We start from the raw sequence: 230686 nt of genomic DNA on the forward strand, positions 1-230686 counted from the left end.
GACTCCATGACCGCGTCCAGGAAATCACGCGCAACGGCCAGTTCCCGCAACGCCTCGTGCAGGGGCGTGACGTCCAGGATCACCCCGTCCAGAAATTCCACGCCCGCCTCGTCGCGCACCCGCCGCCCTTCCTCCAGCACGGTGCGCAACGTGCCATCCACGTGCAGCACGCGATATTCCAGCGAAAAATGCCCGTCCGGATCATCCGTCACCGACTCCACCCTGATCCGCGCGCGGTCGTCCGGATGGATGATCTGCTCAAGGTCCATGCGGCCTTCACAGAACGCCGCCGCCGGGTGCCCGGTCAACTGCTCCACCTGGTCGGAAACGAACAGTGCCCGCCACGGTGCTTCGGCCTCGCAGCGGTAGACCACGCCCGGCAGGTTGGCCACCAGGCTGCGGAAGCGCTGCTCGCTGGCGCGCAGGGCCAGTTCGGCGCGGCGCAGGTCGTTGAGGTCCACGTCGATGCAGTACATCTCTGGTTCGCCGCCCGCCCCCGGCAGCGAGACGTGCGACGAGAACACCGCCACCGGGCTGCCGTCCTTGTGACGCAGCCGCAGTTCGCCCGCCTGGGGCGGCACGCCGGTCTCCACCCAGCGGGCCACGTCGCGCCGCACCTCGTCGGCCATGGCCTCGGGAATGAGCAGTTCCTCCAGCCGCCTGCCCACGGCTTCTTCACGGGTGAATCCGTACAGCCGCTCGCTGGCGGCGTTCCAGAAGAACACCCGCCGGTCGCGGTCGAAACCCTGCACCGGCAGGTTCAGGGCGTCCTCGACAAGCGAACGGAAGCGGCCCTCGCTGGTGCGCAGGGCCTGTTCGGCGGCGCGCTGCTCGGTGATGTCGATGTTGATGCCGAGGATGCCGAGAAAGCCCTCGCCCGACTCGTCGCGGATGGGGGCCACCACGCTGGAGAAAACCCGGCGCGAGCCATCGGGCAGTTGCGCCTCGTGCTCGTGGCGCACCGTCTCGCCCGCCATGGCCCGCCCGTTGATGCCCGCCCACCCGGCGCGGGTCGCCTCCGGCACGGCCAGTTCAGGGTCGGACGCGGCGGTCAGGTCGCCCCACATGCCCACCGAAATGTCGCTCTGCATGACCACGCGGCCGCTGGCGTCGCGCGCCCACAGGTCGCAGGGAATGTTGCGGATCATGGCCCGCTGCAACGCCGAAGAGCGCCGCAGTTCATCCTCCATGACCCGGCAGCGGGTGGCGTCGGTGAACACCACCGCGAACCGCCCCGGCCCGGCGCGCCAGACGCGCACATCCCAGTGCCTGCCCATCAACGCGTCGCGGTGCTCGAAGCTGGCGGGCTCGCCGGTGCGCACCACGCGGCCGTAGATGTCCACCCATGTGCGCCCGATGCCGGGCAGCACCTCGAGCAGCGTGCGACCCACCACCTGGTCCCGGGAAAGGCCGGTCATGCGCTCGAAGGCGGGGTTGACGTCCAGAAACCGATAGTCACGGGGTGCGCCGTGCTCGTCCCACAGCATCTCGTGCAAGGCATAGCCGCTCGGCAGGTGTTCGAGCAGCAGGCGATGGTGCACGGCTGCGTCGTCGTGCTCCGCGCCGGGGCTGGCCTTGGCGGTTTCGTGTTCGTGGTGCCGGTCGTCGGCTGCCATGCGTGTCGTCCCCCTGCGGCCGCGCCGCGCCTTACGCCGCGGGTGCCCGCCCACTCTTGATCAGCCCCCACCCTGGGCAATGACTCCCACGCCTCCCGGCCATGCGCCGGGGGGGCGTTCCTTGCGGCCATCCCGGCCCCATGCCGGTTCGGGCGTGCGGCCGCCGTGCCCGGCGTCCGCTCCGCGAGAGCTTACACCAGAGCGCGGCCCCGCGCGACAGGAAGTTGCCGTGGCGCTTGCAACGCCGACCGCCCCACCCTAGCGTTTGCCGGGCAGGAACGTGGCGCGCAGGAACCGAGCGTCGAGAAAGGCCAACGGGTTGGCCGCCACCCTGTCGGGCAGCAGATGGTACCAGCGATAGCCCAGTTCGCGATAGTAGGCGCGGGCCATCTCGGCGCAGCCCGCCTCGCGCGCGGCCTGCATGGCCGCGTCGCGCTGGCAGCGCGAGGCGGCCAGGGGGCGCAGCAACCGGGGGGTGAACCCCCAACGGCGCAGCATGCGGCGCACCCTCAAATATTCGCGGTAGCGGCTCAATCCGTCGGCCCCGCACAACAGGGCCAGGCCGAACCAGCCGGACGCGGGCATGCACAACAGCACCCCGGCGGACAGGGCTTCTTCCGCCAACGCCTCCAGCGCCGCGCGTACCCATCCCACACCGATGAGCGCCGAAACGCCGCCCGTGGCGTGCGGCAGCGGCGCGGCCCGCAGGTAGCGCATGGGTGCGGCCAGCCCCCGCCGCAGCAGGGCGGAGAGGGTGCACGTTTGCTGCATTTCGGACGAAACAGAACGGACAGGCCGCGCCGGAGAAGCTGGCCAGACCGGGCGGACCGGGCGGACAGGACGGACAGGACGGACAGGCCGGACGGGGAGCCCGCATCCCGGACATGCAGCGCACGTGACGGCCCGGTCCCGCGCATCGGGGCACGGGGCATGGCCGGCTCGTGAGCCGGGTCCGGCGGTGGGGCGGGGCGGGGGCTTGGCGTTCGGCATAAGCTGACGAATGCGGGGGGCGCGGGTTCTGGTGGTCGCGAATCCTGCCTTTCTGGCTAACCGCTCCTCGCCGCAAGGGCAACCCCCCGGCAAACAGAACCGTTAAATAGTGTTAACCGCGCGTAAATATGCCTGCCGCCCCCTTTCCGCGGCACGCTCCTCTGCTATGCTTTGGGCAAAGTGCCGCGCGGCGAAGGCGCTGGCGCGATGCGGCCTGTCCGCGCACCAGCCGGGTCATGCCGGTGGGGCGGGCCGCGCGCCAGCGGACAGTGCCGCCGGACCGGAGGCCCCCATGGCAGACAACGTCGTTCACATTCCCGCCCAGCGCCGGGCCAAGGTCATGGTGGTGGTGGGCACGCGCGCCCAGGCCATCGCCTGCGCGCCGGTGGTGCGCGCCCTGCACGAGGGGGCCGCGCGCTTCCATACCATCGTGGTCAGCGCGGGCCTGCACCGCGACCACTTCGTGCGCACCCTGCACGACCTTGGCATGGAGTGCGACATCGACCTCAGCCTGCCCGGCGACATCGACGAAGGGCAGTTCCACCTGCTGGCGGGCAACGCGGTGCTGCGTTTCGGGCTGGTGGTCTCGCGCCTGCGGCCGGACATCGTGCTGGTGCAGGGGGCCTCCACCCTGGCGCTGTCCGTGGCGCTCACCGCCTTTCACGACAACATCCCGGTGGCCCACATCGACGCAGGCCCGCATGGCGACCTGCCCGGCACCCCGTCGCCCGAGGAAGGCAACCGCCGCTGCATCGCGGCCGTGGCCTCGCTGCACTTCGCCGCCACGGCGGAGGCGCGCGCGGCCCTGCTGCACGACGGCGTGGACGGCGCGCGCATCGCCGTCACCGGGGCCACCGTGGTGGAAAGCCTGCGCCGCTTCGCGGAAGGCGGGCAGGAGAAAGGCGCGGCCCCCGACAACGCATCCGCCGGGCCGGACGACAATGATGACGGGCAGTTCGCGGCCCGCACCCCGCAAGCGTCAGCGCCAAGGGCGCCGGACATCCGCCCGGTGTCCCTACGGAAGGCGCGGGGCGCGGCGGACTCCACGACAACGGACGCCGCCGCCACCCAAAACGCCGCCCCGCCGCCCCACCCCGGCCACGGACCGGACCGGACCATTGCCGGAGGGCGCTTTCCCGAGGGGCGCACCGTGCTCGTCAGCCTGACGGGCATGCAGGCGCACCCCGCGGCCCTCAAGGACATCTGCGCGGCCGTGCGCGAACTGGCCCTGTCGCATCGCGACACGGGCTTCCTGGTGCCGCTGGGCAGTCACCGCCCCCTGCGCGACGCGGCCATCCCCCTGCTGGGCGCGGTGCCCAACGTGCACCTGATGCCGGTGCCGCCGCTGCCGGAATTCGTGGGCTGCCTGCGCGCCGCCTGTCTGGTGCTGACCGACGCCGCCGACGTGCTGGAACAGGCCGCCGCGCTGGGCGTGCCGGTGCTGGCCCTGCGCGCCACGCCGCACCTGCCGGAGGCAGTGCACGCCGGGCGCGCGAAGCTGGTGGGAACGGAAAAGGCCGCCATTCTGCGCGAAACGGCGGCCCTGCTGGATGACGCCGCGCGCCACGCGGCCATGGCGGCGGCCTGCGCCGCCCCCGGCGACGGGCACGCCTCGGAGCGCATCACCCTTGCGCTGGACCGGTTCATGACCGGCCTTGTCCCGCTGCTGCCCCCGCACGCCGAATTCCGGGCCTAGGCGGCAACAGCGCGCCGGGCAAGCAGCGCGGGCGCAGTCGCGGGGCGACCCGCGCGCGGCTAGGCCATCTCCACCCGGTCGCGCCCCGCGTTCTTGGCGCGGTACAGGGCGGCGTCCGCCCGGTTCAGCAGGGCGTCCAGGTCGTCGCCCTCATGAAAGGCGGCCACCCCGGCGCTGACGGTGTGGGTGCGCCCCCCCTCGAAGGGCGTGGCGCGCGTGGCCGCGCGCAACCGCTCGGCCAGTTGCGCCGCTTCTTCCGCCGTGGTTTCCGGGCACAGCACCAGAAACTCCTCGCCGCCCCAGCGGCCCACGGTGTCCGCCCCGCGCACGTTGTCGCGCACCACCACGGCAAAGGCCTGCAAGGTCCTGTCGCCCGCCAGGTGCCCGTACTCATCGTTGACGCGCTTGAAGTTGTCGATGTCCAGGATGACGATGGAGAACGGCCGCCGGTAGCGTTTGGCCCGGTCCACCTCGCGCCGGAACAGGTCATTCAGCCGGGTGCGGTTGGGCAGGTCCGTGAGCGGGTCGGTGCGGGCCAGGCGTTCCAGCACCGCGTTCATCCGCTTCAGCCTGCGGTTGGACCACAGCACCACCGCGGCCAGCAGCGCGAACACCGCCGCCACGCGCCCCACCAGCCAGTAATCCACCGCCGTCTGCGCCGTGATGGGCACGTGCCGGTTGACGATCTGTCGCCGCTCCTCGTCCGTCAGCGACCGGATGCCCCGGTTCAGCACCGTGCGCAGCAAGGGATTGGCCCGCACCACGCCCATGCGCAGCTTGTTCTGGTATTCCGGAAGGTTTCCGGCAATCTTCAGGTTGAACAGCCCCTGCTGGCGTATGGTGTAGGCCGCCACGATGAGCGAGCGCATGGTCATGTCGGCCTTGCGTTCCTCCACCATGCGGATGGCCTGCGCCTCAGACTCCGCCACCAGCACCTTCAGGTTGGGGTAGTCCTTGCGGATCAGCTCCTCCATGGCCGTGCCCTGCGGAAAGACGATGGTCTCGCCCACCAGCGCCGCCGGGTCGGTGATGTCCGGATGCTCCACGCGGGTGATGAACACGTTGGGGTCGGTCAGCAGGGGGTCGGTGAAGCCCAGCCACGCCTCGCGCTGCGGCGTCTGGTTCAGGAAGCTGAGCGCCTGGCACCGCCCCGCGCGGGCGGCGGCAATGCTTTCCTCCCACGTGGCCGTGGGCAGCAGCTCGAAGGAAAGGCCGGTGCGCCGGGCCACCAGTTCAATGATGTCGGCCGCGATGCCCACGTGGCGGGCCTGCCCGTTCCGCACCTCCACGTGCTCGAAGGGCGGCCAGTCCGGGTCAACGCACAGGGTGACGGGGCCGGACTCGCGGATGAAACGCTGTTCCGCCGGGGTGAAGGGGGCGGTCCCGGACGTTGCCCCGCCCACGCCGGGCAGCAGGAGGCACAGAAGACAGGCCGTCAGACGGAACGGAACCCAGCGGGACATCGGCACTCCTCGCGGCGGAACGGGATGGGCGCGGCGCGCGGGGCGTGCCGACCCTAGACGCATTGTGCACCCGCATTCCGCCGCCGGGCAAGCAGTATCATGCAACGTCCAAGGGGCAGCCATCCCCGGTCCACGCGCTGGCGGCGACATGGTGCGCCGATGGCCGGTATCGGATGAAAATGGATGAAGGTATGGGTGCGCGAATCGGATGGTTTCGGATGAACGTGCGGGCATGATCATCACGAAAGGGAAACGGAAACGCATCCTGCTGGCGAACCCGCCGAACAATCACCGCGCATGATGGGCCATGCCGCCCCGCCCCCAGACACAAAAAAAGAGCCACCGGAATTTCCGGTGGCTCTTGAAATTTGGCGTCCCCAAGGGGATTTGAACCCCTGTCGACGGCGTGAAAGGCCGTTGTCCTGGGCCAGCTAGACGATGGGGACGCGCTGGCGCGCCAATGGCGCGGAGCGTTCAATAGCCAACGGGACGGCGGCGCGTCAACTGTTTTTTCGCCGGGTACGGCGGACGCGCCGGGTACGGCGGGCGCGGTGGGCCGGGGCAGGCCGCCGGGGCCGCGTGCCCTCGCAGAAACGGCGCGCCAAGTCATGCCGTCTCGCCGGGGCGAAAGGTGGGGGCAGGTCAGCCGACAGGCCAATCAGGCATGGCCTTGCCGCACCCGCCCATGCACCCGTGCCGACACGCCTCCGAAGCGCCTCTCTTCCTGCCTTTTCCCCGTCTCGCTCCCCTCATCACGCCGCCTCCCCGCCACCCTTCCCTGCCCCGTCACAAAATAACGCCAGCCGCCCCCCGCCACGCTTGACGCCCTGCCACGCGACCTTATTCATATAGCAAGGGAAACGTCATGGACGCGCGGGAAGGCCCAAGCCGCCCCGGCGGACATGGCAGAGGCCCTCCGCATGAACCCCGACGGAGGATGCGAAGGAATAATGCCCACGGAACACTTCCCGAAGAAAGGGATTTGCCGGTGAACCTGGTCCCTAGCCCATACGGCAATGCCGGGGCGGACCAACCGACGGTTCGGAAAATTCAGGCAAATCCCTTTCTGTTTGTCATTATTTCCTGTTATAGGCGGATGCTACTGGTCACATGCGCACGCGGCTCGCATTCCGCGTAGCCGCGAAAGACTCGAAACCATCCACAGGCCCCAGCGCCCGGGCACGACCATGTTCCGCCTAGAACCACTCACCCATCTCTTCGATCTGCTGCACCATTACTGGGAACACCCGCGCACCCAGCGCCGGGTGGCGCTTGGTCTCATCTTCGCGTTCATCGGCGGCATCATCGCCATAGAACTGAACCGGCGGGGCCTGCTGGCCGGGCTGCCGCTGGAACTGACCCGCTTCGTTCCCTCCAACCATTTCCAGGCCGTCAACTTCGCCTTCACCATGCTGCTGGTGCTGGAAGTGATGAGCCTGATCCTGGTGCTGTCCTGCTCGCTGTCGCGCTCCGTCGGCAAGCAGTTCGAGATTCTCGCGCTGATCCTGCTGCGGAACTCCTTCAAGGAGCTTTCGCACATGCACGAGCCCATCAGCCTTTCGCTCGACCTGCTGCCCGTGCTGCACATCATCGTATCCGCCAGCGCCGCGCTGGTGATCTTTTTGTGCCTGGGCCTCTACTACAAGGTACAGCGGCCGCAGGGGTACATCACCTCGGCCATGGACCGCATGCACTACGTCATGGCCAAGAAGCTGCTGGCGCTCGGCCTGTTCGTGGCGTTCATCGGCGTGGCCGTGTGGGACGGCTGGATGTTCGCCACCACCGGCCAGTCGTTCGACTTCTTCGAGACCATCTACACGGTGCTCATCTTCGCCGACATCCTGATGGTGCTGGTGGCGCAGACCTTCATGCCATCGTTCCACGCGGTGTTCCGCAACTCGGGCTACGTCATCGCCACCCTGCTCATGCGCATCGCCCTTGGCGCGCCGCCGTTCTGGGATGCCGCCGTGGGCATCGTCTCGGCGCTGTTCGCGCTGGCGCTGACCTGGGCCATCCGGGTGTTTCCGCCCAACTCGGTGTCGTCGTCCTGCTCGTAGGGCGGGACACACCGAAAAAGTCCACGGAAACGGGGCGTTCCGCCACAGGCGGAGCGCCCCTTCCCATTGCCGTTCGCGCGCTTTCCGGCCGGTTCCCGGTCGACGCGCCATACCTGTCACATGCGCCAGGTGCCGGGCGCTTCGCGAAGAAATTCGTCCATCTCCTCGCTTATGCCCACCCGCACGTCCGCCTCACCATCGGTAAGGCAGATGTTGCTCTCGGGGTCCAGGCCCACGTCCAGCGCCAGCCCTTCCAACCGTTCGATCAACCGTTCCAGGTCGGCCCGGACGGCCGGGTCGCTATCCCATACGTGCTTCGGCACGCGTGCTATACCGGTGAACATGCGCATCACCTCCCTTGCGCTTGGCGCAATGGTGTCTCGTCCCAGAACATAAGGCCGAAACGGCGATGTTCAAGGCGCGCGGGGCGCGGCAGCTTCGCGCGGCCATCCCCCCCCCTCACCCCGCAGGATCCGTCCACGCGGATTGCCAAAAGGGGCGGGCTGCGCGGAAGGCCGGACGGCACGGAAGGGGCGGCATGAAAAAACGGGACGCCCCGCAAGGCGCCCCGTCCGTTTGATCATGTACCCGTACATCCGTGTCGCCGCCCCCGTTCCCCGGAAGCAGCGACGCGCCGCCCGGCTACAACCGCTCGATGATGGCCTTGGCCGGAATCAGCCCGGTGGCCGCGGCGGACACGATGTTGCCCGCAACCCCCGGCCCGTCGCCCGCCACGTACAGCCCCTTCAGCGAGGTTTCCAGCCGGTTGTCCGTCTCCACCTGGGTGGCGAAGAACTTGATCTCCGGCGCGTAGAGCAGGGTTTCCTCGTTGGCGATGCCGGGCATGACGTTGTTCAGCTGCTCCAGCCCCTCCACCAGGTTGGTCACGATGCGCTCGGGCAGGGCCATGGCGATGTCGCCGGGCACCACGTTCGTCATGGTGGGCTCTATGTAGCCCTTGTTGACGCGGTTCCACGTGGACCGGCGGCCCCGCCGCAAATCGCCGAAGCGCTGCAGGATGGGCTTGCCGCCGCCGATGATGGTGGCCAGCCGCCCGATGGCGGTGCCGTAGCCCTGGTTGTCGGACACCGGGTCTGTCAGCACCACCTTGGACAGGAAGGCGAAGTTGGTGTTCTCCGACTTGCGGTGGCGGTAGGCGTGGCCGTTCACGCACACGAAGTCCTGGTAGTTCTCCAGCGCGATGAACCCTTCCGGGTTGGTGCAGAAGGTGCGCGTCTGGTCGTCGTACTTGTCGGTCTGCACGAAGAAGGTGGGGTCGTAGATCACGTCGGTGATGTCCGACATGATGTCCTTGTGCACTTCCACGCGCACGCCCACCTCTATGCCGCGCTGGCTCACGGCCAGGCCGTGCCCGCGCGCCAGTTCGCCCACCCAGTCCGCGCCCACGCGGCCGGGGGCGATGATCACCGCCTTGCACGCATATTCGCCCTTGTCGGTGACAAGGCCGCGCACCTGGCCGTTTTCCACGGTAAGCGCGCGCACTTCCTCACCCGTGCGGATATCCACGCCCTTGTCGCGGATGTGCGCGCACATGGAGGCGATATGGTCGGGCAGGCAGTCGCTGCCGAGGTGCTTTTGCTTGATGAGCAGCAGGTCGATGCCGTGCTTCTTGGCCTGCTTGCGGATGGCTTTCGCCGCCTCCATGTCCGAGGGGTAGACCGGGCCGTCCATGCCGAAACGGTTGAAGATGGTTTCCGTTTCGTGGATCAGCGCCTCGGCCTCGGACCGGGGCATGAACTGGGTAAGGTCGGTCTTGCCCAGCTTGTGGATGAAATTGAGCTTGCCGTCCGAAAACAGGCCGCCGCCGCCCATGCCGGACAGAATGTGGCACGGCTTGCACTTCAGACACTTCTGCGTCTTGTTGATGGGGCAGCTGCGCTTGCGCACGTCCTGCCCGCGCTCAATGAGGCAGGTGCGCAGGCCGGAATGTTCGGCAAGGTGGTACGCGGCGAACAGCCCGGCCGGGCCGCCGCCCACGACGATGACGTCGAACTGATGGGAACCCTTTGACATGGTGAGAACTCTCCCTGACGGATCATTGCGGCATCCGCGCGGCATGGGGAAAGGGGCACCTGCGTCGCGCCGTGCCACAGGCACGCCGAAGGGGCGCAAGCGGTGTCGCGTGCGCCCGCAGTGACCGGCCCCGTCAGCGTCATCGGCTGTTGTCGAACAGCAGATTCCAGACGCCGGGCCGCACGAAGGCCAGCTTACCCTGCACTGCAAGAGGCAAGCTGTCAAGATGGCCGTGGACCCTGTTTTGCCGCCACCCCCACTGGCGCGGCGACACGCGATGCGTTATCAGTACACAATGGCGGTCCGTACCGGACGCACGCGCCCGCCCGCGCCTTGCGGCGCAGGGCCTTGAAGCCGCCGACCGGCGCTCCGCGCAGCGGCCCGCCGCCAGCCTTTCCCCGAACCTTCCGTATCGGGCGGGGCGTCTTCGCCCCGCGCCGGAACGTCCGCCAAGGAGTGCGCCATGACCCAGACCGCCGCTTCTCCGTCCGCCCCGTCTGCCTCGTCCCCCTCGTCCGGCTCGCCCGGCCCCGCTCCCACGTCCGTGCTCGCGGACGACATGGCCGCCCTGGCCGCGCGCCAGGCGTCGTTCATCGCCTCGGGCGCGGTGCTGCCCTCCGGCGCGCGGGTGGATGCCCTGCGCCGCCTGCGCGAGGGGGTGCAAGGCTACCGCGACCGCCTGGCCGACGCCATCCGCGCCGACTACGGCCGCCCCGAGCACCCCTTTCTGGTGCGCGAGGTGCTGCCCGTGCTGCACGAGATCGACTGGCTGATCAAGGCCGTGCCCGGCTTCTGCGGGGCGCGCCGGGTGCTTTCGTCGCTGGCGCAGTTCAAGGCGCGCAGCTACGTGCGCCATCAGCCGCTGGGCCGCGTCGTGGCTTACGCCCACTGGGCCGACCCGTTGCGCAGCCTGCTGGTGCCCCTGGCCGACGCCATCGGCGCGGGCAACGCCGTGGTGCTGCGCCCCTCGCCCGAGGCCCCGGCGCTGGCGGAAATGCTGGCCCGGATGGTGCGCCAGTACTTCGAGCCGGAGCATGTGGCCGTGGTCACCGGCGGTGCCGAGACGGACGAGGCCCTGCTGGCCGCCGCGCCCGACTTCGTGTGGTACGACGGCGACACGCGCGGAGCGCGGGCCATCGCCGGTCTGGCCGCCCGCACCCTTGCCCCGTATGCCGCCATCACCGGCGGGCCGTCCGCCGCGCTGGTGCACGGCGACGCGGACATCGCCATGGCCGCCCGGCGCATCGTGTGGGCCAAGTTCCTGCACGCCGGGCAACTGCGCGCCGCGCCCGACGTGCTGCTGGTGCAGCACACCGTGCTGGACCGGGTGCTGGACGCTCTGCGCAGCGAACTGGAGCGCGCCTTCGGCCCGCAGCCGCGCACCAGCGCGGACTTCGGCCGCATGGTCTCCGCCGCCGGGTTCGTGCGTCAGGCGGAACGGCTGGCGGCCGGGCGGCCCCTGCCCTTCGGCCCCGGCGGCGCGGCGGACCAGCCCGACAGAACCAGCCTGTACGTACCGCCCGCACTGATCACCGACGTGCCCGACGACAGCCCCGTGCTGCGCGAGGAAGGCTTCGGCCCCGTGCTGGCGGTGCGGCCCTACGCCCGGCTGGACGAGGCCACGACCTTCCTGGCCGGGCTGCCCGCGCTCACCGCGCTGTACGCCTTCACCACCGCCCACGCGCGCGGCGAACGGCTGATGGAAACCACCCGCGCCGGGGCCGTGCTGATCAACGACGCGGCCACCCATCTCGCCAACCCGCGCCTGCCGCAGGCGGGCGTTGGCGAAACCGGGCACGGGGCCGTGGCGGGCCCGGCGGGCCTGGCCACCTTCTCGGCCCCGCGCGCCGTGGCCGTGGGCTCCAACTTCTTCGACATCCCCCTGCGCTTCGCCCCCGGCTCGGACCTGAAGCTGAAGCTGCTCAAGCGTCTGTACAAGTAACGCCTCTCATCCCGGGGCAGGGAGCCTTTCCAAAAGGCTCCCTGCCCCGTGAAAAATCAAACGATACCGCCAAATTTCCTCCGCGCCGCGCCCGTCTGGACACCCCCACTCCGAGAGGCTACATTCCCAGAGGCGGAACGCGGTTCCGCCCACGCCTGCGCGGCGGGCACCCCCCGCCATTCCCCAATCACGTATCCCCACAGGTCACCTTCGCGCGCATGTCCGCTTCCATACACCGGCCCGAATTCCGCCCCGACGCCCCCTACGCCGGGCCTCACGGCGCGCGTCCCGCGTCTGTATCCCACCACGGCGCGCCCGCCCTGCCCCCGGCCCCCGTCTGGGAACGCAACCCCGCCCTGTGCGCGGGGATCATCATCGCCATCACGACCCTGGTGCGGCTGTGGTTCGTGCTCTCCGGCCAGCTCGACCTGGTGCAGGACGAATCGCAGTACTGGGACTGGTCGCGCAGGCTGCAACTTTCCTACTATTCCAAGGGCCCGCTCATCGCCTGGCTCATCCACGGCTGGACGGCCCTGCTGGGCGACACGGAAACCGGCGTGCGCATGGGCGCGGTGGTCAATTCGGCGCTGGCCCAGACGCTGCTGTACCTGGGCGCGGCCCGGCTGTTCCGCGCGCCCGCGCTGGGCGTGCTGACCCTGTTCGTGGCCAACGCCACCCCGCTGTTCATGGCCTCGGGCGTGCTGATGACCACCGACAGCCCCCTGCTGCTGTGCTGGGCGGGCGCGCTGTTCTGCCTGCACTGGATTTCGCTGGAGCCGCGCCGCCGCACGCCCTACGTGCTGCTGTTCGCGTGCATGGCACTGGGCGTGCTGGCCAAGTACATGATGCTGGGCATCGCCGGGGTGGCCGTGCTGTGGCTGTGGGGCCTTTCCCGCCACGGGCTGCTGGCGCGCGGCGTGGCCTGGCGGGTACTGGCGGTGATGCTGGCCGGTGCCGCCGTGGGCATGCTGCCCATCCTGGCCTGGAACATTTCCAACGACTGGGTCAGCTTCCGCCACGTGGCCACCCTGGCCGGGGTGGCGGGCAAGGCCGCGAAGACCTTCCTGACCCCGGAACGGCTGCCCGAACATCTGGGCGCGCAGGCGGGCATCATCACCCCGTGGTGGCTGGGCCTGATGCTGGCGGGCGGCTGGCGCGCCCTGCGCCACGCCTGCAAGGGGCACGCGGGCACGCCCGGCGGCATGGCCTGCTCCACTCCGGGCGCTTCGCCCAACGGGGTTCCCGACGCGGGCAGGCTGCGCCGCGACATCCTGCTGGCCGCCGGGTTCTGGCCCATGTGGGGCGGCATGACCCTGTGGAGCCTGCACACCCGCATCTACCCCAACTGGCCGGCCATGAGCTACGTGGCGGGCATCATGCTGGCCGCGTGCTGCCTGTCCGACCTCATCGCCGCCCGCCGCCGCGACACGGTTCTCGAACCGGGCGGCGCGCCCGCCACCGTGTGGCGCAAGCTCGTGCCCGTGTGGGCGGTGCTGGGCGTGCTGACCTTCGGCCTGGTGCACGCGCAGGATGCGCTGCCCTTGCCCCCGCAATACAATCCCGCCACCCGCCTGAAGGGCTGGGCCGACCTTGGCGGACACCTGGACGAGGTGCGCCGCCAACTGCCCGACCCGGACCGGGTGTTCTTCTTTTCCGACGCCTACGACATGACCGCCTCGCTGGCCTTCTACGCCCCCGGCCAGCCGGTGACTTACTGCGCCGACTTCGGCCGCCGCATGAGCCAGTACGACATCTGGCCCTCGCCCGCCGACAAGGTGGGCTGGGACGCGGTGCTGGTGCGGCGCGACGGTCCCAACATGCCCCGCCAGCTCGCCGCCATGTTCGATTCCGTGCAGGTCACCCGCTACCAGTCCACCCACCGGGGCAAGCCCGGCCGGGAATTCTGGGTGGTGGTGCTGCGCGGCTTCAACGGCAACTGGCCCCGCTCGGGCTCCGGAGCCTACTGACATGGCACGCGTACCCCGCACCCCCAAAACGCCCGATACGACGGGCGCGCCCTGCACCCGGCCCCATGCCAAACCCCACGCCAGGCGGAACGCTCCCGCGCCCGATCCCTCCGCCTGCGCCCGCTGCGCGGCCGAAGGCCCCACATGCTGCTCCACCACCCCCGGCGAGGAGGAATTCTGCTTCCCCCTGTCGCGCTCGGAGTGGGAGCGCATCGTGGAATGGTGCGACCACGTGGGCGGCTTCGCCACCGAGCGCAACACCCGCCCCTTCGTGGACGGCATGAAGCGTCTGTTCCCCGGCGAATCGGCGGCCGTCGAGGCCCTGTTCCCCCTGCACGGCGAGCACCTGCGCCTGGCCGTGGACCGGCGGGGCGACTGCGCCTTCCTGGGCGCGGAGGGCTGCCGCCTGCCGCGCGAGGTGCGGCCCTGGTACTGTCGTCTGTTCCCCCTGTGGATGCGCGGCGAGCGCATCACCCTGTTCACCCCGGACCACTGCGTGGCCGTGCGCGAAGGCCGCACCCTGGCCAACGTGCTGGCCGCCGTGCACCTGACGGAAAAGGACGTCCGCCTGCTGTTCGGCCGCATGCGCCTGGCCTGGGGCCTGCCCCCGCTGGACCCCTTCGAGTCCGGCCTGCCCTTCGCGGCCCCCAATGGCGCGCAGGATGCCGACGATACCGCCGCCGATACCGTCGATGACGCCGCCCCGGCATCGCCCCCGGCGGTCCCCCTGCCCAAACCCCAGCCCGTTCCCGACCCCGCCGCCGCGCCGCGCGGACGCCGCAGGCCGCCCCGGCCCGGCAAACCCGGCGCTCTGGACGACGGGCCGGAAACGTTGTAACGCGCACCCCCATGAAAAAACTGCTGCTCACCCTCGGCATCGTCGGCGCGCTTGGCATTGCCGCCGCGGCCGGGCTTGCCGCCATGCTGGTGGTCTGGGCCTCGCACGACCTGCCCAGCTTCACCCGCATCGCCGACTACCGCCCCCCCCTCGTCACCACCGTGTACGCCCGCGACGGCAGCGTGATGGGCTATTTCTACCGTGAAAAGCGCTTCCTGGCCCCGCTGGAGAAAATGTCGCCCCGCGTGCCCCAGGCCTTTCTGGCCGCCGAGGACGACGGCTTCTACCGGCATGAGGGCATCGACCCGCTCGCCATCTTCCGCGCGTTCATCAAGAACATGCAGGCCGGGTCCATCAAGCAGGGCGGCAGCACCATCACCCAGCAGATCGTCAAGCGCCTGCTGCTGACCTCGGAAAAAAGCTACGAGCGCAAGATAAAGGAAGCGATTCTCGCCTACCGGCTCGAAAAGTACCTGAGCAAGGACGAGATCCTCACCATCTACCTGAACCAGATCTACCTCGGCGGCGGCGCCTACGGGGTGGAGGCGGCCGCGCGCACCTATTTCGGCAAGCACGTCAACGAACTGTCGCTGGCCGAGGCGGCGGTGATCGGCGGCCTGCCGCAGGCCCCCTCGAAGTACAACCCCTTCCGCGACCCCGAGGCCACCAGGCAGCGCCAGATGTACGTGCTGCACCGCATGCTGGAACTGGGGTGGATCAACCGCGCCGAATACGACGAGGCCGTGGCCCAGCCGCTGGTGTACCGGTCCATGGACGACAGCGGCTGGCGCGAGGGCGCGTGGTACCTCGAAGAGGTGCGCCGCCAGCTCATCGACTTCTTCAGTGAGGCCAACGTCAAGCGCCTGGGCCTGAAGGTGGACCGCTACGGCGAGGACGCCATCTACGAACTGGGCCTGCACGTGCGCACCAGCATGGAGCCGGTGCACCAGGCCGCGGCCGAAAAGGCCCTGCGCACCGGGCTGGACGACGCCTCGCACAGGCACGGCTGGCGCGGGCCGCTGCAGCGGCTGAAGCCCGCCGAGTACGACGCCTTCCTGAAGCACGAAAACTTCACCCCCGCCGCGCTGGCCGACGGCGCATGGGCGCGGGCGCTGGTGACCAAGGTGGTGCCGCAGGGCGCGGAAGTGCGCCTGGGCGCGTACCGGGGCTTCATCGACGTGAAGACCATGGCCTGGTGCCGCACCCCCGATGTGCGCTACGCGCCCGAGAACGTGGCCGCCATCAAGGACGCCAAGAAGGTGCTGGAAGTGGGCGACGTGGTGTGGGTCTCGGCCCTGGGGGCCGACGGCAAGGCCGCCAGCTACACACCCTCGCTGGTCTCGCAGGCCGGGGTGATCCAGCTTTCGCTGGAACAGTACCCCGACGTGCAGGGCGCGGTGGTGTCCATAGAGCCCGACTCCGGCGACATCCTGGCCCTGGTGGGCGGCTACAACTTCAGCGACAGCCAGTTCAACCGGGCCGTCCAGGCCAAGCGGCAGCCCGGTTCGTCGTTCAAGCCCATCGTGTACTCCGCCGCCATGGACCACGGCTTCACGGCCGGGTCGGTGGTGCTGGACGCGCCCTTCGTGTACCTGAACGAGTACACCGACAAGATCTGGCGGCCCGAGAACTTCGAGGGCGTGTTCTACGGCCCCACCCTGCTGCGCACGGCGCTGGCCAAGTCGCGCAACCTGTGCACCATCCGCGTGGCCCAGAAGATCGGCATTCCCGCCGTCATCGAGCGGGCGACCGCGCTGGGGCTGGAAGGGCCGTTCCCCAACGAACTCTCCGTAAGCCTTGGCGCGGTGGCGGTTTCGCCCATCAACATGGCCGAGGCGTACACCGCTTTCGCCGCCGAAGGCCGCGTGGCCAAACGCAGGTTCATCCACTCCATCAGCGATGCCTGGGGTGAGACGCTGTTCGAATCCAAGCCTGATGTCCGCGAGGTGCTCAGCCCGCAGAACGCCTTCATCATGGCCACCCTGATGAAGGAAGTGGTGCAGGATGGCACGGCCGCCAAGGCCAAGGTGCTGGGCAAGCCCCTGGCGGGCAAGACCGGCACCACCAACGACGAGCGCGACGCCTGGTTCATCGGGTACACCCCGCATCTGGTCACCGCCGTGTATGTGGGCTTTGACCAAGTGGCGCCCATGGGCAAGTTCGAGACCGGCGGCCGCGCCGCGCTGCCCATCTTCGTGGACTACCGCAAGGTGGTGGAGCCCAAGTACCCGCCGGACGACTTCCCCATGCCCCCCGGCATCGTCATGGTGCGCGTGGACGGCAAGACCGGGCAGATCGCCGGTCCCGGCTCCGAGACCAGCTACCTGCTGCCGTTCCAGTTGGGCACCCAGCCCAGTTCCACGGCGGGCGACCCGGTACACCGCGGCGACGACGACACCAAGAGCGCCGAAGACCTGCTGAAGCAGCTGTACTAGGCAGAACGACACGACCGGATGCATGCGCCCCGGCCCCATGAGGACTTTCGAGGCCCGTGGGCCGGGGCGCTTCGCTTGGGATGCGCGGCGGATGCCCGTTCGCCCCGCCGCACCCTGAACGCAACCCACGGGCCCGGCCCGAAGGTACCGCATGTCCCGCCCCGACGCCCCCGCCCCCCCCAGCACCGCAGTCACCGCCCGCGCGGACGCCACGCCCTACGTCACCCGCGACGGGTCCATAATCCGCGAACTGATGCACCCCGCCGTGCACGGCAACCGCAACCAGTCGCTGGCCGAGGCGGAGGTGCCCCCCGGCTGCGTCACCCTGCTGCACCGCCACCCACAGAGCGAGGAGCTGTACCACGTCACCGCCGGACAGGGCCTGATGACCCTGGGCGAAGCCACCTTTGCCGTGGGGCCGGGCGACACCGTGCACATCGCCCCCGGCACGCCCCACCGCATCGCCAACACCGGGGATGTGCCGCTGCTGGTGCTGTGCTGCTGCGCCCCGCCATACGCCCACGACGACACCGACCTGCTGGACCCGGCGGCGCGATAGCCCCGCGCACGCCTTACCGCGCGGCCAGGCCCGCCCCGCTCTCGCCCCGCCCCGCGAAACGTGCTACAGGAGCGGCATGAGCATTTTCCGCACCGGAGGCGCGTTGCGCCGACCGACCTCCCCCGTTCTCCCGTTTCCCGCATGCGGGCGAGCGCTGGCCGCCCTGGCCGCCGCTCTGCTGCTGACCGCGCTTCCCGTGCAGGCCGCCCCGCAGGCCCAGGGCACTCCGGCCATGCCCGCGCAATCCACCATATCCGCGCAATCCACGGCATCCGCGCAAGTCGGCACGGCGGCAGCCCCGCTGCCCACCTCACCCGTGGCCGTGGTGCTCTACCCCCGCTCCGCGCGGGTCACGGTGGAAGACCGCGTGGCCGTGGAGCCCGCGCCGGGCGGCGGGCAGGCGTTCCGGCTGGCCCTGCCCGCCGGGGCGGACCCGGCCAGCCTGTCCGTGACCATCCCCGGCAACGGAGTGGCATTGGTAACCGTCCGTGAAGCCGACGCACCCGAAGCCCCCCGCGTGGCCCGCCTGCGCGCGGAATTGGCCGGGCTGCGCCGCGAGGCTGCGTCCGTCGCCGGGTCCATCACCGCCACCGAGGCGCGCATGGCCCTGTGGTCCAAGCCGCCGGTGACCAACGCCCCCGCAGCCGACCTGGAACGGCTGGACGCCCAGATGGCCAGGCGGCTGGCGGACCTGAACGCCACCCTGCCCGACCTGCGCGACAAGGAGGCCGTGCTGGCCGCCCGCATTGCCCGGCTGGAACAGGAACTGAACGACGCGGGCGGCGCGGCGCGCACGGCCCCGGTGGCCACGGTGCTGCTGGCAAGCCCGGCACGCGGCCCCCTGGCGGTTTCCTACGCCTACACCCTGCCCGAGGCGGGCTGGCGGCCCGCCTACCGGCTGGAAGCCTTCCCCGACAAGAACACCGTGGGCTTCGCCTTCGAGGCGGAAATCCGCCAGGGCGGATCCGTGGACTGGAACGGCGCGCGCCTGTCCGTGGCCACGGTGGAGCCGGGCGCGGCCCTGCAGCCGCCGCCCCTGCGCGACTGGCAGTTGCGGCCCATTCTGGGCGTGACGCCCATGCCTGTGGCCATGAAGGCGGCCCCCATGGCCGCCGAAACGATGGCCCTGCGCGCCGACGCCGCTCCCCCCGCCCCCATGGCCGACGAAAAGGCCACCTACGAGGTATGGGACCTCGGCCCGCGCACCCTGCCCGCTGGCGGCAGCGCCCGCGTGGCCCTGCGGGCCGAGGAATGGCCCGCCACCTTCCGGCACACCGTGCGCCCGGCGGCGGACCCGCGCGCCTTCCTCACCGCCTCCGTCACCCTGCCCGAGCCGCGCCACTACCCTGCGGGCGAGGCACTGTACGTGGCCGACGGGGCCAGCGTGGGCAGCGCACCCTTCTCGCTGGCCGAGGACAAGGCCGACATCTTCTTCGGCAGCGACCCGCTGGTGGCCGCCACCATGCGCCTGGACGAACGCAAGAGCGGCCGCGAGGGACTGGTGAGCAAGCAGCAGACCCGCGTGTGGGCCTGGACCATCGAAGTGGCCAACCGGCGCGCCAAATCGGTGTCCGTGCGCGTGGAAGACCCGGAACCGCAGCCGCGCGACACGGCCATCAGCATCAGCGTGGAATCCGACCCCAAGGCCGCCACGGAAAACCACCGCCTGGTGTGGGACCTGACCGTGGAACCGCGCGCCACCGCCACCATCCGGCACACGGTGCGGGCCACCGCCCCGGCGGACATGCGCCTGGACGACGGCCGCTAGCGTTCGGCTCCCCCCTTCCGCAGCCCTGCCCCACCCCGGAAACGACGACGGCCCGTCCACAAGGACGGGCCGTTTCGTTTCCCGAAGGAAATGCCGGAAGCGGGGGAAGAGCACCGATGGGCAATGGCGATACCAGCGCGACGCCATCGGCAAGTTGCCGATGCCTGCCGGGCCGGGCGTTGCGACACGCGACGCCTGCCCGCCCGGATCACGTGAAGATTCTGCCCCGAACCGGGCGCTTTCCGGTCAGCTCTTGATGCTGCGCTGGCAGAAGGCCACCACCCCGCGCGCGAGGTCTGGCGTATCCGGCCAGAAGATGCGGCGGCGGTTCAGCCCCAGCAGCAGTATGCCGACGATGCGCGCCGTTTCCGGGACGTCGATGTCGTCGCGCACCGTGCCGTCGCGAATGCCGCGCACAAGGCAGGCTTCCACGGTCAGGAACAGGCTGGTGGACAGCGAATCCATCACCGCGCGGGCGCTGGGAATGGTGGTGTAGGTGTTCAGCAGCACCCGGGTGTCCGTCAGGCGCTTTTCGATGAACCCGCAGTGGTCGAGGATCAGCGTTTCCAGCAGGCAGTAGCCGCTTTTCTGCCGTTCCTTGATGGCCGCCATCAGCTGCCGGTACTCTTCCAGATAGGTTTCGACGATGACGTCGAACACTTCCTGCTTCGAGCGGTAATGCCGGTAGATGGCCGCGTCCGTCACGTTGGACGTCTTGGCGATCTGCGCGATGGTGGTGCCCTTGAAGCCGTTGGCGGCAAACAGGGCGCGGGCGTTTTCGAGAATCAGGTCCTTGGAGGATGCCATGCGTGCCTCGTTTCTGGATGCGTCCGCCGCAAGGCGAGCGATGGGTGCGGAACGCGCGTTGCGCTGCACACCATAGACACGTTCCCGCAGGCGGCGTCAAGCACCGGAATTTGCGCGGATTCGTTCAGGCATGCCCGGCACGTCCCGGCGCCCCGTCCCGGCGGCCCGAACCGGAAAACGGTGTGAAATGCCCGTGCGGGACGGCGTTGCCTCTGCCGTGCAGGCTCCGCGTTGTGCACGCGCCGTCAGGCGTACTCGCCGGGCGTCTCCTGGCCGCGCAGAACCCGCAGCACGCCGGATGCCAGGGCGTGCATCTCCTCCACCTCTGGCAGCACCACCACCGGGGCCAGCCATTCCAGCCGCTGGCGCAGCCGCTCCGTCAGCCGGGTGCTGCGGGCCATGCCGCCGGTCAGCACCACTCCGGCGATGCGGGCCGGGCAGCTGCCGTCGGAGGCAGGTTCGCCGCAGCCGGTGCCGCAGCCCCCATCCAACAGGGCCGGGGCCAGCGAGGCCAGTTCCTTGGCGATGGTGTAGGCCACGGCCTCGAACACCAGCGCGGCGTGGGCGTCGGGCGGCGCGTCGGCCGCCCCGTCTTTATCGCAGCAGGACGTCCCGTCTTTACCGCAGCAGGACGTACCGTCTTTATCGCAGCAGGACGTCCCGTCCATGCGCCGCTCCAGCACGCGCAGGTCATTGGTGCCGCAGTGGGCCCACATGCCGCCCTCGCGCAGGATGATGCGCCGCAACTGCTCGAAGGTGTAGGTGCCGTCCTGCACCAGCGAGAGCACGCCCAGGGAGGGCAGGCGGCCGGTGCGCTCCGGGGCGATGGGGCCGTCGCCGTCCAGGGCGTTGATGACGTCCACGATGCGCCCGCAGCGATGCGCGGCCACGGAAATGCCCCCGCCCATGTGCGCCACCAGCCAGCGGTTGGCTGCGTAGTCCACGCCCAGCAGTTCGGCGGCCCGCCTGGCGGCGGAACGCTGGCTGAGCGCATGGAACACGCTGCGGCGTGGCAACGCGGGCAGGCCGGAAATGCGCGCCACCTCGTCCATCTCGTCGGTGACGGGCGGGTCCACGATGTAGGCGGCCACGCCCCAGCGGGTTGCATAGTCCTGGGCCAGCGGCGCGCCAAGGTTGCAGGGGTGCTCGCCGTAGCGGGCCTGGGCCAGGGTTTCCAGCATGGCCGGGGTGATGCGCCACGCGCCGCCCGGCATGGGCGGCAACAGCCCGCCGCGCCCGGCCACGGCGGCCAGCGGCAAGTCCGCCACGCCATGCTTCGCCAGCAGCGCATCCACGGCGGCACGGCGGTAGGCGTACTGGGCGATCACCGTGGGGAAGGCCGCAAGCTCTTCGCGCGCGTGCTCCACGGTTTCGGAAAACACCTCGGTCTCGCCCTCGTACAGGGCCACCTTGGTGGAAGTGGAGCCGGGGTTGATGGCCAGAATGCGCGGGCCACGGTCACCGGGCGTGCCGTCGGTGGGGAAAGGCTGGGAACTCAGATGGGTATCCTCTCGAAAGGCTGTGTCGGGGCATGGGCGGCAAGCGCGGGCCGCCGCCGGAATACGGAAAAGCGGGCCGGCGTGCCTAACCCCGCGCGGACAGGGCCAGATACCCCGCCAGCGCGATGGAACAGAACTTGGACCGTTCGGTATCCCCGCGCGAGGTGACCACCAGCGGCGCGGAACTGCCCGCCATGGTGCTGGCCATGTCCGCGCGGGCCAGGATGGTCAGCGACTTGTACAGGATGTTGCCGCTTTCGATGTCGGGCGCCACCAGGATGTCGGCGCACCCGGCCACGGGGTGGTCCACGCCCTTGCGGGCCGCCGCGTCGGGCGAAAGGGCGATGTCGAGGGCCATGGGACCGGCCACGTCCGCCTCGCCGAATTCGCCCTGCTCGGCCATGCGGGCCACGATCTGGGCGTCCAGCGTGGCGGGCATGGCGGGCAGGATGACCTTTTCCGTGGCGGCCAGCATGGCCACGCGGGGCCGGGCAATGCCCAGCGCGCGGGCCACGGCCACGGCGTTGTGCACGATTTCCAGCTTGCGTTGCAGGTTGGGCCGGATGTTCACGGCGGCGTCGGTCATCATGGCCAGGCGCGTGCCGCCGCCCGCCACGGGCAGTTCGAACACGGCCACGTGGCTCAGCACGCCCTTGGGCGGCAGGCCGGTGGCGCGGTTGAGCACCCTGCGCAGCAGCACGTCCGTGTTCACCAGGCCCTTCATGAGCACCTCGGCCTCGCCGCCGCGCACCATGTCCACGGCGCACTGCACGGCCTCGCGCGGGTCGGGCGCATGCACGGCGGCGATGCCGGAAATGTCGCGCGAAAGTTCGCCCGCGATGCGCGCGGTCTGTTCCATGTCGCCCACCAGCAGGGGCTGGGCGATGCCCCGGTCGGCGGCGTCCAGCAGCGCGCCCAGGGCGTGGGCCTCTGCACAGGCGGCCAGCACGATGCGCGGGCGCGCCCCGCAGGCGGCCACGCGCACCACCAGGTCGTCGAGGCTGCGCGGCCCCTTCGCTTCCGGACCTCGGCAGATGTTCGCTTCAGTGGTCAAACCGGCATGCTCCGATGGAGGTGGAACTCGTCAACGGGAAAAGGGGCTGCACTAAAGGGGAAACGGCGAGAACATCACTTCATGCAGGGGTGGCAGTTTGCCTGAGCGCAAGGAAAAACGGTGGATTCGCGGAGGGAGCGCTCTCTTTGGTGCGTGACCGGAGCGGAAACGGCGGCTGACGCAGCGATCGGGCAAAATCGCCGCCCCTGCTAGTCGTCGTCGCCGCGCTTCATGGCGACAACCCCCGTCCTCGCCAGACTGCGAATGCCGAACGGCCGCAACATGCGGATGAAGCCGTCCACCTTCTGGGTATCGCCGGTCATCTCCACGGTCATGGTTTCCTGGCCCATGCCGATGACGCTGGCGCGGAACACCTCGCACACCTGCATGATCTGGGTGGTGGTCTCGCGGGTTACGTCCACCTTCACCAGCACCAGTTCGCGGTCCACGAAGTCGCGGCGCGAAAGGTCCTCGACCATGGCCACCACGTCCTGGGCGCGCAGTTCGTCGGCGATGGATTCCAGCTCGGCCTCGTGGTCCTCCACGGTCAGCACCAGGCGCGAGACGTCGAAATCCTCGGTCTCCGCGCAGGAAATGGAACGAAAGCTGATGCCCCGGCGGCGGAAGACGTCGGTGGCCTCGGCCACTGCCCCGGCCCTGTTCTTCACCAACACGGACAATGTATGTTTCATGGCGGCACTCCCATGCGTCGATGGAATGAAGCATAGCGCGGCCGTGGCGCTTCACGCAACGGCTTGACGGAATATCCTCCATGCGTGACGAAGCGCGGTGCGCGGCAGCCGCCCCGTGCTTGCGCGACGGGCGGCCCGGCCCTATCTATGGGGTGACGGCGCGGCCCACAAGCCGCGCCGGTCCAGTCCCGGCCATCCACCGCCTTGCCTTGACAGGAAACGCCATGACCTACCGTCCCGAACCCGACGAGGAATTCAGCCCGCGCGCGGAACACGCCCGCATCCCCTACGCCCGCAAGCGCACCACGCTGCGCACCATGCTGCTGTGGCTGGCAGCCCTGTGCGTGGCGGCGTACTCGGTGCAGGCCATGCTGCCGAGGGTTGCGCCCGACACTGTCAGTGCTGGTCAACAGACCTCCGGGCAGGCTACCGGCTGGCGCGACGTGACCCCGCAGGAAGCCGCCACCGTCATCGGACAGCACGCGAACGACGAAGCCTTCATGGTGCTGGACGTGCGCACCCCCGGAGAATTTTCCGAAGGCCACCTGCAGGGCGCGCGGAACATCGACTTCACCTCGCCGGAATTCCGCGACCGGGTACGCTCGCTGAACCGCAACCGCACCTATCTCGTCTACTGCCGCTCGGGCAACCGCAGCAGCAAGGCGCTGGAGGTGTTTCGCGAACTGGGGTTCACCTCCGTCCTGCACATGGACGGCGGCACGCTGGCCTGGAACGCGGCGGGCCTGCCGCTGGAAAAGTAGCCGCTTCCCCTCTTCGCTCCCCTCCCGCCTTCCTGCCCGCACGCAACACACGGCGGCCCTCCCCAAGGAGAGCCGCCGTTTTCGTGTTCAATCTTCAGAGGGCACATCTGCCATCGCGTGGGATCGGCATGCCTTCAGTTTCCGCAAGCAATCCGTGCGCTGGCAAGGAAGACGAGACGGTTGCGACGGGAGCGCACTAAACGTGCGTGACCGGAGCAAGCGACGAAATCTGACGCAGCCAGCGCGCGGAGAACTTGCGGAAACTAACAGCCTTCGCCGGTGCCGCGACACCCGCCCCCGGCACACGACGTCTTGCCCACCCCGCCCTTGCGACCGCGCAGGGCGGCGGTGTTGCCGTTGCCGAAGACCACCTCCAGCGCATCCTCGATGAAGCCGGAGGCTTCCACCGGCTGCACCCCGGCGGCCACCAGAATCCCTTCCGGATGCGCGCCAAAGGCGGCGCACAGCAGGGCGCGGCAATCGTGCAGGGTGGCGGCCACCTGCTTCCAGCGTTCCGGGCCGCAGCCGGGCTTGGGCGCAAGGCGTTCCTCCACCAGGAAGAACCCGCTCACCCCCTGCCCCCAGATCTGGAACCGGGTGGCCTCGCCCAGGTGCTGGTTGACCAGCATGCCCTCGCGAGTGGCCACGGCCACGTAGGGGCGTTCGGCCTCTTCGGTCTTGCTGGCGGCGCAGGCGCGCAGGGTTTCGGCCATCTCGGCGGACTTGTCCTCGTGCAGCAGGCCCACGGCGTCGGCGCGGCAGCGCTTGCAGTGGGTCATCTGGGAAATATGCTCGCCCGCGCCCTTGCGCGCCGCGTTGACGGCGGCGGCGTCCGGTTCCGGCAGGTGGGCCAGCGGGGTGTCCGCCGTGGGTTTGAGCGGAATGATGTTCTGGATGGTGGCCCCCAGTTCGCCCACCACGCGCGCCACCTCTTCCACGTGGTGGTCGTTCACGCCGGGCACCAGGATGGTGTTGACCTTGACGATCAGGCCGCGCTCCACCAGGCCGCGCACCGATTCCAACTGGCGCGAAAGCAGCAGTTCCGCCGCCTCGCGGCCACGCCAGACCACCTTGTCGTCACGCACCCAGGGATACAGCTTTTCGCCGATGGCCGGGTCCACCGCGTTGATGGTGACGGTGACGTGGGTGACGCCCAGTTCCTTCAGCCGGTCGAGGTGCGGCGGCAGGCCCAGGCCGTTGGACGAGAGGCAGAACAGCAGTTCGGGGTGCTTCTCGTGGATCAGACGCAGCGTTTCCAGCGTTTCCGCAGGGTTGGCCATGGGGTCGCCGGGACCGGCGATGCCGACGACGGTGATGCGCGGGTCCGCCGCCAGCACCTTGTCCACGTACTCCAGGGCCTGGCGCGGCGAAAGCACCGCGCTTGTCACGCCGGGGCGCGATTCGTTGACGCAGTCGTACTTGCGGTTGCAGTACCCGCACTGGATGTTGCACTTGGGCGCCACGGGAACATGGACGCGACCGCAGGACGAGGCGCTGTTGCGATCAAAGCACGGATGGCCGGGGGGGGTGGTGCGCAGCGGCTTCATGGCGGTCTCCTTCGCTATTCCTGATTCCTAGAGGTAACAGTAACCAACAGGGCTATCGCTCTGGGTCTTCTCGATGACGGCGTTGACGATTCGGTCCATGAGGGCCTGCGCCCCGGCGTAGCCCACGTGCAGCAGACGGTGGCCGCCGAAGCGGTCGTGGATGGGAAAGCCCGCCCGCACGAGGGGGATGTTCCACTGCCGGGCGTAGCGGTAGCCCTTGCTGTTGCCCACCAAAAGGTCGGGCGAAAGGCCTTCCGCCGTGTCGGCGATTTCCTCGAAGTCCGCGCCCTCGATGACCGTGGGCGTTTCGGGCAGCAGACCTTCGGTGACGGCGGCGATGGATTCGGCCAAGTGCGCCCCGCGCGTGCCGGTGGCGGCCAGCACGGTATGCACGCCGATCTCGGTGAGCAGGGAGACAAGGCCGATGACCAGATCCGCCTCGCCGTAGACCACGGCGCGCTTGCCGGACACGTACTTGTGGCCGTCCACCAGGGCATCCACGAACCGCCCGCGTTCCAGTTCGTGCCTGCGGGGCAGGGGCTTGCCGGTGATGGCCTCCAGCGCGGCGACAAGGGCGTCGGTTTCACGCAGGCCGATGGGCAGGCCCACGGCGTGCAGCGGCAGACCGAAGCGCTCGTGCAGCACGCGCCCGGCCGTGGCCGGGCCGGTGGATCCCACCGGGGTCATGGCCAGCGAACGGCCGCATTCGATGACCGCCGCCGCACCGGACAGGGCGCGGATGTCGGCCAGCGGTGTGCCGCCCTCGGGCAGCGGGGTGTAGTCTTCCAGCGCCGGGCCATCCAGCGGGTCGGACAGGTCGGGCAGGATCACCGCGTCGGAGCCGAAATCGGTGACAAGGTCGCGCAGGTGGCGCAGGTCCGCCGGGGAAACGAAGCCGGGCAACAGGGCCACCTTGCCGTGGGGTTCCACCTTGTCCTTGGCCAACTGGTCCACCAGGGCGCGCACGGCGGCGTTCCAGCCTTCCATGTGCGTGCCGTTGTAGCTGGGCGTGTGCACATGGACGATTTCCGGCAGGTCGAGGTCGCCGAATTCGTTGCGGAACTCGCGCAGGTAGCCGCCCACGTCGTCACCGATGGTCTCGGTGAGGCAGGTGGTGGCAACGCCCACCAGCACCGGGTCGTACTTCTTCATGACGTTGAGGATGCCCTTCTTCAGGTTGGGCCCCCCGCCGTACACGGCCTGCTTTTCGCCCAGCGAGGACGAGGCGATGTCCATGGGCTCGCGGTAGTGGCTGATGACGTAGCGCCGCATGTAGGTGGCGCAGCCCTGCGAACCGTGCAGGAAGGGCACCGCGCCCTCCACGCCCCGGAAGGCCAGCATGGCCCCCAGCGGCGTGCACAGCTTGCAGGCGTTGGTGGTGGAAACGAAATCGGGGCGCTTGGGGCGTGGGGCCTTGCCGGGCTTGCCGCCGCCGGTGGACGGGGTGGCCTTCAGCGTGACCGGAGCCAGCCCGCAATCGTCCGCACTGGCTTCCGGCGCTTCGGAACAGCCGCAAGCATCGGCGCAACCATCAGCACAGCTTCCGCCACAGCCGCAGGAAGCGGAATACTCGTCGGCGCAGGGGCCGTCGTTGGCAATATAGTCGAGCGTCATGACCCACCCCCTATGCATCCGCGCCAGCGGGAACGGCGGCGCGCCTGGCCCGGCGGGGCACGAACCGCCAGACGGGACTCATGACCGAGGCGTGCACCTCGCGGGCGAAGTTGTACATGCCCTCGAAACCGGCCAGGGCGATCTTGCGCTCGTGGTTGTGGTCGCAGAAGCCCACGCCCAGCTTGTGGGCGATGGGGCGTTCCTTCACCCCGCCCACGAACACGTCCACGTCCAGTTCGCGCACGTAGTGCGAAAGCTCCAGCGGGTTGGCGTCGTCGATGATGACGGTGCCGGGGTCGCACACGGTTTCCAGTTCCTGATATTCTTCCTGCGTGCCGGTCTGCGAACCCACCAGCACCACGTTCATGCCGATGTGCCGGAAGGCCTTGATCAGCGAGAACGCCTTGAACGAACCGCCCACGTAGATGGCGGCGCGCTTGCCGGAAAGGTCTCGCCGGATGTCGCGCAGGCGCGGCATGAGGGCGGCCAGCTCCTCGCGCACGAGATCGCGGGTGCGTTCCACGATGCCGGGGTCCACGGATTCGAAATGTTCGGCCACGGCGTACAGCGAATCGGCCATGTCCTCGATGCCCAGGTACGACACTCGCAGGTGCGCGGTGCCGTATTTTTCCTTCATCATCTTGGCCAGATCCATGGTGGACCCGCTGCACTGCACCAGGTTCAGGGCCGCGCCATGGCAGCGGCGGATGTCGTCCACGCGGCCGTCGCCGGTGATGTTGGCCACCACCTGAATGCCCATGCGCTCCAGATAGCCGCGCACGATCCAGATTTCGCCCGCCAGGTTGAAGTCGCCGAGGATGTTCACGGAAAGGGGCGAAACGTCGTCCGTGGGCGCGGTGCCCACCAACTGGAACATGGCCTTGCACGCGGCAAGATAGCCTTCGCGCTTGTTGCCCTTGAATCCTTCCGACTGCACGGGAATGACCGGGATGCCCTTCTTTTCTGACATCTTGCGGCACACCGCGCCCAGGTCGTCGCCGATCAGGCCCACGATGCAGGTGGAGTAGACGAAGGCGGCCTTGGGCTGGTGCAGGTCGATCAGTTCGTCCAGCGCGGCGGCCAGCTTCTTTTCGCCGCCGAAGATGACGTCCTTTTCCTGCAGGTCGGTGGAAAAGCTCAGGCGGTGCAGTTCCGGCCCGGACGAAAGCGCCCCCCGGATGTCCCAGGTGTAGGCGGCGCAGCCGATGGGGCCGTGCACCAGGTGCAGCGCGTCGGCGATGGGGTACAGCACCACGCGCGAGCCGCAGAACACGCAGGCGCGCTGGCTGACGGCCCCCGCGAGGCTCTCGCGGTTGCAGGCCATGTCGATGGGACCCTGCCCGGCGCGGTGCACCTGCTTCTTCCGTTCGTCCAGAAGATCCGCGTCGCGGCATTCTGCCGTGGCGGTAACGTTGGGTGCGGTTGCGGTGGTCATGGTCTTTCCCCTTTGTCGTAGCTGCGCGAAAATTCGTATCCTTCCGGCAAATACTGCGGGGCTCCGCCCCGCGCCCCGCAAGGGGGCCCCGCCCCCTTGACCCCTTTTTTGGGGCACCCCCCTATTGAAAAGTTTTGGGGGGAGGGGTTCGGGGAGGGAGACCTTTTTCAAAAGGTCCCCTCCCCGAAAAATCTCCATCTAGTACATCAGGTAGTCGGCATTGGGCGCGCCGTCCTCAATGCCGTCGAGGATGGCATCGATGGCGTCATGGCTGTCCACGCCCTTGAACCACCAGTTCTGCGGCTGCACCACGAGGACGGGGCCTTCCTCGCAGGCCTTCAGACACCCGGTGGCGGTGACCAGGATGTCCAGGCCGCGATCAAGGATTTCCTCTTCGAGGTACTGCAGGAACCCGTCGGTCTGCTTGAAACAGACGCCCTTGGGTTCGCCCTTGTGACGGAAGCTCTGGCATACGAGAATCTGATGCGTCGGCTTGGGCATGGTCCTTCCTCTCCCTTGCAATACCTAGACTGTGCGGCCCTTGCCGCGGTTCTTGCCTTTCTTGCCACCCCCGTAGAGCACGTCCACGAGGCCCTCGATGTTGTCTTCGGTCTGGATGACGCGCAGCCCCTTGCCCGCCAGGTATTCCACGGGGCGCTGCCCCGCGCTGGACACCAGCAGGTAGGCGCAGTCGGACAGGACGGCGGCCAGCGCCTCCCACCGGGCGTCGCCGGAACCGGCGGGCGGGGCAGGGCGCACGCCCAGAAGCTCCACGGGGCCTACCATTGAACCGTTCTGGGGACCGGTCGTGGGCCCGTACACCAGAAACTGGCGGGCGTGCCCAAGGTGTTCATCCACGTCAAAGCCGTCGCTGCTGGCCACGGCCACGCAGGGGCGGTCGCCGCCGGGAAGCGGCAGGCCGGAACCGGCGGTGACGGCCACGGGTTCGCCGCATCCCATGCCCATGCGCCGCACGACGGGCAGCCCGTCGCGGGCAGAGGCGTCGAGCACGGGCAGGTAGACGGCGGCCGCCTGACGGGCGGCATCCATGGTGGCCGCGTCGGCAGCGGGCACGGGGCCAGCCGCATCCCCGGCGGGCACGAAGGGCACCACGTAGATGCCCGTTGCTCCCAGCACCTTGGCGGCGGCGGCGATGTCGCCCACGTGGGAATCATTGATGCCGGGGTACACGGTGACGCACACGGCCACCTCGATGCCTGCCTTGACCAGCGCGGCAAGGCCCACGGCCTGCTCGTCCACGAGCAGCGCCGCGCCCTCGCCGGGCCGCAGGGTGCGGGTGCCGGGGCGGATCCAGGCGTACAGAGTGTCCACCAGTTCCGGGTCCACGGCGTCCATGAGCAGGGTGACGTGCCCCACGCCAAGCTCAGCCAGGGCGGCGGCATGGCTGGCCACGCCGAGGCCGTTGGTGGTCACGCACAGGGCCATGTTCGGGTAGGCGGCGCGCACCAGGCGCAAGGTTTCCAGGGTGCGGTCGGGCACGGCGAACGGGTCGCCGGGACCGGCAATGCCCACCGTGGAAACCACGGCGCCGGATTCCATGACCTTGCGCAGGTGTTCCAGCGCCTCGTGCGGCAGCATGGCGGGGGACGCGGGCTGCGCTCCGCACGCGCACGGTGTGCTCACGCCCGTGTCGCCATGACGGCTGCGGGCGTTGGAACGCGGCGCCACCGGCAGCAGCAGCCAGCCGCCGGGACGTGCATTCGGGTGCGTACAGTGGGATGCGCCGCTCATGGTGTCTCCGTGGGATTCTCCGCCCGGCGCCTCGAGGCTCCGTGTGGCGCCAAGCGGCGCCGGGCGGAAAGGATGCGGTTGCTGGGTATGTCGTCACGAACAGGATTTTTGTGCTCTGCCAAGGAAGGACAATTTTTTATGGAGGGAGCGTACTCTTCTTGTACGTGACCGGAATAAAAACTTGTTCTGACGAAGGCAGAGGGCAAAAGGACGCTCGTGACGGCACGCCCTAGTAGACCAGTTCGAACTTCTCCTCGGGCGCATCCCGGTCGGCGCGGTCGAGCAGGACGCCCAGGATCTTTTCCATCAGCCGGATGGAGCCCTTGTACCCCGTCACCGGAAAGTACTGATGGCCCACGCGGTCCATGATGGGAAAGCCGAAGCGCACGTAGGGGATGTCCTCGTCACGGGCGATGTACTTGCAGTAGGTGTTGCCCATGATGAGATCGACGGGCTGGTTCTTGATCCACTGGTGGAGCAGGAACATGTCGCCCGCGGCGCGCACGTTCACGTCAAAGCCCTTGCCCGCGCACAGTTCCCTGATGCGCGACTCGAACTTCTTGCCCGGCGTGCCGGTGACCACGTGGATGGGCTGCATGTCGAGCGTCAGCAGGAACTCGGTCAGCGCGATGAGCTGGTCCGGGTCGCCCACCAGGGCCACCTTCTTGCCGAAGAAGTACTGGTGGTAGTCGGAGATGACGTCGATGAGCTGGCCGCGCTCGAAGTTCACGGCGTCGGGCACCGAGGTGCCCGCGACGGTGCGCAGGGCGTCGATGAAGCGGTCGGTGGCCTTGAGGCCGATGGGCATGTCCAGCACCCGGCAGGGCACCTTGCACTGCGCATCCATGGTGCGGGCGGCGTCGCCGGAGCACCATTCGCCAAGGGCCAGGGTGCCTATGGCGTCGCCCGCGGCGCGGATGTCTTCCATGGGCGTGCCCGCGTCGGGGAACATGTGGTACTCGCCGGTCAGCGGGCCGTTGAGCACGCCCGAGGTATCGGGGAACATGGTGAAGGACACGCCGATCATGCCCGCGATGCGCTTGATCTCTTCCATGTCGGCGGGCTCGACCCAGCCGGGGATGATGTTGACCTTGCCGTTCTTCTTGCCGGTGGAAACGGCCAGGCACTTCACCATGCCCTTGACCATGTTGGAGAAGCCGGTGACGTGCGAGCCCACGTAGCTGGGGGTGGAGGCGAAGATCACTTCCTTGCCCGCGGGCACCTTGCCTTCCTTCACCGCCTTGTCGACGATCTGCTTCAGGTCGTCGCCAATGGTTTCGGACAGGCAGGTGGTATGCACGGCGATGACTTCCGGCTCGTACACCGAGAAGATGTTCTCGATGGCCTGGAGCAGGTTGGCCTGCCCGCCGAAGACGGACGCGCCTTCGGTGAACGAGCTGGTGGCCGCCGACACGGGTTCCTTGTAATGGCGGGTCAGCGTGCTGCGGTGGTAGGCGCAGCAGCCCTGCGAGCCGTGGCTGTGCGGCAGGCAGCCCTTGATGCCCAGGCCCGCGTACATGGCGCCGATGGGCTGGCAGGTCTTGGCCGGGTTGATGTTGAGCGCCGAGCGCTCCTTGATTTCCGTCGGGGTATGTCTGAGCAGCATGTCGTTTCCCTTCCTTGCCCGTTATTCCCAGACGTAGGTGGCCGAGAGCTCGGGGTTTTCTTCCCAGGGGGCCTTGAGGTCTGACCAGACCTTGCTGGTGACCAGGCGCTTGATCTCCACGTAGAAGTTCACCGCGCCCTTGAAGCCCGCATAGGGTCCGCCGTAGTCGTAGCTGTGCAGCTGCTTCATGGGCACGCCCATCTTCTGCACCGAGAACTTTTCCTTGATGCCCGCGCAGAACACGTCGGGCTTCAGGAGCTCGATCAGCTTGTCGGCCTCGTACTGGTTCAGGTCGTCGATGACGAGGGTATTGGACTCCATCTGGGGCATCATCCCTTCGTAATCCTTGAAGGTGAAGCCTTCCTCGGCGAGGCGCTTCAGGTCTGCTTCGGATTTGCGGGGGGCGAAGCGGGTGGCGTCCGGCTCGACCTCGATTTCCTCGATGTTGCGGCTGTCGGCGTCCACCTTGATGGAGGGCATGACCTTGCGGCCTTCGTAGTCGTCGCGGTGGGCGAACTCGTACCCGGCGGCGATGGTCTTCATGCCCATTTCGGTGAACAGGTCCTGGTAGTGGTGGGCGCGCGAGCCGCCCACGAAGAGCATGGCCGTCTTGCCTTCGGTGAAGGGCTTCACCTCTTCCAGGGCCGCGTGCACGGCGGGCATTTCTTCGGCGATGACTTCTTCAACCCGGTCGATGAGCTTCTTGTCGCCAAAGTACTGGGCGATCTTGCGCAGCGACTTGGCGGAGGATTCCGCGCCGATGAAGTTCACCTTGATCCACGGGATGCCGTACTTGGTCTCCATCATCTCGGCCACGTAGTTGATGGAACGGTGGCACATGACGGCGTTCAGGTCGGCCTGGTGGGCGGTGGCGAAGTGCTCGTAGGTGGAGTTGCCGCTGAAGGTGGACACCAGGGTGATGCCGCACTTTTCCAGCACGCGTTCCAGTTCGAAGGCATCACCGCCGATGTTGTACTCGCCCAGCATGTTGATCTTGTATTCGCCAAGCTTGGGGGTATCGTCCTCGCCCACCACGTGGGTGAATATCTGGTTGTTGGCGATGTGGTGACCGGCGGACTGCGAGACGCCCTTGTACCCTTCGCAACTGAAGGCGAAGATGTTGATGCCGAGCTTTTCCTTCATCTTGCGGGCCACGGCATGGATGTCGTCGCCGATGAGGCCCACCGGACAGGTGGCGAAGATGGCGATGGCCTTGGGGTGGAAGGTGTCGTAGGCCTCCTGGATGGCCGCAGCCAGCTTCTTCTCGCCGCCGAAGATGATGTCCTCGTCCTGCATGTCCGTGGAGAAGGCGTAGGGCATGAAGTTTTCGGACGAATCGAACGGGGCCTTGGTCTGGTTGCGGCGGGTGAGCCACGAGTAGAACCCGCAGCCGATGGGCCCGTGCGTGATGTTCACGATGTCACGGGTGGGGCCCAGGATGACGCCCTTGCAACCGGCGTAGGTGCAGCCGCGCATGGTGATGATGCCGGGGGTGGTGCGCACGTTGGCCTGCACCTCGGGCACCACGTCGCCCTCCGCCACCTGGTTGATGACGATCTGCTTGGCGCGCTTGCGGGCGACCTTGGTGGGATACTTCTTGAGCAGTTCTTCCTTGACGGTCGCGACGTCGGGGATGCTCTTGTTCTTCAAAGCCATGGTATACCTCGTTTCTGGCAGTAGGCGTGGTTGCAAGGTGTAGTTTTGTTCGCTGGCCAGGAAAACGAACCGGCCGCGAGGGAACATACTCTTCTTGTATTTGACCGAGTCGGCGGGCGAAGTTTGACGCCGCCAGCGGGCAAAAGAACCCTTGCAACGCGCCTACAGTATGGCCTTGTCGCCATGCTCGGCGGTTCTCACCCGGTGGGCCTCCGGCACGGCGGACACGAAGATCTTGCCGTCGCCGGGCTTGCCCGTCTGGTTGACCTTGATGATGGCCTCGACCACGTCGCTGACCTGGTCGTCGGGCACCACCACGGTGACCACGCGCTTGGAATACAGCCTGCCCTTTTCGCCGAGCAGTTCCACGGCCTCTTCGAACCCTTCCTTGGCGCCTTCCAGCAGGTCGCTGCTGACCAGCCCTTTGCCCCGGCCGAAGGCTTCGTGGGCGTAGAAGCCGTTCACGCCCGCCTCGGTCAGGGCCTTCTTGGTCTGGTTCATCTTGTTCAGGCGCACTACGGCCATGATCTCCTTCATGCGGCGGCCTCCTCGATGTCGGGTTCCTTCACGCCGGAGCTGATGGTGTAGACCTCTTCAACCGGGGTGACGAAGATCTTGCCGTCGCCGAAGGCGCCCTTGGCGCCGGTGCGGGCCGCGTCCATGATGGTGTCGATGACGAACTGCTTCTCGCTGGCCTTCACCACGCTGATCAGCAGGGTCTTGGGAATCTCGTCGTAGGTGATTTCACCTATCTTGATGCCGCGCTGCTTGCCGCGCCCGGCCACGGACATCTTGGTCACGGCCGGGAAGCCCGCCGCCATGAGGGCAGCCAGCACGTCGTCGGATTTCTCGGGTCTCACGATGGCACGAACCATGATCATCATCGCCGTTCTCCTTCAGCTTGGGTGGGGTGGTGGAAATGGTTCGGCTAGGCTTCGAACAGGCCGTAATCCATCAGCAGCTTTTCCAGTTCCGCGATCTGGAGGGGCTTCGGCACCACGAACATCTTGTTTTCGTCGATGGCTTTCGCCAGGTTGCGGTAGTGCTGGGCCTGCCCATGCTCGGGCGAGAACTCGATGACGGTCTGGCGGTGAATTTCGGCGCGCTGCACCTGGTTGTCGCGGGGGACGAAGTAGATCATCTGGGTGCCGATCTTGCGGGCCAGCTCCTCGATCATTTCCTTTTCGTTGTCCACGTTGCGCGAGTTGCAGATGAGGCCGCCAAGGCGCACGGTGCCCGATTCCGCGTACTTCATGATGCCCTTGCAGATGTTGTTGGCCGCGTACATGGCCATCATCTCGCCGGAACACACGATGTAGATTTCCTCGGCCTTGCCGTCGCGGATGGGCATGGCGAAGCCGCCGCACACAACGTCGCCGAGCACGTCGTAGAACACGTAGTCCAGCTTCTGGTCCTCCTCGTACGCGCCGAGGGATTCCAGCATGTTGATGGAGGTGATGATGCCGCGCCCCGCACAGCCCACGCCCGGTTCGGGGCCGCCCGATTCCACGCAGAGGGTGGTGGAGTAGCCGGGCTTGCGGATATCATCGAGTTCCACGTCCTCGCCCTCGTCACGCAGGGTGTCGAGCACCGACTTCTGGGCCAGGCCGCCCAGCAGCAGGCGGGTGGAGTCGGCCTTTGGGTCGCAGCCGACGACCATGACCTTGCGCCCCAGAGCTTCCGCGAGACCCGCGACGGTGTTCTGCGTGGTCGTGGACTTGCCGATGCCGCCCTTGCCGTAGATGGCCACCTTTCTCATGATATCCTCCTGAAGATTCACGCCCGGCCTGGGTGTTGGATTGGCCGAGGTGCGTTCGCCGTGACTGGCGTGCCCATGCAACGACACGCATAGGGCAAACCCCGTGCCAGTGCGTTCCATGCTCCACAACACTTCGAAACAACAGGACTTCATACGTGAATAAGGCGGGATGGTGCGCGTCGGACGCGACACGCGCGACGCGCCCATTTTGTCGCACGCGACAAATGCGTTGCTCCCGACACGGCTGGAGCATGGGGCGAGGGGTGGGCTAGCTGGGAGAGGAGTGGTGCGCCGCTTTCATTCCGGGCATGCGCGTACGCAGGCGCGCGCGTCTCCGGCACGAAGGGGGACGGCGGCGTGCCTGCGGCTACAACCTGCCGTAACGCAAGGAAATGACGGGACGGGGGAGCACGGAGAAGCCGACAAAGGACGGTGAAGGGAAAGGCGGCGACCGGGGGCTGCCGGACATGCCCGACAAGGTGATGCCGCCCCGGCATGGCCGAGTTGGCACCGACGATGCATGAAGGGTGTGTCCGGTTCACGCGGATGCCGCCCCGCTTCCTCCTCCGCCGTCACCCGAAGGCGGGGTGGCATCCGCCATTCTTTCATGGAGGCCGCATGCTGCTCGACACCACCCTGCGCGAAGGGGAACAGTCCTTCGGCACCTACCTGTCCATGGCCGACAGGGAGCGCATCCTGCGCGGCCTGGCCGCCGTGCGCGTGCAAGAGGCCGAGGTGGGCTGGGCCGGGCGTGAGGACCTTGCGGACATGCTGGCCCTGTCGGCCCGGGTGGCCCCCGGCCTGGCCGCCGCCGCGTGGTGCCGCTGCCGCCCCGAGGACCTGCGGACCGCCGCGACCTGCGGGGCGCGGCGCGTCTGCGTGGGGGTGCCCGTGTCCGACGCGCATCTGGCCCGGCGGCTGGGCGTGGGCAGGCCCGCCCTGCTTGATCTGCTGGCCGCCACCCTGGCGGAGGCCCGCGCGCTGGGCATCCGGCACGTTACCGTGGGCATGGAGGACGCCTCGCGCGCGGACCGCGACTTCGTGTTCGCCGTGGCGCGCCATGCCGCCGCCCACGGCGCGCACCGGGTGCGCCTGAGCGACACCGTGGGGCTGTATACCCCGCTGGAGGTGGCGGACATGGTGCGCGGGCTGCGCGCCGCGCTGGACGCCACCCGGCAGGACGCCACGGCCCCGCGCGCCCGCCGGGTGTCCATCGGCACGCATTTTCACAACGACTGCGGCATGGCCACGGCCAACGCCCTCACCGCCCTGGAAAGCGGGGCGGACTGCGCCGACGTTTCGGTGCTGGGCCTTGGCGAGCGGGCCGGGGTGGCCCGGCTGGAGGAGCTGGCCGCCGCCCTGGTGGTTCGCGGCCGCGCAAACCTGGATCTGGCCCCCCTGCGCGGGCTGTGCGCCCACGTGGCCCAGGCCGCCGGATTGTCTGTGCCGCGCCACTGGCCCGTGGCCGGGCGCGACATCTTCGCCGTGGAAAGCGGCCTGCATGCCCACGGCGTGCGGCGCGACCCCAGCCTGTTCGAGCCCTTTCCACCCGCGCTGGTGGGCGGCAGCCGCCGGTTGGGCGTGGGGCGCAAGAGCGGCGTGGCCGCCGTGGCCGCCGCCTTGGCCGAACTTTCCATCCTGCCGCCGCCCGACGCGCTTCCCGCCATTGTGAAAGCGGTGCGCGAGCTTTCCGCAACCCTGCGCCGCCCGCTGACCCCGGCGGAACTCACCGGCATCGCCAGTGCCGGGAGTGGCGTGCCGGAAAGGTACCGCACCGGCGGCGCAGCCGGGATCGCCCTCCTATCCGCTCCCCCTGTTTCCGACGCGCCGCCGACCGGTGGCGACGACAACGACAAGCCCCGGCACCCCCGCACAGCGGATCAAGGCCGGGCACGCACACGGGAGGCATGACCATGCGCCTGCTCTGCACCACCGTGGCCGTCGCCATGGCCTGCGCCATGCTGACGGCGCTTCTCCTCGGCCCGCTGCCCGCCTGACCGCGACCGAACACGGTACCGCCGCGTCCGCCAGGAGCGCGGCCGCGCCGTGGCGGACCCGCGGACAACGGGCTTTGATACGGGGGCCTTCGTCCACTCCCTGCGCGGGATGGGGCGAAGGCCCCCGTTCGTGTGCCCCCTCCGCCGTCGGACAAAAAAGAGCGGCCCTCCCCTTTCGGAAAGGACCGCCCACGCCAGGCTGGGTATGCGCCGCGCCGCTCCACCGGGAAGCGCCGCGACAGGAAAAGGCTGGCGGAAAAAGACAGCCCGGCTACATGCCGAGGTAGGCCTTCTTCACGTCTTCGTTCACCAGCAGGTTGGCCGCGGAATCCTCCAGCGTGATGCGCCCGGTTTCCATGACGTAGCCGCGATGGGCGATCTTCAGCGCCTGGTTGGCGTTCTGCTCCACCAGGAAGATGGTGGTGCCGTCCGCGTTGACCTTGCGGATGATGTCGAAGATCTGCTGGATGATGATGGGCGCGAGGCCCAGCGAGGGCTCGTCCAGCAGCAGCAGGCGCGGCCGCCCCATGATGGCGCGCGAGATGGCCAGCATCTGCTGCTCGCCGCCGGAAAGGGTGCCCCCCGCCTGCTTGCGGCGCTGGGCAAGGATGGGGAACAGGCCGAAAATGTAGTCCAGGTCGCGGGCGATGCCTTCCTTGTCGCTGCGCAGAAACGCGCCAAGGTCCAGGTTTTCCTGCACCGTCAGGTCGGGAAAGATCAGCCGCCCCTCGGGCACCTGGCTGATGCCCAGGCGCACGATCTCGTTGGGCTTCATCGCATGGATGGGCTTGCCCTCGAAGAGCACCTCGCCGCTGCGCGGGGGCACCGCGCCGCACACGGTCATCAGCGTGGTGGTCTTGCCCGCGCCGTTGGCGCCGATGAGCGTGACGATCTCGCCCTGGCCGATGGTCAGGTTGATGTCGCGCAGGGCCTGGATGTTGCCGTAGAAGGCGTTGACGTTACGCAGCTCAAGCATGGGATTCCTCGCCCAGGTATGCCTTGATGACCCTCGGGTTTCTGCTCACTTCCTCGGGCGTGCCCTCGGCGATCTTCGAACCGTATTCCATGACGTAAATGCGGTCGGACAGCGACATGACCATGCTCATGTCGTGCTCGATGAGCAGCACGGAAAGCTCGTGGCGTTCGCGAATCTCGAGGACCAGTTCCTTCAGTTCAAGGGTTTCCTGCGGGTTCATGCCCGCAGCCGGTTCGTCGAGGCAGAGCAGGAAGGGGTTGGTGGCCAGCGCCCGGGCTATCTCCAGGCGGCGCTGCGCGCCGTAGGGCAGGTTGCGCGCCTGGTCCTGATAGTGCTGGTGCAGGTTCACGCTTTTCAGCAGCTCGTAGCTTTCCTCGACGATGCGCTGTTCCTCGGCGCGGGTGCGCGGGTCGCGCAGCAGCGCGCCCAGAATGCCCGCCCTGGTGCGGCAGTGACGGCCGATCATCACGTTTTCCAGCACGCTCATGGTGGGGAACAGGCGGATGTTCTGGAAGGTGCGCGACATGCCGAGCGTGGTCACCTCGCTGGCCTTCATGCCGTTCACCGTGACGGTGCGGCCGTCGCGCGGGGTAACCCGCACCTCGCCCTCGGTGGGCACGTAGATGCCGGTGATGCAGTTGAAGAACGTGGTCTTGCCCGCCCCGTTGGGGCCGATGAGCGCCACGATCTCGCCCTGGCGCACCTGCAGGTCCACCTCGTTCAGGGCGCGCAGGCCCCCGAAGTTCATGGATACGGAACGGACGTCGAGCACGGCGGCCGACGCATTGACGGCGGCGGTGGCGGTGGTTGCGGACATCAGGCGTTGCCTCCGGCGGCGGGGCGCGCCGCTTCAGCGCCGACGCCGTCTGCGCCGGGCACGTTGTACTTGGTGCGCCCCGGCGAAACGAGGCCCTGCGGGCGGAAGACCATCATCAGCACCATGGTCGCGCCGAAGATGAGCATGCGGTATTCCGAGAACGCGCGCAGGTATTCGGGCAGCAAGATAAGCACCAGCGCGCCCACCGAAACCCCGATGACCGAGCCCATGCCCCCCAGCACCACCATGGCGAGCACCATGGCCGATTCCAGAAAGGTGAAGCTGGCCGGGTTGATGAAGGTGGTCTTGGCCGCGAAGATGACCCCGGCAAAGCCCGCCCAGCACGCGCCCAGCGCGAACGCGGTGAGTTTGGTGGTGGTGATGTCGATGCCCATGGCCTGGCAGGCTATTTCATCCTCGCGCAGGGCCTGCCACGCGCGGCCGATGCGCGAGTTCTTCAGGCGCGTCACCGCGACGATGGTGACGATGACCGCCGCCAGGATGAGGTAGTAGATGTAGGTGGTGGCCTCGTTCACCGACAGCTGCATGCCGAACAGACCCGGCCGCTCGATGTTGGCGATGCCGCTGGGCCCCTGCGAGAAGCTGCTCCAGTTTTCCAGCACCAGGCGGATGATTTCACCAAAGCCCAGGGTGACGATGGCCAGGTAGTCGCCGCGCAGGCGCAGCACCGGAAAGCCCAGCAGGATGCCGAACAGCGCGGCCATGGCCCCGCCGATGGGCAGCACCGCCCAGAACCCCAGGCCGAAGTTGCTGTTCAGGATGGCGTAGGCATAGGCCCCCACGGCGTAGAAGGCCACGTAGCCCAGCACCAGCTGGCCCGAAAGGCCCACCACGATGTTCAGGCCAAGGCCCAGCATCACGTAGAGCAGCGCCGAGATCATGATGTTGGTCTGGTAGGTGGAAAACACCCACGGCAGCGCCAGGAACACGGCGAAGATCAGCGCCATGGCGGGCACGGCGGCCTTGGGGTCGCTGCGCAGGCGCTCGAACCACGCGCCGCGCGCGCTCATGGCGCCCCCGGCCGCGGCGGCGCGCCCCGCTTCCTTGCGGGCCAGCATGAACCGCCACACGAAGGAAAGGACGAATATGCCCGCGCCCATGCCCAGCATGTTCTCCCACCGCCAGTCGATGGTCCCGTTCAGGCTGTCTATCCTGATGACCATGAGCGGAAAGGTCAGGAACATGAACCACAGGCTGACCAGTATGGATTTCTTGAGACCTTGCATGAAGACTTCCTCGAAATGCGTCGTTGTGTCCCGCGTGTTCCGGCACCCGGCGGGGCGGCCCTGATGCCTGCGGGGTACCGCAGGCAAGGCGGGGGAAGGCCCAGATGGCTGCGGGGTGCCGTAGACCTGGCGGGAAAACCCACGCCGGTCCGACAGGCTTGTGCCCCGGCGTCCCGCCGGGAGCGTGACCGGGCTGGCTAAACCTTTTGCGTCTTGGCCTTGCCCAGGATGCCCGAAGGCCGGAAGATGAGGATGAGCACAAGCAGGCCGAAGGCCAGCGCATCCTCGTAGTCGCTCGAAATGTACCCGGTGGCGAAGCTTTCGCACCAGCCAAGCACAAGGCCCCCCAGCATGGCCCCGGGAATGGAGCCGATGCCGCCGAGCACGGCGGCGGTGAAGGCCTTGATGCCCGCGATGAACCCGATGGCGAAGTTCACCTGCCCCACGTGCGAGGCGATGAGCACCCCGCCCACGGCCGCCAGCGACGAGCCGATGACGAAGGTGAGCGAGATCACCTTGTCGGCGTCGATGCCCAGCAGCATGGCCATCTTGCGGTTCTGGGCCGTGGCGCGCATGGCCTTGCCCATGCGGGTGTACTTGATGAACAGCGTCAGCGCGGCCATGGCGACGGCCGATGTGACGATGATCAGCACCTCGCTCGCGCCCATGATGTGCGCGATGGGTTCGAGAAATTCGGGCTGCGGCACCAGATTGGGAAACGGCATGAAGTCCGAGGTCTGGGCCAGGATGACGTAGTTCTGGAGAAAGATGGACATCCCGATGGCCGAGATGAGCGGCGAGAGGCGCGGCGCGTCGCGCAGCGGCTTGTAGGCGATCTTTTCGAGCGTCACGCCGTAGGCCGCACAGTAGATGACGGCCACCGCGGCGGCGATGATCAGGATGGCCACGGCCGGAAAGCCGTAGATGCCAAGCGCCCCGGCCACGATCAGCGCCGTGAACGCGCCCAGCATGTACACCTCGCCGTGGGCGAAGTTGATCAGCTCGATGATGCCGTACACCATGGTGTAGCCGAGCGCGATGAGCGCGTAGATGGAGCCGCGCGTCAGCCCGCCGAAGAAAAGTTCCCAGAAATACTGCCAATCCATTAGTGCCTTCCCGTGCACGCGCGGGCATGCGCCGCGCCGTCGTCAAAACTCGGGGGACGGGCCAGCGGCCCGCCCCCCTGTCATATCGGATGCTTGCCGAGGAACTACTTGAGTTCCACGTACTTGCCGTTCTTCACCTGGTACATGGAGAAGCCGACGCCTTCGGCATCGCCACGCTTGTCGAACTTGATCTTGCCCACCGAGGTTTCAACGAATTCGGTGCGCAGGGCGTTCATGATCTTGGCGGAATCGGTGGAACCGGCCTTTTCGATGGCGTTCAGCAGGGCCAGGGAAGCGGCGTAGGCTTCCTTGTAGAACGCGCCGGGCTCGGCGCCGAATTCCTTCACGTGGGCTTCGATGGCTTCCTTGTACAGGGGCAGCGCGCTCACGTCGCGGGAGCTGGAGGCGTACACGCCTTCGGCGTCCTTGCCGGCCACCTTGATGAAGGTGTCGTCCTTCACGCCGTCGTCGGACACGAAGGGCAGGTCCATGCGCTTCTTGCGCATCTGCTGCACGATCTTCGAGGCTTCGGGGTGGTAGCCGCCGAACATCACGGCTTCGGCGCCGGAGTTGCGGATCTTCTGCACCACGGCGGAGTAGTCCACCGCACCGGGGGTCACGCCTTCGAACAGCACCACGCTGCCCTTGCCGCCCTGCTCGATGAACTGCTTGGCGTATTCAGCGTAGCCCTTGCCGTAGTCGCCCTTGTCATGCAGCACGGCGATCTTCTTCTTGCCCAGCTTCTCGATGGTGAAGTCCACGCCCAGCTTGGCCTGCTGGTCGTCGGAAGCGATGGTGCGGAAGAAGTTGGGGTAGTCGCCGCTCTGGGTCAGGGCCGGGTTGGTGGCCGAGGGCGACATCAGCACGATGTTGGCTTCCTTGTAGATGGGCAGCGCGGCCTTGGTGGCGCCGGAGCAGATGTGGCCCAGCACCACGTTGGCGCCGTCGGACACCAGCTTGGTGGCCGCGTTGGTGGCCAGTTCGGGCTTGCACTGGTCATCCTGGGGGATGACTTCCACCTGCTTGCCGAGCACGCCACCCTTGGCGTTCACCATCTTGGCCACGAGCTTCGCGGCGTTGACGGTGGGCAGCCCGTAGGAGGCCAGGTCGCCGCTGTGGGCGCCGGCCACGCCGAACTTGATGGTGTCAGCTGCAAACGCCGGGCAGGCCATGACGGCCAGGGCAAGACCCGCAACAAGGCCTTTGAACCATCCTTTACGCATGCTCGATCCTCCGAAATGTTGACGAAACGGGTGAACAATATTGTAAAGACATTGCCGCAACGGCGACCACCCCGCGCACGCACGGCAATGCAGCGCGTCGGGCAGGAATGCCACCATCGACCAACGTTTTTTGATGCCACGGAATTTGGAAAGCTGTCAAATACTACCGGTTACGGCAAATGCGTGATGTTTCGGCGACATCTTGGCGATGCGCCGCCGCGTTGTCATTTTTGGCATCACTTCGTCGAGAGAAAACCCGGCCCCGGTTTTGGTCCACCCTGTCGGTGTCCGCCGCGCCCACCCGCTCGACAACGAGACACACGTCCGTCCTGAAGCGTGCGCGCCATCAAAAACGTGCGTGCGCACGCTCGGCGGCACGGGACGCCGTGGTGCTCCGCACGCTCGCTTCCCACCGGGCGCACTGCCCTACCCTTGCATCGCTTCATCCGTCAAGAGCGCCACGGCAGATTCGTCGCTTCCGTCATCCGGCCACCCTGTTCGCGCCCCTCGGTTTCGTCCGGCGAGCCCCGCGCCCCACCCATCCCGGCGCACCCACCGGCGGCGCGCAGACATGCTCCGGGTTGCCGCCGCCCACCGGAAGGTGCATACCATGGGCAATCCCCAATCACAGGAGTGCGCCATGCTGAAGGCATTCAAGGAATTCGCGGTAAAGGGCAACGCGCTGGACATGGCCGTGGGCGTCATTCTGGGCGCGTCGTTCGGCACCATCGTCAAGTCGCTGGTGGACGACGTGATCATGCCGCCCATCGGCCTGGTGCTGGGCGGCGTGGACTTTTCCGACCTGTTCGTCACCCTGCGCGACGGGGCCGCGCCCGGCCCGTACGCCAGTCTGGCGGCGGCCAAACAGGCGGGCGCGGTGACGCTGAACGCGGGCGTGTTCGCCAACACGGTGGTCAGCTTCCTGATCGTGGCCTTTGCCGTGTTCCTGCTGGTGCGCGGGGTGAACACCCTGCGCACGCGCCTGGAAGGCCCGGCCGCGCCCAAGCAGCAGGACTGCCCGTTCTGCTTCACCAAGATCGACGTGCGCGCCACCCGCTGCCCGCACTGCACCACCGAACTGCGCTGAGTCCAAACGCAGCGCCGCCGCCGGGGCAGTCTCCGGCGGCGGCGGGCCCTTGGGCGTCCGCCGTGGCCGCCCGGCACGGGGGTGCGGCAGGCAAGGGCGGCCAGGCGGAAAATTCCGGCGCGAGGCGGGGCGGTGCGCCTATTCCGGCCCGGGCCGCACCAGCAGCACGTCGCAGGGGGCGTCGCGGGTCAGTTTGGCCACGGCGTCGCGCATCACTTCCAGCCCGCGCGTGAACGGGTTGGACAGCACCAGCAGGTCGTACCCCCTGGCGGCATGCTCGCGCACCACGTCCACCACATCGCCGGGCGCGGTCAGCAGTTCGCCGGGCAGATCGCCCCGGCGCTCCAGAAAGGCGCGCGCGGTTTCCGCCGCCGCCTTCTCTTCCAGCCCCTGCATGTATTCCAGAAAGCCGATGCGCGAATTGCAGCCGGACAGCCAGTCATGCCCGGTGAACACATCCCATGTGGCGTCGATGACGAACAGGGCGTCCAGGGTGGCTCCCTGTTCACGGGCGATGCGGATGGCCTCGTCCACGGCGCGGCGGGCGCCTGGGCCGTCGTCAAGGGCGAGCAGCAGCTTCATGGGGGGCTTCATGGAGGGCGTCACGGGCGACTTCATGGGGGCATGTTCTCCGTATGGGGGAAATCTGTCGGCGGGCGGCAAGGTGCCGCCCGCCTGTGCGATGCGGATGCGATGCTTCGGCCGGGGGGACCCCCGCCGACCGTATGCGGACCATGATGGCTAGGGAAGCGTGCCCTTCTCGTGTTCCAGCACGACGATGGTCTGCTTGCCCTTCTTGACGCCATCGCCGGGCTTGGCGGAAACCTTCAGCACCTTGCCGTTGGCCTTGGCGGTGAAACTTTCCACGGCGACCTTCTCTTCCATCACGTTGTTGACCCACTTCTTCTTGACCACTTCCAGCGCGTAGAGCTTGTCGCCCTTCTTCACGTCGGCGCCTTCGGTCACGAAAATCTCCACCAGCTTGCCGTCCTGGGGGGCCTTGATGCCCACCGAGGGCACGATGAAGGCCATGTAGGTCAGCACCACGACCACGATGAGGGCCGAGGCGAAGATGGCGGCCACGTCCTCGTGGCGGTCGCTCTTGAATACGGTAAGGGACTTCTTCTTGTCGGACATGTGTGTTCTCCTCGTGCGGGCCGCCTAGAAGGCGCCTTCCTTCGGAATGAAGGCCAGGATGATGATCATGGCGAGGACGTACTTGGTGACGCCCGCAATGAGCCCGATGCGCAGCGGCTTGCCGCCCGCGGCCTTGATTTCGCGCACATCGATGTACGCGCCAAGGCCCACGAGACCGATGCCGAACACCCAGGCCATGACGTCGCGCATCAGGTGCAGCGTCTCGGAGCCTTCGGTGCCGATGATGTGCAGCGAGGACAGCGCGGTCATGCCGATGAAGCCCAGCACGAAGATGGGGAACTTGGAGGCGAGGATGGAGCCGAGGCTGACGTGTTCGGCGTCGGCTTCGCCCTTCCAGTACCAGGCGGTGATGAAGAACACCACGAACGGGATGCAGATGACGCGCACCACGTTCCAGATTTCGCCGTAGGCCACGGCGGTGCCGGGGGCGAAGTTGGGGTTGAAGGCAAGGCAGGTGGCCAGCACCTGGCCCGAGTTCAGGATGCCCGTGCCCACCCACGCGCCGAACTGGTAGTCGGACAGCGACAGCATCTTGCCCACGAAGGGGCTGACGAACATGGTCATGATGCCGAAGCCGAGAATGGTGGCGATGGACAGGGCGAGATCCACGGGCTTCGCGCGCACGCCGGGCGCGGTGGCCACGGCGGCGGAGACGCCGCACACGCCGCAGGCGGCGGCCATGGTGGCGGTGACCGAACGGTCGGCCCCAAGGCGCTTGCCCAGCCACAGCACGAAGATGGCCGTGCCGAACACGAAGGCCACGATGAGCGTGATGGCCACGCCGCCCACCTTCAGCAGCTTGTCGAAGGTGTACAGCGAGCCCAGCATGATGACGCCGGTCTTGATGAACAGGCGGGTGGTGCGGAAGCCTTCCTCGGCCCAGGCGGGAATCTTTCCGCCGAACAGGATGTTGCGGTAGAACATGCCGGTAAGGATGGACAGCAGGATGTAGTTCAGGCTCAGCACCTGCACCAGCCAGCCCTTGCTGCCGAACACCACGGCCTCCTTCATCCACGGTTCAACGTACACGCGCAGCACGTACAGCGTGCCGATCATCACCGCGAGACCGGGCACGATGGCCAGGATCTTTCCAAAAAGCCCCTTGTCTTCCATTGCGTTGCATCTCCTCGGGGGTTGCATGACCTCAAGACCGATGCCCCGGCGGATTGACCCGCCGCGCCGACGCGCGGACCACGGCCCGCCGGTGCATCGACCCTTTCCTTATTCCTTCGCCCGCGCACGGCGCGCAGCCGTGTGCCGGATGGCGACTGCCCGAAAAGCAAGACGCGGACCATTCGGGCCGGAGAAGTCCGAAACATGGAATTCCGGCATGTTGCGCAGCCAGGCTGCGCGCCGCGCTGCTAACTTGCGTTGGCACCCGCAGCCGATGCAACGCAGCAAGCGGGCCGCAGGTTGCCCTTTGCCCCGCCTGTGCTAGACAACGGCCATGCGGCGTCGGCCGCGCCAAACCGGAGGGAAGGGAACGGGACGGACGGAATCCGCCGCGCGGGCGCAACCTGCCGCCTTCCGCCGGACGCCATTCACCGCACCCGCCCAGCGCGGCCGCCCGCGCAAGGAGCCTTGTGTTTCCGCTGAAGCCCCATTCGTTGCAGGCCCGCTTCCTGCTCGGCCTGTTGCTCATCCTCGCCTGTCTGGGCGGGTTCTTCGCCCTGTCGCTGTTCATGCACCTGGAGCGGCTGGTGGAAAACGAGGCCCGCGACCGCGCCGCGCTCATCCTGGCGCAGGCCGAGGCCGTGCAGAGTTACGTGCGCAACACCCTGCGCCCGGCCATGTATAGAAACCTCTCCGAGGACACCTTCGTCATCGAGGCCATGTCCACCTCGTTCGTCACCCGCGCGGTAATGAACGACAACAACCTGGCCCACGACCGCTTCACCTACCGCCGGGTGGCCGTGGGCGCGCGCAACCCGGCTTACGAGGCCTCGAACCGGGAACGCGCCATCATCGCCCGGTTCCAGGAAGACCCAGAACTGACCCGCGTCGAGGACGTGACCGAAGAAGAGGGCGAACGGCTGTTCATCACCGCCCGGCCGGTGCGCTTCGAGACCTCGTGCCTGCGCTGCCACGGCGACCCGGCCGAGGCCCCGCCCGTGCTGCTGGCCATGTACGGGGCGGAGCGCGGGTTCTGGCGCAAGACCGGGGATCTCGCGGGCATGACCATGGTGGCCCTGCCCATGGATCAGGCCGTCAGCGGCATGCGCGAGGCGGTGCTGTCGTTCGGGGTGCTGTTCGCTGGCGGGGCGCTGGTGCTGTTCGCGGTGATCCACGCGTTCTTCAACCGGCTGGTGGTGCACAACCTGCGCCGCATGGGCGGGGTGATGCGCCGCCACTTTCCGGACGAGGCGGACAAGACCATGCCCCGGCGCGGCCAGCCGGACGTGGGCATCGACGACCTGCTGGGCGACATGGAATCGCTGGCCCTGCACCTGAGCGAGGCGCGCGCCAAGCTGCGCGACTACGCGGCCAACCTGGAAGGCATGGTGCAGGAGCGCACGTCCGACCTGGCCACCGAGGCCACGGCCCGGCGCACCGACGTGGAGCTGTTCGTGGGGCTGCTGGACCGCCTGAACCGCAGCAGCGGCAAGGGCGAACTGCTGGCTGCCTCGCTGGCGCTCATCGCGCGGCGCTTCGGGGCGGACAGGGCCGCCTACGCCTGCGTGCTCTCGGCCAGCGACTTCCACGCCTGGCCGGACCGCGCCGTACAGCCCGAACTTCCCGCCGACTGGCACGACCTGGCCGCCGAGGGCGCGCCGCGCCTGACCCCGCGCGCATGGTTCATCCCGGTGCAGACCAGCGACACCACGCGGGGCCTGCTGTGCCTGTACTGGGACGCGGACCACGCCAGCGGCCCCGGCACGGCCGACCTGGCCCAGGCCGTGGGGCGGCAGTTGGGCATCGCCATGGACAACCTGGACGCGCTGGACAACCTGCTGCGCCAGAACGCCCTGCTCGACTCCATCTTCGAGGGTATTTCCGACCCGCTGCTGCTGCTTGGCGGCGACGGGCGGGTGGTGCTGGCCAACAGTTCGGCCCGCAGGCTGACGCAATCGCTGAAAGGCGACGACGGCCGGGGACCGGGCCTGACCGCCCTGCTGGACGCGGCGGACATCGCCGCGCGCATGGGCGACGGCCCGGTGTCGCGGGCGGTGACCCTGCGCGACGGCCGATCCTTCGCGGTGAACGCCTACCCGCTGGGCGGGCGGCTGGAACGCGGCGGGCGCACCGTGGCCTACCTGCGCGAGACCACGGACGAACGGCGCATGCTGGAGCGGGTGCAGCAGCACGAGAAGCTGGTGGCCGTGGGCAAGCTGGCCGCTGGCCTTGCCCACGAGATCAACAACCCCCTCGGGGTCATCCACTGCTACGCGGACCTGCTGCGCGCCGCCGCCACCGACGGGCAGGCCCAGGCGGACATCGACGTGATCATGCGCCACACCGAGCAGGCCCGGAAGGTGGTGCGCGACCTGCTGGACTTCGCCCGGCCCAAGCAGGCGGAGCGCGGCCCCTGTGACGTGGGCGAGGTGCTTGCCGGGCTGGCCGACGTGTTCCGCCCCCGGGCGCGGGCCGTGCGGGCGCGGATCGTGCCCGATCTGCCAGGTCTGGCCGATCTTGCGGACGACGGCGGCGCTGGCTGCGCCCCCCTGCCCCAGGTGCTGGCCGACCGCAGCGGGCTGGAACAGATATTGACCAACCTGCTGCTCAACGCGCTGGACGCGGTGGAGACCGACGCTCCGGCCCTGCGGGACGACGCGAACGGTGCGAATGGCGAAGACGGTGAGGCCCGGTCCTGCCGCCCAGGCACAGTGGCGGACACTGCGGGGAACACGGGCGGGAACACGGATGGCGGGGACGACTTGGGCATCCCGCCCGCATCGCCGCACCCCCTGCGGCGCGGGCTGGTGGTGCTGGCCGCCCGCCACCTGCCGGAAGACGGCGAGGTGGTGGTGCACGTCATCGACAACGGCCCCGGCATTCCGGAAGAACACCTGCCGCGCCTGTTCGACCCGTTCTTCACCACCAAGGCCGCCGGGCGCGGCACGGGCCTGGGGCTGGCCGTGGTCTTCGGCATCATGCGCGACATGGGCGGCCGCATCGAGGCGCGCAACCTGACCCCGGCCGACCTGATCCCGCCGAACCAGGTCCCGGCCGCGCACGGGCATGGCCTGACCTGCCGCGTGGACCTGGCCGCCCTGTTCGCGGAAGCAGCCCGGCCCGATTCCGGCGCATCCGCCCCCCCGGCCGAACTGGCGCGCGGGGCGGTGTTCACCCTTCACCTGCCAGCGGCGGACCGCGACCACCCGGCCGCGCCCACGGAGCATGACGCATGACCACGCCCCACGAGACCATTCTGGTGGTGGACGACGAGGCGGACTTCGCCAACGGCCTGGCCCGCCAGTTGCGCGCGGGCTTCCCCGATGCCGAGGTGCTGGTGGCCACATCGGGCCGGGCCGGGCTGGACCTGCTGGGCCGCAGCGACCCGGCCGTGCTGCTGACCGACCTGCGCATGCCCGACATGGACGGGCTGGAACTGATGGCCCACGCGCAAACCCAGGACGCGACCCCCAGCGTCATCCTGCTCACCGCGCACGGCACCATAGAGACGGCGGTGACGGCGCTCAAGAGCGGGGCCTACGACTTCCTGACCAAACCGGTGCGCCGCGAGGACCTGTACCGCGCCGTGACCAAGGGGTTGGAGCGCTGTCGCCTGCTGCGCGAAAACCGTCAGCTGCGCGAGGAAATGTCGCGCACCGGGCTGGAACGTTCGCTCATCGGCGAAACCCCGGCCATGCGCAGGCTGAAGGAAACCATCGCGGCGGTGGCCGCGTCGGACTACACGGTGCTGGTGCGGGGCGAATCGGGCACCGGCAAGGAACTGGTGGCCGCGTCCATCCATGCCCTGTCCGGCAGGGCGCAGCGGCCCATCGTCAGCGTGCACTGCCCGGCCATTCCGGACCAGCTGCTGGAAAGCGAGCTGTTCGGCCACGTGAAGGGGGCCTTCACCGGGGCGGAGCGCTCGCGCAAGGGGCTGTTCATGTCCGCCGCCGGGGGCACCATCGTGCTCGACGAAATCGGCGACATCTCGCCCGGCATCCAGACCAAGCTGCTGCGGGTGTTGCAGGAACACGAGATCCGCCCGGTGGGCTCCAGCGGCACGGTGAAGGTGGACGTGCGCATCATCGCCTCCACCAACCAGGCGCTGGAGGCGCGCATCAAGAGCGGGGAATTCCGGGAAGACCTGTTCTACCGGCTCAACGTGCTGACCATCCACACCCCGCCCCTGCGCGACCGCGCCGACGACATCCCCCTGCTGGCCGACCACTTTCTGGCCCAGACCTGCCGCGAGATGCAGATAGCGCAAAAGCGCCTTTCGCCAGAGGCCATGGCCTGCCTGTGCGGACGGGAATGGCCCGGCAACGTGCGGGAGTTGCAGAACTTCGTGCGGCGGCTGGCGGTGTTCTGCCCCGGCGACACGGTGGAGATGGCCCACCTGCGCCTGGTGGGCGGCCCGGCCGACTGCGCCGCGCCCGTGGCCGAACCGCCGCTGACCCCCTACAAGGACGCCAAGGCCCACGTGGTGGACGAATTCACCCGGCGCTACGTGGAACGGCTGCTGGAACGCACCGAGGGCAACATCTCGGAGGCGGCGCGCATTTCCGGGCTGGAGCGGGTGTCATTGCAGAAAATCTTGCGGCGGCTGGGCATCGGCGGCGCGAGCAGGGAATAGCCGCGAGGCCCAAACGCCGGGGGCGGAACGCACCCGCTCAAGGCGGGCGGCAAGCCCCCGACCGTCCGCCATAGTCGCGCGGCGCGTTTCGCCGTGCCCGCCCTGCTGCGGCTGGCGCGGCCGGTGTGGCTGGCATATTGCCTGTGCCCGCTTGCCTGCGCGCCGCCAGATGCTATCTTGAAGCATGCGGGCGTCCGTCATCCTGCCCTTCCCTCCCAGCCCGCCCCACACACGCCGCCGCCCCAACCATTCCGGAGGCTCGCATGCTTGATCGCAGACGCTTCATGCAGTCGTTGCTGGCCCTCGTCCCCCTGTCCTCACTTACCACAGCGGCCACCATGGCCACCCTGCCCGCCGCCACGGCCATGGCCGCCAATTCCGGGGGCGGCGTACAGGCCCCCGGCTTCTTCCGGCTGCCCGTGGGCGAGGTGGCCGTGTTCGCCCTGTTCGACGCCCACGGCAAGCTCGACCCGGCCATCCTGCACGGGGCCGACCGCAAGGACATCGACAAACTTCTGGAAGACGCGGGCATCCCGGCCGGGCAGCCCGCCACCAGCAACGTGAACTGCTTCCTGCTGGATGCCGGTACGCGCCGGGTGCTCATGGATACCGGCGCGGGCGCGTTCTTCGGCGCGCGGGGCGGGCACCTGCCCGGCAACCTGCGCGCGGCCGGGCACGCCCCGGAGCGCATCGACCACGTACTGCTCTCGCACCTGCACCCGGACCATGCCCTGGGGCTGGTGGACGCCACCGGCGTGCCGGTGTTCCCCAACGCCAGCGTGCACGTGAGCGCGCCGGAACTGGACTACTGGACCAGCGACGCCACCTTGGCCGCCGCGCCGGAGGGCCGCAAGCCCGGGCTGCTGGCCCTGCGCAAGGCGTTGGCCCCGTACAAGGATTCCGGCAGGCTGCACACCTTCGCGCCGGGGGCCGCGCCTCTGGCCCATTTGCCGTTTGTCACCTCGGTGGATCTGCCTGGCCACACGCCGGGGCACTGCGGGTTCCGCGTGACTTCGGGCGGCAAGACCCTGCTGTTCTGGGCGGATAGCATCCACAGCACCCCGGTGCAGTTCGCCCGGCCGGAGGTGTCCATCGATTTCGACGTGGACCAGAAAAAGGCAGTGGAAACCCGCCTGCGCCTGCTGCCCCAGGTGGCCGCCGAAGATATCTGGGTGGCCGGTTCGCACCTGCCCTTCCCGGGCCTGGGCCGGGTGCGGGCCAGGGACCCGGGCAAGGGGGGCTACGCCTGGCTGCCCGTGAACTACGCCGACGGGCTGTAGGCCGAGCGCTCCCATCGCGCCAGTCCGCAACACTCCCATACTATTCGTCCTGTTATATCCCCATATTCGCAATGAAAAACGCGCCGCCCGGCAGATGCCGGGCGGCGCGTTGGCGTTGTGAAAGAAGGCATGGGCCGCGAAGGGCGCGGCCTGCCGCCGGGTTACGCGGCGGGCGCGGACACGGGCGAAAGCACCTCCGCATACTGCGGCCGCGCAGCCAGCCAGGCCCGCGACACGGCGAAAGACGCCTCGTCGTGCGGCTCCAGGGTGGCGGTGGGGTGCAGCCCCCGCGCGATGAGCCCGCCGAACAGGTCATCCAGCGGGATGGACCCGGTGCCCAGGCCCAGGTGCTGGTCGTCGCTGCCGTCGTTGTCGTGCAGGTGCAGGTGGGCCAGGCGCGGGGCAAAGGCGTCCAGCCAGCGCCGCAGGTCGCGCCGCTGCACGCCGCGCGCGAAGCTGTGCCAGTGCCCGGCGTCGAAGCAGATGCCTGCGCGGTCGGCAGGCAGGGCGCCCACAAGGGCGGCCACCGGCTCGGGTTCGCGCTCGTGGGTGTTTTCGATGCGCACGGGCGCGTCGCACACGTCCAGCACCGCGCTCCACGTGCCCGTGGCCCGTTCCAGCCATGCATCCAGTTCCGGCTCATGCTGGCTGTGGTCGAAGGCGGCGTGCCCCACCAGGTGGCGCGGCCCATACAGTGCGGCAAGGTCCGCCGCGCGGCGCAGGGTCTCGCGGCTGGCGGCCAGCACGCCGTCGTTGAGGCTGCCGGGATGCAGGTCGAAAAACGGCAGGTGCACCGCGCAGGGCAGCCCGGCATCGGCCAGCCTGCGCGCGGTTTCCCGGTGCCAGTCCCTGGAAAGGTTCTGCACGGCGAAGGTGTCGATGCCCAGTTCCGGCGGCATGGCCTCGGCCACGAAACGGTCGAGCCACGCGGGGTCGCGGGCGACCCAGCTGAGGGGAAGATTCACGAAGGTGCGCATGTGCCCGTGTAGCACAGGCACCGACAGCGGCCAACTGGGGCCAACCGCGCAACACCGGTCCGGCCGCGCCTGGCGTGGCCCCTGCAGCACGGCCTTGCCCCCGTTTTTGACCACCTGCACCCCATACCCGGCAGGCGCACCCCCTTTTCCGGCCATCCGGAGCCCGTTTTGGCGCACTCCGCCTCTTTTTTCGCGCACCCCGGAAAGAAGCCCCGCCGCCACCCCGCGTACTGCCTTAATCCGGACTGAAAAAGGCCAGTTTGCAACCGCTTACATACCAAATTTTCTGTTTTTATTTCAACATGTAACAACACACCCCAGACATCATCGAGCAACCCCGATTTTTCGCAGAATGTGCTTGACGCACCCTTGATTATCGCATACCCCTCCGGTAGGAATTATTCCATACCCTAGAGGTAGGGTATTCGCGCGCGTTCCGGCCGACGCCAACGGCCGAAAACGCCCCGACGACGGGCCCTGCGAACATCGCACAACCATGCGATATCACAGGACACACGTCGGGAGCCGCGAACGCCACAGGGAGAAACCACGACCCGGACCACGCGGGCGCCCCGGCATGGGGGGCGCCGGCGCAGTTCGGCTTCGTGGCAGGGCTCTGTCCGACCGTGCCGCCGCGCAAGCCGCAGGGAACCGGCTGGCGGCACGACGACTGAGGGTTGTCAGAGGAAGCGTTTCACTCATTTCAAAGGACTGCCACTATGATGAACGCGAAATCACTGCTGCGATGGGCGGGAGCTCTGGTCGCCGTGGCCGCGGTCACGGTTTTCGGGCTGGATGCGCGGGGCACGACGAAGCCCCTTCCCGGCTCCACGGGCGAGCAGCGCGCCGACCTGGTGGAGATCGGCGTCATGGCGAAATTCGGCGATCTGGAATTGCCGAAGGTCACCTTCCCGCACGATCGACACTCCGAAGCCGTGGCCAAGGTCGCCGCGCCCGGCAAGGAATGCGCCACCTGCCACAAGAACGACGACAAGGGCAAGATGTCGCTCAGGTTCATGCGCCTTGAGGACACCTCTGCCGCCGACCTCAAGAAGATCTACCACGAGAACTGTATCGGCTGTCACACCGAGCAGGCCAAGGCGGGCAAGAAGACCGGCCCGCAGGACGGCGAATGCCGCTCGTGCCACAACCCGAAGCCGGTTGCCTCCTCGTGGAAGGAAATCGGCCTCGACAAGTCGCTGCACTACCGGCACGTGGCCTCCAAGGCCATCGCGCCCGTGAACGACCCGCAGAAGAACTGCGGCGCGTGCCACCACGTGTACGATGAAGCCGCCAAGAAGCTTTCGTGGGGCAAGAACAAGGAAGACTCCTGCCGCGCCTGCCACGGCGACGCGCGCGTGGAGAAGAAGCCCTCGCTGCGCGAGGCCGCGCACACCCAGTGCGTGACCTGCCACCGCAGCGTGGCCGCCGCCCCGGCCAAGGCCGACAGCGGCCCCGTCTCCTGCGCCGGCTGCCATGACCCGGCCATGCAGGCCAAGTTCAAGGTGTTGCGCGAAGTGCCCCGCCTGGAACGCGGCCAGGCCGACGCCGCCATGGTCCTGCCCGAGGTGGGCAAGAACGCGCCCAAGGGCATGAAGGGCACCATGAAGCCCGTTGCCTTCAACCACAAGGTGCACGAAGCGGCCAGCAACACCTGCCGCGCCTGCCACCACGTGAAGATCGACAACTGCACCACCTGCCACACGCTGGAAGGCGTGAAGGACGGCAGCTTCGTGCAGGTCGAGAAGGCCATGCACCAGCCCGACTCCATGAAGAGCTGCGTGGGCTGCCACAACAACCGGGTGGAAACACCGGTGTGCGCTGGCTGTCACGGTTTCATGAAGACCGAGGCCAAGCCCCAGCCTGAAACCGCCTGCGCGGTGTGCCACGCCGACCCCGTCGGCATGGACGCCAAGGCCGTGGCCGACGGCGGCCTGCTGAAGGCCACCAAGGAGCAGCGCGCCGAAGTGGCCGCCGCAACCCTGGCCGCCCGCCGCACCACCAAGGGCACCCTGCCCGCCGACGACATCCCCGAGTTCGTGACCATCAGCGTGCTGTCCGACAAGTACGAAGCCTCCAAGCTGCCGCACCGCAAGATCGTGAACACCCTGATGGCGGGCATCGGCGACGACAAGCTGGCCGCCACGTTCCACACCGACAAGGCCACCGTCTGCGCGGGCTGCCATCACAACAGCCCCCTCAGCAAGACGCCCCCCAAGTGCGCCAGCTGCCACGGCAAGCCCTTCGACGCCGCCAAGGGCGACCGCCCCGGCCTGAAGGCTGCCTACCACCAGCAGTGCATGGGCTGCCACGATCGGATGAAGATCGAGAAGCCCGCCGCCACGGCCTGCGCCGAGTGTCACAAGGAACGCGCGAAATAGGAAACCGGTAAGGAGTTATCCATGAACAGGAGAAGATTCCTGACCCTGCTGGGCACCGCCGGTGTTTCCACGGCCATGAGCGCTGTAGGCGCGAAACAGGCCGTCGCGGCGGGCAACCAGAGCTTCAAGGGCTACAAGGACAGTTACGGGGTGCTGCACGACACCACCCGCTGCATCGGCTGCCGCAAGTGCGAGCAGGGCTGCAACGAGGTGAACAAGCTGCCCGCGCCCAAGGTGAAGTTCGACGACCTGACGGTGCTTGAAAAGTCGCGCCGCACCGACGCGAACAACTGGACGGTGGTCAACAAGTACAACGTGGCGGGCCTGGAGCACCCGGTGTTCCGCAAGCAGCAGTGCAACCACTGCCTGGAACCCGCCTGCGCCTCGGCCTGCTTCGTCAAGGCGTTCACCAAGAACCCCGACGGCTCCGTCACCTATGACGGCAGCCTGTGCGTAGGCTGCCGGTACTGCATGGTGGCGTGCCCGTTCAACGTGCCCGCCTTCCAGTACGACGAGGCCTTCGACCCGCTGATCCAGAAGTGCACCATGTGTCACCCGCGCCTGCAGGAAGGCAAGCTGCCCGGCTGTGTCGAGGCCTGCCCCAAGGAGGCCCTGACCTTCGGCAAGCGCGAGGACCTCTTGCGCATCGCGCGCGACCGCATCCGCAGCAACCCCGGCCGCTACCAGGACCACATCTACGGTGAACTGGAAATGGGCGGCACGGCGTGGATGTACGTGTCCGGCGCGCCGTTCGAGGCCGTGGGCCAGCAGGAAATGGGCACCAAGTCCGCGCCGGAGTACACGGCAGGCGCCCTTGGCGCCGTGCCCATGGTGGTGGGCATCTGGCCGGTGCTGCTGACCGGCGCCTACGCCATCTCCAAGCGCAAGGAAAAGGTTGCGGCCGAAGAACGTGAAGAGGCCGTGCAGGCCGCGCTGGCCAAGGCCAAGGCCGACGCCGAAAGCGCCATGAACTCGGCGCTGGCCAAGGCGGCCAAGGAAAAGGACGCCGCCGTGACCCGCGAGGTCAAGAAGGCCATCGAGCAGGCAGAGCAGGCGTTCGAAGAGAAGTTCGCCGCGCTGCGCGCCGAAGGGCAGGACACCCCGCCCGATGCCGACGGCGAAGGCAAGGAGGACGCATAACATGCACGACGCGAACACCAAAAACGGCCTGTTCACGCCCGGCAACATCATAACGGCCATCATCCTTGCCGTGGGCGCGGTGATCACCTTCATCCGCTTCACCCAGGGCATCGGAGCCGTATCCAACCTGTCGGACAACAACCCGTGGGGCATCTGGATCGGGTTCGACCTCTTGTGCGGCGTGGCCCTGGCCGCCGGCGGCTACGTCACCTCGGCCGCGTGCTACCTGTTCGGGATGAAGCGCTACCACTCGGCGGTGCGCCCGGCCATCACCACGGCGTTCCTCGGCTACTTCTTCGTGGTCGTGGCGCTGCATTACGACCTGGGCCATCCGCTGCGCCTGCCCTACCCGCTGGTGCTTTCGCAGGGCACCACCTCGCTGCTGTTCGAAGTGGGCCTGTGCGTGGCCACCTACCTTACCGTGCTGTTCGTGGAATGGTCCCCGGCGGCGCTGGAATGGCTGGGCCTGCGCAAGATCCGCAACGTGGTGGTCAAGCTCACCCTGATGCTGACCATCTTCGGCGTGGTGCTGTCCACCCTGCACCAGTCCTCGCTGGGCGCGCTGTTCCTCATCGCCCCGGGCAAGCTGCACCCCCTGTGGTACTCCAGCTTCCTGCCGGTGTTCTTCTTCATCTCGTCCATGGTGGCGGGCCTTTCCATGGTCATCTTCGAAGGCACCCTGGCCCACGCCGGGCTGCACCACAAGATGGATGAAACCCACCTGAAGGAAGCCGAGGGCGTGGTCTTCGGCTTCGGCAAGGCGGCCTCGTTCGTGCTTGCCGGGTACTTCTTCATCAAGACCATGGACATCGCCATGGACAACGACTGGGCCTATCTCGCCACCGGCTACGGTGCGTGGTTCCTGGTCGAAATGTTCGGCTTCGTGGCGCTGCCCTCGTTCCTGTACGCCCTTGGCGTGCGCGAAAGGAACATGACGCTGGTGCGCGTGGCGTCCATCAACGCGGTGCTCGGCATCGTGATGAACCGCTTCAACGTCTCGCTCATCGCCTTCAACTGGAATCTGCCCGCCGCCGACCGCTACTTCCCGCACTGGATGGAGATCGGCGTTTCGGTGTTCATCGTGACGCTCATCATCACGGTCTACCGGTTCATCGCCACGCGCATGCCGGTGCTGTACGAGCATCCCGAATACAAGGACGCCCACTAGGGCGAAGGAGCGAGCAATGGAAATCCATACCTTGCACGAGTTCATGCTGCACACCAAGAACATCACCTATCTGCTGATGGGTGCCACCCTGGTGGGCTTCGTGTGCTACTGGCTCTTCCTTACCGGGCGCGACGAAAAGATCCGCAAATACTAGGCCATAGGAGCATACCATGTACGCATTCCTCACCGGTCCCATGCTGTGGGTGGCGCTGCTGGTCTTCTTCGGCGGCCTCACGGCGCGCGTGGTCTGGTACGTGCGCGGCCTGAGCTGGCAGCTCGACCGCGTGGCCTACGGCCCGCACCTTGCCCACGGCCTGAAGGGCGGCATCCATTCCGCCCTGAAGTGGATGCTGCCGTTCGGCACCCAGAGCTGGCGCGAACAGCCCTTCTTCGCCGTGGCGTTCTTCCTGTTCCACATCGGCGCGGTGCTGGTGCCGCTGTTCCTCGCGGGGCACAACATCATCCTGGCCGAGCGGTTCGGCTTCAGCCTGCCTGCGCTGCCCATGGGCATCGCCGACGCGCTGACCGTCGCCGCCATCATCGGCCTGGTGATGATCGCGCTGCGGCGCATCGCCCTGACCGAGGTGCGCATCCTCACCACCGCCTACGACTGGTTCATCCTCGCCGTTTCGGCGGCGCCGTTCGTCACCGGGTTCGTGGCCCGGCTGCACGTGGGCAACTACGAGGCGTGGCTGCTCGCCCACATCATCACGGGCGAACTGATGCTCATCGTGGCCCCGTTCACCAAGCTGTCCCACATCGTGCTGTTCTTCATGTCGCGCGGCCAGATAGGCATGGACTATGCCATCAAGCGCGGCGGCTACAGCCGCGGGGCGGCCTTCCCCTGGTAGCGGCCCCGGCCGTTCCATGATCGTGCCATGCGAGTGACGGACACGAAAGGAGCATCCCATGCCTGAAGGAACGTTCTGCAACAGACGCCCGATCAACACCGAAGAGGACCTCAAGGCCCTGCTCGGTGACAAGGGCGGAGCGCAATACTACAAGGAAATGGCGGAGATGGAGGTCGATGTCGAAGCCCTGAAGGCTTCGCTGCAGAAGACCTTGCAGTCGCGTACCAAAACGTGGCTGGAAATCTGCGCCCACTGCGGCATGTGCGCCGACAGCTGCTTCCTGTACCGGGTCAACGACCGCGACCCCAAGCAGGTGCCTGCCTACAAGATCCAGTCCACCCTCGGCGAGATCGTGCGCAAGAAGGGCGAGGTGGACACCGCGTTCATGATGCGCACCATGGAGGTGGCCTGGTCGCAGTGCACCTGCTGCAACCGCTGCGGCATGTACTGCCCCCACGGCATCGACATGGGCGTCATGTTCAGCTACCTGCGCGGCCTGCTCTTCTCCCAGGGCTTCGTGCCGTGGGAACTGAAGATCGGCTCCGGCATGCACCGCGTGTACGGGGCGCAGATGGACGTGACCACCGAAGACTGGGTGGAAACCTGCGAATGGATGGCCGAGGAACAGCAGGAAGAATGGCCGGGCCTGGAGATCCCCGTCGACAAGGAAGACGCGGACACCATGTACGTGCTGAACGCCCGCGAGCCCAAGCACTACCCCGAAGACCTGGCCGAGGCCGCCATCCTGTTCCATCTGGCGGGCGAGAACTGGACCGTGCCCAGCGAAGGCTGGGAACAGACCTCGCTGACCATGTTCGCCGGCGACTGGGCGGGCTGCAAGATGCAGGTGGAGCGGGTGTACGCCGCCGTGGAAAAACTGCGGCCCAAGCGCGTCGTCGGCACCGAGTGCGGCCACGCGCACCGCGCCACGGTCATCGAAGGCCCCTACTGGGCGGGCCGCCCCGACGGCCGCACCCCGGTGCCCTTCCTGCACTACGTGGAGTGGGTGTCCGAGGCGCTGACCACCGGCAAGCTGAAAATCGACCCGGAAAAGCGCATCAAGGAACCCGTGACCCTGCAGGATTCCTGCAACTACGTGCGCAACCACGGCCTTGCCAAGCATACCCGCATCATCATGAGCTACATCGCGGAAGACTTCCACGAAATGGCTCCCAACCGCGAGCATAACTACTGCTGCGGCGGCGGTGGCGGGTTCAACGGCATCGGCCGCTATCGCCACCAGCGCAACGTGGCCCTGAAGACCAAGCGCGACCAGATCCTGGCCACCGGCTGCAAGCTGGTGGTGGCGCCCTGCCATAACTGTTGGGACGCCATCCGCGACCTGGAAGAAGAATACGAGATCGGCATCCGCTGGTCGTTCCTGAAGCCGCTGCTCATCAGCATGGTCATCGTGCCCGAGCACCTGAAGCCGCAGGAAGAGGACGAATAGAACGAGCCGGTCAGCGGGCCTTGCATGGCAAGGTCCGCTGCCGCACGCGACTGCACGGCCGCCGGGCGGGGAGAGCCACCCCCCGCCCGGCCCGCCGGACCGCCCCCTCCCCCTCGCACGGTGGAACGGCGGCCCGGACCGGCCCGCAAACGGAGGCCCGGAGCGACGCATGGCCAACGCCACCCAGGACAGGAACACCACGGCCCGGAACACTCTGGCTAAGTCCATCCTGGTGGTAGAGGACGACCCGGACATCGCCGCCTACCTCGTTTCGCTGTTCAGGACAAACGGATACCGGGCCGACGCGGCCACCGAAGGCCCCGACGCCGTGGAAATGGCACGCGCCCGGCGGCCCGACCTGGTGACTCTGGACCTGGAAATGCCCCGCCAGTGGGGCCCCCGCGTGTACCGCGAACTGATGGACCTGCCCGGCGGCGCGCACATCCCCGTGGTGCTGGTGACCGGCCTTGGCGGCCTGCACCTGATGGTGCCCAACGCCGTGGGCACCGTGGACAAGCCGTTCGACCCGGACCTGATGCTGGGCATCGTGCGGCGGGCGCTGGGCGAATAGCCCACCGACAGGCGGACACTACGCGGTCGGCACACTGACGACAGCCAGACGACACGCGACAACAGGCAGACAACTGGCAGACGACTGGGCGAGCCGAAACCACAACGACACACGCATGAAACTGACCACCCGCAGCCGATACGGCACCCGCATGCTGCTCGACATCGCCATGCACGGTACGGAAGCCCCCGTGTCCATCCGCGATATCGCCAAGCGCCAGGGTATTTCCGTCAAGTACCTGGAAAAACTCATCCGGGTGCTGCGCAAGGCGGGCTACATCCGCAGCACACTGGGCGCGCACGGCGGCTACCAGCTTACCCAGCCCGCCGCGGAAATTCCCGTGGGCGACGTGGTGTTCGCGCTGGAAGAATCGTTGGCCCCCTACACCTGCGACGAGGAAAACCCCTGCTGCCCGCGCATGGCCGTGTGCCTGACGCGCACCATCTGGGACGAAGCCTCGCGCGCCATGTACAAGAAGCTCAACAGCTTCACCCTGGCCGACCTGATGCGCGACGCCAGCCTGTGCCCCAAGAACGCCTGCCACATCTCGCCCCACGCCCAGGACTGACGCCATCGGGCCTTTCTTCGGGGTGCGGCCCGGCCACGCGCCGCCCCCGCCCCCGTTTCTTGGACGCCCGCCAGCACGCGCCTCTCAAATCAATTCTTCCTTTCTCCGGGCATTCCGGGCTACATTGCGTGATGTACCACGCAATCGCGCCATGCCACCGCCCACCAGCGGCCACGGCGGACCGCCCGGAGGCCCCATGCGAGCCCTGATCGTAGAAGACGACGCCCTCAGCGCCCGCGTTCTTAACCTTGCGCTGAACCGGTATTTCGATACCCACTGCGCTGGCGACGCGGAACGCGCCCTGGCGGCCTACATGCAGGCGCTGGACCTCGACACCCCCTTCGGCGTGGTGCTGCTGGACCTGATGCTGCCCGGCGAAAGCGGGCTGACCGTACTGGAACGCATCCGCACCGTGGAAGCGGAGCGCGGCCTGCCCCAGGTGCCCGTGCTGGTCACCACCGCCGTCACCGACATCAACATCGCGTTGCGCGCCTTCGAGCAGGGGCACATTGCCGCCTATCTGGTCAAGCCGCTGGAATTTGAACGCCTGTACACGGAACTGCGCACCCTGGGTCTGCTGCCGCCAGAATAGCCCGGACGACTGTTCCCTATCCATCCTGCCTGGCCGCCGGGGGATGCCTCCCGCCCCCCAGCATTCTGTCTTTTCCAAAAGCCAGCCATATCAGCAAGATACCCATGATACGCACACCGTTGCGCACACGGTGTTCCTGTCGCGTGGCCAACTATGGCCGAAGCTGGTCCAGACGGCTGCGCGGGACGCCCCTGCCAGCTTCCGCGCCACGCAACGCACATGCGGCGTTCCCATTAATCCTTTTGAATTTGACATATTACCTGAACAACGCACATTTTCCACAGGCACACAACGCACATTGCCGACCAGCGGTCATCCCCCCGGTCGCGGCTTGACGCCCGCAAGGACGGGGCGCATGAGGGCGAAAACATCGGAGGACATCCCATGCACGGCGTGCACGACATCTGGCTGTTCGCGGCCTCTGGCCTGTTGCTGAACATCACCCCCGGCCCGGACATGCTGTACATCATCGCCCGGTCCACCATGAACGGGGTGCGCGCTGGCGTGGCGGCCGCGCTCGGCATCGGCGCGGGATGCTCCGTGCACATCGCGGCGGCGGCCTTCGGCCTGTCCGCCGTGCTGGCCACCTCGGCCACGGCCTTCACCGTGGTGAAGATGCTGGGAGCGGCCTATCTGCTGTACATGGGGGCCTACCTGCTGCTGGCCCGCAAGGGCACGGCGAAGGCTGCCGCATCACCCGCCGCGTCTGCCCGGCGGGCGCAACCAGGCTCGGAACTCGCGCCACGAACCACCCTGCGCGCGGTGTTCGCGCAGGGCTTTCTGACCAACGCCCTGAACCCCAAGGTGGCGTTGTTCTTCCTGGCCTTCCTGCCGCAGTTCGTGGACGGCGGCATGGCGGGCGCGCCGCCGTCGCCGCTGGCCTTCCTGCTGCTGGGGTGCATCTTCACCGTCAACGGCACCGTGGTGAACCTGCTGGTGGCATGGGGCGCGGCCCGCTTGGGCAGCCTCTTCCAGGCCGGAGGGCACGCGGGCCGGTTCGCACGCTGGGGCGACCGCTGCCTTGGCGCGCTGTTCCTGTTCCTGGGCATCCGGCTGGCGCTGGCCGAGCGGGGCTGATTTCGCACGGAGCCCGGTTGCTCCGCCGGGCGGAGACCCGCCCCATCCATACGCCCGCTGACGACGGCCATGCGGTCAACGCACGACGGCCCGCGTACCCGCTGATTTCGGGTGCGCGGGCCGTCGTGCCGCAAGGCTGTGCCCCAAAAAGCTCTCAAGACCCGGCGGACAACGCCGCCTGCGCTTCGCTGCCGCCCTGCCCTGCCGCCCTGCCCTGCCGTCAGACCGGCAGCCCCAGCCACGACAGCACGGCCAGCACGGCCGCCGCGCACACCCCGGCCACCACGTCGTCGATCATGATGCCGGGGCCGCCCGCAAACCATGATTCCGAGGCCCCAACCGGACCCGGCTTGATGATGTCGAACACGCGGAACAGCACGAAGGCGGCCAGCACCCCCAGCGGCGACAGCGTGGCGAAGGGCAGCATGGCCGTCCACTGCCCGGCCACCTCGTCGATGACCACGCTGCCGGGGTCGCACCGGCCAAGCAGCCGTGCCGCGCGGCCAGCAGCCCAGGCCCCGCCGCAGAACAACGCCAGCAACGCCGTCACACGCCAGCCCAACGGCAGCGGCAGGAACATCCACGGGGCCAGCAGCGCGGCCACGGCGGACCCTACGGTGCCCGGGGCCACCGGGCTGCGCCCGGCATACCACACGCGGGCAACCTCCAGCGCCAGCCTGTCCAGCCCCTGAAGGTCATCCGGCGGGGTGCAGCGTTCCGGCCCGTTGTCGTTCGTCGCGCTCATGCGTGTGCTCCCTGTCCTGCGTATCGGGGCGTCCCCGTCGTCGATTTCCGCCGCTGCCTGCTACGCCATGGGCTCAATGACGCCATGGTGCAGCAGCAGCCGGACCAGTTCCGCCACCGGCAACCCCACCACGTTGCTCCACGAACCATCGATGGATTCCACCAGAAACGCGCCCACGCCCTGAATGCCGTAGGCCCCGGCCTTGTCGTCGGGCTCGCCCGTGGCGGCATAGGCGGCCAGCGCGGCGGGCGGGGCATTCCACATGGTCACACGGGTGACGGCGTGAAAGGTTTCGCGCGTGCCGCCGGGCAGGGCCACGCAGCAGGCGCTGACCACCTCGTGGGTGTGCCCGGCCAGCCGCGTGAGCATGCGCACCGCGTCTGCGCGATTCTCCGGCTTGCCCATGACCTCGCCGTGCAGGGCCACCACCGTGTCCGCCGCGATAACCACACAACCGGGGCGGGCGGCGGACACCGAGGCTGCCTTGGCCTCGGCCGCGCGGCGGGCATAGTCCGCCGGGGGTTCTCCGGGCAGGGGGTCGGGCTCGGCCGCGCCGTTACCGTAGACCTCGAAGGCAAGGCCCAAGGACTCCAGAAACTCGCGGCGGCGGGGCGAACCAGAGGCCAGCACCACGGGGGCCAGCGCCCTGAAAGGCCCGCCTGACGGGGCGAACAGGGCGGACAGGGCAGGCGCGTCGCTGTCGGAAACATCGGCGGAATTCGCCGGGCAGGCTTGCGTCATCGAAAGCACATCGGTCATGCGGTCATGGCTCCGGGAAGAAATGCGGCGTCCGCGCCCCAATCCGGGGGGCGCACTATCCGTGGCCCCTTTTCGGGCCGGGCGGCCCGGCACGCTGCGCGTTTCGCGTGTCATGCCCCATGGCGACGCCGGGCGCAAGCACGCCCACCTTCCGCCATACCGCATGCATGTACCCGCTCCACCATGCGACAGTGCATTCATATCCCCCCATGTGTACGTGAAACACCCAATGCACACCGGGGGATAACCCTACCTACCCCAGAAGAATGCAGTCGCACCTCAAAATCACCTAATGTTTCCGCGCCAGCCGCCGATAGGAGGTGTGAGTGCATGGGCGGGTCTTCCCTCACCGCATTGCCCGAAAAATTTTTTCGGAAAAGATGCGTCCGCCCCCTAAAGTTCCCCCTCGGGAATGCCGATAGGCGATACGAGGGGAGACTACCGTGACCACGAACTCGTTTTACCTTCGCAACATGCTGCTGAACTACGACAAGCAGCTTGTAACCGCACGCAGGCTGGCCCGCTATCGGCAGGCCATGCGTCTGGCGGCGGGCGAGGAGGAAAGCGCCATTCCTCCCGAGGTGAAGCGCAGGTTCATGGTGGAACGCGTGGCTCGCGAGATCATGGAAAACCTTCTGCTTGCGGGAAGTGACAACCCCGTCGTACGAGAGATTCGCCAGAAGCTGGAAAAGGAACTGGGAGAAACGCTCACCTTCACGTATCCTCCGACGCAGCTGGACATTCAGGTGTTCCGCTCCGGGCCAGCAGGCCCCGTCGAGGTAGCGCCAGCGGAGAAGGCGAGAATCCTGGACCGGCTGTGGCACATAGCTCTCGAAACAGTGGACGACACCATGCTCTAGGCGGTCAGCGAACCGGTAAACGGTATGCTCCCCCGGGGAGGTTACCATGGAAATCAAGAACTATCTCAAGAACCTGGACCCGTACAGGGCCAAGTTGGAGCAGTCCGAGCTCCAGACCAAGCGCATCGCCGCCCGCAAGGAAGGTGACGCCGCGTCCTCCGCACAGGGTGACCGGGTCAGCCTTTCCGACGAGGCCAAGCTGCGCACCGAGGCGTATTCAGCCGCCCTTGCCGCGCCCGACGTGCGCCAGGAAAAGGTGGACGCGCTGAAGAGCAAGGTGGAGTCCGGCGAGTACCAGGTGGACTCGCGCGCCGTGGCCGAAAAGCTGCTCAAGGAAGAACAGGACCTGTTCGGCTAGCGGCTTCGGGCATGCCCGCCCCTATCCCGCGATGTTCCGCGTCGCGCCGGGTGTTCTTCCGGCGTGGGTCGGTTCCGGGAAAGGATGGTTTCGGGCACGGCACGTCCGGCCTTTCGGCCGTGTGCTTGTGCACGGCCTTTGAATGCTATGGCAAGGCGGCGCCGTCTCCGTACGGTTCCGCCTTGTCACGTTTTACGACCTTCCTGAATACGAAAGGGCCGCGCGATGCTCCATCGCGCGGCCCTTTGCATTCCGTGGTCACAACTCGCCCGGCCCGCCTACCCGCCGCCTTTCAGCAACCGGCGCACGGCGGCGGCATCGGGCAGTTCCAGCGCCCGTTCCGCCAGCTTCGCGCAGGCCGCCATGTCGCACCCGCGCACCACGTCCTTGGCGCGCGGAATGGCCGGGCCGTTCATGCTCAGTTCATCCAGCCCCAGCCCCACCAGCAGCGGGATGGCCTCCGCGCTGCCCGCCAGTTCGCCGCACATGGCCACGGGTATGCCCGCCGCGTTGCCCGCCGCCACGGTGTCGCGCACCATGCGCAGCACGGCAGGGTGCAGCGCGTCCGACAGGTCGGCCACGGCGGCGTTGCCCCTGTCCGCGGCCATGACGTACTGGGCCAGGTCGTTGGTGCCTATGCTGAAAAAGGCCGACTCGCGGGCCAACTGGTCGGCCAGGGCCACGGCGGCGGGCACCTCGACCATGATGCCCACCTCCACCGGGCCGTGGGGCAACCCTTCCGCAGCCAGCGCGGCTCGGGCCTCTTCCAGCATGGCCTTTGCGGCTGCCAGTTCGCCGGGATGGGCCACCATGGGGAACATGACCCGCAGGGGGTGTTCCGCTGCGGCGCGCAGCAGGGCGCGCAACTGGGTAAGGAACAGTTCGCGCCGGGCCAGGCAGAAGCGGATGCCGCGCAGCCCAAGGAAGGGGTTGTCCTCTCCCGCCGCGAAGTCGCCCAGGTAGGGCACCGGCTTGTCGCCGCCAATGTCCAGGGTGCGCACCACCACCGGCAGGCCGGGCATGGCGGCGGCGGCGGCCACGTAGGCGGCGCGCTGCTCCTCCTCGTCCGGTGCGGCGGCGCGGTCCAGGAACAGGAATTCGGTGCGGAACAGGCCCACGCCTTCCGCGCCGTTTTTCAGCGCGGGGGGGGCGTCAGCCGGGGCGCCGATGTTGGCATGCACGTGCACGTGGCGGCCATCCGTGGTCACGGCGGGGCGGGCGGCCCCGGCCAGCGCGGCCTCGCGCGCGGCCAGCCACGCGGCGCGGCGGGATTCGATGGACGCCCGCACGTCGGGCGCGGGGGCAATCCACACCTCTCCGGTGGACCCGTCCAGCGCCACGGTGACGCCGTCGGCCACGTTGGCGGCCAGCGCGCCCGCGCCCGCCACCGCCGGAATGCCCATGGACCGGGCCAGGATGGCCGCGTGCGATGTGGCCCCGCCCTGCGCGGTGACGATGCCCAGCACCAGCGCGGGGTCCAGATGGGCCATGTCCGAGGGGCCAAGGTCGGCGGCCAGCAGCACCGAGGGCCGGTCCAGTCGCGGGCCGGAAGGCGGCGCGCCGGTCAGCAGACGCAGCACGCGCGCGCCCACGTCCACGAGATCGGCCGCGCGTTCGCGCATGTAGCCTTCCGGCAGTTGCCGGAAACTTTCCGCCGCCAGGTCGATCACCGCATACCATGCCGCCTCGGCGGGTTCGTGCCGCTCTGCGATGCGCTGGCGCGCATCCCCGGCGATGGTGGCGTCATCCAGCAGCAGGCGGTGCATGACGAAGATTTCCGCCTCCTGCTTGCCCGCCATGGCGGCGGTGCGCCGCTCCAGCGCGGCCAGTTCCTTGCGGGCGGCGTCCAGCGCCGCTTCCAGCCGGGCGGCCTCGCTGTCCGGGTCACCCGCCACGAGGCTAGGCGGCGGCGCATCGAATGCCGGGCGGTGCCAGACGGCTGGCCCCATGGCAATGCCCGGCGAAGCGGGTACGCCGCCCCTGGCGGCGGGCGCACCCGCCGCAGCGGGTTTGCCCTGTCCGTCCGGTCCAGCCGTGATGGATTTGCCGGACGACATGGCCGCGTCGGGCAAATCGCCGAAGTTCTCCGCCGCAAGGTCGGCCAATGCCTTCAGGGCGTGCGCGGCGTCGGCCCCGGTGGCCCGGAAGGTTACCGTGTCGCCGCCGCGCACGGCCAGCGTGGCGATGCGGTTCACCGAGCGGGCGGAAACCACCCGGTCGCCCCGCACCAGGTGCACGTCGGCCACGAAGGGGCCAAGGGCGGTGACGATGCGCGCGGCGGGCCGGGCGTGCAGCCCAAGGCGGTTGGGCACCACCAGGGTCAGCTCCTGGCCGCCCGCGACAATGGGAGCTGGGGGAACGGGGGAAGCGGCATCCGGCGCGACATCCGGCGCGGCCTCGCCCTGCGGCGGGGCCATGCCCAGCAGTTCCGCCTTGGCCGCTAGGGCGGATTCCGCCTCGCGGGCAACCGTCTCCAGATCCGCCCCGATGGACGCCTGCACGGCGGCGGCCATGACGCCTTCCACCAGCGGGGCCGCGCACAGCCGCACCTGTGCCGCCACTTCCGGCGGCAACAGGTCCAGCGCGGTTTCCGCGCTCATCAGCGCGCTGCCAAGGTCCATCAGCACCAGCACGCCGTCGCCCTGCTGCACCTCTTCTATGGCGGCCATGACCCGTACGGGGTCGGTGCCGATGGGGTGTTCCGGGTCGTCGATGCCGCCCGCCACGGCCAACGGCACGCGGCCCTGCGTCATCTGCTCCGCCAGTTCCTTCACGCCCTGCCCAAGCACGGCGCTGTGCGTGACGACGACGATGCCGACCATGGGCTACCCCCGCACCACGTCGCGCAGGGCGGCCAGCAGCAACACCGTGGAGGTGGCCCCGGGGTCCTGGTGGCCGATGCTGCGCTCGCCAAGATAGCTGGCGCGGCCCTTGCGGGCCTGCATCGGTATGGTGGCGCGCATGCCTTCCTCCGCCGCCGCCACGGCGGCATCCAGCGCGGCGGACAGGTCGCCGCTGCCCGCCACGGCGCTGCGGTAGGCGTCAATGGCGGGCTTCCAGGCATCGAACATGGTCTTGTCGTGCAGCACGGGCCGCCCGCGCGAGACAACGCCCTCTACCCCGGCGTCCAGCAGGGCCTGCACGTCGGGGGCGTCCAGCGCGTCCTTGCCGGCCACAGCAAGCCCGGCCTTCATGAAAAAGGTGCCGTACAGGGGGCCGCTGGCCCCGCCCACGGTGGACAGCAGCACCATGCCGGTATCCTTCAGAATCGCGCCGATGTCCTTGTCCGCGAAGGTGGGCAGTTTTTCCTGCACCTTGCTGAAGCCCCGGTCCATGTTGATGCCGTGGTCGGCGTCGCCGATGGCGGCGTCGAGATCGGTGAGATACGAGCGGTTATCGCGCATGATATCGCCCAGCTTGGCGAGCCATGTGAGGATGTGGTCGCGGGTGATCTGCATGGGGGCATCCTTGTGGGAGGCTGCGGTGAATTGGTGGAAATGGCGTGAACCGCCATCCGCGTGTACGGATTCCGGTCCGGCGGACGACAGGCATGCCATCCGCCGGACCGGGATTCCTGGTCGGTAAGGGAACTGTTCTGGTTGCGGTGCGTCAGCGCAGACTCTGCCTGGCTGCGCACGCCACATGTTACGGTGCGCCTCTCTCAGGCCATCGGCGTTCTGCATGCGCTATGTCGCTAGCGATCGCCGTGCGCTGCGCGGATTTTTGTTCTTTGCCAAGGAGGGGCGCGTGGTCATGAAGGGAGCGCACTCTTCGGTGCGTGACCGGAATGAACGCGCGTTCCGACGACAGCAAAGGGCAAAAGGACCGCAGCGCACCCTAGCCCATGCGCAGGCCGGGAGTGACGGCCTTCGCATCCCAGAACTTCAGTATCTCGTCGTCCACCTTCAGCAGGGTGATGGAAAAGCCCTGCATTTCCAGAGAGGTGATGTACGGGCCGATCAGGTTGCGCACGATGGAGATGCCGCGCGCCCCGCAGATTTCGGCCAGCTTGCGGTACACGGCGTACAGTTCGCTGACCGGGGTGCCGCCCATGCTGTTGACGAAGGCGATGACCTTGTCGCCCTTGGCGAAGGGCGCATCGGTCAGGGACTTGTCCACCCACTGGCCGCTGGCGCGGTCGAACTCGCGCACGGTGCGGGTGTAGGCCGGGTCGTCGATGATGGTGGTGGCCATGATCTGCACCAGTTCGTCCACGGGCTTCATGGGGGCGCGCTGGGTGCCCGGTTCGCCGTGGATGCCGATGCCGATCTCTATCTCGTTCTCGGCCAGTTCGAAGGTGGGCTTGCCTGCGGCGGGCACGGTGCAGGGGGTCAGCGCCATGCCCATGGAGCGGCCGTACTGGTTCACCTTGCGGCACAGGTCGGCGCACTTGTCCAGGTCGTACCCGGCTTCCGCCGCCGCACCCACGATCTTTTCCGCCAGCACGGTGGTGCCCACGCCGCGCCGCCCGGCCGTGTACAGGCTGTCTTTCACGGCCACGTCGTCGTCGATGAGGATGTTCTGCACCTTCACGCCGTCGGCGTGGCACAGTTCTGCCGCCGTTTCGAAGTTCATCACGTCGCCGGTGTAATTCTTGACGATGAACAGCACGCCCGCGCCGCGATCCACGGCCTTTGCGCACTCGTACATCTGGTCGGGCGTGGGCGAGGTGAACACCTCGCCGGGGCAGGCTCCGTCGAGCATGCCGTGGCCGACGAAGCCGCCGTGCATGGGTTCGTGCCCGCTGCCGCCGCCGGAGACGATGGCCACCTTGCCCTGCGGTATTTCCTTGCGGCAGACGAAGTGCGGGTCGATGTTCACCCGCAGTTCCGGATGCGCCGCCGCCATGCCCTGCAACTGTTCGCGTACCACGTTTTCCACTGCATTGATCAATTTCTTCATGGTCATGCCTCGTGGGTTTTGCTCGTTAGGGACAGTCACGCTGGACAATACGCGATTTCCGAAGCGGTGGGAACGGGGCAGAGGGTGGAAGGTAGGGGCAGCGTAGCGTCAGGGCGTGAACGACAGGCCCGCATCCCGGCTCGTGCCCGGGCATGGCCGCGCGGGAGCGCGGCAACGGATTTCCTGGCCCTGCCTGGCACCGCGCAGGGACTCGAAAAGCGTCCATCCATCGTGTAGTATCGGTTCAGCGCCCCTGCCCCCCCCGCGAATTGCGGGAGCCATGCGCACGCGGCGCCGTTGCATCAAGCCTGCGACCGGCCCGCGATCCGGGCCGGAGCATCCGGAAGCACATCGGATGGCCACGGGCGCCGGGGCGGAACCCCTGACGCACGAGACGAGGTCACGCGGACAACACCCACGCATCGGCTGACGACCGTTGCCTGGATACCGGCGCGGAAGGTGCCGGAGGGGGAGACATGCTTTCCAGAGAATCCCTGCGCCGCCGCAAACGCGATGGCACGCGCATGGTCCGGTTATGGGACTACCAGAACCCGACGGCTCGTTGCATCGGCAAGGCAGGGCAGACGCGCAAGCCCTGCTCGTGCCCTCTGTGCGGCAACCCGCGCAGACTATGCGGCAACGGCACGGACGGGTTGACCCTGCAAGAGCGCCGGGCGCGCCAGAAGGATGATGCCGACGGCACGCAGGACGCTCCGGCCAGAAAGGCCTGAAGCAAAACCGCCTTCGGAGGATATTCCCCGAAGGCGGTTTACTTCATGCCCGGGGCGGCCCCGGAGCGGGACAGGCCGCGCTATCCGTTCTCGCGCTTGATGTTGTCGATGAGTTCCTTGAGCTTCAGGCATTGGCGGTTCAATTCCTGCTGCGCGTCCGCCGCCTGGCCGATGCCGTCGGTGATCCGGCCCGAAAGGGCGTTGATTTCCTCAAGCGCCCGGGTGATCTCCTCGCTGGCTGCGGACTGCTCCTCGGCCGCCGTGGCGATAGAGCGCACCCGGTCCGCCGAATGCTCGGAAAGCTGGACGATCTCGCGCAGGGCCTTGCCGGAAAGCACCACCAGTTCCGTGGCCTTGTCCACGGCCGCCACGGCGTGCTCGACGCTTCTGGTGTTCTCGCGCGTGGCCTGCTGGATGGTCCCGATGGCTTCGCCCACCTCCTTGGTGGCGCTCATGGTCTTCTCGGCCAGCTTGCGCACCTCGTCGGCCACCACTGCAAACCCACGCCCCGCGTCTCCGGCGCGCGCGGCCTCGATGGCGGCGTTGAGCGCCAGCAGATTGGTCTGGTCGGCGATGTCGTTGATGACGTTCATGATCTGGCCGATGGCCTCGGCCTTCACGCCCAGTTCCGCCACGTTGGACTTCAGCGCCACGGCCAGCTTCTGCACCTCCTCGATGGCGGTTACCGAGGCGTTGGCGGTGCTGGCACCGTCCTGCGCCCGCAAGCGGGCGTGGTCGGCGTTCTCTGCGGCCTTGCCGGAGTTGCCCGCCACTTCGAGGATGGTGGCGTTCATCTCTTCCATGGCGGTGGCGGTTTCCGTTATGCGGCTCCGCTGCCCTTCGGCCCCGGTGCTGATCTCGGTCGAAAGATCCGCCACCTGCCGCGAGGCCTGCGTCAGCGAGGACACGATGGCGTCGAGTATGCCCGCCGCGGCCAGCATGCCCTCGGCCTTGGCGTGCTCGGCCCTGCTCCGCGCCTCCTCGGCTTCCGCCGTGGCGGCGCGGGCGTGGGCGGCCTCCTCCTCGGCCTGTCGGCCTTTCTGCCGCGCCTCCTCCATTCTTTCCTTGAGACTTGCGACCATGACATACAACGCATCGGCAAGCTGCTGTATCTCGCCCCGAAACCGGCCACTGACGGTCGCGTCGAGATCGCCCGAGGCGACCTGCCCGGCGTAGCCCACAAGCTGGCCCATAGGCTGCTTGAGCCTGTGGTGAATGTACAGCACCACCAGCCCGACCATGAGCGCCGCGATGCACAGGCCAATCAGCCCACTGCGCCCCATGAGGCCGTTGATGGCGCTGTTGAAGCGGGCCTGTTCCGCCAGGATTTCCTCGTCCACCTCGTCCATGTAGACGCCCATGCCGATCACCCAGCCCCAGGGCTGGAACAGCTTCACGTAGGACAGCTTCTGGTAGTCGCCCCCCTTGCCGGGCTTGCCGAACCGGTAGGCGACGGTGCCCTCGCCCTTGTCACGGGCCACCTGCGCCATCTCGACAAAAAGACGCTTGCCCGTGGTGTCCGTTTTCTGGCTGAGGTCCGTGCCGTCAAGCTCCGGCTGAATCGGATGCATCACCATGTGCGGCTGGAGGTCGTTGACCCAGAAATAATTGCCGTCCGAAAGCCGGATGCGCCCGATCTGGTCCAGGGCCTCACGCTTGAGTTCTCCCGTGATGTCGTCCAAATAGGCCCCCGCGCCGATGACCCAGCCCAGTTCCGGCACCAGTCTGACGAACGACACCTTCACCTGGGCTTCCTTCTGCCCGGGCTTGGGCCACATGTAATCGACCATGCCCTCGCCCTTGCCGCGCGCCACGGCCACGAATTCGTCGAACATGGCCTTGCCCCGGGCATCGCGCAGGCCGCGCTGGGCCTTTCCTTCAAGTTGCGGCGACACAGGGTGCATGAGCACCACGGTATCTAGGTCGTTGACCCAGATGTAATTGTCCCCCGCAAAGCGCAACCCCCGCAGCATGCCAAGCAGTTCGCGCGCGACCTGCGCCTTGCGGTCTGCGGGTGTGGCAGCCATGTGGGCCTGCACAAGGCTGGCGGCGGATTCGACGACCAGCTTCAGTTCGCGAGCCTTCAGCCGCTTCAGCGCTTCGACATCCTGCGACTGGGCGTGGTATTTCGCCACGATGCTGTAGGCCGAATCCACCATGTCGCGCAGCGAATACTTTTCATGGTCATAGATGGTCTCGCGCGTCTGGTCCGCCTGCTGCCTCGCGAACCGCGAGAGATCGAACGAGACGTATCCGAGAAACGCCCCGCCCTCCAAAACGAGCCCGATGACAACGATGATCAGGAGCCGAACGATGATCGATTTCCGCATGACCGTCTCCTTCCTTGTGCTGTGCCGGTCCTCGCCATCTTCACGATACGACGGATGGGCGGGGGAGCGCGATGATAATGCGAGAAATACTGGCGCGGTATGCCTGCGGCGAACGAACCCGCCCCCGGAAAGACGGGACAGGATGTTGCCCGCACCAAACGCGGACCGCCTCCGGGAGTTCCCCCCGGAGGCGACTGCATTCGCGCTCTGCACCTTCCCACCCCCCTAGTGCCGGTAATGCCCCGACGTGTAGGACCCGTCCATGGCACGCCAATGTAGTCGGCTGCTCCTTGGTCAGGGTAACGCCAAGGCGGCCAGGTGCAGGTGGTGCACCTGTTCATCCTGTTTCTTGGGCAGGATGTACACCTTGCGTTCAAGGTCGGGGTTGGCAGCCCGTTCGATCTGGGCCAGGGTCTGGTTGGTGACGCTGTTGGACATGACGAAGCTGGGGTGGCCGGTGGCGCAGAACAGGTTCACCAGGCGCCCTTCGGGCAGCAGCACGCACACGCCACAGCGCGTGAAGATGCGACGGTCAGGCTCCCTTTGCTGCCGCACTCGCGATTCGTGCGCCACACGCACCGCAAAGCCGCTGCCGCACGCCGCCACCGCGCCACCATCCCGGATGCGAATACTCATGGATTTTCGGGCAACGGCAACATAGCCTGTTCACACCATCCTCCGGAGATCGGCCCATTTCCCGTGGAGGCGACGATGCGACAAAACGACACCGGAAACGCGCCCCGCAAGGCGATCGCGGCTGCATTCACAGTCGGCATCCTGGTGCTGTTGCTCAAATCGCTGGCCTTTCTGGTGACGGGTTCAGCCGCCCTGCTCACAGACGCCCTGGAATCGACCATCAACGTGCTTGCCAGCGGGTTCGCCATGTGGAGCATTCACGTGGCGCAAACCCCTCCGGACGAGGATCACCCCTACGGACACGGCCGCATCGAATACTTTTCCGTGCTCTTCGAAGGAACGCTCATCCTGGCGGCGGCCATCGGCATCATCATCACGGCCGCGCCCCGCATCATCAATCCACTGCCCCTTACCCGCCTCGACATGGGGCTGGCCATCTCGGTGCTGGCGTCATCGGCCAATCTGGTGTTGGCGCTTCACCTTCTTCGGGTGGGCAGGAGCACCAACACAATGGCCCTCATCGCCGACGGCAGGCACATCCTTACCGATGTGTATACCACCGCCGGGGTGCTGGCCGGGCTGGCCGCCGTCCGCCTGACCGGCTGGCTGTGGATGGACGGCGCCATAGCCTGCGCCGTGGCCCTGCACATCGTGCGCACGGGCTACGGGCTGGTGCGCAATGCCGTGAAGGGGCTGATGAACGAAGCGGATGCCGTGCTTCTCCAGCGCCTGAACAACTCGCTGCGGCACGCGACCTCGGAAGACTGCCTTTCGGTCCATGCCGTGCGGGCGTGGATGTCCGGCCGCGACATCTATGTGGACATGCACGTGGTGCTGCCGCGCGGGCTGTCCCTTGCCGAGGCCCAGCAATGCACGGCGCGGCTTGAAGGCGTGCTGCGCCGTGACAACCCGGACGTGGCGGGGGTGCATCTGAAACTGGAAGTCTGCAACGACACGCAATGCCGCACCTGCCGTCACGCAGCCCGATGCCGGAATGGCCACGCGGAAACCCCGTCCGCTGCCGCGCGGCCGGAAGGCAGCCACGGCACTTAGCCAGACCGACATCCCCCAGAGCAACAACGAAAGAACGCCCCCAGGCACGTGGCCCGGGGGCGTTCCAATCATTGGTCCGGCTCCGGCTAGTACCGGTAATGCCCCGGCTTGTACGGCCCGTCCACGGGCACGCCGATGTAGTCGGCCTGCTCCTTGGTCAGGGTGGTCAGGGTAACGCCAAGGCGGGCCAGGTGCAGGCGGGCCACCTGTTCATCCAGCTTCTTGGGCAGGATGTACACCTTGCGTTCCAGGTCGGGGTTGGTGGCCAGTTCGATCTGGGCCAGGGTCTGGTTGGTGAAGCTGTTGGACATGACGAAGCTGGGGTGGCCGGTGGCGCAGCCCAGGTTCACCAGGCGGCCTTCGGCCAGCACGATGATGGAGCGGCCCGACTTCAGGGTCCACTTGTCCACCTGCGGCTTGATGTTCAGGCAGGTGCAGCCGGGGGTGGTTTCCAGGTAGTGCATGTCGATTTCGTTGTCGAAGTGGCCGATGTTGCAGACGATGGCCTCGTCCTTCATGGCCTCCATGTGCGCGCCGGTGATGACCTTGTAGTTGCCGGTGGCGGTGACGAAGATGTCGCCTTCTTCCACGGCCTTTTCCATGGTGGTCACTTCGTAGCCTTCCATGGCCGCCTGCAGGGCGCAGATGGGGTCGATTTCGGTCACCAGCACGCGCGCGCCAAAGCCGCGCATGGACTGGGCGCAGCCCTTGCCCACGTCGCCGTAGCCCGCCACCACCACCACCTTGCCCGCCACCATCACGTCGGTGGCGCGCTTGATGCCGTCGGCCAGCGATTCGCGGCAGCCGTACAGGTTGTCGAACTTCGACTTGGTCACCGAATCGTTGACGTTGATGGCCGGGAACAGCAGCTTGCCTTCCTGTTCCAGCTGGTACAGGCGGTGCACGCCCGTGGTGGTTTCTTCCGAAACGCCGCGCACGCGGGCGGCCACACGCTGCCAGCGGCCCGGATCGTTCTGGTAGGCCAGGGCAAGGCGGTCCATGATGATCTGGAATTCCTTGTTGTCGTAGGCCTGCTTGAGCAGTTCGGGGTTACCTTCCACCTCGACGCCCTTGTGGATCATCAGGGTGGCGTCGCCGCCGTCGTCAACCAGCAGGTCGGGGCCGCTGCCGTCGGGCCAGGTCAGCGCCATTTCGGTGCACCACCAGTAGTCTTCCAGCGTTTCGCCCTTCCAGGCGAACACCTTGGCCATGCCGGAATCGGCAATGGCCGCCGCCGCGTGGTCCTGGGTGGAGAAGATGTTGCACGAGGCCCAGCGGATGTCCGCGCCCAGCTCGTACAGCGTCTTGATGAGCATGGCCGTCTGGATGGTCATGTGCAGGGAGCCGGTGACGCGCAGGCCCTTCAGCGGCTTGCTGACGCCGTACATGCGGATGAGTTCCATCAGCCCCGGCACTTCGCGCTCGGAAAGCTGCATTTCCTTGTGGCCGAAGTCGGCCAGGGCCATGTCGGCCACCTTGTTGGCAAGGGAAAGGTCCAGGGCTTGCGCCCGCTTGGCATCGGTCATGTGTGCCTCCGTAGGGAAGGATTTGGTTGCTGTGGTGATGCGGACAGGGACCCGCGCGACTGGGGGCGGCGCAGGGCGCGCCGCGCCCCCGGACGGGTGGTGCGGGAAAGGGCGCGGCCGCGCCCCTGCCCCGAAAGACATACCCCGGCCGCCATGGTTACGGGAGTATAGTTGCGCATGCCGGAAGGACGTTATTCCTTCTCGGCCAGAATCAGGTGCAGCGACAAGCCGTTGCGCACTTCGCGCAGGTCTGCCTTGCGCACGACAAAGCCCGCCTCGGAAAGGCGGGCCGTCAGCGCGGCCCGGTCGAAACCAAGCCAGCGGTCGCCGTAGTCGCTGCGCATGCGCTCGTTGTCGTGGTGATCGAAATCGCTGAGGAACAGCAGCCCCCCGGTGCGCAGGGTGCGGCCTATCTCGCGCAGGGCCGCCACCGGCTCCGACAGGTGGTGCAGCACCATGTTGATGGACGCGAAGTCGGCCTCGCCGTCGCGCAGGGGCAGGTGGTCCAGTTCGCCGATGCGCAGGGATACGCGCGCCCCGGCGTCGGCCATGCGGCGGCGGGCCATTTCCAGCATGCGCGGCGAACCGTCCACGCCGATGACCTCTTCGGCGCGGGGCAGCATGCGTTCCAGCACGGTGCCGGTGCCGCAGCCAAGGTCCACGGCCACGCGGCAGCGCGGGGCCTGCGGCATGGCCTCGGCCACCGCCCCGGCCAGGTCGAACTCGCCCAGCACTTCGCGGTTCAGTTCGTCCCAGTCCTCGGCAATGGCGTTGAAGAACTGGCGCGTCTTCAGCGCCCGTTCCTCGATGATCTTCTCGGCCATGGCCATGTCGCCCTGCAGGGTCATGTCCTCGGCGATGAACGGGGCCACCGCGTCCAGAAAGTCGCGGCCCTCGCCCTCCGCCGGGGCGGCGTAGAACACCCACAGCCCGTCGCGGCGCGAGACCAGCAACCCCGCCCCGGTCAGGATCTTGAGGTGGCGCGACACCCGCGACTGGCCCATTTCGAGAATGGAGACCAACTCGTTCACGTTCAGCTCGTGCCGGTTCAGCACGTGCATGAGCCGCATTCGGGTGTCGTCGGAAAGGGCCTTGAAGTAGTCGAGTGCTGCCGACATGGGATTCCCGCACAGGATTTCTTGAACTATGACGCATGGTTTTCCACACGCCGGGCACCGTTTCCGGATGCCTTGATATTCATACATCAAGAAAACTTGATTTGCAAGCATCCGCTACGGCGCATACAGCACGCAGCCGCCCCATGCATCGGCAAGGACGCATGGGGCGGCGCACACACATGGAGTCTACACGACCAGAATATTTGAGACACCATGCGACGCACAGGCCGCGCACTTTCCCCGGCCTGTTGCTCCTGCAGCGCCTGTCGCGCCCTGTCGGGGCTTACCGGGCCAGACGCAACAACCGCTCCGCAACCACCGCCGGGGCCACGTGGCGGCGCATGGATTCCGTGGCGCGCAGCTCGCCGCGCAGGTTCATGGGTTCGCTGGCGTGGGCGCTGGTCAGTTGCGCCTCGCAGGCGTCACGCAGCAGGGCGAACGACGCCTCCACCTCCGGATAGCGGTTGTCCTCGCGCCAGGGCAGACGCAGCGTTGTTTCCGCCTCGCGGCCCGCGTGCGAGGGCGCATCCAGCACATACGTCCCCTTGGGGGCCTCGCCCGCCCGTTCGCTTTCGCCGGGGTAGCAATGCGGCCGCCACGAATCGGGCGGCTCGGGAATGGTGGACTGCACCCGCACCGGGGGCACGGCCAGGGCCTTTTCATGCGGTTCCAGGGACACGGTGTAACGCAGCACGGGGCGCAGGTTGCCCCGCTGCTTGTCGATGCGCCATTCGATGCGCATGGTCAGGCTCCTTCATGCAGGGTCAGCACCTCGCCGAAGGGCGGGGCGTCGTCGGAACTGCCCGCCCCCACGGGCCGGGTGGACGCCCACAGCACCGGGTACGTCGGCGGCGCGGGAAAGCGGTTGCATTCAAGGTCGGTCAGGCAGATCAGGCAGGCCGGGCGCAGGCCGTCGGCGTCCACGCGGGCGAAGGCCGGGCGGTAGTCGGTGCCGCCGCCCCCGCGCGGGGTCAGGCGCAGGGGCAGGTCCCAGCGGGTCAGGTACAGCACCTCCTGCACTGCGCAGTCGCAGTAAATGACCGTGAGCCGGGTGTCGAAGTCCTGCAGGATGGCGGACACCTCGCCGCAGAAGCGGGCCAGCGCGGCGGCGTCCACCGAGCCGGAGCTGTCGATGACCAGCACCAGTTCCGGCAGGTCCTGCGAACGCAGCGACGGCAGGTGCAGCCCCATGTGTACGTAACGCCTGTTGGGCGGCGTCCACGAATAGTCGTTGGCCGTGCACTGGCGGATAAACCGGCGCAGCAGGGTGCGCCAGTCCAGCGGCGGGTGCAGGGTCTGCCCGGCCAGCCGTTCCAGCCCGGCGGGCAAATCGCCCATGAAGCGCGCCCCCTGCACCGCCTGCCCGAGGTCGATGCGCAGGTCGCGCTCTGCCCGGCGGCGGGCGGCGTCGGACGCGTCACCCTGCAACTGGGGGTGATCGCGCACCTCGCCGGAAAAGGACGTTTCCACGTTGTCGCGGCCTTCGCCCTCGCCCGTGCGGTCGCCGCCGCGCCCGTCAGCGTCGTCGCCTTCCGGCAGTTCCGGCGGGGCCTGTTCGGGGTCGCTGCGGCGCTGCGTGGCCGGTGCCTGTTCCGGCTGGTCGCCGGACGCGCCGGAGCGCGCGCCGTTGGCCTCGGCCTCGCCCTGAGCCTTGTCGCCGGTGCCGCCGCCCTTCTCTTCTTCCTGCATGCGCGAGAGCACGGCGTAAATGTCTTCCGCCGAGCGGCCCCGGTGCTCCGGAGCATCCAGAAACCCGGCGGGCAGGGTGAAGCCCGCGTCCAGCAATATACCGTTCACCGCGTAGTCGCAGGCGCGGTTCCACAGGCCTTCGTCGCGGCCGTCACGGCGCACGTGGTGGCCGCAGACCACGTGCAGCACCTCGTGCGCCTGCATGCCCGTGACCATGGCGTCGCTCATGGCGGCCACCCGTTGCGGATTGAAGCCCATGGTCACGCCGTCGGTCCACAGGCCGCCGCAGGCCGGGTCCGCCTTCAGGTGCAGGCGCAGCGCCAGCGATCCGAAGAAGGGATGGTCCAGCACCAGCGCGGCGCGGGCACGCAGCATGCGGGCGTGGGCCTGGCTTTCCTGTTCGCGGGCGGCGGGGTCGGTTGCCGGGCTGGATACGGCGACCGTAAACGTCGCCACGCGGGTCGCGGCCGGGACGCTTGACCCGCCGTTTCCGTCGTGGCGGAAGTCGGCAATCTCCGGGTGCACGGCCCCACTCACAGCAGCACGTGGGCGTTAGCCTGCGCCCACCGCGCGAAGGACGGGGTTTCCACCACCGTGGTGTCGGCGCGCACGGCATCGCGCATCAGCAGCACGCCGAACTCCACGGGCAGGCGGTCGGCGTAGCACACCAGCGCCTCCATGGTGCCGGGCGCGGCGTGGCGGGCCAGGGCCTCGCAGATGGCGTAGGCGGCGGCGGGCTCGTCGGGCACCGGGGCGTCGTGCGGGGCGGCCAGCACGGCATCCGGCTCCGGCAGGTCGCGCCACACCCGCAAAAAGCCCGCGAACTCGGCGGCGGCCCCTTCGCCCACGGCCCCGCGCACCAGGTCGTATTCCACGGCCTCGTCCGGCCCGGCGGCCAGCATGTCGGACACGTATTCCCAGGTGCGCGGCGAAGGAAAGGCCCGGTCGGCCACGGCGGGGTCGAAGTCGTGCAGCAGGCGCGGGCGAAAACGCAGGAACGCCGTGACCTCGGGACGAACGCCTGCCCCTTGCGCCCAACCCAGCCAGTCGTCGAGGTCGGTCTCGAAGTCCAGGTGCACCATGCGGTTGGCCAGCGCCGTGGGCATGCGATGGGTCACCGCCCGGTCCTGCTCGCGGTTGCCCGCCGCCACCACGGCCCAGCCTTCGGGCAGGCGGTATTCACCAAGCTGGCGGTCCAGGATCAGCTGGTAGCAGGCGGCCTGCACCAGCGGCGGCGCGGCGTTCAATTCGTCCAGAAACAGGATGCCCCGGCCGCCGTCGGGCAGGAACGAGGGCGGGCACCACCGGGCGCGTCCGGCGGCATCGATGGTGGGCAGGCCGCGCAGGTCCACCGGGTCCAGCAGCACGGCGCGGATGTCGCGCAACTCCATGCCGAGGTTCGCGGCCACCTGGGCCACCACCCGGCTCTTGCCCACGCCCGGCGCGCCCCACAGGAACACGGGACGGCGGATGGCCACCAGCGTGGCAAGGGCGCGGGCTATCTGGGAAGGAATCATGAAATCTCCGTGGGTCGAAAGGATGGCGGCTGGCGCGTGAACGCCGACCGCGCCGAAAGGCGCGGCGCACCCGGCGGCTCCCGCAGCGAGGCGTATCGGACGGACACCATGTGGGGGAAGACACATGCCGGGCACGCCGCCCTGCCGGACCGGGCGCATCCTGCCAAATTCGGACGAAGACGCGCTACGGCCATGGAGCAGGCGTGACGCCGACGGGGGTTGCGGCCCGTTCGCCTCGCGGTCATGGCGCAGGGGGGCGGCGTCATCGGCACAAAACGGGCCTCGTCGGCGGCCCCCCTTGTGTATTGAAAATGAAAATCGAAGTCAATAAAAGTCACGGCGATCTTCCTCTCCCGATGCCCGTGACGGCCAAGCCTGCTTCCGGCAACCGTGTCCGCCCCCCCGCACGCGAAAACGGCGGCCCCCTGCGGAGCCGCCGTTTCTTCATTCATGGAGCGGTCGTGCAACGCAGCGCCTGCCGCGCCCCTACCACTTGCGCTCATACTTGTTGCGCAGCCAGATGGCCGTGGCGTTCATGCCCAGCAGAAACACCAGCAGCACCATGATGCCCGCCGCGGTGCGCTCGGAAAAGGCGCGCTGCGAATCGGAGGCCCACGTGAATATCTGGGCGGGCAGCACCGTGGCCGCGCTGCTGAAGTTTTCCGGCGCTTCGGGAATATAGGCCATCATGCCCACGATGAGCAGGGGCGCGGTTTCGCCCATGGCGCGGGCCAAGCCGATGATGGTGCCGGTTAGGATGCCCGGCAGCGACAGGGGCAGGGTGTGGTGCCACACCACCTGCAGCGGCGTTGCGCCAAGGGCCAGCGCCGCCTCGCGGATGGACGGCGGAATGGACCGGATGGCCGCCCGCGTGCTGATGATGATGGCGGGCAGGGTCATCAGCGACAGGGTAAGCCCGCCCACCAGGGCCGATGAACGGGCCACGCCCATGAAGTTGATGAAGATGGCCAGCCCCAGCAACCCGTACAGGATGGACGGGATGGCCGCCAGGTTGTTGATGTTCACCTCGATGATCTGGGTCAGCCGGTTGTCCGGCGCGAATTCCTCCAGATACACCGCGCACATCACCCCCACGGGAAAGCTGATGGCCAGGGTGATCAGCAGCACGTAGATCGAGCCCACGGCCGCCGCGCGAATGCCCGCCAGTTCCGGCAGCTTTGAATCGCCCGCCTCGAAGAACCCGGTGTTGAAGGCAAGGCGGGCCTTGCCCTCTTCACGCAGTTTGTCCACCAGCGCCTGGTGCCTGGGCTTCAGGCGGTTGGGATTGCCCTTCATGTACTGGTCGGTGTCCGCGCTGGCCAGCACCCACAGTTGCTGCGAGGTGCCGATGAGCCTGCTGTTCTCGGCCATCATGGACGGAATGAGCCGGGTGAAGCTGCGCGAGACGATCTGCACCGTATCCGCGTCCAGGGCGGCGTAGGGGTTGTCGTGCGCCTCGGCCGTGTAGTTCACGGTCACCAGGAGTTCCGCCTGCTGGAAGGCGGGGTAGCCCTTGCGCCCGATGTCGAACAGAAAGAACACCAGAAACGCCCCGGCCAAAAACAGCGCGGAAATGGCGCACAGGCGAAAGCGCGTTTCGGCCGCGCGCCGCTTGCGCAGCAGTTTCTTTTCGTCAATGCCGAACAACGATGCCATGCTGCCCCCCCCTACTCGTACTGTTCGCGGAATTTGCGGATGACCACCAGCGAGACCACGTTGAGCACCAGCGTCAGCACCAGCAGCACGAGGCCGAGGCCGAAGGCCGAAAGGGTCTGCGGGCTGTCGAAGGCCTGGTCGCCGGTGAGCGAATCGACGATGCTCACGGTGACGGTGGTCATGCTCTTCAGCGGATTCCACGTCAGGTTGGGCATGAGCCCGGCGGCCATGACCACGATCATGGTCTCGCCCACCGCGCGCGACACGGCCAGCAGCACGGCGGAAACGACCCCCGGCAGGGCCGCGGGCAGCACCACCTTGCGGATGGTTTCGGACGTGGTGGCCCCCAGCGCGTACGAGCCTTCGCGCATGGACTGGGGCACGGCGTTGATCACGTCGTCCGACAGCGAGGAAACGAGGGGAATGATCATCACGCCCATGACCAGACCTGGGGCAAGGGCGTTGGTGTATTCCGCCTCCACCCCCACCAGTTCGGCCAGGTGCACGATGAACGGGCTGACGGTGATGGCCGCGAAGAACCCGTAGACCACGGTGGGGATGCCCGCCAGGATTTCAAGCGCGGGCTTGGCGATGCGCCGCACGCGCTTGCTGGCGTATTCGGCCATGTACACCGCAGCGAACAGCCCCATGGGCACGGCAACCAGCATGGCCACGGCGGTGATGTAGAAGGTGCCCGCGAACAGCGGCAGCGAGCCGAATTCCGGCGTGGCCACGTTGCCGTCGGCCCGGCCGGTGGAAATGAGAAAGGCCGTCTCCGGGCTCCACTTGGTGCCCGTCAGAAAGTCCCACAGGCTTACCAGCCGGAAGAACTGCATGGCCTCGAACACCACCGACACCACAATGCCGATGGTGATGAGGATGGAGATGCACGAGGCCCCGATGAGCGCCCAGCGCACCGCGCCTTCCACACTATGGATGGCGCGGAAATCCCGGCCTATGGCCCGCTGCGACCACACCAGGCCGAACGCGGCCAGGGCCACGCCCCCGCCCGCCAGCACCGGGCCGGGCACGGTGGCGATGCGCAGCAGGTGCAGCAGCCCCGCCAGCACGAACAACCCCATGGACGGCAGGGCCACCCACAGGCACGAATACCACCCGTAGTACACGAGCGGCGAATGAAATTCCGTGCCGCGCGAATTGTCCGCGCCAGCCTTGCGCCGGGCGGCCATGTAGGCCAGCACCGAAAGCGGCAATATGGCCATCAGGGCCATCTGCAACGCGCTTCCCATGGTCATGTGCGATCCCGTTGGCCGGGGGGCGCGCACCCCCCGGAAATGGTGAAGGCCGGGGAAGGCCAAACCCTTCCCCGGCACGTATGGTCGATGTCTACTTCAGGTCTTCGGCGGTCAGCTTCTTGAAGCCGGTCACGTCCTTGCGCACCTTCTCGCGTTCGGCGGCGGGCAGCGGGATGAGGCCGATGGTCTTCAGGTAGCCGGCATCGCCGATCATCTTCTCGGACATGAACAGTTCCACGTATTCCTTCAGGCCCGCGATCTTCCCGATGTGGGCGTCCTTCACGTAGAAGAACAGCGCACGGGAGATGGGGTACTTGCCCGAGGAGATGTTCTCGAAGGTGGGAGGATTGCCGCCCACGGTGCAGCCCTTGATGCGGTCCTTGTTCTCGGCCAGGAAGCTGTAGCCGAAGATGCCCACGGCCTCGGTGTCCTTGGTCAGCTTCTGCACGATGAGGTTGTCGTTTTCACCGGCGGGCACGTAGGGGCCGTCCTGGCGAATCTTCTTGTACTGGGCGGCGTCCTTGCCCAGCACGGCCTTGAAGGTCTCGTCCTTGCCGGTGAACTTTTCGACCACCATTTCCACGAAGGCGTCGCGGGTGCCGGAGGTGGCGGGCGGGCCGTAGATGACGATCTTGCGATCGGGCAGGGCCGGGTTCAGCTGCTTCCAGGTCTTGTAGGGATTGGGCGCCAGCTTGCCGTCCACGGGCACTTCTTCCAGCACGGCCAGGGCCAGGTCCTTCAGCGAAAGATCCATGTCGGCGTTGCCGATGTTCTGGGCGATGACGATGCCGTCAAAGCCGATCTTGGCTTCGGTGATCTCGGTGACGCCGTTCTTGATGTTGGTTTCCAGTTCCTCGACCTTCATGCGGCGGGAGGAGTTGGTGATGTCCGGGGTGTCGGGGCCGACGCCCGCGTAGAACAGCTTGTGGCCGCCGCCGGAACCGGTGGATTCGACCACGGGCGACTTGAACTGCTTGTTGGTGGCGCCGAATTCTTCGGCCACGGCGCTGGAGAAGGGATACACGGTGCTGGAACCCACGATGCGGATCTGGTCGCGGGCTTCGGCCACACCGGCCAGCGACAGCACGAGCGCGGCGGCCAGCGCCACTTTCTTGAGAGACTTCATGTAGGACCTCCCTGACGGTTCCCTCTCGGGAATGGTTGTGTTCGATGTCAGCGTCAACGCGCCACAAGAACTATCCACGGCAGGTTACGGCCAGTTGTGCCAACCGTTACAATCCTGTGTCATCGCAGTATAGCCGGTGGCCGGGCCGCGTCCAGCGCATTTCCGCATTCTACGATTCCCTGTCATCACGGCAGGCTGCGTCATCCGTGCCGGACGCCATGCCGTCGATGGCATGTTGCAGTTCTCCGGCAAGCCGTGAAAGACCGGCCACCGCCCCGGCCGATTCGGCCATGCCCTGCGCGGTCTCGCGCGCGATGGCGTCCACCTCCGCCACGGCGCGGCCAACGTCGGCCCCCCCGCGCGACTGCGCCTCGGCCATGGCCGCGATGGCCCGCACCTCGCCGCCGGATTCGCCGATGCGGGCCAGGATATCATCCAGCGCCCCGCCGGACCGGGTGGCCAGCGCGTCGCTTTCGCGCACCGCACCGGCCACCGAATCGGTGCTCTCCACGAAGCCGCGCGTGGCCCGCTGGATGGCCCGAATGCGCTCGCCCACCTGGCTGGTGGCGCTCATGGTCTTTTCCGCCAGCTTGCGCACCTCGTCGGCCACCACGGCGAACCCGCGCCCCGCGTCTCCGGCGCGCGCGGCCTCGATGGCGGCGTTCAGGGCCAGCAGGTTGGTCTGGTCGGCGATGTCGCTGATGACGCCCATGATCTGGCCGATGGAATCGGCCTCGCGGCCCAGTTCCGCCACGTTTTCCTGCAACCGTCCCACCTGGCCGTGCACCCGGTGCATGACGTCTATGGATGCGCGCACCACGTCGCGGCCGTCCTCGGCCACCTTCATGGTGGAGGCGGCCATGTCCACGGCCAGCGCGGCGCGGCGGCCCACTTCGGCCACGGCGTCGTTCATGCGGTTCATGGCGGCGGTCACCTCGTCCACGCGGACCAGTTGGCGGGCGGCCCCGTCGCTGGAATGGGCCACCTGCTCGGCCAGTTCGTGAGCGGAGGACGCCACGCGCCGGGCGATGCCCTCCGCCTCGCGGGCCGTGGCGGCGATGACCGCGTTCTGGGCGTCCAGCCGGGCGTGCTGGGCGCGTTCGTGGGTCAGGTCCACCCACATGGAGATGGCCCCCATCAACTCGCCGTCCAGGTCGTAGATGGGCGTGGCCACCATGTGCAGCACCACCTCGCACCCGTTGCGCTGCGGGTCGAGGGTGACGTCCTCGGCCACCCGCCCGCGCCGCTCCATGCTGCGCCGGGTCAGCACCGGGCGGGCGGCGTCGGCCCCGCCGCCGTGCACCAGTTCGCCCAGTTGGCGGCCGTTCCAGTCCGCCGGGGTCCCTTCGCGGCGCAGCACGGCCAGGGCCTCTGCGTTGACGTGGGTAATCTTGTTGCCAAGGTCCACCACCACGCAGGGCACCACCACCCCGCCCAGCACCCCCTGGCTGAAGCCGAGCCGCATGCGGATTTCCCCCACCATGGCCTGCACCGCGCGCACGGTGGCCCCGATGGTGTCGTCGGCGGCGTAGTCGAAGGTGTAGTCGAAGTTGCCGCGCGCCACCTGCTGGGCCAGGGTGGCCAGCCGCTGCATGGGCTCCATGAGCTGGCGCACCATCAGCCAGATGATCAGCGCGGCCACGGGCAGGGCCACGGCGGCGGCAATGCCCGCCCCGCGCCACAGCCGCGCGCCCACGCCTTCCATCAGATCGGCGCGGCTGACGGTGGTGACGAAGGTGACGTCCCAGGGGGTGTAGCGGTCCACGCAGGCTTCGTATTCCTCGCCGCCATGCGTATACATGATGGCGCGGGAGCCGCCCGTAGAAGATGGCGCATCCGGCTTGACGGCATCGCCCTGCCCAAAGGCCGCGCCCCACGGCAGGTCGTGCACGTTGCGCCCCACCATGGCCGGGTCCGGATGCATCAGGATGACGCCCGCGCCGTCGAAGGCGAAGGAATAGCCCTTGCCGCCCACGTTGTGGCGCACCACGGCGGCGGCGAATTCCGGCGTCAGCAGGGGCCGGGCCACTTCCACGGCGCCCAGAATCTCGCTGCCGTCCATGCCCTTTACCGGGGCGTACGCAGCCAGGTTCCATTTGCCGCCCACCTTGAGGATGCCAGTGAACCCGTTGCCGGACAGCAACGCCGCCGCCACCGGGTTCTCCTTGCCCAGAAAGGTCCAGCGGGCGCTGCCGGTAGGGTCTGCCACGCTGGAGCTGACCCGCACCAGCCGCCCTTCGTGCAGTTGCAGCACGGACGCCCCCACCCCGGCCAGGTCGCGGATGCGGTCCACGAGGTCGGTGCTTTCGTGCAGATACACCGACCCCAGCTTGAAGCCGGGCAGGGTGGCCTTTACCCGCTGGCTGGTGTCGGCGTCGCGCAGTTCTGCCTCCACCTCCATGAATATCTCGGGGATGGGAAATCCGGCCAAGCCGAACTGCAACTGCATCAGCTTGAGGTCCGAGCCGATCTTGTTGCGGTTCAGCGTATCCTGGAACTTTGCGGATTCCATGAGTATCTGCGAGACGTTGCGCAGCGACGCGCGCCCTTGCGCAAGGTAGCCGCGCCGGGCGTCCGCGAGGCTGGTGGCCAGCATGCCCGACATGGTGACCAGCACCATGAGCAGCGACCCCGCGATGAGCTTGGTGCGGAACGAAAGGGTGGTGAACATGCGTGGCCCGTCCTTGTGGCGTTGTCTGTATGACGTGGGTGCGGGCCGGGAGGGGCGGGCTGAAGCGGCTGAAAGACACGGCACATGCGCGGCGGCACGCCCGTGCGACGAACGTCCCGCTCCTCCGCAACGCGAAAGCGTCCGGATGGCCGCAGCCCCCGAATACGGGTGCCGGGCGCGCCACCCTCCCCGGCGGCTTCGTCTTCATGGAGCACACGGGTAAAGAACAGGTTACGATGACGTCACGTTTCCGTAACGCACAGCGGTTCATGCGCTGTCCCGGCGTGTTGGCGAACATGGCGATTGCGTGGCGATCCGACGCGTTGGTGACGACGACATGGACCACGGGCCATGCTGACGACGTGTGAGATAACTAGGGCAGTGGGTGTGATATAACCGGGATGAGTCGGGACCATCCGGGACATATCGGGACGAGACGCATGGAATATGCTTCCGCATCGCGGAATAACGAAGGGGGCCGAAAGCCCCCTATCGTTTTGGGCCGATGAGGCCCATTCCTGCACGGTCTGGCGTGGTCCTGTCAACTCGACATCGGCAGGCGGAGTTGCGGCATGCGGCGCTTGGTGCGTTCGTCAGCCACGATGGAGTACACGCGGGCGACAGACAGTCGGTACTTCTTGGCCAGGTCGTGGACGTTGTCGCCGGTGAACTCGTTGTACAGGCGGGCGTTGCGGCGCGCGGAGTCCATCGGGATGTAGACGTTCTGGCCGCCCCACTCTTCGGCCAGGCGGTCAGCGATGACGCGCCCAAGGTCCTTGGGAAGACCGGCCAAGTCTTTGCGTTCCAGCAGGCCACGGATGCGCAATTCCCGCTGGGTAGTGGCCTCCACGGTATCCTCTACGTCCTTCAGGAGTTCGCAACCGCGTTGGGTGAACCTGCTCATGCTGCCTCCTCGGCGATGGCCGCGATCTTCGCCCTGGCGGCCTCGTCTTCCACGCGGTCGCCCCATGCCTTGAGGGTTTCAATGACCGCCTGAAGCTGCTTGGGCGTGCACCACTCCATCTTCTCCGCACCGGTGATCCGCTTCACGTAGGTCAGTAGCGCCCGTTCGCTCTTGTTGCGGACCACGCCTGCTGCGTGGAGTTCCAGCCACAGCGCGCGAATCTTGCTGGCCTGCGGCGAGTAGTCGGTCACGTCGGGCTTGGACACGCTGAACCCGGACCGCTTCATTGCGTACATGACCGCCAGCAGTTCGCCGCGCCGCATGCCCTTGGTGGATTCCTTGCCCGTGGCGGCGCGCAGCATGGCCCGGTATGTGTCATCGTCCAGCCCGAGCTGGCGCTTGCCGACGTGGATCACCTTGATCAGTCCGGCGTTGGCGTCGGTGCTCTTGGTTTGTCTGGCCATGCTGCGCTCCTCCCTAGACCGCCGCGATATCCAGCGGGATGTTGTCGTATCCGCCCGCGTCGTTGCGCTGGTAGACCCGCACGTATGCCTTGGTGCCGGTGATCTGGATGGAATCGCCGATGGCCTGCATGGCCTGCGCCCAGCGCTCGTCGGTGATGTCGAGACGGCGCAAGGCCAGGATGGCACCCGTGTTGAGCCTGCCCGTCTTGTCCATTCGGAATGCCTGATTGATGATGGCCCGAAGTTCGGTACGGCTGTCGGAGGTCCATTCGCGCAGGCAGTCATCGATCAGGGCTTTTGCCGCCTGAAGGCGCTCGTCAAAGGTGATGTGCTCGGCAACGGACCGCAGGATTTTGAACCTGCCGTCGAACGAGGTCAGCGTGACGTTGCCCTTGTTGCCGCCCAGCTTGGCCCCGTACTGCTCGCAGGACATTTCCACGAACGCGCCGACATCATCCATGATCTCGGCCTTGAGCTTCGCCAAGTCCGCGCGCATGGCCTGCACCTTGGCGACCTTTTCCATGACCAGCCTGTGGCGCTCGAAATCGATTTCCTTCACCTGTTCCCTGGGCACCATGTGGCCCTGGGCGTTCTCCATGAACCCGTCCATCGCGTTCATCGTCCCTCTCCTTATATGCTGTTGATGACGTCGGCGGTCACGCGGGCCTCGCCGATGTGCGCGGCCATATTGATGGATGCGACCAGCGCGTTGTTGACGGCCAGCGGGTAAACCAGCGACACGGCGCGCCCGCCCTTGCTGCGCGGGCCGGACAGCTTGTCGGCCAGCGCCTTCAGGGCGTCGTCAGCGATGACCTTCGACATATCCACGCCTGCGCGCTGGAACTTATGGGCCACATAGGCGGGCAAGTCGTTGCCCAGCGGGTTGATGTCCACCACCTCGCAGCGCTGCACCACCTCGCGCACGGTGCTGTCCGCCTCGCCGAGCTTGGTGCGCAGTTCCGTCTGGCCGATGAGGATCACGGACAGCAGCTTGGTGAACCCGTCTTCCAGTTCCAGAAACCGCTTCAGGTGCTTCAGCGTTGCGTGCGACAGCGAGTGAGCCTCCTCAATGATCATGCAGTGGCGCTGGCCAGCACGGGCGCTGTCGCGGAGCACCTGATGGACCTGCCGGAACCGGGCCTCCGGGCTGCTCATGCACTTGGCGTGCGGGGCCACGCTGTACAGGATGGATTCCGCAAGGTGGATGGACTTCAGCGCCTTGCCCTGCTTGTCGTTGTCCTCGCTGGCCAGCACGTAGGGCTGGATCAGCACGATGGGCAGGCCGTCCGCCTGGACCCGGTTTTCGAGGTCTTTCCGGAGCGTACTCTTGCCGCTGCCGGATTCGCCGATGACGGCCAGCAGGCCACCATGGCGCGCGGTACTGAGCATGGTTTCGCGCACGTAGCGCAAGTCGCCGGACAGCCACACGTCTTCGGGGCCATTCAGGTCATCTGAAAACGGATTGCTAACCAGCGAGAACTGCCGCTTTGCCTGGGGGGTCAAGGTCTGCTTGCGCATCAGCATGGTGTCATCCTCCATTGATTCGGTGCCGGGCTTGCCCGGCTTGGTTTCGTTCAGGGCCGCAAGGGCCGCCGCCTTGCTCGCGCCGTTATCCGTCAGGCAGTCCAGCAGCCGGGCCTTCACGCCTTCGGTGTCGCGGCGGGGCCACACGCCCCGCGTGACGATGGCCGAGAGCGCGGCAGGGCTGATGCCCACCGCGTCGGCCACTGCGCGCTGGGGCTGTCCCAATCCTTCCAGCAGTTGCTTCAGCCGCATCTACATCCCTCCTGCGGCAACCAGGCGCAGCGGCGCGGGGGCTGCCGCCGGGGCCGGGGTTGCGAAACGGGCCGCGATGTCTTCCAGCGCGTCCTGCGGTACCCCGTCGGGGTAACGCTGGCGCAACCAGGCCATGGCATCCGGCCCCCACTTTTCGCCCACCATGGCGCGCAGCTGCTTGGCAGCTTCGACGTGGGACAGGGGCGCGACCTCGCGGCGGGCAGCGTCCACGTCCAGCGCCGTGCCCCGGCGCGGGATGTAGGTGGGCGCGTCCTGCGTGTCGGCCAGCATGTCGAGGTGCGCATAGGCAGGGGTGCGGGACTTGGCGGCCTTGTCGGCATCGGCCAGCGTGTCGGCCGCGTAGGCCTCGCGCTTGATGTCCTTGAGCAACGTGTCGGTGCGGGTATCCGGCAGAGCCGCGTACCCTTCGCCAATCACCTGTGCGTCCACCCTGAAGCCCGCCGCGTCGCGCTGGATGGGTTCCACCGTGGTGACGATTTCCGAGCCGTCCGCCTTGGTGACGATCACGTCCACCGCCGGGGCGCGGTACGGGTTGACCGCCACCTTGACCGTCTGCCCCACCACGATGCCATCCACGTAGCGCACGTCGTAGTCGCGCGACTTCTGGCCCTTGATGGCGTGGCTTACGGTCATCTTTGGCGTCACCTTCACCTCGCGCGGCTCGGTGGCCACGAGGTCGCGCAGCATTTCCTCTGACGGGGCAACCCGCAGTTGTTCCTGGCGGATTGCCAGCCACGCTTCGTTGCGGGTGCGTCCGTGCCGCCCGTGAATGGCGTTGGCGTTGTAGTGGATGCGCCACCGTTCGGCGGCGGCGTTGAGGGCGTCGAGGTCGGCGATCTGCATGCACGACAGCCGCCCCTCGAACTGCGTTTCAATGAGGTTCTGCGCCTGCTCCACCTGTCCCTTGGCGCGCGGGTTGCCCGCCATGTGCGTTAGGTGTTGGATGCCCAGCGAACGCAGCCAGCGCGTAACCAGGCCGGAGCAGTTGCCCGCACCTTTGTCGGACAGCAGAACCAAGGGCACGCCGTGCATGGGGTCGTGCGGCCCTCGGTACACCATGGCCCGTATCAGGGTATCCAACACGGACATGGCGTCTTCGCTGCCCAGCACGTACCGGAAGAACAGCGCTCCGCTGTTATGGTCGGCGATCACGATGCGCCACACCCTGTCGCGCTCGGCTTTCTCCAGGTTGGCAGGCTTGTTCTTGTAAAGCGCCTTGTCATCCACCACGCGGACCTTGCCGCGCGGCAGGTAGAAAACCACGCACAGCGATGCGTCTATGGCCCACACGTGGTTGGGGTGCAGGCTACGCAACTCTTGCGCGGGGTTGCCGCGTTCCAGTTGATCCGGATGGCACCCATGCAGGCGCATGGCGCGGGCCACCGTGGTGGGGTTGGGCATGGCGATCTCTCCTGTTTTCGGGTTGACCACCCCGTAGCCGTTGCCGCCAAGGATGTCGCAGGCCCCGGTGATGGTCATGGTCCGCTTGCCGTGCGCGCGGGTAGCCACCTTGACCAGACCCGCGACATCGCGGGCCAGTTCCTCTGGCACGCTGATGCGCCCCCGGTCGGCGCGGGTCTTGCGCCCGCTTTCCCAGCCCACCGCGCGCAGCTGGCGATAGACCGTCTGCACGCTGCACCGCAGCGCCTTGCTGGCGGCGTCCACCAGCGCACCGCTCTCGGCGGGGGTTGCGTGCAGCTTGGCCTTCAGGCGCATGAGGTATTCGAGGCGCGGCGCGTCCATGTCCATCCCCCCTATTCGGCGCTGTCGTCGCCCGTCGCGTCACCGCGCTTACCGTCCACGTCGCCCTGCCACTTGGGGTACACGACCTGCCGGAAATCCACGTCGATGCTGTTTTCGTGCAGCAGATCGGCCAGCCGGAGGCACACGTTGCTCCATGCCTCGTGCATGTAGGCGCACGTGGCCGCGTTGGCTTCGCGGTTTTCCAGCACCGCCCTTGCGACGGCGAAGCCCTGCACCGCCGCGCCCATGAAACCGTGCAGCGCCGCGTCCAGTTCCTTGCGGGCGCTCGCTTCGCGCTCCATTTCCAGCACCACCCGTTGGTCCGGGGGCAGGCTGGTGAGCTTGGCAAGCTCCGTCTGCGCCTCGTCCAACGCCTTGTTCTTGGTGGCCAACACCTTGTCGCGGGCGGCAAGGTCTGCGGCCAGGTCTTCCTTTTCCTTGCGGACGGTGGCGTTGCGGGCGGCGAGGTCTTCCAGAAGGTCTTTCAGCGCTTCGGGATCGTTTGACCGCACCTCTTCGCCCTCGATGACCAGTTGGCGCGTGTCTTCGGGCAGCGCCCGCAGTTGGCGCAGTTGGCGATAGCCGAGGCCCAGGCGCTGGGAGGCTTCCAGAAACTCCTCGCCGAATATGGCAAGGTTCTGAAGGTCTTCCTTCGCCTTGGACACGCTGATTCCCAAAACGGCGCACACGTCCTCGAAACTGGTCATTTCCACCAGTTCGCCCTTAGGCGTCACGGCCTTCTGTCCCCGGTATGCCTTGGATTCTTTAAGCTCGGCGAGGAACTTCAGGCGGGCGAGGCCGGTAAACTGGTGCATGTAGTCGAACGCACGCAGTCGGCCCATGATGTCGGACACCTCCACCTGCTGCGCGGTGACAGCCTCGGCCAGCGTGGTGGCCACCGTGCGGGTGGCTTCGATGGATGCGGTGACCGCGCCGGGAAGGTCGGGCAGCGGCTCCACCGGGGTGGTTGCCGTGGACGGGCGGCCGCGCCGGGCGCTGGGGGCTGCTGCGTCGTTGAGGGCGTCGGTCATGGATTCGGGCGTCATCATGTCGTGCTCCTTATTGGTTGCCGCCGAGGGCGAGCGCACCGGCCACGATGCGCTGATTCAGTTCGGAAATGCGGAGCGTGGTGCGCTCCACGTGGTTCGAGTAGGCTTGGGCGATCTGCAACGGCTTGGCCGACAGGGACCACCGGCCGCTTTCCAGACGCTGCACCCAGCCGATGTCGGCCAGCACGGCGAGGTCGCGCGAAATGGTGGGGGGCGGCGCGCCCAGGGCGTCGGCCAGTTCCTTGTTGGACAAGCCGTCCAGCACGCGCCCGGCAAGGATTTCCACGATGCGCAGGCAGCGCCGGGTGGCGGCGTTGGCGGTGGTTTGCGTGGTCATTGGCGCACCCTCCGCGTCCTTGACGTGGGCTGCGCCACCTCGATCAGGCGGGTGGCGGCCAGCGCGTCTCGCTGGCGCAGGGCCTTGTCCCGCTGCCGGGTGACCGTGGACAGGTCGGCTTCCAGGGTGGCGACGGCCTCGCGCAGCAGGTCCAGTTCCGCCAGCAGGGCCGCGTCGGCTTCCGGTTGCGGCGCGGCGCTTTTCGCGGGCGTACCCCATGCCAGGGCCACCAACTCGGAGGCGGGCGTCCATATCTGCTTGCCGTCGCGGTAGATGCCCACGTATCCGCTGCGGTTGGGCTTGAGCGCCCGCCCGCGTGGGCCGGTGACCGTGCCGTCCTGCGTCACCTGGTAGCCGTCAAACCCAGGAATGGGGGCGAGGTGGAGAGGTTCGCTCATGGCTACCACCACCGCGCCTTGCCAGCGGCTTCAAGCCGGTACTGGCCATCATCCGTGGGTGCCAGCCGCCACAACGGCATGCCGATCTTGTGGGCGTGGTCGGCTTCTTTCGCGATGCCGACAGACTGTTCCCATCCGGGCGTTTGCAGGATGGCCATGGAGGCGCAGGCTTCCAGCATGGCAAGGCACGTGTCCTGCCACGCCTGCCAATCACCATCCACGCCCATGACGGCCATGGGATGGCCCATGGAAATGGGCGAGAGCACCATGTGCCCCTGCTGGCGCAACCACACGGCGGCGCGGGTGGCGTCCAGCCAGCGCTGCTGGCGGATGGCCGGATCGTCGTGCGTGTAGGGTGCCGCGAGATAGAAGGCCACGCGCAGGCCGCTGGATTCCACGCCGGGGGAGAGGAAGTGCACCTTGCCCTCGGCGATGGCGGATTCGTCGATGATCTTTTCGTGGGACCGCCCACAGCAGGGGCAGTGCCAGTCGCAGTTTAGGACCACCTTGCCACTGCTGCTGTACCCCGTGACGCGCGTGCGAATCTGCATGACGGCGTTGTCCGGTACCGCGTCGTGCGCGTTGCCGCCGTACTGGTGGCGGGGCACGTCCAGAACGCGGACGAACGAACCTACGTAGTCCTTTTTGAAGCGGGGCGGCTCGACCACCTCCCACGCGCGGACATCCGCAGGGCGGACGGGGTTCCAATCCTTGCCAAGGGCAGCGGCCAGCCTGTCGCGCTCGGCCTGTTCGCGGGCTTCGCGGTCGGCCCTGTATTTTTCCATGTGCTCGTCGTGGCCGTAGGGGCTAGGCGTTTCCATGGCGGCCTCCCATGCCCGGCAGGGTCGGCTGGCGACGCCCGGTCAGCTGTTCGAGTTGGGCGTCCACAAGCCGCTCCGCCGTGCGTGCTGCGTCCAGGTCGGAAAGGTCGCGGGTGCGGAAGTAGGTGCGCTGCAACTGGCGCATGCGGTCCACGTCGGCGATGAAGGTCTTGATGTCGGCGGCCATGGCTAGGCCCCCTGTTCCTTGCGGGCGCGATCAAAGGCCCCGTCCAGCAGCTTGCCCGCCTCGCGCAGCGCAAGGGCCACGCCGTCGGTCATGGTGTCCGCGTAGACGCGAATGACCCAAGAGCAGCAGCCTGTCCCATAGGATTCGACCTCGCCATCCGCGTCGAACGCGATGTCCTCGGGGATGCCAAGGTGGAAGGTCAGCAGCAGGCCGGAACGGCTGCCGATGATGATGTCGGGCAGAAGACTGGTGGACACCCCCTCGGCCAGTTCCGGCAGGGCGAACAGGCTGCAAAGCTCTTCCGGCTCCTGCTCATGGCAGAGGTCCACCAGCGCTTCCGGGGCGTTCTGGAACAGCCCCAAGGGCAACGCCTCCCGCAGTTCAAGGTCGGCGTCGTACATGATCTCCGTCAGTTCATCACAGAGGCTCATTTCCATGGGGCGCTCCTAGCGCGCGGCGCACAGGGCCGGACAGGGTTGCGGGGTGCCGTCCGCCAGACGGACGGGGACCAGGGCCGAGGCGGAGCCTATCCGCACGGCCACGTGCTGGATTCCGCCCTCGCACAGGCGGGTGACGGTGGCGGGGGTGTCGGGCTGGTTGGGGGCGTCCGGCGCGCAGCCGGTAAGCACCAGCAGCAGGCAGACAAGCGCGGACAACTGCTGCAAGGCCGTGCCGATGCCCCGGCGCACGTGCCCCACGCCCGCGCCGCGAAGGCGGATGATGGGGGTATCCACCCGCGCCTTGGCGATGTTGACGGCGCGATGGCTGATGACGCTGGTGACCACCAGTACGGCGGTGGCCGATCCCACGCGGGAGGCAAGGTCGGCCTCGCGGCCGGTGTAGCAGCGCAGGTCCACGCCGCGTTCGGCGGCGACATCGCGGTACTTGCCGTGCAGGCGGTCGAGGCCGCCGATCAGGACGATGCTTGTCATGCTGCTACCCTCGCATCCACGTCGATGATGACGGCCTCGGCGTCGGCCAGCAGGTGGCCCAGGTCGGCCACGGCGTGCGTGCCCACGGGCACCATGCGCACGGCGGCGGCATGCAGGGCGTCGGCCCCCACCACACGGGTGTCGGTGTGCAGCCGGGCGCACAGCGTGTTGGCCTCGGACAGGCCCATGCGGGCGGCATCGTCCACGTCCATGGTCCAGTGCGACCGCCGCGACACCATCACGGCCAAGCCGGTCTGGCGGGTGCGGCTGGCGTCGATGACGCAGAAGGTGCTCATGCCGCACCCCCGGCCAGTTGCAGGGCGGCGCGCAGGGCGTTGCCCCTGCTGTCGCGCGGGGCGAACACGGTCACCTCACCCGCCACACCGCGCACGCGGATCATCACGTGGCCGGGGGTGAACGAGGGGCAGGTGTACAGGCGCATCGGCTCCATGCCGTGGACGGCATGACCGGGCGCACACGGGGTGGTGTGGTCAGTGCGGGTTTCCATCAGGCGGCCCTCCGGTGCGCGGAGCGCACGGGTATGCGCAGCGCGGATTCCGGAGCGCCCGCCTCGCGCAGTTCATCGAACAGGCGTTCGGCCGTGGCCCGGTGTGTCTCCGGGTCGCGGTACAGCAGGGGAAACAGCGCCTCGGGCGGGCACCCCAGCGCCAGCAGGTGGGCCAGCGTGCGCCGGTGGTTTTCCACCCCGCGCACCGTGCCGGTCACCTTGTGACGCGGCGTGTTCACGGCCCGCGCCACGTCGGCCATGCTGCGCCCCGTCTCCGCAAGGAACTTGCGCAGCGCCCACGGATCGCGGTCTTTGCCCAGGCCGGATTGGGTGATCATCGTAAAGCCTCCTGGTCCAACAGTTCATCTTCCAGCCGCCGTTTGGACTTGGCCCGCACCTTGCCCTCGATGCAGGCCTGCCCGTAGTCGCGCAGCTTCCGATCTGCCGGGGTCATCACGTCGCACCCGAATGAGGACAGCCACACCCGCAAGGGTGCGATGCTGCCAAGGGCCGCGCAGAACACATGCACCGCGAGCATGGAGGGCACATGCTCGCGGTCGTCTGCGGACAGCCACTTGTCCAAGGTGTCTTGGGAGATGGTGCGGGCACGGCCCTGCGTCATGCGCACGCCAGCGGCAAGCGCGACGTCGTTCATGCGGTCCGTGATCTGCTCTCTCGACATGGCGCTATCGCGGGCCGCGCGGAACATGGCGGCCTTGATGGCGGAAACAAACCCAGCCACCTGCATGGTGCGGCTGTTGGCTTCCTCGAAGAGGGAGAGTTGCAGAGGCGTTTTCACCGTCCCATTCCCCTTGGTCACACCGTCCGAAGTGGTGCCGTCCTGCCCGGAGTTCTGTCCGAACAGTTCCGGCTAGCGACGTTGACCCGTCTTGGTGGGGCGGGGTACAGTGCTCATGTCAGGTGAACTTGTTACCCCGTCCGTGCCTCCAGAATTGGCACAAACGAGAAAATCAGTCAAGCACGTTCGAGTATTTTTCTCGTTCGTGCCTGTGGGGCGTTATGACTTTTGGTGACCGGCTCAAGCAGCTTCGGGGCAACGAGACGCAGGCGGAGTTCGCGGCACGCATTGGCGTGAGCCAGCGGGCTTTGGGAAACTACGAAAGGAACGAACGTACCCCTGATGTTGACTTTGCGGCGCTCGTTTGTTCCAAGACGGGTGCATCCCCCGCATGGCTGTTGCTTGGGGATGAAAAGGGACTGCGCCCGACAGAAGCGCGAGAGGTGCAGCGCCCGGCACCTGTTTCCGTTGTCTGCACCGACTGCGATGTGGTCATGATCCCCAAGGTCCGGGCGACCCTCAGCGCAGGCGGAGGAAGCCTGGAGACTAACGGAGATCGCGTCGGGGCCTACGCCTTTCGGTCGGATTGGCTGACGCACAAGGGGCAAGTCTCCAGCATGGTCCTTATGGATGTGGTCGGCGACAGCATGGAGCCGGAGATCCGCAACGGTGACATGGTGTTGATTGACCAGTCGCAACAACGGATTGTCCCAGGAGCCATTTACGCTGTCGGCATTGAGGACGGCGTCCTGGTCAAACGGCTGGACCTGGTTCCCGGCACGCTGGTGTTGTCCAGCATCAACCCGACCTATAGCCCCATTGAAGTACCGTTACGCGGCGATCTGGCCGACACGGTGCGCGTCATCGGCAGGGTGATCTGGTGGTGTAGGGAAGCGAAGTAGCCGACGCAAAACAGCCGACGCGTCGGCTGTTTTTAGGCGGTCTGTTTTTGCAACACGCTGAAAATACTGGGCGCGAAAAAACAAAACAGCCGACGGTCGGCTGTTTTTGAATGCGAAGGGTTGTGACGGCATGCCCAATCTACTTGTGGTCTTACTGCTCTTTATCCTTGGTGCTGGTGATGCCAGTGCATGGACGGGTAAGGTGATCGGCATTAGCGATGGCGACACCGTTACCGTTCTGGATGCGGACATGGCGACCGTGAAGGTGCGGTTGTACGGTGTGGATTGCCCGGAATCGTCGCAGCCCTTTGGAACGAGAGCAAAGCAATACACAAGTTCGGTCGTTTATGGGAAAATGGTCACGGTTGAGGACATGGACATCGACCGTTACGGGCGCGTGGTTGGTGTTGTCGAAACCGTAGACGGGACAAGCCTTAACCGCGCGCTGGTGATCAACGGGATGGCGTGGGTTTACGACAGATATTGTCGCGCGGTGTGGTGTGCTGAGTGGAAGCAGGATGAGATGCGCGCCAAATCTGCCCGTGCCGGATTGTGGAGCGAACCAGCCCCCATGCCACCGTGGGAATTTCGAAGGGCCAAGCGCACCCGCTAATATGCTGCCTTATGCTGATCGGCAGAGTGATATGGTGGTGCCGGGAGGCGAAGTAGCCGACGCGTCGGCTGTTTTACAGGTAGGCTATTCTTGCAACGCACTGAAAATGCTAAATGCGAAAAAGTAAAACAGCCGACGGTCGGCTGTTTTTGGAGAGGCTGACATGGAAAATAGCTGGCAGTCGCCAAAGGCTCGGAAACTGGTCTGGGGGGCGTTCGCTTTTCTTGTCATCGTCGCCTTGCTAGGGCAGGTGGCAGAGCGGAGCAGGAAGCCCCCAACGTTGCCGCAACTTGCGGATAGCGTGCCGCAGGAAGCCCGCGAGCGGCTTGCACAGGCATGGCCGAAGATGCTTAAGGCGTGTCCGGGCCTTGATAGATACTATGACGCATTGACGTTCAAAGGTGTAGAGATGGGTTTCCCTGAACTCAACGGGGTTTATGCGAATCTCGTGTTCTCCGTACCCATGGAGAAGTCCTCTGTTCCGGTAGACTACATGGTATTCGGGCACACCTGTTTTTTCGGGGTGACTGACGATGGGAAAGGCTTGATAATTCCAAAACGTGGATGTCAGGCTCTATGCCTGAATAGGGTAACCCCTGAAGCCGGACCAGTTTTACACCTACCGCTGAACTGATTCCCACCCTCAAGCCCCGCTCCGGCGGGGCTTCTTGTTTTCATACCCTTTAAAAGACGCGCTCCCACAGGCCCACCTAAGGTGGGCCTTGTCATGCCCGAAGGGCAGACAAGGGAGGAGACATGCAAGACATTTTCGACAGGGCGCAAGCCTTTGTGGCTCGCTGGGAAGGCGGGTTGGTGGACCACCCGTCCGACCCCGGCGGCATCACCAACCGGGGGGTATCGCTGCGCTGGCTGCGCTCCATTGGCGCGGACATCGACGGCGACGGCGACATCGATCAGGACGACATCCGCGCTGTTACGCCCGAAGTGGCGGCGCAGCTGTTCCACCAACATTTCTGGGCAGCGCCCGGCGTGCATCTGCTGCCACCGCTGGTGGCCGTGGCGGTCTACGACGCCGCCGTCAACCAGGGTGCGCCGCGCGCCGTGCGCCAGATGCAGGCCGCGTGCAACACCGTGAGCCGTGACCAACTGATGGTGGATGGCGACCTGGGCGGCAAGACTCTGGCCCGCGTGCAGGCCCTGTGTGGAGCCATGGGCGGTGGGCAGCTTGCGGTTTGCGACATCGTCATCACCGCGCGCGAACAGTTTTACCGCGAGTTGGCCAGCCGACCGCCCAAGCGATTGGCGGACGGCCAGGTGGTGGACTACCGCGCCTTTCTGCGGGGCTGGCTGTCCCGCACCGGCAGCCTGCGCGGGTGGTGCCACCAACTGGCCGCCGAGGGGTGGGCGTGATGCGCCCCCTTGCCCACGCCGCCGCCCTGGTGGGCGATGCCTTCTGCGACCACACGGGCGGCACCAGCTGCATGCGGATCATGTCCGTGCTGGTCTGCATCATCGTGCTGGGCGCGTGGATCATCGGCATGCTGGCGGAAGGGCGCTACCTGCCCATCGGATGGCCGGAAGTCTCGCTGATCGGCATGGCCTGCGGGGCCAAGGCCGCGCAAAGCCGTTTCGAGTTGGGTTCCGGAGGGGTTTGGGGTGCGCTTCCCTCGCCCGGTGTTGACGCCACCGCACCCGCGCAGGAGCCGGTACCGGCCCCGCGCGACATGGACACCGGAGGTTTCTAGATGATCCCCATTCCCGACACCCTGAAGGCGCACCTGGTTGCCATCTGCGCGGGGGGCGCGCTGCTTGTGGTGCTGGCCCTGCTGGGCTGGGCGCTGTGGCTGCGCGGCGATCTGGCAGCCGCACGCACAGACCTGACCGTGGAGCAGGCAGCGCACAACTCCACCCGGGCGGAGCTGGCCACGAAGATCACCGCAAACAACCTGCTGCTGGCCGACCAGCGCATGAGCAATTCCACCATTGCCGCCCTGTCCGGCCAGGTGAACGCCACGCAGGCGCTGCACCGCGAGTACGTGACACGCGAGACCGCGCGCCGGGCCATGCTGGCCAGCGCCACCCCGCGCCCCCGAACCCCCGAAGAAACCGCCAAGGTGGTGGACAATGCGACGCGCCGCGCTGCTGCTGATATGCTTAACGATTGGTAGCGCGGCGGGCTGCGCCACCGCGCCGCCGCAGGCCCCCACCGTGCTGACGGTGCGCCACGTGATGACCCCGTGCCCCCACCCGCCGGACATGACGGCGGACCAGCTGGCCACCATGGCCGGGCGCGTGGACGGCAATGCGCCGTTCGACGGGCAGGGCAATGTGGACGCGCTGACGGCGCGCCACCAGGTGATCCGCACCCACGTCAAACTCCTGGAGGCGGCGTTGCGCTGTTACGATCAGCAGGCCCAGGCCGGGCAGGCTGACGAAGGGGGCGCGGATGAACGCTGATCTGGTTGTGCAGTGGGCGGGCGTCATCGTGCCGCTGGTGGTGCTGCTGGTGCAGGGGCTGCTGGCCTGGCTGATGTGGTCCTTGCGGCGGGAATACGTGTCCAGGGCGGACTGCGGTGCCTGCCACGGCAAGGTTGATGCGCAATTGGCCGGAGTGGACACGCGCGTCGCAGGGCTGGAGGGGGCAGTGGAAGCAGCCCCCACGTCCAAGGACATGCAGACCGTCATGGTTCAGCTAGCCGAGATCAGCGGCGAGCTGAAGGCGGCCAACGCCCGCGCCGAAGGTCAGGCGGAACTGCTGAAATCCGTGTCCCGCCAGGTGTCCATGCTGAACGATTACCACGTCACCAAGAACGGGCGTGACCGATAGGAGTGTCCATGTCGTTTCAGAAACTGCTTACCGAAGACCGCCGCCTGTGCGTGCTGCGCCTGCTGTCCGGCGCGCCCGGCAGAGAGGCCAATCACTTCGTGCTGCGCACCGCCCTGCGCGACCTGGGCCACGCCGTCAGCCATGACGTGGTGCTGTCCGACCTCGCGTGGCTGGAGGAACAGGGACTCGTGTCCACCACCGGCGCAGGAAAGGATGGCGACCTGACCGTGGCCGCCCTGACCGGGCGCGGCCATGACGTGGCCGAAGGCGTGGCCGTGGTGCCCGGCGTGAGGCGCCCGCTGCCGGGCGACGACTAGGAGGCCACCATGCCGCGCAAGTCCACCATCAAACGCCTGCCGCCCGAGGTCCGCGAGCGCATCGGCGTGCTGTTGGGACAGGGCCGCACCCTGGACGAAATACTGAAGGCGCTGGCCGCCCTGGACGTGGACGTCAGCCGCAGCGCCCTGCACCGCTACAAGCAGAGCATCGACAAGGTGCGTGAGCGCATCGACCGCAGTCGCGCCGTGGCCGAGGCGTTGGTGCAGCGGCTGGGCGACGCCCCCGAAAGCAAGACGGCCCGCATGAACGTGGAGCTGATGCACTCGGTGATCCTGGACATCGTGTCCAATGCGGAGGCAGGCGGCACGGAAGGCGACGCGGAGGGCGGCAGCGATGACAACTCCCCCCTGAATCCCATGGGGGCCATGCTGCTGGCCAAAGCGCTGGACCACCTGACCAAGGCGTCCCGCACCGATGCGGACCTTATCGCTCGCATCCGTGAGGAAGCCACCAAGGTGGCCACGGCAAATGCCGCAAAGGCAGCCGAAGTCGCCGGGCGTGAAAAGGGCCTCTCCCTTGAAACGGTAGAGGCCATCAAAGCGCGCATCCTTGGGGTGCGCCCGCAGGGGGCACCGGCATGATGGCGGCCAGCGCGCAGCACACCGCCACGGTTGCGGCCATCGCGGGGCCGCCCGCCGGTCCGGTCACGGCCGAGGAGTGGCGCAAGCACCGCGAGCAGTCCCGGCAGGCCATGCCCGACGTGCTGGCCGGACAGGAATTGCCCGACGTGCTGTTGCTGTACCAGCAGGAGACGGTGGCGGCGATCTACGAAAACGACGTCACCGTCGTTGAAAAGGGGCGGCGTACCGGCATCACCTGGGCCGTCGGGGCTGCTGCGGTGCTCATCTCCGGTGCGGCCCGGTCAGCCGGGGGCATGGATACCCTGTACATTGGCTATTCGCACGAGATGGCAAGGGAGTTCATCGACACCTGCGCCATGTGGGCCAAGGCATTCATGCCCGCCGCGTCCGATGTGGACGAGTGCCTGTTCCGGTCCATGAAGCCCAACGGCGAGACGGAAGACATCAAGGCGTTCCGCATCACCTTTGCCAGCGGCTTCCAGATACTGGCCCTGACATCCCGCCCGCGCTCGTTGCGCGGCTATCAGGGCTTCGTCATCGGCGACGAGGCGGCCTTCCACGACGAGTTGGACGAGGTGCTGAAGTCCGCCCTGGCCCTGCTGATCTGGGGCGGCAAGGTGTGCATCATCAGCACCCACGACGGCGACGAAAACCCGTTCAACACGCTGTGCAACGATATCCGCGCCGGGCGAAAGCCGTACAAGCTGGTGCGCATCGACTTCGACCGTGCCCTGTCCGAGGGGTTGTACAAGCGCATCTGCCTGATGCGCGGCAAGGAGTGGTCGCCGGAGGCCGAGGCCGAATGGCGCAAAGGCATCTTTGCCCAATACGGAGACGGCGCGGACGAAGAACTGATGTGCATCCCCAGCCGGGGCAAAGGCGCATACCTGCCGCTGGCCCTGCTCGAGCTGCGGTCCGACCCGGACATACCCGTGGTGTGCTGGGAAATGCCCGACAGCTACGTCGCATGGCCGGAGCATCTGCGCGTGGCGGAGTGCCGGGACTGGTGTAGCGGCGTGCTGGCCCCGCTGCTGGCCCGGTGCGACCCCAACCTGCGGCATTACTTCGGGCAGGATTTCGCCCGCTCGGGTGACCTGACCGTGGTCTTTCCGCTGGCCGTGGACCAGAAGCTGGTGCGCCGCGCTCCGTTCGTGCTTGAGGTGCGTAACGTCCCGTTCGACCAGCAGCGCCAGGCGCTGTGGTACCTGATAGACCGCCTGCCCCTGTTTACCGCCGGGGCCATGGACGCCTCGGGCAACGGGGCGCATGTGGCGGAACTGACCGCGCAGGAGTACGGGCTTGGCCGCATCGCCCAGGTGAAGATGACGGAGAACTGGTACCGCGAGAACATGCCCCGCTACAAGGCAGCGTTCGAGGATGGCACGATAGTCATCCCTCGCGATGCCAACGTGATTGCCGACCACCGGGCCTTCAAGCTGGTGCGTGGCGTGGGCAGGCTGCCCGACGCGGACACATCGAACGACAAGACAAAGGGCAAGAAAGCCAAGCGCCACGGCGACAGCGGCATAGCTGGGGTGCTGGCCTATGCCGCCACCTGCGCCGAAGTCATGGAATACGCCTACGAACCCGCACAACCCACGGGGGCTGGCCCCCGATACGACGACGACCCGGACGATGCGCGGGATGCACCCCGCGCGCGCTTCGGCAAGGGGGCATACTGATGCTGTACGATCACCTGGGCAGGGCCGTGGACACGGGCAGGCTGCGCGACGAGGAAGCAGGGCCGACGCTTACCGGCGTGCGGCAAATCATATCCGGCCACCCCGCTCAGGGGATGACCCCGGAACGGCTGGCCGCCATCCTGCGCGACGCGGAAAACGGCGACCCGCTGCAATACCTGGAGCTGGCCGAGGAGATGGAAGAGAAGGACATGCACTACCGGTCGGTGCTGGGCACCCGCCGGTTGCAGGTTTCCGGGCTGCCCATCACCGTGGTGGCCGCCAGCGACGACAAGGCCGACGTGGCCGCCGCAGACCTGGTGCGCGAATGGCTGGAATGGGACGAGGCGCAGTTCGCCCTGTTCGACGTGCTGGACGGCATCGGCAAGGGCTTCAGCTGCACCGAGATCGTGTGGGAAACCAGCGGCAGGCACTGGATGCCCAAGGCGCTGATATGGCGCGACCCGCGCTGGTTCCGGTTCGACCCCGCCGACGGCCACACGCTGCGCCTGCTGGACGCGGGGGGGCAACTGCTGCCCCTGACGCCCTTCAAGTACATCACCCACATACACAAGACCAAAAGCGGCCTGCCCATCCGGGGCGGGCTGGCCTACGCCATCTCGTGGGGGTGGCTGTTCAAGAACTTCGACATCAAGTCGTGGGTGCAGTTCGCCGAGGTGTTCGGGCATCCGCTGCGGGTGGGCAAGTACGACGGGTCCGCAAGCGAATCGGACAAGGCGGCTCTGCTGCGTGCAGTGCGCAACATCGCGCGCGACGCGGCGGCCATCATTCCGGCCTCGATGCAGATAGACTTCATCGAAGCCAAGATGTCCGGCAACATCGACCTGTTCGAGAAACTGGCCGCGTTCCTTGACCGGCAGGTTTCCAAGGCGGTGCTGGGCCAGACAGGCACCACGGACACCGGCCAGCACGTGGGCACGGCCAATGCCCACGAACAGGTGCGCGAGGACATCGAACAGAGCGACGCGGCCCAGCTGGCCGCCACGCTCAACCGCGACCTGGTGCGCCCGCTGGTGGACCTGAACCTGGGGCCGCGCCTGCGGTATCCGCGTCTGCGCATTGCACGGCAGGATGCCGAGGACATGGCCGCGCTGGTGGTGGCGCTGAAAGAACTGGTGCCCCTTGGCCTGCGCGTTGAGGCCAGCGTGGTCCGCGACAAGTTCGGCCTGCCTGAACCCGCCGAAGGTGCCGAGGTGCTGATGCCCCAGGCCATCGCCCAGCCCGCACCGGAACAGGAAGCGGCCCCGCAGCGGGCAGCGCACGCGGCTCGGCCGGGCGGGGGCAACGAAGATACGGACGCGCTGGACATGCTGGCTGACGAGGCCCTGGCGGACTGGCAGCCGCTGGTGCAGGGCATGGTGGACCCGATCCGGAAACTGCTGGACGAGTGCGCCACGCACGATGAGTTCCTGCGCCGCCTGCCCGAAGTCGTCACCGCACAGGACACCGCAGCCCTGACAGAAGCGCTGGCGCGGGCGCTGTTTGTTGCCAAGCTGGCAGGGCTTACCGGCGCGCCTGTCCAGGCCATCGGCGGTGACGGGGATGCGGGTGGCGGTAATGCTTGAGATGCGCCCGCTGCCGCCCGAGGAGGCCGTGGCCTACTTCAAGGCCAAGGGCTACCAACTGCCTGCAACATGGGCCTGGCAGGACATGTGGCAAGAGGCGCACGCCACGGCCTTTACCGTGGCCAAGTCCGCAGGGTTCGACATTCTGGGTGATGTGCATGGGCAGGTGCTGAAGTCGCTGGAGCAGGGCCAGACCTTTCGCGACTTCCAGCGCGAACTGACGCCCCTTTTGCAGGCCAAGGGCTGGTGGGGCCGCAAGGAACTGCCGGACCCGGCAACCGGCGAGGTGCGCGAGGTGCAGCTGGGCAGCCCGCGCCGCCTGCGCACCATCTACGACGTGAACCTGCGCACGGCCCATGCGTCCGGAGCGTGGGCGCGCGTGCAGCGCACCAAGGACCGCCGCCCCTTCCTGCGGTACGTGGCCATCCTGGACCGACGCACCAGGCCGGACCATCGGGGGTGGCACGGCGTGGTGCTTCCGGCTGATGATCCGTGGTGGGATACGCACTACCCGCCCAACGGCTGGCGTTGCCGGTGCACCGTCCAGCAACTGGGGCAGCGGGACATGGACCGCTACGGCTACACGGTAAGCGAAGCACCGCCCCGCCCCATGCTGCCCTGGGAGAACCCGCGCACGGGTGAGCGGGTGATGGTGCCCAAGGGCATCGACCCCGGCTGGGCCTACAACCCCGGCAAGGCCGCCCTGGAACATCATGCGGCGCGAACCCTGATGGACAAGCTGGCGCCGCTGCCGCCGACCGTCGCGGCGTGGGCCATGGCAGAATCCGCAGGGTTCGTGCTGCCCGCGTTGGAAAAGGACTATGCGGCATGGATTGGCGAGGTGGGCAAGCGGGCGGGTAGCGGCGCGTTCAGGGCCACGGGCGAGCGCCGGGTGGTCGGGGCGCTCTCGCCAGGTGTCCTGTCGTTCCTTCAGGAGCGCGAGATCACGCCCGCGTCGGGGGCCATCACCATCGCAGACGGCGACGTGCTGCACATGCAGCGCAGCGCCAAGGGCAGCAAGCTGCCTGCCGCCACGCTGGCCAGCCTGCCCGGCATGCTTGCCAGGCCGCAGGCCGTGCTGTGGGACAGGCAGGACCCCGGACTGGTCTACGTGTGGAGCGCGGGCGATGCCGCAGAGAAGGTCATCGTGAAGGTGAACTACGCCACGCGGGTAGCCCGGCAGAAGGTGACGACCAACAGCGTGCGCAGCGGGCGCACGACGAGCGCCGCCGAGCTGCGCAACAGGGGCCGTTATGACCTGGTGGAGGGGGATGTGTGATGATGCAGGCCGCGCCGACGGGGGAACGCCACCCCCCTTTCGCGTCTCCGCTGCCTGGGCGGAGTATGGCGGGCCGAAGCGATTTCGCGGCCAGCGCCGGGCGCGGTACCTGTATGAACTACATACGGCGGCTCGAAACCCTGCGCAAGAGCGCATCGCGCGAAAACGGCCCCTGCGCCCCTGATTTTTTCGATGTGGCCGCTTGTCCGGCCTGACAGGGCATCGCGCCGCAAATAGCGTTCATGAACGTTCATGAACGCATCCCGCGCGTGCTCGGGCAGCATGCGCGGCCCCGCCCCCCGCAGCTTCCCCTCCGCCTCATGTTGTAAAGGGCTTTAAAAGACGCCGCTACGCCATGCGCCCTAGAAGGGGCGCATGGACACCACACACGATACCCCCCAGATGCTGGCATGCCACGCCGTGGCCATGGGCCAGCCGTCGGACGGCGGCACGGTCACTCCCCCGGAGTGGGTGCAACTGCTCCCGGCTGGTGTTTTCCGTGGCCGTGACGGCCGTGGCCCGTACCGCAACGACGACCCCGAAGGCATCGTCCGGGCCACCATGGCCTATCAGGCCGGTGCCGACATCCCCATCGACTACGACCACCAGTTGGTCTTTTCCGAAGTGAACGGCCAGCCCGCCATTGCCGCCGCCTGGATCAGCCAGTTGGAAGCGCGCAACGGCGAGGTGTGGGGCCGCGTGACGTGGACCGACAAGGCCGCTGCCCACGTGGCCAGCCGCGAGTACCGCTACCTGTCCCCGGTGTTCGAGCATGGCCGGAAGGACGGGCGCATCAGCCGCATCGAATCGGTCGCGCTGACCAACCAGCCCAACTTGCTGATTACCGCCATAGCCTCCCGCCGCGCGCTGCGGTCGCCATCCGCAGGGTTCGCAGACTCGCCTGACGACTGCCGCATTGGCGAAGAGGCTCAACCCCCCACCAGAGGAGAAGACATGGACCTCAAGAAAACGCTTGCCAGCATTCTCGGCCTGTCCCCGGACAGCGCCGACGATGCCGTGGCGGCCAAGGTACAGGGCCTCGTCACCGCAGCGCACAGCGCCAACGCGGGGCTGGTTGCCATCGCCAAGGCCGTCGAGGTGCCGGACGATGCCGCACCCGGCGTCATCGCCGACCAGGTGCGCGCCGTGGCCAGCCGGGCGGCCACCCCCGACCCGGCCAAGTTCGTGCCCATCGCCATGTACCAGGAGACGGCCAACAACCTGTCGAGCCTGCGCAACGAGGTGGCCGCCACCAAGGCCAAGGACCTGGTGGACCAGGCCAAGGCGGCCCACAAGGTCACCCCGGCCATGGAAGGATGGGCGTCCGACTACGCCACCAAGGACCCCGAGGGGTTCAAGGCGTGGATGTCCGCATCCGTCGCCGTGGTGACGCCCGGACCCGACGCGACCGCCGGTGGTCCGCCCCAGGGCGGCGGCAAGCTGACCGACACGGACCGCGCGATCTGCGCGCAGCTGGGCCTCTCGGAAGAGGACTACGTGAAGAACATCGGCAAGGAGGGTGCGTAAATGGCAGCCCTGACCAAGGACAGAGACACCCTGCGCCGCGATGACGCGCGCTACGAGTATCCCGTGGCCGCGACCACCAGGCTGCACGCGGGTGGCCTGGTGGCCCTGAACGCCAGCGGCTTTGCGGTGCCCGCGTCCGCCGTGCCCACGCTGACCGTCATGGGCTGGTCCGTCTCCCCGGCAGACAACAGCACCGGCGCGGATGGCGACATCAATGTGCTTACCGAGACGCGCGGCGCGATCAAGCTGGCCAACGACGGCAGCATCACCCGCGCCCACGTGGGCAAGAAGGCCTACGCCGTGGATGACCAGACCGTGGCGGCCACCGACGGCAGCGGGGCGCGCCCCGCCGCCGGGATCATCAAGGACCTGGACGCCTCGGGCGTGTGGGTCGGGTTCTAGGAGACACCATGAACATCAACGCACAGAGCCTTCAGGCGGCCTTTACCGGCTTCAAGGTCGTCTACCAGAACGCCTTCGCGGGCGTGAAGTCCGAGCACGAACGCATCGCCATGGTCGTGAACAGCTCGACGAAGCAGGAGACCTATCCCTTCCTGGGCAAGTCCACCGGCTTCCGCGAGTGGATCGGCGACCGCGTGATCCAGAACCTGAAGACCCACGACTTCACCATCAAGAACAAGTCGTTCGAGAACACGGTGGGCGTGGACCGCGACGACTTCGAAGACGACACCCTGGGCATCTACACGCCCTTCTTCGCCCAGCTCGGCCAGGACGCCGCTGAACATCCCTCGCGGTTGGTGTTCGGCCTGCTGGCGTCCGGGTTCACCGGCCGCTGCTACGACGGCCAGTACTTCTTCGACACCGACCACCCGGTGCTGGACGAAAACGGCAACGAGACCAGCGTCAGCAACTTCGGCGGCGGCACCGGGACCGCGTGGTACCTGCTGGACGTTACCCGTGCCATCAAGCCGCTGATCTTCCAGAAGCGGCGCGACTACACCTTCGTGCGCATGGACCAGCCCACCGACGAGGCCGTGTTCACCCGCAAGGAATACCGCTACGGCGTCGATTGCCGGGTGAACGCCGGTTTCGGCCTGTGGCAGCTGGCCTATGCCAGCAAGCAGGACCTGACCACCGCCAACTACGCGGCGGCGCGCGAAGCCATGCAGGGCATGAAGGGCGACAAGGGCAGCCCGCTGGGCGTGAAGGCGTCGCTGCTTGTGGTGCCCACCACGCTGGAACAGCAGGCGCTGGAAGTGGTCAAGCGCGAACGCGAGGCCAGCGGGGCCACCAACGTCTACCAGAACTCGGCGGACATCCTCGTTTCGCCGTGGCTGTAGGGGGTGCCGCATGCCGACCATGATCCGCATCACCTCGAAGCGTGACGGGTTCCGCCGGGCGGGCATGGCCCACAGCGGCACCCGCGACTACCCCGCCGGGACGTTTACCGACGAGCAGCTGGAAGCCCTGACCGGCGACCCCATGCTGGTTGTTGACGAGGTGGACGTTCCCGACCTGTCCGATGCCGAAGCCACCGACGCCGACGCCAAGCCCGCCAGCCCGGCCAAGGCCGCCAGGGGAGGCAAGGGCGGCAAGAGCGAGAACGACAAGGCCGACGCCGCCACCGGCTCGGGCGACGCCGCCCCCCAGAACACCGGCGACGCCCCCGCCAGCGGCGGCCAGTAAGGAGAGCGGGCGATGTACGCGACCATCGGCGACATGGAAACGCGGTTCGGCCAGCAGGAGCTGGTGGAACTGACCGACACAGACCTGACCGGGGCCGTTGTCGAGGCCGTGGTGGAAACCGCCCTGGGCGACGCCACGGAGCTGATCAACGGCTATGTGGCGGCGCGCTACCGGGTGCCGCTGTCTCCCGTGCCCGACATGGTCCGCCGCTGGTGCTGCGACATCGCCCGCTTCTACCTGCACAAGGCGGGCGTGCCTGATGTGGTCAAGGCCGGGCACGAGTCTGCCTTGCAGGGCCTGCGCGATGTGGCGCGTGGCGTTGTGCAGTTGCAGGCCACCGGCGTGGAAACCCCCGGCGCATCCGGCGAAACGGTGCTGACCGTTGGTGGGCGCGTGTTCACCGACGGCAGCATGCGGGGGTTCTGATGGCTGGCGGCATGACCTTCACCGTCCGGCCCGGCGGGCTGGACGCCATCGAAAGCGCCCTGACAAGGCTGGCCGCCCGTGCGGACAACCTGCTGCCCGCCATGGACGAGATAGGTTCGCAGATGTTGCAGCGCACGCAGCGCCGGTTTGAAGAACAGCAAGGGCCGGACGGCTCCGACTGGCCCGCGCTGTCGCCGGTGACGGTCAAGCGGCGCGGCGACGCCGGACCCATCCTGCGCATCTCGGGCGACCTGTACCGCAGCGTCTCCTACCGGCCCGGCCGCGATCATGTGGAGTTGGGCACCAACTGGCCCTACGCGCGCGCCTTGCAGCTGGGGATATTGCGCGGCGCATCGGGCCGCACCCGGCGCGGCGGCCCCATTCCGTGGGGCACCATTCCGCCCCGGCCGTTCCTGGGCATCTCCGACGACGACGGCGCCGACGTGCTCGACATCATCCAACACTACCTGGAAGGGGCCTAGCCATGATCTCCGCCATCGAAAACGCCATCATCGCCCGCCTCTCCTCTGCCCCCCGCGATGTGCTGGGCTACGGGCTGCGGCGCGTGGACAGCTATGGCGGCCAACTGGAGGCCGAAGACGAACTGGCCAAGATCGCCAACGTGCTGCCCTGCGCCCTGGTTACCTGTACGGGGGTGGGCCGCGCCGACGACAACGGCAGCCACTACACCGAGCGGGGCACCTTTGCCGTGCTGTGCGTTGCCCGGTCGCTGCGCAACGAGCAGGCCACCCGCCACGGCGGCAAGCCCGGCGAGGTCGGCACCCACCAGATGCGCGATGACGTGCTGGCCCTGCTGTGCGGCCAGACGCTGGGCCTTGGCGAACACATTTCCCCGTTGGTGCCGCACGGCACCCGCATCCTGTTCAACGGCAAGCTGCGCACGCAGGCCATTTCCGTCGTGTCCGTGGAGTTTGCCACCAACTGGAACCACCCGGTCCCGGCGGACGCACCCCAGGCGGCGCTGCCCGAAAACACGCAAGGGGCAACGACCCCCGCCGAGGCGGTGGCCAAGGCCGCAGGCATTACCGACTTCACGCTCTATGCCGGGGATTGGGGCGCGCCCGTGCCCCTCTTCGACGGCCAACCGCTCCGCGATGTCGTGGAGTTCCACCAGGAGTAACCCCCCCATGACCACACAATCCGCACAGACCGCCAAGAACCGCGCTTCCAAAGTCCCCGTCCCCACGTTCGTCATCCGGCCCGCGCGGCCCGACGACATGGTGCGCGACCCCGAGACTCGCAAGCCCCTGGCGCAGGGTGGCGAATCCAAGCCCCGCAACAGCCATTGGCTGCGCCGCCTGGCTGCCGGGGATGTCGTGGAGGTGACCGAAAGCGACACAGCACCGGCCAAGCCGGGCAAGAAGGAGTAGCCCATGACCATCAGCTTCTCGCAGATCCCGGTGACCATCCGCACGCCGGGCCAATACGCGGAGTTCGACAACTCGCTGGCCAACAAGGGCCTGGTGCGGGACATCACCCGCGTGCTGCTGCTGGGGCAGCGCCTGTCCACCGGTTCGGCCGAACCCCTCGTGCCCGTGCGGGTGCTGTCCGGCGACCATGCCGTGGCGCTGTTCGGTCGCGGCAGCATGCTGGCGGCCATGGCCTACGCCTTCAAGGAAGCCAACGAGGATTCCGACCTGTGGGCCGTGCCCGTGGCCGACAACGCCGCCGGTCAGGCCGCCACCGGCACCGTGACCATTGCCGGTACCGCCACGGCAGCTGGTACGCTGCTGCTCTACGTGGGCGGGGTGAAGGTGCAGGCCGCCGTGGCCGTGGGCGCTCTGGCCTCCGCCGTGGCCGCCGACCTTGCCGACGCGGTGGGCGAGATGCCCGACCTGCCGGTGACGGCGTCGGCCACCGGGGCCGTGGTCACGCTGACCGCCCGCCACAAGGGTGAGACCATGAACGCGCTGGACCTGCGCACCACCTACTGGCAGGGCGATGCCGTGCCCGCCGGGCTGACCGTGACCATCGCCGCCCCTTCCGGAATGTCGGGCGGCACCGGCAACCCCGACGTGACCACCGCCCTCGCCGCCCTGGGCGACGTGCAGTACCACCACGTGATCACCCCGTGGACGGACACCGCCAACCTTGCCGCTCTGGAAGAGGAACTGGAGGACCGCTGGTCCGCCACCCGCCAGATAGAGGGGCAGGCGTGGGCGTCCGTTTCGGGCACGCACGCGGCGCTGGCCACCATCGGCAGCGCCCGCAATTCCGAAGTCATCTCCATCATGGGCGCGCAGCGCAGCCCCACGCCGCCGTGGCTGTGGGCGGCCGTTTACGGCGCGGTGGCGGCTTACCAGCTGGGCATCGACCCCGCCCGGCCGCTGCAAACCCTGGAGCTGCCCGGCATCCTCGCCCCGGCCGAGCCGGATCGGTTCACCCGCGCAGAGCGCAACCTGCTGCTGTACGACGGCGTCAGCACCTTCATGGTGGCCGTGGACGGCACCGTGTCCATCGAACGGGCCATCACCACCTACCAGGTGAACGCCTACAACCTGCCGGACCCCAGCTACCTGGACGTGGAAACGCTGGCCACCCTTTCGGTGCTGCGCAGCACGCTGCGCGCCCGCATCAGCCAGAAGTTTCCCCGGCACAAGCTGGCCGACGACGGCACCCGGTTCGGTGCCGGGCAGGCCATCGTCACGCCCAGCATCATCCGGGCCGAACTCATCGCCCTGGCCCGCGCCTGGGAAGAGCGCGGCTGGGTGGAAAACCTGACGGCGTTCAAGGATCAGCTGGTGGTGGAACGCAACGCCGACGATCCCACCCGCGTGGACGTCGTGCTGCCGCCCGACCTGGTCAACCAGTTGCGCGTGTTCGCCGCGCTGGTGCAGTTCCGCGTCTAACCCCACGCCCGCAACACGCAGGAGAACGACATGTCTCAATATCTCGGAAGGGCGGTCATCGCCTACGACGGCAAGACGCTGGACACCCAGCGCTCGGCAAAACTCAACCTGGGCGGGCAGTCGCGCAAGCCGGTCATCGGCACCAACAGTGTGGGCTTTGCCGAAGAACTGGTGCCCGCCACCCTCGAATGCGAGGTGAACGTGACCAAGGACACCCCGGTGGAAGAAATCCGCAACATCACCAACGCCACGGTCACCTTCAGGGGCGACATCGGCCGCACCTGGGTGATCCGCGAGGCGTTCGTGGAGGACGTGCTGGAGCTGTCCGAGGGCGAAGGCGGCAAGATGAAGGTCAAACTCACCGGCAACCCCGCCGACGAAGCATAGGAAGGCACCATGACCACGACCACCCAGCCCCGCGAACCCAAGGTGATCAGGCTGTCCCGCCCGCTCTTCGTGGGCGAGGCGAAGTACGAACAGCTGTCCATGCGCGAGCCCTTCGTGAAGGACCAACTGGCCGTGGACGAGCCCGGCCAGACCCAGGCGGAAATGGAAGTGCGCCTCATCGGGCGGCTGTGCGGCCTGGACACGGAAGCCCTGCGCGAACTGCCCGTGTGCGACTACGTGCAGTTGCAGCGGGCGCTGATGGGTTTCATCTCGCCCCAGGCGGCCGCATCCGCCGCGCCGCGCTCGAACTCGGACACGTCGCCGGATGGGGCAGGCACGAAATAGAGGACATGCGGGTATCCGAGTTCATCGCATACCACGCCGAGGCGCTGCGCCTGGCGCGGGACATCTCTGGAGAAGGATAGGAGGCTGACGTGCTGGGTTCCGGCCAGATGGCGCTCAACATAATGATCGGGGCCGCTCTTTCGGGCGGCTTCCGGTCTTCCTTCAGCGGGGCGCGGTCGGAAATGACCCGCCTTGCCGACGGTTCGACACGCCTGGGCGCTGCGCTGGATGCCACCGACCGCAAGATGCACGGCATGAGCGGCAGCGCCAACGACCTTCAGGGCAACCTTGCCCAGGTGGGTCAGGCGGTGGCCTCGCTGGTGATGATCCGCAGCGCGGTGAACATGGCGGGTGACCTGGAACACCGGCTGGCCGCAACCGGCATTACGGCAGACCTGACCGCAGCCGAGGTGCGCGAACTGCGCAACCGGCTGCGCGAACTGGCCGTGCCGGAATCCACCAATCAGTCGGTGGACCAGCTGGAAGGCGGGTTCAACAAGCTGGTCAGCGCGGGCATGGAGTCGGGCAAGGCGCAGACGGCGCTGTATTCCATCGGGCGCACTGCCACCGCCACCGGCGCTGCCATCGACGACCTGTCTGCCACGGCTTTTGTCCTTGTCGACACCTTGAAGGTTGCGCCGGGCTCCCTCTCTGCCGAAATGGATCGTTTGGCTTACGCGGGCAACAAGGGTGCATTCGAGCTGAAGGACATGGCACAGTACTTCCCCCAGCTTGGGGCAAGCGCGAAGATGCTTGGCCTACAGGGGAGTGAGGCCGTCGGGACTCTTGCCGCAGCTCTTCAGATTGCCAAGAAGGGGGCCGCAACACCTGGAGAAGCTGCCAACAACATGAGCAACTTCCTCAAAGCGCTGAACGCCCCGGACGTCTTGGCCAAAGCCAAAAAGGCCGGAATCAACATTGAGCGCATCATCAAGAAGTCCATGCAGCAGGGGGGCAACCCGCTGGAGGATGTGCTTGACGCTCTGCATAAGAAGCTAGGGACCAACCCGTTCAAGATTGCACGTATCTTTGGCGACGCGCAGGTTCAGAATTTCCTCAAGCCGGTGTTGGCTGATCTTGAGGAAATGAAGGCCCTGAAGAACGACATCATGACGAAAAGCGGCGGAACCGTGGATAGCCAGTTCGCCACCATGATGGCGACGTACAACGAGAAGACCACGGCCTTCCGCGCCTCGGTCGAGAAGCTGGGCGATTCCGTGGGCCGTTCGTTCCTGGCACCGCTGGGTGCTGTTGTGTCCATGCTGACCCCGTTGGTGAACCTGCTTTCCGATGCTGCGGACACCTCGCCCACGTTCACCTTCACCCTGCTGGCCATGGGCGCGGCGCTGACCGTGCTGCCGCCCGCCATTGCCCTGCTCGGCATGGCCTGGCGGGTCATGTCCGCGTCCATGGTGGCCACGCCGATAGGAGCTGCCATTGCCCTGATCGGGCTGGGTGCGGCCTACCTCATTGATCACTGGACCCCGGTGCAGGAGTTCTTCAAGGGCATATGGGAACCCGTGAAGCCCTACTGGGACGCCTTTGTCGGCTGGGTCGGCGGCGTGTGGGAGAAGCTGCGGCCCATGTTCGAGACGGTGGGCAAGTGGATGGGCATCGGCGCATCCGCCACCACAGGCACGCCCGCCACTCCGAAGGCTGGACCCGGCACCCAGGGCGCGGAGGCTCCCGGTGCAGCCGGGGGCAAGGTTGCCGCCCCCGGTTCCGCCGCCGGTGCGGGAAAGCCCGGCGCGCCCCTGCCGCGCATGGGCGCGGGGGCCGCTGCGGCAGAGGAACGCGGCGCGGCCGCCGGGGCGCGGGCCACCCAGCAGACCGACGCCCAGGGCAAGGGCGTGCTGCGCCATGTCATCGAGCTGACCGTGCGCGGGCTGCCTGCCGGGTCCAGCGTGGCCGCCCGATCCGACAGCCCCGGCGTCACCATCAACGCCCGCACCGGCCCGATGATGGCCGGGGCGAACTAGCGGGGTTCGGCCATGGCGACGGAAAGCACCTGGCGCAAGGACATGCGCCCGGCATCGTTCCGGGGCGTGAAGTTCGAGGTGGCCACACGCGACTACGCGGGCGGCCGCCGGCTGGCCACGCACGAGTACCCCAAGCGCGACGAACCCACCAACGAGGACATGGGCCGCAAGGCTCGGCAGCTGTCGGTGGAGGCGTTCCAGTTCGGCCGGGAGTACCTGGGGCCGCGCAACCGCCTGCTGGAGGCGCTGGAGAAGGACGGCCCCGGCGAGTACGTGGACCCGTGGGGCCTCTCGCACACCGTGCGGGTGCGCCAGTTCACCGCATCCGAGCGGCTGGACATGGGTGGCTATGTCGCGTGGCGGCTGGACTTCGTGGAAGACACCGAGGGCGGCGGGCACACCAGCCGCACCGACACGGCCGCGCTGACATCGAACGCGGCCGATGATGCCGAGGACGCCTACGTGGCGGACTTTGCCGACCGGTTCGGCGTCATCGGGCCGGACCTTGTGCGGTCCGAGGCGCTGGAACAGGCGGAAGGCTGGATGGACCGCGCCGGTTCCGTTTCGTGGGGCACGCCTGCGGCCGCCCGGTCGCTGCTGAACCTGCGCCGCCAATCCACCGCACTGATGGACAAGCCCTCCTCGCTGGCCGACTCCATCCGCTCGACCATCAGCAGCCTGGTGGGGGGCGTCTCCACCGGCGGCAGCGGCGGCAACAGCCGCTACACGGCGGCGCGCGAGCTGGCAGCCATGGCCCCTGAACGCCCGCTGGTCACCTCCTCTTCCTCGCAGGCAACCGTCAACCAGGCGGCCTTGTCCGACCTGACGTCCGGGCTGTCCGTGGTGCAGGCCGCACGCGCCACCACCGACATGGAGTTCGAGGTGTACGAGGACGCCGTTGCCGTGCGCCAGCAGGTGGCCGCCGACCTGGACGAGGCCATGGCCACGGCGGCGGACCCCCTGTACGAGGCGTTGCACGCCCTGCGCACCGCCGTGGTGCGCGACATCACCGTGCGCGGCGCGGACCTGGCCAGGCTGGACGATCTTACGCCCGGCGCGACGCTGCCCGCCCTGGTGGTGGCCTATGCCTATTACGGCAACGCCGCGCGCGAAACGGACGTGCTGTCCCGCAACCCCGTCATCCGGCACCCCGGCTTCGTGCCCGGCGGCAACACCCTGAAGGTGGTCCGCGATGAGTAGCAACGTGGTGAGCCTGCACGTGGGCGGACAGATTCACGAAGGGTGGACGGATGTTTCCATCACCCTGGCCCTGGACAGGCTGTCCGGCGAGTACGACGTGCGCCTGACCGATGAATGGGTGAGCGGGGGCAGCCGGGTGCGCCTGGGCGTGGCCGAGGGGACGCCGTGCGTGGTGCGCATCGACGGCGAAACCGTGGTCACCGGCTACGTGGATGATGTCTCCACCGACTATGACGCCAGCCGCCGCGAGACGAGCATCACGGGGCGGGACAAGGCGGGCGACCTTGTGGACTGCTCGGCACCGGTGAAGGACTGGCAGGGGCGCAGCCTGTCCGCCATCGCGGCGGACCTGTGCGCGCCCTTCGGCATTTCTGTGCAGGCGCGCGCGACTGCGGCCTCTGCCGCGTTCCCCCGCTTTTCCACCAACCCCGGCGACACCGTGGCGGCAACCCTGGAGCGGCTGCTGCGCCAGCGCGGCCTGATGGCATGGTCCGACGGGCTTGGCGGGCTGGTCATCGGCACGGTGAGCGAGGGCAGCCCGGTGGCCACCATCATGCCGGGTGACACGGTGCTGTCCGGCCGTGGCGTGCGGAGCATGGCGGAACGATTTTCGGACTACACCGCCGTGGCCCATGCCGATGGCGGGGCCGACCCTGACGACGGCGACGACGCGGAAACCATCACCAGCCCCAGCGGCAGCGCTACGGACCCCGGCGTCACCCGGCACCGCCCCCTGGTGCTGGTGGCGGAAACGCAGGGCGGCGGGCCTTCGCTGGCCAGCCGCGCCGCGCACGAGGCGAAGACGCGCGCCGCGCGGGGCAGGCAGGCCGTTTACACCCTGCCGGGGTGGCGCAACGCGCAGGGCGCGTTGTGGCGACCGGGGCAGACGGTGGAGCTTCGGGACGATCTGGTGGAACTGTCCGGCCTGTGGGTGATTACCCAGGCGCAGTTCCGGCAGTCCTCGCGCGAGGGCACGGTGACGGAGCTGACGGTGATGCGCGCGGCGGCCTTCGCCGTGCTGGCAGAGCCGGAAAAGCCCAAGAAAAAACGCGGCTGGGACGCGGGAGACGACGACTGATGAACCGCGACGACTTCAATCGGATGTCGGCCCCCCTGATCCAGCGGGTGCGCCTGATGGTGGCCCGCGCCGTGGTCCGCCTGGTGGACTCCTCGCGTCGTGTGCAGGCGGCCCAGGTGGGCCTGCTGAAGGGCGAGGCGCGCGACTCGGTGGAGATGTTCGAGCACTACGGGTTCACCTCGTGCCCGCTGCCGGGCATGGAGGCCGCCGTGATGTTCGTGGGCGGCGACCGGTCTTCCGGCGTCATCGTGGCCGTGGGCGACCGCATGTTCCGCTTGCAGGGCCTGCAACCCGGCGAGGTTGCCCTGTACACCGACGAGGGGGATTCGCTGGTGTTCAAGCGGGGGCGCAACGTCGAGCTGACCACCCTGCACGCGCAGATCACCGCCGACGAGGACGTGGCCGTGGTCACCAAGCGGTACACCGTCGAGGCGTCAGAAAGCGTGGAATACGTGACGCCCAGCTTCACCGCGCGGGCCGCAGGGGGCGGCGTGTCTGCCGCCACCTTCGAGGGGTCCATGCACGTCACGGGCGACGTGACCAGCGATGCGGACGTGCAGGCGGGCAGTGTTTCGCTGCGTGAACACGTACACCCCGAGAACGACGGCGGCGGCCCGACCGGGTCGCCCGTGGGAGGCTAGATGGCCGAAGACTACACCCTGGAAGCGCCGCTGGAGCGTGGCCTGCTGGCTGCCGACGGCGGCCTGCGCCGGGCCATCGTGATCAGCCTGTTCACCGACGCGCGGGCCGGGGCCGATGACGAATTGCCCGCCGGTTCGGCAGGGCTGAACGCCAGGCGGGGATGGTGGGGTGACATCGTATCCCCGGCGCAGGCCCCGACCGGCGCATCGTGGATCACCGGCAGCCGGTTGTGGCTGCTCTCGCGCGAGAAGCAGACGGCGGAAACGGCGCGCCGCGCACGCGGGTACGCGGAAGAGGCCCTGCAATGGCTGATCGCTGGCGGGTGGGCGGCCACCGTCAGCGTTGACGCCAGTTGGGCTGCGGACGCCACCGGGGTGCTGGTGCTGACCATCTCCATCACCCTGGCTGACGGCACCAGCGTTACCGAAATCTTCAGGAGGCCCCTGTGAGCTTCAACAGGCCGACGCTTGCCGCGCTGGTCGCGCGCATCGAAAGCGACATCGACACCCGCATGGAAGGGGCGGACGCCCGCCTGCCCGCCGCCGACGTGGCCGTGCTGGCGCGGGCCGTGGCCGGAACCCAGCACGGACTTTACGGCTATCTCGACTATCTGGCCGCGCAGGTGGTGCCCGACACCGCCGACGAGGAACACCTGCTGCGCTGGGCCAACTGGTGGGGCGTGGCGCGCAAGGCGGCCGAGGCAGCCAGCGGCACCGTGACCTTCACCGGCATCTCCGGCACGCCGATCCCCGCCGGAACCCTGTTGCAGCGAACCGACGGCACGGAGTTCCAGACCATGGCCGACGTGGCCATTGCCAGCGGCAGCGCCGTAGCCCCGGTCGAGGCCGTGGTGGCGGGGACGGCGGGCAATACTGCGGCTGGCCTTGCGCTGCGGCTGACCACCACCATGTCCGGGGTGCAGTCCGCCGCAACCATCGGGGCTGCCGGGCTGGCTGGCGGCACGGAAGAGGAAACGGTGGAGGCGCTGCGCACCCGTTTGCGTGCCTACGTGCAGGAGCCGCCGCAGGGTGGTGCCACCAACGATTGGGTGACCTGGGCGTTGCAGGTTTCCGGCGTTACCCGCGCCTGGGCCTATCCCCGCTACGTGGGGCGCGGCACGGTGGGGCTGGCGTTCGTGTGCGACAACGCGTCTGACTCCATCATTCCCGACGTGGCCATGGTGGCCACCGTGCAGGCGTACCTGGAGCATCCCGACCGCTGCCCGCCCGGCTGCGAACCGCTGGTGTTCGCCCCCACGCCCGCGCCGCTGGTCTTCCAGCTCGCGGACCTCGCGCCCGCACAGGCCAGCGTGCGGCTGGCCATTGAGGCGGCACTGAAGGAACTGGTCCTGCGCGAGGCCGAGCCGGGCGGAACCCTGCTCATCAGCCACGTGCGCGAGGTCATTTCCACGGCGGCCGGGGAGTATGACCACGTGCTGCTGTACCCCACGGCCAACGTGGCGCACGCGGCAGGGGTCATCGCCACCTACGGCGGCACGACCTGGAGTGAAAGCTGATGGCCAGCGCCGCCGAATACCTGATCCAGTTGCAGGCCCTGCTGCCTGTCGGCGACGCATGGCCGCGCGAACCCGACGCCCTGGTGACGCGAACCCTGCGCGGCCTGGCCGAGGACATGGCCCGCGCGGACCGGCGGAGTGCCGACCTGTTCGAGGAAACCGACCCCCGCACCGCGCTGGAACTGCTGGGCGAGTGGGAGACCTTCGCGGGCCTGCCCGACGTCTGCACCCAGGACACGGCCATCTCCCTGGGGGAACGGCGGCGCGCCCTGTGGTCCGCCCTGGTGCAGAAGTCCGGCCTGACGCTGTTGTTCTTTGAACGGCTGGCGACGCGGCTTGGCTACACCGTGACCATCGTGGGGCGGGGCCGTCCTTTCATCTGCGGGCGTTCCCGCTGCGGCCACCAGGTGGGCGGCGGACACGAGGAGCGGCTTGTCTGGCATGTGACCATCCACGGCCCCCGCGTCCAACGCTTCCGGTGCGGCTCATCCAGCGCCGGTGACAGGCTGACGCGCATCGTGCGCGCCACCGACCTGGAATGCCTGCTGCGCCGCCTGAACCCTGCTCACCTGGAACTTGTCATCGCCTACGAGGAGGCATCCATATGAAATACGTTCCCCCCATCGGGGCGACAGACCCGAACGCCCCCTACATCACCGAGAACCTGGCGGCCGGGATTGAGGGCAGTCCGGTGGCCGCCGAGGCCATCGAACACCCCATGCGTGAGATTCTGGCCGTCATCGCCGGGGCAGGGCTAACGCCGGACGAGGAGAACCTGGAGCAGCTGCTGGCGGCCATTGGCGTGCTGATTGCGGGCGCGGCTCCGGACATGGCCACCACCGTGGAAGCTGGCCTCGTGCGCTTGGCCACGACGGCCGAGGCCATTGCAGGCGTCGGCGACATGGCCGTCACCCCTCCCGGCCTCGTTGCTGCCCTTGCCAATGCCCTGATGCCCGTGGGCACCATCATTGACGTGGCCGGGAAGGTGGCCCCCACGGGCTTCCTGAAATGCAACGGCGCGGCCGTCAGCCGCACCACCTATGCGAGCCTGTATGCCAAGCTGGTTACCGACCTGGGGTTCAGCGCGCAGACCTTTACCGTGACCCTTGCCAGCCCTGCGGTCTGCACCAAGGCATCCCACGGGTTCACGGGGGGGGAGCGGCTGCGCCTGTCCACTACCGGGGCGCTGCCGACGGGCTTGTCCACCAGCGCCGACTACTTCGTCGAGGTGATCAACGCGAACACCTTCTACCTGCTGTCGGCCGAGGGCGGCAGCAGGGTGAACACCAGCGGAACCCAGTCCGGAACGCACAGCTATACCCAATCGCTGTACGGATTGGGGGACGGCGCGACCACCTTCAACGTGCCGGACCTGCGCGGCGAGTTTCGGCGCGGCTGGGACGACGGCCGGGGGGTTGACGCCGGGCGAGGCGCGGGAACGTGGCAGGCTGACGAGTTCAAGCAGCACAACCACAACGACGGGTTCAATGCCGACAACACCATGGGGGTCAAAACCGCAGACCTTGCGGGGAGCACGTACTCCATTATGGTGGACAACCCGGTCACCCCTTACGACATCCGTCGCGGCGGCTCTGAAACCCGTCCCCGCAACCGTGCGCTCCTGGCGTGCATCAAGTACTAGGAGGCCTACCCGTGGAAATCTTGCACTATGACCGCGTGACGCGCGAACTTCTGGGGCAGGGCGTCGCCGACCCCGACCCGCTGACCGATGGAGCTTGGCTGATTCCGGCGCACGCCGTTGCCGCTGCGGACGCGCCCTTGCCGCCTACCCGTGATGGCTACGCCCGCGTGCTGAATGCCACGGGGGATGGCTGGGAGTACGTCGAAGACCACAGGGGCAAGGAGGGGTGGCTGCCAGGTGGCGCGCCGCATGTCGTGGTTGACCTGGGGCCGCTGCCTGAAGGCTGGAGCGAGGTAGAGCCCCCCCAGCCGCTGGCCAGTGTCGTTGCCGCCAAGCAGGGGCAGATCCGCGACGGGGCAGAGGCCGTGCTCGCGCCCATGAAGGCGGAGTACGGGCCGACGGAAATCGCATCCTGGGACCAGCAGTACGAGGAAGCCAACGCCCTGGAGGGCAACCCCGACGCCCCCGCGCCGCTTGTGCGTGCCATCGCGGCCGCGCGGGGCATGGACGCCGCCGCGCTGGCCGCGCGCATCCGGGCCAACCGCGCCGCGTGGGTGTCCATCTCCGGCCACGTCGTCGGCCAGCGTCTGGCTTACCAGGATGCGCTGGACGCGGCCGCAGCCCTGTCTGACGAGGGCGAGGCCCGCGCGGCCATCGCGGCCATTGTCCCGGTCTACACGCTGCCGGAGGCCGCCAATGCCTAACGGATGCGGCGGCGCGGGAACGATCAGCAGGGTCTGGCGGCGGGTGACCGGCAAACTGCCGCCCTGGGAACGGTGCTGCACGGAACATGATCTGGCCTATGAGCAGGGCGGCCCCGCCGAATGGCGCGCCTGGGCAGACGCCCTGCTGCGCGACTGCATGCTGGCCATGGGCTACCCCGTCCGTGCCTGGGCGTATTGGGCCGCCGTCCGGCTGTTCGGCGGCTCCCATTGGGGCACCACGGGCTAGTCCCGCAACTGCCCGGCGCGCCGGGCCTGCTCTCCGACAATCAAATAGGGCGAGAAAGGAAATGCCCGGTCGCATCCGCCAAGCATGACGACGCGACCGGGCACGAAGCCGAGAGGAACAGGCGGGGGCGTTGAGCGCCCCCACTGCCCCGGCGCTACCACGCCGGAACACGGCCCCCGACGGGTTGCCACCCGCCGGTTCGCTCCGCTGCTCCTTGGCCCTGATCAGGGGTGCCGAGGTTGTAGCAGACGCCAGTGGCCGCCACCACCAAGCACGACATGACGGGACACACGCAACGGGAAGTGCGCTGCGGCAACTGCCGCCGCCTGCTGGCCAAGGGAGAGGCCATCGACCTCACCATCAAATGCCCGCGCTGCGGGACGCTAAACCATGTGAGGGGCACGACCCCCGGCACGGAAGGCCAGCGAGCCTCAAGAGAGACCTCGCATGGACCGACCGATTGAACGCATTGGCGATGTGGCCACCATCATCCAGGGCGACGCCCTGACCGTGCTCCGGGAACTGCCCGGAGAATCCGTGGACGCTGTGATCACCGACCCGCCGTACTCCAGCGGGGGGATGACCCTGACGGCCAGGCAGGCCGACCCGGCGGTCAAGTACCAGACCAGCGGCACAAAGCGCAGCTACCCGGCCATGCTGGGTGACAACAAGGACCAGCGCAGCTTCACCACGTGGGCCACTCTGTGGTTGACCGAGTGCTGGCGCATGGCGCGCGACGGCGCGCCGCTGTTGGTCTTCACCGACTGGCGGCAACTGCCGTCCACCACCGACGCGGTACAGGCCGCAGGATGGCTGTGGCGAGGGCTGGTGGTCTGGCACAAGCCGTCCGCCCGCCCGATGCTCGGTGAGTTCCGGCGCGATGCCGAGTTCATGGTGTACGCCGTGAAGCGCAAGGCCAACCCGGCCACGCGGAACTGCCTGCCTGGCGTGCTGCGGCATAGCGTGAACCCTGCCGAAAAGGTCCACCTGACCGGCAAGCCCGTGGCCCTGCTGCACGACCTGCTGGCCGTGACGCAGCCCGGCGGACTCGTGCTCGACCCGTTCACCGGGGGCGGCACCACCGGCGTGGCCTGCATGGCCACCGGCCGCCGCTTCCTCGGCATTGAACTGTCCCCCGAGTACCACCGCATCGCTACCGACCGGATGCGGGCCGCCCACGCCGAGGCGGCGAGCTAACCCTCAAACCAACGAAGAGCGCCCGGCCGAAACCGGGCGCTCTTGAATTTCATTCCGTATTATGAAACGACCAAGGCCACTACGTTATATCGCAGGAGGCGGCGCGCTTTTCGCGGCGCGCTTCACCCTGTTGGGTGCGGCTTCTACGAAGACAGTCGTGCGCTGTTGTGAACGCTCGATTTCGTTATGTCTCCGACGGGCAAGGGGCCATTGAGCGATGGCCCCTTGCATCCCCGCGCTCCAGGGGGGCTGCGCCTCCCCTGGACCCCCAACGCATCTTGCACCGCATTCCTTCCGCCGCCAGCTTCCCTGCGGCGCTGGCGCGCCTCGGGCGATCTAGCGACGGGAATGCGATGTGCGCGCGGCTCTCGTTGCAGTGGTGAAGGTCTGGGGCGTGCGTGTATCAACAATTGGCTTGCGCGGCGTCCCTTCGGCGGCAGCTTCCCTCCGGCGCAGGGCGCCTTCGGGCTATCTGCCGCCGGTGACGCCAATGCGCGCGGTGCTCCCGGAGTGCGGACGCAGGTCCGGGTCGTGCCTTGCCCGAAAGATTGGTCTGCGGTGCACCCGCGACGCCGGAGCTTCCGCCGTCGCAAGGCCTCCGGCGGCGATCTCCGGCTTCGGGCGCACTCCGCACGAAAGGTGGTCGTTGGATGGGGCGGGGGCAAGGCAAAGCGCAGTTGAGCGGCTGGATATTCACCCGCTCCAACCGCCCCCGGAGGAAAGACAGCGCCCTACCCCCAGCCGGTAAGCGCCCGCGCCACCTCGCGGCCATCGGAGCGGCGGGTGAGGATGTGCACGAAGCGGGAGGTTCCCGGCGCTGGCGCATCAGCGGCCGCGGGCAGGCACTGCGCCTCCACCGTGTCGCCGTACACCGTCTCGGCCCGGAAGTGCATGTCCAGCCACGCCGGGCGGGACGATTCCTGCACTTCGGCGGGCACGCCTTCCAGCGCCCAGTCCAGGTAGCGCACATTGTTCACGTGCCGGTTGCGGTCCATGTCGGCCTGGCGCACCACGAAGGATACGGAAGAGAGCGGCGTTGCGCCGTCTTCGGGGGCGGGTGGCCGCCGGTCGCCCAGCAGCCCGCCATCCAGCGCCAGCGGCGGATTTTCCGGCAGCAGGGCCGCCACCGTGGGCGGGATGCGCTCCGGCCGCCGGGTGTTCAGGTTAATGACCACCCAGAACGAAACCCCACGCGCCACCACCGCGCCGTCCCCGCCCAACATCAGGTAGTCGCGCCGAAATTGCAGCCGCTCCACCCCGCACGGCCAAGTGCGCACCGTCACGGTCTCCCCTTCCGCCGGGGCGCGCTCCATCTGCACCACCAGCCGGGCCAGCACCCAGGCCAGCCCCTGCTCGTGCAGTGCGGCCAGCGACAGCCCCAGCCTGTCCGCATGCACCCCGGCCGCTTCCTGCAAATAGTCACAGATGATCTGGGGCGAGACGGTGCCCTCCGGCCCCACCTCGTACCCGCGCACCCGAAAGGTTTCGTGATGCACGCGCAGGTCGGCGGGTGTGGACGCATCCGATGAACCGAAGATCGTCGCGGCGTCGGGCGCGGCATGCAAACCGGGAGCGCCGGGCATGTCAGATGCTGTGGATGCAGCGGCGGCGGGGCCTGCGGGGAAATCGTGGCGGCGGGTCATGGGCGGCTCCTTGTCCTGTTGGCCGGGTGTCCGTGCGGCATCGGCGGTACGGGCGGGACGGATGGTGTGCGCGGCGCACCGCCACGGCATAGCGCCGTGAAGGAACGGCGTCCACTGCCGATCGCGCGGGTGATGCTGTCATGTCATGGTTCACGGCCACGCCAGCCCGGCACGTCCTCTCGCCCGAAAGCTCTTCTCCCAACCCGTCGCCCCATCACGGGGCGCTTTGCCCCTTCCCGCGCCATCGGCTCTCGCACGGAAACCACCCTTCCCACCATGGACGGCACGGGCCGCCATGCCTCGTCATGCGCGGCGTAGGCAACCCCGCGCAACCGCGCCACATTGGGGGACGCCGGGCGGCTTTCCCCCTCTCCCGCTTGACACCCGGCCGCTACGCGACTATCTGTTGCCCCTTCAACAGTTGCAACGGCAACAATGGGACATTTTTCATGGAACAGAGACTCACATCCTTTGCCTACCGCGTCGGCCAGTTACGCCGCCTGGTGGTGCTGCTGGCCATTGACCGCATCTCCCCGCTTGGGCCGGTGGGCAAGGGGCAGATACCCTTTCTGGCCGAACTCTTTCAGGGGGGCGACGGCGTCTCGCAGGAAGAGCTGGCCGAGAAGCTGCACTTCGACAAGGGTTCGGCCGCCCGCTCGCTGGCCAAGCTGGAGGCCGCCGGACTGGTGGCCCGCACCGTGAACCCGCGCAACCGCCGCCAGATGGTCATCACCCTGACCCCGGACGCCGAAAAACTGCGCGCCCCCTTTCTGGCCGCGCTGCGCGAACTGACCGAAACCATGGTGCGCGGCTTTTCCGCCGAAGAACGCGAACAGGCCCTCGGCATTCTCGACCGCATGATCTCCAACGTGCTCGCCGCACTCGGCAGGGAGGCGAAATGAGCCCCGCCTCCTTCCCCTTCCGCGCGCCGGGCCACTCCGGCGACGCCGCTCCGGCCCGGCAGGCCGTGTCGCGCAGCGCGGTGCTGTTCGTGGTCAGCACGTCCATGATCCTCATGCCGCTGATGATGTCGGCCGTGGGCGTCTCGCTGCCCGCCATCGGGCGCGACCTTGACGCCACGGCCATGCAGGTGGGGCTGGTGGAGACTACCTACGTCATGGCCCTGTCGGTGTTCCTGCTGATCATGGGCCGGCTTGGCGACATCTTCGGGCGGCGCAGGCTGTTCCTGACGGGCCTTGTGCTGTTCACCACCATCACCGCCGTGCTCTCGCTGTCGCAGTCCATCCGCATGGTCATCGGCCTGCGCTTTCTGCAGGGCATGGGCGCGGCCATGATCGTGGCCAACAGCTTCGCCATCATGCTCGAAGTGTTTCCGCGCGAGGAACACGGCCGGGCCATCGGCATCGTTTCGGCGGCGGCCTATGCGGGCATCTCGTGCGGGCCGCTGATCGGGGGCTTTCTGACCACCCACTTCGGGTGGCGCTGGGTGTTCCTGATGGTGCTGCCCTTCGGCATTTCCGCGCTGCTGCTGGTGTTCACCAAGCTGCGCGGCGAATGGCGATCCGCCAGGGGCGAACCCTTCGACCTGCGCGGCAGCCTGGTCTACGGCGGCGCCATCGTGCTGCTTACCCTGGGGTCATCGCATCTGGACGCGGGCGCGCTGGCCTGGGGCGCGCTGGCCGCCGGTCTGGCCTGCGGCGGGCTGTTCCTGTGGCTGGAATCGCGCACCCCCTTTCCGCTGCTGGAAGTGACGCTGCTGTCGCGCAACCGGCTGTTCACGCTCAGTTGCCTGTCCGCGCTCATCAATTATGCCTCCACCTTCGGGGTGCTGTTCTTTCTCGGCCTGTACCTGCAGTACGTGCGCGGGCTTACCCCCAGCGACGCGGGCCTGCTGATGATCATCCAGCCGGTGATCCAGATGGTGCTTTCGCCCATCGGCGGGCGGCTGGCCGACCGCTTTCCGGCCGAGCGGGTGGCCACCGTGGGCATGGTGCTGTGCGCCGTGGGCCTTGGCGTGGCCGCGTTCATCGGGCAGGACACCTCCACCGCGCTCACCGTGGTGGTGCTGGTGTTGCTGGGCGTGGGCTACGGCCTGTTCGCCTCGCCCAACGCCAGCGCCATCGTGGGCAGCGTGGAGCCCCGCCACCTGGGCGTGGCATCCGGCATGACCAGCACCATGCGCACCTTGGGCATGATGGCCTCGATGATCGTGGTGACCATCGTGTTTTCCGTGTTCATGGGCGGGCAGCCGGTGTCGGCGGCCACCCTGCCGGGCTTTCTGGCGTCCATGCGCACGGCGCTGTGGACCTTCTGCGCGCTGTGCGCGGTGGGGGTGCTGCTGTCCCTGGGGCGCATGCAGGACAAGGGCCGGACGCCGAGCTCCCCGGCACTGGCCGACCCCAACCCCTGACGCACGCCACGCGCGCGTGCATGCCCGCGTGGGCTGCGCGACATCCTGAATTGGCAGCGCTGGCGGAACGGGCGGACAGGCGGGGGCTTCCCCTCGCGGCCGTTCCGCTGTATTGCCTGCGGGCCGCGCACCCGAATCCCGCATACCCGCGCCCCATGCACTGGACGAACCCGCCGCGCGGGCTTACCCATACCGTCATGCCGCCCGTGCGGCCCACCCCTTGCCCCCCATCACGCATGATCGACATACTGAACCTGACCTACGACGAACTGGAAGCGTGGATGACCGACGCACTCGGCGAGCCGCGCTTTCGCGCCCGTCAGGTGTGGCAGTGGCTGTGGCAGAAGAATGCCCGGTCCTTCGACGCCATGACCAACGTTTCCAAGGCCACCCGCGCCCGGCTGGCCGAGGTCGCGCGCATTACCTGGCCCGAGGTCCGCACCGTGAAGACCAGCAGCGACGGCACGGTGAAATTCCTGCTGGCGCTGGCCGACGGCGCGCTGGTGGAGACGGTGCTGATTCCCAGCGAATCGCGCGAGGGCAAGGTGCGCATGACCCAGTGCCTGTCCTGCCAGGTTGGGTGCGCCATGGGCTGCACCTTTTGCAGCACGGGCAGCATGGGTTTTGAGCGCAACATGACCATGGCCGAGATTCTCGGGCAGGTGCTGGTGGCGCGCGAACACCTTGGCGACGACCGGCCGGACCACCCCATCGTGCGCAACCTGGTGTTCATGGGCATGGGCGAGCCGCTGCTGAACCTGAACGAGGTCATGCGCTCCCTGCGCACCCTCAACGACGAGTTCGGGCTGTGCTTCTCGCCCCGGCGCATCACCGTGTCCACCTGCGGCATCGAAAAGGGGCTGCGCGAACTTGGCGAAAGCGGGCTGGCCTTCCTGGCCGTGTCGCTGCACGCGCCCAATCAGGAACTGCGCGCCCGCATCATGCCCCGCGCGGCGCGCTGGACCCTGGACGACCTGATGGCCGCGCTGGAATCGTACCCGTTGAAGACGCGCGAACGCATCACCTTCGAATACCTGCTGCTGGGCGGGGTGAACGATTCCATCGAGCATGCCCGCGAACTGGTGCGCCTGGTCTCGCGGACCAAGGCCAAGCTGAACCTCATCGTGTACAACCCGGCCGAGGGCCTGCCCTACGAGGCGCCCAGCCAGGCGCGCATCCTGGCCTTCGAGCAGCACTTGTGGTCCAAGAACGTCACGGCCATCATCCGCAAGAGCAAGGGCCAGGACATCAAGGCCGCCTGCGGCCAGTTGAAGGCCTCGGAACTGGCGGGACTGACGAGACTGGCGGGCTTGGCCGGGCAGGAGGAAGGGACCGACGGACATGGCGGGCCTGGCGGGCCTGGCGAGGCTGACGAGACATAGGGATGCCCCGAACCGGCAGCCCGGAGGACCAGCGGGGCTCCGGACCGCCGCCGCGCATGGTGCCACGACGCGACAAAGCCCGGCCGAAAGGCCGGGCTTTGTCGTTGCCCGAAAGCGTGAACCAACCGGGATGAGCCGACCACGGGGCACCCCGCCGGGGCGGCAGACGGCCCGAGGCGGAACCTCGCGACGCCGCGCCTAGTGCGCCGCCGCGTCCTCCTCCTGACCCACGTTTTCCAGAAGGCGGGCCAGCAAGCCGCGCTGCCGGTCGTCCTGCCGCACGAAGCCGCCGCCCACGAACACCACGTCGCCCTCGCGCCGCAGCGATTCCACGCGCAACGCGAACAGGGTCCAGCCCCTGCCGTCCGCCATGGGCATGGCCAGTTCGCACAGGGCGGACTCCGTGCCCTCCAGCCACGGACAAAGGACCCCGCCGTCGCCGGAAAGCTGCGCCCCATACAACGACAGGCGGTGCACCCGTACCGGCTGGGGCATCACCTGCCGTCCCAGCGGACGCAGGTGGGCCGTGTGCGACACCGCCACCCCCGCATCGGGGGGTGGGGCCTCGCACACGCAGGGGGCCATCATTTCCGCGTCGGGCGGCAGACCGCAGACAAAACGGGCCTCTTCGGCGGTGTTCCACGCCTCCACGGCCAGCGGCGCGGAAAGCACGCCCGGCCCGGCCCGGCCGCAGCGGCGGCAGCCCACCAGATACAGCACGCCGTCGTGCAGCAGCCAGACGTCGCGGCTGCCGCAGGGACAGCAGCGGGTCTTGCCCGTGCCCTCGGGACCGGGGGCTCCCCCGGTGCGAACATCGCGGCCACCGCGCAGTGCGAGCGGATCTGCCGCGTCAGCCAAATCGGGCAGACCGCGCGGCGCGGAACCGTGCGCGGCCTCCTGCGCCAGCGGCAGCGCCGCCCGCACCAGCCGGTCCTCCCGCCGCCGGTCGTCCTGTCGACGATCACCCTGGCGGCGGTCCTGTCGGCGGCTTTCCCCGCCTTCCTCGTGTGAGTCGGGACTACCGTCCGCCGCTGCGGCGGGCGTCCCCCCCGTTATCCGTTCCGTGCCCATGCAGACCTCCACCCACCGGTCCCGCCGGTGATCGGCGGCGCGCATCCCCCCGCGCCGTTGCCGCCCGCATCCGCACCGTGCCCCTTCGCCCGCGCGGACGAAGGGCCTGCTCCGCGTCACAACGACGCGCGAAACACCCGTTCCACCCGTTCCGCCGCCAGTTGCAGCGGACGGGGGTATTCCTTGGCCAACTGCACCAGGCGCGGAATGTCGCCCTTGGTGACGCCCCAGTGGGAGAGCCCGGCGGGCGCGCCCCAGTGCGTGAACAGCGCGCGCAGCAGCAACGCGCAACGCTCCGGCGCATCCCGGTCGCCAGCGGGCAGGGCCGACGGGTTGCCGTCCTCGCCCGGTTCGGCCAGGGCCTCGGCCACCGTGCCTTCCAGCGCCGCCGCCAGCCTGCGCATGGCCGGGGCCTTGTCCTGCGCCACCTCTTCCATCCAGCGCGGGTAGATGACGGCCAGGGCCAGCCCGTGCGGCACGTGCGGATGCAGCCCGCTGACGGCGTGCTCCAGCGCGTGCGATTCCCACGACCCGGCTCCCAGACCCACCCCGGTCAGGCCGGACAACCCCACGCCCGACGCCCAGGCCAGCGCCCCGCGGGCCGCCGCGTCATGGGCATCGGCACGCAGGCGCGCGGCGGCGCGCACGATGGTGCGCAGCAGGGCCTCGTTCTGGGCCAGCACCGCCTCTTCCGCAAAGAAGGGAAATTCCGTGTCCTTGCGCCTGACGCCAGCCGAGGCGGACGCGGCGGGCGTGCCCACCACCGAAAATTCCAGCACGTGGCTCATGGCGTCGGCCGCGCCGTTCACCGTCAGGCGCCAGGGCAGCCCCTGCTGGAACGACACGTCCACGAACGCGGCCACCGGCGGGGGGCAGCGCATGCCCCACTTGTGGCCCGACGCGCCACGGGTGATCACGGCGTTGCCGTTCATTTCCGAGCCGGTGCCGGAAAGGATGGACACCGCGAACACCGGCAGCGAGCGGGTGACCGGCGTGCGCTCGGCAAAGGGGCTCCACGGGTCGCGCCCCTCGGCCAGCAGGGGCGCGAGGGCGGCTGCCGCCTTGGTGGCGTCGATGACGCTGCCGCCGCCCATGGCGATCAGGCCCGTGCCGCCTTCCGCCCCGTTGCCTGTCGCCGCGGCGATACGCAGCACGGTGCCCAGGTCCGGGTTGGCGGCAACGCCCCACACCTCGGTGCGGCGCAGGCCCGCCGCGTCCAGGGACGCCACGGCCTGATCGTATGCGCCCACGCGGCGCGCCGCCTCTCCCCCGCCCACCAGCACCACCCGGTCAAGGCCCGCCGCGCGCACCCGCGCGCCGAGCCCGGCCAGAACGCCGGGGCCGAAGCGCACCTCCACCGGGTTGTGATAGACGAAATCCTTCATGGCTGTTCCTCGTGGCGCCATGGGCGCGACACGCCCCGATCCTTGCCGCCGCCTTCCAGCCCCTTCGCGACGCGCCGCCGGCCGGGCCGGGACTCCGGAAAGGGAACGGAAGGGAAAACGCGACGACAAGCGGGCCGTGCCCACTGCATAGCGCAGTAGTTTGTCGGAATGACGTCGGGCGCGAAGCACTGCGGTTCTTCGCGCCCGTGGCGCATCGCACGGGCAATGCACGCGGTCGTGACGCGGGGCCATGCCGCCACGGGGCCGATTTGTGAACCCGGCCGGGGCCTGATCGCGTCGGGCCAAAGGGGCACAGCCCTTGAACTGGCCCGGCGGGCGAATCACTTGCACAGCGCCTCGGCCAGTTCCTTCCACGCCGTGGTGCGGCGCGGCGAACGGTGCCGCTGGCGCATGTGCCAGGGGGCCTTGTCGTCCAGGCCTTCTGCCGCGTGGCGCAGCTTGCCGCGCCCATGCCGGGCGTTGATCCGGTCGGCCACGGCCATCAGCCGTTCACGCGCGGCGTCGCGCTCCGCGGTGCCGTCGGCCAGGGCCAGCAGGCTGCCCTGGCGGGTGTCGGCCCGTTCCAGGCCGTACAGCATAACCCCGGCCTTGGCGTAGGGATACCCCGGACGGAAGACGCGGTCGAGCCCTTCGTGGGCCAGCCGGATGAACGTCGTGGTGTCGGCCGTGGGCACCGGCAGAGGCAGGGACACCCCATCGTCGCAGCGCAGGGCGGCTTCCTCGTCGTGGCGGGCGGTGCGCACGTGCACGGCCAGCCCCCCGGCCACCAGCCCGGCCCGGCGCAGCTTGGCCCCGGCCAGGGCGGCATGGGTGGCCAGCGCCTCGCGCAGCATGGCCACGTCGGTGATGCGCCCGGCGAACGACCGCGACGACACCACCGTGTGACGCGGCGCGGGCGGCTCGCCCTGTTCCGCCGCCCCGATGCAGGGCAGCCCGCGCAGTTCCAGCACGGTGCGCAGCCCGGTGACGCTCATGCGCCGCCGCACCCAGTCGTCGCCCGCGTCACGCAGGGCGCGGGCCGTGGTGATGCCCGCACCGCGCAGCATGGCCGCCAGCCGCCGCCCCACGCCCCACACCGCATCCACCGGCAGCGAATTCAGCAAGGCGTCCACGTCCATACCCAGCACCTCGCGGCAACGGGCAAGATCGAACACGCCTTCGCAACGCGGGGTGCGCTTGGCCACCCGCCCGGCGAGCTTGGCCAGGGTGCGCGTGGGGGCGATGCCCACGGAAATGGGAATGCCGGTCCAGCGCCCCACCCGTTCACGCAGGGCGCGGCCCACGCCGACGGGGTCGGTGGCCAGCGGCCCACGCAGGGGCAGGAAGGCCTCGTCGATGGAATACACCTCCACCTCGGGCGCCAGGGTCCCCAGGGTGCGCATGACCCGGTTGGAGAGGTCGCCGTACAGGGCGTAGTTGGACGAAAAGACGTGCACGCCCAGCCGGGCCAGTTCGCGCCGCACCTTGAAGGCCGGGGTGCCCATCTCCACGCCCAGGGCCTTGGCCTCGTCCGAGCGCGAGATGATGCACCCGTCGTTGTTGGACAGCACCACGATGGCCTTGCCGCGCAGGTCCGGCCGGAACAGCCGTTCGCACGAGGCATAGAAGTTGTTGCAGTCCACCAGTGCCCACAGCGGGCCGGTGGGGCTGGCAGGGCCGGAGGATGGCGACGGAGCCATGGCGGGCGGAACCAGCCGGGAAGGAAGAAACGCGGGGACTGGCATGGCGGATTGCCGTGGGGCCTGTGGCGGGCGAACGCAGGCCGCGCCGTTGCTTGGGGTGGTATCGGAACGCCGTGCCCGGCGTCCGCGCCGCGCATCGGCAACCTTGCGGACAGTGCCGGGCCGGAGTGCCCCAGACGACAAAACGGGACATCACGCGGCAACTCCCCCACCCCCGATGCAGTCGAACGCGACCCCGCACGACAGGTGACTCCCTCCGACAGGAGCCGCTCCGGCGTGGGTTGCCGTGAACACGGGAACCGCGGATACGGGCAGCGGCTGCGCGAGGCAGTGCGACCCCCTACAGCGCGTGCACCACGTAGGTCACCACGCCCCAGACATGCACGTCGTCCCGACCGGTGACGTCCAGGGGGGCGTAGTCCGGGTTTTCCGGCATCAGCACCACCCTGCCCCCGCGCAGGTGCAGGCGCTTTACGGTAAGCTCACCGTCCACGGCCACGATGGCCACCTTATTGTGCACGGGCTCCACGGCCCGGTCCACCACCAGCAGGTCGCCGTCGTGGATGCCCGCGCCGGTCATGGACTGCCCCTGCGCCCGGAGGAAGAAGGTGGCCTCGGGATGGCGGACCAAGTGTTCCGCGATGTCCAGCGGCCGGTCCAGATAGTCGTCGGCGGGCGAAGGAAACCCCGCCGCCACCCGCGTCAGCAGCAGCGGACAGGCGACCGGGGCGGACGCCCCGGAGGGGGCCGGGCGGCGCGCGCCGGGCGGGCCTGACGGAACGGGCGGAATGGACGAAACGGCGGGCATGGAACCTCCTGCGGCAGGGCACGCGGCGCGGCCCGTTTGCGGATATGCGGGGACCCGGCTACCATAGGCCGCGTCCGAGGGTACGGCAACGAGGCCACGCGTCTCGGGACGGTTCTTTCGCCCAGTGAACGCACCGGCAGGGCGCACCCCAAGCCGCCGGCCAACGCTGGCGCTCCGCTGTCCGGATGCGCCGCATCCGAAGCCCCTCGATGCCGCCGCATCCGGCACACCCGTCTTGCCGGGTCGGGGATATCCGCATCACGGCCTTGCCCGTTCCGGACGCCTGCCGCCCGCATGTCCGGGTCATTCCGGGCCATTCCGGGGCACTCCGGGCATGCACGAAAAAATCATGAAAAACTTTAACTCGCGACGGTCGTTATAGTTTCATGCAGGACCATTCCTCCGCCCCCGCAACCGCCTCCTCGCCCGACCCGGCCGACCTGGCCGACCTGGCCGCCCCACCAGGGGGCGCGCGCTTGAGTGCGCCACCGGGAGCCCCCCCGGGGCTGCCCGCCGCCAGCCCGCAGGACCCGCGCCTGCACCTGCTGCTGGCCGGGTGCTACGGCGTGCTGGTGTGGCGATTGCCGCCCATAGGGCTGGCCGTGGTGGCGGCGGGACTGGCCGTGCTGTTCATGGCGACCCCGCTGCGCCGCAGGCTGCGGCCGGGCATGCTGCGCGGCCACGCCGGGTTCGTGCTGGCGTGGATGGCCCTGCGCTTTGCGCTGGCCTGTCTGGGACCGGTGGAGGGCGCGCCCGCAACACCCGGCGGAGACGGCGGCGTCTTCGGCAACCTGCAGTTCGCGTGGCCGGACGGGCCACTGCTGGCGCATGCGGCGCGGGAATCCGCGCTGCTGGGGCTGCGGCTGGCCCTGCTCATCGGCATCGGCCTTGCGCTGGCCCTGGCCGCGTCGCCCCGCGCGCTGGGGCTGGCGCTGGTGTGGCTGCTGCGCCCTGTGCTGGGCGCGCGGGCGTGGCAACCGGCGCTGGGCGTGGCCCTGATGATCCACTTCCTGCCCATGGCGCAGGGCACCTTCGCGCAGGCGTCCCGCGCGGCCGACCTGCGTGGCCCGCTGCCCCTGCGGCGGCGCGCCGTGCTGCTGCCCGCCGCCGTGCTGCGCATCCTGGGGCAGCGCACCTGGACCCAGACCGTGGCCGTGGCCGCGCGGGGGCTGGACCGCCCCGAGGCATGGCGGCCGGACTTTCCGTTCCGGCCCGGACAATGGGCCATGGCCCTGCTGCTGGTGGGGCTGGGCGTGGGCATGACCTTTCTGCCGGGGTGACGAGGGACGCGGACATCGGCAAGCCACCGGCAAGCGCCGCGCCTCCCTGCCCGTCCGGCACCGCCATGGCGTCTCTCATCCCGTCTCCCATCCGCCCTTGCCCCCGCTCGCCACGGTGGCTATAAGGGCCGGGCGCGCCGCCGCATCCAAGCGCCGCCCGCGCCCCTTGCGCCATCCGGCGTCCACCCTCCCGCCCGCAGGCCCGCCATGTCCGACACCGGCAAGCTCACCCACGCCATCGTGGAATTCTATGAAAAGCTCTCCTCGTGGGAGCACGACGTGGTGCGCGAACAGGGGCTTACCCTGCCCCAGACGCACACGCTGGAAATCCTGGGCATTCACGGCGCGTTGCCCATGAAGGAACTGGCCGCGCGCATGGGCGTGACCACCGGCACCCTCACCGTGCTGGTGGACCGGCTGGAGGACAAGCAGCTTGTGGTGCGCCGCCCCCACGAGCACGACCGGCGTTCCATTCTCGTGGCCCTGACCGAACGCGGCCGCACGCAGTACGAAGAACACGACCGCCTGCACCGCCGCCTGACCGACGACCTGACCGCAGACCTTACCCCCGAGCAGAAGACGGCCCTGCTGCACTGCCTGGAAACCATGAACGGTTCCTTCTAGGCCACAGCCCGTCCGGCCAATCCGCCCAGTCCCACTGCCAACTCGGCCAGTTCGGCCAGCCCGCCCGTCTTGCTCGCCCGGCCTGCCCGGCGCAACATCACGCGCGCAACGCAACAGCGGCCCGAACACCGTTTCCGGTATCCGGGCCGCCATGGGTTCAACACGGGCAGCGTTCAGGTCAGGGCATCTACAAACCGGCCAGCCCCAGCCCCATCTCGACCTTGAACAAAATCAGCGAACCGAACACCGCGAACAGCGCGGCTGCCACAAAGCGCATCTTGTCCAGCGGAAACATCTGCCCCAGGCGTTCGCCCAGCAGCACGGCAGGCACGTTGGCGGCCATCATGCCCAGGGTAGTGCCCATGGTCACCATCAGCAGGTCTGCGTAACGCGCGCCCAGCGCCACGGTGGCCAACTGGGTCTTGTCCCCCATCTCCGCCAGAAAGAACAGCACCACGGTGGACAGGAAGGCGCTTTCCCGCGTCTTGCATTCCCCTTCCGATTCCAGTTTGTCGGGAATCAGCGCCCACACGGCAAAGGCCAGGAAGGCCAACCCCAGTCCCCAGCGCAGCATGTCCGCGCCGATGTTGGCGGACACCCATTCGCCCACGTAGGCGGCACAGAAATGGTTGGCGACCGTGGCCACGAAAATGCCACAGATGATGGGCCATTGACGACCACAGAAACGCGTAGCCAGAACGAACGACAAAAGTTGGGTCTTGTCGCCCATTTCGGCGATGGCTACCATTCCGAAGGCGGCGATGAATGCTTCCACGCGGGATATCCTGGGGGTCGGCGATCGTGTATACCAATGACTTCATCCGCCAGCGCCGACCCGGCTCTGGTGGTGAAGTCAAAGGTCTCGCCAGGCTGATGCCGCACACGCCATGGCACGCGGCGCGATGCGCGGGCCAAGTCTGTTGACGTGGGCTCCTCCGTTGCGGAGGCGGCTACTCCCCAATGACGCGCGGACATTACCCCGCTTTGCCGCCAATGGCAACCTGCTCCTGCCGGGAAAGGCCGCTTGTGCCTTTTCTCCCGAACGGATATAGAATGGCATGAACCGGACTTTCCGGCGGGCATCGTGCGCCGCCCCTATCCGGTTAGGTCCGGCCTGGGATGGGCTGGCAGACGTGCCGAAGGCAGACAACACCGGGGACCGCGGCCACAGCCACGCGCCCCGATGCACACGGCCCGCACACGCGACCCACATACAAGGCCCACATTACGCGGCAAGGACCGAGGCGTCGCGCCCCAGACGGCTGGCTAGCGACGGGCACAGCGCCCCCGCCCCAGCGTCATGTCCCGATAGCCGCACGTCCACCGCAACCCCAAACCCGGAGGCATCGCCATGGGCGAACGCGAACACACCTATTACCGTACCCTCTACGACCTTGTGCGCGTAATCAATTCCAGCCTCGAACCGACCACCGTACTCGACACCATCGCCAAACAGGTGGCCGGGGCCTTGAACGCCAGGGCCTGCACCCTGCGGCTCATCGACCGGCGCGGCACCACCCTGCTGGCCAGCGCCGCGTGGGGCCTGAGCAAGGGCTACCTGCGCAAGGGGCCCATCGAGATCGCCAAGAGCGGCCTTGACCGCGAAGTGCTGGCGGGCAACGTGGTGCACATTCAGGACGTGGCCACCGACCCGCGCTTCCAGTATCCGGAAGCCGCCCGCGCCGAAGGGCTGGTGTCCATCCTGGTGCTGCCCCTGCTGGTGGAAGGCAAGGCCATCGGTTCCTTGCGCGTCTATTCCGACACGCGGCGAGACTTCACCGAGGAAGAAGTGGAATTCGCCGGGGCCATCGCCAACCTCAGCGCCATCGCCATCGAAAACGCGCGCATGCATCAGGCGCTGAAGACCGACTACGAGTTGCTCACCGCGTACAACAACACCATCCACGAACTGTAGGAGAACCCCCGATGACCAAACTCCGCATTGCCATCAACGGGTTCGGGCGGATAGGCCGTCAGGTGTTCAAGGCCATCCTGGACCGTTACCCCGACACCATGGAAGTGGTGGCCGTCAACGACCTGTACGACGTGGCCACCAACGTGCACCTGTTGCAGTTCGACACCTGCTACGGTCGCCTGAAGGTGGACGCCGAAGTGAAGGACGGCAACATCCACGTGGGCGACTGGGTGGTGCGCAACTACGCCGAGCGCGACCCCAAGGTGCTGCCCTGGCGCGATCTGGGCGTCGACATCGTCATCGAATCCACGGGCATCTTCCGCACCGGGCCGCAGTGCAAGGCGCACATCGACGCCGGGGCCAAGAAGGTGATCATCACCGCGCCCGCCAAGGAAGAAGACCTGACCATCGTGCTCGGCGTCAACGACGCGGACTACGACCCGGAAAAGCACCACATCGTTTCCAACGCCTCGTGCACCACCAACTGCTTGGCTCCGGTCACCCTGGCGCTGCACAAGGCCTTCGGCATCGTCAAGGGCGTGCTGACCACGGTGCACTCGTACACCAACGACCAGCGCATCCTGGACCTGCCCCACAAGGACCTGCGCCGCGCCCGCGCGGCCGCGCAGAACATCATCCCCACCTCCACCGGGGCGGCCAAGGCCGTGGCCAAGGTCATTCCCGAGCTGAAGGGCAAGTTCGACGGCATCAGCCTGCGCGTGCCCACGGCCACGGTGTCCATCGTGGACTTTGTGGCGGAGCTTGAAAAGCCCACCACCACCGACGAACTGCGCGCCACCCTGAAGGCCGCCGCCGAAGGGCCGCTGAAGGGCATCATGGCGTATTGCGAAAAGCCGTTGGTGTCGTCCGACTTCATCGCCGACCCGCATTCCAGCATCGTGGACGCCGAATTCACCACCGTGATGAACGGCGACATGGCCAAGGTGCTGGCGTGGTACGACAACGAGTGGGGCTATTCCTGCCGTGTGGCGGATCTCTGCGCGCTGATGGCGAAGAAGGGGCTGTAAGCCGCGCGCCGTCTTTTCGCCTCCGGCGGACCGACCCGAAGGGCGTGCAACGTGGCCGTTAGACGAGCTTGCGAGTCTTACGGCCATCGAGAGCAACGCGTCAGATGTCGCCTTTTGTTCCGGTCACGTACCAAAGAGCGCGCGGCCGAAACAAGTCCGCCCGCCCCATTGCCTTTACGCTCCGCGCTGGTCTTCCGGCGCGGAGTTTTTTACGTACCGCCAGCGCGCGCATTCTTCAGACGATATCCTGTTCGCGGCCAACCACACCCGCTCCCTGCCTTTCTTCCTTATACTCCGCGCCGGTCTTTCCGGCGCGGATGGCTGGTGCGGACAGGATGCAAGGAATTACGAGTTTTGCCCGCCGGGCAAGGCGGCGTGAAGTTTTTCCGCGCAACGTACTCAGGTACGTGAGCAGAAAAACTTCGCGCCAACGCCGCCCGGCGGCAAAAGACGGATTCCGCAGGCAGCGTGGCCGCGCTACCCTGCGCGTCACCGCCATGCCTTCTCCCTCACCATCCCAAAACGAATCCCCCGAACGACAACCGTTCGGGGGATTCGCGTCTTCCAAATCTTACAAGCCACCTACCGCCTCCGGAACGCCGCCAGATACTCCTGATTGCCCTTGGGGCCGGTAATGGCCGAGGGCACCACGCCCTCCAGGTCCAGCCCCAGCGCATCGCGGCAATACGCCACCACCTTGTCCACGGCAGCCTGCCGCAGGGCCGGGTCGCGCACCACGCCCTTCTCGGTCTGCCCCGGCCCCACCTCGAACTGCGGCTTCACCAGCGCCACCACCCGCCCGCCAGGCTTCAGCCATTGCAGGCACGGCGCAAGCACCAGCGTCAGCGAGATGAACGAGACATCCGCGACCACCAGGTCCACCGGCTCCGGAATCAGTTCCGGCGGGGCGGTGCGCAGGTTGGTGTGCTCGTGGGAAACCACGCGCGCATCGGCCCGCAGCCGCTCGTGCAACTGGTTGTGCCCCACGTCCACGGAATATACCCGCGCCGCCCCGTGCTGGAGCAGGCAGTCCGTGAACCCTCCCGTTGACGCCCCGGCGTCCAGACACACGAGGCCGGTCACATCCAGCTTGAAATATTCGATGGCGGTCAGCAGCTTGTACGCCCCGCGTGACACGAAGCGCTCGCGCCCGTACAGCTCGAAGCGCGTCGCCACCGGGTACTTGTGGCCCGGCTTGTCCACCTTCACGGCCCGCTCGGGCGTCTTCGCCAGATCCGGCACGCACGCGCCGTCCCCGTCCTCATCCCCGTCGCCCTCCGGCAGCACCACCACCTGCCCGGCCATGATCAGCCGCTTGGCCTGCTCCCGGCTTTCGGCCAGACCGGCCTCGAAGACCAACTGGTCGGCGCGCTCCTTCTTCGGAGGGCGGGCGGGCCGGGGACGCGGGGATGCGCCATCGCCATCGGCGGCTTCCGGTCTGGCCGTGGCGGCGGTTTTCCGCCGGTCCGGGGTACCGGGGGTACTGGGGGTACGGGGAGTGCGGGACATGCAACACTCGTCATGGCGCGGCGCGGGCCGCGCGAAAAAAATTCCGGGACAATGGGGACAACGCACGGCACGGCGCGGGGGCATCGACAGATTCCACCACGCCGCGAGCGCCAAGCTCCGCCTTGACAGGGACACGCCCCCGGCATACCTGTTGCCTGCGCCTGCCCGCCCTGCCCCGACGCACGGGGCGCGGCGATGGGCAGACTACACGAGGCCCCGACGGCCCGCAACGCCGTTGCATCGGGGGCCTTGCCAAAACGGGAAGATGGGCGTATCAACTTGCGTTCCGATTTTCCCCACGAGGAGTCCAAGATGAAGGAAAACATCCATCCCAACACGTTCAAGGCCAAGATGACCTGCGCGTGCGGTTACGAAGCCGAAGCCCTGTCCACCAAGGGCGAAGTCGTGAACGTGGAAATCTGCTCGCAGTGCCACCCGTTCTACACCGGCAAGCAGCGCTTTGTTGACACCGCCGGCCGCATCGACCGCTTCCGCAAGAAGTACGCCAAGTTCGGCGAAGGCAAGTAGCCTGCCTTCCTCGGGCGGTGCGCGCAAGCGTGCCGACGTCGATTTTTCCTCCCCGGAGGGGTTCGCCCTCCGGGGAGAAATCTTCATTGCCATCAGCCGCAAGGGGTGCAGCATGGGCGCAATGGGCAGGACATGGGCCACCGGCGTGACCGGCGCGCTCCGCGCGGCGTTTTCGCGTGCGGGCCTTGCCTGCCGTGCGTTGCCTGCGGCGCTTTCCCTCGCGGCCGACGCGCCCTGCACCATCGGCGGCCAGGCCGTGATGGAAGGCGTGATGATGCGCAACGGCGAGCGCCTGGCCCTTGCGGTGCGCCTGCCCGACGGCGAAATACTGGCCGAAAGCCGCCCGTGGTACACCCTGTCGTCCGCGGAGTGGCTGAAGCGTCCCTTCGTGCGCGGTTTTCCCACCCTGGTGGAAACCCTGGTCAACGGCATCAAGGCCCTGAACCGCTCGGCCGAGCATGCCGCCCAGGGCGAAACCGGCGAGGAACTGAAGCCGTGGCACCTGGCCGTGACCCTAGCGGTGTCGGTGGCCCTGGCCCTTGGCCTGTTCGTGGTGCTGCCGCACATGTTCTCGCTGGGCATGAAGTGGCTGGGCCTTGGCGGCGACGTGGAGGGGCTTTCGTTCCACGCCTGGGACGGCCTGTTCAAGTTCGCCATCTTCATCGGGTACATCCTGTCCATCTCGTTTTTGCCGGACATCCGCCGGGTGTTCCAGTACCACGGGGCGGAGCACAAGGTGATCCGGGCCTTCGAGGCGCGCGGCGACGTGACGCCCGAAACCGCCGCCATCCACAGCCGCCTGCACCCGCGCTGCGGCACCACCTTTCTGCTGTTCGTGCTGTCCATCTCCATCATCCTGCACGCGGTGCTGGTGCCGTTGCTGCTGCTGGCATGGACCCCGGACGGCGCGGTGACCAAGCACGCCGGGACGGTGCTGTTCAAATTTCTGCTGATGGTGCCCATCAGCGCACTTGCCTACGAGGCCATCCGCTACGCCGCACGTCTTGGCGATGGCCTGCTGGGCGCGGCCCTGCGCGCCCCCGGCATGCTGCTGCAGATGCTGACCACCCATGAACCCGACCGGGACCAGCTGGAGGTCGCCATAGTGGCCCTGCGCGAAGCCCTGGGCGACGCCGCCCCGGCCACGGTGCGCGCGCCCGCCTACCGCCATCAGGCCCCCGCCACGGAGTGACGGATGTTCGCCAAGCTTGAAAATCTCGAACGCCGCTTTGAAGACCTGGAGCAGCAGCTTGCCTCGTCCGAGGTCTTCAACGACCAGGACCGCTACCGCAAGCTCACCAAGGCCCACGCCGACCTCAAGGAAGTGGTGGACGTGTTCCGCCGCTACAAGGAACTGCGCCAGAACCTTGCCGACAACAAGGAACTGCTGGACGATTCCGACCCCGAAATCCGGTCCATGGCGCATGAAGAGGCCAAATCCCTCGAGGCGGCCATTCCCGAAATAGAGCAGGAACTGCAACTGCTGCTGCTGCCCAAGGACCCGCTGGACGAAAAGAACACCATCGTGGAAATCCGCGCGGGCACCGGCGGTGAAGAAGCCGCCCTGTTCGCGGCGGACCTGTTCCGCATGTATTCCCGCTACGCCGAAATCCGGGGCTGGAAGGTGGAAATCCTCAGCGCCAACGAATCGGACACCGGCGGGTACAAGGAAATCATCGCCCTTATCGTCGGGGACAAGGTGTACAGCCGCCTGAAGTTCGAATCGGGCACCCATCGCGTGCAGCGCGTGCCCGCCACCGAATCGCAGGGCCGCATCCACACCTCCGCCGCCACCGTGGCCATTTTGCCGGAGGCCGAGGAAGTGGACGTGGAAATCCGCCCGGACGACATCCGCATCGACGTGTTCCGCGCGTCGGGCGCGGGCGGCCAGCACGTCAACAAGACCGAATCGGCGGTGCGCATCACCCACATGCCTTCCGGCATCGTGGTATCCTGCCAGGACGAGAAGTCGCAGCACAAGAACAAGGCCAAGGCCATGAAGGTGCTGGCATCGCGCCTGTTGCAGGCCGAGCAGGACCGCCAGCACAACGAGATGGCCGCAGACCGGCGCTCGCAGGTGGGTTCCGGCGACCGTTCCGAACGCATCCGCACCTACAACTTTCCGCAGGGCCGGGTGACCGACCACCGCATCAACCTCACCCTGTACTCGCTGGACCGGGTGATGGAAGGCGAGGCGCAGGCCCTGTTCGACGCCCTGTCCACCCACGCCCAGACCGAGGCCCTGAAGGCCCAGGCCGACGTGCACTAGGACAAGGCAGACGAAAGAGAGACAGACGGCCCGTCGCGCAAGCGGCGGGCCGTTTCGCGTGGGGCGGACATGGGGCCGTCCCGCGCCAAACGGCCTTCTGCCCCAGCCTCTTCCCTTTGAAGAATCCCCCCCCAGCCCCATACGTCTGCCGTAAGCCGCCCTCCGCTTGCGGTACGCTTGCGGCTGCGCTACTGCTCCCCCCCATGAGTAACCATTGCCACGAGACGTCGCCCGAAGGGCACATGCCAGACACGCCGGACAAGGTTGCCGCTGACGGCACGGCATCCGCCCGCGCCGCGCTGGCTGCTGCCGCTGCGCAGGGCCTGCGCGCGGTGGTGCGCGCGGCCGCCGCGTACCTCGCGGCCTGTCCGTCGCCCTCGGTGCGCGACGATGCGCCGCGCCTGACGGCGGAACTGTTCGTGGCGCGGGCGCTGGATATGCCGCGCGCGGACCTGCTGCTGCGGCTGGCCCTGCACCCGGCCAAGCCGGTGGAGGAAAACGGGCTGGCACACGTCGCCGCCCTGCTGACCCGCCGCGCCGCCGGGGAGCCCACGGCGCACATCTTGGGTGAACGCGAATTCTACGGCCGCGACTTTCTGGTCACCCCGGCCACGCTCATCCCCCGCCCGGAAACGGAACTGCTGGTGGAAACCGCCCTCTCGCTGGCCCCGCGCGGGGCGCGTTTTGCCGACTGCGGCACCGGCACCGGGTGCATCGCCGTCACCCTGTGCGCGGAGCGGCCGGACCTTTCCGGCATCGCCTGCGACATCTCGTCCGCCGCGCTTGCCGTGGCCGCGCGCAACATCATCACACATCTCGGCGGGACGATGGGGCCTGGCGTGGCGCGCACCGGCCAGTTCGCCCCGGACGCCGCACGCATGGCGGCTTTCTCCCGCTGCCAGCCCGTTCAGGCCGATTTCACCCTTCCCCTGTTCCGCGACGGAGCGCTGGACCTGCTGGTGTCCAACCCGCCCTACGTCAGCGAGGCGGAACACGCGGGGCTCACCCCGGAAGTGCGCGACCGCGAACCGCGAACCGCCCTGGTGCCCTGCGCGGGCGGCGGACTGGACGACGCCGCCACGGTGCAAGGCCGGGCGGACGGCCTGGGCCATGCGCGGGTGCTGGTGGCCGAGGCCGGACGGGTGTTGCGCCCCGGCGGGCTGTTCCTGATGGAATTCGGCTGCGCGCAGGGACAGGCCGTGGCCGACCTGTTCGCCCCGAACGGCTGGCTGTGGGCCGACATGGACATCCGGCGCGACCTTGCGGGGCTTGACCGCTTCGTGGTGGCCCGGCGCGCCCTTACCGCGTGACACGTCGTTGCGCGACATGGGGGGCGTGACGCGAATGTCACCCCGATGTGTGGTTTTCGCACCACGCCCGCGGGTGCGCAAAAGCCACACAGGTGCGTGAAACACACACTCGCGCGCCTTCCCATGAACGAAAAACAATAGCGATTCAAGGTATATACAAAAGTCTAGAGTTTGGCACGGTTCATGCTTTAACGGTGACGGAGGGGTTATGAACCAGACCACCATCAAGAAGAACATCGAATGCTCGGGCGTCGGCCTGCACGGCGGCAAGATGGTCCACCTGACCATGCGTCCCGCCCCCGAAGACACCGGCATCGTGTTTGATATCCATACCGCCCAGGGCGTGCGCCGCGTGGCCCCCGAACCCAAGGCCGTGGTCGCCACCGGCCTTGCCACCACCCTTGGCGCGTCCGGCAACGGGCATGACGCCTCGGTGGCCACCGTTGAGCACCTGCTTGCCGCCATCCGCGGCCTTGAGATCGACAACATGATCATCGAGGTCGAGGGCGGCGAAGTGCCCATCATGGACGGCAGCGCCGCCTCGTTCGTCATGCTGCTGCGCAACGCGGGCATCCGCACCCAGTCGCGCGCCCGCCGCGTGCTGCGCATCGCCAAGCCCATCAGCCACGAGAGCGACGGCAAGTCCATCCGCGCCCTGCCCTACGACGGCTTTCGCGTGGACTACACCATCGACTTCGCCCATCCGCTCATCGGCGTGCAGCACATGAGCCTGGAAGTGACGCCGCGCACCTTCTCCGAAGTGGCCAAGGCGCGCACCTTCGGCTTTCTGCGCGAGGTGGAGTACATGCACAGCAAGGGCCTGGCCCTTGGCGGCTCGCTGGACAACGCCGTGGTTCTCGACGACTACGCCGTGCTGAACGACGATGGCCTGCGCTTTCCCGACGAGTTCGTGCGCCACAAGATCCTGGACTTCATCGGCGACATGGCCATGCTGGGCACCCCGCTGCAGGGCCACTTCATCGTGCACTGCTCGGGCCACGCCCTGAACAACGCCTTTCTGCGCGTGCTGACCGAAAACGCCGACATCTACCTGCAGGAAGTGACGCTGGACGCCGCCGAACAGCCCGCCCGCCGTCCCGCCGTCGCCCCGGCCCATGCGCCCGCGCATGTGGGGCACCCGGCCACGGCCTAGCCGCACCCGCAACCCCATCCATTGCCTTTCCGGGCCGCCTTCGGGCGGCCCTTTTCATTGCGGGCGGAGCGAGGCCGGAAGACGTACCCGCGAAAGGACGAACAGCCCAGCTGGGAGACTACCGGCCTGATGCGCCGAGGTCGCCGTGCCCCGCGCCCCACGCACACCAGATGCGAACGCGGTGCATAATATAATGATTAGGCGTTGCCGCGAGACCGGTGGCCTGGCCAGGGCCAAGGCCCGCGCAAACCGCACCAGAGCCACGGCCAGACAACGTGCGGACTACGCATGGATGAAGCCGGGGCATCCCTGCCACACACGGCCGGGATGCGCGCGGGGGCAACGTTGTACGGCCGGTGCGCGCACGGACTTGCCCCAACCTCGACTTTATCATCCGTCGTCTCGACACTGCCCCGGGGCCCTGCCAGCGGGGCGGACAAAGCTTGGCTTACCCCTTGTTGCCCTTCCGGCAATTCCACCCGCCGTGCGCATCCTGCGGTCCCATCCGCCAAACCGTCAGAGCCGTCGCCAGAACCATCGTCAGATCCGCCGTCAGGACAGCCGCAGCACATGCCGCCCCTGCCCGCACCCTTTTTCGCCCGTGCGCCCCGCAGCATCCGGCCCATCCACGTCATAAAAATCCCGCCGCAAATCCGCGCCGGACGCCAATCCGTAACGCAGCGCGCAAAAAAAGACGCTTTCACCCCCTTTCCCCCCTTGCCTTTTCCGAAGGGAGCGGGTAGAAGCGCTTTCTCGTTGGCTGGCGTAGCTCAACTGGCAGAGCAGCTGATTTGTAATCAGCCGGTTGCGGGTTCGAGTCCCATCGCCAGCTCCACAGTGGAGGGGTTCCCGAGTGGCCAAAGGGAACAGACTGTAAATCTGTCGTCGTAAGACTTCGGTGGTTCAAATCCACCCCCCTCCACCACTTGACAAGCTATCTTGGCTGTAGGAGACAGGAAGGCCTGTCGGAGAACTACGGCTTCCTGGAAGTACGGCTTAATGCTGGACGTGCGGGAATAGCTCAAGTGGCTAGAGCATCAGCCTTCCAAGCTGAGGGTTGCGAGTTCGAGTCTCGTTTCCCGCTCCATCCTAGCCCGGGTTCTCCTCAAGCAAGCAATCGGCCCACATAGCTCAGGCGGTAGAGCACTTCCTTGGTAAGGAAGAGGTCATGAGTTCAAGTCTCATTGTGGGCTCCATTTCCGCGCCTAACGATTAACGCAAGAAGAAAACCACGCCAGGGAGAACACCTATGGGTAAGGAAAAATTTGAACGCAAGAAGCCGCATGTCAACATCGGCACCATTGGCCACATTGACCACGGCAAGACCACTCTGACCGCCGCCATCACCAAGGTGGCCGGTCTGCGCGGCAACGGCAAGTTCGTGGCGTTCGACGAAATCGACAAGGCTCCCGAAGAAAAGGAACGTGGCATCACCATCGCCACCGCCCACGTCGAATACGAAACCGCCACCCGCCACTACGCCCACGTGGACTGCCCCGGCCACGCCGACTACATCAAGAACATGATCACCGGCGCCGCCCAGATGGACGGCGGCATCCTGGTGGTCGCCGCCACCGACGGTCCCATGCCCCAGACCCGTGAGCACATCCTGCTCGCCCGTCAGGTCGGCGTGCCCTACCTGGTGGTGTTCCTGAACAAGTGCGACATGGTGGACGACGAAGAACTGCTCGAACTCGTCGAGCTCGAAGTTCGCGAACTGCTGTCCCTGTACGGCTTCCCGGGCGACGACATCCCGGTGATCCGCGGTTCGGCCCTGAAGGCCCTTGAAACCGACGATCCCAACTCCGCCGAAGCCGCTCCGGTCGTGGCCCTGCTCGACGCCTGCGACAGCTACATCCCCGAACCGCAGCGCGACATCGACAAGCCCTTCCTGATGCCCATCGAAGACGTGTTCTCCATCTCCGGCCGCGGCACCGTGGTGACCGGTCGTGTGGAACGCGGCATCATCAAGGTTGGCGAAGAAGTCGAAATCGTCGGCATCAAGGACACCGTCAAGTCGACCTGCACCGGCGTTGAAATGTTCCGCAAGCTGCTCGACCAGGGCCAGGCTGGCGACAACATCGGCGCCCTGCTGCGCGGCATCAAGCGTGAAGACGTGGAACGCGGCCAGGTTCTTGCCGCTCCCAAGTCCATCAAGCCGCACCGCAAGTTCAAGGCCGAAGTGTACGTCCTGTCCAAGGAAGAAGGCGGCCGCCACACCCCGTTCTTCTCGGGCTACCGTCCGCAGTTCTACTTCCGTACCACCGACATCACGGGCATCATCGCGCTGGCTGACGGCGTCGAAATGGTCATGCCCGGCGACAACTCCACCTTCACCGTGGAACTGATCGCCCCCATCGCCATGGAACAGGGCCTGCGCTTCGCCATCCGCGAAGGCGGCCGCACCGTCGGCGCGGGTGTTGTCTCCGAAATCCTGGAGTAAGCGATGCGCGTCAATCTCCTGCTCGCCTGCACCGAGTGCAAGCGACGCAATTACGCGACCGTCAAGAACAAGAAGAATACTACCGGCCGTATCGAACTGAAGAAGTATTGTCCCTGGGACAAGAAACACACGGTTCACCGCGAAACCAAGTAGTATCCTCATAGTGCAGGGCAGTAGCTCTAACGGCTAGAGCGCCGGTCTCCAAAACCGGATGTTGGGGGTTCGAATCCCTCCTGCCCTGCCATCTCCTTTCTTCGCGGGACAGTGCACGGCAACGTGCCAAGGCGCCCCAAGGCACCTTTCCGCCCGGCTCGGCGAACCCCATCGGTTCGCCCGCCGGGCGGGCCGGTCCCCCCCAAAAGTTGACAAGTCGGCAAGTCGAAATGGCTCCAGAGGCGACCATGGCGAAAAAGCAGCAGAACGCGCCCGAGGCGACCCCGACCGATTCCGGCAACGGCATCGGCGACAAGATCACCCAGCTCAGGGATTACTTCGAGGAAGCCAAGGGCGAACTGCGCAAGGTCACCTGGCCCACGCGCAAGGAAACCACGGCAACGGGCATCGCCGTGCTCGTTCTCGTTTTCGTCATGTCCCTGTTCCTCGGTGTCGTGGACCTTGGGCTGACCAAGCTCGTCGAATACATCCTCTCGTGACGGACACCCCAATGACCGAATCGATTCCCACAACCACCAAGGGCCGCTGGTTCATCGTCCACACCTACTCGGGCTTCGAGCAGCGTGTGGAACAGACCATTCGCGAGATGATCCGCACCGGCCAGGCGCAGGGGCTCATCGAAGAGGTCGTGGTGCCCACCGAGAAGGTCATCGAGCTCGTCAAGGGCGAGAAGCGGACCTCCACGCGGAAGTTCTACCCCGGGTACGTCATGGTCAAGATGACCATGACCGATTTCTCGTGGCACCTCGTCCAGTCCATTCCCAAGGTTACCGGTTTCGTCGGCGGCAAGAACCGTCCGACCCCCATGCGTGACAGCGAAGCCGAACGCATCCTGGCCATGATGGAATCGCGGCAGGAGCAACCCCGGCCCAAGTTCAACTTCGAGCGCGGGGACGAGGTTCGCGTCATAGACGGGCCTTTCGGCGGCTTCAACGGCGTCGTCGAGGACGTCAACTACGACAAGGGCAAACTCAGGGTGTCGGTCTCCATCTTCGGCAGACAGACCCCGGTCGAGCTGGACTTCGTCCAGGTTTCCAAGGGCTAGCCCCCTTTCGATGATTTTGCGCGGTAACCATCGCGGCCCGCGCCGCCCATAGAGGGACAGAACAATGGCTAAGAAAGAAGTTGCCAAGATCAAGCTGCAGATTCCGGCCGGGGCGGCCAACCCCTCCCCGCCGGTGGGTCCCGCGCTCGGCCAGCACGGGCTGAACATCATGGAATTCTGCAAGACTTTCAACGCGAAGACCATGGAGCAGAAGGGCATGATCACCCCCGTGGTGATCACCGTCTACTCCGACCGTTCCTTCACGTTCATCACCAAGACCCCGCCCGCTTCCGTGCTGCTGCTGAAGGCCGCCAAGCTCGAAAAGGGCTCTGGCGAACCGAACCGCAACAAGGTCGGCTCGGTGAGCATGGCGCAGGTTGAAGAGATCGCGAAGCTGAAGCTGCCCGACCTCACCGCCAAGGATCTCGATGCGGCCACCCGCTCCGTTCTGGGCACCGCCCGGAGCATGGGCATCGAAATCAAGTAGCGTTTCGGATCAGTTGCACTGCCGTCCGCCGACATGTTCGGCCTTCCCGGCCAAGCCGGGGCGCATCCCTTCGGACACCCATGGGGAGCGTGACCAAGGCGGCAGGAGATTGCGAACGTCAGCAAAAGGAAAAGGTGGGTACAATGCCCAAGCACGGCAAGAAATATCGTTCGGCGACGGAAGGACGCGACATCGCCGAGCGTTTCGCTCTGGAAGACGCGGTGGCCAAGTCGCTGTCGGCCTCCTTCGCAAAGTTCGATGAAACCGTCGACGTGGCCATCTGCCTCGGCGTCGATCCCAAATACTCCGACCAGATGGTGCGCGGCGCCGTCACCCTGCCCCATGGCCTCGGCAAGACCGTGCGCGTGGCGGTGTTCTGCAAGGGTGACAAGGAAGCCGAAGCCAAGGCCGCCGGTGCCGACTTTGCCGGCGCCGAAGAACTGGTCGCCAAGATCAAGGAAGGCTGGCTGGACTTCGACAAGGCCATCGCCACCCCCGACGTCATGGCCCTGGTCGGCCAGATCGGCCGCGTGCTCGGCCCCCGCGGCCTGATGCCCAACGCCAAGACCGGCACCGTTACCTTCGACGTGGCCACCGCTGTCAAGGAAACCAAGGCTGGCCGCGTCGAGTTCAAGGTCGACAAGGCTGGCGTGCTGCACGCCCCGCTCGGCAAGGTGTCCTTCGGTCCCGAAAAGATCCTGGACAACCTGAAGTCGCTGCTTGAAACCGTGAACCGCCTGAAGCCCGCCACGGCCAAGGGCGCCTACATGAAGGCCATGGCGGTTTCCACCACCATGGGCCCCGGTTTCAAGGTCGACCCCAGCACGATCAAGAAGTTCCTCGAAGGCTAGACCGCCTTCGTGTGATATTTGGCCCGGCTGCTTGCAGCCGGGCCTTTACCGGCAACAGGCCCGGAAATACGAGTCGAAGAAAGCAGGCTGCACGGGTTCTCCGCCCTTGCGTTAAGTCCTGCCGAGACCACAGTGTCTTTGGCTCGGCATTTCCACCCAGACACACCCGAACCTGAGGAGAGTCACGTGAACAGGTCCGAGAAGGCAGCCATCATCGAGCAATTGAAGGCTCGCGCTGAAGGCGCTTCCATCGCGGTCGTGACCGACTTCAAGGGTATGTCGGTGGAAGAGCTGACCCGTCTCAGAGTGAAGCTTCGTGAAAACGGCGCGGAATACCACGTCGTGAAGAACACCCTGGCACGGATCGCCTTTACCGACGGAGCGCACGACGTCATCAAAGACGCGTTCAAAGAGAACTGCGCCGTCGCCCTTGGGTTCGCAGATCCCGTCGCGGTGGCGAAGGCACTCACCGACTTCGCCAAGACGAGCAAACTCTTCGCGGTGCGCCATGGCAGCCTTGAAGGCAAGTTCCTCACCGAGGGACAGGTCGCCGACCTCGCCAAGCTGCCCAGCAAGCCCGAACTGATCGCTCGCGCTCTTGGCACGATGAATGCCGTGCCCACCAACTTCGTTTCGCTGTTCGCCAACATCATCCGTGGCCTGCTCTACGCCCTGAAGGGCATTGAAGAGAAGAAGGCCGCGGCCTAGGCGACCCCGAACCCAACACCTTACGCCAAAGACACCCGAAAGGAGCAAATCATGTCCAGCATCACCAAGGAACAGGTCGTCGAATTCATCGCCAACATGACCGTCCTCGAACTCTCCGAGTTCATCAAGGAACTTGAAGAGAAGTTCGGCGTGTCCGCCGCCGCCCCGGCCATGGCCATGGTGGCCGCCGGTCCGGCTGAAGCCGCCCCGGCCGAAGAAGAAAAGACCGAATTCGACGTTATCCTGAAGGCCGCTGGCGCCAACAAGATCGGCGTCATCAAGGTTGTCCGCGCCCTGACCGGCCTTGGCCTGAAGGAAGCCAAGGACAAGGTTGACGGCGCTCCCTCCACCCTGAAGGAAGCCGTTTCCAAGGAAGAAGCCGAAGAAGCCAAGAAGCAGCTGGTGGAAGCCGGCGCCGAAGTCGAAGTCAAGTAGACTCGGTTCGCTTCGCCGCACAGGCGATCGGAACAGCGCGGGCGAGCCAATCGCCCGCGCTTCTTCTGCTTTGTCGCCCTGTACGGCCACGGTGGCATTTCGGGTGGCGGCCATGCCCAACGGCTACGGCGGACATGCTCCGGCGGGTGCGGGTGGACACGGCGTCACGGGACGGGACGAGGCGGACAGGAAGCGGGACATGTGACAAGTCGCACGGACTTGCTAAAATTTCCCGAACCGACTATTGTTGCAATTTGGTCGAACTCACTTCGCACCAACCCAGCTCCTGACCCGGGCGGTACGTTGTACGCTGCACCCCTCTTTCTTTCCCCCCGAACCGACAGCCTTTCCGGTGGGCGCGTCGCTCTTGTCGCGCGTCCGTCATGCCTCATGCGCGGCACGGCGTTGAAGGGACACCCCCTTCACGCGGCCGCCTTTCGTTGTCGCTTCGCCCCGGCAGCCTCGCGTTGCGCGCCTGCTGCCCCCGAAACGCGGAACCCTGATTGCGCCGCCGGTTCCGCTGCCCTGCGTGCCGTGCACGCGTCCGCTTCATCCGACCCGCACGGGTCGTTCGGCCTCTCGCGCTGAGAGCCCCGCCGGAAAACCGTCTTTCTGAGGTGAAACCATGGGCCAACTCACGAAAAAGTTCGGCAAGATTCCCGTATCGCTCGGCATTCCGCACCTCCTGAACCTTCAGGTGGACTCGTACGTCAAGTTCCTTCAGGAAGGCATTGCCGAACGCAAGCCCGACGAGGGCCTTGAAGGGGTCTTCCGTTCCGTGTTCCCCATAGAGGACTTCAACCGCACCGCCAGCCTCGAATATGTCAGCTACGACATTGGCGAGCCCAAGTTCGACCAGGCGGAATGCATCTCGAAGGGCCTCACCTACGAAGCGCCCATCCGCATCAAGGTGCGGCTCGTGGTCTACGACGTGGACGACGACTCCGGCAACCGCACCATCCGCGACATCAAGGAACAGGACATCTATTTCGGCACCCTGCCGCTGATGACCGAGAAGGGCACCTTCATCATCAACGGCACCGAACGCGTCATCGTCAACCAGTTGCAGCGCTCGCCGGGCATCATCTTCGAGCACGATTCGGGCAAGACCCATTCGAGCCGCAAGGTGCTGTACTCCTGCCGCGTCATCCCCATGCGCGGTTCGTGGCTCGACTTCGACTTCGACCACAAGGACATCCTGTACGTGCGCATCGACCGGCGCCGCAAGATGCCCGCCACCATCCTGTTCAAGGCCATGGGCATGAGCAAGACGGACATCCTGGACTACTTCTACAAGAAGGAGTTCTACCGCCTTGCCGCCGACGGCCGCGTGTTCTGGGAAGTGCAGAAGGACATGTTCCGCAAGGATTCGGCCTTCGCCGACATCGCGGGCGCAGACGGCACCGTGTTCGTCAAGGCGGGCAAGCCCATCACCAAGCGGGCCTGGCGCCAGATCTGCGAAGCGGGCCTCGAAGCCATCGAAGTGGCCGCCGACACCCTGGACGGCCTGTTCCTGGCCGAGGACGTGGTGAACCCCTCCACCGGCGAAGTGCTGGCCGAAGCCGCCGACGAAGTGACCCCCGGCGTGCAGGAACGCCTGCGCGAGGCGGGCATCGAACGCCTGCCCATCCTGCACACCAAGGGCATCGACACCTCGTCCTCGCTGCGCGACACCCTGGTGCTGGACAAGACCGCCGACAAGGAAGCCGCGCAGGTGGAAATCTACCGCCGCCTGCGTCCCTCCTCGCCGCCGACGCCCGAGATCGCGGAAAGCTTCTTCGACAACCTGTTCCGCAGCCCGGACTACTACGACCTTTCCCCCGTGGGCCGCTACAAGCTGAACCAGCGCCTTGGCCTTGACCAGTCGCTGGACCTGCGCGTGCTGACCGACGAGGACATCCTTACCGCCATCAAGGTGCTGTTGCACCTGAAGGACAGCCACGGCCCGGCCGACGACATCGACCACCTGGGCAACCGCCGCGTGCGGCCCGTGGGCGAACTGGTGGAAAACCAGTACCGCATCGGCCTCGTGCGCATGGAACGGGCGATCAAGGAACGCATGAGCCTGCAGGAAGTCTCCACGCTCATGCCGCACGACCTGATCAACCCGAAGCCGGTGGCCGCCGTGCTGAAGGAATTCTTCGGCACTTCGCAGCTCTCGCAGTTCATGGACCAGACCAACGCCCTGTCGGAAGTGACGCACAAGCGCCGCCTGTCCGCCCTGGGCCCCGGCGGCCTGACCCGCGAACGCGCGGGCTTTGAAGTGCGCGACGTGCACACCTCGCACTACGGCCGCATCTGCCCCATCGAAACGCCGGAAGGTCCGAACATCGGCCTCATCGTGTCGCTGACCACCTACGCCAAGGTCAACGACTACGGCTTCATCGAGACGCCGTACCACGTCATCCGCGATACGAAGATGACCGGTGAGGTGGTCTACCTCGACGCCTCGCGCGAACACGGCGAAGTCATCGCCCAGGCCAACGCGCCCTTCGACGCGGAAGGCAAGCTGGCCGACGACTACGTCACCACCCGTGTGAAGGGCGACGTGCTCATGTCGCCCCGCGAGGAAGTGACCCTGATGGACGTTTCGCCCAGCCAGATGGTGTCCATCTCGGCCGCGCTGATCCCGTTCCTGGAACACGACGACGCCAACCGCGCGCTCATGGGTTCGAACATGCAGCGCCAGGCCGTGCCGCTGCTGCAGTGCGAAAAGCCCATCGTGGGCACGGGCATGGAAGGCCCGGTGGCCCAGGACTCGGGCGCGTGCATCATCGCCGAGGGCCCCGGCATCGTGCGCTACGCCGACGCCGACCGCATCATCGTCAGCTACGAGAACGGCCTGTACCCCGAACGGGGCGGCGTGCGCGCCTACGACCTGCAGAAGTTCCACAAGTCCAACCAGAACTCCTGCTTCGGCCAGAAGCCCACCTGCCACCCCGGCCAGATCGTGACCAAGGGCGCCATCCTCGCCGACGGTCCCGGCATCGAGGACGGCGAACTGGCGCTGGGCAAGAACCTTGTGGTCGCCTTCATGCCCTGGTGCGGCTACAACTTCGAAGACTCCATCCTCATCTCCGAGCGCACCGTGAAGGAAGACACCTTCACCTCGGTGCACATCGAAGAGTTCGAGGTTGTCGCGCGCGACACCAAGCTGGGACCGGAAGAAATCACCCGCGACATTCCCAACGTGGGCGAAGACATGCTGCGCAACCTGGACGGCAGCGGCATCATTCGCATCGGGGCCAACGTGAGGCCCGACGACATCCTCGTCGGCAAGATCACCCCCAAGGGCGAAACCCAGCTGACCCCTGAAGAAAAGCTGCTGCGCGCCATCTTCGGCGACAAGGCCCGCGACGTGAAGAACACCTCGCTCAAGGTGCCCCCGGGCATCGAGGGCACCGTCATCGAAGTCAAGGTGTTCAACCGCCGCTCCGGTGAAAAGGACGAGCGCGCCCGCCTGATCGAGGAATACGAACTGGGCCGCCTGGACCGCAAGGAACAGGATCACATTCGCGGCCTTGGCGACGCCACCCGCGTGAAGCTGATGGCCGTGGTGGAAGGCAAGCAGATCGGCACCACCCTGGCGGGCAAGAAGAAGGGCGAGGTCATCGCCGAGGCCGGTGCGTCCGTCACCGCCGAGATGCTGGCCGACGTGCCCCTGAAGAAGCTCTCCGGCCTGTTCAAGAACCGCGAGGTCAACGAAGCCGTGGACGCCCTGCTGGAAAGCTACGACCAGCAGGTGCAGTTCATCAGCAACATCTACGAGTCCAAGCGCGGCAAGGTGACCGAAGGGGACGACCTGCCCCCCGGCGTCATCAAGATGGTCAAGGTCTACATCGCCGTGAAGCGCAAGCTCTCGGTGGGCGACAAAATGGCCGGCCGCCACGGGAACAAGGGCGTCGTCTCCTGCATCCTGCCCGCCGAGGACATGCCGTTCTTCGCGGACGGCCGCCCGGTGGACATCGTGCTGAACCCCCTTGGCGTGCCTTCGCGAATGAACATTGGCCAGATCATGGAAACCCACCTCGGGTGGGCCGCCAAGGAAACCGGCCGCCAGCTCGCCGAAATGCTGGAGCGCAACGACCCCATGAAGGCCATGCGCGCCGAGGTGAAGCGGGCGTTCGATTCCGCCGCCATCAACTCCCTGGTCGATTCCATGGACGATGACGATTTCCGTGCCGCCGTCTCCAAGCTGGGCCGGGGCATCGTGACCAAGACGCCCGTGTTCGACGGCGCGGCCGAAGAGGAAATCTGGTCGTGGCTCGTGCGCGCCGGCATCGACGAGGACGGCAAGACCGTGCTCTACGACGGCCGCACCGGCGAGCGGTTCCACAACCGCGTCACCACCGGCGTCATGTACATGCTCAAGCTCCACCACCTGGTCGACGAAAAGATCCACGCCCGCTCCACCGGCCCCTACTCGCTGGTGACCCAGCAGCCCCTTGGCGGCAAGGCCCAGTTCGGTGGCCAGCGCCTGGGTGAAATGGAAGTGTGGGCGCTGGAAGCGTACGGCGCGGCCTACCTGCTGCAGGAATTCCTGACCGTGAAGTCGGACGACGTGACCGGCCGCGTGAAGATGTACGAGAAGATCGTGAAGGGCGACAACTTCCTGGAAGCTGGCCTGCCCGAATCGTTCAACGTGCTCGTCAAGGAACTCATGTCGCTGGGCCTCGACGTCACGCTGCACCAGGAAGAAGGCAAGAAGCGCCCGAAGCGCGTCGGCTTCATGAACGCGCTGTAATGGTATACGATTTTGGGTAAGAGCAACCGGGGAGGGGACCTTTGGAAAAAGGTCTCCCTCCCCGGCCCCTCCCCCCAAAACTTTTCATACGTCTACGCACAACGTTTTCTCCGCCCCCCTCAACCGTCGCACCCGCGCACCGCGCGAAGGGTGACGAAAACGGGGTCAAGGGGGCCACAGCCCCTCTTGTGGGGGTGCAGGGGGCAAGCCCCCCTGCTCACCGAAGGCGTGCAAACAACCTTTTCGGGTAGGGACACGATATGACCTTAGACGATCTGTTCACCGTCCGGGGCGCGTCGGCCAACGTCGCGAACATCCGCAACCTGAAGGCGATCCAGATCTCCATCGCCGCGCCGGAAAGCATTCGCGAATGGTCGTACGGCGAGGTGAAGAAGCCCGAGACCATCAACTACCGCACCTTCAAGCCCGAGCGGGACGGCCTGTTCTGCGCCAAGATCTTCGGGCCGGTGAAGGACTACGAGTGCAACTGCGGCAAGTACAAGCGCATGAAGCACCGTGGCATCGTGTGCGAAAAGTGCGGGGTCGAGGTCATCGCCTCCAAGGTGCGCCGCGAACGCATGGGCCATATCGAACTGGCCGCGCCCGTCGCGCACATCTGGTTCCTGAAGACCCTGCCCTCCAAGATCGGCACCCTGCTCGACATGACCATGGCCGACCTTGAAAAGGTGCTGTATTTCGACTCGTACATCGTGCTCGATCCGGGCAGCACCAACCTCGCCAAGATGCAGGTCATCTCCGAGGACCAGTACCTTCAGGTCATCGACCACTACGGCGAGGACGCCCTGGTCGTTGGCATGGGCGCCGAAGCCGTGCGCAGCCTGCTCGAGGAACTGAACCTCGAGGAACTGCGCGCCATGCTGCGCGAGGAATCGCAGGCCACCAAGTCGCAGACCAAGAAGAAGAAGCTCACCAAGCGCCTGAAGATCGTCGAGGCGTTCCTGGAGTCGGCCAACAAGCCGGAATGGATGGTGATGGAAGTCATCCCCGTCATTCCGCCCGAACTGCGCCCCCTGGTTCCGCTGGACGGCGGCCGCTTCGCCACGTCGGACCTGAACGACCTGTACCGCCGCGTCATCAACCGCAACAACCGCCTCAAGCGGCTGATGGAACTGGGCGCGCCAGACATCATCATCCGCAACGAAAAGCGCATGTTGCAGGAAGCGGTGGACGCGCTGTTCGACAACGGCCGCCGCGGCCGCGCCATCACCGGCACCAACGGCCGCCCGCTGAAGTCGCTGTCCGACATGATCAAGGGCAAGCAGGGGCGCTTTCGCCAGAACCTGCTGGGCAAGCGTGTCGACTACTCCGGCCGTTCGGTCATCGTGGTGGGCCCCAAGCTCAAATTGCACCAGTGCGGCCTGCCCAAGAAGATGGCGCTGGAACTGTTCAAGCCCTTCATCTATTCCGAGCTCGAGAAGAGAGGCCTGGCCTCCACCATCAAGAGCGCCAAGAAGATGGTGGAGCGCGAGGAACTGGTGGTGTGGGACATCCTGGAAGAGGTGGTGCGCGAGTACCCCATCCTGCTCAACCGCGCCCCCACCCTGCACCGTCTGGGCATCCAGGCCTTTGAACCGCTGCTGGTCGAAGGCAAGGCCATCCAGCTGCACCCGCTGGTCTGCTCGGCCTACAACGCCGACTTCGACGGCGACCAGATGGCCGTGCACGTGCCCCTTTCGGTCGAAGCGCAGATCGAATGCCGCGTGCTCATGATGAGCACCAACAACATCCTTTCCCCGGCCAACGGTTCGCCGGTCATCGTGCCCTCGCAGGACATCGTTCTCGGGCTGTACTACATGACCGTGGAGCGTTCGTTCGAGAAGGGCGAGGGCATGGCCTTCTGCGCCCCGTGGGAAGTGGTGGCGGCCTACGATTCCGGCTCCGTCTCGCTGCATGCGCGCGTCAAGGTGCGCATGGAGGACGGCAAGACCGTGGACACCACCCCCGGCCGCATCCTGGTCTGGGAAGTGCTGCCCAAGGGCGTCGGCTTCGAGTTCGTCAACTGCACCCTGACCAAGAAGAACATCGCCCGTCTGGTGGGCGCCGCCTACCGTGACGCGGGCACCAAGGCCGCCGTCATCCTGTGCGACCGCCTGAAGGACGTGGGCTACGAATACGCCACGCGCGCGGGCATCACCATCGGCGTGAAGGACCTGCGCATCCCGTCCAAGAAGAAGGCCATGCTCGAAGCCTCGCAGAACGAGGTGGACGACATCGAGCGCCAGTACCGCGACGGCATCATCACCCGTACCGAAAAGTACAACAAGGTGGTGGACGTCTGGACCAAGGCCACCCAGGACATCTCCAACGAGATGACCAAGGAGATCTCGCACGACATCCTCGTGGACCCCAAGACCGGGAAGGAAGAAGTCAACAGCAGCTTCAACCCGATCTTCATGATGTCCACCTCGGGCGCGCGAGGCAACCAGGACCAGATGCGCCAGCTTGCGGGCATGCGCGGCCTGATGGCCAAGCCTTCGGGCGAAATCATCGAAACGCCCATTACCTCGAGCTTCCGCGAAGGCCTCGACGTGCTGCAGTACTTCAACTCCACCCACGGCGCGCGAAAGGGCCTTGCCGACACCGCGCTGAAGACGGCGAACTCGGGCTACCTCACCCGCCGCCTGGTGGACGTAGTGCAGGACGTCATCGTCAGCGAGCTTGACTGCGGCACCGTGGACGGCATCGAGATCGGCCACTTCGTCAAGGGCGGCGACATCAAGGTGCGCCTGGCCGACCGCGTGCTGGGCCGCGTGCTGCTGTACCCCGTGTTCGATCCGGAAACCCGCGAACTGCTGTTCGACGAGAACACCCTGATCGACGAAAACGTGGCCCAGACCCTGGAAGCCACGGGCATCAGCACCGTCACCATCCGTTCTGCGCTCACCTGCCAGAGCGAACGCGGCGTGTGCGCCCGCTGCTACGGGCGCGACCTTGCGCGCGGCCACCTCGTCAACATCGGCGAGACCGTGGGCATCATCGCCGCCCAGTCCATCGGCGAACCGGGCACCCAGCTCACCATGCGCACGTTCCACATCGGCGGCACCGCGTCGCGCGAAATCGAACGTTCCAGCATCGTGTCGCAGCACCCCGGCCGCGTGATCCTGTCGCGCGTGAAGGCCGTGCGCAACCGCGACGGCCAGATGATGGTGCTTGGCAAGAGCGGCCAGATCGCCATCGTGGACGACCAGGGCCGCGAACGCGAAAAGTACATCCTGCCCAACGGCTCGCGCCTGAACGTCACCGACGGCACCGAGCTCAAGAAGGGCGTCGTCCTGGCCGAATGGGACCCGTTCAACGAACCCTTCGTCTCGGAAGTGGAAGGCACGGTCAAGTTCACCGACATCGTCGAGGGCAAGACCTACCAGGAGAAGATGGACGACGCGACGCGCATGACCACGCAGTCGATCATCGAATACCGCACCACCAACTTCCGTCCGTCCATCTCCATCTGCGACGAGAACGGCGAGCCCAAGATTCGCGGCGGCAACCTGCCCGCCACGTATTCGCTGCCCGTCGGCGCGCTGATCATGGTGAAGGCCGGGCAGGAAGTGCAGGCCGGCGACATCATCGCGCGCAAGCCGCGTGAATCGTCCAAGACCAAGGACATCGTTGGCGGTCTGCCCCGCGTGGCCGAGCTGTTCGAAGTGCGCAAGCCGAAAGACATGGCCGTGGTGTCCGAAATCGACGGCACGGTCACCTTCGCGGGCGAAACCAAGGGCAAGCGCAAGCTGGTGGTCACCCCCGAAACGGGCGAGGCCAAGGAATACCTGGTGCCCAAGGGCAAGCACATCACCGTTTCCGACGGCGACTTCGTGGAAGCCGGTGAACTCTTGACCGAAGGCCATCCGGAACTGCACGACATCCTGCGCACCAAGGGCGAGAAGTTCCTGGCCCGCTACCTGGTGGACGAAATCCAGGAAGTGTACCGCTTCCAGGGTGTGGGCATCGACGACAAGCACATCGAAGTCATCGTGCGCCAGATGCTGCGCAAGATCACCGTGCTCGATCCGGGCGGCACCAGCTTCCTGGTGGGCGAGCAGGTGGACAAGGGCGAGTTCCGCCAGGAAAACTCGCGCGCCATGGGCGAGGGCCGCACCCCGGCCACGGCCGAACCGCTGGTGCTCGGCATCACCCAGGCTTCGCTGACGACCTCGTCGTTCATCTCGGCGGCGTCGTTCCAGGAAACCACCAAGGTGCTCACCGAAGCCTCCCTGCGCGGCAAGATGGACTACCTGCGCGGCCTGAAGGAAAACGTGATCGTGGGTCGCCTGATCCCCGCCGGGACCGGCTACCGCGAGTACGTGCACTCCGACATCTCGGTGCCGGAACAGAAGGAACGCCCGGACAAGTTCCTGGAAGACCTGGAAGAAAATCCGCTGCTGGTGGATATTTTCTAGGGATTGCCGCAGGCCGGGAAGAGAAAGAAGAAAAGACAGGGCCTCCGCTTTCGGGCGGGGGCCCTTTCCTTGTGGTGTGTGAAGGCAGGGGAAGGGGGAGAGGTAGTGCGCGGTTGAACCCGGCTTCTACGAAGACAGTCGTGCGCGGTTGAACCCGCTCGATCTCGTTATGCCTCCGGCGGGCAGGGGGTGTTGTAACGAACACCCGCTGCACCCCCGCGTTCCAAGGGGCTCCGCCCCTTGGAACCCCTGTCGTCATGCACCGCATTCCTGTGCCGGGCAGCTTCCCTCCGGCGCTGAAGCGCCTCCGGGAGATCTGCCCGGCGGAATGCGAATGTGCGCGAAGCTCTCGTCGCCTTCATTATGCTTGGGTGCCCTTATCCTCACATTCATGGGGCACGCATCCGCAACGCCGGAGCTTCCGCCTCGCAAGGCCTCGGCGGCGATCTCCGGCTGCGGACACGTATCGCCGCACAAAGGTTCCTCACGCTCAAGCGAGGGGAATCCGTCCTTATCAAGGGCGGCAGGCAAACGACAAAAGATCATGTGCTTGCTCACCGACCACGTTCCGCGCGTAGAAGCGTGTGACGCCGGGCCTTGGCGGCGGCACATGCGTCGCAACGGGAGCGAGGGTAAAGGCACCCTCGCTCCACCATGCCAGCGAGAGCCATGCGCACATTGGCGTCACCGGCGGCAGATCACCCGAAGGCGCCTTGGCGCCGAAGGGAAGCTGCCGCCGGAGAGACGCCGTGCAAGAGACGCCGGGGGTCCAGGGGAGGCGAAGCCCCCCTGGAACGCGGGGGTGCAGGGGGTGTTCGTTACAACACCCCCTGCCCGCCGGTGGCATAACGAAATCGGGCGTGGTCAACAGCGCACGACTGACTTCGTAGAGGCCGGATGCAACAAGGCACGACGCCTCTCTTGCCTCCCGCCGGAGGCATGCCGAAATCGGCCGGGTTCAACAGGGCGAGACTGTCTTCGTAGAAGCCGTGCCTGTCAGGTACATTCCCTCTTATTCCTCGCCGAAGGCATACCGATATCGAGCATGGACATGGTGGCTGGCGTGTCTTCGTAGAGGCCGTAATCAAAAGACACTGTGCCTTCTCGCCGCCAAAGGCACCCCTGTCCAGCGCCAGCGCCCCACACCTAACCCCCGTCACCTTCTTGCCATCATTGCCCGGCTGTGCGAAAACGTGGTGCCTTGAGCGGGCATCCAAGACAAGGACATCGAATGCCGCCGCACTTCCTCGCCAGCGTTTTCCGCATCCAGCCGCGCCGGTCCGCACCGGCCCGGCCTTTTGGCGCACGCGCCCTGTCCGCCGTCAACGGCCTTGCATCTCCGCTTCTTCTTCTCATCCTGCTCGCCCTGTTCCTGCTGCCGCAGGCCACGCCCGCGCAGGCCGCCGCGCCGCGCCAGTTCGTGCTCGACACCTTCGCCATCGAAACCCGCGAAGACACTCTGGTGCTGCGCCTGGGCGTTGGCGTGGACGACCCCGATGGCCTGCGCGACCTTCTGAAGGACGGCGCGGAAGTGGAACTGCGCGGCACCGCCACGCTCACCCGCCGCCGGGGCGTGCTGCCCGACGTGACCCTGGCCGAAAAGGTCTTCGCCTGCGTGCTGCGGCACGACACCCTGACCCGCGAATTCGAACTGCGCCTCGAAGGCCGCGAGGCCCCCTGGCGCGACAAGAACCTCACCCGGCTGCTGGAAGGCACCTGGAAGCGCCTGGTGCTGCCGCTGTCCCCCATCGCCGCATTGGAGAAAGGCGAGCCGCACCGCGTCTCGCTGGCCCTGTCGCTGCGCCACACCGACGTCCCTCCCTGGCTCTCGCGCACGCTGTTCTTCTGGTCCTGGGAAGTCGTGCCCGACGCGACCTTCACGCAGGACTTCACCTACTGACCGGCCCCGCCATGCCCCGCCGCACCGTGACGCCCGAACAACCCTCCGGCCTCCCGCCGGATGGACGCGGCTCCGGCGGCGCTGCATCCGGTCCGCCGCACGGCGCATCCGACGCGTCCGGCGGCCATCCTTCCGCCCCTTCCAACGGTTCCCCCGTCGGCCCGGCCTCTACCCCCCCGGCGGGGCATGACGAACCGGACTCCCCGCAGGTCATCCGGGTAAGCCCCACCGACACCCGCGAGCGCAAGCGCCGCCAGCGCGAAATCTACGTGGCGGCGGGCGTGCTGGTGGGCATGCTGGTGGCCACCTGGGTCGAATTGAACCTGTTTGGGGTCGATTCCTACATCTTCCTCGTCCTGCTGAACATCAACTTCATCCTGTTGCTGGTGGTGCTGTTCATCGTGCTGCGCAACGGGGTGAAGCTGATCCTCGAGCGCCGCCGCCGGGTATTCGGATCACACCTGCGCACCCGGCTGGTGCTGGCCTTCATGGCCCTGTCGCTGATCCCCACGGTGATCATGTTCCTGGCCTCCAACCGGGTTGTGGGCACCTCGGTGGACTACTGGTTCAACAACCAGGTGGAAGTCTCGCTGGACAGCGCCCTGGACGTGGGGCGCAGCTTCTACACCGCCGCGGCAGACCGGTTGCGCGCGCGCGGCGAATCCATGGTGTCGGAAATCACCGACCGCCACCTGACCTGGGGCGGCCAGACCATGGATGCCCTGCTGGAGCGCAAGCGCAAGGAATACGGGCTGTCGCTGACCGGCATCGTCACGCCCGGCCGGGTGGAGCAGAACTGGCACGCCCCGGCGGACTTCGCCCCCACCTGGAAGGAGGCCCGGCGCAAGATCGCCTGGGACCAGGCGGCCGCGCAGCGCTACGTGTCCCTGCTGTGGAAGGGCGAAAGCGCCGACTACGTCATCGGCGTGCTGGCCATCGACGGCGGCCGCGCCGGGTACCTGGTGCTGGCGGAATCCATCGGCGAAGGGGTGATGCTGAAGCTCGAGCGCATCGCCCAGGGCTTCGACGACTACAAGAAGCTGAAAACGCTGAAGCGCCCGCTGAAGGTCTCGTTCCTGTTCATCCTCGCGGTGCTTAGCCTGCTGATCATCCTCGGCTCCATCTGGTACGGCTTCCGGCTGTCCAAGGAACTCACCGCGCCCATCCTGGCCCTGGCCGAGGGCACGGAACGCATCGCGCGCGGCGACCTTGCCTTCCGGCTGGAGGATGCGGCCACCGACGAACTGGGGCTGCTGGTGCGCTCGTTCAACCGCATGGCCGAAGACCTTTCCGTCAGCCGCACCCGCCTGACGGACGTCAACGACATGCTGGCCCTGCAAAACGTGGAGATGGGCGAACGCAGCCGGTACATCGCCACCGTGCTCGACAACATCGCGGCGGGGGTGGTCTCGTTTGGGCCGGACGACAGAGTGGCCACCATCAACGCCGCCGCCTGCGCCATGTTCGGGGTGGAGCCGGGCTCCATCGTGGGCCGCGACCCCCAGGACTATCTCTCGCCCGATGACGCGGCCATTACTCGTCAGATGCTGGACGAGGTGCGCGCCCGGCCCGGCCGCCGCTGGCAGCGCCAGGTGGACTACGGCCAGGGCGACCATGCCCTGAAGCTGCTGCTCACCGCCGTCAGCCTGACCACGCCGGAAGGCGAATACCGGGGCACGGTGGCCGTGTTCGAGGACATCACGGAGCTGGAGCGCATGCAGCGCATGGCCGCGTGGCGCGAGGTGGCGCGGCGCATCGCCCACGAGATCAAGAACCCGCTCACCCCCATCAAGCTCTCGGCCCAGCGCCTGGAACGCAAGTTCGCGGGCGCGGTGGACGACCCGGTGTTCGGCCAGTGCACCGACCTCATCGTGCGCCAGGTGGAACACCTGCAGCAGATGGTGGAGGAATTCTCGGCCTTCGCCAAGCTGCCGGAGGTCACCCCCCGGCCCGGCGACCTTACCCCGCTGCTGGAGGAACTGACCGCCCTGTTCCGCAACAGCCACAGCAACATCGCGTGGACACTGGACATCCCCGCACCGCTGCCGGTGCTGCCCATGGACCACGAGGCGCTGCACCGGGCCTTCCTGAACATCCTGACCAACGCGGCGGAAGTGCTGCAAGGGCGGGACAACGGCGCGGTGACCATCACCGCCGTGCATAACACCGCCCTGAACCTGGTGCGGGTGGACGTGGCCGACAATGGCCCCGGCCTCACGGCCGAGGAACGCTCGCGCCTGTTCGAGCCCTACTTCTCGCGCAAGAAGGGCGGCACCGGCCTTGGCCTGACCATCGTGAAATCGGTGGTGTCGGACCATCGCGGCTACGTGCGCGCCCACGCCGTGCCGGTCACGCCCGGTGCGCCGGTTGTGCCCGGCGTGACCGATGCGATGGGCACAACGGGCACGAATGGCGCGTCGGGCGCGTCGGGCGGCGGCACCGTTGTCACCGTCGAGCTTCCTGTGGCATAAGGGAACGTATACCGGTGCTCCGCGCGCCGCGCTGGGTGCGCGGCGCACGGGCGTCCCCCCTTTCGCGGCCACGCGGCTTGCGTCCCCCTCTTGCCGGGGCACGGCCGCCGCCCGCCACACCACGGGAGCTCTCGCATGCACGTCGTCATCCTTGGCGGAACGGGCTTCATCGGTTCGGCCCTTGCCCGCGCGTTGCTGGCGCGGGGCGACGACGTCACCGTGCCCTCGCGCGCGCCGCGTGCATCCGGCGCGGGGGTCGCGTCGGGCGTTCAGGGAACCGGGCCTTCCGTTACGCCCGCCGTCTGGAACGGCCGCGACCCGGAACCGCTGGCCCAGTTGCTGCATGACGCGCACGCCGTGGTCAACCTGCTGGGCGAAAACATCGCGGGCGGACGCTGGACGGCGGAGCGCAAGGCGCGCATCCTGGACAGCCGCGTGGCGGCCGGGCAGGCCGTGGCCGCGGCACTCGGTTCGCTGGAGGTCCCCGGCGCGGGGCGTCCGGCGGTGCTGGTGCAGGCGTCGGCGGTGGGGTATTATGGTGGTTGGCCAGACATGGCCACGGCCCCGAAATGCGGCGAAGCAGACCCGCCAGGCTCCGGCTTTCTGGCGGAAACCTGCGCGCGGTGGGAGGCTGCGTCCGCTCCGGCCCAGGCCATGGGCGTGCGGCGCTGCGTGATCCGCAGCGGCGTGGTGCTGGGCTCGGGCGGCGCGCTGGCGCGCATGCTGCCCGCCTTTCGCGCGTGGCTGGGCGGTCCGCTGGGCAGCGGCAGGCAGCCCTTTCCGTGGATCCACCTGGCGGACGAGGTGGGAGCCATCCTGCACCTGCTGGATACACCGTCCTGCTCCGGGCCTTACAACCTGGCCGCGCCGCAAGCCGTGGACAACGCCGGGTTCACGGCGGAACTGAACCGCGCCGTGGGCCGCCCGGCCTGGCTGCCCGCCCTGCCCGCGCCCGGCCTCGCCCTGCGGCTGGCCCTGGGCGAGATGGCGGACGAAGCCCTGCTGGCCGGACAGGTGGCCCCGCCGGACCGGCTGGCCGATTCCGGCTACGTCTTCCGGTTTCCCGCGCTGCGCGAGGCCCTGGCGGACCTGATGCGGCGCTGACCACCCCGCCGGGCGGCGTCCCGACGACATCCAAACGGCGATCCGCGCCCGCCGGAAGCATACCGGCGGAACAGGCACGACAGACTCACGAAGCTCCGGAGCGGGCATGGCATATTGCAAGATACTGCTGGTCGAGGACGAGGCCGTTTCGGCGCTGGACATGCGCCGTCGGCTGCGTTCGCTCGGCTACGGCGAACCGGTGCTGGCCACCGGCGGCGACGAGGCCGTGGAAAAGGCCCTGGCCGAGCGGCCCGACCTCGTGCTGATGGACATCGTGCTCGGCGAAGGCACGGACGGCATCGACGCCGCCGGGCGCATCCTGGCCCGCCACCCCGTGCCGGTGATCTACATGACCGCCCATGAAGACCCGGAAATCCTCCAGCGCGCCAAGATCACCGAACCCTTCGGCTACCTGCTGAAACCCTTCGAGGACCGCGACCTGCGCACGTCCATCGAGATGGCGCTGTACAAGCACCAGATGGACCACGAAACCCGGCGCAAGGAACGCTGGTTCGCCACCACCCTGCGCTCCATCGCCGACGCGGTGCTCACCGTGGACCGCCACGGCCGCATCACCTACATCAACGCCAGCGCCGAGGTCATGACCGGGGCGGACCACCTTGTCTGCATCGACCGCCATTTCGCCGACCACGTGGACATCCGCCCCAACGGCAACGGCCGCCGCCTGCACGACCCCAACGAACTGCTGGCCCAGCCGCCCGCCCCTGCCGCGGCGCATGCCCCGGCCCCCGCGCCGTCTCCCGTGCCTGCGCCCCCGGCCTTCATGGCCCCCTCGGCCATGAGCGAGGCCTTCGTGCACGGGCCGGACGGCCGGACGCACCCCATCGAGATGAGCGCTTCGCCCCTGGCCGACCCGGACGGCCACCGCGTGGGCACGGTGCTGGTGTTCCGCGACATCACCGAACGCCGCCAGTCGGAAGAGGCCCTGCGCCACAGCGTGGAAGACCTGCGCCGCACCCTGCGCCAGACGGTTTCCGCCCTGGCCACCGCCTCGGAAAAGCGCGACCCGTACACGGCGGGGCATCAGGCCCGCGTGGCGGAACTGGCCCACGCCATGGCCGTGCGGGTGGGCCTTTCCGGCGACAGGCTGGAGGGACTGCGCGTGGCGGGCATGCTGCACGACATCGGCAAGATTCACATTCCCGCTGAAATCCTGGCCAAGCCCACCCGTCTCAGCGACCTGGAAATGGGCATCATGCGCACCCACAGCCAGGTGGGCTACGACATCCTGAAGGAAATCGAATTTCCGTGGCCGGTGGCCCAGATCGTATTGCAGCACCACGAACGGCTGGACGGCACCGGCTACCCCAACGGCCTTTCGGGCGAATCCATCCTGCCGGAGGCGCGCATCCTGGCCGTGGCCGACGTGGTGGAAGCCATGTCGTCGCACCGGCCGTACCGCGCCTCGCTGGGCCTTGGCCCCGCCCTGGCCGAGATAGCGGCCGGGCGCGGCACGCGCTACGACCCCACCATGGTGGACGTGTGCGTCAGCCTGTTCCACGACGGCTTCGTGCTCTCCTGATCCATCACCTTCCCGCACCAGCAAACGGATACCCCATGCACGCCCGCATCCTGATCATCGACGACGAAGACGGCATCCGCTTCTCCCTGCGCGGCATCCTGGAAGACGAGGGCTTCGAGGTGCTTGAGGCCCCCAGCGGCGAGGACGGGCTGGCCCTGCTGGCCCGCGAGACCCCGGACCTGGTGTTCCTGGACATCTGGATGCCCGGCATGGACGGCCTGGCCGTGCTGGACCAGTTGCACGCCCAGCGCCCCGACCTGCCGGTGATCATGATCTCCGGCCACGGCACCATCGAAACGGCGGTCAACGCCATCCGCAAGGGCGCGCACGACTTCATCGAAAAGCCCCTGTCGCTGGAAAAGGTGCTCATCGCCGCGCAGCGGGCCCTGGAATACGGCGACCTGCGCCGCGAGAACGAGGCCCTGCGCGACAGCCTGCCCACCACGCACGCCGACGAGATGAACGGCCGCTCGCCGGTGATGGAGGCCCTGCGCGGCCAGATCGCGAGGGTGGCCCCCACCGACGCCTGGGTGCTCATCACCGGCGAAAACGGCACCGGCAAGGAACTGGCGGCGCGGGCCATCCACGCCGGCAGCCGCCGGGCAGGCAGGCCGCTGGTGGCCGTGAACTGTGCGGCCATTCCGGAAGAACTCATCGAAAGCGAACTGTTCGGCCACGAGAAGGGCGCGTTCACCGGGGCGGACGCGGCCAAGGCGGGCAAGTTCGAGATGGCCCACAAGGGCACCCTGTTCCTGGACGAGATAGGCGACATGAGCCTGAAGACCCAGGCCAAGATACTGCGCATATTGCAAGAGCAGCAGTTCGAGCGGGTGGGCGGCCACCGCACCATGCGCGTGGACGTGCGGGTCATCGCCGCCACCAACAAGAACCTGGAGGACGAGATAGCGGCCGGAACCTTTCGCGAGGACCTCTACTACCGGCTGCGGGTGTTCCCGCTGGTGCTGCCCCCCCTGCGCGAACGCGAGGGCGACGTGCCCCTGCTCATCGACCTGTTCTCGCAGCGCCTGGCCCGCGACTACGGCGTGCGTCCGGCCGCCTTCGCGCCCGACGCCATGGAGGCGCTCTCGCGCTATCCGTGGCCCGGCAACGTGCGCGAGTTGCGCAACTTCGTCGAGCGCATGCTTATCCTGCACGCCGGGCTGGAGGTGACGCGGAGCATGCTGCCCCCGGAATTCCTGCCCCGCGCGGGCATGGCGGGGGCGCGGGCCGCGTGCGGCGCGGAGGCCGGGCAGCGCGCGGGCATGGGACAGGAGCAGGGCCACGACGCCTCCGACGGGTCCGACATGACCGGCGCGACGGATTTCGCGGCGCTGCTGGCCACCGGCATGGACCTGAAGGCGGCCCGCGCGGCCTTCGAGGCGCACTACCTTGCCGCGCGCCTTGCCGAATGCGGCGGCAACGTCACCCGGCTGGCCGAGGCCGTGGGCATCGAGCGCAGCCACCTGTACCGCAAGCTGAAGGGCTACAACATCCAGACGGCCGACTGACGGACGACCACGAACCACTGCCGGGCGATCGCCCACGCGCCCGCCACGGGACCGCCATGGGCCCGGCGCGCCAAACCGCACGCGGCCACGGGAGGGAACATGCACACGCTGGTACTTCTGCGTCACGGGCAAAGCGCCTGGAACCTGGAAAACCGCTTCACCGGCTGGACCGACGTGGACCTTTCGCCCGAGGGCGAACAGGAGGCCCGCGACGCGGCGCGCCTGATCGCCGACGAAGGGCTGGCCTTCGACGTCTGCCATACCTCGGTGCTCACCCGGGCCATCCGCACCCTGCACATCGTGCAGCATGAACTGGGGCTGTCCTGGCTGCCGGTGCACAAGCACTGGCGGCTCAACGAACGCCACTACGGCGCATTGCAGGGCCTGGACAAGGCGGAAACCGCCGCCCGCTTCGGCGAGGACCAGGTGTTCGAGTGGCGGCGCAGCTACGACACACCGCCCCCGCCCCTGCCCCCCGACGACCCGCGCAACCCGGCTGGCGACGCGCGCTACGCCAGCCTCGCGCCCGACGTGCTGCCCGCCAGCGAAAGCCTGAAGGAGACCGTGGCCCGCGTTCTGCCCTACTGGCACGACGTCATCGCGCCGCAGGTGCTGGCCGGGCGGCGGGTACTGGTGGCGGCCCACGGCAACAGCCTGCGCGCGCTGGTCATGCACCTGGACGGCATGACCCAGGAGGCCATCACCAAATTGAACATCCCCACCGGGCTGCCGCTGGTCTACACCCTGGACCAAAAGCTGCGCCCGCTGGGCCGCCGCTACCTGGGGGACGCGGCCGTGGCGGAAGCCAAAGCCAGGGCCGTGGCCGCGCAGGGTACGGCGAAAAAATAAGGGGGCGGCGCGGGTGGCCCCAGCCACTGCCGAGCGGCGGGGCATGGAGCGGTGGCGCACGGCTCGCCACGTCCCACGGGCCGTGCTATGTCTGCGGGCGGAGCATCACGGGCAGCCCATCCGCCCCGGCCGGACACTCCCCGATGACGGCGGGCGGACCGTTGCGGGCGACTGGCCGTGAAGGGCTGCGGCATGGGCGGCTGTTCACGTTGACAAGCCCCGGAGGTATACCTACCGTTCCACACCGCGCCCGGAGCGGATGACACACTCAGAGGCCAGCGCCCTCGGCGGGGGGACGCGCGCCGCAAGGAGCAAGCATGGCGAGCAACATCAACCTCAAGCTCAAGCAGAAGCAATACGAGAGCACGGTGGTCGAGTTCATCAACGAAAAGAAGGGATGCTTCCTCGTGGTGAGCGACGACCAGAACTTCATCTCGCTGTTGCGCAACACGGTGACCAAACATCTCGCCATCACCACCGACGCCATCTCCGTGGTCACCAACACCGACTACATCATCAAGTCCATCCGCGACGTCTCCATGCGCAAGAAGAACGTGCTGGTGTTCATGGAGCGCATGATCGAAGGCCGTGATACGGGCATTCTGGTCCGGCAGGTCAAGAACGCCTACTCGGACGTGAAGATCATCATCCTCACCGGCGAGACGGAGCGGCAGCGCCTGGTGCTGCTGCACGAGATCGGCGCGGACAACTTCATCAGCAAGCCCATCTCCATCAACACGCTGATCGAAAAGATCGCCTTCACCATCAAGCCGCAGGGCAAGCTGGGCCAGCTCATCGACACCGCCCGCGCCATGGTGCAGCAGGGGTCGCACGAAAGCGCGCTGAAGGTGTGCCGCAAGATACTGGAACTCAAGCCCAACAGCGCCGCCGGGCTGCTGGTCATGGGCGACGCCTACCAGGCGCTGGGCAAGATGGACCGCGCCCGCGAATGTTTTGAAGAGGCCAGCCGCAACGCCGACCTGTATCTGGAGCCGCTGAAGAAGCTGGCCGACCTGAACAAGCAGATCGGCGACAACGAAGCCCAACTGGGCTACCTGGAAAAGCTCGACCGCCTCTCGCCCCTCAACGTGGAGCGCAAGGTGGACATGGGCGAGATACACGTGGAGATGGGCAACCAGGAAAGGGCCGAGGAACTGTTCGAGCTGGCCGTCACCCAGGCCACGCGCGAGGCCATGGCCTACATCGGCGACATTTCCGAACGCATCGCCAGCATCTACAGCGAGCGCGACCCGGAACGGGCGGAACGCTTCCTGCGCAAGGCGCTGGACGCCAAGGGCGACATGCTGGACCGCAGCGACCTTGGCACCTTCAACCGCCTGGGCATCGCCCTGCGCAAGCAGGGCAAGTGGCGCGAGGCCACCATAGAATACCAGAAGGCCCTGCGCGTGGCCCCGGACGACGAAAACCTGTTCTACAACATGTCCATGGCCTTCGCCGAGGGCAAGGAATTTCGCGAGGCGCGCGCCAACATGCTGAAGGCCATGACCATCAACCCCGACCTGCCCCGGCGGGACAAGACCATCGCATTCAACATGGGCCTCGTGTTCATGCGGGCGGGCGGACGCGACTACGCCGAACGCTGCCTGCGCGTGGCGCTGGAACTGGATCCGGACTTCGACCTCGCCCGCCAGGCCCTGGAACGGCTGGGGCAACAGGACTGACCCGATTGCGACCAACCCGCCAAATCAAAGGGGGCCTGCACGGGTCCCCTTTTTTGCTGGTTGCAATCCGGACTGCTTTTCCATATGCTGATATCCTGATTTATCGAAACGGCGCGACGCGCCACCAATGGAGGTTAGCAAGATGGCGAGTTTCAAGGTGAACAAGACGATCGCGGAAATCAACGAGCGCATCCGCCAGGGCAAGGCCGTGGTGCTGAATGCCGAGGAGATGACCGAGGCCGTCCGTCGAATGGGCAAGGAAAAGGCCGCCCGCGAAATCGACGTCGTCACCACCGGGACTTTCTCGCCCATGTGCTCCTCCGGGCTGCTCTTCAACATCGGCCAGCAGGATCCGCCCACGCTCAAGACCGCCAAGGTCTGGATGAACGACGTGCCCGCCTACGCGGGGCTTGCCGCCGTGGACTCCTATCTGGGCGCCACCGAACCCACCGAGGACGACCCGCTGAACAAGGTCTACCCCGGCCGGTTCAAGTACGGCGGCGGCCACGTCATCGAAGACCTGGTGCGCGGCAAGGCCGTGCACCTGCGGGCCGAGGCCTACGGAACGGACTGCTACCCGCGCAAGTCGCTGGACAAGAAGGTCACCCTGTCCGAGCTGCCCTACGCGCACCTGCTGAACCCGCGCAACTGCTACCAGAACTACAACGCGGCCGTGAACCTGACGAGCCGCATCATCTACACGTACATGGGCCCGCTGAAGCCCAACCTGCGCAACGTCAACTTCGCCACGGCGGGCCGCATCTCTCCGCTGTTCAACGACCCGCTGTTCCGCACCATTGGCCTTGGCACCCGGATATTCCTGGGCGGCGGCACGGGGTACGTCCTTGGGGCGGGCACGCAGCACGTGGCCGCGCCCAAGCGCACCGAACGCGGCCTGCCGCTTTCCCCGGCGGGCACCCTGATGCTGAAGGGCGACCTGAAGGGCATGAACCCGCGCTTCCTGCGCGGCCTGTCCTTCCTTGGCTACGGCTGCTCGATGGCCGTGGGCGTGGGCATTCCCATCCCCGTCCTGAACGAGGAAATCGCCTGGTTCACCGGGGTGGACGACAGCGACATCCAGATGCCGGTCAAGGACTACGGGCACGACTACCCCAACTGCCTGCCGCGGGTCATCCAGCACGTGACCTACGAAGACCTGAAGAGCGGCGAGGTTGAGATCATGGGCAAGAAGGTGGAAACCGTGCCCATGACCAGCTACCCGCTGTCGCTGGAAGTGGCCAACACGCTGAAGTCGTGGATCGAAAAGGGCGAATTCCTGCTTACCGAGCCGGTGGAACTGCTGCCCTCGGCGTAAGGATTTCCCCCGAATCACGCACACGCACTGAACAACCCGCCGGGCGCGCACCAGCAACGCGCACCCGGCGGGTTTCGTTTTTCCGGCAGGACTTGCCGCACGGTGCGAAAGCACTATTTTTTGCTTTGCTCTAAACACCACCTTCGCCATGGCGTTGCCTGACAGTTTCTCTCCCTGTCCGGAAATCGCCTTTCTTCCTTATACTCCGCGCCGGTCCTCCGGCGCGGATGGCGGGTGCGGGCAGGATGCGAGGAATTACGAGTTTTGCCCGCTGGACAAGGCGACGCGAAGCTTTTTCCGCTCAGATCGGCAGCCGTTAGGCGAGTGCGCAGCACGAGTCTTACGGATGGCGAAAGCAACGCTGTACTTTTGTACGTGAGCAGGAAAAAATTCGCGACAACGCAGTCCGGCGGCAAAAGGCGCCAGCCGTTGGGCGAGATTGCGAGCCTTACGGATGGCGTCCGCAACGCGCGGATTCCGATGCAGGCTGTCCGCGTGCCCCCAGGCCCAGGCACACACCATGACCAACACCGCCCTGCCACGCCCCAACACCCTGCCCCCTGCCCTGCTGCATCTGCTGGCCACCATGCCGGACCTCGCCGTGGCCCTTTCCGGCGGGCTGGACAGCCGCTTCCTCACCCACGCCGCCTTGCTGGCAGGCTGCCGCGTCACCGCCCTGCACATCACCGGCCCGCACATGCCCCCCCGCGAAACGGAAGAAGCCCGCCGATGGGCCACTGCGCGCGGGGCCACCTTCGTCACCGTGCCGCTGGATCCGCTGACCATCCCGGCCATCGCGGCGGGCCACCGCGACCGCTGCTACCACTGCAAGCACGCCGCCTTCACCGCCCTGCTCGCCAAGGCCACGCCCCTGCCCCTGTGCGACGGCACCAACGCCGACGACCTGACCGCCCACCGACCCGGCCTGCGCGCCCTGCGCGAACTGGCCGTCCGCTCGCCGCTGGCCGAGGCGGGCCTGTCCAAGGCCGACATTCGCGCCCTGGCCGCGCGTACCGGCATGGACCGCCCGGACCAGGCCGCCCGCCCCTGCCTGCTCACCCGGCTGGCCTACGGCATGCCCCCCGACGCGGCCACCCTGGCCCGGCTGGCCGCTGCGGAAAACGCGCTGGAAGACCTTGGCTTGTGGGACTTTCGCCTGCGGCTTGCGCCAAACGCCCCGCCCCGCCTGCAACTGGGCCCGGCGCACGCGGCGCTTTCCCCGGCCCGGCGCGACGCCCTGCGCCCCGCCCTTGCCCGACACGGCTTCGGCGATGCCGCCATCGACGCGGACGGCCCGGTGAGCGGCTACTTCGACCGCTGAGCCCGCCAGCAAACATGACCGGTCAACCGCCGCCCTTCAGGCAGGCAACGGGGGCGACCGCATCTGGACCCGCGCCCGATCGCCCGCCCGCACCCAGGCCTCACCCAATCCGCTCCCACCCCTCGTGCGCCACTGGACAAAACCCACGGTTCACGATAGGTGGTCCCTCTTATCTCACGCGATTTCACGGAGGAGTCCCATGGCCCACAAGAAGATCGAGCGCAAGAAAGAACTGGATCGTCGCCGTCAGCGCCGCGAAAAGCGCCTGAAGCAGCGCGTGCGCGAAGCGAAGGCCGCCGCCAAGTCCTAAGGCATTCAGGTTTTTCGTTCCGCCGCAAGAACGCCCCGCGCTTCGCGCAACGTGCCCCCGGTGGCACGTCGCCCGAGGCGCGTGTGCTTCCTGCGGTACGGAGCGTCCCACGCCACAACGCCACGACGCCGCAGTGCATGCGGCGTTGACAGGGTTCGCGTGACGCTCCATGCAGCAGCCGGAACATATACCTCGCCATGCATGCAGCACCAGGCAGCGGGCATGGCGGTGACCACGCCCCGCCCGCCGCACGACGCCACACCGTCGTGCATCCGTCCCGTGCTCCATCGCATGGCCTTCCCGTTTGACAACGCGTGCGACGCTGTTTAGGCTCGTCCATCACGCGTAGGTTCTGCAAGGAGGGTAGCATGCCCATCTACGAATATCGTTGCAGCGACTGCGAGCAGATCTTCGAGGAATGGCTGAAGACCTTCGACGAAGCCCCCCGCTCCTGTCCGGTGTGCGGTGGCCGCGCCGACCGCATCGTGTCTAACACCAGTTTCGTGCTCAAGGGCGGCGGCTGGTACGTCACCGACTACGGCAACCGCTCGTCCACCGATTCGCATGCGGGCGCCAGCGCGGAAGCCGCCACCGGCGACGCCGGGTCCAACGGGAAGGGCGGCTCAGACGCATCTTCCGCCACGGCGGCTCCGGCTTCGGCCGAAGGCCCGGCCAAGTGCACCGCGGCCGCCCCGTCGGGCGGTTGCGCCGCGGCGACGGCCACAGGTTCGTAGCACCCCAGGGGCAGCCTAGGCTGCCCCTTTTCATGAATAAACGCAGCCTCGGCTGCCCCTTTTCATGGACAACCGCAGCCCAACGGCGGTCCGCTTTCCACTCCGGGCGGCCCCCCGCCGCATCCCGGCGGCCGCACCGGCCCAGCAGACCTGACGGCCAACATACGGCCGGGCACGCACCAGGCGCGCAACCAGACATGCGACCGGACCGGCCCACGCCGCCCCGGCAGCCATACGCAACAGACCAGCAAGGAAGCCCCGATGATCGACCGTTATTCCCGCCCCGAGATGGCCCGCATCTGGACCCTTGAAAACCGCTTCCGCGCCTGGCTCGACGTGGAGTTGGCCGTGTGCGAGGCCTGGCACCGCCTTGGCGTCATCGGCGCGGACGACATGCGCGTCATCCGCGAGAAGGCCGACTTCGACGTGGACCGCATCCTGGAAATCGAACAGGAAACCCGCCACGACGTCATCGCCTTTCTCACCGCCGTGGAAGAAAAGGTGGGCCCCTCGGCCCGGTTCATCCACCTGGGCTGCACCTCGTCCGACATCGTGGACACGGCCAACGGCCTGCTGCTGGCCCAGGCCGGGGAACTGATCCTGAAGGGCTTCGAACGGCTGCTGTCCACCCTGGAAACGCTGGCCTTCGCCAACAAGGGCCGCCTGTGCATGGGCCGCACCCACGGCATCCACGCCGAACCCACCAGCTTCGGCCTGAAGATGGCGGGCTTCCACGCCGAATTCCAGCGCCACGTGGCCCGTTTCCGCGACGGGCTTGAAAGCGTGCGCGTGGGCAAGATTTCCGGCGCCGTGGGCACCTACGCCATGCTCGACCCCAAGGTGGAGGCCATTGCCTGCGAAATCCTGGGCCTTGCGGTGGACCCCATCTCCACCCAGGTCATCCAGCGCGACCGGCACGCCCACTTCTTCACTTCGCTGGCGCTGGCCGCCGGGGGCGTGGAACGGCTGTGCGTGGAACTGCGCCATCTGCAGCGCACCGAAGTGCTGGAAGCCGAGGAAGGCTTCGCCAAGGGGCAGAAGGGTTCGTCGGCCATGCCGCACAAGAAGAACCCCATCTCGGCCGAGAACATGACCGGCCTTTCGCGCCTCATCCGCACCAACTCGCTGGCCGCCATGGAGAACATGGCCCTGTGGCACGAGCGCGACATCAGCCACTCTTCGGTGGAACGGGTGATCATGCCCGACTCCACCATCCTCATGGACTACGTGCTGCACCGCCTGTCGGGCCTCTTGGCCAACCTGCGGGTGATCCCAGAGAACATGGACCGCAACCTGGCCGCCTCCTACGGACTGTACTATTCGCAGCGCGTGCTGCTGGCCCTGGTGGAGTCGGGCATGGCCCGGCAGGAGGCCTACGTGCTGGCGCAGCGCTGCGCCATGCAGAGCTGGGAAACCAGAAAGCCCTTCCCCGACATGGTGCGGGCCGACGCGGACATCGCCGCGCGCCTTGCCCCTTCCGTTCTTGATGAACTGTTTGATCCCGGCTACTATCTGCGCCACGAAAACATGATCTTCGAGCGGGTGTTCGGCCGCAGCTAGGTCCCCTGACGGAGACCGGCGCGGTGCCAGCGCCGCATGCGCACGCAAGCCCATTCCACTATCTTTCCAAGAGCATTCCAAGGACACCCATGAACGACCTGCGCATCCGCCTCGCCCGCCTGCTGGTTGAAAAATCATACCGGGAAGGGGATTTCACCCTTACTTCGGGCCGAAAGAGCGACTACTACTTCGACTGCAAGCAAACCGCCCTCAACGCCGAGGGCTCCTGGCTGATCGGCTCGCTGTTCAACGATCTGCTGCGCGACGTGCCCGTGGTGGGCGTGGGCGGCATGACCCTGGGCGCGGACCCGCTGATTTCGGCCACCACGGTCATCTCGCACGAACGGGGTCGCCCGCTGGCGGGCTTCATCGTGCGCAAGCAACCCAAGGGCCACGGCACCGACCAGTACGTGGAAGGTCTTGCCAATTTCGCCCCGGGCGACCCGGTTGCCATGCTGGAAGACGTTGTCACCACTGGCGGTTCCCTGCTAAAGGCTTGCGAACGGGTGCAGGCTGCGGGCCTGCGCATCGTGGCCGTGTGCACCGTCCTCGACCGCGAGGAAGGCGGCAGGCAGGCCCTGAAGGATGCGGGGTACGACCTCATCTCCATCTTTACCCGCAAGGAACTGGTGGAAGCCGCCCGCTCATAGGCAGCTTCAACCGGCACCAGTCCGGTTCAATCCGGCCCGGCCCTGCCGGGCCGTGCAGCAAAAGGCCTCGGCGGCCACGTCCCCCCGGCGGGGCCGCGCGCATGCGGCGGTCCACCGGCGTACCGGCCATGACTGGCCGGTCTGGCCAGACTGGCAGGGGGGAGCACAGGTTTCACATCCGCCGTCCCGACGGATCACCGCGCCTTCCCCAGTGGGGCGCACAGCCCGCGCACCGAGATGCATCGAAGCACCATCCGCGCCCTTCACCGCCTGTTGCCCGCCGCTGCCCTGCTGCTTTCCCTTTTCTGTCCCCTTTCCTCCGCCGCCGAGGGCTGGCACGTGCGCATCCCGGACGATCCGGGCACGCCCCGCCGCTTGGTGGCCGTGGACAAGGAAGACCAGAAGCTGCACATCTATGAACGCCACAGCCCGCTGAAGCTCGCCGCCAGCTACGTCTGCACCACCGGGCAGGCCACGGGCGACAAGCAGACCGCGGGCGACCTGAAGACGCCCGAGGGCATCTACTTCGTGGTGGGCAAGCTTTCCGCCGGGCTGGACATGGAAATGTACGGCGGCATCGCCTACACCCTGAACTACCCCAACCCCGTGGACAAACTGCGCCGCAAGACCGGCTCGGGCATCTGGATCCACAGCAAGGGGCACGATATCGTCCCGCGCGAGACCAAGGGCTGCATCGCCCTGAACCGCGCCGACATCGACAGGGCCGGCAAGCTGTTCGCCCCCGGCACGGCCGTTGCCGTGGCGGGCGACGTGGCCACCGACGCATCCCCCTCCAAGGACGACAAGGCCACCGCCCGCAAGCTGGAAGACAAGGTGAAGGGCTGGGCCAAGGCGTGGGGCTCGCGCTCGCCCGCCATGTTCGACTACTACGACGCCGATGCCTACACCGCCGCGCAGGAAGAATCCTTCGCCGCGTTCCGCAGCCAGAAGGAACGGCTGTTCAAGCAACTGGCGTGGATCCAGACCTCCGTTTCCGACGTGCAGGTGATGCAGGGCCCCGGCTACTGGGTAACCTGGTTCAACCAGTACTACCGCGCGCCCAACATGACCACCGAAGGCATCCGCCGCCTGTACTGGCAGCCCGACAAGAAGGGCGAGTACCGCATCGTGGGCATGGAATGGGTGCCCGCCGACGTGGGCATGGAAGCCAACTACCTCGAGACCGTCTCTCCGCAGGTCACCGCCTTTGTCGAAAAGTGGCGCAAGGCGTGGGAGCGCGGCGACGTGAAGGGCTACATCGGCTGCTACGCCGACGACGCCGAACAGGCCCCGCGCAAGGGCGCATCGTCCATCCGCCAGCAGAAGCAGGAACTGTGGCGCAAGGCCAAGCCCGCCAAGGTGCAGTTGAAGGGCCTGCGCATAGAGGCCGTGGCCGGTGGCGTGCGCGCCGACATGACCCAGGATTACCGCGACGTGACCGGATACGGCGACCGGGGCGTGAAGACGCTGCTGCTGCGCCAGGACGGCCAGGCGTGGAAAATCGTGAAGGAAGAATGGAGTCCCGCCGCCCGATGATGACCGACGAGAAATACAGCCTGCTGCTCATGCGCGACGACTGTCGCGTGCGTCGCCTGCGCGTGAGCCCCCTGGCCCTGCGACTGCTTACCGTGTCGCTGGTGCTGCTGCCGCTGCTGGCGGCCTTCGGGGTGTGGGCCGGTTTCTCGTTCTGGCAGGCCAACCGGACCCTGGTGAACCAGAACCAGGCCCTGGACCGCGACCTAAAGGAAGCGCGGGTGGAACTGGAACGCCTTTCCAACCTGGAATCCCTGCTGCGCAGCAGCGACCCGGAGGAACTGCGCGCCCTGCTGGGCAGCGCGGCCCTGGCCTCGCCGCCTGCTCCCGCTCCGGCGAAGCCAGGCGATGCCAATGGCGCGGGCGACGGCGTGGTGACCGCCCCCGGCCAGATTCACGCCCCGGCTGGAGCACAGGCTGGCGAGCAGACTCCGCTGCCCAGCGACGACCCGACACAGGCCGGGGTTGACGCCCGGGTTCCGGACGCAGCCAGCCAGGCCGTGGCCGCCGCCGTGGCCGACACGCCGGGCGAGGCGCGCGAGGCGTTGAGCACCGGCGAGGCCCGCGTGGACAACGTGACCGTGCGCCACGGTTCGGGCAAGCGGCTGCGCATCAACTTCGACCTGACCAACCCCGACCCCAAGAAACAGCTTGGCGGCCAGGCCCTGTTCTCGGTGGTGGCCGCCGACGGGCGCATCCAGCCCCTGAAGGTGGAGCCGGACACCAACCGTTTCCAGATCTCGCGGTTCAAGAAAATCGTCACCTCCGCGCCGCTGCCCGATGGTCTTGCCCCCGCCGACGTGCAGACCCTGGTGGTGGAACTGGAAGCGGAAGGCCGCATCATCTACCGCGAACAGTACCCCGTACCCGCGCCCGAGAAATAGACCGGGGCTCCGCCCGGCACCCCCTTGCGTTTCCCTCGGCCGCCCTTGTGGCGGCCGTTTGCATTTCCCGGCCGTTCCCGCCGCATGCCGCCACTTCCGACCCAACCGTGAATACGGCGCGCAATCCTTCTTCACCGGACGCAAAACCGCCCGGCATGCGCAGAGCCTGCCGGGCGGTCATTTCTTCATTCCGCTTCATTCCAAGTCCACGCCGTGACCGGTGCGGATCACTCGCGCAGGGGGGCGTCGCCACCATCCGGGCCCACCAGTGGCTGGCGGGCATCCGGCTCGGCATCCCGACCGCCGGGGCCGCCAAGCGCATGCCCGTTGCCGTTGCGCCCATCGGCGGGACGCACCGCGTCCAGCACCTCGCGCACCGTGTCCAGGGCCTGGCCGCGTTCCTGGGCCAGGCGCTGCCACTTCTTCTTTTCCTTCTTCAACGCCTCCACGGTCTGCAACAGGTCGCGCACGGTGTGGGCCGGGTAGCCCGGCGTGGCGTGCGCGCCCCGACGCAGTTCCTCGTCGTTGCGCTGGCGGATGGCTTCAAGCTGGGTGGCGTTCAGGATCACGGGGTCACGGGTGGAACCGTGGGCGGTTCCGGGTTCGGTTCAGGACATGACAGGGCATAATACCGCAAACAACGCAACGCTTCAGGGCTGTCGGAGCCATGAGGTTTTTTGTTCTCTGCCGAGGAAGGATGGCTTTTTATGAAGGAAGTGCGGCAGCCGTTATGCGAGTCTTCGAGCATTACGGATGGCGACCGCAGCGCGCTTCCATGGTATTCGACCGGAATAAAAAGCCAACCTGACGAAGGCAGAGGACAAAAGGACCATGGCACTGGCAGCCCTAGTCCGCAGTGGCGGGCTGCGGCAGCTTCATGTCCACTTCGGTGGCGGGCGCGCCGCAATCGCAGAACGAGCCCATGCCGTATTCCATGCGTTCCTTGTACTCCTGCTGCTTGCCGAGGTTCCAGCGGCTCACCGGGCGGTAGTAGCCCACCACGCGGGTGTACACTTCCGCCTCTTCGCCGCACTCGGGGCAGTTCATGTGTTCGCCGCGCAGGTAGCCGTGGGTCTGGCACACCGAGAAGGTGGGCGTGACCGAGATGTACGGGATGCGCGTCTTCTGCATGGCCTTCAGCAGGTAGTTCTTCACCGATGCCTCGTCGGGCGCGGCCTCGCCGAGGAAGGAATGGAATACCGTGCCGCCGTTGTACAGGGTCTGCAACTCGTTCTGGTGCTCCAGCGCGGCGAACACGTCCTCGGTGAAGCCCACGGGCAGCAGCGTCGAGTTGGTGTAGTACGGCGTCTCGCCGCCCGAGGTCGCGATGTCTTCGTACAGGGCGCGGTCGATGCGCGCAAGGCGGTAGCAGGTGCCTTCGCCGGGCGTGGCTTCAAGGTTGTACATGTGCCCGGTCTCTTCCTGGAAGCGCACGGTCAGCTCGCGCAGGTGATGCAGCACGCGCTTCATCAGGCGCAGCCCGGCCTCGGTCTCGATGCCCTTGCCCAAGAGGTTCAGGCAGGCCTCGTGCCCGCCGATGAGCCCGATGGTGGAGAAGTGCCCCGCGTAGCCGTTCTTGAGGTAGCGGCGCGAGAACGGGAACATGCCCGCCTCCAGCATCTGGGTGCACAGCTTGCGCTTGTATTCCAGGGCGTCGCGCGCCATTTCCGCGTACTCGGTGATCATGTCCAGGAAGTCTTCTTCCCCCTGGGCCAGGTACGCGAACTTGGGCAGGTTCAGGGTGACCACGCCGATGGAGCCGGTAAGGTCGCCCGAGCCGAACAGCCCGCCGGTGCGCTTGCGGATTTCGCGCAGGTCCATCTGCAGGCGGCAGCACATGGAGCGCACGTCCTCGGGGTTGAGGTCCGAGTTGATGAAGTTCTGGAAGTAGGGCGCGCCGTACTTGGCCGTCATGCGCAGCAGCATCTTGCCGGTGTCGGTGTCCCACGGAAAGTCGGGGGTGACGTTGTAGGTGGGGATGGGGAAGGAGAAGATGCGCCCGTCGGCGTCGCCTTCCAGCATCACCTCTATGAACGCCCGGTTGAACATGTCCATCTCTGCGGCGTAGTCGCCGTAGGTGGAATCCTGGAATTGGCCGCCGATGATCACCGGTTCATTGGCGATGTGCTTCGGCGGGGCCATATCCAGGGTGAAGTTGGTGAACGGGCTCTGGCCGCCCCAGCGCGAGGTGGTGTTCAGGTTGTACACCAGCTTCTGCACGCCCTGCTTGACCTCGTCGTAGGTCAGCTTGTCGTGGCGGATGAACGGGGCGAGATAGGTGTCGATGTTGTTGAACGCCTGCGCGCCCGCCCATTCATTCTGCAACGTTCCAAGAAAATTCACGATCTGCCCGCAGGCAGCGTCAAAGTGGCGCGCCGGCGAGGCGCAGCAGCGGCCCTTCAGGTTGAAGCCTTCCAGCAGCAGGTCGCGCAGGCTCCAGCCCGCGCAGTACCCGGCCAGGCCAAAGGACAGGTCGTGGATGTGGAAGTAGCCGTGGGTGTGGGCCAGGCGGATTTCTTCGGGGTACTTTTCCAGCACATAGCGCGCCTGCACGGAACCCGCCATGTGCAGGATGAGCCCCTGGAACGAATGGCCCATGTTGGAATTTTCGCTGACGCGCCAGTCGGACCTGTCGAGGTAGCTTTCGATCATCCGGGCCACGTCAAGGTAAGCCTCGTTCTGGCTGCGCAATTCGCGGCGCTTTTCGCGGTAGATGATGTACCGCTCGGCCACGGCGTACAGACGGGCTTCCATCAGCACGCGCTGGACGAGGTCCTGCACCTGTTCCTGCTCGGGGGTGTCCACACCTTCGAGCTTGGCTTCCACCCTCTGGGCCAGGCGTTTGCCCAGCAGGGGGTCCTTGATGCCGCTGGCCTTCAGGGCCTTGTTGATGGCGTGGCCCACCCGGTCCACGGACCAGGTTTCCACGCGGCCGTCGCGCTTCTGGATATGCAGGGGCATGGGGAATGGCTCCCGGACGGCGGGCCGACGGATTTCCGCGCGCCAAAGGCGCACGGCGGCGGGCCGCCCGTGGTAGGGCGCATCCGGGGGTACGTCGGTAACGTACCTCGGCGCGCGGCGTGTTCCGTGAATCTTCTTGAGTCCGTTCCGGGCATCCGCGTGCCCGTGGCGGCAAGAAGCGCTCCGGCCAGGTCTTCTGGCTTTCCCCCGTCCGGCCCGCCTTCCCGGCGCGGGCGGAACCCGGTGCCAGTGGCGCTGCGGCTGCGGAACGAAGCGTGAGCCTCGCACCCGTGCCGGGACGGACGTTGCGCGCCGTGCGCGCGGGGATCACAGCGGCGGGACCGCTCCGGTGTCGCACCGGATTCCCTTCGCCGGAGATCCTTGAAAGTCTTCGTGGCTGTTTTTCGTGGGAGCGGCGCGGCCGTGCGGCACACGTCGCCAATGCCCCCAGCATGTAGCAAAAGCAGGTGCCGGGTTCAACAGCCGAACGCGCCGCCTGTTGCCCCGAAAGGCCCCGCGGCGGCCCGCAACCCTTGCCGCCCTAGGCGTAAAAAAAGCTCCCCATCGGGCTGCCCAGCCGGTCCACGCCGCGCCCCCTGCCGGAGAGTGCGCCCCCGCACGGAACGGCGACCAGCGCAACGCCCCCCTAAAGTTTGCCGAAAACCGGCCGATACGCCTCATGAGGCGTGGTGTATCCACACGCCGGGGAGCGGACGTGGCCGACAAGTCGCTGAACACCATGCTGGTGGAATATTCGCTGCAGCTCCTGCAGCAGGACATGCTGACCAACTCGCTGTTCATGGGCGGGTCGGTGGGCAGATCACTGCGTGATCTTGTCCTGACCGAAAGCCAGTCGCTGAAGCTTACGGACCCCACGGCCGCCGCGCTCACCGGCCGGTTGAGGTCGGACGCGGCCATGCTGCGCCAGGCGTCCAGCAACGTGTCCGAGGCCAAATCCATCGTGGACCTGGCCAACGAAGCCACCACCACCCTCAAGACCGCCTTCACCCGCATGAAGGAACTGGCCAACGGCGTGGCCACCGGCACCATGACCTACGCCTCCGTGCAGGCGGAATACAATTCGCTGGCCTCGCAGATAACCCAGACCATCGCCTCCGCCTCATACAACGGCATCGCCCTGCAGGACGGCACGGCCTGGGCCGCCGACGACCGTATCACCGTGTCCGGCGGATCGGGCACCATCGAGATACAGTCCGGCACCGGCAGTTTCGACCTGGCCCTGTACGACTTCTCGTCATTCAAGAACGCCTTCACCAGCACCCAGATCAACACGGTGGCCAAGGCCGCCGCCATGGTCACCACCCTTTCCGGCCACATCACCACAGTGAACACCGTGGCCTCCAACTACGCATCGCGCTCCACCATCCTGGACGGCCAGGCCGCGTCGCTAGCCGCGCAGGCCGACATCATGGACACGGCCGCCGAAACCCGCGCCAAGGCCAACGAGAGCCGCTCGCTGGAGGAACTGGTGCTGGACCTTCTGCTGCGCGAAACCGGCACCATCACCGACGAGGAAGCCTGACCTTCCGGCGGCTTGCCCGCCGCGCCACGCCCCCACCGGCACGCCCCCCCCTTGCCGCCCCTTCTTGTCGCTCCACTTGCCGCTTTCCCCTTTGGCCATACCCTTGGGGACGGCCGGGTCTGACAGAAATGTCCCGCCCGGCCCCACCCGCAGCCCCCCTGCCATCTCCCCTCGCCGCCGTCTGCGGCGTCACTCGCGCGTGCAACACGGCCTCCCGCCGTCCCTGCCCGCCATGGCGCGCCGCGCCCAGCAAACTGCCTTGATAGTCCAACCAGCTCCGCAGCGGTTCATTGCCGCCGCGCAACGGGGTGTTACGAAATGTAACTTGTGGCCCGCCGCCGTTGACTTCGCGCGGGTTCGGCGCGATATGCGCCTCGTCGTGCCGGTGTGTCCGGCACGCGCGGCCCCGTCGGCGCTTCCGGTTTCCCGGTGCGCGCCGGGACCGGAGGCCCAACGCCATCAGCCGCCGCAACCGCGGCGCATTCCCCCCGGTTTTCATGAAGGAGAACCGCCATGTTGAAAAAAACGACCACCCTGTTCACCTCGCTTGCCCTTGCCGCCGCCGTTGCCCTGCCCGTCCTGCCCGCGATGGCCGATGACGCCACGCCCCCCACCGATCGCCCCGACCTGCGCAAGGAGCGCAGGGACGACCGCCAGGACCCGCGGCAGGACAACCGGCAGGACCAGCGCATGGAACGCAAGGATGACCGCAGGGAACAGCGCGACGGCCGCAAGGACGACCGCATGGAGCGCCGCGACGATCGCCGCGACCAGCACATGGAGCGCAAGGACGATCGCCGCGACCAGCGTGACGACCGCAAGGATGATCGCAAGGAGCGCCGCGACGACCGCAAGGACGACCGCCCCGCGCCCCCCGCTCCCGCCCAATAGCACCCGGACGCGCCGCCGGGTGTCCGGCGGCGCATGGTGACGACGGACAGGGGCCGCCGACCGGTGAAGGTCGGCGGCCCCGCATCGTTGCATGCCCCGGGGCGGGTGGTCCGCCCGCCCCCGCGTCAGGGCTGCCATCGACTGGCGCTCCACGGCACGCGCATCCGGCCTATCCGCTCCCGTCCGCTCCCCCCTCCCCGTTCCCGCCACGCAATTCCCCGCGTCTTGCCAGCCGCCGTGCCGCATGCGAAAAGGCGGCGGGTCAACGGGGCTTGCCGCCCCGCCTGGCCGAACACCCCGCGCGCCTACGCGCGCCCCGCAACCGGAGCCTTCCCATGCCCGTCCCTTCCACGCTGCCCGTGCCGGTGGTCACCATTGGCCTGCTGCTGCTTTCCAACGTGTTCATGACCTTCGCCTGGTACGGCCACCTGAAGTTCCGGGCCACGCCGCTCATGGTGGCCATACTGGCAAGCTGGGGCATCGCCTTCTTCGAGTACTGCCTGCAGGTGCCCGCCAACCGCGCCGGGTACGGCCACTACAACGCGGCAGAGCTGAAGACCATCCAGGAGATCATCTCGCTCTCCGTGTTCATGGTCTTCTCGGTGCTCTACCTGGGCGAGCCGCTGAAGTGGAACTATCTTGTGGGGTTTGGCCTGATAGTGGTGGCCACGTTCTTCATCTTCAAGGAATGGTGAGCAGGGAATCGGCCTCGTCGCCCTGTCCGCCCGGTCCGCAAGCACCTGGCAGGTCGAAGGCGCGCTCCACCCGGTTGCGGCCTCCCGCCTTGGCCCGGTAGAGCGCCCTGTCCGCCTCGCGCAGCAGCCCATCGGCCCCGTCGCAGGGCGGGCTTGCGGCAACGCCCAGGCTCAGGGTGACGGTAAGCGGCCCGCCGGACGTCAGCAGGGGCGCGGCCTCCACGGCGTACCGCAGCCGTTCCGCCACGGCCATGGCCTCCTCGGGCGCGGTGTCCGGCAGCAGCACGGCGAATTCCTCGCCCCCGATGCGCCCCACGGTGTCCACGTCGCGCACCTCGGCCCGGCAGATGGCCGCCAGCGCCCGCAGCACCTCGTCGCCCACGGCATGGCCCCAGGTGTCGTTGACCCGCTTGAAGCGGTCCACGTCGATGGAGACCAGGGCCAGCGGCGTGCCGTAGCGGCGGTGGCGCTGCACCTCGTGTTCCAGCGCCTCCAGGAACCGCCTGCGGTTGGCCAGCCCGGTCAGTCCGTCGGTGGTGGCCATCTGGCGCAGCCGTTCCTGCGCCTCGCGGTGTTCGGTGGTGTCGGTGATGATGCCGCAATAGACGATGCCGTGTCCGTCATCGTCCCCGTCGGGCAGGCCCGCGCCGTATCCCGCGTGCACGGGCTTGGCCTCGCCCCGCCACCAGCGCACCTCGCCGTCGGGCAGTGTCAGCCGCCCCTCGAACACCCAGTCGCCGCGCCGTTCGGCCGCGTCGCGCAGCGAAAGTTCCCACACCGTGCGGTCCGCCGGGTGCACCGGCAGGGCCTGCCAGTCGTGCTGCAATGCTTCGGGCTCGATGCCCAGTATCTCGCGGCTGCGCGGGCTGACGTAGGTGAACCGCCGCTCGCCGAGCGACTCGCGCCACTGGAAGACCACCCCCGGCACCGTGGAAGCGATGGCCCGCAGCCGCGCCTCGCTGGCGCGCAACTCTTCCGCCGCGCGGCGGGTGGCGGTGACGTCGCGTCCCACGCCGTAGATCAGCCCCTGATCGGGCACGGCGGCGGAATTCCACGATATCCAGCGCCAGGAACCGTCGCGGCACAGGTAGCGGTTCTCCACGCCGGTCAGCACGCCGTCGCGCAGCAGTTGCTGCATGGCCTGCGCGGTGGTCTCCTGGTCGTCCGGATGCACCAGCGACACCCATGGCCGGTCCAGCAGTTCTTCCTTGGACCAGCCCAGCACCGCCTGCCACGCGGGGTTCACCTCGCGGAAATAGCCGTCCAGGCCGCCGATGGCCATAAGGTCGGGCGACAGGCTGAACAGCCGCCGCCGGTCCTCCTCGGCGCGCCGCCGACCGGACACGTCGCGCACGATGCCCGCCACCCGCAGGGGCGACCCGTCTTCGGCGCGCTCCACCACCCGTCCGGTATCCTGAACCCAGCGCCACGTTCCGTCCGAACCCTGCACGCGGTATTCGGCTTCGTAGCGCTGCGAAAGGCCGGAAAGATGCCGTTGCCGCGCCCGATCCAGGCCCGACAGGTCGTCCGGGTGCACCAGCGCCCGCCACGACGCCATCAACGGTGCGCACTCCACGCGCCCCAGGCCCAGCACCTCGCCCCAGCGGGTGTCGCAGGCCACCTGGTCGCCAGCCACGTCCCAACTGAAGTTGCCGATGCCCGCGCCGTCCAGGATCATTTCCAGGTGCTGTTCGCTGCGGCGCAGGGCCTCCTCGGCCCGGGCCCGGTCAGTGATGTCGTGGATGATGCTGTACAACAGCGTGCGGTCGAAAAGCCGCACGGGTACGGAATGCACCTCTACCTCGCGCACCTCGCCCGAGGCCAGCCGGTGACGCGAGACGAAGCGCGTCACCCGTCCCCCGCACAGATCGGCCAGCCGGGCGGTCTGCTCGGCGACAGGCAGGGTGCTGATGTCTTGAATGGACATGCCGCAAAGCCGTTCGGCCGGGTGGCCGTAAAAGGCGGCCGCGGCAGGATTGGCCTCGATGATGCACCCCGCCTCGGCGTCCACCAGCAGCATCACCGCGGAATGGCGTTGGAAAAGCTGTTCGTACAGGGACACGCCCGGCGACAGGGATAACGGAAGGGACGGGGGGGATTGGGGAGGACAGGCGGAGGAAACAGGGGGGCCAGCGGCCGGAGATGGCGGGTCGGCCGGGGATGGCTCTACCACTGGCGAAACGGGCGGAACGTCACGAACAGACTCTGGCGCGCCGCCACGCGCGACGCCGCGCTTCGCGCCAGTCGCGCCAGTCGCGCCGGTCGCATCGGCTCCTTGTCCGCCGGGCATCGCCCGCTTCACACCGCGCACCATCTGCCGCCTCCCTCTGGTGCGGTATTCTATGACCTCTCCGGTGAAGATACGCAAACCCGTTATAATGCCGGTGCACCCCCTTTCACCCGATCCGAGGAGGTGCGGCAGAATCCGGCAGGACGGCGCAGGGCTCTGCAAAAGCGGACAAAACGGGGCATGGCCGGAAAACATGGCCAGCGTGGTCGACACGGACGAGGCGGACGGGGCGGACGGGGCGGACGGGGCGGAAAGCCCGAACAACACGGACTACGCGAAAGCGCGCGGAAAGGGGCCACCCTTCCCGCGCGCCGCCATGTAGCGTCACGAACTACGCTTCGTCTATTCCACCATCACGAACTTTCCGCCCTTCACCTGCAGCATGACCATGGAATCCTCTCCCAGGCCGTTGTGATCCTGCGGGCCAAGGTTGAACACGCCGCTCACGCCCACGAGGCCCTTGGTGGCCTCCAGCGCGTCGCGCACCTTTGCCGGTTCCGTGCCCACCTTGCGCATGGCTTCCACCAGCAGCAGCAGGGCGTCCCACGCGTAGCCGGAGTGGGTGTTGATGGGGTACTGCGCGTCGTACTTGTACTCGTCGCGATACAGGCGCACGAATTCGGCGATGACCTTCTTCTGCGGGTCGCCGTCGGGCAGGGCTTCCCAGGTCATCAGCTTGGTGGCGGGCATCAGGTCTCCCTCGGCAGCCTCGCCCGCCAGCTTGATGTAGGCCGGGTCGGGCAGGCCGTGGCATTGCAGCAGGGGCATGGTCAGACCCAGGGCGTGATGGTTCTTGGACACGATGGACCCGGCGGGTCCGATGGTCCAGCAGATCACCGCCTGCGGACCCTTGCCCGCCAGCGCGGTGAGCTGGGTCTTCATGTCCACGTCGGTGGGCTTGAACTGTTCCGCGCCCACGATCTCCACGCCGTATTCCGGGGCCAGCGAGCGCAGCCAGCGTTCGCCGTCCTGCCCGAAGTTGTCGCCCGAAAGCAGCAGGGCCACTTTGGTCAGTTCATGCTTCTTCAGGTGTCCCAGCACCTTGCGCACCGCCGTGGACGACCGCTGGGGCGACTTGAAGACATGGCGGGCGCTGCCGAAGTCCATGTTGCCCACCTTGCCTTCCATGATCACCGGGTCGCCGCCCACGGTCATCACCGTGGGTATCCCGGCGGACTCGATCTGGCGCTTCACGGCCATGCCCTCGTCGGTGCGGGTGGGCCCGATGACGGCCACCACCTTTTCCTCGCTGACGAAGCGCTTGAAGGTCAGCACCGCCTTGGTGGGGTCGCCCTCGGTGTCGCCCAGCACCAGTTCGATGGGACGGCCGTTGATGCCGCCCTCCTTGTTCACCTTGTCCACGAACATCTGGGCCACCAGCTTGGTGGGGGTGCCCACGGGCGCGGTGGGGCCGGACAGGGCGAAGAACGCGCCGATCTTCACCGGTTCGGCCGCCCGCGCGGGGGCGGCGGGCAGGCCCGCGCCCAGCGCCAGCGCCGGAACGGCAAGGGCGGCAAGGCGGCATGCCTTGCGGAACATGGTCGCGAAGTTCATGCGAATCTCCTCTCCCACACGGCGCGGGGGGCGACGCATGGGTGCATGGTTGCGCGCCGCCCTCGGCCAGGGCCACGGCGGCGCGTGTGGGTCATTTCAGCGGCGGGGTTTCGCCTTCGGCGTGGCGCAGGGTGTCCAGCACCGCCTCGCCGCCGTGCAGCACGTGGATGCGCATGGCCTCGGCGGCCGCATCCGCGTCGCCCGCCTCCACGGCGGCCACGATGCGGGCGTGGTCGTCATCCGACCATTCCCCGGCCTCGCGCAGGGGCACCAGCGCGCGGATGATGCGTTCAACCACTCCTTCGATTTCGTCCAGCAGGCGGGCCAGCAACAGCGAGCCGCCCGCCGCCCGCAACAGCAGGTGGAATTCGGCGTTCAGTTCGGCCAGCCGGGCCACGTCGGCCCCGGCCGCCGCCTCGCCAAACGCGGCCAGGTTGGCGCGCAGCGCCGCCACCTGTTCCGGCGTTGCCCGGCGCGCGGCCAGCGCGGCCACGCGCGCTTCCAGCAGGGCCCGCACCTGCACCGCCTCTTCCACTTCTTCGGCGTCGAAGGGGCGCAGCACGTAGCCCCCGGCGGAGCGCTTCTGCAGCAGACCCTCCTGCTCCAGCCGGTGCAGGGCCTCGCGCAGCGGCGTGCGGCTGATGCCCAGCTCCGCCGCCAGGCGGTCCTCAACCAGCCGCTGGCCAGGCTCCAGCTCGCCGTCGATGATCATGCGCTTGAGCATGCGCGTCACTTCCTGCCCCAGCGACTGCTTGACCAGTCTCGCCATCAGTTGCCCTCCTGCGTGGCGCTGCCGCCCCGCGTGTCGTCCCGCATTCCGTCCGCAGTCCCGGCCTCTCCGTTAACGGGACCGAGAAACGCCTCGCGCAGCAGCTCGTCGGAAAGTATGTCGGCGGATGTGCCGGAAAAGCGGATCTGCCCGCTGGTGATGATGTACCCCCGGTTGCAGATGGCCAGCGCGCCCAGCGCGTTCTGTTCCACCAGCAGCACCGAGCAGCCCATGGCGGGCAGGTCGCGCACCACCCGGAAGATGGCCGCCGTCACCTTGGGCGCAAGGCCCAGGCTGGGTTCGTCCAGCAGCAGCAGACGCGGCCGGGCCATCAGGGCGCGGCCCATGGCCAGCATCTGCTGCTCGCCGCCGGAAAGGTTGCCCGCAGGCTGTCCGCTGCGCTCGCCAAGCACGGGAAACAGGTCCAGCATGCGGGCCAGGTCGTCGGCCACCGCCGCCCGTTCCGCGCGGCCGCCCCGCTTCAGGCGCAGGTACGCGCCCATTTCCAGGTTCTCGCGCACCGAAAGCTGGGTGAACACCCGCCGCCCCTCGGGCACCTGCACCACCCCGGCGGCCACGATGCCCGCCGGGCGCGGGGGCAACGGGTTGCCGTCCAGCAGGATGGACCCGGAGGCCGGGCGCGCAAGGCCGCTGATGAGCGAGAGCAGCGTGGTCTTGCCCGCGCCGTTCATGCCCAGCAGGCACACCGCCTCGCCCGCGCCCACGGAAAGGGACACGTCGAACAGCACCTTCGCGCCGCCGTAGGAAAAGGAAACGTCGCGCACCTCAAGCATGCAGGCCGAACTCCTCGCCCCCGCCCAGGTAGGCGTTGACCACTTCGGGGTTGCGTTTCACCTCGCCGGGCGCGCCCTCGGCGATCTTGGCGCCGGAGCACAGCACCACCACGGCGTCGCTCACGCGCATGACCAGCGACATGTCGTGCTCGATGAGCAGCACGGCCACCCCGCGTGCGCGCAGGGCCAGGATCAGCCCGCCCATCTCGTGGGTTTCCGCCGGGTTCAGGCCCGCCACCGGCTCGTCCAGCAGGATCATGCGCGGGTCGCCCACCAGGGCGCGGGCCAGCACCAGCCGCTTCTGGTCGCCGTAGGGCAAGAGCCCGGCGGGTTCGTCGGCCCGGCCGGAAAGCCCCGTGAAATCCAGCGCCCGCAGGGCCGCGTCGCGCATGGCCCGTTCGGTGCGGCGCACGCCGGGCAGGCGCAGCATGCTGGCCAGCATGCCGGTGCGCACGTGGCCGTGAAGCCCCACCATGACGTTTTCCAGCAGGCTCATGGAGCCGAACACCCGCAAATGCTGGAAGGTGCGGGCAAGGCCCAGGCGCGGCAGGCGGTGGGCCGCCATGCCGGTGATGTCCCGCCCGTCGAAGGTCACGTTGCCGGAATCGGGGCGGACCATGCCGGTCACGCAGTTGACCAGGGTGGTCTTGCCCGCCCCGTTGGGGCCGATGAGCGCGGTGATGGCCCCGGCCCGCGCCGTGAAGCTGGCCGCGTCCAGCGCGCGGATGCCGCCAAAGGCCACGGAAAGGTCGCGTACCGCAAGCAGGCTCATGGCCGGGCCTCCCCGCCTTGCGGGGCTGTGCCCGGCGCGCCGCCCGACCCGTCACCGTCCCCGCGCCGCATCCTGTCCGCCATCCCGCGCAGCCAGGGCGAGACCCCGCGCGGCATGAAGATGAGCATGACCAGCAAAATCGCGCCAAAGATCAGGTCGTGGTGTTCCTCGAACACCCCCAGCATCTGGGGCAGCACCGTGAGCAGCAGCGCCCCGGCCAGCCCGCCCCACAGCGACCCCATGCCGCCGATGAGGCACATGGTCACGAACTCCACAGACTTGAAGATGTCGAAGGTCTTGGGGGCCACGATGCCCAGGTAATGCGCGTGCAGCGACCCGGCCAGCGAGGCGAACACGGCCGACAGCACGAACACCTGCACCTTGTAGCTGGCCGTGGGCACGCCGCAGGCCTCTGCCCCCGGCTCGGAATCGTGGATGGCCCGCAGGGCGCGCCCCACTGGCGAGTGCACAAGGTTGCGCGCGGGGATGAGCAGCAGCAGCGCCACGCCCCAGGCCAGCCAGTAGAACGAGCGGTCGGTGTCGAACGAGAAGCCCGCCACGGACAGCGGGGGCACGCCCACGAAGCCGCTGGAACCGCCGGTGACCTCGCTCCACTGCACCAGGATCACGTCCACGATGAGGTTGAAGCCCAGCGTGGCCATGACCAGGTAGTTGCCCTTCAGACGCAGGGTGGGCACCCCCACCACGGCGGCGGCCACGGCCACCCCGCAGGCGGAAACGCCCATGGCCAGCCACGGGTCCACCCCGTGGGTGGCGGAAAGGATGGCGCTGCCGTAGGCCCCCATGCCGAAGAACGCGGCGTGGCCGTAACTGATCTGCCCGGCGTAGCCCATCAGCAGGTTAAGCCCGGTGACCACGATGAGGTTCACCGCCACCACGTTGAGCACGGTGAACTGGTAGCCGGAGCGCAGGGCCAGCGGCAGCAGCGCCACGGCCACGGCCAGGGCCAGCCACCCCCGCGCGAAGCGGCGGGCGGGCGGGGTGAGCAGCGGGTGACGGCCGGAAGCGCCGTGGGAAGCGGGCACAGGCGCGGCACCGTTGGCCTTCGCGGTTCCAGGGGCGGTCATGCGCGCCTCCCGGTGGCGCCGAACAACCCCTGCGGCCGCACGAACAGCACGAGAATGAGCAGACCGAACACCAACACGTCGCGGTAGGCGCTGGTCACGTAGCCCGCGCCGTAGCTTTCGAACAGCCCCAGCAGCACCCCGCCCGCCACGGCCCCGGCAAAGCTGCCGTAGCCGCCCAGCACGGCGGCGGCAAAGCCCTTCAGCCCCAACATCAGGCCGATATCGTAGGAAAGCGAGGTGATGGGCGTGATGAGCATGCCACCCAATGCCCCCAGCGCCCCGGCAAAGGCGAAGGACAGCGTGGTCAGCCGCTCCACCTCCACCCCCATCAGCCGGGCGGTGCGCGGATCTGCCGCCGCGGCGCGCATGGCCTTGCCGGTCACCGTGGCGCGAAAGAACCAGGCCAGCGCCGCGATGCCGCACAGGGTCATGCCCATCACCCACAGGTTCTGCGGGGTCAGCACCGCGCCCAGCAGGCGAAAGGGCACGTCGGGCGAAAGCGGCGGCAGGGCCAGGGGCAGCTTGCCCCAGCCCTGCTTCATCAGCCCGCGCATGAGCGTGGAGGCGGCCATGGTGATGAAGATCAGGATGATCATCTGGCGGCTGCGGGCCGGGCGCAGGCACACCCGCTCCACCAGCGCGCCCGCCAAGGCCACGATGGCGATGGTGGCGGGAAAGGCCGCGACAATGGGCAGCCCCTGCCCGACCAGCAGGCTGTACAGCACAAGCCCCCCAAGACTCAAAAAGTCGCCCTGGGTAAAGTTGACGATGCCCGTGGCGTTGAAGATGAGGCTGTAGCCCAGCGCCAGCAGCGCGTAGACCGACCCGGTGGTCAGCCCGCTGACGGTGTACTGCGCGAGGGCGTTGATGGCGTCTGGCGGCATGAAGATGTGCGTCCGGTTGAAGGGGCGGCGGGGCCGCATGCGAAACGGCCGGGCATACGGGGTCGGCCATCTGCATACCGTATACAAAATACAAAACAAGGTCAATCCAGCATTGCTGGCAGCTTTTCAGGCGCGTCCCCATACGCGTCCCCAGACGCGTCCCCAAGCTCCCCCCCAAAAAAAGACGTACCCAGCGTGCACTTAAGACGCCCCCCGTCCGCATCGGCATGGCACTCCGCTACGGACGGGGGGGGGACACGCGCGGCCGCGAACGCCGTGCACACCATAGGAGCGCGGCATTAGAAACCGGCGCGTCCCGTTGCGCGCACCGCGTGCCGCGCGCTACACTTAAGGCAACCTGCACTGCGCAGCCCCGTCGCACCCCGCACAACGGACCTGTCATGCCCATGCCGCGCCCCAGACTCTCCACCCCCCTTGCCGTCACCCTGGCCGTGGCGACCGCAGCCCTGCTCCTGTTGCTGGGGGGCTGGCTGGCCACCAGCGAATTCAACGCGCGCACCGTGGCGGAGCAGGGACAGAACCTGCGCCAACGGCTGCTGCTGCGCGTGGCCCCGGCCATAACCGCGCTGCAACTCACCGGCGACCTGCTGGCCGCGGCCGCACCGGGCCGCCCCACCCCGGCGGACGCGCGGGAACTGGCGCTTTCCTCGCTGGACAACAACCCCGGCGTGGACGCCGCCACCGTGTGCGACGGCGCGGGCCTGCTGGCCATGGCCGTGCGCGCCAACGGCGGCATGCTGCTGTACGTGCGCGGCCCTGATGGCCCCGACAAAGACAGCCCGGCTGCCAAGGACGGCGGGCGGGAAACCCCGTGGCAGCGCATCCATACCGGCGCCGCCCCGCCCGGCCCCGCATCCACCATGTTCCCGGCCACCGGCGAGTTGTGCCGCCGCATGGCCGCAGCCACGGACACGCAGGCGGCCCGCCCCGCCTCCGGTCGGAACACGGCCGCCGCCTGGACCGACGTGCACCCCTTGCCCACCGCAAGCGCCCCGGCAAGCGGCGCTGCCGCAGCCCCCGGAAAGCCCACGGCCGACGGCGCGGCCTTGACCGCCGTGGTCGATGCGCGCTGCCGACAAGACGGCGGGCCGCGCTACATGGGCTACAGCTTCCGGGTGAACGACCTGCTGGCCTCCCTCGCCCAGGGGCTGCCCGAAGGCGCGCGGGTGCTGGTCACTTCGCCGCGCGGCGAAGGGCACCCCCCCCACGAGACGGCATCCCTGGCCGAGGATGGCGACCCCGTGCGCGAGGCCGCGCTTGCGGCGTGGCGCGCGGCGGGCACGCCGGGCGACGCCGCGTTTACGTTCAACGCGCAGGGGGGCCGCTGGTGGGCACACCTTTCGCCCCTCACCGATTCCGGCACCCGGACCTTCGCCGGGGTTGCCCTGCCGCAGGGATTGCTGCTGCACATGCTGCTGCGCGACGCCGCCATCCCCCTGCTGCTGGCGTGCGGCGGGCTGGGCGTGCTGCTGGGCGCATGGTGGGTGCATGCCCGCCGACAGCGCGCCGTCGGGCCGGACGCCAGCGCCCCCATGTCCGACGAGGCCCTGCGCGGGCTGCTGGCCGGGGGCGAAAGCGACCGCCTGGAATTCAAGTCCACCCTGCGGCACAACCTTTCCAGCGGCAAGCACGGCAAGGAGATAGAACTGGCCGCCCTGAAGACCGTGGCCGCCTTCCTGAACACCGACGGCGGCACCCTGGCCGTGGGCGTGGACGACCGGGGACAAGTGCTGGGCCTCGCGCCCGACGGCTTTGAGGACGCGGACCACGTGCTGCGCCACTTCAGCGCGCTGCTGGCCCAGCACATCGGCGTGGAGCACCAGCCCCACGTGCGCTTCACGGTGCGCGTGCTGGACGGCGAACAGCTGCTGCTGGTGGAATGCGACCCCGCCACGGAACCGGCCATCCTGCACACCGGCAAGGAAGAGGAATTCTACGTGCGCATGGGCCCCACCAGCCGCAGGCTGGCCCTTTCGCAGGTCATGCGCCGCCTGCGCGGCAACGGCGCGCCGCCGGAATGACGCCCGGCGGCCCTGCCACCACCCGTGCCGCAAACCCGCCGCCGCTGCCCTGCCGCGCCGCATTGGCCCAAATTGGCCTGAATTGACCGGGCACACCACTTCCCGTATCGTGCCGCATCTTTCTTCGCGTCCCGGACGGACCGCCTGAACGGCCGCCGGAAAACCCCCAGCAGGAACGCACGATCATGAGCGATCACAACGCCAGCGAGCCCGACCGCAAGGCCGAGCCGGGTCTCGACTTCATCCGCACGCTGATTACGGCGGACAACGCCAGCGGCCGCTTCGACAGCCGGGTGCACACCCGCTTTCCCCCGGAACCCAACGGCTACCTGCACATCGGGCACGCCAAGTCCATCTGCCTCAACTTCGGGGTGGCGCGGGAATTCGGCGGCAAGTGCAACCTGCGCTTCGACGACACCAACCCGCTGAAGGAAAGCCAGGAATACGTGGATTCCATCCGCGAGGACGTGAAGTGGCTTGGCGGCGACTGGCAAGGCCGCGAATTCTACGCCTCCGACTATTTCGAGCAGCTCTACCAGCACGCGGAACAGCTGATCCTGGCGGGCAAGGCCTACGTGGACAGCCTGTCGGCCGACGAAATCCGCGAGCATCGCGGCACACTCACCGCCCCCGGCACGGAAAGCCCCTACCGCAACCGCAGCGTGGAGGAAAACCTGGACCTGTTCCGGCGCATGCGCGCGGGCGAGTTCAAGGACGGCGAACACGTGCTGCGCGCCAAGATCGACATGGCCTCTCCCAACGTGGTCATGCGCGACCCCACGCTGTACCGCATCCGCCACGCCCATCACCACCGCACCGGCGATGCGTGGTGCATCTACCCGATGTACGACTACACGCACTGCATCTCGGATTCCATAGAGGGCATCACCCACTCCATCTGCACGCTGGAGTTCGTGAACAACCGCGAACTCTACGACTGGACGCTGGACACCCTGGGCATCTACCACCCGCAGCAGTTGGAATTCGCCCGGCTGAACCTGACCTACACCGTGCTGTCCAAGCGCAAGCTGATCCAGCTTGTGGAGGGCGGCTACGTGAACGGCTGGGACGACCCGCGCATGCCCACCATCAGCGGGCTGCGCCGCCGGGGCGTCACGCCAGAGGCGTTGCAGGACTTCTGCGCCCGCATCGGCGTGGCCAAGGCCGATTCGGTGGTGGATTTCTCGCTGCTGGAATTCTGCATGCGCGAACACCTGAACGCGGTCGCCCCGCGCGTGATGGGCGTGCTGGACCCCATCAAGGTCGTCATCGAAAACTACCCCGACGACCAGGTGGAAACCTTCGACATGCCCTACCACCCGGAAGACGCGTCGCACGGTTCGCGCACGGTGCCTTTCTCGAAGGTGCTGTACATCGAGCGCGACGACTTCCGCGAAGACCCGCCCAAAAAGTACCACCGCCTGGCCCCCGGCGCGGAAGTGCGGCTGCGTTACGCCTACTACATCACCTGCCGCGAGGTGGTGAAGGACGCGGAAGGCAACATCACGGAACTGCGCTGCACCTACGACCCGGCCACCAAGGGCGGCTGGTCGCAGGACGGGCGCAAGGTGAAGGGCACCATCCACTGGGTGTCCGCCGCGCACGCCCTGCACGCGCAAGTGCGCCTGTACGAGCACCTGTTCAGCGTGGAAAACCCCAACGCGGCGGAAGAAGGCAAGACCTTCCTGGACTACCTGAATCCCGATTCGCTGAAGACCGTCACCGCCATGCTGGAACCGGCCCTGGCCGACGTGGCCCCCGGCACCCGCGTGCAGTTCGAGCGCATTGGCTACTTCTGCGCCGACAAGGACGGCACCCCCGGCAAGCCGGTGTTCAACCGCACCGTGGGCCTGCGCGACAGTTGGGCCAAGATCGAGAAGAAGGAAGGCGCGTAAGCACGCCGACCGAAGCTGGAAGAATGCACGACACCCCGGCGGGAGCCATCCCGCCGGGGTGTTTCTGTTCAGGGGAAGGACGAGGTTCCCTGTCTGCCCACCCCCCGAGAAGAGAGGGGGGAAGCAACAGCAAAAGTACCTCAGTACCCCATGTGCTTTTTCACCGATTTGACCATCTTGCCGAAGGCCTTGTCCTTTCTGCGCCGGTCGAGCCGCGATAGTTCGTTGAACTCGGCCTCTTTCCGCAGTTTCAGGTAGTTGCGGTAGTGCTCGGCGGCCAGTTCGCCACGGTCCACGGCGGCCCGCACGGCGCAGCCCGCCTCGTGTTCGTGGCGGCAGTCTGCGTAGCGGCAGTGGTCCGCCAGCAGGGCGATGGCCGCGAATCCCCCGTCCACGCCGTCCGCACCGGCCACGGTGCCCACCTCGCGCATGCCCGGCGTGTCCACGACCAGCGCGCCGCCATCCAGCATGGTGAGTTGGCGGCGGGTGGTGGTGTGGGTGCCTTCTCCGGTGGCGCTCACAACACGTGTGGCATGCGCGTGCCCTTCCAAGGCCCTCGCCTGGCCCTGTCCTTTCGTCAGCTGATTGAGCAGGGTCGTCTTGCCCACGCCCGACGAACCGAGCAGGCAGTAGGTCCTGCCCGGCGCAAGCGCCTGGCGCAGCGCATCCAGCCCGGCCCCGGTCACGCTGCTGAGGGCAATCACCCGCGCGGGCGTGACGGCGGCCACCACCGCCAGCAGGTTCGAGAGATCGTCCGGGGTGACCAGGTCCGTCTTGGTCAGCACCACCACAGGCTCCACGCCCCCGTCCGCCAGCATGACCAGATAGCGTTCCAGCCTGCCGGGGTTGAAGTCGTAATGGCACGATTGCACGATGAACGCCGTGTCGATGTTGGCCGCGATCATCTGCACGGCGGATCCTTCGCCTGCCGTCTTGCGCCGCAGCATGGTCCGGCGCGGGAACACCCGGTGAATGATGGCCGCCGTCCCGTCGCTGTGCCACTGCGCCGTTACCCAGTCGCCCACGCAGGGCAGGTCGGCGGGGCTGTCCACATGATAGGCAAGCCTGCCCGCCAGTTCGGCCGGAACCTCGCCCCCCTCGCCCCGTATGCGGTACGCCCCCCGGTCCACGGCGCAGACGCGGGCAAAGCCGCAGCCGTCCATGGCCATGTGTGGCGCGTGCGCGGCAAACCACGCATCAAAACCATATGATTGCAACATGATGCTATACCTCATGCCATATCTCATGAAGGACCGGGCGCGTGCCTTGGCCCCTCCGGATTGTCATTGTTGGCGCTAGGCCTGTTCCGCGAAGGCCGCGTGGGCGATGATGCCGCCCTGCGGCAGCCGGTGGCCGAAGCGCACGGCCAGCACGTACTGGTCGGGCACGCCCGGATAATGCAGGCCCGGCACGCAGGCGAAGCCGAAACGGGTGTAGTAGCCGGGGTCGCCCACCAGCACCACGCCCAGGGCCCCAAAGTCGCGCATGCGGCGCAACGCCTCGCGGATCAGGGCGGAGCCGATGCCCCTGCCCTGCATGGGTGGCAGCACGCCCACCGGCCCCAGCAGTTGCCAGCCGGCCTGGTCCGCCCCCACCACGGCGGGCGAAAGGGCCACGTGGCCCACGGGGTCTCCGTTCACCTCGGCCAGCAGGGACAAGGTCAGGTAGCCGCTGGCGCGCAGCCGCTCGACGATGCGGTGTTCCGTGGGCTCCGCGCCGGGGGCGTGCATGGGGTGGCCCTTGAAGGCCGTGTATTCGATGTGGGAGATGGCCCGGCTGTCCTGTTGGTTGCCGGGGCGTTCGTCCCTGATGTGCATTGTGACTCTCCTGAAGTATGGCGCGCGACATGACGGGCGCGGACCGGGCAGGCAGCCCGGCGGCGCACGACCGCCATGCGGCGCGCATGGCGAAAGATCGGCCTTGAAACGTCAGAAGGATGGTTGCGGGACGAAAGCAAAGACCACCATCCGATGACATCGGACGGAATCGGCAGGGCGGGATGGGGCGGAGCCGGACAACGGCCCCGTGCGGGCAGGTCTCCCCTCAGGCGGGGGAAGGCGTGCCGTCGCGCCTACCGGGTGCGGCTTTCGCCGACAACCGGTGCGACAATCTCTGGTGCGAATCGCTGCAAAAAAACCTCGGCGCGTACGCCTGCAAGCAGAAAGACGTGTGCCGGACGGGCAACGCCGCAGCCGTCAAGGCCGCGCGCGGGGCAATCCGCCGGGTGTCCGATGCGGACAGGCCGAGCATAGTACGAAATTTCGCGTTGGCAAAGCCCCGGCTGAGCGACGGCCCTTCCGCCCCCGGCATCGCGTCGGGCCATGCGCCGCAGCCGCACGGCAACGTCTCATCCCGCAATTTCAGAATGTTACATACATGAAAGAAAAATTGCACGGCCCTCGCGCATTTCCCGTTGACAACCGAAGGGCTGACGGATAGATACACAACCTCGTTGTTGGGCTGTCGTTCAATTGGCAGGACGGCGGATTCTGGCTCCGCTAATCTAGGTTCGAGTCCTAGCAGCCCAGCCAACATGCGTTCCCATCGTCTAGCCTGGCCTAGGACAACGGCCTTTCACGCCGTCGACGGGGGTTCAAATCCCCCTGGGAACGCCACCACGCCATCAAAGGGGTCACGGTTCGCCGTGGCCCCTTTCGCGTATGCGCGGGGCGCGCCGCGAAAGCACCAAGCGCAGGCTCGCGCCGCCGCCCCATCCACGCCCGCACACCGCGCGGCATGCCGGTCCGCTCCCCTTCTCCTCCGGCCGCCCGCGCACAAGCAGGAGGCCCCATGGACATTACCGCCTTTTTCGCCGCCGAAGTGAAGCCCGCGCTGGGCTGCACCGAACCGGGGGCCGTGGCCCTTGCCGCCGCAGCCGCCGCTCGCCACCTGCCCGCCGCGCCGGAGCGCATCCACCTGCGTCTTTCGGCCAACATCTACAAGAACGGCCAGTCCGTAGGCATTCCCGGGGCGCAGGGCCTGCGCGGCAACATGCTGGCCTCGGCGCTGGGCGCGCTGGCGGGCGACGCGGACATGGGCCTGCAAGCGCTGGCCGCCGTCACCCCCGACGACGTGGCCGCCGCCCGTGCCCTGACCGAGCGCGGCGCGGTGACGCAGGAAATCGTGCAGGACGTGCCCACGGTGTACGCCGAGGCGGAACTGTACCGTCCCGGCCACCTGGTGGTGGCCGTGGTGGCCGGGCGGCACGACCGCGTGGCCGAGGTGCGCCACAACGGACAGGTGGTCTACCGGGCGGAGGACGCCCTGGGCGGCGACAGCCTGCCCCCGTACATGGCCGACCTGCAACGCGCCGCCTTCGATGACCTATGGGCCTGGGCCGACGCCATCGACGCCGACCTCGCCCGCGACCTGCTGCGCGGCGCGGAGATGAACCTGGCCGTGGCCGAACAGGGGCTGGCCAGCCCGTGGGGCCTCGCCGTGGGGCATACTTTGGGCATGGCCCTGCGCGGCGGGGAGTGCGCGGACACCTGTGCGCCGGACATTGGCGCGCGCGTGAAGGCCACCACGGCGGCCGCCGCCGACGTGCGCATGGCCGGGGCCAACCAGCCGGTCATGAGCAGCGCCGGGTCCGGCAACCACGGCCTTACCGCCATCATTCCCCCAGCCCTGGCCGCGCGCGCCTGGGGCCGCAGCGATGCGGAACTGGCCCGCGCGCTGGCCCTGTCGCACCTGGTCACCGGCGCGGTAAAGGCCCGCACGGGCCGCCTTACCCCGCTGTGCGGCTGCGCCGTGGCCGCCGGGGCCGGGGCCGCCGCCGCGTTGGTGCGCCTTGCGGACGGCACGCCCGCGCAAGCCGAACAGGCCGTGGCGCTGGTGTTCTCGTCGGTCATGGGCATGATCTGCGACGGGGCCAAGGGCGGCTGCGCGCTGAAGGTGGGCACCGCCGCGGCGGAGGCCTGGAGCGCCGCGCAACTGGCCCTGCACGGGCCGGGCATGACCGGGGCCGAGGGCATCGTCTCGCCCGATTTCCGCGCCTCGCTACGCTCGCTGGGCGAAGTGTCCAGCCTGGGCTTCGCCGCCGTGGACGTGGCCATCATCCGCCTGCTGGAGCGCGGCGTACGCTAGGGCTGCACGTTACCGGCCGCCCATCTTGCGAATGAAAGACGGGCCGCGTCACCACGACGCGGCCCGTCTCCTTTCGTTCAGGCGCATTCTTCCGGCCCGTCACTACGGGGCGCGGCACGACGTCACACGCCACGGCCCGATCGTGCGCAAGGGAGCGCCGTCCGCGTCAGTCCACCCAGACCACCTCGGGCACGTCGCGCGGGGGCACCCGGTGGTACTTCATGGCGGGCATGCCCAGCATCATGGCGCCCACCACGTCCAGGTCGTCTGCAAGGCCCAGCGCGACGCGGGTGGCCTCGTGGTTGCGGGCGGCCCACATCACCAGACCGGCCCAGCAGGTGCCGATGCCCCGCGCCGTGGCCGCGAAATCCAGCGTGGTGGCGGCGATGCCGCCGTCGCACGCGCCGAAGTTGTAGGTTTTCGGCGCGGTACAGTAGGCCAGGTGCGGCGCGCCGCGCAGCACCTTGTCGCCGTCGGCGGCAAACGCCGCCAGCGCATCCGGGTAGTAGCCCGAAACACTCAGCCATTCGGAAACCACCCCGGCCATCGCCCGCGACGCGGCGGCGGAGCGGATCACGTGCCAGCGCAGCAGGCGGCTGTTGCGGGCGGTGGGCGCGTGGCGCACCACGTCCATCAGGTCGCGCAGGGTGGCGTCCGGCAGCGGGCGCGGCGAAAAACGACGGATGGAGCGCCGGTTGCGGATCAGCGCATCCATGGCCGTTGCGTCGGCCTGCCCCGGCTGCACCGGCAGGAAGGACGCCAGCGGCAGGCGGGCGTGGCGCAGGGCGTTGGTGGGGCACACGGCCACGCAGTGGCCGCAGTCGATGCATTGCTCCGCCGCGTCGGGTACCGGCACGGGATGGCCGTTGACGTCCGGTTGCAGCAGCCCCTTGGGGCAGGCGGCCATGCAGTGGCCGTCGCCCGTGCAGGCATCCGTATCAAGGGTGAACAGTTCCATGCGGGCCTCCTTGGGCGATATGCCCATGGAGCCCTTTTGCCATGTACGGCGGATTCGGCAAGAAGGCACAATGGGGGAAGCGAGTACCCGGCAGGAAACAGGGGCACCAGCGCGAGACCGCCCCCGGCTCCCGCAAATCGGGGGACGGGGGCGGACAAGGAGGCAAAGGGGAAGCGAGCGGCGCTACCTGTCGGACAGGGCCAGCCCCGCCCCGCTGCCGATGAAGGCGACCCCCACGGTGCGGTTGTACCAGCGCGCGGCGCGGGTGGTGGCCAGCAGCGCCGCGATGCGCGACCCGGCCACGGCGTAGAGCATCATGCCCAGAAAGGCGATGACGGCCAGGTCCGCCACCAGCAGGGCGCTGCGGGCCAGGGTATCGCCGGGGGCCAGGAATTGCGGGAACAGCGCGGTGAAAAACACGATGGCCTTGGGGTTGCCCGCCGCCACGAAGAACGCCTGCGCGAACAGCTTGCGCGCGCCGGGGCCTCCATCGGCATCGGATGCGGGAACGCCGGGCACACCGGGCGCGCCCGCGTCAGCCTCCCCGTCCATCACGCCGGACGCAGCTGCCGCCGCGTTCAGGGGTATGGCCGGGGCGCGCAGCATGCACACCCCCACGTACACCAGATAGGCCGCACCCGCGTAGCGCACCACCCGGAACAGGTCCTCGGACGCGGCCAGCACCACGCCCAGGCCAGCCACCGCCACCAGCGCCTGCAGCACCGACGCCACGGTGTTGCCCAGGGCCGACGCCAACGCGCGCCGCACGCCGTAGCGCACCCCGTGCGTCAGGGCCAGCAGCATGCTGGGGCCGGGGGTGATGGTGGCCACCAGCACCGTCAGCGTGTACACGATGAGAAAATTCCACGAGATGGACACCATGCTGGGCTCCTTGGCCTGCAAAGATGGGGGGCGCGGCGCGGAACCTGACGACAGGCAATGGGCACCGGAAGGCTGCCGCGCGCCTGCACGGCCGCGTCGTCACTCTCTACCCGCACGGCCGCCGCGCGGCAAGCGCCAGCACAGGTTCAGAACGGAGCGGCCAGCCCCTTTTCGGACAGCACCGCGCGGTACAGGTCCAGGGTGCGCCGGGCCATGGCGTGAATGTCGAACTCGTCGCGAAAGCGCGCGCCGTCGGCCGGGGGCAGGGCCAGCGCGTCCGCCAGCACCGTGGCGGGGTCGGCGTCGTCATCCATGAAGCGGATGCGGTCGTAGTAGCGGGCAATCTCGCGCACCGGCTCGGTGTGCCGGGCCATAACCGGCAGGCCGAAGGCGCACGCCTCCAGCACCACGCCGGGCATGCCCTCGGCCAGTTCCTCGGACGGAAAGAGCAGCGCGTCGAAGGCGCGATAGCAGGCGTGCACGTCCAGCCGCTGCCCGGCCAGCAGCACCACCCGGCCATCGCCGATGGCCGCCGCCTCGGCGCGCAGCCGGGCCTGACCGGCGTCGGATGCCCCGCCCCCCACCAGCAGCATGCGGGCGCGGGGGTTGGCGGCGTGCAGCCGCCGCATGAAATCCAGCGCGAAGTCCACGCCCTTGCCGGTGGCCAGCCGCCCCACGAAGCCCACCAGCACATCTCCGGGGGCGATGCCGAATTCGGCGCGCACGTCGCCCGCCGGGCGCGTGAGCATGGCCTCGAAATCAACCCCGTTGTGCAGCACCGCGTTCATGCTCCGGGGCAGCCCTGTGCCCCGCACGAAGCCCTCCAGAGACTGCTGGGCCACATGCAGCACCCTGTCGGTGCACAGCCGGTGCACCAAGGCCTCCTGCACGGCCTGCTTGCGGCGTCCCAGGGCCGTGCCGGCATACCAGTGGTTGCCCGCCACGTGCACCTGGGCCACGCGCACCGGCACCCCGGCCAGGCGCGCGGCGATCATGCCGGGAATGTTGGCCCCCAGCGAATGCGTGTGCACCACCAACGCGCCATGACGGCGGAACATGGCGGACAGGCGGGCAATGCCCGCCGGGCTCCACTTGCCGCGCATGGGCAGGAAGTGGGTGTGCACGCCCCGGTCACGCAGCGCGTCGAAGAACACCCCGCGCCCCCGATAGGTGACCACATGCACCTCGAAGGTTTCTGCCAGCAGCGGCAGCACGGCGGCCAGGCGGCGCTGCACGCCGCCCACGTCGAGGTTGTTGGTGACCCGGAAGAGCACGGGCTTGTGCATGGTGTGTCCTGCGGTGCGAAACGGGGTTGCGGAACGGGCCGACGTTCCCGATGGAGCGCGGGGCCGTGGAGCTTGCGCGGCCGGGATGCGCCGCGAAATGCATCCCGTGGATAGCCCACTCGCATTCCGGCGTCCAGACGCGGCGGACGTTCCGCAGCCCGGAGCCGTGCGCCACACCACCCGGCAATGCCCCGCCCCCGACAAACGGCGAAGGGCGCTCCCCGATGGAGCGCCCCCGTGTCGTGCCTGTGAAGGAGAAGGCATGGCGAAGTCTGCATGCGCCGCGCGGGCGGCATCCACGGCCCATCGGTCCCGGCATTCCCCCCGGAGGGGAACAACCTGATGGCCCAGGCCCGGCGGGCACGCCGTGGGAAATCGATCCGGCGCGTTCCGCCCGCCGCCGCGCGGCGCGTCAAGTCTCATCCGTCGGATGACGGGTGCCGCCGTCGGCACCCGTCATCCATTTATCATCCCCGCCCTACTGGGCGGCGGAAACCAGCTTCTTCTGGCCGTCCCACACCTTGTCCGCCTTGGGCAGCGTGGGCAGGTACTTGAACCACTGGTGCGTCTTCATGTGTTCGGGGTCCTGTTGCAGCTTGCGGCTGTGCTTCAGGATGGGCGGCACGATCTTGTGGATGTCGCCCGCCAGGTCCTTGGCGATGGCGAAGCCGGTGGCCTCGCTGGCCAGGTCCACGGCCTGCTGGCTGTACTGCTGCGAAGAGGCCAGCGTGTCCAGCGCCTTGGCCGGGTTGTGGAAGCCCACGCTGTTCTCGGCAGACACGTAGTCCCAGAAGAACTGGCCCTTGCGCACCATGTCGCGCGCCTGGATCATCAGGTCGTCATAGTTGGCGGGCTTGGCCCCCTGGAATTCCGAGGCCAGACGCACGGCCTCGTGCGCCTTCACCGACAGGTCCTGGGCCTTCAGCAACTGGTCGTAGGTCTTCTGCTGGCTGAACAGCACGCGCGAGCGCAGGTACTCGGGGCTCTTGTCCGAATGGCACTGGCGGCAGGCGCGCAGGTCCGGGTCCTTCAGGGGCGAGGTCCACCAGTGGCCCGAGATCTTCTTCTTGTCGTCGGTGCGGGTGTAGCCCATGTGGCAGTCCGCGCACGAAACGCCCGCCGCGCCGTGCACGCCGTTCTGCCACATTTCGTATTCGGGGTGCTGGGCCTTCAGCATGGGGGTCTTGGACACCGGGTGCACCCAGTCCACGAAGTTGCCCTCGAAGCCCTTGGCCTGCGAGTTCCCGTGGCTCTTGTAGTAGGTGTACATCTGCTGCGGGTCGTAGCCTTCGCCCCACGGGAACACCGGCTTCTTGGCCGGGCCGAATTCCTTGTCCTGGAAGTAGTATTCCACGTGGCACTGGCCGCAGACCAGCGAACGCTTGTCGTTGCGCGAAAGCTTGTCCCAGTCCTTGCCCTGCGCCTTCAGTTGGTCCTTCAGCGGTTCGCTGTACAGGCGCAGTTCCATGGTCTGCGGGTCGTGGCAGTTGGCGCAGCCGATGGTCTCGTCCTTCATGTCGATCTTGTCGCGGAACTCGTTGACGTCCTTGGCCCAGAAGTCGTCGCCGTACTGCTTCACCCAGCCCATCATCTTGGGGGTCTTGCAGTTCCAGCAGGTGGCGGGCAGGCCGCCCTTCTCGGCATAGGTGTTGATGCGGTCGATGTGCAGGAAGTCTTCCAGCGCCTTGGTATGCCCGCGCGCGTTGCGGTACTCGTAGCTGAACGGATAGCCCAGCCACAGGTTCTTCAGGTACGGCTGGGCGTGCTTGTAGCCCTCGGGCAGGGGGCTGACGTTGTCGTTCTTGTTGAACGGCACCGAGCCGTTGAACTCGGTCATCACGGTGCTTTCGTCGTTGCGTTCGTAGCTGGCGGCCTGCTGCGGAAATTCCTTCTTGAACGCGCTGTTGCGGGTCTCGTCCGCCGCCAGCTTGGTCTTGAACACCGGAGTCTTCAGGTCCGACACGTCGGAACAGCCCGACAGAATGAAGGGAACGAGCGAAACGGCAAGCAGCAAGGCCCCCCTTCGGGCCATGCCGCACGCCTTGCGAAGCGACAGCTTATCCATCGGCGACCTTCCTTGTGCTGATCGGCGTCATGCGCATGTGCTGGACGTTGCGGTGGCAGTCCACGCAATAGGGTTTGGAATCCATGCTGGCCACCTGCGTGTTGGTCATGGTGTGGCATGCCTTGCAGTTGGCGTTGACCACGTCCTTGGTGGACTGGCCCGAATGGATCACGTCGTCCGGCCTGCCCAGCGTGTTCATGTACACGTCCTTGGCCCCCGCCACTGCCTTGAAGGGCAGCTTTGCGGCCAGGTTTTGCGGAGCGTGGCACTCGTTGCAGGCAAGCTTGGCATGGGTGGACGCCTTGTGGGTCAACGCCGCCTCCTGCATGATGTGACAGCTCGCGCAGAACGGACGCCGGTCCGTGACCTTCATCCCGAAGCCCGCCCCCGCCGCCAGCACGACCCCAAGGGTCGCCCCGACGACGATGAGCCGCAGCCCGGTGCGTCCGTTGCGAGGTGCTTCCTCTGACATTTCCGCCTCCTTGCTGTGGAGCGCGCCCGCCCCGCCGCGCGCGGCCGGGGGTTAGCCTCTCCGGGTGCATCCGTGCCCGCGCCCGTTCAGCCCGACGGGTGCGCACGGCACATGGTAGGGCACAGTGTTCAAGACCCGTGCCGTTGCGTGAAATCCCGCACATTCTTTCGTTCAAAAATAATTACAACGAGTTGTCACAGGCCCCATAATCGTTTGGTGGCGGTTTGGGCCTTGTACTTGTCAGATAAACATGACAATCAGACAGAAAAACCTGACCGAGTCAGCCTTTTCAGACAAGGGGAATGCCCCATGACACGACCTGCGAACACCCCGGCGGGCGGCCCCGGAAAAAGCCTGAGGGCGCGGCTGCGCCGCAAGCGGCCCACCCTGCGCTGGAACATCCAGACCTTCATCGTCCCGGCGGTGCTGGTGGCCCTGTGGGGCGTGCTGCTGCTGGCCCTGTACCAGTGGAACGCCCGCAACGAGGCGGCCCACGTGCGCGAACTGGCGCTGTTGCAGGCCCGGGCGTTCTTTTCGCAGATCGTCTCCACCCGGGCCTGGAACGCGGCCCACGGGGGGGTGTTCGTCCTGGCCAGCGACCTGGGCCAGCCCAACCCGTGGCTGCCGCCCGACGAACGCACCCTGCTGGCCGCCGACGGCACCCTGCTCACGCGCATGAACCCCGCCTACATGACCCGACAGATCTCGGAATTTCTCACCTCCAGCCAGGGGGTGAGCTTTCGCATCACCAGCCTGCACCCCTTGCGGCCCGAAAACGGCGCGGATGCGTGGGAAACCGAATCGCTGCGGGCCTTTGGCCGGGGCGAGCGGGAAACTTTCACCCTGGTGCAGGCCCATGACGACGCCGGGCTCGACGCCGCTGCGGTCCCGGCCCATGCCGAGACGCGGCACAGCCCCAGCTTCCGCTACATGGCCCCGCTCATGGCCGACCGCTCATGCCTGGGCTGCCACCGCACCGCCGACGACACCGTGGGCGGGCTGCGCGGGGGCATCAGCGTGTCCATCGCGGCCACGCCGCTGCTGGCCCTGGAACGCCAGCGCCTGGATCAGATGGGCCTGGCCTATGCCATCATCGGGGTGGTGGGGCTGCTGGGCATCGGCGGGGCGTCGTTGCAGGTAAGCCGCAAGAAGGCCCTGGCCGAGGCGGCCAACCGCATGAAAAGCGCCTTTCTGGCCAACATGAGCCACGACATGCGCACTCCGCTCACCGGCATCATCGGCATGGCGGAACTGCTGTCCGGCTTCCAGCCGGGGGCGGCCACCGACCGGACCGACAGTCCCCCCATTCAGGGGGAACCGGGCGGACAGGGGGAGCCGGACGGACAGGGAACACCGGCTGCGACAACGCAGGCAGAAGAGGCCGCCGCCCCGCCCCGGGAACGCCGCGCCCGCTACAACGAATATCTTGGCCAGTTGCGCTGCGCCGCCGCGAACCTTCTGGAAATCGTCAACGACATCACGGACTTTTCCTGCCTGGAATCGGGCCGCATGCGCCTTGCGCCGCGCACCTTCCGGTTGCGCCCCTCGCTGGAGGCGTGCCTGGGGCTGTTCCGCTTCGCGGGTGAGCGCAAGGGGCTTTCACTGTCGCTGCACGTGGCCGAAAACGTGCCCGACGCGCTGTTGGGCGACGACTTCCGGCTGCGCCAGGCCCTGGGCAACCTTATCGGCAACGCGGTGAAGTTCACCCGTGAAGGGGGCATCGCCGTGGTGGTGAACCGCGTGCCCGCCCCCACCGGGTCGATGGCCCAGGCCGGGGCGGCCGACCCCACCGGAACGGGCGGGCGCGGCGTGCTGCTGCGCTTCGCCGTGGTGGACACGGGCGTGGGCATTCCGCCGGAACAGCAGGAATCGATCTTCGAGAGCTTCGTGCAGGGCGAGGCGGCCAGCGCCCTGTGCCTTGGCGGCACCGGCCTTGGGCTTGCCATCTCGCGCGAGATCGCGCGGATGCTGGACGGCGACATCGGCGTGTCCAGCACGCCCGGCCAGGGCAGCGAGTTCTGGTTCACCGCCCGCTTCGACGTGGCGGGGCCGTTCGGCAAGGACGACGTCCCCACCGCCTGCGAGGCTGCCCTGGGTTCGCAGGCCGACCCAGCCGGGGCCGTCTGGCATGTCGGTCCTTCCGCCCAGTCCAACCCGTCCGGCCCGCCCGGCCCTTCCGCCCTTTCCGGGCACGGCGGCGAAACCACACGCTCCGCCCCACCCGCCCCGCTCCGGCTGCTGGTGGCCGACGACAACCCCGTGAACCGCCTGTTCATGCAGGACGTGCTGCGCAGCGCCGGGCACGAGGTGGCCGTGGCCGAAGACGGCGTGCAGGCCCTGCGCCTGCTTGAGGAAATCCGACCGGACATGGCCCTGCTTGACGTGCGCATGCCCGGTTGCGACGGCACCGAGGTGGTGCGCCGCCTGCGCGCGGGCCAGGTGCCGGGCGTACCGGCGGGCCTGCCGGTGCTGGCCGTCACCGCGTCGGCCGTGGGCCGGGAAAGCGCGGCCCTGCTCGGCGAAGGCATGACCGGCTGCGTGTGCAAGCCGCTGACGGCGGCCATGCTGCTGGCGGCCGTGGCGGACGCCGCCGCCGGGGGCACGCCGCTGGAATGTCCCGGCTCCGGCGGCTACACGAACGGCATGCACCACTGGCGCGACGGCAGCGCCGGGGCCGACCCCGTGACCGGGGCCGCTCCGGCAAGCCCCACCCGGCACCCCACGCATCCGCCGTCCAGCGAGTTTGGCCAGCTCGGCCAGTTCGGCCAGTCTGACCAGCCTGCCCCCTCCGCTCCGTCCGCTCCGTCCGCTCCGTCTGGCCCCCCGCGCGACCACGCGGCTTCGGCCCCTGCATCATCAGACATCATGGACGAGGCCGCCGCACTGGATGCCCTGGGCGGCAACCGGCCCCTGTTCGTGAAGCTGTGCCAGGCCTTTCTGGACGAGGTGGCGACGCGGCGCGCCGCACTGGTGGATGCCGTGCATGGGGGACGGCGGCAGGATGCCCTGCGCGAGGCGCACGCCCTGCGCAACTCGGCGGGCATGCTGCGGCTCTCGGCCCTGCACGGGCTGTGCGACGCCATGGAGGCCGAGGCGGGCCGCGCCGCGCCGGAAGGCGCTGCGGGTTCCGCCGCCACCGCCGGGCCATCGGCCGACACTCTGGCCGACCTGCTGGCGCACCTGCTGCCGGTGCTGGACGCCGGGGTGGCCCGCGTGCGCGCCGTCACCACACGCGCGGCGACCAAGACGGACGCGCGGGTGGCCAACGCCGCCCCCGACAACGCCCCCGACACCGCAACGCCGGGAACCGCCCCGGCGAAGGAGACACCCCGCTGATGGCCCGCATACTGGTGGTGGACGACGAGGCCATGGTGCGCACCATGCTGCGCGAGGTGGCCGTGGGCATGGGGCACGAGGCCCTCACCGCCGCCACCCTGGAGGAAGGATTGCGCCTTGCCGTCTCCGACGAGCCGGACGTGGTCTACCTGGACGTGCTGCTGCCCGACGGCAACGGGCTGGCCCACGTGACCTCCTTCGGCCGCCTGCCGTGCGCCCCGGAGATCATCGTGGTCACCGGCTTCGGCGACGCCGACGGCGCGGAAACAGCCCTGCGCCACGGGGTGTGGGAATACCTGCAAAAGCCCCTGCGCGTGCAGGACATCACCCTTTCGCTGACGCGCGTGCTGGCCTACCGCGGCGGCAGAAGCAGGCGCGGGGCCAATGGGGGCAACGGAGGCGCGGCGCACGGAATGCCGGACGGGGGCGACGTTCGGGCAACGGCGGCACCGGCCGTGCCGCCCGCCCCGGCGCTGTACCGCGAGGGCATCGTGGGTTCCAGCCCCGCCCTCGTCGCCGCGCTGGACCTGCTGGCCGAGGCGGCGGCCAGTTCCGTCAACGTGCTGGTGCTGGGCGAAACCGGCACCGGCAAGGAACTGTTCGCGCGCGCCGTGCACCGCAACAGCGTGCGCGCCGCCGGTCCCTTCGTCACCCTGGACTGCGCCTCGCTGACCGAGAACCTGGTGGAAAGCCAGCTCTTCGGCCATGTGCGAGGGGCCTTCACCGGCGCGGACCGCAGCCGCGAGGGGTTGCTGCGCCTGGCCCACGGGGGCACGTTGTTCCTGGACGAAATAGGCGACCTGCCCCTGTCCATCCAGGGTGCCTTTCTGCGGGCGCTGGAGTTGCGGCGCTTTCGCCCGGTGGGGGCCAGCAAGGAGGTGGAAAGCGACTTCCGCCTGGTGGCCGCCACCAACAAGGACCTGCACGAAATGGTGCGGCTGGACATGTTCCGCAGCGACCTGCTGTACCGGCTGCGTGGCCTGACCATCACCCTGCCCCCGCTGCGCGAGCGCACGGAAGACGCGCCCGACCTGTGCCGCTGGGCGGCGGACCGCTTCTGCGAGCGGCACGGCCTGCCGCCCAAGCATCCGGCCGAGGACTTTCTGGAGACCGTGGCCAGCTACCCGTGGCCGGGAAACGTGCGTGAACTGGTGCACGCCGTGGAGCGCGCCTGCGCCGCCGCGCGCGACGAACCCACCCTGTATGCGCGGCAACTGCCCACGGAAATCCGGGTGCGGGTGGCCCGCGACAGGATGGACGGGCACGGCGCGGCCACGCCGCTGCGGCAACCCGGCCCCTTGCCCCAGGCCCCCACGGCCATGGGTGGGGACGCGCGGCCCCAGGCCGCACGGGCTGCCGCCGGGGGGACCGTGATGGCCCGGAGTATTCCCGCCGCACGAGACGCATGGGGTGCTCACGGCATTTCCGGCGCGTCTGCCCCGTCAGTCCCACCCGGCGCACCCGGCGCACCCAACCCTGCCGCCTCCACGTTCACGGGCTTCGCGCCCGATGCCGGGCCGCCCACCCTGCGCGCCCACAAGGCCGAGGCGGAACGCGCCTACGTGGCCCACATGCTGGCCCACTGCCGCGGCGACATCCGCGAGGCGGCGCGCCTGGCCGATGTCTCGCGCGGACACTTTTACGAGCTGCTCAAGAAACACGGCTTCGGCAAGGCCGACTGACGGGGGGCGGCCCGCTCGTCCCCCCCTTCCCCCCCGCGACCTGCCGCTCGGGCGTCAGCCCTGCCCGGCGTCGGCGCTGGCGTGCGCGACGGTCCGAAAGCCGCGCTGGCAGACGTCCCCCCCCCCCGGGTGCCGCCATGCCAACACGCGCCCGTCCTCCCGTCACCGCTGCCAACAGCCATCTTGCCGGACAACTTCCGCCAGCCCGCCACCGAATGGCGCGCCCGTCCGAACTTTTTTTCGCGGCCGCACCCGGCGGCCCCAAACGCAAAGCCCCCCTTCCGGCGCGGAGCGGGCAACCGGAAGGGGGGACAATACGGAGCCTGCCACGGGTGGGGGGAACCCGTGACGATTGTACGGTATGCCGCGCCAAGACAGGCATCCATTATTTTTGCATCTTTTTCATGAAAAGACCGGCCATGCGAAAATAATACGAAGCGGGCAAAAATATCACCCACCGCAATCGCAACACCGCTCGCCTGACACGCCAACGCATACCCCATCATCGTTCGGCATGCCCTGCCGCGCGCCCATGGCCGCCACCGCAGTGTCCGTGGCGATGAATCCCTTTCCGCCCCGCCGCGCGCCGCAGCCTGCCCGTCCGGCCGGGCCGGACGGGCAGGCTGCGGCGCAAGCGCGAAATCCTCCCGAAAAACCTGCCAACTTTGCGACTAACCCTATTGCGCAAGACAAGTGAAACAATGTATCGTTGCGTGTAGTAGTACCGTAAGAGCGGAAAGTGTGGGCACGCCCGCACCCAGCAAGGTATCAATACGCGCTCTCCAATCCGCGTTCACGGTGGGGGGGCCAAAGAGGAGGACTGTCATGAAGGAAAGGAAATCGCAAAAACGGCGCTGGCTTGCGTTCTGCGCGCTGGCCGCCGTGCTGGGGCTTGCTGTCGGGGTGCCGGCGCAAGCGCAGGAAGTGACGCTGAAGGATTCAGTCGTCAACACCCTTGAAACGCATCCTCGCCTCAAGGCCTTCCAGGAAAACCGCCAGGCCGCCGAACACGACGTTGACCGCGCGCGTGCCGGCTGGTTCCCGCGCCTTGACGTGCGCGGCGGCGTAGGCGTGGAGCAGTACAACGACCGCTCAACCCGCGCCACCAACAACGAAAACGACTGGTACGACCGCAGCGAAGGCTCGGTGACGCTCAGCCAGACCATCTGGGACGGCCTTGCCACCGCCAGCCGCGTGGACATCAACAAGAACAAGCTGGGTTCGGTGGACAACCGCCTCATCGACAACGCCGAAGCCCTTGGCCTGGACGCCGTGCTCGCGCACATCGAAGTGCTGCGCCAGCGTGAAATCGTCCGCCTTTCCGAAATCAACGTGCAGCAGCACGAGTCCATCCTGGGTTCGCAGCAGGAACGTTCGCGCATGGGCGCGGCCAGCGTTTCCGACGTCACCCAGACCCAGGGCCGCCTGGCCCGCGCCCAGTCCACCCTGACCGAATCGCGCGCCGCCCTGCAGGTGGCCGAGGCCGCCTACCTTCGCCTGACCGGCCAGATGGTGCCCGACACCCTCGGCCCGGCGGAAGCCCCCACGGCCACCCCGCCCAGCGCCGACGCAGCCCTGGCAGACAGCCAGTCCAGCAACCCCAAGGTGCAGGCGTTGATCGCCGACGTGCGCACCTCGGAAGCGGAAATCGACCTCGCCAAGTCGGGCTACCACCCCGTGATCTACGCGGAAGTGGGCCCCACCTACAAGGACCAGGTGGAAAGCAGCCGTGACCACGAATGGGGCACGGCCGCCATGCTGCGCATGAACTGGAACCTGTTCAACGGCGGCGCGGACATCGCCGCGGTGAAGGGCGCTTCCGCCCGTTCGCGCCAGAGCCGTCAGGAACTGCAGAACCAGATCGACGAACTGGGCCGCGAAACCCGCTCCACCTGGAGCCAGATGCTGTCCGCCCGCGAACAGCAGCGCTACTTCCTCTCGGCCATCGACTACAACGTGCAGACCCGCGACGCGTACATGCAGCAGTTCCTGGTGGGCCAGCGCAGCCTGCTGGACGTGCTGGACGCCGAAAACGAACTGTACAGCTCTTCCATCCAGGAAGTGACCGCGCGCATGAACGATGCGGGCGCCCAGTACCGCCTGCTGGCCCTTGGCGGCAAGCTGCTGGACAGCCTGGGCATCGACCGCGACGCCCTGCGCAAGAACACCGAGCAATAGCCGCTCCCGCAGAGAACGGCACCCTTGGGGCCGGTCGCAAGACCGGCCCCTTTTGCGTGGGCGAATGCGGGGTGGCGCGAAAACGGATGGAGGGCGACGGGTACGGTGCCATGCGCATGCCCGCATCAAGGCAAGGGGCCGTCCCACGATCCCGCAATGCAGACCCCGAACGCAACCGGGCAATCCGCTACCGCATGGCGGCATCGCATGACGCCAGCGGTAGTAATGTTTGCCCACCACGGGCCATCTACATCCCCCCTGTATTGTCCGCGTTCCTCCCACGCCCGGCGCGGTCCGCCAAACACCACGTCCCCCCGGCCGCGTGGAGCATGCACGCCGCGCGCAAGGCGATGCCTGCCGCGCACCTTCCGGAATGTCTGATTGGGCATGCCCCCCTGCGCATCGCCGCCGCCACGCGTCACACCCTAGCTCCGCGCGGCAGCCACCGGAAGGCCAGCGCCACCACCACTCGGCAGCCGAGGCCTACGGGTCTGGGTGGGCTGGCAGGAGCCATGGATGGCGCACACGGGCCATCGCCGGAAAAGGGGGCGGATATTCTGGAGTACTGGGCAGGCTGGGGGGGCCACAAGGTCAAGAACGCCCGCAACCGTGCCGCGCCGCTACAGCCCGCGCCACGCAAGACGCCCCGGCCGAGGCCGGGGCGTCCGTGTGTGCATGGTGTGCCGCCGGGGGCGGCGCGCCGGTTAGCTGTTTTCGGTGATGATCTTGTTGGTCAGGATGTGCTGCTCGATCTGGTCGAGGGTGTTGGTGTTCAGCGCATCCTGGATCACCACGTACTGGGTCTGGGCCCCGTTGTGCAGGGTGACCACCGCGTCGTTGGCGTCGCCGGGCAGGATGCCGCCGCCGACAGACACATCCGGGTTGTTGCCGATGAGCACGTCGCTGAAACGCAGCACGTCTTCACTAATGTTGAAGTCGGTCACGCGGTCCACCGCGCTGGTGGTGAAGTCTTCCGCGTTCCACACGAAGGTGTCGGCCCCAGTGCCGCCGTGCAGGGTATCGCTGCCCTGACCGCCGACGAGGATGTCGTTGCCCGCATCGCCGTAGATGGTGTCGTTACCGGCGTTGCCGTGCAAGATGTCGTGCCCGGCGTTGCCGTGGATGGTGTCGTCCCCGTAGTTGCCGAAGATGACGTCGTTGCCATTGCCGCCAGTCAGGGTGTCATCGCCGGTACCACCCAGATGGAAGTGGGCGCTGGAACTGCCGCTCACATCCCATGCTTCGGGGCTGGCATGCAACTGCGTGGCCGTATCGCCGATGTGCACGTTGAGGGTTGCGTAGTCGCTGTCAGTGGAACTGGCCAGCTTGTACACGAAGGCATCGTCGTTTCCGGCAGCGGCGTTACCATTGGCGTGGTACTCGTACTGGCCGAAGGCGTTGATGCGCAGCGTGCCGTAGTCGCCCACCACGTCGTGGTAGAGGCCGTCGTTGGCGATGGCCACGCCGTTCACTTCGGTCACGAAGGCCGTCTGCCCGCCGATCTGGTCGACAAGGTCGGTGCCCGTGTGATCGGTAACCACGTTCCCCAGCAGGGCCGCGCCAGCCAGGGCGTGGGTGAACACCACGTCGTCCACGAACACACGCATATAGCCGGGATTGTTGTTGGATGTTCCGTCAAGCACCTTCAAGGTGACCGTATAGTTTCCAGTGGCCCCGAAGGTGTGCGTAAACAGTCCGCTTCCCCCCGCACCAGAGGTCGGCGAGGTGAACGGGTTCAAGGTCACCGTACCGTCAGGCCCGCTGATGACCACAAGGAACTTGTCATCATCGTGGGGATTAAGACTACTCGATCCCTGCCGGAACGGCTCGGCACGCCAGTCAAAGCTCAACGTATCGCCTGCAGCAACAGAGAAGGTCTTGCTGCTCGTCACGGAAGCACCTGCGCCCCATTCGAGTTCAAGCATGAGTTCCCTGTCGCCTGCGGTGTTCACCCGGCTGACGTCTCCGTAATAGTCGTCATCAGTGCTCCAGCCGTTGGTACTGCTGCTGAACGTATCCGTGGTCACGCTGGTGCTGCCCGGCTGCGCCGTGGCGTAGTTGTCGTGCGCGTCCAGTTCGGCCGCGCGCAGGTTCAGGGTCAGGGTGGTGTTGGCCAGCGTGCCATCGGCGTCGCGGACGTCGTAGTTCACGATTTCCTGCCCAACGGGGTTCGTGCCCGGCGTGAACACGTAGCTGCCGTCGTCGAAGTCGATGGTCAGGATGCCCTTGTTGTCGCCAAGGTTGATGGCCACCTTGTGGTTGGCGTCCGTATCACCCAGGTCGTAGACGTTGCCGTCCACGGTCACGCTGTTCAGCGCAAGACCGCCGTCCGCGCCGCCGTTGTCGTTGGCCAGCAGGTTGCCGGTGGTCGGCACGGTGGTGAGCAACAGGGCTTCAAGCTGCGACAGGTTGGTGATCACTTCCACGGGGTTGGCTTCGGGGGTTCCGTCGCTGTCCCAGGCCACCCGTTCAAGCTGGGTCTGGCTTACCGCTTCGCCCATGCCGTAGGCGTACACGGTTTCGATGGGGGTGGTGGCCAGGAAGTTGTCCCACGCGGTGGCGTCGCCGCTGCTCAGTTCGTCGCCGCTGTTCGGGTTGCCGTCGGACAGGAAGTACACCACCGAGCGGTCCGCCGGGGGCAGGCCGTCTTCAAGCGCGGCGCGGGTGGCCGCGATGGCGTCGTCGTAGTTCGTGCCGCCACCGGCCTCGGTGTTGTTGTTGATCCAGTTTATGGCGCTGGTGGTGGAGTTGCCGCCGGTAAACCAGCCGCTGGCCACCGCGTTGCCGTCGAAGTCCACGATCTGCACGTTGACCGCGCCAAGGTCCTTGTAGGCCTCAAGCAGGGTCTGGATGGCCGCAACTGCGAGTTCGTACTTGGTGTCGAAGCCGCCGGGGCCGTCGGGGTCGCCGCCGCCCTCGTTCACGTTCGGCCCCATGCTGCCGGAAGAGTCGAGAACGATGACCAGGTTGGTGGTGATGCCGCCGCTGTATTCGTTCACTTCCGGGGCCGCCGTGGGACCGGCGTCGTCAACGCTGACGCTGACGGTGCCGTGCACGGTGTTGCTGGCCGTATCGGTACCGGTCACGTGGACATTGGTCACCACGATGTCGGTCGCGCCGTCGTCATGCAGCAGCGGATCGATCAGGGTGGCTTCCACGGTCACCTGCACCGACTGGCCGGTGGTGTACGGACCGGCTTCCGGAGCCAGGGTCAGGATGATGGCGGTTTCGCCGCCGATGCTGCCGATGAGGTTGCCGGTGCCGCCGTCCACGGTCCAGGTGATGGGCGTCGAGGGGTCGATGCCGCTCACCACGGGTTCGTGGCCCGCGCTGATGTCGAACGCGAAGGTCAGCGGTTCGCTGCCCGCCGTGAAGTCGAGGTCGCCGTTGTCGGTGTCCACGTCGCCGGGGTTGCTGCCCACGGCGTCCACGTCCTGCAACGAAAGGCTGAGATCGTCACCGCCGGTGGGCGGCACGATGATCGGCTTGTCATCGTCGATGATGGTGCCGTCTTCGCTGCCGTCCGCCACGGTGCCACCCACGAAGCCGTTGAACTTCGGGTTCTGGATGGTGATCACCAGGTCTTCATTGCTCTCGATCACGGTGTCGCCGAATACCTTCGCGAAGAAGGTCAGGCTGGTGGGCGCGCCGTAGTTGAAGGTCAGCGTGTTGGTGGCCGCGTTGTAGCTGATGCCGGACACGGCCCCAACGGCCGCCTGCAGCGCCGCCGCGAAGTCGTCGGCCGCGTTGGTGAAGTCGGCCAGGCCAGCCGTGCTGCCCGCCGCCGGGCCGGTGAGCTGGATGGACACGGTTTCACCGGGCTCCAACGCGTAGCCGCTGTAGCCCACGGTAAAGGCCAGGGGCGGCCCGTTCTCGCCAAGGTTGCCTTCCGGCACGATGTTTCTGACGTCGGCCGCATCGGTGATGGCCCACTGGATGCAGCGGCCCGAGTTCACCACGGCTGCGTCGGTGGCGGTGCTTTCCGCCTGGTTGTTGAAGTTGCCCCATCCTTCCCACGCGCCTTCCTTGGCAACGGCCTTGGCAACGAAGTCGTGCGCGCCATCGCCAGCGCCGTTCTGGGTCACGTGGATGGTCTTGTCGAGGGAACCGTTGGAGTCAATGTCCCACTTCACGGTACGGGTAGAGTTATTCCAGGTGCCGCCCGAGGCCGCGATTTCGGCCAAGTTGACGGAGAAGCCGCTGGGTATCTTCAGTTCCACCCAATGGTCTTCGGAGCCGTCGGTGTCGGCGAAGCTGGCGGTAACGTGCACGGTACCTGTTTCGCCAGTCTGGAAAGCCGAGCCGCCATCGCCGCTGTCGTTCACGTCCACGGTGATCACGGGCTTGTCGGCCACGGCGTCGATGGTCAGGGTATGCGTGTCGGTGGTGGAACCGGCATCGCCGCTATCCGGATCAATGAAGGTCACCTTGACTTCAACGGGGATGTCGCGGTCGCTGTTCAGCGTGGTCTTGACGTACAAGTGACCCATTTCGGCCACGCTCACCGAGGCGGATTCGCCCCAGCTGTCAAGCAAGATCTCGCGGTAACCGGGGTCGGACGGATCCTCGCCCACCACCAGGGTGAACGCCCTGCCCGCGAACTTGATCTCGGCTCCCGTCAGATTTTCGTTGTCTGCGTTGTTGAAGTCGATCCCAAGCTGCGTCTTGAAGATGGTCTCGTTGCCAACGTTGGCGTAAGGCTTCCAGTCTTCAAAGCCGCCGCCGGACACCTGCAGGCAGCCGTCCGCGCCGTCCACGAGCACGCGCACGGAATCGATGTCATATGCCTCGTTGTTGCCGTAGTTCCATTCCACGCCGCTGAAGCTGGTTTCCTTGGCAACGGCGATGGTCTTGAACTCGGTGTAGTAGCGGTCGTCGGTGTTGGGCACGCCCAGGGTGATGGGCAGGGAAACCGAGCCGCTGCCCGCGTCCACTTCGTCGGTCACGTCGTAGATGGCGTACAGGCGGCCTTCGACCCACTTGGTGCCTTCGCTGCCCGGGTAGTTCCAGCCGTGCTTGACCTCGATGCCCACGTACTGGCGCTCGGAACCGTCCTGGTAGTCGCCGAACGAGGCATTGAGGATCACGGTCATGGTGCCGCCGGGGTCGGCAGCCGTCGGGCCGGGGGTGTAGTCCACTTCGGCGTCGTGGGCGATGGGCTTGTCGGCCACGGCGTCGATGAACACGGTGTGCTGCGTGGTGTCGGTGCCTATGTCGCCGCTGTCCGGGTCGTGGAACACGGCGGTGACGGTGAGCTTCACGTCAACGTCGCTGTCCTTGGCGGGCATCAGCGTCACGTGGTCCTTCAGGTGGGCGGGCACGATGTAGTAGCCGCCGCCTTCACCATCGGGAACGAAGGTGGCTTCGCTGCCGAAGATCAGCACCTTGGCCGGGGTGTTCACGTCCACCGCGATGCGCAGGTAGTCGAGATGCTCGTCGTCCGCGCCGCTGAAGTGGAAGTCGAGGTCGATGTCCTTGGTCGAGAACGGGTCGTACCAGGGTTCGTTGACGTAAGCCTGCGGATCTTCGTAGCCGATCTGCTGACCGGTGACATAGATGTGGCCTTCGGCCGCGGCCACCCACACGTCGGTGGAGCCGAACACCAGCGAATTGTCGTTGACCGCCACGAGGCTGCCGTCCGCGTCGCTGTCCACGGCCAGCGCGCCGGTGACGAAGGTTTCCTTGTAGTCGTTGCCGCGCCCGCAGTGTTCGCCGTCGCCGTTGTAGCCCTGGTCGAGCGTGGCGATGACGGGGCCTTCGAACTCGCCGTTGCCTTCGTAGCCGCCGTTGCCTTCGTAGCCGCCGTTGCCACCGGGCACGTAGTCTTCGTCCGGGGCGTACAGGGTGAGGGTGACGGCCTTGGTGGCCAGTTCATGCGTCTGGCCCAGGCCGTCCACGGACTGCGAGGTGCCCACGATGCTCTCGTCGCCCACGGGGATGACGTAGTAATAGCCGGCGGGGTCGATGACGCCCAGGCCCTGCGTGGCAGAGGCGGGGATGTCCGCGCCCAGGGTCAGGAACTCGGAGAGGTCCAGTTCCACGCCGCCGATGTTCACGGTGTCATAGGTCCAGCCGTCCTTGGCCTCGATGAGCAGGAAGTGGCTTTCCGAACCATCCTGATAATCGCCGAAGGTGGCGGACAGGGTGATCTTGACCGCGCTTTGGGTGTGGTCGCCGTTGTCGTTCTCGGTGGGGTCGGCGGCCGTATGCTTCCACCACGGGCCGTCAGGGGCGTCGTGGGGGTTGTGATGCCAGAACGACCGCTCGTCGCCGCCATCGGAATCCATCACGCGGGCGGTGACCACTTCACCGTTGCCGCCGTCGCCGTTGCCGTGGTCGCAATAGAAGGGACCGTAGCTGACCGTTTCATGCAGGCCAATGGGCTGGTCGGCCACCGCGTCGACCACCGCCGTGAAGGTGAACGGCACGGTGCCGCTCAGCCCGGAGTCGGGGTCGGTGATGGAGGCGAAGCCGGAAAGCGGGATGTCGGTGCCGCTGTCCGCCAGGGGCAGCAGGGTCACGTCGTCGATGTCAGCCGCGGAAATGACGAAGTTGCCCGCGCCGTCCGCCGCCACGGGAACGCCGCCCACCAGCAGGGTGCCCGCGATGGGACCGGTGATGGTGATGCTGTCCAGCACTTCGTTGTCGGTGGGGGTGAAGATGAAGCCCAGCACCGCCTCGAAGGTCAGGGGCGAACCCAGGTGCTGATTGGGGGCCCAGTCTTCGAACACGCCCGCGTAGGCGCCCGGGGGAACCGCGTCGGGATGTTCGGGATAGTTGCCGTTTTCGCCGATGGTGGTGCTGATGCCCGTGGTCAGGTTGATCACCAGGGTGCCGGTGGCGAGATCAAGCGGACCCGCGTCTTCGATGCCCGGCAGGGCCGCCGTGCCGATGCCGGTGGTGCCCAGCGGGTCAAGGCGGTCCACGCCGCCGATCAGGTCGCCCGCGTCGTCGGCGTAGTCGCCCACGCCGCCGCTGCCCGCGGCAGCGCCCGCGCCAGGACCGGCGGCGGGCAGCAGGTCTTCGCGCAGGGCCGCGAGAAACGCGTCGCCCGGCAGCGACTGGCCGTCTTCAAGGTTGAAGGCGGGCAGCTGGTTGGATTCGAACAGGCCGAAGAAGTTGGAAAGGACGATGCGTCCGCCGTTCTCGAACAGGAACACGAGGTCCTGTCCGGATTGCTCGAGTTGGGCCGCCTCGGACGGGAAGCCCATTTCCAGCGTGGCGCCAGCAATGTTGTCGATGACGACCTGCTGGTTGGCCTGCGGCGTGTTCAGCCGGATGCGGGCGCCGGTGGGTGCCGCGCCCGCGGCGGTGGTAGTGTTCTGCGTAACCATGGCTTTCTCCCCTTGTTGGCGAAGGCGCGCTGCGACTCCGACCTTGCGTTGTGCGGGAATGCCGATCGGAATCCGATTCCGGGCGCGCCCCGCCTGCTTTCAGCCTGTTATCCGGTCATGCCGCTTTTCGTCCGGCTTTTCCGGAATCCCCAAATCCATCAGTAAATTTGTTCCGGGCCGTGCCCGCCATCCTGTTTTCTTAAGGAATGTCAGGTTGTTCTTTCATTCCTTCACGGTGCCGCCCGAATCTCGGGTGTTGTCCGGACAAGCCGGATTCGGGCCAGCGACTAACGGTTACTCTGCAACCGCGATGCCAACCCCGTTAGACCTGTAATACTGGTGTAATACACTATTTGCGCCTGCACGCAAGGCGGCTGGCCCGTCCGGTTCGTCCGGGCTGGCCGGGCTGGCCGGGCTGGCCGGTCGCTTGCTGCATGCCCGACTGTCCGAACGTCCAAGGGGGCGCGGAACGGCAAGGCGGGCCCGCGTTTCTTCCATATGTTGTGAACGCGGGCCGCACCGCTCACGGCGGGCCGCCCGTTGCCCACGCCCCTCCGCGCCCGCCAGCTTGACAGCGTCGCCGCGCGGGGCCTATCCATGACCCTTCAGGTGTCCTTGGACTTGATAGGGAATCCCGTGTGAATCGGGAGCGGACCCGCCGCCGTAAGCCCGCCAGAACGCCTGCTCCCCCGAGCGCCACTGGACCACGGTCCGGGAAGGCCGGAGCAGGTCGGGCAAGCCGGAAGACCTGCCTGATGCGTCATCGGCCATGCCCGGAAGGCAACGGGGCTTTTGCCCTTCCGGGACCGGCGGCCACGAACCGCGCGCCTTCGCGACTTCACCCCAGTGGCCCGCCGCGACTTCGGCGGACCGCATCGGGGCCGCACCGGGCCGCATCCGCAGTGTCCGCCTTCCGCCCATTGCCCGCCTGCCTCCTTCGGAGGTCCCATGTTCCATCTGTCTGACGGCACGCCCGCCCTGCGGCGGGGCGTCCTTTCGCGCGCGCGCCTGTGCGCGTCATTGTCCGCCTTCTCCCGCGCCCTGCCCCTGCCGCTGCTGGCGGCCCTGCTGCTGGCCCTGTGCCTGGCCCTGCCGGGCGCCGCGCTTGCCGGGCACGCTGGCGAAGCCGCCCGCAAGGAAGGCATCCTGCTGGTGGCCTTCGGCACCACGGTGGAAGAAGCCCGGCCCGCGCTGGACAACATCGAACGGCTGGTGCGCGCCGCGCACCCCGATACGGACGTGCGCTGGGCGTGGACGGCCCGGCAGGCCCGCGCCGCGCTGATCAGGGAAGGCAAACCCGCCGCCTCGCCCCAACAGGCCCTGGCCGACATGGCCGAGGAAGGCTTTACCCACGTTGCCGTGCAGTCGTTCCACACCATCCCCGGTGCGGAATTCCACGGCCTGCTGGCCACGGCCAAGGCCATGGAGGGCCTGCCCAAGGGGCTGACCCGCATCACCGTGGGTCTGCCGCTGCTGGCCTCCACCGACGACGCGGAATCCTTGGCCGTGGCCCTGAAGTCGCTGCTGCCCAAGGAACGCAAGCCCGGCGAGGCCGTGGTGTTCCTGGGCCACGGCAACCCGCACCACCCGGCGGCGCTATGCTACCCGGCCCTGCAGTTCTATCTGGCCAAGACCGACCCGCTGGCCTTCATCGGCGTGGTGGAGGGCTCCCCCTCGTTCGACGACGTGGCCGGGGCGCTGGCCGCCCGCAAGGCGCGCACCGCGTGGCTGGTGCCGCTGATGGCCGTGGCGGGCGACCACGCCCACAACGACATGGCCGGTGACGATCCGGAATCGTGGGCCTCGCAGTTGCGCGAACGGGGCATCACCCCGCGCCCGGTGCTGCGCGGCACCGCCTCGTCCGACGCCGTGGTGCCCATCTGGCTGCGCCACCTGGACGCCGCGCTGGAGCAACTGAAACAGTAATGGATAACGCCACCGTTCCCCGATCCGTGCCGCAACAGGCGCGGACCGGGGCCGCGCGGCAGCGCCGCGCCCTTCGCATCATCCTGCTGGCCGCCCTGTGCTGGGCGGCCACGGTGGTGCTGGCCTGCCTGTTCGGGCCGTTCCGCATTCCCGTGGACGACGTGCTGCGCGCGCTGGCCGAACTGGCGCTGCCGGGCGCGCTCACCGGCGGGGCAGGCCCCGCGCCAGACGCCACCCACATGTTGGTGGTCACCCGCATCCGCCTGGCCCGGGTCTGCCTGGCCCTGCTGGCGGGCGGCGGGCTGGCCGTGGCCGGCACGGTGTTTCAGGGCGTGCTGCGCAACCCCCTGGCCGACCCGTTCACCTTGGGCGTGTCCGGCGGCGCGGCCTTTGGCGCGTCGCTGGCGCTCACCCTGGGCATCGGCCCGCTGACCGCGTGGCTGGCCATGCACCTGCCCGCGCTGGCCGGGCTTTCGCCGCAGGCCCTGCTGCCGCTGGCCGCGCTGGCCGGGGCGCTGGCCTCGCTGGGCGCGGTGCTGCTGCTGGGCGGTGCGGCCGGGGGCGGGGCCTTTCGCCGCGAAACCGTGGTGCTGGCGGGCGTGGTGGTATCCACCGTGCTCTCGGCACTGGTCTCGCTGGTCAAGGCGCTGGACGAGGAATCGGTGTCCAGCATCGTGTTCTGGATCATGGGCAGCCTGCAGGGGCGCGGCTGGACACACGCGGCGGTGCTGCTGCCGTGGCTGGCGCTGGGCCTCCTGCTGGTGCTGCCGCGCTTTCGCGAACTGGACATCCTGGCCCTGGGCGACGTGCAGGCCCGGCAACTGGGCATGGACACGGCCCGCGTCCGCCTGCAACTGCTGGTGGGCGCCAGCCTGATCACGGCGGGCTGCGTGGCGGTGAGCGGGGTCATCGGCTTCGTCGGGCTGGTGGTGCCGCACCTGGCCCGGATGCGCCTGGGCGCGGCGCACGGGCCGCTGCTGGCGGCCGGATGGTTTGGCGGCGGCATGCTGCTGGCCTGGGCCGACGTGCTGGCCCGCACCCTGCTGCCCGGCGGGGCGGAGTTGCCCGTGGGGGTGGTCACGGCGCTGCTGGGCGGGCCGTTCTTCTGCCTGCTGCTGGTGCGCGGCGGGGGTGACGGACGCGGCCCGGCAACCCTTCCTGCCGACCATGTCCCAGCCCCATCCCCGGACGTTGCTTCGGCTGCGGCTTCGGGTCCATCTCCGATTCGGACCCCGGCGGGGGGCGCGGAATGATCGAACTTTCCAACGTGCATGCCGGGTACGGGCGGCTGGCGGACACGCGTTCCGACGCGGGCGACGTGCTGCACGGCGTGTCACTGTCCGTGGCCCCCGGCGAACTGGTGGGCCTGCTGGGTCCCAACGGCAGCGGCAAGACCACCCTGCTGCTGGTGCTGTCCGGCGTGCTGGCCCCGCGCACGGGCACGGTGACGCTGGACGGCGCGCCCCTGCGCCGCCTGCGCCCGCGCGAGCGCGCCCGGCGCATTGCCGCCGTGCCGCAGCGGCCGGAGCACATCCCCGACCTGGACGCCCTGTCGCTGGTGCTCATGGGCCGCTACCCGCACACCACCCTGCTGCGCGGCTACGGGCCGGAAGACCATGCCGCCGCCTGGGCGGCCCTGCGCCACACCGGCTGCGCCCACCTTGCCGCACGCGGCGCGCGCACCCTGTCCGGCGGCGAGTTGCAACGGGTGCTGCTGGCCCGCGCGCTGGCCCAGGGCGCGGACACCCTGCTGCTGGACGAGGCCACGGCCGGGCTGGACGTGGCCCGCGCGCTGGACATCCTGGATTTGCTGCACGCCCGGCACCTGGCCGGGGCGCGCATCGTCGCCGCCGTACACGACCTGAACCTGGCCGCGCTGTACTGCACCCGCCTGATATTCCTGAAGCACGGCCGTGTTGTGGTGGACGGTTCCGTGGAGCGCACCTTCACCGCCGCCGTGCTGTCAGAGGTGTACGAGACGCCGGTGGTTGTGCGGCCGCACCCGGTAACCGGCGCACCGCAGGCCAGCTACGTGCCGGGCGCTGCCCGCGTCGGCCTGCCCATGGACGCGGCCTCCGGCGATTACGTGCACAACGCGCCGGGTGCGGCACTTTCGAAATCTGAACTGGCACTGTCCGGCTTTTCCGGACTCGCATGCGCCGCACCCGGCAAGCCGGATACGGTGCCAGGCATGTCCGGTGATTGCACACTCGCGCCACGCGCCCCGGCGGGGAAAGACAATGGCTGACCGCACGCCGCACGCCGTATCGGCCCGCACCCGCCTGACTCCACGCCCGGCGTCGGGCATGCCGCTTCCGGCGTGCACCCTTCGTTCCGGCCGAACGCTCGTCCCGCTTCTGCTCCTGTTGCTGGCCCTGGCGGCGGGTCTTGCCACGCCTCCGGCCGCCCGTGCGAACCAGTCCGGCCAGCCCGGCGTGCCCCCCAACGCAGCCCACGGCCCGGACGCCGCCACTCCGCCCGGCGGCCCCGTGTCCATCACCGATGACACCGGGCGAGAGGTGCGCCTGCCCCATCCAGCCCGGCGCATCGTGGCCCTGTACGGGGCCTTCAACGAACTGCTGGCGGCCATGGACCTGACCGACCGCATCGCCGCGCGCACCGCCGCAGACCAGGAGCCCGCCGCCATCCGCCTGTTGCCGGTCATCGGCACGCACATGCGCCCCAGCCCGGAAATGGTGGCCGCCGTGGCCCCGGACCTGGTGTTGCAGATGGAGGGCCGCCGCGAGGCGGGCGAGGCCGTGGAAGGTCTGCGCGCGCTGGGCATTCCCGTGGCGGTGTTCCGGGTGGGCTCGTTCGATGAACTGTTCGGCGTGCTGCGCCGGGTGGGCGCGCTGACCGGCGAGCCGCAACGCGCCGCCGGGCTGGAAGCGGCCCTGCGCGCCAGGCTGGACGCGGTGGCCGCACGGGTGGCGGATCGGCCCCGTCCCACCGTGTTCTTTGAGGTGCGCCACCCCAACCTGCTGGCCGCCGGGGCCGATTCCATCGTCACCGACATCATCGCCCGCGCGGGCGGCCGCAACTGTGTCACCGCCGAAGGCCGGGTGGCCCGCCTGAGCGAGGAAGAGTTGCTGCGCCTGAACCCGGACGTCTACCTGCTGCAACGAGGCCCCATGAACCCGGAGCCGGAGCCGCCCGCCGCGCGGCCCCACTATGCCGCGCTGGCCGCCGTACGCGCTGGCCGCGTGCGCGACGTGGACGAGGCCCGCTACTCCCGCCCCGGCCCCCGCGCCGTGGACGCCGTGGAGGAGCTTGCCCGGTACCTGCACCCCGATGTATGGGGCACCACCCCGGCCATTCCCGCCCCCACGGGCGGGCAGGCCGCTCCCTGAAAAAACCTGTCGCCCGAAACGGGCCGACCGCGCCATATCACCCTCAAGAGGTTTCCCATGCCCGCCTTCAACGATACTTCCCGGCCCGCCTGCGGCACCCTGTTCGGCATCGGCGTCGGCCCCGGCGAACCGGACCTGCTCACCCTGCGCGCCGCCAACGCGCTGTCGCGGGTGCACGTGGTGTTCGCCGCCTCGTCCACGCGCAACGACTACTCGGTGGCGCTGGACATCGCCCGTCCCCACCTGCCCGCCGACGCGCGCATCGAGACGCTGGGCTTTCCCATGACCCGCGACAGGGGCGCGCTGGCCGCCGCGTGGGAGGCCAACGCCCGCGCCGTGGCCGACACCCTGCTCAAGGGCGAGGACGCCGCCTTCCTGACCCTGGGCGACCCGCTGATCTATTCCACCTTCGGCTACCTGCTGCGCACCCTGCGCCGGGTGGCCCCGGACCTGCCCGAAGACGCGGTGCAGGTGGTGCCGGGCGTCACCTCGTACCAGGCTGCTGCCGCCCGCACCCGCACCATCCTGTGCGAGGCGGACGAAACCCTGCTGCTGGTGCCCGGCGTGAACGGCACGGACAAACTGGCCGCCGACGTGGCGGGCGCGGACAACGCCGTGATCCTGAAGGCGTACCGCAAGTTTCCCGAAATCCGCCGGGTGCTGGACGAACAGGGCGCGGCGGAGCAGGCGGTGTTCGTCTCGCGCCTGGGGCTGCCGGGCGAGGTCATCGCCCCCTCGCTGGCCGAGGCCCCGGATGCGCCGCACTACCTGACCCTGCTGCTGGTGCCCAAGGCCCGTACCGGCAACGATTCCGGCGAGGCATAACCCCCCCCCCCCGGCCCCCATCCCATTTCCGACAATGCCGAAGGGCCGCCCGTTTCCCACGGGCGGCCCTTGTCCATGCAAATCCGGGCAAGTCCGGGCAAGTCCGGGCAAGTCCGGGCAAGTCCGGGCAAATCTGGGCAAGTTGGGCAAAACCGGACAAAGCCAATCTTCCCCTGCCCCACGCTCCTCCCGTCCAACAATCCGAGCCATCTCGCGCCCCCTCCGTCTCCCCTTCCCCGACCGGCTTCCACCGCTGTCCCGCCGTGGCCTTGCACGGCGGGGGCTGCGCGATGAAGACGGCGCGTGAAATACGCTGCGGCGGCGCTGGCAAGGAAGCGCGCGGGGGCCGAAGGGAGTGTACTCTCGTACATGACCGAGCCCCACCGCCCCCACTACCCGCTGACGCCGCCAGCGCCGTCGCAACTGTTTCCGCTCCGGATGCATCGCCATCACTCCTCCCCAACCTTTCCCCATG

General features: G+C 67.8%; 198 protein-coding genes, 8 tRNA genes, 1 pseudogene and 3 riboswitches (1 of these 210 only partly in view). Of the genes and pseudogenes, 122 read left to right on the forward strand and 85 right to left on the reverse strand.

Going from position 1 to position 230686, the window contains the following annotated elements:
* Positions 1-1616, reverse strand: partial view of a PAS domain S-box protein gene (locus tag RVX_RS13420; protein WP_230404839.1) — the 5' portion only. Its footprint begins 1198 nt before the window's first position; 1616 of the gene's 2814 nt are visible here — the first part of the coding sequence; it begins with the start codon at positions 1614-1616; its stop codon lies off the left edge, out of view.
* A 258-nt stretch (positions 1617-1874) separates the two neighbouring features.
* Positions 1875-2387 carry a hypothetical protein gene (locus RVX_RS13425; protein ID WP_116308159.1) on the reverse strand — a complete coding sequence of 171 codons (513 nt, stop codon included), beginning with the start codon at positions 2385-2387 and terminating at the stop codon, positions 1875-1877.
* Positions 2388-2898: 511 nt separating this feature from the next.
* Between RVX_RS13425 and RVX_RS13430 the strand changes: the two genes are divergently transcribed.
* Positions 2899-4302 (forward strand): UDP-N-acetylglucosamine 2-epimerase, encoded by a 1404-nt coding sequence (locus RVX_RS13430; protein ID WP_116308158.1) that lies wholly within the window; start codon positions 2899-2901, stop codon positions 4300-4302.
* A gap of 59 nt (positions 4303-4361) precedes the next feature.
* Here RVX_RS13430 and RVX_RS13435 read toward each other — a convergent pair whose 3' ends face one another.
* Both RVX_RS13435 and RVX_RS13440 read right to left on the reverse strand, forming a co-directional pair.
* Entirely contained in the window at positions 4362-5765 is a 1404-nt protein-coding gene (locus RVX_RS13435; protein WP_116308157.1) for a diguanylate cyclase, read from the reverse strand.
* A gap of 369 nt (positions 5766-6134) precedes the next feature.
* Positions 6135-6211, reverse strand: a tRNA-Glu gene (locus tag RVX_RS13440).
* A gap of 741 nt (positions 6212-6952) precedes the next feature.
* On the opposite strand from RVX_RS13440, the gene RVX_RS13445 reads away from it, so the two are divergent.
* Entirely contained in the window at positions 6953-7822 is an 870-nt protein-coding gene (locus tag RVX_RS13445) for a hypothetical protein (RefSeq protein ID WP_116308156.1), read from the forward strand.
* A gap of 116 nt (positions 7823-7938) precedes the next feature.
* Here the strand turns inward: RVX_RS13445 and RVX_RS13450 are convergent, their stop codons facing one another.
* Positions 7939-8166, reverse strand: coding sequence for a hypothetical protein (locus tag RVX_RS13450; RefSeq protein ID WP_116308232.1), 228 nt, complete (start codon positions 8164-8166; stop codon positions 7939-7941).
* A gap of 298 nt (positions 8167-8464) precedes the next feature.
* A complete protein-coding gene (locus tag RVX_RS13455; RefSeq protein ID WP_116308155.1) occupies positions 8465-9856 on the reverse strand; it encodes an NAD(P)/FAD-dependent oxidoreductase in 1392 nt (463 codons plus the stop codon).
* 463 nt (positions 9857-10319) lie between these two features.
* On the opposite strand from RVX_RS13455, the gene RVX_RS13460 reads away from it, so the two are divergent.
* The 6 genes from RVX_RS13460 to RVX_RS13485 all read left to right on the forward strand — a co-directional run bounded on the left by RVX_RS13460 (position 10320) and on the right by RVX_RS13485 (position 19365).
* Positions 10320-11798: an aldehyde dehydrogenase family protein gene (locus RVX_RS13460; RefSeq protein WP_116308154.1), complete on the forward strand. Its 1479-nt coding sequence runs from the start codon at positions 10320-10322 to the stop codon at positions 11796-11798.
* A 218-nt stretch (positions 11799-12016) separates the two neighbouring features.
* Entirely contained in the window at positions 12017-13765 is a 1749-nt protein-coding gene (locus RVX_RS13465) for an ArnT family glycosyltransferase (RefSeq protein WP_116308153.1), read from the forward strand.
* 1 nt (position 13766) lies between these two features.
* Positions 13767-14603, forward strand: a complete 837-nt coding sequence (locus tag RVX_RS13470) for a YkgJ family cysteine cluster protein (protein WP_116308152.1) — start codon at positions 13767-13769, stop codon at positions 14601-14603.
* 11 nt (positions 14604-14614) lie between these two features.
* A complete protein-coding gene (locus RVX_RS13475; protein WP_116308151.1) occupies positions 14615-17038 on the forward strand; it encodes a penicillin-binding protein 1A in 2424 nt (807 codons plus the stop codon).
* A gap of 151 nt (positions 17039-17189) precedes the next feature.
* On the forward strand, positions 17190-17597 hold the full coding sequence (locus RVX_RS13480; RefSeq protein WP_116308150.1) for a cupin domain-containing protein: 408 nt from the start codon (positions 17190-17192) through the stop codon (positions 17595-17597).
* 76 nt (positions 17598-17673) lie between these two features.
* Positions 17674-19365: a DUF4139 domain-containing protein gene (locus RVX_RS13485; protein ID WP_116308149.1), complete on the forward strand. Its 1692-nt coding sequence runs from the start codon at positions 17674-17676 to the stop codon at positions 19363-19365.
* A gap of 246 nt (positions 19366-19611) precedes the next feature.
* On the opposite strand, the gene RVX_RS13490 is transcribed toward RVX_RS13485, so the two are convergent.
* The 4 genes from RVX_RS13490 to ilvN all read right to left on the reverse strand — a co-directional run bounded on the left by RVX_RS13490 (position 19612) and on the right by ilvN (position 23417).
* A complete protein-coding gene (locus RVX_RS13490; RefSeq protein ID WP_116308148.1) occupies positions 19612-20172 on the reverse strand; it encodes a TetR/AcrR family transcriptional regulator in 561 nt (186 codons plus the stop codon).
* Positions 20173-20417: 245 nt separating this feature from the next.
* Complete coding sequence (gene buk, locus RVX_RS13495) at positions 20418-21617, reverse strand: butyrate kinase (RefSeq protein WP_116308147.1); 1200 nt, start codon at positions 21615-21617, stop codon at positions 20418-20420.
* Positions 21618-21756: 139 nt separating this feature from the next.
* Complete coding sequence (locus RVX_RS13500) at positions 21757-22725, reverse strand: phosphate acyltransferase (protein WP_230404837.1); 969 nt, start codon at positions 22723-22725, stop codon at positions 21757-21759.
* A gap of 209 nt (positions 22726-22934) precedes the next feature.
* Positions 22935-23417, reverse strand: a complete 483-nt coding sequence (gene ilvN, locus RVX_RS13505) for an acetolactate synthase small subunit (RefSeq protein ID WP_116308146.1) — start codon at positions 23415-23417, stop codon at positions 22935-22937.
* 224 nt (positions 23418-23641) lie between these two features.
* Here ilvN and RVX_RS13510 point away from each other — a divergent pair, with 224 nt between their 5' ends.
* Positions 23642-24178 (forward strand): rhodanese-like domain-containing protein, encoded by a 537-nt coding sequence (locus tag RVX_RS13510; protein WP_230404836.1) that lies wholly within the window; start codon positions 23642-23644, stop codon positions 24176-24178.
* A 263-nt stretch (positions 24179-24441) separates the two neighbouring features.
* Here the strand turns inward: RVX_RS13510 and nifB are convergent, their stop codons facing one another.
* From nifB to nifH, 10 genes are all read right to left on the reverse strand, one after another.
* Positions 24442-25725, reverse strand: coding sequence for a nitrogenase cofactor biosynthesis protein NifB (nifB, locus tag RVX_RS13515; protein ID WP_420192315.1), 1284 nt, complete (start codon positions 25723-25725; stop codon positions 24442-24444).
* 27 nt (positions 25726-25752) lie between these two features.
* Positions 25753-27339, reverse strand: a complete 1587-nt coding sequence (locus RVX_RS13520) for a nitrogenase component 1 (protein WP_230404835.1) — start codon at positions 27337-27339, stop codon at positions 25753-25755.
* A 10-nt stretch (positions 27340-27349) separates the two neighbouring features.
* Positions 27350-28774, reverse strand: coding sequence for a nitrogenase iron-molybdenum cofactor biosynthesis protein NifE (nifE, locus tag RVX_RS13525; RefSeq protein ID WP_116308144.1), 1425 nt, complete (start codon positions 28772-28774; stop codon positions 27350-27352).
* 198 nt (positions 28775-28972) lie between these two features.
* A complete protein-coding gene (locus tag RVX_RS13530; protein WP_116308143.1) occupies positions 28973-29275 on the reverse strand; it encodes a (2Fe-2S) ferredoxin domain-containing protein in 303 nt (100 codons plus the stop codon).
* Positions 29276-29299: 24 nt separating this feature from the next.
* Positions 29300-30526, reverse strand: coding sequence for a radical SAM protein (locus tag RVX_RS13535; protein ID WP_116308142.1), 1227 nt, complete (start codon positions 30524-30526; stop codon positions 29300-29302).
* 229 nt (positions 30527-30755) lie between these two features.
* The gene (gene nifK, locus RVX_RS13540; protein ID WP_116308141.1) at positions 30756-32132 is read right to left on the reverse strand and encodes a nitrogenase molybdenum-iron protein subunit beta; all 1377 of its coding nucleotides are present in this window, start codon (positions 32130-32132) and stop codon (positions 30756-30758) included.
* A 21-nt stretch (positions 32133-32153) separates the two neighbouring features.
* Positions 32154-33788 carry a nitrogenase molybdenum-iron protein alpha chain gene (gene nifD, locus RVX_RS13545; RefSeq protein ID WP_116308140.1) on the reverse strand — a complete coding sequence of 545 codons (1635 nt, stop codon included), beginning with the start codon at positions 33786-33788 and terminating at the stop codon, positions 32154-32156.
* A 162-nt stretch (positions 33789-33950) separates the two neighbouring features.
* A complete protein-coding gene (locus tag RVX_RS13550) occupies positions 33951-34325 on the reverse strand; it encodes a P-II family nitrogen regulator (protein ID WP_007526562.1) in 375 nt (124 codons plus the stop codon).
* Positions 34322-34672 (reverse strand): P-II family nitrogen regulator, encoded by a 351-nt coding sequence (locus RVX_RS13555; protein ID WP_043609716.1) that lies wholly within the window; start codon positions 34670-34672, stop codon positions 34322-34324. Before RVX_RS13555 ends, RVX_RS13550 begins: the two co-directional genes overlap by 4 nt.
* Before the next feature lie 44 nt (positions 34673-34716).
* Positions 34717-35547 carry a nitrogenase iron protein gene (gene nifH, locus RVX_RS13560; protein WP_007526558.1) on the reverse strand — a complete coding sequence of 277 codons (831 nt, stop codon included), beginning with the start codon at positions 35545-35547 and terminating at the stop codon, positions 34717-34719.
* A 618-nt stretch (positions 35548-36165) separates the two neighbouring features.
* Here nifH and RVX_RS13565 point away from each other — a divergent pair.
* On the forward strand, positions 36166-37458 hold the full coding sequence (locus RVX_RS13565) for a LeuA family protein (RefSeq protein ID WP_116308139.1): 1293 nt from the start codon (positions 36166-36168) through the stop codon (positions 37456-37458).
* Positions 37459-37815: 357 nt separating this feature from the next.
* On the opposite strand, the gene RVX_RS13570 is transcribed toward RVX_RS13565, so the two are convergent.
* The 5 genes from RVX_RS13570 to RVX_RS13590 form a co-directional block, all read right to left on the reverse strand.
* On the reverse strand, positions 37816-38520 hold the full coding sequence (locus RVX_RS13570) for an ABC transporter ATP-binding protein (RefSeq protein ID WP_116308138.1): 705 nt from the start codon (positions 38518-38520) through the stop codon (positions 37816-37818).
* Positions 38513-39337, reverse strand: coding sequence for an ABC transporter ATP-binding protein (locus RVX_RS13575; protein ID WP_050804071.1), 825 nt, complete (start codon positions 39335-39337; stop codon positions 38513-38515). The genes RVX_RS13570 and RVX_RS13575 overlap by 8 nt, the downstream gene beginning before the upstream one ends.
* A complete protein-coding gene (locus RVX_RS13580) occupies positions 39337-40584 on the reverse strand; it encodes an ABC transporter permease subunit (protein ID WP_116308137.1) in 1248 nt (415 codons plus the stop codon). The genes RVX_RS13575 and RVX_RS13580 overlap by 1 nt, the downstream gene beginning before the upstream one ends.
* Before the next feature lie 197 nt (positions 40585-40781).
* Positions 40782-41690, reverse strand: coding sequence for a branched-chain amino acid ABC transporter permease (locus RVX_RS13585; RefSeq protein ID WP_116308136.1), 909 nt, complete (start codon positions 41688-41690; stop codon positions 40782-40784).
* Positions 41691-41794: 104 nt separating this feature from the next.
* Positions 41795-42913 carry a branched-chain amino acid ABC transporter substrate-binding protein gene (locus RVX_RS13590; protein ID WP_007526544.1) on the reverse strand — a complete coding sequence of 373 codons (1119 nt, stop codon included), beginning with the start codon at positions 42911-42913 and terminating at the stop codon, positions 41795-41797.
* Between the two features lie 640 nt (positions 42914-43553).
* On the opposite strand from RVX_RS13590, the gene mscL reads away from it, so the two are divergent.
* Positions 43554-44000 carry a large conductance mechanosensitive channel protein MscL gene (mscL, locus tag RVX_RS13595; protein WP_116308135.1) on the forward strand — a complete coding sequence of 149 codons (447 nt, stop codon included), beginning with the start codon at positions 43554-43556 and terminating at the stop codon, positions 43998-44000.
* 138 nt (positions 44001-44138) lie between these two features.
* Here the strand turns inward: mscL and RVX_RS13600 are convergent, their stop codons facing one another.
* From RVX_RS13600 to RVX_RS13610, 3 genes are all read right to left on the reverse strand, one after another.
* Complete coding sequence (locus tag RVX_RS13600; RefSeq protein ID WP_230404833.1) at positions 44139-44618, reverse strand: universal stress protein; 480 nt, start codon at positions 44616-44618, stop codon at positions 44139-44141.
* A 123-nt stretch (positions 44619-44741) separates the two neighbouring features.
* Positions 44742-45137, reverse strand: coding sequence for a biotin/lipoyl-binding protein (locus RVX_RS13605; RefSeq protein ID WP_116308134.1), 396 nt, complete (start codon positions 45135-45137; stop codon positions 44742-44744).
* 24 nt (positions 45138-45161) lie between these two features.
* The gene (locus RVX_RS13610; protein ID WP_116308133.1) at positions 45162-46271 is read right to left on the reverse strand and encodes a YeiH family protein; all 1110 of its coding nucleotides are present in this window, start codon (positions 46269-46271) and stop codon (positions 45162-45164) included.
* A 470-nt stretch (positions 46272-46741) separates the two neighbouring features.
* On the opposite strand from RVX_RS13610, the gene RVX_RS13615 reads away from it, so the two are divergent.
* From RVX_RS13615 to RVX_RS13625, 3 genes are all read left to right on the forward strand, one after another.
* On the forward strand, positions 46742-49507 hold the full coding sequence (locus RVX_RS13615; protein WP_420192316.1) for a c-type heme family protein: 2766 nt from the start codon (positions 46742-46744) through the stop codon (positions 49505-49507).
* Positions 49504-50904 (forward strand): sigma-54-dependent transcriptional regulator, encoded by a 1401-nt coding sequence (locus tag RVX_RS13620; protein WP_116308132.1) that lies wholly within the window; start codon positions 49504-49506, stop codon positions 50902-50904. The genes RVX_RS13615 and RVX_RS13620 overlap by 4 nt, the downstream gene beginning before the upstream one ends.
* 263 nt (positions 50905-51167) lie before the next feature.
* The gene (locus RVX_RS13625; RefSeq protein ID WP_116308131.1) at positions 51168-52184 is read left to right on the forward strand and encodes an MBL fold metallo-hydrolase; all 1017 of its coding nucleotides are present in this window, start codon (positions 51168-51170) and stop codon (positions 52182-52184) included.
* A gap of 161 nt (positions 52185-52345) precedes the next feature.
* On the opposite strand, the gene RVX_RS13630 is transcribed toward RVX_RS13625, so the two are convergent.
* The gene (locus tag RVX_RS13630; protein WP_230404830.1) at positions 52346-53149 is read right to left on the reverse strand and encodes a sugar phosphate isomerase/epimerase family protein; all 804 of its coding nucleotides are present in this window, start codon (positions 53147-53149) and stop codon (positions 52346-52348) included.
* Positions 53150-53880: 731 nt separating this feature from the next.
* Between RVX_RS13630 and hmcA the strand changes: the two genes are divergently transcribed.
* From hmcA to RVX_RS13680, 10 genes are all read left to right on the forward strand, one after another.
* The gene (gene hmcA / locus RVX_RS13635) at positions 53881-55542 is read left to right on the forward strand and encodes a sulfate respiration complex hexadecaheme cytochrome HmcA (protein WP_116308130.1); all 1662 of its coding nucleotides are present in this window, start codon (positions 53881-53883) and stop codon (positions 55540-55542) included.
* A gap of 21 nt (positions 55543-55563) precedes the next feature.
* Positions 55564-56682: a sulfate respiration complex iron-sulfur protein HmcB gene (gene hmcB / locus RVX_RS13640; protein WP_116308129.1), complete on the forward strand. Its 1119-nt coding sequence runs from the start codon at positions 55564-55566 to the stop codon at positions 56680-56682.
* Position 56683: 1 nt separating this feature from the next.
* Positions 56684-57850 (forward strand): sulfate respiration complex protein HmcC, encoded by a 1167-nt coding sequence (hmcC, locus tag RVX_RS13645; protein ID WP_116308128.1) that lies wholly within the window; start codon positions 56684-56686, stop codon positions 57848-57850.
* Between the two features lie 16 nt (positions 57851-57866).
* The gene (gene hmcD, locus RVX_RS13650; protein ID WP_007526524.1) at positions 57867-58004 is read left to right on the forward strand and encodes a sulfate respiration complex protein HmcD; all 138 of its coding nucleotides are present in this window, start codon (positions 57867-57869) and stop codon (positions 58002-58004) included.
* Positions 58005-58020: 16 nt separating this feature from the next.
* The gene (hmcE, locus tag RVX_RS13655; RefSeq protein ID WP_116308127.1) at positions 58021-58701 is read left to right on the forward strand and encodes a sulfate respiration complex protein HmcE; all 681 of its coding nucleotides are present in this window, start codon (positions 58021-58023) and stop codon (positions 58699-58701) included.
* Between the two features lie 58 nt (positions 58702-58759).
* Complete coding sequence (gene hmcF, locus RVX_RS13660; protein WP_116308126.1) at positions 58760-60151, forward strand: sulfate respiration complex iron-sulfur protein HmcF; 1392 nt, start codon at positions 58760-58762, stop codon at positions 60149-60151.
* 214 nt (positions 60152-60365) lie between these two features.
* Positions 60366-60722 (forward strand): response regulator, encoded by a 357-nt coding sequence (locus RVX_RS13665; RefSeq protein WP_043609752.1) that lies wholly within the window; start codon positions 60366-60368, stop codon positions 60720-60722.
* Between the two features lie 115 nt (positions 60723-60837).
* Positions 60838-61290, forward strand: a complete 453-nt coding sequence (locus RVX_RS13670) for an Rrf2 family transcriptional regulator (RefSeq protein ID WP_007526516.1) — start codon at positions 60838-60840, stop codon at positions 61288-61290.
* Between the two features lie 196 nt (positions 61291-61486).
* Complete coding sequence (locus RVX_RS13675) at positions 61487-61882, forward strand: response regulator (protein ID WP_230404829.1); 396 nt, start codon at positions 61487-61489, stop codon at positions 61880-61882.
* 384 nt (positions 61883-62266) lie between these two features.
* Positions 62267-62959, forward strand: a complete 693-nt coding sequence (locus RVX_RS13680; RefSeq protein WP_116308123.1) for a LysE family translocator — start codon at positions 62267-62269, stop codon at positions 62957-62959.
* Positions 62960-63179: 220 nt separating this feature from the next.
* Here the strand turns inward: RVX_RS13680 and RVX_RS13685 are convergent, their stop codons facing one another.
* Both RVX_RS13685 and RVX_RS13690 read right to left on the reverse strand, forming a co-directional pair.
* The gene (locus tag RVX_RS13685; protein WP_116308122.1) at positions 63180-63704 is read right to left on the reverse strand and encodes a phosphatidylglycerophosphatase A; all 525 of its coding nucleotides are present in this window, start codon (positions 63702-63704) and stop codon (positions 63180-63182) included.
* A gap of 60 nt (positions 63705-63764) precedes the next feature.
* Positions 63765-64463 carry a Maf family nucleotide pyrophosphatase gene (locus RVX_RS13690; protein WP_116308121.1) on the reverse strand — a complete coding sequence of 233 codons (699 nt, stop codon included), beginning with the start codon at positions 64461-64463 and terminating at the stop codon, positions 63765-63767.
* A 443-nt stretch (positions 64464-64906) separates the two neighbouring features.
* Between RVX_RS13690 and RVX_RS13695 the strand changes: the two genes are divergently transcribed.
* Together RVX_RS13695 and flgM are read left to right on the forward strand one after the other, a co-directional pair.
* Positions 64907-65323: a DVU0524 family FlgM-associated protein gene (locus tag RVX_RS13695; RefSeq protein ID WP_007526511.1), complete on the forward strand. Its 417-nt coding sequence runs from the start codon at positions 64907-64909 to the stop codon at positions 65321-65323.
* Positions 65324-65369: 46 nt separating this feature from the next.
* Positions 65370-65681, forward strand: coding sequence for a flagellar biosynthesis anti-sigma factor FlgM (gene flgM, locus RVX_RS13700; RefSeq protein WP_116308120.1), 312 nt, complete (start codon positions 65370-65372; stop codon positions 65679-65681).
* Positions 65682-65959: 278 nt separating this feature from the next.
* On the opposite strand, the gene ptsP is transcribed toward flgM, so the two are convergent.
* The 3 genes from ptsP to dhaK form a co-directional block, all read right to left on the reverse strand.
* Positions 65960-68503 (reverse strand): phosphoenolpyruvate--protein phosphotransferase, encoded by a 2544-nt coding sequence (gene ptsP / locus RVX_RS13705; RefSeq protein WP_116308119.1) that lies wholly within the window; start codon positions 68501-68503, stop codon positions 65960-65962.
* 3 nt (positions 68504-68506) lie between these two features.
* Entirely contained in the window at positions 68507-69139 is a 633-nt protein-coding gene (gene dhaL / locus RVX_RS13710; protein ID WP_116308118.1) for a dihydroxyacetone kinase subunit DhaL, read from the reverse strand.
* A 379-nt stretch (positions 69140-69518) separates the two neighbouring features.
* The gene (gene dhaK, locus RVX_RS13715) at positions 69519-70583 is read right to left on the reverse strand and encodes a dihydroxyacetone kinase subunit DhaK (protein WP_116308226.1); all 1065 of its coding nucleotides are present in this window, start codon (positions 70581-70583) and stop codon (positions 69519-69521) included.
* Positions 70584-71059: 476 nt separating this feature from the next.
* Here dhaK and RVX_RS13720 point away from each other — a divergent pair, with 476 nt between their 5' ends.
* Positions 71060-71314, forward strand: a complete 255-nt coding sequence (locus RVX_RS13720; RefSeq protein ID WP_116308117.1) for a hypothetical protein — start codon at positions 71060-71062, stop codon at positions 71312-71314.
* Positions 71315-71394: 80 nt separating this feature from the next.
* Here RVX_RS13720 and RVX_RS13725 read toward each other — a convergent pair whose 3' ends face one another.
* A complete protein-coding gene (locus RVX_RS13725) occupies positions 71395-73644 on the reverse strand; it encodes a methyl-accepting chemotaxis protein (RefSeq protein ID WP_116308116.1) in 2250 nt (749 codons plus the stop codon).
* Positions 73645-73869: 225 nt separating this feature from the next.
* Positions 73870-74145, reverse strand: a pseudogene (locus tag RVX_RS13730) (adenosylhomocysteinase); the annotation flags it as partial.
* 210 nt (positions 74146-74355) lie between these two features.
* On the opposite strand from RVX_RS13730, the gene RVX_RS13735 reads away from it, so the two are divergent.
* Positions 74356-75333: a cation diffusion facilitator family transporter gene (locus RVX_RS13735; protein WP_116308114.1), complete on the forward strand. Its 978-nt coding sequence runs from the start codon at positions 74356-74358 to the stop codon at positions 75331-75333.
* A gap of 86 nt (positions 75334-75419) precedes the next feature.
* Here the strand turns inward: RVX_RS13735 and ahcY are convergent, their stop codons facing one another.
* From ahcY to RVX_RS13860, 25 genes are all read right to left on the reverse strand, one after another.
* Positions 75420-76859, reverse strand: coding sequence for an adenosylhomocysteinase (gene ahcY / locus RVX_RS13740; protein WP_116308113.1), 1440 nt, complete (start codon positions 76857-76859; stop codon positions 75420-75422).
* Between the two features lie 191 nt (positions 76860-77050).
* Positions 77051-77977, reverse strand: a complete 927-nt coding sequence (locus RVX_RS13745; RefSeq protein ID WP_116308112.1) for an ArsR/SmtB family transcription factor — start codon at positions 77975-77977, stop codon at positions 77051-77053.
* A gap of 283 nt (positions 77978-78260) precedes the next feature.
* Positions 78261-78719, reverse strand: coding sequence for a hypothetical protein (locus RVX_RS13750; protein WP_116308111.1), 459 nt, complete (start codon positions 78717-78719; stop codon positions 78261-78263).
* 2 nt (positions 78720-78721) lie between these two features.
* Positions 78722-80122: a DUF2201 family putative metallopeptidase gene (locus RVX_RS13755; protein ID WP_230404828.1), complete on the reverse strand. Its 1401-nt coding sequence runs from the start codon at positions 80120-80122 to the stop codon at positions 78722-78724.
* Between the two features lie 77 nt (positions 80123-80199).
* Complete coding sequence (locus RVX_RS13760; protein WP_116308110.1) at positions 80200-81183, reverse strand: AAA family ATPase; 984 nt, start codon at positions 81181-81183, stop codon at positions 80200-80202.
* Between the two features lie 486 nt (positions 81184-81669).
* The gene (pstA, locus tag RVX_RS13765; RefSeq protein ID WP_116308109.1) at positions 81670-82839 is read right to left on the reverse strand and encodes a phosphate ABC transporter permease PstA; all 1170 of its coding nucleotides are present in this window, start codon (positions 82837-82839) and stop codon (positions 81670-81672) included.
* An 11-nt stretch (positions 82840-82850) separates the two neighbouring features.
* Positions 82851-84095, reverse strand: coding sequence for a phosphate ABC transporter permease subunit PstC (pstC, locus tag RVX_RS13770; protein ID WP_116308108.1), 1245 nt, complete (start codon positions 84093-84095; stop codon positions 82851-82853).
* A gap of 91 nt (positions 84096-84186) precedes the next feature.
* Entirely contained in the window at positions 84187-85221 is a 1035-nt protein-coding gene (locus tag RVX_RS13775) for a PstS family phosphate ABC transporter substrate-binding protein (protein ID WP_116308107.1), read from the reverse strand.
* A 169-nt stretch (positions 85222-85390) separates the two neighbouring features.
* Positions 85391-87892, reverse strand: a complete 2502-nt coding sequence (locus RVX_RS13780; RefSeq protein WP_420192317.1) for a methyl-accepting chemotaxis protein — start codon at positions 87890-87892, stop codon at positions 85391-85393.
* A gap of 541 nt (positions 87893-88433) precedes the next feature.
* Entirely contained in the window at positions 88434-88796 is a 363-nt protein-coding gene (locus RVX_RS13785; protein WP_420192318.1) for a Mor transcription activator family protein, read from the reverse strand.
* Complete coding sequence (locus RVX_RS13790) at positions 88793-89260, reverse strand: gp16 family protein (RefSeq protein ID WP_420192319.1); 468 nt, start codon at positions 89258-89260, stop codon at positions 88793-88795. Before RVX_RS13790 ends, RVX_RS13785 begins: the two co-directional genes overlap by 4 nt.
* Positions 89261-89273: 13 nt before the next feature.
* Entirely contained in the window at positions 89274-89879 is a 606-nt protein-coding gene (locus tag RVX_RS13795; RefSeq protein ID WP_420192320.1) for a DUF3164 family protein, read from the reverse strand.
* An 11-nt stretch (positions 89880-89890) separates the two neighbouring features.
* A complete protein-coding gene (locus RVX_RS13800) occupies positions 89891-91036 on the reverse strand; it encodes an AAA family ATPase (protein ID WP_420192321.1) in 1146 nt (381 codons plus the stop codon).
* Positions 91037-92800: a hypothetical protein gene (locus RVX_RS13805; RefSeq protein WP_420192322.1), complete on the reverse strand. Its 1764-nt coding sequence runs from the start codon at positions 92798-92800 to the stop codon at positions 91037-91039. It lies immediately after the preceding gene.
* 11 nt (positions 92801-92811) lie between these two features.
* Positions 92812-93849 (reverse strand): hypothetical protein, encoded by a 1038-nt coding sequence (locus RVX_RS13810; protein ID WP_420192323.1) that lies wholly within the window; start codon positions 93847-93849, stop codon positions 92812-92814.
* A gap of 10 nt (positions 93850-93859) precedes the next feature.
* Positions 93860-94186: a helix-turn-helix domain-containing protein gene (locus RVX_RS13815; RefSeq protein ID WP_420192324.1), complete on the reverse strand. Its 327-nt coding sequence runs from the start codon at positions 94184-94186 to the stop codon at positions 93860-93862.
* Positions 94183-94584: a hypothetical protein gene (locus RVX_RS13820; protein WP_420192325.1), complete on the reverse strand. Its 402-nt coding sequence runs from the start codon at positions 94582-94584 to the stop codon at positions 94183-94185. The genes RVX_RS13815 and RVX_RS13820 overlap by 4 nt, the downstream gene beginning before the upstream one ends.
* A 2-nt stretch (positions 94585-94586) precedes the next feature.
* Positions 94587-95405 carry a DUF1937 family protein gene (locus tag RVX_RS13825; RefSeq protein WP_420192326.1) on the reverse strand — a complete coding sequence of 273 codons (819 nt, stop codon included), beginning with the start codon at positions 95403-95405 and terminating at the stop codon, positions 94587-94589.
* Positions 95392-95592, reverse strand: a complete 201-nt coding sequence (locus RVX_RS13830) for a hypothetical protein (protein WP_420192327.1) — start codon at positions 95590-95592, stop codon at positions 95392-95394. Before RVX_RS13830 ends, RVX_RS13825 begins: the two co-directional genes overlap by 14 nt.
* Before the next feature lie 2 nt (positions 95593-95594).
* A complete protein-coding gene (locus RVX_RS13835) occupies positions 95595-96029 on the reverse strand; it encodes a hypothetical protein (protein ID WP_420192328.1) in 435 nt (144 codons plus the stop codon).
* Positions 96030-96038: 9 nt separating this feature from the next.
* Positions 96039-96524, reverse strand: a complete 486-nt coding sequence (locus RVX_RS13840) for a DUF2325 domain-containing protein (RefSeq protein WP_420192329.1) — start codon at positions 96522-96524, stop codon at positions 96039-96041.
* Entirely contained in the window at positions 96521-96820 is a 300-nt protein-coding gene (locus tag RVX_RS13845; RefSeq protein ID WP_420192330.1) for a hypothetical protein, read from the reverse strand. Before RVX_RS13845 ends, RVX_RS13840 begins: the two co-directional genes overlap by 4 nt.
* Positions 96817-97032: a hypothetical protein gene (locus RVX_RS13850; RefSeq protein ID WP_420192331.1), complete on the reverse strand. Its 216-nt coding sequence runs from the start codon at positions 97030-97032 to the stop codon at positions 96817-96819. The genes RVX_RS13845 and RVX_RS13850 overlap by 4 nt, the downstream gene beginning before the upstream one ends.
* The gene (locus RVX_RS13855) at positions 97032-97370 is read right to left on the reverse strand and encodes a hypothetical protein (protein ID WP_420192332.1); all 339 of its coding nucleotides are present in this window, start codon (positions 97368-97370) and stop codon (positions 97032-97034) included. The genes RVX_RS13850 and RVX_RS13855 overlap by 1 nt, the downstream gene beginning before the upstream one ends.
* Complete coding sequence (locus RVX_RS13860) at positions 97367-97831, reverse strand: hypothetical protein (RefSeq protein WP_420192333.1); 465 nt, start codon at positions 97829-97831, stop codon at positions 97367-97369. Before RVX_RS13860 ends, RVX_RS13855 begins: the two co-directional genes overlap by 4 nt.
* A 221-nt stretch (positions 97832-98052) precedes the next feature.
* Here RVX_RS13860 and RVX_RS13865 point away from each other — a divergent pair, with 221 nt between their 5' ends.
* The 36 genes from RVX_RS13865 to RVX_RS14040 all read left to right on the forward strand — a co-directional run bounded on the left by RVX_RS13865 (position 98053) and on the right by RVX_RS14040 (position 125005).
* The gene (locus RVX_RS13865) at positions 98053-98733 is read left to right on the forward strand and encodes an XRE family transcriptional regulator (protein ID WP_116308269.1); all 681 of its coding nucleotides are present in this window, start codon (positions 98053-98055) and stop codon (positions 98731-98733) included.
* Between the two features lie 130 nt (positions 98734-98863).
* The gene (locus tag RVX_RS13870) at positions 98864-99346 is read left to right on the forward strand and encodes a thermonuclease family protein (protein ID WP_116308270.1); all 483 of its coding nucleotides are present in this window, start codon (positions 98864-98866) and stop codon (positions 99344-99346) included.
* Positions 99347-99509: 163 nt separating this feature from the next.
* On the forward strand, positions 99510-99980 hold the full coding sequence (locus RVX_RS13875) for a hypothetical protein (RefSeq protein ID WP_147307556.1): 471 nt from the start codon (positions 99510-99512) through the stop codon (positions 99978-99980).
* Positions 99981-100102: 122 nt separating this feature from the next.
* Positions 100103-100717 (forward strand): glycosyl hydrolase 108 family protein, encoded by a 615-nt coding sequence (locus RVX_RS13880; RefSeq protein ID WP_116308271.1) that lies wholly within the window; start codon positions 100103-100105, stop codon positions 100715-100717.
* Positions 100714-101052 (forward strand): hypothetical protein, encoded by a 339-nt coding sequence (locus RVX_RS13885; protein WP_147307557.1) that lies wholly within the window; start codon positions 100714-100716, stop codon positions 101050-101052. Before RVX_RS13880 ends, RVX_RS13885 begins: the two co-directional genes overlap by 4 nt.
* Positions 101053-101475 carry a hypothetical protein gene (locus tag RVX_RS13890; protein ID WP_116308273.1) on the forward strand — a complete coding sequence of 141 codons (423 nt, stop codon included), beginning with the start codon at positions 101053-101055 and terminating at the stop codon, positions 101473-101475. It begins immediately after the preceding gene.
* Positions 101432-101764, forward strand: coding sequence for a hypothetical protein (locus RVX_RS13895; protein ID WP_147307558.1), 333 nt, complete (start codon positions 101432-101434; stop codon positions 101762-101764). The genes RVX_RS13890 and RVX_RS13895 overlap by 44 nt, the downstream gene beginning before the upstream one ends.
* Positions 101754-102134 carry a DUF2730 family protein gene (locus RVX_RS13900; protein WP_116308275.1) on the forward strand — a complete coding sequence of 127 codons (381 nt, stop codon included), beginning with the start codon at positions 101754-101756 and terminating at the stop codon, positions 102132-102134. Before RVX_RS13895 ends, RVX_RS13900 begins: the two co-directional genes overlap by 11 nt.
* Before the next feature lie 8 nt (positions 102135-102142).
* Positions 102143-102451 carry an ArsR family transcriptional regulator gene (locus tag RVX_RS13905; RefSeq protein ID WP_116308276.1) on the forward strand — a complete coding sequence of 103 codons (309 nt, stop codon included), beginning with the start codon at positions 102143-102145 and terminating at the stop codon, positions 102449-102451.
* Between the two features lie 9 nt (positions 102452-102460).
* Positions 102461-103054 carry a DUF3486 family protein gene (locus RVX_RS13910; protein ID WP_116308277.1) on the forward strand — a complete coding sequence of 198 codons (594 nt, stop codon included), beginning with the start codon at positions 102461-102463 and terminating at the stop codon, positions 103052-103054.
* On the forward strand, positions 103051-104736 hold the full coding sequence (locus tag RVX_RS13915) for a hypothetical protein (RefSeq protein ID WP_216362363.1): 1686 nt from the start codon (positions 103051-103053) through the stop codon (positions 104734-104736). The genes RVX_RS13910 and RVX_RS13915 overlap by 4 nt, the downstream gene beginning before the upstream one ends.
* A complete protein-coding gene (locus RVX_RS13920; protein WP_116308278.1) occupies positions 104736-106319 on the forward strand; it encodes a DUF935 domain-containing protein in 1584 nt (527 codons plus the stop codon). Before RVX_RS13915 ends, RVX_RS13920 begins: the two co-directional genes overlap by 1 nt.
* Complete coding sequence (locus tag RVX_RS13925) at positions 106312-107598, forward strand: phage minor head protein (protein WP_172596684.1); 1287 nt, start codon at positions 106312-106314, stop codon at positions 107596-107598. Before RVX_RS13920 ends, RVX_RS13925 begins: the two co-directional genes overlap by 8 nt.
* A 375-nt stretch (positions 107599-107973) precedes the next feature.
* The gene (locus tag RVX_RS13930) at positions 107974-109125 is read left to right on the forward strand and encodes a phage protease (protein ID WP_420192334.1); all 1152 of its coding nucleotides are present in this window, start codon (positions 107974-107976) and stop codon (positions 109123-109125) included.
* Positions 109126-109527, forward strand: a complete 402-nt coding sequence (locus tag RVX_RS13935; protein WP_420192335.1) for a hypothetical protein — start codon at positions 109126-109128, stop codon at positions 109525-109527.
* An 8-nt stretch (positions 109528-109535) separates the two neighbouring features.
* Complete coding sequence (locus RVX_RS13940; protein ID WP_420192336.1) at positions 109536-110426, forward strand: Mu-like prophage major head subunit gpT family protein; 891 nt, start codon at positions 109536-109538, stop codon at positions 110424-110426.
* A gap of 10 nt (positions 110427-110436) precedes the next feature.
* The gene (locus tag RVX_RS13945) at positions 110437-110772 is read left to right on the forward strand and encodes an HI1506-related protein (RefSeq protein ID WP_420192337.1); all 336 of its coding nucleotides are present in this window, start codon (positions 110437-110439) and stop codon (positions 110770-110772) included.
* A 12-nt stretch (positions 110773-110784) separates the two neighbouring features.
* The gene (locus tag RVX_RS13950) at positions 110785-111198 is read left to right on the forward strand and encodes a gp436 family protein (protein WP_420192338.1); all 414 of its coding nucleotides are present in this window, start codon (positions 110785-110787) and stop codon (positions 111196-111198) included.
* Between the two features lie 11 nt (positions 111199-111209).
* Positions 111210-111680 (forward strand): phage virion morphogenesis protein, encoded by a 471-nt coding sequence (locus tag RVX_RS13955; RefSeq protein ID WP_420192339.1) that lies wholly within the window; start codon positions 111210-111212, stop codon positions 111678-111680.
* 2 nt (positions 111681-111682) lie between these two features.
* The gene (locus RVX_RS13960) at positions 111683-112339 is read left to right on the forward strand and encodes a phage protein Gp37 (RefSeq protein WP_420192340.1); all 657 of its coding nucleotides are present in this window, start codon (positions 111683-111685) and stop codon (positions 112337-112339) included.
* A gap of 7 nt (positions 112340-112346) precedes the next feature.
* Complete coding sequence (locus tag RVX_RS13965) at positions 112347-112589, forward strand: DUF2635 domain-containing protein (RefSeq protein ID WP_420192341.1); 243 nt, start codon at positions 112347-112349, stop codon at positions 112587-112589.
* Between the two features lie 3 nt (positions 112590-112592).
* Complete coding sequence (locus tag RVX_RS13970; protein ID WP_420192342.1) at positions 112593-114068, forward strand: phage tail sheath subtilisin-like domain-containing protein; 1476 nt, start codon at positions 112593-112595, stop codon at positions 114066-114068.
* Between the two features lie 30 nt (positions 114069-114098).
* A complete protein-coding gene (locus RVX_RS13975; RefSeq protein ID WP_420192343.1) occupies positions 114099-114455 on the forward strand; it encodes a phage tail tube protein in 357 nt (118 codons plus the stop codon).
* Positions 114456-114464: 9 nt separating this feature from the next.
* Positions 114465-114800, forward strand: coding sequence for a phage tail assembly protein (locus tag RVX_RS13980; RefSeq protein WP_420192344.1), 336 nt, complete (start codon positions 114465-114467; stop codon positions 114798-114800).
* Positions 114801-114889: 89 nt separating this feature from the next.
* Complete coding sequence (locus RVX_RS13985) at positions 114890-116779, forward strand: phage tail tape measure protein (protein WP_420192345.1); 1890 nt, start codon at positions 114890-114892, stop codon at positions 116777-116779.
* Between the two features lie 12 nt (positions 116780-116791).
* A complete protein-coding gene (locus tag RVX_RS13990) occupies positions 116792-117979 on the forward strand; it encodes a DNA circularization protein (RefSeq protein WP_420192346.1) in 1188 nt (395 codons plus the stop codon).
* A complete protein-coding gene (locus tag RVX_RS13995) occupies positions 117972-119057 on the forward strand; it encodes a phage baseplate assembly protein (protein ID WP_420192347.1) in 1086 nt (361 codons plus the stop codon). The genes RVX_RS13990 and RVX_RS13995 overlap by 8 nt, the downstream gene beginning before the upstream one ends.
* Entirely contained in the window at positions 119057-119698 is a 642-nt protein-coding gene (locus RVX_RS14000; RefSeq protein WP_420192348.1) for a phage baseplate assembly protein V, read from the forward strand. Before RVX_RS13995 ends, RVX_RS14000 begins: the two co-directional genes overlap by 1 nt.
* Positions 119699-120148: a phage GP46 family protein gene (locus tag RVX_RS14005; protein WP_420192349.1), complete on the forward strand. Its 450-nt coding sequence runs from the start codon at positions 119699-119701 to the stop codon at positions 120146-120148.
* Positions 120145-121215 (forward strand): baseplate J/gp47 family protein, encoded by a 1071-nt coding sequence (locus tag RVX_RS14010; protein WP_420192350.1) that lies wholly within the window; start codon positions 120145-120147, stop codon positions 121213-121215. The genes RVX_RS14005 and RVX_RS14010 overlap by 4 nt, the downstream gene beginning before the upstream one ends.
* Positions 121215-121823: a YmfQ family protein gene (locus RVX_RS14015; RefSeq protein WP_420192351.1), complete on the forward strand. Its 609-nt coding sequence runs from the start codon at positions 121215-121217 to the stop codon at positions 121821-121823. The genes RVX_RS14010 and RVX_RS14015 overlap by 1 nt, the downstream gene beginning before the upstream one ends.
* Positions 121820-122857: a tail fiber protein gene (locus RVX_RS14020; protein WP_420192352.1), complete on the forward strand. Its 1038-nt coding sequence runs from the start codon at positions 121820-121822 to the stop codon at positions 122855-122857. The genes RVX_RS14015 and RVX_RS14020 overlap by 4 nt, the downstream gene beginning before the upstream one ends.
* 11 nt (positions 122858-122868) lie before the next feature.
* Positions 122869-123561: a hypothetical protein gene (locus tag RVX_RS14025; RefSeq protein WP_420192353.1), complete on the forward strand. Its 693-nt coding sequence runs from the start codon at positions 122869-122871 to the stop codon at positions 123559-123561.
* A complete protein-coding gene (locus tag RVX_RS14030) occupies positions 123554-123808 on the forward strand; it encodes a hypothetical protein (RefSeq protein ID WP_420192354.1) in 255 nt (84 codons plus the stop codon). The genes RVX_RS14025 and RVX_RS14030 overlap by 8 nt, the downstream gene beginning before the upstream one ends.
* Positions 123809-124086: 278 nt before the next feature.
* Positions 124087-124272, forward strand: a complete 186-nt coding sequence (locus RVX_RS14035) for a Com family DNA-binding transcriptional regulator (protein ID WP_420192428.1) — start codon at positions 124087-124089, stop codon at positions 124270-124272.
* Entirely contained in the window at positions 124256-125005 is a 750-nt protein-coding gene (locus RVX_RS14040) for a DNA-methyltransferase (RefSeq protein WP_420192355.1), read from the forward strand. The genes RVX_RS14035 and RVX_RS14040 overlap by 17 nt, the downstream gene beginning before the upstream one ends.
* Before the next feature lie 731 nt (positions 125006-125736).
* On the opposite strand, the gene RVX_RS14045 is transcribed toward RVX_RS14040, so the two are convergent.
* Positions 125737-126648 (reverse strand): acyl-[acyl-carrier-protein] thioesterase, encoded by a 912-nt coding sequence (locus tag RVX_RS14045; RefSeq protein WP_116307851.1) that lies wholly within the window; start codon positions 126646-126648, stop codon positions 125737-125739.
* A gap of 449 nt (positions 126649-127097) precedes the next feature.
* On the opposite strand from RVX_RS14045, the gene RVX_RS14050 reads away from it, so the two are divergent.
* The 3 genes from RVX_RS14050 to rlmN all read left to right on the forward strand — a co-directional run bounded on the left by RVX_RS14050 (position 127098) and on the right by rlmN (position 130401).
* Positions 127098-127550: a MarR family winged helix-turn-helix transcriptional regulator gene (locus RVX_RS14050; protein WP_116307852.1), complete on the forward strand. Its 453-nt coding sequence runs from the start codon at positions 127098-127100 to the stop codon at positions 127548-127550.
* Positions 127547-129019: an MFS transporter gene (locus tag RVX_RS14055; RefSeq protein WP_116307853.1), complete on the forward strand. Its 1473-nt coding sequence runs from the start codon at positions 127547-127549 to the stop codon at positions 129017-129019. The genes RVX_RS14050 and RVX_RS14055 overlap by 4 nt, the downstream gene beginning before the upstream one ends.
* Positions 129020-129255: 236 nt before the next feature.
* Positions 129256-130401: a 23S rRNA (adenine(2503)-C(2))-methyltransferase RlmN gene (gene rlmN, locus RVX_RS14060; protein WP_116307854.1), complete on the forward strand. Its 1146-nt coding sequence runs from the start codon at positions 129256-129258 to the stop codon at positions 130399-130401.
* 198 nt (positions 130402-130599) lie between these two features.
* Here the strand turns inward: rlmN and RVX_RS14065 are convergent, their stop codons facing one another.
* From RVX_RS14065 to RVX_RS14080, 4 genes are all read right to left on the reverse strand, one after another.
* A complete protein-coding gene (locus RVX_RS14065) occupies positions 130600-131472 on the reverse strand; it encodes a hypothetical protein (protein ID WP_116308083.1) in 873 nt (290 codons plus the stop codon).
* Between the two features lie 116 nt (positions 131473-131588).
* On the reverse strand, positions 131589-132857 hold the full coding sequence (locus RVX_RS14070) for an iron-containing alcohol dehydrogenase (RefSeq protein WP_116307855.1): 1269 nt from the start codon (positions 132855-132857) through the stop codon (positions 131589-131591).
* Between the two features lie 341 nt (positions 132858-133198).
* On the reverse strand, positions 133199-134557 hold the full coding sequence (locus RVX_RS14075) for a Y-family DNA polymerase (RefSeq protein ID WP_116308084.1): 1359 nt from the start codon (positions 134555-134557) through the stop codon (positions 133199-133201).
* Positions 134558-134900: 343 nt separating this feature from the next.
* The gene (locus RVX_RS14080) at positions 134901-135368 is read right to left on the reverse strand and encodes a LexA family protein (RefSeq protein WP_116307856.1); all 468 of its coding nucleotides are present in this window, start codon (positions 135366-135368) and stop codon (positions 134901-134903) included.
* 386 nt (positions 135369-135754) lie between these two features.
* Here RVX_RS14080 and RVX_RS14085 point away from each other — a divergent pair, with 386 nt between their 5' ends.
* Positions 135755-136648 carry a cobalt transporter gene (locus RVX_RS14085; protein ID WP_116307857.1) on the forward strand — a complete coding sequence of 298 codons (894 nt, stop codon included), beginning with the start codon at positions 135755-135757 and terminating at the stop codon, positions 136646-136648.
* Between the two features lie 207 nt (positions 136649-136855).
* Positions 136856-137272 (forward strand): MarR family winged helix-turn-helix transcriptional regulator, encoded by a 417-nt coding sequence (locus RVX_RS14090; protein WP_116307858.1) that lies wholly within the window; start codon positions 136856-136858, stop codon positions 137270-137272.
* Between the two features lie 187 nt (positions 137273-137459).
* Here the strand turns inward: RVX_RS14090 and RVX_RS14095 are convergent, their stop codons facing one another.
* Positions 137460-138047, reverse strand: coding sequence for a TMEM165/GDT1 family protein (locus tag RVX_RS14095; RefSeq protein ID WP_116307859.1), 588 nt, complete (start codon positions 138045-138047; stop codon positions 137460-137462).
* Between the two features lie 19 nt (positions 138048-138066).
* Positions 138067-138243, reverse strand: a riboswitch (yybP-ykoY riboswitch).
* 380 nt (positions 138244-138623) lie between these two features.
* Between RVX_RS14095 and RVX_RS14100 the strand changes: the two genes are divergently transcribed.
* Together RVX_RS14100 and gap are read left to right on the forward strand one after the other, a co-directional pair.
* On the forward strand, positions 138624-139187 hold the full coding sequence (locus RVX_RS14100) for a GAF domain-containing protein (protein ID WP_116307860.1): 564 nt from the start codon (positions 138624-138626) through the stop codon (positions 139185-139187).
* 11 nt (positions 139188-139198) lie between these two features.
* Positions 139199-140215: a type I glyceraldehyde-3-phosphate dehydrogenase gene (gap, locus tag RVX_RS14105; protein WP_116307861.1), complete on the forward strand. Its 1017-nt coding sequence runs from the start codon at positions 139199-139201 to the stop codon at positions 140213-140215.
* 582 nt (positions 140216-140797) lie between these two features.
* On the opposite strand, the gene RVX_RS14110 is transcribed toward gap, so the two are convergent.
* A complete protein-coding gene (locus RVX_RS14110) occupies positions 140798-141724 on the reverse strand; it encodes a TlyA family RNA methyltransferase (protein ID WP_230404785.1) in 927 nt (308 codons plus the stop codon).
* Between the two features lie 312 nt (positions 141725-142036).
* On the opposite strand from RVX_RS14110, the gene rpmE reads away from it, so the two are divergent.
* The 34 genes from rpmE to RVX_RS14280 all read left to right on the forward strand — a co-directional run bounded on the left by rpmE (position 142037) and on the right by RVX_RS14280 (position 181653).
* Positions 142037-142252 (forward strand): 50S ribosomal protein L31, encoded by a 216-nt coding sequence (rpmE, locus tag RVX_RS14115; RefSeq protein ID WP_116307863.1) that lies wholly within the window; start codon positions 142037-142039, stop codon positions 142250-142252.
* A gap of 259 nt (positions 142253-142511) precedes the next feature.
* Entirely contained in the window at positions 142512-143444 is a 933-nt protein-coding gene (locus RVX_RS14120) for a DUF1385 domain-containing protein (protein WP_116308085.1), read from the forward strand.
* A gap of 3 nt (positions 143445-143447) precedes the next feature.
* Positions 143448-144521 (forward strand): peptide chain release factor 1, encoded by a 1074-nt coding sequence (prfA, locus tag RVX_RS14125; protein ID WP_116307864.1) that lies wholly within the window; start codon positions 143448-143450, stop codon positions 144519-144521.
* A 242-nt stretch (positions 144522-144763) separates the two neighbouring features.
* Entirely contained in the window at positions 144764-145831 is a 1068-nt protein-coding gene (locus tag RVX_RS14130) for a N5-glutamine methyltransferase family protein (RefSeq protein WP_230404787.1), read from the forward strand.
* A 208-nt stretch (positions 145832-146039) separates the two neighbouring features.
* Positions 146040-146984, forward strand: coding sequence for a UDP-3-O-acyl-N-acetylglucosamine deacetylase (gene lpxC / locus RVX_RS14135; RefSeq protein ID WP_007523968.1), 945 nt, complete (start codon positions 146040-146042; stop codon positions 146982-146984).
* 759 nt (positions 146985-147743) lie between these two features.
* Positions 147744-147819: transfer RNA gene (locus RVX_RS14140), tRNA-Thr, on the forward strand.
* Between the two features lie 4 nt (positions 147820-147823).
* Positions 147824-147909: transfer RNA gene (locus RVX_RS14145), tRNA-Tyr, on the forward strand.
* An 85-nt stretch (positions 147910-147994) separates the two neighbouring features.
* A tRNA-Gly gene (locus RVX_RS14150) sits at positions 147995-148071 on the forward strand.
* 33 nt (positions 148072-148104) lie between these two features.
* Positions 148105-148180, forward strand: a tRNA-Thr gene (locus RVX_RS14155).
* A 53-nt stretch (positions 148181-148233) separates the two neighbouring features.
* Positions 148234-149427: an elongation factor Tu gene (tuf, locus tag RVX_RS14160; protein ID WP_007523969.1), complete on the forward strand. Its 1194-nt coding sequence runs from the start codon at positions 148234-148236 to the stop codon at positions 149425-149427.
* A 3-nt stretch (positions 149428-149430) separates the two neighbouring features.
* Complete coding sequence (rpmG, locus tag RVX_RS14165) at positions 149431-149580, forward strand: 50S ribosomal protein L33 (protein WP_007523971.1); 150 nt, start codon at positions 149431-149433, stop codon at positions 149578-149580.
* Between the two features lie 14 nt (positions 149581-149594).
* Positions 149595-149671, forward strand: a tRNA-Trp gene (locus RVX_RS14170).
* A gap of 157 nt (positions 149672-149828) precedes the next feature.
* Positions 149829-150080, forward strand: coding sequence for a preprotein translocase subunit SecE (secE, locus tag RVX_RS14175; protein ID WP_007523973.1), 252 nt, complete (start codon positions 149829-149831; stop codon positions 150078-150080).
* Positions 150081-150091: 11 nt separating this feature from the next.
* On the forward strand, positions 150092-150646 hold the full coding sequence (gene nusG / locus RVX_RS14180) for a transcription termination/antitermination protein NusG (RefSeq protein WP_116307866.1): 555 nt from the start codon (positions 150092-150094) through the stop codon (positions 150644-150646).
* Between the two features lie 64 nt (positions 150647-150710).
* Complete coding sequence (rplK, locus tag RVX_RS14185; protein ID WP_007523977.1) at positions 150711-151133, forward strand: 50S ribosomal protein L11; 423 nt, start codon at positions 150711-150713, stop codon at positions 151131-151133.
* Between the two features lie 143 nt (positions 151134-151276).
* A complete protein-coding gene (gene rplA / locus RVX_RS14190) occupies positions 151277-151984 on the forward strand; it encodes a 50S ribosomal protein L1 (protein WP_007523979.1) in 708 nt (235 codons plus the stop codon).
* A gap of 186 nt (positions 151985-152170) precedes the next feature.
* The gene (gene rplJ / locus RVX_RS14195; protein ID WP_007523981.1) at positions 152171-152692 is read left to right on the forward strand and encodes a 50S ribosomal protein L10; all 522 of its coding nucleotides are present in this window, start codon (positions 152171-152173) and stop codon (positions 152690-152692) included.
* 51 nt (positions 152693-152743) lie between these two features.
* The gene (gene rplL / locus RVX_RS14200; protein WP_012612583.1) at positions 152744-153127 is read left to right on the forward strand and encodes a 50S ribosomal protein L7/L12; all 384 of its coding nucleotides are present in this window, start codon (positions 152744-152746) and stop codon (positions 153125-153127) included.
* A 625-nt stretch (positions 153128-153752) separates the two neighbouring features.
* Positions 153753-157871, forward strand: a complete 4119-nt coding sequence (rpoB, locus tag RVX_RS14205; protein WP_116307867.1) for a DNA-directed RNA polymerase subunit beta — start codon at positions 153753-153755, stop codon at positions 157869-157871.
* 260 nt (positions 157872-158131) lie between these two features.
* Positions 158132-162289: a DNA-directed RNA polymerase subunit beta' gene (gene rpoC, locus RVX_RS14210; RefSeq protein WP_116307868.1), complete on the forward strand. Its 4158-nt coding sequence runs from the start codon at positions 158132-158134 to the stop codon at positions 162287-162289.
* Between the two features lie 1231 nt (positions 162290-163520).
* Positions 163521-164189, forward strand: coding sequence for a DUF4390 domain-containing protein (locus RVX_RS14215; RefSeq protein ID WP_116307869.1), 669 nt, complete (start codon positions 163521-163523; stop codon positions 164187-164189).
* An 11-nt stretch (positions 164190-164200) separates the two neighbouring features.
* A complete protein-coding gene (locus tag RVX_RS14220; RefSeq protein WP_230404789.1) occupies positions 164201-166660 on the forward strand; it encodes an ATP-binding protein in 2460 nt (819 codons plus the stop codon).
* A gap of 135 nt (positions 166661-166795) precedes the next feature.
* The gene (locus tag RVX_RS14225) at positions 166796-167764 is read left to right on the forward strand and encodes a TIGR01777 family oxidoreductase (RefSeq protein WP_116307870.1); all 969 of its coding nucleotides are present in this window, start codon (positions 166796-166798) and stop codon (positions 167762-167764) included.
* Positions 167765-167870: 106 nt separating this feature from the next.
* Positions 167871-169307: an HD domain-containing phosphohydrolase gene (locus RVX_RS14230; protein ID WP_116307871.1), complete on the forward strand. Its 1437-nt coding sequence runs from the start codon at positions 167871-167873 to the stop codon at positions 169305-169307.
* A gap of 35 nt (positions 169308-169342) precedes the next feature.
* On the forward strand, positions 169343-170815 hold the full coding sequence (locus RVX_RS14235; protein ID WP_116307872.1) for a sigma-54-dependent transcriptional regulator: 1473 nt from the start codon (positions 169343-169345) through the stop codon (positions 170813-170815).
* Between the two features lie 99 nt (positions 170816-170914).
* A complete protein-coding gene (gene gpmA, locus RVX_RS14240) occupies positions 170915-171664 on the forward strand; it encodes a 2,3-diphosphoglycerate-dependent phosphoglycerate mutase (RefSeq protein ID WP_116307873.1) in 750 nt (249 codons plus the stop codon).
* 317 nt (positions 171665-171981) lie between these two features.
* Positions 171982-173346, forward strand: a complete 1365-nt coding sequence (locus RVX_RS14245) for a tetratricopeptide repeat protein (protein WP_116307874.1) — start codon at positions 171982-171984, stop codon at positions 173344-173346.
* A 142-nt stretch (positions 173347-173488) separates the two neighbouring features.
* On the forward strand, positions 173489-174661 hold the full coding sequence (locus RVX_RS14250; RefSeq protein WP_116307875.1) for a homocysteine biosynthesis protein: 1173 nt from the start codon (positions 173489-173491) through the stop codon (positions 174659-174661).
* A 520-nt stretch (positions 174662-175181) separates the two neighbouring features.
* Complete coding sequence (locus tag RVX_RS14255; protein WP_116307876.1) at positions 175182-175982, forward strand: ATP-dependent sacrificial sulfur transferase LarE; 801 nt, start codon at positions 175182-175184, stop codon at positions 175980-175982.
* A gap of 678 nt (positions 175983-176660) precedes the next feature.
* Entirely contained in the window at positions 176661-177026 is a 366-nt protein-coding gene (locus RVX_RS14260) for an FmdB family zinc ribbon protein (RefSeq protein ID WP_116307877.1), read from the forward strand.
* A gap of 261 nt (positions 177027-177287) precedes the next feature.
* Positions 177288-178586, forward strand: coding sequence for an adenylosuccinate lyase (gene purB / locus RVX_RS14265; protein WP_116307878.1), 1299 nt, complete (start codon positions 177288-177290; stop codon positions 178584-178586).
* A gap of 89 nt (positions 178587-178675) precedes the next feature.
* Positions 178676-179236, forward strand: a complete 561-nt coding sequence (gene pyrE, locus RVX_RS14270; RefSeq protein ID WP_007524018.1) for an orotate phosphoribosyltransferase — start codon at positions 178676-178678, stop codon at positions 179234-179236.
* A 237-nt stretch (positions 179237-179473) separates the two neighbouring features.
* Positions 179474-180772: a L,D-transpeptidase family protein gene (locus RVX_RS14275; RefSeq protein ID WP_116307879.1), complete on the forward strand. Its 1299-nt coding sequence runs from the start codon at positions 179474-179476 to the stop codon at positions 180770-180772.
* Positions 180751-181653, forward strand: coding sequence for a hypothetical protein (locus RVX_RS14280; RefSeq protein WP_230404791.1), 903 nt, complete (start codon positions 180751-180753; stop codon positions 181651-181653). The genes RVX_RS14275 and RVX_RS14280 overlap by 22 nt, the downstream gene beginning before the upstream one ends.
* A gap of 227 nt (positions 181654-181880) precedes the next feature.
* Here the strand turns inward: RVX_RS14280 and RVX_RS14285 are convergent, their stop codons facing one another.
* Both RVX_RS14285 and RVX_RS14290 read right to left on the reverse strand, forming a co-directional pair.
* The gene (locus RVX_RS14285; RefSeq protein WP_116307881.1) at positions 181881-182222 is read right to left on the reverse strand and encodes a hypothetical protein; all 342 of its coding nucleotides are present in this window, start codon (positions 182220-182222) and stop codon (positions 181881-181883) included.
* 277 nt (positions 182223-182499) lie between these two features.
* Positions 182500-184614, reverse strand: a complete 2115-nt coding sequence (locus RVX_RS14290; RefSeq protein WP_116307882.1) for a ribonucleoside triphosphate reductase — start codon at positions 184612-184614, stop codon at positions 182500-182502.
* A gap of 168 nt (positions 184615-184782) precedes the next feature.
* Positions 184783-185021: riboswitch (cobalamin riboswitch) on the reverse strand.
* A gap of 308 nt (positions 185022-185329) precedes the next feature.
* Between RVX_RS14290 and RVX_RS14295 the strand changes: the two genes are divergently transcribed.
* The 3 genes from RVX_RS14295 to RVX_RS14305 all read left to right on the forward strand — a co-directional run bounded on the left by RVX_RS14295 (position 185330) and on the right by RVX_RS14305 (position 187743).
* On the forward strand, positions 185330-186157 hold the full coding sequence (locus tag RVX_RS14295) for a flagellin (RefSeq protein WP_116307883.1): 828 nt from the start codon (positions 185330-185332) through the stop codon (positions 186155-186157).
* A gap of 513 nt (positions 186158-186670) precedes the next feature.
* A complete protein-coding gene (locus RVX_RS14300; protein ID WP_116307884.1) occupies positions 186671-187048 on the forward strand; it encodes a hypothetical protein in 378 nt (125 codons plus the stop codon).
* A 335-nt stretch (positions 187049-187383) separates the two neighbouring features.
* Complete coding sequence (locus RVX_RS14305) at positions 187384-187743, forward strand: DMT family protein (RefSeq protein ID WP_116307885.1); 360 nt, start codon at positions 187384-187386, stop codon at positions 187741-187743.
* On the opposite strand, the gene RVX_RS14310 is transcribed toward RVX_RS14305, so the two are convergent.
* A complete protein-coding gene (locus RVX_RS14310) occupies positions 187730-189805 on the reverse strand; it encodes a sensor domain-containing diguanylate cyclase (RefSeq protein WP_230404792.1) in 2076 nt (691 codons plus the stop codon). The genes RVX_RS14305 and RVX_RS14310 overlap by 14 nt on opposite strands.
* A 421-nt stretch (positions 189806-190226) precedes the next feature.
* On the opposite strand from RVX_RS14310, the gene RVX_RS14315 reads away from it, so the two are divergent.
* Positions 190227-190355, forward strand: coding sequence for a hypothetical protein (locus RVX_RS14315; protein WP_420192356.1), 129 nt, complete (start codon positions 190227-190229; stop codon positions 190353-190355).
* 20 nt (positions 190356-190375) lie between these two features.
* Here the strand turns inward: RVX_RS14315 and RVX_RS14320 are convergent, their stop codons facing one another.
* The 6 genes from RVX_RS14320 to RVX_RS14345 form a co-directional block, all read right to left on the reverse strand.
* On the reverse strand, positions 190376-191587 hold the full coding sequence (locus tag RVX_RS14320; protein ID WP_116307887.1) for an ABC transporter substrate-binding protein: 1212 nt from the start codon (positions 191585-191587) through the stop codon (positions 190376-190378).
* A 91-nt stretch (positions 191588-191678) separates the two neighbouring features.
* Positions 191679-192356, reverse strand: coding sequence for a GntR family transcriptional regulator (locus tag RVX_RS14325; protein ID WP_116307888.1), 678 nt, complete (start codon positions 192354-192356; stop codon positions 191679-191681).
* Positions 192356-193150 carry an ABC transporter ATP-binding protein gene (locus RVX_RS14330; protein WP_116307889.1) on the reverse strand — a complete coding sequence of 265 codons (795 nt, stop codon included), beginning with the start codon at positions 193148-193150 and terminating at the stop codon, positions 192356-192358. The genes RVX_RS14325 and RVX_RS14330 overlap by 1 nt, the downstream gene beginning before the upstream one ends.
* Positions 193143-193922: an ABC transporter ATP-binding protein gene (locus RVX_RS14335; protein WP_116307890.1), complete on the reverse strand. Its 780-nt coding sequence runs from the start codon at positions 193920-193922 to the stop codon at positions 193143-193145. The genes RVX_RS14330 and RVX_RS14335 overlap by 8 nt, the downstream gene beginning before the upstream one ends.
* Positions 193919-195010: a branched-chain amino acid ABC transporter permease gene (locus tag RVX_RS14340; protein ID WP_116307891.1), complete on the reverse strand. Its 1092-nt coding sequence runs from the start codon at positions 195008-195010 to the stop codon at positions 193919-193921. Before RVX_RS14340 ends, RVX_RS14335 begins: the two co-directional genes overlap by 4 nt.
* Positions 195007-195894: a branched-chain amino acid ABC transporter permease gene (locus RVX_RS14345; RefSeq protein ID WP_172596664.1), complete on the reverse strand. Its 888-nt coding sequence runs from the start codon at positions 195892-195894 to the stop codon at positions 195007-195009. The genes RVX_RS14340 and RVX_RS14345 overlap by 4 nt, the downstream gene beginning before the upstream one ends.
* A 401-nt stretch (positions 195895-196295) precedes the next feature.
* Between RVX_RS14345 and RVX_RS14350 the strand changes: the two genes are divergently transcribed.
* Together RVX_RS14350 and RVX_RS14355 are read left to right on the forward strand one after the other, a co-directional pair.
* Positions 196296-197936 (forward strand): ATP-binding protein, encoded by a 1641-nt coding sequence (locus RVX_RS14350; protein ID WP_116307893.1) that lies wholly within the window; start codon positions 196296-196298, stop codon positions 197934-197936.
* A 185-nt stretch (positions 197937-198121) separates the two neighbouring features.
* Positions 198122-199831, forward strand: a complete 1710-nt coding sequence (locus RVX_RS14355) for a glutamine--tRNA ligase/YqeY domain fusion protein (RefSeq protein WP_116307894.1) — start codon at positions 198122-198124, stop codon at positions 199829-199831.
* A 140-nt stretch (positions 199832-199971) separates the two neighbouring features.
* On the opposite strand, the gene rsgA is transcribed toward RVX_RS14355, so the two are convergent.
* Together rsgA and RVX_RS14365 are read right to left on the reverse strand one after the other, a co-directional pair.
* The gene (rsgA, locus tag RVX_RS14360) at positions 199972-201051 is read right to left on the reverse strand and encodes a ribosome small subunit-dependent GTPase A (RefSeq protein ID WP_116308087.1); all 1080 of its coding nucleotides are present in this window, start codon (positions 201049-201051) and stop codon (positions 199972-199974) included.
* 75 nt (positions 201052-201126) lie between these two features.
* Entirely contained in the window at positions 201127-201648 is a 522-nt protein-coding gene (locus RVX_RS14365; protein ID WP_116307895.1) for a GNAT family N-acetyltransferase, read from the reverse strand.
* Positions 201649-202287: 639 nt separating this feature from the next.
* Here RVX_RS14365 and RVX_RS14370 point away from each other — a divergent pair.
* The 3 genes from RVX_RS14370 to RVX_RS14380 all read left to right on the forward strand — a co-directional run bounded on the left by RVX_RS14370 (position 202288) and on the right by RVX_RS14380 (position 203917).
* Positions 202288-202362, forward strand: a tRNA-Gln gene (locus RVX_RS14370).
* Between the two features lie 6 nt (positions 202363-202368).
* A tRNA-Glu gene (locus tag RVX_RS14375) sits at positions 202369-202446 on the forward strand.
* Positions 202447-202621: 175 nt separating this feature from the next.
* Positions 202622-203917: a serine dehydratase subunit alpha family protein gene (locus tag RVX_RS14380; RefSeq protein ID WP_116307896.1), complete on the forward strand. Its 1296-nt coding sequence runs from the start codon at positions 202622-202624 to the stop codon at positions 203915-203917.
* A gap of 166 nt (positions 203918-204083) precedes the next feature.
* On the opposite strand, the gene RVX_RS14385 is transcribed toward RVX_RS14380, so the two are convergent.
* From RVX_RS14385 to RVX_RS14405, 5 genes are all read right to left on the reverse strand, one after another.
* A complete protein-coding gene (locus RVX_RS14385; RefSeq protein ID WP_116307897.1) occupies positions 204084-204875 on the reverse strand; it encodes a nitroreductase family protein in 792 nt (263 codons plus the stop codon).
* 183 nt (positions 204876-205058) lie between these two features.
* A complete protein-coding gene (locus RVX_RS14390) occupies positions 205059-205757 on the reverse strand; it encodes a LysE family translocator (protein WP_116307898.1) in 699 nt (232 codons plus the stop codon).
* Positions 205758-205903: 146 nt separating this feature from the next.
* Complete coding sequence (locus RVX_RS14395; RefSeq protein WP_172596665.1) at positions 205904-207043, reverse strand: glycosyltransferase; 1140 nt, start codon at positions 207041-207043, stop codon at positions 205904-205906.
* Positions 207044-207521: 478 nt separating this feature from the next.
* Positions 207522-209075 carry an ammonia-forming cytochrome c nitrite reductase subunit c552 gene (locus tag RVX_RS14400; RefSeq protein ID WP_172596675.1) on the reverse strand — a complete coding sequence of 518 codons (1554 nt, stop codon included), beginning with the start codon at positions 209073-209075 and terminating at the stop codon, positions 207522-207524.
* Positions 209076-209100: 25 nt separating this feature from the next.
* Positions 209101-209580, reverse strand: a complete 480-nt coding sequence (locus RVX_RS14405; RefSeq protein ID WP_007524085.1) for a cytochrome c3 family protein — start codon at positions 209578-209580, stop codon at positions 209101-209103.
* Positions 209581-209889: 309 nt separating this feature from the next.
* Between RVX_RS14405 and RVX_RS14410 the strand changes: the two genes are divergently transcribed.
* The 3 genes from RVX_RS14410 to RVX_RS14420 all read left to right on the forward strand — a co-directional run bounded on the left by RVX_RS14410 (position 209890) and on the right by RVX_RS14420 (position 216776).
* Positions 209890-212916, forward strand: a complete 3027-nt coding sequence (locus tag RVX_RS14410; protein ID WP_116307901.1) for an ATP-binding protein — start codon at positions 209890-209892, stop codon at positions 212914-212916.
* Complete coding sequence (locus RVX_RS14415; RefSeq protein ID WP_116307902.1) at positions 212916-214598, forward strand: sigma-54-dependent transcriptional regulator; 1683 nt, start codon at positions 212916-212918, stop codon at positions 214596-214598. Before RVX_RS14410 ends, RVX_RS14415 begins: the two co-directional genes overlap by 1 nt.
* Before the next feature lie 825 nt (positions 214599-215423).
* On the forward strand, positions 215424-216776 hold the full coding sequence (locus RVX_RS14420) for a TolC family outer membrane protein (protein WP_116307903.1): 1353 nt from the start codon (positions 215424-215426) through the stop codon (positions 216774-216776).
* A gap of 704 nt (positions 216777-217480) precedes the next feature.
* Here RVX_RS14420 and RVX_RS14425 read toward each other — a convergent pair.
* A complete protein-coding gene (locus tag RVX_RS14425; protein WP_116307904.1) occupies positions 217481-224110 on the reverse strand; it encodes a VWA domain-containing protein in 6630 nt (2209 codons plus the stop codon).
* A gap of 590 nt (positions 224111-224700) precedes the next feature.
* Positions 224701-224881: riboswitch (cobalamin riboswitch) on the forward strand.
* Positions 224882-225058: 177 nt separating this feature from the next.
* Here RVX_RS14425 and RVX_RS14430 point away from each other — a divergent pair.
* Genes RVX_RS14430 through cobI form a run of 5 tightly spaced genes read left to right on the forward strand, consistent with a single transcriptional unit; the run spans position 225059 to position 230211 of the window.
* Complete coding sequence (locus tag RVX_RS14430) at positions 225059-226036, forward strand: sirohydrochlorin cobaltochelatase (protein ID WP_116307905.1); 978 nt, start codon at positions 225059-225061, stop codon at positions 226034-226036.
* Positions 226036-227289 carry a FecCD family ABC transporter permease gene (locus tag RVX_RS14435; protein WP_116307906.1) on the forward strand — a complete coding sequence of 418 codons (1254 nt, stop codon included), beginning with the start codon at positions 226036-226038 and terminating at the stop codon, positions 227287-227289. Before RVX_RS14430 ends, RVX_RS14435 begins: the two co-directional genes overlap by 1 nt.
* Complete coding sequence (locus RVX_RS14440) at positions 227286-228284, forward strand: ABC transporter ATP-binding protein (RefSeq protein WP_116307907.1); 999 nt, start codon at positions 227286-227288, stop codon at positions 228282-228284. The genes RVX_RS14435 and RVX_RS14440 overlap by 4 nt, the downstream gene beginning before the upstream one ends.
* A complete protein-coding gene (locus tag RVX_RS14445) occupies positions 228277-229386 on the forward strand; it encodes an ABC transporter substrate-binding protein (RefSeq protein WP_230404794.1) in 1110 nt (369 codons plus the stop codon). Before RVX_RS14440 ends, RVX_RS14445 begins: the two co-directional genes overlap by 8 nt.
* A gap of 57 nt (positions 229387-229443) precedes the next feature.
* The gene (gene cobI, locus RVX_RS14450; RefSeq protein WP_116307908.1) at positions 229444-230211 is read left to right on the forward strand and encodes a precorrin-2 C(20)-methyltransferase; all 768 of its coding nucleotides are present in this window, start codon (positions 229444-229446) and stop codon (positions 230209-230211) included.
* Positions 230212-230686: the final 475 nt, after the last annotated feature.

It is taken from the genome of Nitratidesulfovibrio sp. HK-II, from assembly GCF_003402415.2.
Taxonomy (GTDB): domain Bacteria; phylum Desulfobacterota; class Desulfovibrionia; order Desulfovibrionales; family Desulfovibrionaceae; genus Cupidesulfovibrio.

What these genes read in the sequence shown, in the direction of transcription:
- RVX_RS13425 (WP_116308159.1), bottom strand. Translation starts at nt 2,387, where the DNA reads ATGCAGCAAACGTGCACCCTCTCCGCCCTGCTGCGGCGGGGGCTGGCC.
- RVX_RS13430 (WP_116308158.1), top strand. Translation starts at nt 2,899, where the DNA reads ATGGCAGACAACGTCGTTCACATTCCCGCCCAGCGCCGGGCCAAGGTC.
- RVX_RS13435 (WP_116308157.1), bottom strand. Translation starts at nt 5,765, where the DNA reads ATGTCCCGCTGGGTTCCGTTCCGTCTGACGGCCTGTCTTCTGTGCCTC.
- RVX_RS13445 (WP_116308156.1), top strand. Translation starts at nt 6,953, where the DNA reads ATGTTCCGCCTAGAACCACTCACCCATCTCTTCGATCTGCTGCACCAT.
- RVX_RS13450 (WP_116308232.1), bottom strand. Translation starts at nt 8,166, where the DNA reads ATGTTCACCGGTATAGCACGCGTGCCGAAGCACGTATGGGATAGCGAC.
- RVX_RS13455 (WP_116308155.1), bottom strand. Translation starts at nt 9,856, where the DNA reads ATGTCAAAGGGTTCCCATCAGTTCGACGTCATCGTCGTGGGCGGCGGC.
- RVX_RS13460 (WP_116308154.1), top strand. Translation starts at nt 10,320, where the DNA reads ATGACCCAGACCGCCGCTTCTCCGTCCGCCCCGTCTGCCTCGTCCCCC.
- RVX_RS13465 (WP_116308153.1), top strand. Translation starts at nt 12,017, where the DNA reads ATGTCCGCTTCCATACACCGGCCCGAATTCCGCCCCGACGCCCCCTAC.
- RVX_RS13470 (WP_116308152.1), top strand. Translation starts at nt 13,767, where the DNA reads ATGGCACGCGTACCCCGCACCCCCAAAACGCCCGATACGACGGGCGCG.
- RVX_RS13475 (WP_116308151.1), top strand. Translation starts at nt 14,615, where the DNA reads ATGAAAAAACTGCTGCTCACCCTCGGCATCGTCGGCGCGCTTGGCATT.
- RVX_RS13480 (WP_116308150.1), top strand. Translation starts at nt 17,190, where the DNA reads ATGTCCCGCCCCGACGCCCCCGCCCCCCCCAGCACCGCAGTCACCGCC.
- RVX_RS13485 (WP_116308149.1), top strand. Translation starts at nt 17,674, where the DNA reads ATGAGCATTTTCCGCACCGGAGGCGCGTTGCGCCGACCGACCTCCCCC.
- RVX_RS13490 (WP_116308148.1), bottom strand. Translation starts at nt 20,172, where the DNA reads ATGGCATCCTCCAAGGACCTGATTCTCGAAAACGCCCGCGCCCTGTTT.
- ilvN (WP_116308146.1), bottom strand. Translation starts at nt 23,417, where the DNA reads ATGAAACATACATTGTCCGTGTTGGTGAAGAACAGGGCCGGGGCAGTG.
- RVX_RS13510 (WP_230404836.1), top strand. Translation starts at nt 23,642, where the DNA reads ATGACCTACCGTCCCGAACCCGACGAGGAATTCAGCCCGCGCGCGGAA.
- nifB (WP_420192315.1), bottom strand. Translation starts at nt 25,725, where the DNA reads ATGAAGCCGCTGCGCACCACCCCCCCCGGCCATCCGTGCTTTGATCGC.
- RVX_RS13520 (WP_230404835.1), bottom strand. Translation starts at nt 27,339, where the DNA reads ATGACGCTCGACTATATTGCCAACGACGGCCCCTGCGCCGACGAGTAT.
- nifE (WP_116308144.1), bottom strand. Translation starts at nt 28,774, where the DNA reads ATGACCACCGCAACCGCACCCAACGTTACCGCCACGGCAGAATGCCGC.
- RVX_RS13530 (WP_116308143.1), bottom strand. Translation starts at nt 29,275, where the DNA reads ATGCCCAAGCCGACGCATCAGATTCTCGTATGCCAGAGCTTCCGTCAC.
- RVX_RS13535 (WP_116308142.1), bottom strand. Translation starts at nt 30,526, where the DNA reads ATGAGCGGCGCATCCCACTGTACGCACCCGAATGCACGTCCCGGCGGC.
- nifK (WP_116308141.1), bottom strand. Translation starts at nt 32,132, where the DNA reads ATGCTGCTCAGACATACCCCGACGGAAATCAAGGAGCGCTCGGCGCTC.
- nifD (WP_116308140.1), bottom strand. Translation starts at nt 33,788, where the DNA reads ATGGCTTTGAAGAACAAGAGCATCCCCGACGTCGCGACCGTCAAGGAA.
- RVX_RS13550 (WP_007526562.1), bottom strand. Translation starts at nt 34,325, where the DNA reads ATGAAGGAGATCATGGCCGTAGTGCGCCTGAACAAGATGAACCAGACC.
- RVX_RS13555 (WP_043609716.1), bottom strand. Translation starts at nt 34,672, where the DNA reads ATGATGATCATGGTTCGTGCCATCGTGAGACCCGAGAAATCCGACGAC.
- nifH (WP_007526558.1), bottom strand. Translation starts at nt 35,547, where the DNA reads ATGAGAAAGGTGGCCATCTACGGCAAGGGCGGCATCGGCAAGTCCACG.
- RVX_RS13565 (WP_116308139.1), top strand. Translation starts at nt 36,166, where the DNA reads ATGCTGCTCGACACCACCCTGCGCGAAGGGGAACAGTCCTTCGGCACC.
- RVX_RS13570 (WP_116308138.1), bottom strand. Translation starts at nt 38,520, where the DNA reads ATGCTTGAGCTGCGTAACGTCAACGCCTTCTACGGCAACATCCAGGCC.
- RVX_RS13575 (WP_050804071.1), bottom strand. Translation starts at nt 39,337, where the DNA reads ATGTCCGCAACCACCGCCACCGCCGCCGTCAATGCGTCGGCCGCCGTG.
- RVX_RS13580 (WP_116308137.1), bottom strand. Translation starts at nt 40,584, where the DNA reads ATGCAAGGTCTCAAGAAATCCATACTGGTCAGCCTGTGGTTCATGTTC.
- RVX_RS13585 (WP_116308136.1), bottom strand. Translation starts at nt 41,690, where the DNA reads ATGGATTGGCAGTATTTCTGGGAACTTTTCTTCGGCGGGCTGACGCGC.
- RVX_RS13590 (WP_007526544.1), bottom strand. Translation starts at nt 42,913, where the DNA reads ATGCGTAAAGGATGGTTCAAAGGCCTTGTTGCGGGTCTTGCCCTGGCC.
- mscL (WP_116308135.1), top strand. Translation starts at nt 43,554, where the DNA reads ATGCTGAAGGCATTCAAGGAATTCGCGGTAAAGGGCAACGCGCTGGAC.
- RVX_RS13600 (WP_230404833.1), bottom strand. Translation starts at nt 44,618, where the DNA reads ATGAAGTCGCCCGTGACGCCCTCCATGAAGCCCCCCATGAAGCTGCTG.
- RVX_RS13605 (WP_116308134.1), bottom strand. Translation starts at nt 45,137, where the DNA reads ATGTCCGACAAGAAGAAGTCCCTTACCGTATTCAAGAGCGACCGCCAC.
- RVX_RS13610 (WP_116308133.1), bottom strand. Translation starts at nt 46,271, where the DNA reads ATGGAAGACAAGGGGCTTTTTGGAAAGATCCTGGCCATCGTGCCCGGT.
- RVX_RS13620 (WP_116308132.1), top strand. Translation starts at nt 49,504, where the DNA reads ATGACCACGCCCCACGAGACCATTCTGGTGGTGGACGACGAGGCGGAC.
- RVX_RS13625 (WP_116308131.1), top strand. Translation starts at nt 51,168, where the DNA reads ATGCTTGATCGCAGACGCTTCATGCAGTCGTTGCTGGCCCTCGTCCCC.
- hmcA (WP_116308130.1), top strand. Translation starts at nt 53,881, where the DNA reads ATGATGAACGCGAAATCACTGCTGCGATGGGCGGGAGCTCTGGTCGCC.
- hmcB (WP_116308129.1), top strand. Translation starts at nt 55,564, where the DNA reads ATGAACAGGAGAAGATTCCTGACCCTGCTGGGCACCGCCGGTGTTTCC.
- hmcC (WP_116308128.1), top strand. Translation starts at nt 56,684, where the DNA reads ATGCACGACGCGAACACCAAAAACGGCCTGTTCACGCCCGGCAACATC.
- hmcD (WP_007526524.1), top strand. Translation starts at nt 57,867, where the DNA reads ATGGAAATCCATACCTTGCACGAGTTCATGCTGCACACCAAGAACATC.
- hmcE (WP_116308127.1), top strand. Translation starts at nt 58,021, where the DNA reads ATGTACGCATTCCTCACCGGTCCCATGCTGTGGGTGGCGCTGCTGGTC.
- hmcF (WP_116308126.1), top strand. Translation starts at nt 58,760, where the DNA reads ATGCCTGAAGGAACGTTCTGCAACAGACGCCCGATCAACACCGAAGAG.
- RVX_RS13670 (WP_007526516.1), top strand. Translation starts at nt 60,838, where the DNA reads ATGAAACTGACCACCCGCAGCCGATACGGCACCCGCATGCTGCTCGAC.
- RVX_RS13675 (WP_230404829.1), top strand. Translation starts at nt 61,487, where the DNA reads ATGCGAGCCCTGATCGTAGAAGACGACGCCCTCAGCGCCCGCGTTCTT.
- RVX_RS13680 (WP_116308123.1), top strand. Translation starts at nt 62,267, where the DNA reads ATGCACGGCGTGCACGACATCTGGCTGTTCGCGGCCTCTGGCCTGTTG.
- RVX_RS13685 (WP_116308122.1), bottom strand. Translation starts at nt 63,704, where the DNA reads ATGAGCGCGACGAACGACAACGGGCCGGAACGCTGCACCCCGCCGGAT.
- RVX_RS13690 (WP_116308121.1), bottom strand. Translation starts at nt 64,463, where the DNA reads ATGACCGATGTGCTTTCGATGACGCAAGCCTGCCCGGCGAATTCCGCC.
- flgM (WP_116308120.1), top strand. Translation starts at nt 65,370, where the DNA reads ATGGAAATCAAGAACTATCTCAAGAACCTGGACCCGTACAGGGCCAAG.
- ptsP (WP_116308119.1), bottom strand. Translation starts at nt 68,503, where the DNA reads ATGGTCGGCATCGTCGTCGTCACGCACAGCGCCGTGCTTGGGCAGGGC.
- dhaL (WP_116308118.1), bottom strand. Translation starts at nt 69,139, where the DNA reads ATGCAGATCACCCGCGACCACATCCTCACATGGCTCGCCAAGCTGGGC.
- dhaK (WP_116308226.1), bottom strand. Translation starts at nt 70,583, where the DNA reads ATGAAGAAATTGATCAATGCAGTGGAAAACGTGGTACGCGAACAGTTG.
- RVX_RS13720 (WP_116308117.1), top strand. Translation starts at nt 71,060, where the DNA reads ATGCTTTCCAGAGAATCCCTGCGCCGCCGCAAACGCGATGGCACGCGC.
- RVX_RS13725 (WP_116308116.1), bottom strand. Translation starts at nt 73,644, where the DNA reads ATGCGGAAATCGATCATCGTTCGGCTCCTGATCATCGTTGTCATCGGG.
- RVX_RS13735 (WP_116308114.1), top strand. Translation starts at nt 74,356, where the DNA reads ATGCGACAAAACGACACCGGAAACGCGCCCCGCAAGGCGATCGCGGCT.
- ahcY (WP_116308113.1), bottom strand. Translation starts at nt 76,859, where the DNA reads ATGACCGATGCCAAGCGGGCGCAAGCCCTGGACCTTTCCCTTGCCAAC.
- RVX_RS13745 (WP_116308112.1), bottom strand. Translation starts at nt 77,977, where the DNA reads ATGTCGGCAGCACTCGACTACTTCAAGGCCCTTTCCGACGACACCCGA.
- RVX_RS13750 (WP_116308111.1), bottom strand. Translation starts at nt 78,719, where the DNA reads ATGCGCATCGAATGGCGCATCGACAAGCAGCGGGGCAACCTGCGCCCC.
- RVX_RS13760 (WP_116308110.1), bottom strand. Translation starts at nt 81,183, where the DNA reads ATGATTCCTTCCCAGATAGCCCGCGCCCTTGCCACGCTGGTGGCCATC.
- pstA (WP_116308109.1), bottom strand. Translation starts at nt 82,839, where the DNA reads ATGGCATCGTTGTTCGGCATTGACGAAAAGAAACTGCTGCGCAAGCGG.
- pstC (WP_116308108.1), bottom strand. Translation starts at nt 84,095, where the DNA reads ATGACCATGGGAAGCGCGTTGCAGATGGCCCTGATGGCCATATTGCCG.
- RVX_RS13775 (WP_116308107.1), bottom strand. Translation starts at nt 85,221, where the DNA reads ATGAAGTCTCTCAAGAAAGTGGCGCTGGCCGCCGCGCTCGTGCTGTCG.
- RVX_RS13780 (WP_420192317.1), bottom strand. Translation starts at nt 87,892, where the DNA reads ATGTTCACCACCCTTTCGTTCCGCACCAAGCTCATCGCGGGGTCGCTG.
- RVX_RS13785 (WP_420192318.1), bottom strand. Translation starts at nt 88,796, where the DNA reads ATGAGCAGGTTCACCCAACGCGGTTGCGAACTCCTGAAGGACGTAGAG.
- RVX_RS13790 (WP_420192319.1), bottom strand. Translation starts at nt 89,260, where the DNA reads ATGGCCAGACAAACCAAGAGCACCGACGCCAACGCCGGACTGATCAAG.
- RVX_RS13795 (WP_420192320.1), bottom strand. Translation starts at nt 89,879, where the DNA reads ATGAACGCGATGGACGGGTTCATGGAGAACGCCCAGGGCCACATGGTG.
- RVX_RS13800 (WP_420192321.1), bottom strand. Translation starts at nt 91,036, where the DNA reads ATGCGGCTGAAGCAACTGCTGGAAGGATTGGGACAGCCCCAGCGCGCA.
- RVX_RS13805 (WP_420192322.1), bottom strand. Translation starts at nt 92,800, where the DNA reads ATGGACGCGCCGCGCCTCGAATACCTCATGCGCCTGAAGGCCAAGCTG.
- RVX_RS13810 (WP_420192323.1), bottom strand. Translation starts at nt 93,849, where the DNA reads ATGATGACGCCCGAATCCATGACCGACGCCCTCAACGACGCAGCAGCC.
- RVX_RS13815 (WP_420192324.1), bottom strand. Translation starts at nt 94,186, where the DNA reads ATGACCACGCAAACCACCGCCAACGCCGCCACCCGGCGCTGCCTGCGC.
- RVX_RS13820 (WP_420192325.1), bottom strand. Translation starts at nt 94,584, where the DNA reads ATGAGCGAACCTCTCCACCTCGCCCCCATTCCTGGGTTTGACGGCTAC.
- RVX_RS13825 (WP_420192326.1), bottom strand. Translation starts at nt 95,405, where the DNA reads ATGGAAACGCCTAGCCCCTACGGCCACGACGAGCACATGGAAAAATAC.
- RVX_RS13830 (WP_420192327.1), bottom strand. Translation starts at nt 95,592, where the DNA reads ATGGCCGCCGACATCAAGACCTTCATCGCCGACGTGGACCGCATGCGC.
- RVX_RS13835 (WP_420192328.1), bottom strand. Translation starts at nt 96,029, where the DNA reads ATGGAAATGAGCCTCTGTGATGAACTGACGGAGATCATGTACGACGCC.
- RVX_RS13840 (WP_420192329.1), bottom strand. Translation starts at nt 96,524, where the DNA reads ATGACAAGCATCGTCCTGATCGGCGGCCTCGACCGCCTGCACGGCAAG.
- RVX_RS13845 (WP_420192330.1), bottom strand. Translation starts at nt 96,820, where the DNA reads ATGAGCACCTTCTGCGTCATCGACGCCAGCCGCACCCGCCAGACCGGC.
- RVX_RS13850 (WP_420192331.1), bottom strand. Translation starts at nt 97,032, where the DNA reads ATGGAAACCCGCACTGACCACACCACCCCGTGTGCGCCCGGTCATGCC.
- RVX_RS13855 (WP_420192332.1), bottom strand. Translation starts at nt 97,370, where the DNA reads ATGATCACCCAATCCGGCCTGGGCAAAGACCGCGATCCGTGGGCGCTG.
- RVX_RS13865 (WP_116308269.1), top strand. Translation starts at nt 98,053, where the DNA reads ATGACTTTTGGTGACCGGCTCAAGCAGCTTCGGGGCAACGAGACGCAG.
- RVX_RS13870 (WP_116308270.1), top strand. Translation starts at nt 98,864, where the DNA reads ATGCCCAATCTACTTGTGGTCTTACTGCTCTTTATCCTTGGTGCTGGT.
- RVX_RS13875 (WP_147307556.1), top strand. Translation starts at nt 99,510, where the DNA reads ATGGAAAATAGCTGGCAGTCGCCAAAGGCTCGGAAACTGGTCTGGGGG.
- RVX_RS13880 (WP_116308271.1), top strand. Translation starts at nt 100,103, where the DNA reads ATGCAAGACATTTTCGACAGGGCGCAAGCCTTTGTGGCTCGCTGGGAA.
- RVX_RS13890 (WP_116308273.1), top strand. Translation starts at nt 101,053, where the DNA reads ATGATCCCCATTCCCGACACCCTGAAGGCGCACCTGGTTGCCATCTGC.
- RVX_RS13895 (WP_147307558.1), top strand. Translation starts at nt 101,432, where the DNA reads ATGCGACGCGCCGCGCTGCTGCTGATATGCTTAACGATTGGTAGCGCG.
- RVX_RS13900 (WP_116308275.1), top strand. Translation starts at nt 101,754, where the DNA reads ATGAACGCTGATCTGGTTGTGCAGTGGGCGGGCGTCATCGTGCCGCTG.
- RVX_RS13905 (WP_116308276.1), top strand. Translation starts at nt 102,143, where the DNA reads ATGTCGTTTCAGAAACTGCTTACCGAAGACCGCCGCCTGTGCGTGCTG.
- RVX_RS13910 (WP_116308277.1), top strand. Translation starts at nt 102,461, where the DNA reads ATGCCGCGCAAGTCCACCATCAAACGCCTGCCGCCCGAGGTCCGCGAG.
- RVX_RS13915 (WP_216362363.1), top strand. Translation starts at nt 103,051, where the DNA reads ATGATGGCGGCCAGCGCGCAGCACACCGCCACGGTTGCGGCCATCGCG.
- RVX_RS13920 (WP_116308278.1), top strand. Translation starts at nt 104,736, where the DNA reads ATGCTGTACGATCACCTGGGCAGGGCCGTGGACACGGGCAGGCTGCGC.
- RVX_RS13925 (WP_172596684.1), top strand. Translation starts at nt 106,312, where the DNA reads ATGCTTGAGATGCGCCCGCTGCCGCCCGAGGAGGCCGTGGCCTACTTC.
- RVX_RS13930 (WP_420192334.1), top strand. Translation starts at nt 107,974, where the DNA reads ATGGACACCACACACGATACCCCCCAGATGCTGGCATGCCACGCCGTG.
- RVX_RS13935 (WP_420192335.1), top strand. Translation starts at nt 109,126, where the DNA reads ATGGCAGCCCTGACCAAGGACAGAGACACCCTGCGCCGCGATGACGCG.
- RVX_RS13940 (WP_420192336.1), top strand. Translation starts at nt 109,536, where the DNA reads ATGAACATCAACGCACAGAGCCTTCAGGCGGCCTTTACCGGCTTCAAG.
- RVX_RS13945 (WP_420192337.1), top strand. Translation starts at nt 110,437, where the DNA reads ATGCCGACCATGATCCGCATCACCTCGAAGCGTGACGGGTTCCGCCGG.
- RVX_RS13950 (WP_420192338.1), top strand. Translation starts at nt 110,785, where the DNA reads ATGTACGCGACCATCGGCGACATGGAAACGCGGTTCGGCCAGCAGGAG.
- RVX_RS13955 (WP_420192339.1), top strand. Translation starts at nt 111,210, where the DNA reads ATGACCTTCACCGTCCGGCCCGGCGGGCTGGACGCCATCGAAAGCGCC.
- RVX_RS13960 (WP_420192340.1), top strand. Translation starts at nt 111,683, where the DNA reads ATGATCTCCGCCATCGAAAACGCCATCATCGCCCGCCTCTCCTCTGCC.
- RVX_RS13965 (WP_420192341.1), top strand. Translation starts at nt 112,347, where the DNA reads ATGACCACACAATCCGCACAGACCGCCAAGAACCGCGCTTCCAAAGTC.
- RVX_RS13970 (WP_420192342.1), top strand. Translation starts at nt 112,593, where the DNA reads ATGACCATCAGCTTCTCGCAGATCCCGGTGACCATCCGCACGCCGGGC.
- RVX_RS13975 (WP_420192343.1), top strand. Translation starts at nt 114,099, where the DNA reads ATGTCTCAATATCTCGGAAGGGCGGTCATCGCCTACGACGGCAAGACG.
- RVX_RS13980 (WP_420192344.1), top strand. Translation starts at nt 114,465, where the DNA reads ATGACCACGACCACCCAGCCCCGCGAACCCAAGGTGATCAGGCTGTCC.
- RVX_RS13990 (WP_420192346.1), top strand. Translation starts at nt 116,792, where the DNA reads ATGGCGACGGAAAGCACCTGGCGCAAGGACATGCGCCCGGCATCGTTC.
- RVX_RS13995 (WP_420192347.1), top strand. Translation starts at nt 117,972, where the DNA reads ATGAGTAGCAACGTGGTGAGCCTGCACGTGGGCGGACAGATTCACGAA.
- RVX_RS14000 (WP_420192348.1), top strand. Translation starts at nt 119,057, where the DNA reads ATGAACCGCGACGACTTCAATCGGATGTCGGCCCCCCTGATCCAGCGG.
- RVX_RS14005 (WP_420192349.1), top strand. Translation starts at nt 119,699, where the DNA reads ATGGCCGAAGACTACACCCTGGAAGCGCCGCTGGAGCGTGGCCTGCTG.
- RVX_RS14015 (WP_420192351.1), top strand. Translation starts at nt 121,215, where the DNA reads ATGGCCAGCGCCGCCGAATACCTGATCCAGTTGCAGGCCCTGCTGCCT.
- RVX_RS14020 (WP_420192352.1), top strand. Translation starts at nt 121,820, where the DNA reads ATGAAATACGTTCCCCCCATCGGGGCGACAGACCCGAACGCCCCCTAC.
- RVX_RS14030 (WP_420192354.1), top strand. Translation starts at nt 123,554, where the DNA reads ATGCCTAACGGATGCGGCGGCGCGGGAACGATCAGCAGGGTCTGGCGG.
- RVX_RS14035 (WP_420192428.1), top strand. Translation starts at nt 124,087, where the DNA reads ATGACGGGACACACGCAACGGGAAGTGCGCTGCGGCAACTGCCGCCGC.
- RVX_RS14040 (WP_420192355.1), top strand. Translation starts at nt 124,256, where the DNA reads ATGGACCGACCGATTGAACGCATTGGCGATGTGGCCACCATCATCCAG.
- RVX_RS14045 (WP_116307851.1), bottom strand. Translation starts at nt 126,648, where the DNA reads ATGACCCGCCGCCACGATTTCCCCGCAGGCCCCGCCGCCGCTGCATCC.
- RVX_RS14050 (WP_116307852.1), top strand. Translation starts at nt 127,098, where the DNA reads ATGGAACAGAGACTCACATCCTTTGCCTACCGCGTCGGCCAGTTACGC.
- RVX_RS14055 (WP_116307853.1), top strand. Translation starts at nt 127,547, where the DNA reads ATGAGCCCCGCCTCCTTCCCCTTCCGCGCGCCGGGCCACTCCGGCGAC.
- rlmN (WP_116307854.1), top strand. Translation starts at nt 129,256, where the DNA reads ATGATCGACATACTGAACCTGACCTACGACGAACTGGAAGCGTGGATG.
- RVX_RS14065 (WP_116308083.1), bottom strand. Translation starts at nt 131,472, where the DNA reads ATGGGCACGGAACGGATAACGGGGGGGACGCCCGCCGCAGCGGCGGAC.
- RVX_RS14070 (WP_116307855.1), bottom strand. Translation starts at nt 132,857, where the DNA reads ATGAAGGATTTCGTCTATCACAACCCGGTGGAGGTGCGCTTCGGCCCC.
- RVX_RS14075 (WP_116308084.1), bottom strand. Translation starts at nt 134,557, where the DNA reads ATGGCTCCGTCGCCATCCTCCGGCCCTGCCAGCCCCACCGGCCCGCTG.
- RVX_RS14080 (WP_116307856.1), bottom strand. Translation starts at nt 135,368, where the DNA reads ATGCCCGCCGTTTCGTCCATTCCGCCCGTTCCGTCAGGCCCGCCCGGC.
- RVX_RS14085 (WP_116307857.1), top strand. Translation starts at nt 135,755, where the DNA reads ATGCAGGACCATTCCTCCGCCCCCGCAACCGCCTCCTCGCCCGACCCG.
- RVX_RS14090 (WP_116307858.1), top strand. Translation starts at nt 136,856, where the DNA reads ATGTCCGACACCGGCAAGCTCACCCACGCCATCGTGGAATTCTATGAA.
- RVX_RS14100 (WP_116307860.1), top strand. Translation starts at nt 138,624, where the DNA reads ATGGGCGAACGCGAACACACCTATTACCGTACCCTCTACGACCTTGTG.
- gap (WP_116307861.1), top strand. Translation starts at nt 139,199, where the DNA reads ATGACCAAACTCCGCATTGCCATCAACGGGTTCGGGCGGATAGGCCGT.
- RVX_RS14110 (WP_230404785.1), bottom strand. Translation starts at nt 141,724, where the DNA reads ATGTCCCGCACTCCCCGTACCCCCAGTACCCCCGGTACCCCGGACCGG.
- rpmE (WP_116307863.1), top strand. Translation starts at nt 142,037, where the DNA reads ATGAAGGAAAACATCCATCCCAACACGTTCAAGGCCAAGATGACCTGC.
- RVX_RS14120 (WP_116308085.1), top strand. Translation starts at nt 142,512, where the DNA reads ATGGAAGGCGTGATGATGCGCAACGGCGAGCGCCTGGCCCTTGCGGTG.
- prfA (WP_116307864.1), top strand. Translation starts at nt 143,448, where the DNA reads ATGTTCGCCAAGCTTGAAAATCTCGAACGCCGCTTTGAAGACCTGGAG.
- RVX_RS14130 (WP_230404787.1), top strand. Translation starts at nt 144,764, where the DNA reads ATGCCAGACACGCCGGACAAGGTTGCCGCTGACGGCACGGCATCCGCC.
- lpxC (WP_007523968.1), top strand. Translation starts at nt 146,040, where the DNA reads ATGAACCAGACCACCATCAAGAAGAACATCGAATGCTCGGGCGTCGGC.
- tuf (WP_007523969.1), top strand. Translation starts at nt 148,234, where the DNA reads ATGGGTAAGGAAAAATTTGAACGCAAGAAGCCGCATGTCAACATCGGC.
- rpmG (WP_007523971.1), top strand. Translation starts at nt 149,431, where the DNA reads ATGCGCGTCAATCTCCTGCTCGCCTGCACCGAGTGCAAGCGACGCAAT.
- secE (WP_007523973.1), top strand. Translation starts at nt 149,829, where the DNA reads ATGGCGAAAAAGCAGCAGAACGCGCCCGAGGCGACCCCGACCGATTCC.
- nusG (WP_116307866.1), top strand. Translation starts at nt 150,092, where the DNA reads ATGACCGAATCGATTCCCACAACCACCAAGGGCCGCTGGTTCATCGTC.
- rplK (WP_007523977.1), top strand. Translation starts at nt 150,711, where the DNA reads ATGGCTAAGAAAGAAGTTGCCAAGATCAAGCTGCAGATTCCGGCCGGG.
- rplA (WP_007523979.1), top strand. Translation starts at nt 151,277, where the DNA reads ATGCCCAAGCACGGCAAGAAATATCGTTCGGCGACGGAAGGACGCGAC.
- rplL (WP_012612583.1), top strand. Translation starts at nt 152,744, where the DNA reads ATGTCCAGCATCACCAAGGAACAGGTCGTCGAATTCATCGCCAACATG.
- rpoB (WP_116307867.1), top strand. Translation starts at nt 153,753, where the DNA reads ATGGGCCAACTCACGAAAAAGTTCGGCAAGATTCCCGTATCGCTCGGC.
- rpoC (WP_116307868.1), top strand. Translation starts at nt 158,132, where the DNA reads ATGACCTTAGACGATCTGTTCACCGTCCGGGGCGCGTCGGCCAACGTC.
- RVX_RS14215 (WP_116307869.1), top strand. Translation starts at nt 163,521, where the DNA reads ATGCCGCCGCACTTCCTCGCCAGCGTTTTCCGCATCCAGCCGCGCCGG.
- RVX_RS14220 (WP_230404789.1), top strand. Translation starts at nt 164,201, where the DNA reads ATGCCCCGCCGCACCGTGACGCCCGAACAACCCTCCGGCCTCCCGCCG.
- RVX_RS14225 (WP_116307870.1), top strand. Translation starts at nt 166,796, where the DNA reads ATGCACGTCGTCATCCTTGGCGGAACGGGCTTCATCGGTTCGGCCCTT.
- RVX_RS14230 (WP_116307871.1), top strand. Translation starts at nt 167,871, where the DNA reads ATGGCATATTGCAAGATACTGCTGGTCGAGGACGAGGCCGTTTCGGCG.
- RVX_RS14235 (WP_116307872.1), top strand. Translation starts at nt 169,343, where the DNA reads ATGCACGCCCGCATCCTGATCATCGACGACGAAGACGGCATCCGCTTC.
- gpmA (WP_116307873.1), top strand. Translation starts at nt 170,915, where the DNA reads ATGCACACGCTGGTACTTCTGCGTCACGGGCAAAGCGCCTGGAACCTG.
- RVX_RS14245 (WP_116307874.1), top strand. Translation starts at nt 171,982, where the DNA reads ATGGCGAGCAACATCAACCTCAAGCTCAAGCAGAAGCAATACGAGAGC.
- RVX_RS14250 (WP_116307875.1), top strand. Translation starts at nt 173,489, where the DNA reads ATGGCGAGTTTCAAGGTGAACAAGACGATCGCGGAAATCAACGAGCGC.
- RVX_RS14255 (WP_116307876.1), top strand. Translation starts at nt 175,182, where the DNA reads ATGACCAACACCGCCCTGCCACGCCCCAACACCCTGCCCCCTGCCCTG.
- RVX_RS14260 (WP_116307877.1), top strand. Translation starts at nt 176,661, where the DNA reads ATGCCCATCTACGAATATCGTTGCAGCGACTGCGAGCAGATCTTCGAG.
- purB (WP_116307878.1), top strand. Translation starts at nt 177,288, where the DNA reads ATGATCGACCGTTATTCCCGCCCCGAGATGGCCCGCATCTGGACCCTT.
- pyrE (WP_007524018.1), top strand. Translation starts at nt 178,676, where the DNA reads ATGAACGACCTGCGCATCCGCCTCGCCCGCCTGCTGGTTGAAAAATCA.
- RVX_RS14275 (WP_116307879.1), top strand. Translation starts at nt 179,474, where the DNA reads ATGCATCGAAGCACCATCCGCGCCCTTCACCGCCTGTTGCCCGCCGCT.
- RVX_RS14280 (WP_230404791.1), top strand. Translation starts at nt 180,751, where the DNA reads ATGGAGTCCCGCCGCCCGATGATGACCGACGAGAAATACAGCCTGCTG.
- RVX_RS14290 (WP_116307882.1), bottom strand. Translation starts at nt 184,614, where the DNA reads ATGCCCCTGCATATCCAGAAGCGCGACGGCCGCGTGGAAACCTGGTCC.
- RVX_RS14300 (WP_116307884.1), top strand. Translation starts at nt 186,671, where the DNA reads ATGTTGAAAAAAACGACCACCCTGTTCACCTCGCTTGCCCTTGCCGCC.
- RVX_RS14305 (WP_116307885.1), top strand. Translation starts at nt 187,384, where the DNA reads ATGCCCGTCCCTTCCACGCTGCCCGTGCCGGTGGTCACCATTGGCCTG.
- RVX_RS14315 (WP_420192356.1), top strand. Translation starts at nt 190,227, where the DNA reads ATGGCCAGCGTGGTCGACACGGACGAGGCGGACGGGGCGGACGGGGCG.
- RVX_RS14320 (WP_116307887.1), bottom strand. Translation starts at nt 191,587, where the DNA reads ATGAACTTCGCGACCATGTTCCGCAAGGCATGCCGCCTTGCCGCCCTT.
- RVX_RS14325 (WP_116307888.1), bottom strand. Translation starts at nt 192,356, where the DNA reads ATGGCGAGACTGGTCAAGCAGTCGCTGGGGCAGGAAGTGACGCGCATG.
- RVX_RS14330 (WP_116307889.1), bottom strand. Translation starts at nt 193,150, where the DNA reads ATGCTTGAGGTGCGCGACGTTTCCTTTTCCTACGGCGGCGCGAAGGTG.
- RVX_RS14335 (WP_116307890.1), bottom strand. Translation starts at nt 193,922, where the DNA reads ATGAGCCTGCTTGCGGTACGCGACCTTTCCGTGGCCTTTGGCGGCATC.
- RVX_RS14340 (WP_116307891.1), bottom strand. Translation starts at nt 195,010, where the DNA reads ATGACCGCCCCTGGAACCGCGAAGGCCAACGGTGCCGCGCCTGTGCCC.
- RVX_RS14345 (WP_172596664.1), bottom strand. Translation starts at nt 195,894, where the DNA reads ATGCCGCCAGACGCCATCAACGCCCTCGCGCAGTACACCGTCAGCGGG.
- RVX_RS14350 (WP_116307893.1), top strand. Translation starts at nt 196,296, where the DNA reads ATGCCCATGCCGCGCCCCAGACTCTCCACCCCCCTTGCCGTCACCCTG.
- RVX_RS14355 (WP_116307894.1), top strand. Translation starts at nt 198,122, where the DNA reads ATGAGCGATCACAACGCCAGCGAGCCCGACCGCAAGGCCGAGCCGGGT.
- rsgA (WP_116308087.1), bottom strand. Translation starts at nt 201,051, where the DNA reads ATGTTGCAATCATATGGTTTTGATGCGTGGTTTGCCGCGCACGCGCCA.
- RVX_RS14365 (WP_116307895.1), bottom strand. Translation starts at nt 201,648, where the DNA reads ATGCACATCAGGGACGAACGCCCCGGCAACCAACAGGACAGCCGGGCC.
- RVX_RS14380 (WP_116307896.1), top strand. Translation starts at nt 202,622, where the DNA reads ATGGACATTACCGCCTTTTTCGCCGCCGAAGTGAAGCCCGCGCTGGGC.
- RVX_RS14385 (WP_116307897.1), bottom strand. Translation starts at nt 204,875, where the DNA reads ATGGAACTGTTCACCCTTGATACGGATGCCTGCACGGGCGACGGCCAC.
- RVX_RS14390 (WP_116307898.1), bottom strand. Translation starts at nt 205,757, where the DNA reads ATGGTGTCCATCTCGTGGAATTTTCTCATCGTGTACACGCTGACGGTG.
- RVX_RS14395 (WP_172596665.1), bottom strand. Translation starts at nt 207,043, where the DNA reads ATGCACAAGCCCGTGCTCTTCCGGGTCACCAACAACCTCGACGTGGGC.
- RVX_RS14400 (WP_172596675.1), bottom strand. Translation starts at nt 209,075, where the DNA reads ATGGCCCGAAGGGGGGCCTTGCTGCTTGCCGTTTCGCTCGTTCCCTTC.
- RVX_RS14405 (WP_007524085.1), bottom strand. Translation starts at nt 209,580, where the DNA reads ATGTCAGAGGAAGCACCTCGCAACGGACGCACCGGGCTGCGGCTCATC.
- RVX_RS14410 (WP_116307901.1), top strand. Translation starts at nt 209,890, where the DNA reads ATGACACGACCTGCGAACACCCCGGCGGGCGGCCCCGGAAAAAGCCTG.
- RVX_RS14415 (WP_116307902.1), top strand. Translation starts at nt 212,916, where the DNA reads ATGGCCCGCATACTGGTGGTGGACGACGAGGCCATGGTGCGCACCATG.
- RVX_RS14420 (WP_116307903.1), top strand. Translation starts at nt 215,424, where the DNA reads ATGAAGGAAAGGAAATCGCAAAAACGGCGCTGGCTTGCGTTCTGCGCG.
- RVX_RS14425 (WP_116307904.1), bottom strand. Translation starts at nt 224,110, where the DNA reads ATGGTTACGCAGAACACTACCACCGCCGCGGGCGCGGCACCCACCGGC.
- RVX_RS14430 (WP_116307905.1), top strand. Translation starts at nt 225,059, where the DNA reads ATGTTCCATCTGTCTGACGGCACGCCCGCCCTGCGGCGGGGCGTCCTT.
- RVX_RS14435 (WP_116307906.1), top strand. Translation starts at nt 226,036, where the DNA reads ATGGATAACGCCACCGTTCCCCGATCCGTGCCGCAACAGGCGCGGACC.
- RVX_RS14440 (WP_116307907.1), top strand. Translation starts at nt 227,286, where the DNA reads ATGATCGAACTTTCCAACGTGCATGCCGGGTACGGGCGGCTGGCGGAC.
- RVX_RS14445 (WP_230404794.1), top strand. Translation starts at nt 228,277, where the DNA reads ATGGCTGACCGCACGCCGCACGCCGTATCGGCCCGCACCCGCCTGACT.
- cobI (WP_116307908.1), top strand. Translation starts at nt 229,444, where the DNA reads ATGCCCGCCTTCAACGATACTTCCCGGCCCGCCTGCGGCACCCTGTTC.